Raw genomic sequence first — 224,969 nt, forward strand, 5'->3', positions numbered from 1 at the left:
GTCGCAGGCGCGGTGCGTGCGTTCCGCGGGCCACTCCTGCCGCGCTCGAACGCACCCGGGGTGGTCCGCCTCCGCGAGGCCCTCACCGCGCAGCTGCGCGCCGCCGTGCTGCACGCGGGCCAGCCCGACCTGATGTCGTCGTGGACCCGGTCGGCATGGGGCGCCGACGACTACGAGATGTGGACACGGCAACGCGACCTGCTGCCTCCCGGGTCTCCACTGTGGGCCCTCGCCAGCGGCCAGCTGGCCCGGCTCGACGACGAGTTCGCCGGCTGAACCACGACGTCGGCCGCGCCCCGGACGAGGCGCAGGGACGGCAACGTCGCTGCAACGTCCCCGCTCCTACCGTGCTGTGAACGACGTCACAGAGGGCGTCGAGTCCTCACCACCAGGAGCATCCAGATGACCATCTACGCAGCCCCGGGCCAGCCCGACTCGCTCGTCGCCGTCCAGAGCCGCTACGGCCACTACATCGGCGGCGAGTGGGTGGCCCCGGCCAAGGGCCAGTACTTCGAGAACATCTCACCGGTCAACGGCAAGCCGTTCACCGAGATCGCACGCGGCACCGAGGAGGACATCGAGGCCGCGCTCGACGCCGCGCACGCGGCGTTCCCCGCCTGGAAGAAGACCTCGACCACCGAGCGCGCGAACCTGCTCAACAAGATCGCCGACCGCCTCGAGGAGAACCTGGAGGCGATCGCGGTCGCCGAGTCCTACGACAACGGCAAGCCGGTGCGCGAGACCCTCGCCGCCGACATCCCCCTGACCATCGACCACTTCCGCTACTTCGCGAGCGCCATCCGCGCCCAGGAGGGCACGGCCGGCGAGCTGGACGAGAACACCGTCGCCTACCACTTCCACGAGCCGCTGGGAGTGGTCGGCCAGATCATCCCGTGGAACTTCCCGATCCTGATGGCCGCCTGGAAGCTGGCCCCCGCCCTGGCCGCCGGCAACTGCGTGGTGCTCAAGCCGGCCGAGCAGACCCCTTGGTCGATCCTCAAGGTCATGGAGCTCATCGGCGACCTGCTGCCGGCCGGCGTGCTCAACGTCGTCAACGGCTTCGGCGTCGAGGCCGGCAAGCCGCTCGCGACCTCGAGCCGGATCGCCAAGGTCGCGTTCACCGGCGAGACCACCACCGGCCGGCTGATCATGCAGTACGCCGCGGAGAACATCATCCCGGTCACGCTCGAGCTCGGCGGCAAGTCGCCCAACATCTTCTTCGACTCGGTCGCCACCGAGAAGGACGCCTTCTACGACAAGGCGCAGGAGGGCTTCACGCTCTTCGCCCTCAACCAGGGCGAGGTCTGCACCTGCCCGTCGCGCGCCCTGATCCAGGACTCGATCTACGACGAGTTCCTCGCCGACGCGGTCGTGCGCACCGAGAAGATCGTGCAGGGCAACCCGCTCGACACCACGACCATGATCGGCGCCCAGGCCTCCCTGGACCAGCTCGAGAAGATCCTGTCCTACATCGAGATCGGCAAGGCCGAGGGCGCGAAGGTGCTCACCGGCGGTGAGCGCAACGTCCTCGAGGGCGACCTCGCCGGCGGCTACTACGTGAAGCCGACGATCTTCGAGGGTCACAACAAGATGCGGATCTTCCAGGAGGAGATCTTCGGCCCGGTCGTCTCGGTGGCGCGCTTCGCCGACGAGGCCGAGGCTCTCGAGACCGCGAACGACACCCTCTACGGCCTCGGTGCGGGCGTGTGGTCGCGGGAGGGCTCGCAGGCCTACCGTGCCGGCCGCGAGATCGAGGCGGGTCGGGTCTGGACGAACTGCTACCACCTCTACCCGGCAGGTGCCGCGTTCGGCGGCTACAAGCAGTCCGGCATCGGGCGCGAGACCCACAAGATGATGCTCGACCACTACCAGCAGACGAAGAACCTCCTGGTGTCGTACTCCCCCGACGCCCTCGGCTTCTTCTGACAGGCGTTGGCCCGGTCATGCCCTCCCTTCCGCACCGGGTCGACCTCACCGGTGAGGCTGCGGACCTGCTCCGCAGCCTCACCACCGAGCACGGCCCCGTCATGTTCCACCAGTCCGGCGGCTGCTGCGACGGGTCGGCACCCATGTGCTACCCCGACGGCGAGTTCCGCATTGGCAACGCCGACATCCATCTCGGCGACCTCGACATCGGCCTGGACCGGGATGTCCCGGTCTGGATGTCGAAGGCCCAGTTCGAGTACTGGAAGCACACCCACCTCACGATCGACGTCGTGAAGGGCCGCGGCGCCGGCTTCTCCCTGGAGGCGCCGCACGGCGTGCGCTTCCTGATCCGCTCACGCCTGTTCACCGACGAGGAGCACGCGGCGCTGGAGGCCGCCGCGGCCCGCGGCTGACGCCGTCATGGATCGTCGGACCTCGACCACCCGACGGCCCCGGAGGTCGCGGTGCGTGCGTCCCCGCGCTCCCGATCGATCATCGAGCCAGGTGCCGTCCGATCTCCTCGACGACGGCCGGGTAGGCGGAGGAGACATCCGGGCCCACGACCGGCGCGACGACGTGGACGTCACCGGTCGCGTTGAGGTCGTACGCACCGATCCGCTGGGTGCGGGCGAGCTCGGCAGCACGGTCGGCGACGCCGTACCGGATGAGGCTCGCACCCTCGGGCGGCAGCGGGGAGAGCCAGGAGCAGCCGGTGGCGATCACGTGCCGGGCCGGGAACAGCGCGAGGGCGGCGCCGCCGGTTCCTTCTCCGAGCAGGACGCACACCGTCGGGTGGGGGTGGGTGGTGAGCTCCTCGAGGCAGCGCGCGATCTCGAAGGCGAGACCACCCTCCTCCGCCTCGCGCGACAGGTCGGCACCGGGGGTGTCCACGACGGTGAGGACGGGAAGCCGCAGCTCGCGCGCGAGGCGGAGCCCGCGGCGCGCCTGGCGCAGCCCGGCCGGGCCGAGCCGAACACCGGCCGCCTGCGCGGCCCGGTCCTGGCCGATCAGCACGCAGGAGGCACCTGCGACCCGAGCCAGCGCCACCACGACGCTGCTCTCCTGCTCCCCGGCACCCGTGCCGTTCAGCGGCAGGAACTCGGGTGCGGCCACGGCGAGGAACTCGGCCAGCGCGGGCCGCTGGGGCGCACGGGTCGCCGACACGGAGGCCCACACGTCGCCAGCACCACCGAGGCCCGCGACGGGCTCTTCGCCGACGGAGGTCGGAGGGAGCCCGGCACACCGCCGCACGGGCGACGCGACCAGGTCGATCAGCATCGACACCTCCCAGCGCACCTCGCCCACGGCGGCGACCCGGTCGACGAGGCCGACCCGGTGCAGGTTCTCGGCCCGCTGGACCTCGCGCGGGAAGTCGACGCCGTGGAGCCCGCGGTAGACCTTGGGGCCGAGGAACCCGGTCAGCGCGCCGGGCTCCGCCCAGGTGACCTGACCCAGTCCGCCCCAGGACGCCATCGTCCCACCGGTCGTGGGGTGCCGCAGGTGCGCGGCGTACAGCAGGCCGGCGTCCTTGTGTGCCCGGATCGCGGCGGCGATGGCTGCCATCCGGACGAAGGCGGGCGTGCCCTCCTGCATGCGGGTCCCCCCTGAGGCCGGCGCCGCGACGATCGGGCGGCCCAGTGCCGTCGCCCGGGTGATGGCGGTGACGAGACGCTCGGCAGCCGCGACGCCGATGGAGCCGCCGAGGAAGCCGAACTCGGACACCAGGACGACGACCGGTCGACCACCGATCCGGGCCGCCCCCGTGACGACCGCCTCGTCGGCGCCGCTGTGCAGGGCCGCGGCGGTCAGCTCGGCGAGGTAGTCCGCCGACGCCTCCGCGGGCTGCTTCGGCTCGGTGTCCCAGCTCTCGAAGGAACCCTCGTCGACCAGCGCGGCGATGTAGTCGCCGGCGGACAGGACGGTGCTCATCGCACCGCCTCCCTCGCGTCGAGCCAGTCGAGCAGCTGCTGGCGGTGCTGGTCGAGCACGGGCGGTGCGACGTGGTCCTTGCGGCCACCGGCGTAGGTGTTGTCGTCGAAGCGCAGGACCGGTCCGGGAAGCTCGAGCCTGCCGAACACGGGGTGGTCGACGCCGATGACCAGGCCCTGCGAACGGGTCTGCTCCCACGCGTAGACGTCGTCGAGGGTGCGGACCTTGCCGGCCGGGATGCCCGCACGTTCGAGGGCCGTGAGGACGTCCTCGCTCGACCTGGTGCCGAAGGCCTTCTCGATCAGCTCGCGGAGCTCCTCACGTCGCTCCACCCGGTCGCCGTTGCGTGCGAAGCGGGGGTCGTCGACGGCCACGCCCACGAGCGGCGCGAACGAGGCCCACAGTCCCTCGCTCCCCACGGCGACCTGGACCGGGGCGTCCGCCGTGCGGAACAGGCCGTACGGCGCGATCGAGGGGTGCTGGTTGCCGATGGCCCGCGGGACCTGCCCGGCGATCGTCGTCCGGGTGCCCTGGAAGCCGTGGATGCCGACCACCGAGGCGAGCAGGCTCGTGCGGACCACGCGACCTCGGCCCGTGCGCTCGCGGTCATGCAGTGCCGCGAGCAGACCGAAGGCTCCGTTCATGCCGGCCAGGAGGTCGGCGATCGGCACGCCCACCTTGGTCCTGTCGGGGATCGCCGTGCTCGCGCTGCACCGCAGCTACCGCGGCGCGAACACCCATGACGCGATGGAGGCCGAGACCGCGATCGGGGCGCAGGCGCTCCTGCGGAGGTAGTCCGCGTCGAGCGCCCCGCGACGGCCACACGGCGGAGAGGGTGAGGAGGCCCGATCGGACCCATCGTGACTCCCGGTACGCGACGGCTGCCTAGCTTCGTTCCGCAGCGGCGAGGGTGTCCCGCGAACGACCGAAGGGCACCCGCTTCATGACGCCTTCCACCGTTCCCACGGTCATGACGGTCCGGTCCGGTCGCACCAGCGCCGCCTGGTGGCGGCCGAGCCAGCGGTCCAGCTCGGGGGTCGCGCCGGCGTCGATGACGACCGCATCGTCGGCGCTCAGGTGCTCGGCGTACCGGCGGGTCGGGGCCGTGCGCGACACGAGCACCCAACGCTGGCCGGCCTCGACGTCGAGGCGTTCCCCGGACGCCAGGACCGGGTTCGGGCACAGTGCGCCGCCGAGGCCGCGACGCAGCGCTCCGCGGTCGACCAGCGACGAGCGGCGCAACGGCGGCGTGGTGCTGTCGAGGACGCGGCCACGTACGCCGGGCAGGTGCACGAGGAGGGGGACGACGACCCCGCGCAGGCGGTCGCCGACGGGACCGCCCGCTGTCATGGCTCGCCCGACCAGGCTGGCGAGGCGGATCATGGCGCGCGCGTGGGGCGCGCGCTCGGCCTCGTAGCTGTCGAGCGCCGACACCGGCAGGGTGCCCTCGAGGACAGCCGCGACCTTCCACGCGAGGTTGGTCGCGTCCCGGATGCCGGCACCCATCCCCTGCCCGATGAACGGCGGGGTCAGGTGCGCGGCGTCGCCGAGGATGAAGACCCCGTCGCGGTGCCACCGGTCGGCCAGCCGGGCCCGGAAGGTGTACTCCGTGAGGCGGACGACCTCGAAGTCGGCGATGTCGGTGTCCCACGGGGCGAGGAGCGGCGCCAGCGCGTCGAGGTCCTGGTAGTCGGCCGCGGCCTCGTCGTCCCGGAGGGCGAACTCCCACCGGTGGCGGGTCTCTCCGATGCGCATGTAGGTGGCGGCTCGGTTGCTGTCGCAGACCTGGTGGACGCCGCCCCAGTGCCCCAGGTCGCGCGGGGTCGCGATGTCGACCACGAGCCAGCGCTGCTCGCCGAAACCGAGGTCCCGCATCGTCGATCCGATGGCAGCACGGACGATGCTGTTCGCGCCGTCGCACCCGAGGACGAACCGGGGACGGACCGTGTGGACCTCGTGCGTGGTGAGGTCGACGTACTCGACCTCGGGGCGCTCGGGGCCGTTCGGACGGACGGTGGTGACCTCGACGCCGCCCCGGAAGGTCACGAGCGGCAGCTCATGCATCCGGGAGCGCACCACGGCCTCGAGGCCGGGCTGGTCGAACATGTTGGCCTGCGGATAGCCGTTGGACGTCCGCGGGTCGGTCCGGTCGAACTGGGCCATCGTGGCGTGGGTCGGCGAGAGCAGCCTCAGCCCCGCGCCGGGAACGGAGATGGCGGCGACCTGCGTGCCCACGCCCAGACGGGCCAGGATCCGGTGGACCTCGTCGTCGAAGTGCACCGCTCGTGGTTGCGGGAACACGTCGGGCCAGCGGTCGAGGACCAGGGTCCGGACGCCTGCCTGGGCGAGCTGGATGGCGGCCGTGACTCCGGTCGGACCGGCACCGACGACCACGACCTCGGGCTGCTCGACGCTCATCGCGCCGTGGCGCGTTCGTGGCGGACCGTCGTCCGCTGCCGCCCGAGGTCCAGCTTGCCGTCGGGGGTCGCGACGTGGATCTCGACCAGGTCCCCGTCGGCGAGGTACGACGTGTTCCTCGCCTGCGCCTTGAAGAACGCCTTCCACTTCACGGCGGGCGGGAGGAGGGCTCCGATGATCTCCACCGGCTTGGGCGGAGCCTTCAGCGCCGTACCACCGGGAGTTCCGGTGAGGACCAGGTCGCCGGTGGACAGAGGCTGGAACCGCGCGAGGCCCTGGAGCGCCTCGAGCGGCTTGTAGAGCATGTCGTCGGCCACGACCGCGTCCTGGCGTACCTCGCCGTTGACCCACAGCTGGAGCCGCAGATCCTCGAACCGTTCCCAGTCACCGGGCTCCAGGACGACGAGCCGGGGCCCGACCGGGGTGAAGGTCGGGTAGGACTTGGCCTCGAAGAACTGGGTCTTCGGCAGCTGGAGGTCACGGGCCGAGACGTCGTTGGTCACGACGAGCGCGGCGACGTGGTCGGCGATGTCCTCCTGGGTCAGGGTGGTCCCGACCGGGAGGTCCTTGCCGATCACCAGCCCGACCTCCACCTCGTAGTCGAGGAAGCGGACGTGGGACGGCTTGACGATGTCGTCGGTCGGACCGCTGATCGAGTGGGAGGTCTTGCGGAAGAAGGTGAGCGGCACGGTCTCCGGGTCCAGGCCGGAGTCCTTGATGTGGCTGACGAAGTTGGTCATCTGGGCGACGACGCGGCACGGCGCGGTCACGGGCGCCTGCAGGCCACCGGTGGGCAGGTCCGCCTCCTCGCCGGCGACAGCGAGGTCGATGGCCGCCCGGTCGGCGATCAGCTCGGCAGTGGTGCGCGCGGTGGTGTCGATGAGGGTGCCGGTGCGCGCCGACTTCTCGACGTACCAGCGCTCGGCGATGCGGATGATGTTGATGCTCATGAGTTGGCCACCTTCAGGAGCCCGCGCAGGCGGGTCAGGTCGAATTCGTTGTCGGACCTCCGCAGGGCGGAGAGGATGGAGCGGGCCTCGGCCAGGGACTCGCGGCCGGGCTTGATGCCCAGGAAGTCCGCAGAGGCGGGCGGCCCCCACTGGGCGAGACCGGAGGCCGTCATCGGCGCCCAGCCGGGCTCGAGGGTGTCGTCGAACATGTCCCCGTCGGTGAAGTGCTCGACGAGGAAGCCGTCGTCGTCGCGCCAGTAGTCGAAGACCTGGCTGCCCTGGATGTGCCGGCCGATGCCCCACGAGCGGTGGTAGCCGGCGTCGCGGAGGAACTCGCCGCCGGCGGCGAGCGCGTCGAGGTCGGCCACCTGGTACGCCGAGTGCACGTAGCGCGCGCGAGGACCGAGGGTCATCGCGAGGGTGTGGTGATCGGCCGGCTCGCTGCCGCGATCACAGCGGATGAAGCTCATCGTGGGCCCCTTGGACCGCTGGCCGTCGTAGTAGAGGAAGTCGCTGACGATCAGCCCGAGGTGCTCGAGGTACCAGTCGAGCGCCTCGCGGTAGCGCGGCGTCTGGAGGACGACGTGGCCGAGCCGCTCGACCCTCGCAGGCTCGCGCGGGGGACGCTGGGGGGTGTTCGCCCGCGCGACGCGGCCACCGACGTTGTGCACGAGCGGCACCTGCTCCGGCAGGGCCGCCAGGGTGTGGCAGCCGGTGACCACCCGGACCCGCGCGCCGCTGGGATCGCGGGCGTCGACGGTGAGACCGCCCAGGTTGTCCGGCAGCGCCGTCACGACGACGCCGAGGTGGCCGGCGAGACGGAGCAGGTCGGCGTCGTCGGCGGCCAGGAAGGCCGGCCCGGTGAACCGGGACCGCGTGCCGCGCCGGACGATGACGGCGGGACTGCCCGCGAGCGTGCCGCGCAGGTGCAGCTCGTCCCGGTCCTTGAAGCTCGTGGTGAAGCCGAAGGCGTGCGCGAAGACCTCGGCTCCGTCGAGGTCCGGCTTCTCGAACTCCAGCCAGGCCAGGTCGCGCACCTTGATGACAGGGTTCCTCGCCCGGCCGGGGTGCTCTCCGGCCAGTGCTCCCTGCTCGTTGTGCAGGTCGTTGTGGGTGTGGTGGGTGGACATGCCGCCTCCTCTTGAATGACGAAATCGTCAGCCAAAGGGGCGTCGTTCGTCAAGGCTTTCTGACGAAATCGTCAGAAGTGCTGATTCCCCTAGGATGGGCGGCACGGAACGCGGCCAGCGAGGAGGCAGTGGGTGTCGGACGCGATGGCCAGGGCGGCGAGCACCCGAGGTGCCCGGCGCCGGGCGCAGACCAGGTCCGCCCTGATCAGGGCAGCCCAGCGGCTCATCGCCGAGAAGCGCACCAACGCCGCGATCCTCGAGATCACCCAGCTCGCGGACGTCGGAATGGGCTCGTTCTACAACCACTTCGAGAGCCGGGAACAGCTGTTCGAGGCCGCCGTCGACGACGCTCTCGAGCTGCAGGGCGCGTACCTCGACCAGCTCACGACCGACCTCGAGGACCCTGCCGAGTCGTTCGCACGGAGCTTTCGCATCATCGGGCGCCTGCACCGCCACGTCCCGGAGCTGAGCAAGGTGATCCTGTCGCAGGGAGCCGCGCTGGTCACGTCCGACCACGGCCTCGCTCCGCGCGCGCTGCGCGACATCCGCGCCGCTGTCGAGGCCGGCCGCTTCTCGACAAGCGATCCGGCTGCCGCACTGCTGATCGCCGGCGGCGCGGCGCTGGCCCTCGCCCAGCACCTCCACGAGCACCCCGAGGTCGACGACGCCGCCCTCACGGACACCGTGACCGAGTCACTGCTGCTGATGCTGGGGCTGAGCGCCGACGACGCCCGCGAGCTCGTCGCCCACGAGCTCCCCGAGGTCAGCGGGCCGCTCGACGACTTCCCGCCGAAGGCATCCGCCGCAGACGATTCGACTCAGTAGTACCAGGGGGACGATTCGAGGGGTTCTTGGGCCTTGGTGACTGACACTGGACATGACTGGAAACTCTGTCTGACCTGCGCAAACACGCCCGCCCGTTCGTTGATCGTCGATGGCCAGAAGTGGTCGTTCCGGGACCTTCTGCGGACTATCTGCGGACCGCAGGCGGCTGGTCGTCGTCGCGCCCTCGTTAGTACCAATGCCGCGGAACGAAGCAGTGAGAACACCTTTGGGCGAGGTCACCAGACTTCCGGAACGTGGGACTACGCGGGTCCTTCTGATCCGCATGGCTCTGCTGGAGCGTCCGGCGCCGACGACCATCATATGCGTTTCACCTGACCACCGAAGGTCAGGGACGTCCCCAGAACTGGTCCTCGGCTACGCCGTTCTCGGAGAACAGGTGCACCTCGACGATCTTGCCGTCACGGACAGTAAGCAGGTCCACTCCGGTCATGTCCATCGACGCCCCATCGCGGCGGCCGGTGAAGCGCACAGGCACAGCAACCAGCTCGCCGTTGACCATGGCCGGGCCCCTCACCGCGAGCTGCAAGCTCCTCTGGCTGGACGACGGGCCGCTTCGGTTCGGCGCGCTCCGCGAGAGAGTCGACGGCATCAGCGGCAAGGTCCTCACCGAGACCCTGCGCGGCCTCGAGCGCGACGGGACCTCACCCGCACTATGTACAACGAGATGCCACCCCGCGTGGAGTACGAACTCACCGCCCTCGGCCAGACCCTGCGCAAGCCCCTCGCCGCGCTCGGGCAATGGGCCGAAGAGCACATCGAGACAGTCCTACGCGCCCGCGACGAATACGACAGCCGCTGAAGACTGCAATCTGTGCGCCGCGGTGAGCACGCCCTCGATCCAGCGATTCAGTGTCCTCACGAGATAGCCATAGGCGGAGACAATCAGGCCCGGCTCGAGCTAAGTCATCCTCCAGCGAGAAGCGAGACGGCCTTGTCGGGGGACAATTCGAGGGCCTTCTGGGGCTTGACGACTGCCGCCGACGGTGATTGGAAAACACGGCCGGACCTGCGCGAACACTGCATGCCGGCCGATGATGGTTGATGGTGAAAATTCGTGGTCCCGTGACGACTATCTGCCGACTGCCGGCTCGCCCCGGTCGCGTGTCGGCGCCGCCCGCCGGGAGCGATTTCCGCTCCCGGCGACCCGCCTCTCCGACTCCGGGTGGGCCGGCCAGGCCAGTGCGACGTCAGGAAGGAGCGCTCTACCTTCTGAGGCGAGCACGAGCTCGGTTGCCACTGCCTCTGTCGTGGGCGACGCCACAGGCGTCCGCCCACGACGACCACCATGTTGCTTGGCGGCACTCGTGGACCCGCAGGGTCCGCTCTTCAGCCGGCGAAGGAGGCGCGGCCCTGCATGGCGGAAGTGCCGAGGTCACTCTTGGGCAGCGCGGCTCCAGCGGCGACGGCCTCCGCCCAGGCTTTGGTGCTGGCGACCGCTGCGAAGTTGGAGTGCAGCAGCACGAGCAGGGCCTGGTGCAGCTCGTCGGCGGAGACCTTGCCCGCCTCGTTGGCCAGGTGGATCGCACCGCTCGCATCAGAGAGGATCTCCGCAGCCAGGCCGAGCTCCTCGGCGCCCACCGCTGTGGCGATGTCGCAGTTGTTGGTCATAAAGCCGACGATGGTGATGGTGTCGACCTCCTGCTCGAGCAGCCATGCGGCGACGTCGGTGCCAGCGAAGACGCTGCCCTTGTCCTTGGTCACCCGCTTCCAGGAGGGCTTCAGGCGCCGCTCGATCTCGGGGCGCAACGACCAGCTGTGGCTTCCGACGGCGAAGACCGGCGCGCCCTCGGGCAGCTCGTGCTGGACGACGACCACGGGCATGTCCTGGCGCTCCGCGGTATCGAGCGCGGCCAGGATGTTGGCAAGAGACTGCTCGCGTGACGGGGACTGGATCTGGAGGATGCCGTCGAAGTACTCCTGCTGGACGTCGACGACGATCAGCGCGCGGCGGGGCGTGGACACAGAGACTCTCCTGCTTTAGGTGGGTGGGGCCTTCCCCTCCACTCTGGTCGCTGCGAGGCGGTACCGTGAGTGGCACGAAAGACGACCTTCGATGAGATCGGGCCACAATGCGCATCGTCGTGCACGCCTTCGACGGCATAACCATGTTCCACCTTGCCGCTCCGCTGCTGGTTTTCGGCGAGGTCAGCCGCCTCGGTCTGGCCGAAGGATGGACTCCCGTCGTGTGGACCGAGGACGGGCACGGCATCCGGACCGCCGAGGGGCTCCGCGTCGAAGCCGTCGCAGGACCCGACGTCGTCGAGGACGCCGACCTCGTGGTGATGCCGTCGTGGCCGAGCGACCTCCCGCCAACCGACGCGGTCCTGGCCGACAGGATCCGCGCCGCGCAGGCGCGGGGCAGCCACATCGCAGGGCTGTGCCTCGGAGCCTTCCCCGTCGTGGACAGCGGGGTCCTCGACGGAAGGGATGTCGTCACCCACTGGGGCGCGGTCGAAGAGCTCGCCAAGCGACGCCCGGATGTGACCGTCACGCCGGCAGCGCTCTATCGGGACCACGGCGACGTCCTCACATCCGCCGGCACGGCGTCGGCAATCGACGCGTGTTTGTCGATCGTGCGCTCGCAGCTCGGATCGACCGCGGCAGCCACCGTCGCTCGCCATCTCGTCGTCGCGCCCCACCGCGAAGGCGACCAGGCTCAGTACGTCGACCGCCCCATACCGGCGGCGGGGGGCGTGGGCGACCTCGGAACCACAATCGACTGGGCCCTCGCCCACCTCGATGAGCGACTCTCGGTCGACGACCTGGCAGCCCACGCCCGGATGAGCCGGCGCAACTTCACGCGCCGATTCGCGGAGGTCACCGGCACAACACCAGCACGATGGGTCCTCACTCGTCGTCTCGACGAAGCTCGCCGCCTCCTCGAGACGACGACCTGGCCGATCTCCCGCATCGCAGAAGAGTGCGGCTTCAGCAGCGTCGTGACCTTCCGGCAGAACTTCACTACGGCGTTCGCGACGACGCCGACTTCCTATCGACGGCGATTCGCGCCAGCTGGACCATAGGCGTCACCGGTTGCGAGCCGCGCCAGTCCTCCGCGAGGCGGTACGTCGAAGTCTCCGATCAGCAGCCCGACCAGAGCAGGAGTCGCGCGACGATCTCGTCCAACGAGACCTGGCATGGCCGGTCTACGACGTCTCCATCAGAGGCGCCGCGCGGAGCCGAGGATGACTCATCCTCCGATTTGACGACGGGCGCACGGCGTCGCCTCCAGGTCATCGAGCCCGAGCCATCAAGCTCACCGACTCACGCTCTCGTTCGCGATGCAGCAACACGCCATGAACGATCCCCATCGTCGTCCACAGGGCGGCCGTCTGCACCAGCGATCCGACACGGAAGTCCCAGACGAGATCAGCAGGAATTGCCGAAGGCACTCGCTCCTCGACGTGCGGCACCGAAAAGACGACCAAGGCGCCGATCGCGACCGCCGCTGCAGTCAGGAGCCAGCGCCCCTCCGGCGCGATGCCCCTGTCGACCGCTGCCCGATGGAGCGCGAATACGACTCCGACGAAGAGCACGCCGACCAAGATGATCAACAGATATATCAGCGTCCGCCGGCCCACGGTGTCCGAGCTGCCGATCCCGGGCGGATTAGCCGGCACCATCACGCTCGGCACGGCAGCGACGACGGTGAACGCCAGCGCCGCGAGGCTCAGCGCCCTTCCCCGATCCGTCTCCTCAGAGAAGCGGTGCTGCACACGCGCGTAGATCACGGCGAATGCAAGTCCGAGGAGCACGCCAACGACGAGAACGGTGATCGTGCCCCCGATCTGCTGCTGCAGGCGCGTCACCGTGGCGCCGTGGTCGTGAGCACCCCCGGCCTCGTGCCGGCCGTGCATCTCCTCCTCGAGCAGGATGGCTCGGCCGATGACCGGTTCGACCATCAGCCAGAGCACCACGACAGACGCTAGGCCGCCCGCTGCTCCCGCGACCGCACCACACCTGAGGCGCAGCCCCCAGGACGTCGCAGCCACGGTGTCAGTCGCACGGCACGCCGAGTGCATGCCGTCCATCGTGCGTGACCTCGTGCAGCCACGAGTCCATCTCGGCAGAGAGGAGAGAGTCGTTCCCCTGGAGGATCAAGAACACGGCAAGCAGCGCCACGGCCGCGAGTGCCGAGGCCCAGAGCGGCACGGCCGACGGGGTGGGACGATGGGCGAGGGGGGTGGATTCGATGTTCACGGTGCCTCCGGGATCGACGTCGTCCTCGCGGGGTCGACGGCGATCGGCTCGTAATGCGGTTCGTGATGGTTGCGGTTCTTGGGGGTGGCGAGGACATCGCACGTCCGTCGATCCACAGCGTTCCGGTCGACGGCCCCTCGCCCGGCCAGCACTGACTCGAGCGCCCGGACCCAGTGCTGGTAGTACGACCACGACGCATCGGTGTCGTCGGCGGATTCCTCCCACTCCCGAATGGACGCGATGAGCTCCTGCTGGAACTCGGCCCAGGCATACCCACCCGCCTCATGCGCGGCGACCACGAGCGCGAAGGCACGCAGCTCCCACGGCTCGTCGAACGCAAGATCGTTGGACCGGCCGGGGAGATCGCCGATCAGCTCGTCCACGCTGCGCCGCTCTCCGGCCGTCGACTCCGACCCCACGGCTGACGTCGTCATGACACTGCCTCGATGGGAGCGACGCCGATCATCGAGTCGCGGGTGACCAACCCGGCGAGCTGTTCCTCCGACCACCCCTCGGTACCCGGCGGACGCTGGGGCAGCACCCAGTAGCGGATCTCGGAGCTGGAGTCCCAGACGCGGATCTCCCTGGTTTCTGGGATCTCGTATCCGAAGTCCTCGGCCAGCACCTGTCGCGGCGCTCGGACCATGCGCGAGCGATACTGCGGCTCCTTATACCAGTTGGGCGGCAGGCCAAGGACGGGCCACGGGTAGCAGGAGCACAGCGTGCAGACGATGGCGTGGTGCACCTCATCGGTGTCCTCGAGCACCACCATGTGCTCGCCCTGCCCCCCACCGATGCCCAGCTCGGCGCAGGCCGCAGTCCCGTCCTCAAGGAGCCGCTCCTTGAACTCCGGATCGGCCCAGGCCTTCGCCACCGCCTTCGCGCCGAGTTGCGGGCCGACCTCGTTCTCGTAGATGTCGACGTAGCGGTCGATCATCTCGGTGGTCAGCAGGCCCTGCTCGATCAGCATCGACTCCAGGGCCTTCACCCGCGCCGCGATCGCCTCCGACGTGCGGTCGGCTTCGCTCATGTTCCCGCTCCTTCGCTCTCTCGCACCAGCTCGATGTAGGGTTCCCAGACGTCGAACGTCGAGGAGGTCCGGGGATCGGCGTATTCCTCGCCCCATAGCTCGGTGCCCTCGAGCCGGATCGTGTAGAGGTGGTGCGGATCCTCACCACGGTCGTTGCCGGCCGAGTCTGGGAACACGAACGAGCCGCGGTACGCAACGACCGTCCCGACCTTGCCGCGGACGTAGCGGGCCAGGCGCGTGTGGCCCAGGGGTGCGATGCCACGGACCCGGACGACGTCGCCCACCGCAAAGCCGATCGGCGCCTCGGTCGGTCGCGACGCCGGGGCACCGTGCGTCGAGAGCGCATCGACGATCTCGATCAGCTGCGGCTTCGGCTCATGGACCGGGAGCGCCGCGTCCGGGTGGTCCAGGAAGTACTGCGTCCGACGGTCCAGCTCGTCGGGGTCGATGTGACCCTTGGCGATGCCGTGATGCTCAAACGAATGGAGCCAGTGCTCGTAGTACGACGAGTTGAGATAGGTCACGGGGTCCATCAGCTCGATGCCGTGCCGGAAGGAATCCAGGCCAAACCAGCCGCCGATCATGCAGGACAGCTGCATGGTGAAGACGACCCGCTCCCAGTCATGGAAGAACGGCGGTTCTGAAGGGGATGCCTCGGTCGGCCCGAGGCCATCGGTCCCGCCAAGGTCGAATACTCCGTTCATGCGTGGTCCTTCGTTCGTTCCCATCGCTGGAATCCGCCCACCTCGGCTTCGAAAGCATGGGCGACGCGGAGCACAGCGGCGTCGTCGAATTTCCGGCCGATGATCATCATCCCTACCGGCAGACCCCCGGCCATGCCAGCGGGCACTGAGCACGCGGGGTGGCCAGTCACGTTGAAGGCGGCGGTGTTGGCGAGCATCTCGGTACCGCGAGCGAGGATCTCGGGAATCTCTGCGCCAGGTCCCGGAAGTGGCGTCGCTCGAATCGGCGACGTCGGCATCACCAGCACGTCATAGTGACGCAGGGCGTCGTCGTAGGCGGCGGAAAGCGTGGGCTCGAGGTTACGCGCCATCGCGTAGTGCCTGCCGTGGGCAGTGTTGCGGGCGTGGCGGCCGGCAAGCATCGTCAGGTGGAGCGACTCGGAGAACGCGGCGGGGTCCCTCTGCCGCCGCGAGCCGTAGTAAGACATCAGCTCGGGGTCGTACCGGCCCTTCCACCCAGAGCCGAAGGTGTTGCCGTCGACGAGCTGCGCGAGGGCGCCTTCGAAGGCAATGACGCTGAACAGCGCAGCGGCGTGAAGGTGCCAGGGGATGGACACCTCTTCCGCGACCGTTCCCGCTGATCGGAGGAATCCGACAGCAGCACGAACCGTCTCGTCGACCTCAGGCTCGGAGTTGGCATGTCCGAAACCCTCAGTGACCACTCCGACCCGCAGGCCGGCCACTCCTTCGTCGAGCCGTCCGGCATAGTCGGTCGGCTCCAGGAAGGACGGCTGGCGTGGGTCGAGGCCATCGGTTCCGGCGATCACGGTGAGCATCTGGGCAGCATCCGTGACCGTCCGGGCCGTGGGCCCGAGGTGGTCCAGCGTGAGCTCGACCGGCACCGCGCCGGTATAGGGCACGAGTCCCCAGGTGGGCTTGTGCCCGACCACGCCGAGGCATGCGGCCGGGATGCGGATGGAGCCTCCCTGGTCGCCCGACACTGCCATGTCGGCCTCGCCCGTCGCGACGAGCACGCCACTGCCGCTCGACGAGCCCCCCGTCGAGCGGCTCGGATCCCAGGGATTGCGCACCGGACCGGTCTTGCTGGTGTGCGATCCCGCGGACATGCAGAGGTCTTCGCACACGGACTTCCCCACGATCACGGCGCCGGCCCTCAGCAGTCGGGAGACCACCGTCGCGTCCTCTCGAGGGGTGAAACCCTCGAGCATCCGCGAGCCGTTCATCATGGGTACGCCCGCGACGCTGGTGTTGTCCTTGATGACGATGCGCCGGCCAGCCAGCGGACCGTCATTGCACTCCTGGATCTCAGTCTGGACATACCACGCCCCCAACGGGTTGTCGTCGTCCGATGGATGGGTCCAGGTCCGGTCCGGCGCTGCTGGCACATGCTCGGCGTAGAGCAGCTCGACGAGGTCCCATGCGGCCATCGATTCGTCGGCCGCGACACGGTAGTGCTGCAGGTCATCCGGCGAGACGTCGAAACCGTAGGCTGCGGCGATCTGGGCGAGGGCCGACGCGGTGGGCCGCTCCATCGGCATGTTCAATCCTCTTCTCCTCCCGGGCGTATGTGGCGATCCTCACGCCGGAGGCGCGGTCAGGGGAACAGAGACACCCCAGAGCCGGAGGACAAGGCTTCTCGGAATACGCAAGCCCGTCGTCCGACCGCGGCGGAGGCGGTCACAGACCGAGGTCGCGCCCGATCAGCTCCTTCATGATCTCGTTCGAGCCGGCCCAGATCTTCGTGATCCGAGCGTCCCGCCAAGCGCGACCCACGCGATACTCGTTCATGAACCCGTAGCCGCCGTGCAGCTGTACGCAGCGGTCGAGCACCTCCGACTGCGCCTGGGCTGCCCACCACTTGGCCTTCGCGGCATCGATGGCGGTGAGCTCTCCCCGCACGTGGGCCATGACGCACTTGTCGACGTATGCCTCCGCGACCTCGATCTGGGTGAAGAGCTCGGCGAGCAGGAACTTGTTGTGCTGGAAGGTTCCGACAGGTTGCCCGAACGCCTCGCGCTCCTTGGTGTAGACCAGCGTCTCCTCAAGGATCTGCTTGGCATGAGCGACATTGCTGATGGCGGACCCGAGTCGCTCCTGCGGGAGCCACTGCATCATGTGGATGAAGCCGTGGTCGAGCTCGCCGATGAGCTCCGCATCCGTGACCCGCACGTTGTCGAAGAACAGCTCTGCCGTGTCCGACTCCTCCTGGCCGACCTTATCGAGCTTGCGGCCGCGGGAGAAGCCCTCCTTGGTGGTCTCGACCGCGAAGAGCGAGATCCCGCGCGCCTTCTTGTCGGGGCTGGTCTTGGCCGCGACCAGGACCAGGTCGGCGGAGTAGCCGTTGGTGATGAACGTCTTGGAGCCGTTGATCACCCACTCGTCCCCGTCACGGACCGCGGTGGTCTTCAACGCGGCCAGGTCCGATCCCCCGCTCGGCTCCGTCATCCCGATCGCACACAGGATCTCGCCCGACGCGATACCTGGCAGCCAGCGCTTCTTCTGCTCCTCGGTGCCCAGCTCGACGAAGTAGGGCACCACCGTGTCCGAGTGGATGCCCCAGCAGCTGTTGAGGGCCGCGACGACCTTCGAGGTCTCCTCCCCCAGCACCGCCGCGAACCGGAAGTCCTCGGCGCCGCTGCCGCCGTACTCCTCCGGGATGCCGAGGCCCAGCAACCCCTGCTCGCCCGCTGCAAGCCATAGCTCGCGCGGGAAGGCCTTGTTCTCCACGTAGGAGTCAAGATTCGGAATGACCGAGCGCTCCATGAATTCCCGGACGGACTTCCGGAACGCCTCGTGGTCACTGTCGTAGATCTCGCGTCTCACGTGCTGCTGCCTTGCCTTTCGTGATGTGGTGAGTCGGCGTTTCCGCACACTCAGCGGACGATCCGGATCATCTTCCGGTTCAGGAACTCCTCGATGCCGAGCCGGCCAAGCTCACGGCCGAAGCCCGATCGCTTGACACCACCGAAGGGCATCTCGGGTCCCATCGCGTTGACCCCGTTGACGAAGACCATGCCGGCGTCCAGCCGGGTCGCGACCCGACGCGCCTGCTCGGCGTCCGTGGTGAAGATGTAGGAGCCGAGTCCGTAGTCGGTGTCGTTCGCGACCCGGATCGCCTCCGCCTCGTCTCGAACCTTGAACACCATTGCGACCGGCCCGAACAGCTCTTCGCGAGCGACGGCGCTGCTCTCGACGCCCGTGAGCACACCGGGGGCGAACCAGGCACCTCCCTGCTCCTCGGCGCCGGCGAGGGTCGCGCCGTCAGCGACGGCCTGCGACACCTGCTCCTCCAACCGCTCCGCCGCAGCACCGGACGACAACGGCGCCGCGGGCATCGCCGTCAGCCGTGCACTGAACTTCGTCACAAAATCGTCGTACAGGTCCTCGTGGACGATCATGCGCTTGCCTGCGTTGCACGCCTGGCCGCCGTTGGCCACACGTGCCATCACGGCCGCGTCCACGGTTGCGTCCATGTCATCGGTGCTGAGCACGATGAACGGGTCGGAACCACCGAGCTCGAGGACGACCTTCTTCAGGTGCCGGCCGGCGATCTCGGCGACTGCCGCGCCGGCCCGCTCGGATCCGGTCAGCGACACACCCTGGACGCGGCGGTCGGCGATCACGGCCTCGATCTGGGCGTTCGTCGCGTAGATGTTGTTGTACGCGCCGGCCGGGAAGCCGGCGTCGGCGAAGAGCTGGGCCAGCGCGGCGGCGGACTCCGGGCACTGTGGGGCGTGCTTGAGGACGATCGTGTTGCCGGCCACCAGGTTCGGCGCGGCGAAGCGGGCGACCTGATAGACGGGAAAGTTCCACGGCATGATGCCGAGCAGCACTCCGAGCGGCTGCCGCTGGATGAGGGCGGAGCCGCCGCCCCACTGGACCGGGATCTCCTCGTCGGCGAGGAAGGCCTCTGCGTTCGCCGCGTAGTAGGCGAAGATGCTGGCGCTGAAGTCGACCTCCATGAGCGCCTGGTCGAGCGGCTTTCCCATCTCGCGGCTGATGATGGCCGCGAGCTCGTCCCGCCGCTCCGTGTGGAGCTCGGCGGCGCGCCGCGTGCACTTCGCCCGGTCGCTGACGGCGGCGTCGCGCGCCCAGGTCTCGTAGGCCTCGGACGCGTTCGCCACGGCTGCCATCACGTCGTCGTCGGTGGCCGTCGGATAGGCGCGGACCTCCTCGCCCGTTGCGGGGTCGACCACGGCATAGCGTTGCTCAGACATCCATCTCTCCGTTCATGAGGGCCGACGAGTCGCTGCCGTCAGCGGGTCGCGCTCGGCGCGGGCGTCGAGGGCGACTCGATCTGGTCGCACGCCCTCAAATGATAGTGCGCTATCACTGTAGCGGTCACTGTGAAGTGCCGGCAAGGGGATCGGGGAGATTTGTCCTTCGAGAGGACCAGGTGATCAGAGCTGCCAGGAGCGCAGCGCCCGCGTCACGCTCTCGGGCGGCGTCACCGACCGCTGCGCGCGGGCGTCGAAGAACACCAGGGTGGAGCTTCCCCTGGCCACGATCGTGGCGCCGCTTGCCACCACCGAGTCGATGGCCATCGAGCGGTTGCCGATCCGGGACACCCAGCTCCACATCTCCACGGACTCCCAGTGCTCGGGAGCGGGGCGGTGGAAATGGACGTCCTTCTGGGCGACCACGGTGGAGGTCGGCTCGAGGTCCATCTCCGCCATCAGCGCGATCCGCGCCTCCTGAAGGAACTCGAAGACCGCGGTATCCGCCACGTCCCCCCGCGGCGACAGGTCCGCCACACGGACGGCGACCCGCAGGTGATGACCGCGTTCGACCACGATCGGGGCCACCGAGGGCCGCTCCCCCTGGCTCCGTGATGGCGGGGAACCCAGGACGGCTCTCGACCTGGCATGCACACGCGGGCTCCCGGTCCCTTCCTCGCACAGCTCGGCCAGGACGACCGGTTCCTGAGGGCTCGGGTCGACCCAGGCGCGGGTCGCGATGGTCGCGCCGGTGCCGAACATGAGGGGCCTGAGATAGGTGACGGCCTGCCGCGTCACCGCCAGGCCATCCTCGAGGAAGGCGCGATGCGCGTCCTCGAAGTAGGCGGCGTACGCGACGTTGTTGACATGCCCCAGCGCGTCGACGTCGGCCCACCGGAGCTGCACCGCCCGCCGCACCGCGTCCGACCGTTCAGGACCATCCGGCACCGCCGGTGCGGCTCCTTGCAACGACATCCACATCACCTCTCGCCTCGCACCGCGGCGTCGTGCCGGATGTTCCTCCTGGCAGCCCCCGCGACATGGCACCTCCGCGTGTTCACGGCGCCGACCCGGGCGACACGCCCTAGACTGCGCCGCAGACCGAAGGAGAGGTGCGCGTGGCATCGGACAGTCCCCCGCAGTTGGGCCTGCGGGAGCGCAAGAAGCAGGAAGCCATGGGCCGGATGCTCGCCGCGGCCCGCGACCTGATGTGGGATCGCGGGTTCGACGCTGTCACGACCAAGGAGATTGCTGCGCGCGCTGACGTCGGGGAGGCCACTCTCTTCCGCTATTTCCCATCGAAGCTCGACTTGTTCCTGATGGTCTACGGCGAGGAGTTCGAGCGGGTCGTCGACGCGTGCGCCGAGCAGGAGGCCGACAACCACGCGACCGTGTCGCGCGATGCCGAGGCCTATGTCGATCGCATCCTGGCCAGCTACCGCATGTTCGCCGAGCTCTATGTGAGATATCCCGACCTGGCCTTCACCTACGTGAAGGAATCGTTCGGCGCCCACACGGACGTGGCACAGAGCGGGCTCGCCTACGCGAACCGGTGGTTCGAACTGCTCGAGGCGATCGTGGTGCAGGCCCAGACGGCACGCGCGTTCGCGAGCATCGACGCGGCGGTCGTCGTCCAGAACTGTCACGCGCTCTACGTCCACGAGGTGCTCCGCTCCCATGCACGGGGCCTGCCGTCGGCGAAGCTGCCGGATCGCCTGACGCATCGCCTCGAGGTTCTGCTGCGCCCGCTCCAGATCCTCCCTAAGGCGAAGTGGCTCGAGCAGCTGGCCTCGATCTGAGGACCGCACCCCGACCGCTTCGGGCTCAACTCAGACTGTCGTCGGCCCGGACCGCTCTCGCCCCGGGGTGGGTTGCCGATAGCCGCTTGTTCCCCGGTCCTGCGACGTACTCCCGCAGGGTCTCGCCCTCGTAGTCCTTCCAGACCCGTCCGCGCTTCTGCAGTTCGGGAACGACCGTGTCGACGAACGCTTCGATGTCGTACGGCGCGACGGCGTACGACAGGTTGATCCCGTCGAGATCGCCCTCGTCGATCCAGCGCTCGATCTCGTCCGCGACGGTCTCGGCGCTGCCGACGAGGACCGGCTCGACCCCTCCGATGCTCATGTGGTCACCGATGTCGGCCGGCGTCCACTCCCGCGTCGGGTCCAGCTTGGTGAACAAATCCAGGACCGTCTGGATGGCATTGGTGTCACCGGCGGCCAGCGGGCTGTCCCGGTCGAAGCGCGCGAGGTCGACCCCGGAGAAGCCGCCGAACAGCGCCATCGCTCCCTCGGGCGACGCGTACTGCTGGTACTGCTTGTACCGGCGCTCAGCCTCCGCATCGGAGTCGGCGACCACCGCCGTGAGAATGGTGTAGATCTTGACGTCGTCCCGCTTGCGGCCGGCGGCCTCGACCTGGTCGCGGATGTCCTTGGTGATCACCCGGCTCAGTCGGGAGTTGAGGACGTTCACGAAGAGGCCTTCGCCATGCTCCGCAGCGAAGGAGCGGCCGCGGGACGAGGCGCCCGCCTGAAAGATCACCGGGGTCTTCTGCGGCGAGGACTCGGCCATGTTGAAGCCGTCGACCTCGAAGTAGCGGCCCTTGTGGCGAATGGGGTGGACCTTCTCCGGGTTGACGTAGATGCCGCGCTCGCGGTCGAGCTCTACGGCGTCGTCGTCCCACGACCTCTCCCACAGCTTGTACATGACCGACATGAACTCCTCGGCCATCTCATAGCGCTCGTCGTGCGGCAGGGGCTTCGTGCCGAAGTTCCGCGATGCGCTGGGGAGGTACGACGTGACGACGTTCCAGCCCACCCTGCCCTTGGTCAGGTGGTCCAGGGTGCTGAAGCGCCGCGCCAGCGGGTAAGGGTGCTCGAACGTGGCCGACGCCGTGAGAGCGAAGCCCAGCCGCTCGGTCACCGACGCCATCGCCGAGACGTACTGGAAGGGGTCGTTCGCGGGGATCTGCATCCCGTTGCGCAGCGCTGGGTCGACCGAGCCCTCGTAGATGTCGTAGGGGCCCAGGACGTCGGCGAGGAAGATGGCGTCGAACCGTCCACGCTCGAGAGTGCGCGCCAGGTCCAGCCAATGGTCCAGGTCCTTATAGCGATGGGCCTGGCTCTGCGGGTGCCGCCACAGGCCCGAGCTCTGGTGCCCTGCGGCCGTCATGTTGAAGGCGTTGAGGGCGATGCGCTTGCTCACTCGTGCTCCTGAACTTGTCGAGATGAACTACACTTCGATCGAAGTATACTCTCACTTTCTCATGCCCAAGCCCGAAGCGGAAGTGTCCGCAGCAGGTGCGGCGCGGATGCTGCGGCAGGGGCGGCCTCAGCCGCCTTGGGCCCCAACCGTGGCGGTGACGTCCTCGACACCGTGGATGATGTGGGTGATCGCGCCGCTCTCGTCGAACACGGGCTGGTTGACCGGCCTCCAGTACCGGGCCTGGAAGACGCCGTCGGCGTCCGCGATGTCGTACCGCGTCACCGGCATCGCGTGGCCGGCCTTCTCGTCCAACACCCGCTGGAGAGCCGCGAGCATCGTCGCGGTGCCCGAGGCCTCGGGATCGTCGGGGTTGTCCGGGAACACCTCGAACTGGCTCCGCCCGACGACCTCGTCACGAGCCCGCCCGTCCAGACAGGTGTCCGTGACGGCCACGATTTGCCAGTCGAGGTCGAGCACTAGGTAGTTGGCGGGGATCGCGTTGAAGAGGCGCTCGAAGTCGAGTGTGTTCATGGGTGAGGCTCCTGGCTGGGGTCGACGGGTGCTGACAGCAGTCGAGCATGTGACCGAACCTGCTGACGAGTACGAACTTCGGACCCATCACCCGAGACACCTCGCGGCCGCACATGAGCCCTTGGCGATAATGCAAGGTCCGCCGCCAAAAGGCTGCGCACTCCCTATAGCGGGGTGTACACGGAGCCTCCAAGATCACGTCTGCCACAGGTTCCGCAGACATCTCAGGGACGTGGCTGTCGCGCGACGGAGGAGAGCTCACATGGTCAATGCGGTGCAGAACATCTGGCGTCATGCAGATGCGAATCCCGACCACGTCGCCCTGCGGGTCGACCGGCGCTCGTGGAGCTACGGCGAACTGCGGGCCCACGCCCGCAACGCCGCGCGTGAGCTGGCCGGGCGCGGCGTGACCCGTGGCGACCGCGTCCTCATCATGCTTCCGACGAGCGCGGAGTTCGTCTTCGTCTACCACGGCGTGCTGGCGCTCGGTGCCGTCGCCGTCACGGTCAACACTCTGTGCACGCCCCGCGAGATCGACTACTTCCACTCCGACGCCGAGTGCGTGCTGGCCGTCGGTTGCCCTGACACTCGAGACGCCCTTCTCGCGTCGTCCGACAGGCCGGCCTGGATCGTCGAGCCCGACTCGCTCGTGGCGGCTAGGACACCGGTCGACAACGCGATGACCTACGTGGAGGCGGATCCGGTCGATGCCGCCGTCCTGCTCTACACGTCTGGAACCACCGGGAGCCCCAAGGGCGCGGTCCTGACGCACGGCAACCTCCTGGCCTGCGGCCGGTCGTTGTCACAGATCCAGGGGCTCGAGCCGGAGGACCGGGTGGGCACGGCGCTTCCACTCTTCCACGTCTTCGGCCAGGCCTCGGTGATGGCCTCGGTGCAGCACGCCGGTGCCGCGCTGTCGCTGCTTCGGCCATTCGATGCCGTGCAGATGCTCGACATGGCTGTCTCCCACCGACTGACCATGATGGCCGGCGTACCGACCATGTGGAACGAGATGCTTCATGCCGACACCCCCATCACGGCCGACGACCTTCCCGACCTTCGCTACTTCCTCACAGGCGGCGCACCGCTTCCCCACGCGGTCAGGATCGAGTTTGAGACCCGGTTCGGCGCGCGCGTACTCGACGGCTACGGGCTGAGCGAGACGACTGGAGCCGCCACCGGCCAACCCCTCGCCGAGGAACCCAAGGAGGGCAGCGTCGGTCGCGCCGTCCCTGGCTGCCAGCTTGCCATCCTCGGGGCAGATCATCAGCCGGTGCCCGCCGGTGAGATCGGCGAAGTCGCCGTCCAGGGACCCAACGTCATGCGGGAGTACTGGAACCGGCCGGATGCCACCGCCGCCGTACAGAGCGGCCCCTGGTTCCTCACCGGCGATCTCGGCCGGATGGACGAAGACGGGGACCTGTGGATCGTCGGCCGGCTCAAGGAGCTGATCATCCGCGGGGGGTACAACGTCTACCCCGCTGAGGTCGAGGACGTCCTCTACCGCCACCCGGCAGTCGTGGAATGCGCGGTGATCGGCATCCCCGACGAACGCCTGGGCGAGGAGGTTGCCGCCGTCCTGGTCCTCCAACCGGGTCACGACCTCGACGTGGCCCAGGTGCGCACCTGGCTGGGTGAGCGACTCGCCTCGTACAAGGTCCCGCGCGTCTACCACCTCCGCGATGCCCTCCCGAAGGGCTCGACGGGCAAGATCCTCAAGCGCGCGATCGACGTCGACGACGTCGCACAGCACGGCATCAGGACCCGCCGCAGCGACAGCACGAAAGCGACCGCCTGAATCGACCAGGTTGCAAACGGTCGTCATCCCCCGTCGCAGCGCGTCGGGTCGTCACAGGTAGTACAGCCGCGAGAGCGCGACCTTGTCGACCGGTCGACTCGTGAGGGCGTGCCCGTCGAGGGTGACCGAGGTGGTGTCGGGATCGACCTCGACCACGCCCGTGCGTCCGTGGTGAACCATCGCGGACAGGTCGACGGTGCGGGTGTCCCGCACGGCGACGCGGAGTCGCCGGGTCGGTGCCGTGTCCTTGCCGGAGTCGAGGCTGGCCTGGCTCACGTAGAGGACGGAGAGCTCCATCGCGGCGGCTCCATGGCCGCCCAGGTGGGGCCCGAGGACGATGGGCTCGGCGAGCGGGACGGAGGCGTTGGGATCGCCCGTCGTGCCCCAGGCCGGGAACCCGGACTTCAGAACCATCTCGGGAGTCGTCCCGAAACGGGCGGGTGACCACAGGACGAGGTCGGCTCGGAGACCGGGTGCGACGCGGCCGATGTCATGGCTCAGGCCGTGTGCGATCGCAGGGTTCGTGGTGAGCTTGGCCAGGTAGCGCAGCACACGGGCGTTGTCGTGCCGCTCGTGATCGGCCCCTCGCTCAGCCTTCATCTTGCCCGCGAGGGCGAAAGTACGACGAACCGTCTCCCCGGCCCTGCCCATGCCGAGTGCGTCGGAGGAAGTGATGGGAATGACACCGAGGTCGTGGAGGACGTCCTCGGCCGCCATGGTGGAGGCGCGGATCCGGTCGCGTGCTCGTCGCGTCGCATCGGCCATGTCGCCCGAATGACCGTGCACCGCCAAGATCATGGGCACGTGCTCGGCGATCGCATCCCGACCGAAGGGGAGTGTCGGGTTGGTCGAGGACGCGATCACGTTGGGGACGCCAGCGAGCCGCAGCACGTCCGGGACGTGTCCTCCACCGCAGCCTTCGACGTGGAAGGCGTGCACGGTCCGTCCACCGATCACGGCCAACGTGTCGGCGACCGAACCTGACTCGTTGAGCCCGTCGGTGTGCAGCGCGACCTGGACGTCGTACTCGTCGGCGACGTTGAGAGCAGTGTCCAGGGCGCGGGGATGAGCCCCCAGGTCCTCGTGGACCTTGAAGCCGCACACGCCGCCATCGACGACTGCTTCGACCAGCGCGTGCGGAGTGGAGGACGACCCACGGCCGAGGATGCCGACATTGACCGGCCAGTCGTCGAATGCCGACTGTGCCGCGCGCAGAGCCCACGGCGAGTTGACGCCGACTCCCCACACGCGTCCGAACTCCTGACAGATGACGGTCGTCACGCCGCTGGACAGTGCTTCCTCGAGGACGCGCGGCGTCAGGAGGTGGACATGGGTGTCGATCACCCCGGCGGTGAGCAGCATGCCGTCGGCGTCGATGATGGTCGTGCCGGTTCCGACCACGACATCGACGCCGTCGAGTGTGTCGGGATTGCCGGCGCGACCGATGGCCGAGATCCGCCCTGACCGGACGCCGATCGAAGTGCGCACGACGCCGAGCTCGGGGTCCAGGACAAGCGCATTGACGATGGCGATGTCACACGTCTCCCCTGCCCTCGCTGCCTTGAGATGGAGGCCGTCCCTCGCGGTCTGAGCGAAGCCCACGGTGAACTCTTCGGTGGGCTTCTCCGCGTCGTGCTCGACCTCGACGACCAGTCCGCTGTCGCCCAGCACCACGCGATCGCCTTGATGGAAGCGCGTCATGACTGGGCTGCCCCGTCGCTGCTGGGCCAGCAGCTCGCGTACGGAACGCCAGACGTGCCGAGAAGACCAGCCTCTCGGGCACGACGGAAGGCCGCGTCACGCACGGCAGGGTCGTCGAGCTGACCGTCGACATAGCCGGAGAAGCCCACGACCACACGATCACCCCCGATGGGTACGAGCTCGACATCCTTCGCCACACCTGGGTCGAAGCGGATGTTGGAGCCGCCCGCCAAGGCCAGCCGCCGTCCGTAGGCGGACGCACGATCGAAGCGCAGCAGCGGATTGACCTCGAAGAAGTGGAAATGGGAGGTGACGGTGATCGGCACGGCTCCCGTGTTGGTCACCACGAGCCTGACGACACTCGCCGGATCGAACGCGGCGCCCCGGGACGCGGTGGCCGCCATCTCACCTCGGAGCACCGTGCCGGGAGGCAACCTGCCCGCCTCGGCTGCGCTCAGCGTCGGGTCCGGTGGGGGTGAGCTGGCGGGGCCGAACGGTTCCGTCACGACAACGAGGCGGGCCCCGTCGTCGAAGGTCGCCTCCACGGCCACCGCGCCGACGATCTCCGGCACACCGGGCAACAGCTGGGCGCGGGATAGCGCGTGTTGGCCGGCGACCAGCGCCTCCGTGTGCCTGAGGCCGTCCCTCGCGGCTTCGACCACCGCGTCGGCGACGATCGCCGTGGCCTCCGGGGCGTTGAGGAGAACGCCTCGCTGCAGCCTGCGGCGCGCGAGCTCGGCGACGAGGAAGATCTGGAGGTGGTCGTTCTCCGTCGGAGTCAGGTGCATCGGGGCTTCTTCGTGGGCGACATCGTGGCGCGTTCGGTCAACCGTGCTGGGGTACCCGGCTCAGGTTCTTCGCCGCGACCTCGATCGCGGCACCTTGGTGCGGCAGCAGACCGAGCCCCTCGGTCGTCGCGTACCCCTGGTAGGGGTCGACGACCTCCGTCGCGATGCCAGACAGTTCCTCGAGGACCGCGAGTCCGTAGTAGGGCACGGTCCAGCGGGAGTAGCCGCCCTCATGCAAGAACACCAGGCGACCGTCACACAACTGGTCTGCGGCCACCAGCAGCTTCTGCGTGAGCTCGCGATACCCGCTCGAATGCATGAGCATCCTCCCCATCGGGTCCATGTGACCGGCATCGAAGCCACAGGGGACGATGATGAGGTCGGGACGGAACCTCTCCAGCGCGGGAAGCACGATGGTGTCGAAGACTTCGTTGTACGCCGCCGCCGAGCAGCCGGGAGGCAGCGGAACGTTCAGGTTCGTTCCCGCCGCCGGCCCCTCGCCGACCTGGTCAACGAAGCCGTCGTCCGGTGGGAAGAGGCGGTCCTGGTGAATCGAGATCGTGAGCGCCCGAGGCTCGTCGTACAGCGCGGCCTGGGTCCCGTTGCCGTGATGCACGTCCCAGTCGACGAGAGCAACTCGGTCCAGCCCGCCCTGTTCCAGAGCATGCCGCGCAGCGATCGCCGCGTTGGAGAAGATGCAGAAGCCCATCGAACGATCCGGCTCAGCGTGGTGTCCCGCAGGCCGGAGGAGGGCATAGGCATTGTCCACCTCGCCCTTGACGACCGCGTCGACCGCAGCGATGGCTCCGCCCGCAGCGAGGGAGGCGATCTCGTACGCGCCGCGGGGAACGGGTGCGAACACCCCGATCTCACCACCCATGGGCAGGTCGGAGAGGTCCTTCACCGACTGGATGAAGGCGGCGGGGTGGACGAGGGCGAGCTCAGCCTCCGACGCCTTGCGAGGCGCGACCCGGGTCAACTGGTCGAGCAAGCCGCTCACCTCGACCAGGCTGCGGAAACGCCGTACGACCTCATGGTCATAGACATGTCGATCGGGTTGGATGCTCAAGCCGTCCGGGTGGACGAGGCCCGCGTCTTGGCCCAGGTCGAACCATGCGTACTTCTCGTGCCAGACGAATCCGGTGCGTCGTGTCATCGGTGTTCCTTTCCCCTACGCCTTGCCTGAGCGTCGTTGGGAGATTGCAGTGGACACGGCGACAGCCACGAGGAGTGCGACGCCGTTGAATGTGGGCTCGACCCAGTCCGCCGCGCCGGCGAGCACCAGGCCGTTGACGCTGAAGGCCACGAAAAGGACTCCGAGGAGCGTGCCGACAACATTGAAGGTTCCAGGCTTGATCGCGGTAGCGCCCAGGAACGCCGCGGACAAGGCGGGAAGGGTGAATCCCGGACCGACCAGCGGATTGGCCGTTCCGGCACGAGCCAGCAACAACACGCCCGCTATGCCGCACAGCACACCGGAGAGCACGAAGCTGGAGAGGACCATGCGGGAGACGTCGAGTCCCACCAGACGTGCTGACGTCGGGCTCGAACCCACCGACGCGAGGTAGCGCCCATAGGGCGTGTGTCGGAGCAGGTAGTAGACCAGCACCGAGATGAACACAAGCGCCCACAGGGTGCGCGGAACTCCCAGCCACTGCCCGGATCCGACGTTGGTCAGGGCTTCGGGAATCCCGGTACTGAGCACCTGGTTCTCCGTGTACAGGCTGATCAGTCCCGCAACAACGGTCGAGGTACCAAGAGTTGCGATGAGGGCGTTCACGTCGCGATAGGCGACCAACCAGCCATTCAGCAGTCCGACTACAGCTCCCGAGAGAACTCCCAGGGAGACAGCGACGGCAAGGGGCAGTTCGTGCGTTGCAGCCGCGCTACCCGTGACGATGGACGACAGGCCGATCATGGCACCCACCGACAGGTCGAACTTGCCACACGTGAGGGGAAGAATGGAGGCAAGGGCTGCCACGGCGATGACCGACTGACTGCCGAGCACGTTCCTGAAATTCGCAAGGGTCGGGAACGTCTCCGCCGTCTGCCCATAGACCGTGAAGAACAGGCACAGCGCCGCGAACAGGACGGCGAGCGCGTACTTCTCGAGCTGGGCAAGCAGTTCTGGACCTCTGCGCAAAGTCGCAGGCGCCGCGGAGCCAACAGTCGCTTCACGGTTGGTTGCCATGGTCACGCCACGTTCTCCTCGGACAGGTATGAAAGCTCAGTGAGACGATGGGCCTCGATGTCAGCGCCGGTCACCTCTGCGCAGACTCGTCCCTCCCGCAGGACCAGGACCCGGTCGGCCGCGAGGGCGAGTTCCTCGAAGTCGGAGGTGACGAGCAGAACGGCAGTCCCCGCTTCGACGGAGCGTCGGACATGGGCGTAGATGTCTGCGCGCGCCTGGACATCGACGCCCTGGGTCGGCTCGTCCAGCATCAGGACGAGCGGATCGCGCCGCAGCCACCTGGCGAGCACGACCTTCTGCTGGTTGCCGCCGGAGAGGGTTCCCGCCAGAGCAGTGTCGCTGGCGGGCTTCACGCCAAAGCTTGCGATCAGACCCCGCGCATCGGCGCGCTCCCTGCGATGCTGTAGTCGACCCGCTGACCAGTAGCGGGGAACGACAGCAGCCGACAGATTCTCCCGCACCGACTGAGAGGGGAACAACGCCTCGTCACCGCGGTCCTCCGGCACCAGTCCGAAGCCCGCCCGGATCGCCGCGGCCGGACGGGAGGGCATGTAGGGAGCCCCGTTCAGGCGAATCTCGCCCTCCGTGGCGGGCAGGTCGCCGAACAGTGCCCTCAACAGTGCACTGCGGCCCGACCCCAACAGGCCTGCGATGCCCAGGATCTCGCCCCGATGCAGGTCCAGGTCCACTCCCCGGAGCGGACCGGCGACAAGTCCCCGTACCGACAAGACGCGCTCCTTATCGATCTCGCCCACCCGAGCAGGAATCACCCGGTCGAGGCTGCGGCCTGCGATCAGCTCGACCAACTGCCCTTCGGTCATGCCGGCCACCTCGCGGGTCACCACCTGGGCGCCGTCTCGCAGCACCGTGACGCGGTCGGCGATCTCGAGGATCTCTGAGAGACGATGACTCACGTAGACGATCGTTTGGCCGGCCGCTGCGAACTTGCGCAGAGCGCCCAGGAGGATGCCGACCTCCCAGTCCGGCAGCGAGGCGGTCGGCTCGTCCAGGACGAGCACCCCGTCATGAGCACCATCTTGGTCCTGGAGTGCCCGTGCGATCGCCAGCATCGTGCGCTCTGCTGGGCGCAGGGTTGATACCTGTGAGTCGGGTGAGATGTCCAGGGAGAACCGCTTCAGCACGTCGGCCGCGTGTCGCCGGGTCGTGCCCCAGTCGATGCGACCACCCGTCGCTCGGGCGAAGCCGCGGCCGATCGCGAGGTTCTCGGCCACGGTCAGCGCACCGAAAACAGCCGGGTCCTGGTGCACGAAAAGCAGTCCAGCGGACCGAGCCAGCGTGGGAGACCACTCATCGGCATCCGCGGAGACGCCTTGGACCTCGATCGTCCCGCCCGGATCGGCGTCGTAGACCCCGGCCAGCAGCTTGATGAGTGTGGACTTGCCCGAGCCGTTGCCCCCCAGCAGCGCGTGCACCTCCCCGCGACGCACCACCAGGCGGGCGTCGCGAAGGACCGCGGTACCGGCGAAGGTCTTGCTGAGCCCCTTGGTCCGCAGCACGATGTCGTCGACGCCAGCAGGAACACCGGTCATGAAATGCCCCAGATCTTCCGGTAATTGGCCTCGTAGTCCTGTTTGGGGGTGCCGTCCGCGTCCACGTTCCCGTCGTAGTACGTCGTCTCGCTCGGGAAGGGCCCCTCGCCGTCGATCGTCTGGTAGCCGATCCCAGAGTCCACCTGGGGCTCCCCCTGCAACAGGCGGTTCATGCCGTCGATAGCAGCCCAACCCACCCAGCGCGCCGGCGTACCCGCAATGAAGTCCTGGCCCTTGTCGTCCCGCACGAAGCCGACGTTGGGAGTCAAACCCTCACCACCGACGACCAACACATCGTCGTTGCGTCCTGAGGCCACCACGGCCTGGGCAATGCCTGCAGTCAACGCTGCGTCGTAGGGCACGTAGACCACATCGGCCTGCGGGTTCTGCGTCAGTGCGGCCTCGGTCTTGCCCTGGAGCTTCCCCGTCACGAGGTCAGTCAGGGTGAAGGGCACCTTCTTCACGATCTCGCACCCGCCGCAGTTGGCGATGCGCTTCTCGAAGCCCAAGTTCAGGTGCTGAGCGATTAGGATGTCCGTCTCGGTGAACTCGATGATCTTCGCCCCACCGTCCGTGCTGGCGATCGCGTAGTCGGCCTGGCTGCGGGAGTAGCGCTCCTCGCTGAACTCCTGATACGTGATGCCGCCCGCTAGGAGAAGTTGGGCGTCGAACAGGGGGGCGCCACCCGAGGCGAGCATCGGGTCGTCGCAGTCGAAGGCGTAGAAGGCGAACGTCTTGACTCCCGCCTGCTTGGCATTCTCCAACGCGCTCTTGGCATTGACGCAGTCGACGTTCGCGAGGATGATCCCGTCCGCCCTGGCCGCAATGGCGGAGTTGATCCCGTTGGCATACTCCTCAGGGCTGCCTTTGCCGTCGACGATCGTGACGTCCCAACCGACGGCTTCACCAGCCTCCTTGGCTCCCTCGGCAGGCACCGAGCAGCCCTCGGCCGCCATGGTCGAGCAGATCACCCAGATGTTCTGGCCGGCCTGTGGCGCCGGCCCAGTGGTGGGCAGCGGGCCGTCCTGGCCCTCTCGATTCGCTCGCACTGCCGCTGTGGCCTCTGTGAGGACGTCCTCAGAGGTTTCGCCACCGCTGCCGGAATCGGCGCCAGAACCTCCGCACGCGGAAAGGAACAGCAGACCTGCGGTCAGCGATGCCATCAACAACTGATGCCGAAGCTTCCGAGGGGCGCATCCACGCGTACCGGTGATCTGTGTCATGCCACTCCAATCGATCGCGGGTACCGCCGAGCCGTGAGGTAAGTCACGCGGTGGCGATCAGTGTGGGAGGGCCGCGAGCCGGCCGGGTACAGAGGAAGTCCAGCCTTTCCCGCGTCTGTGTCGCAGAATGCGCAACGCCCTGCGAGTGAAGGCGTGCTCGATCAGGACAGAGCCCCGCCGCGGTGGTGGGCTTTGAGGTGATCCTCGGTGCCTACTCGCCGCTGTTGATCGCGGCGATGGGTCCGGTATCGCTGTCGGGGTAGAGCAGCGCCATGGATGCCTCGGACAGGTAGCGGCGGTCGCCGGCTTGCCACTCGTCGTGCATGTCGGCCAGGACGGCGCCGACGAGGCAGATCACGGCGGCGGGGTTGGGGAAGATCCCGACCACCCGGGCGCGGCGCTTGAACTCGTTGTTGACCCGCTCGGGTTGGTCGACCAGCTCTTCTGCGAGTGCGCGCGGGAGAACGCGGCGGAAGCGAGGACCTTCGCCTTGGCCTCGTCCATCAGTGGCCCGATCTTGGGGAACGACTTCGCGAGCGGTCACGAACCTCGTCCCCATGCCGTGACGACCGCGTCAGCGTCAGGTTGCGCGAAGGCGGTACGGAACGCCGCGGCGGCCGTGCTTCCACGACGGCGGGGTTCGAGGATGACGGGCAGGAACGAGCCCTTGCGGAGCTTGGGGATGCGCAGCTCGACGTCGCCGGCCTTGGTCGTGAGCATCCGCGGGCGGTGGCCGTTGCGGTCAGTGACGCGCTCAGGGGTGCGTTCGTAGGGTGCGGCGCCGATACGTTCGGTCGCCTCGATCTCGATCAGTTCCTGCAGTGTGTCCAGACTCGCGATAGCGATGGTTACCTGACCGTCGATTCAGGCGGAATAGAAGAGTCGCGAGAACTGGTCTGCCAGCCACGGACGAGGGCCAGGCCGCAACCCCGTCGGCGAGGACGCGCGTATCGGCGCTGAGACGACCGTAGCTGAGCAAGAGCCACGTCACGGGGTCTGCGTCGAACTGGACGTCGACCGGGCCGGGGCTGTCGGGGTCGACCGTCAGAGTTCCGTCGTGGAACTGGTAGATGTGGCTGATGCCCAGACCGCGGAGCTGGAGCCGGTACACAGCACTGAGTCCCGCCGCAGCGACCGGATTGACCCATCCAGGCATGACCTGGTGCGTTCCTTGCAGAATCAGCGGGACGTGCGCCGGATCGATCGGCCAGTCCTCGCCGACAGTGTCCGCGATGTCGTATCCGTGGACGACGAACTCTCCGAGGAGAGTTCCCAGTGAGCGGTCGGCGCGGATGCGCTGGTTCCCATCGAAGTTCATGAGGCGGGGTTCGCCGTCGAACGAATCGATGAGCTCCACGAACTGACGGGTGTCGGTCGTCAGCCTCACCGCCAGCTGCTGGGCGTCGCGCGTGGGGAGGGTGCGAACCTGCTCGGCGTTGTAGGCAGGCAGCTCCGACGAGCAGGCCGGCCACGTGCCGCCACCTAGCGCAAGGGCGTGGTAGCGCGATGGCTCCATCGCCACGTGGCCGAACGTGTCGAGGATCGACCAGCCAGGCGTCGCGGCCACCGCCCGATCCGGATCGGCGGCGTTCGAGGCGAGCTGCGCGAACCGCTGAGCCATGGTGAGCACCGCCGTCGCGCGCGTGGCCGACATCATTCGTACGCCGTCGATGTAGCTCATGTTCGCCTTTCGTAGCGGCCGATCCCCACCAGCCGAGTGCGACTCGGCCCCTCCGTGAGAGTACACTCCGAAATTTCTGTTCGCGAGGGTCCAAGCTCTACTCCCTGTGGGTGGTCATGCTCAGTCGGCGCCTGGGAGGCCAAAGCGGACCGGGCTTGCCTACGGCCATCGGCACACGAGGGGCGAGGGAGGAGAGGCGCCCCGCATGCCGCCCGACTGGGCAGCCACGGGGCGGCCTTCCCCACCACGGACCTCGATGCCTCCCTCGCGGAAGCCGCTCCGCATACCAGCGAGCTATCCGCTGCCCAGCAGATCAGGAAACGAGCAACGACAACGTTTCCACGACGCAGACCGGTTTGCCGCCCTCACGGCGCTCGACCGTGACCCGCGAGGAGACGAGGTCACCGTGGACTCCCGGCGTCACTGACACCAGCTCGACGCCAGCCCTCACTGCCGAGTCGACCGGCAACGGCGCCGGGAAGCGCAGCCGGTCGGCGCCGTAGTTGACACCCATGCGAAGACCCACGACCTCGTAGATCTGCCACACGAGCTTCGGAACGACAGCGAGAGTCAGATAGCCGTGCGCCACTGTCGTACCGAAGGGCCCCTGGGCTGCCGCTGCACGATCCACGTGGATCCACTGGTGATCGCCGGTGGCGTCGGCGAACTGGTCGATCTGACCTTGCGTCACGACATGCCAGTCGGAGTACCCGAGATGGGTCCCGACCGCCGATCGCAGATCCTCGACGCCATCGAAGGTCCTCATCCGCGTGGCCCTCCTGCCACATACAGGACCTGGCCGGAGACGAAACCTGCCTCAGGGCTGACGAAGAACGAGACGCAGTGTGCGATGTCGCCAGGATGGCCGACTCGTCCGACCGGGATCTCCTCAGCTGCACGAGCGGTGAACTCCGCGAACGGGACACCGACCCTCTCAGCGGTCTCGGCAGTCATCTCCGTCTCGATGAACCCCGGGGCCACGGCGTTCGCCGTCACTCCGAACCTCCCCAGCTCCAGGGCCAGGGTCTTGGTGAATCCCTGCAAGCCCGCCTTTGCGGCGGAGTAGTTCGCCTGTCCACGGTTGCCCAGTGCGGAGCCGCTCGACAGGTTCACGATCCGACCGAAGCTCGCCGCGACCATGTGGCTCTGCACCGCCCTGCTCATCAGGAAGGCCCCGCGCAGGTGCACCTCCATGACGCTGTCCCAGTCCGCAACACTCATCCGGAACAGCAGATGGTCCCGGATGATCCCGGCGTTGTTGACGAGCACCGTCGGCGGGCCGAGGTCGTCGGTGACCCGCGCCACGGCGCTCTCGACCGCCGCCTCGTCGGCGACATCGGCGCTCACCGCGACGGCTCGGCCGCCCGCCGCCCGGATGTCCTCCACCACGGGCTCACAGGCTGCGGCGTCCAGGTCGACGAGGCCGACTGCCAGACCGTCCGTAGCTAGCCGGCGCGCGACTGCTGCACCGATTCCTCGTGCGGCGCCCGTCACGATGGCGACACGGGCGTTCACCGTCGGCTGCGATGTCACGAGAGGCGCTCCAGAACCATGGCCATGCCCTGTCCGCCGCCGACGCACATCGTCTCGAGCCCGAACTGCTTGTCGTGCCATTGAAGAGAGTTGATAAGCGTGCTCGTGATCCGGGCTCCGGTCATGCCGAACGGGTGACCCACTGCGATCGCGCCGCCGTTGACGTTGAGGCGATCCTCCTCGATCCCCAGCTCGCGTGCGGAGGCGATGACCTGGGCGGCGAAGGCCTCGTTGATCTCGACCAGGTCGATGTCACCGATACTCAGGCCGGCCAGGTCCAGGGCACGACGAGACGCGTCGACGGGCCCCAAGCCCATGATCTCAGGCGAGAGACCGCTGATGCCGGTGCTGACGATCCGAGCCAGGGGCGTCAGACCGAGCTCCTTGGCCTTGATGTCCGACATGATCACCAACGCCGCCGCCCCGTCGTTGAGGGGACAGCAGTTGCCGGCCGTGACCGTCCCGTCGGGGCGAAAGACCGGCTTCAGGGAGGAGACGCTCTCGATCGTCACGCCGGCACGCGGGCCGTCGTCAGCGCTGACGACCGTGCCGTCGGGCAGGGTCACCGGAGTGATCTCACGAGCCCAGAATCCCTTCGCGATGGCCTCCTGAGCCAGGTTCTGACTGCGGACGGCGAACGCATCCTGGTCGGCGCGGCTGACACCCTTCGCCTGGGCCACGTTCTCCGCCGTGTGACCCATCGAGATGTAGACGTCCGGCAGGTCCCCGGCGATCCGGGGGTCCGCCCAGGTCTGCCCGCCACCTGCGAACTTCTCGGTCCGGGCCCGGGCCTCGGCGAACAGCGGGTTCTCGGTGCCGGGAGGCCCGTCGGCGCCACCGTTCGTGTAGCGGCTCACGGTCTCCACGCCACCGGAGATGAACACCTGGCCCTCGCCCGACCGGATCCCGTGCAGTGCCATCCGAGTCGTCTGCAGGCTCGCCGAGCAGTACCGGTTCACCGTGACGCCGGGCAGGTGGTCCATTCCTGCGAGGACCGCGACGGTCCGTCCGATGTTGAAGCCGGCCTCTCCTGCGGGCTGACCGACGCCGAGCATCAGGTCCTCGATGTCCCGGCGGTCCAGCTCGGGGACCTTCGAGAGAGCCGCCTCGACCATCTGGACGGCCAGGTCGTCGGGGCGCATCTCCCGGAGCGATCCCTTGGACGCTCGGCCGATCGGCGAACGGGCGGTGCTGACGATGACGGCTTCTGGCATGACATGCTCCTTGGATCTTGATCGACCGGGATGATGGGCGCCCGGCTCGTGTTGACTTCCGACCTCGCCGAACCTGCGTGACGAAACGGTGCGGACCACACAAGGCTGGAGGCACAGGTCAGGACCGGCGTACGGGAATGGCGAAGAGTTTCGGACGGGGTCCTCTCGATTACGTCAATCGCCGACCGGCAGTTGTGACGTGGACCGCATCAGGCCGGGCTACGCAACGACCGCGACGACCCGGGAGGCCGCCGCCGCCGCTCGAATCAGGGCCGCCGCGCGCTGCTCCACGTCCGCAGGCGACGTCAGGCCGGGCCGCCCCCACAGCGTCAGCATGTACGCAATCCGCCCGTCAGGGCCGAAGACCGGAGCGCTGAGCGAGCGCAGCTCGACGTCACCATCGGGGTCCTCGACGCGGTTGTACCCCGGAAGTGCGGAGAAGAGCGCTTCGCGCAGGTCCTCCGGCGACGTCGCAGGGTCACCGGCATTGACCCGCGTCGCCACGGACTCGAGGTGAGCGCCTTCGCGGTGACCCACGGCGATGGCATAGCCGCGCTGACGGACCAACGCTGGGACGCGCCGGAGGGCGGCCAGCTCGTCGGCATCCATCCCGTCGGCCACGCGCGCTATCCACCGCTCGCACAGCTCGTCGTCGCCCCAGGCAGCGAAGCAGCTGCCGATCGGAGCCATGAAGGGCAGGCGTTGACCGACGCGCGTGGGCGACACAGCGATGTCGGTGTGTCCCGCGGCTGCGGCAAGCACCATCTCGTTCCCGACGAGGGCGATCGCCGTCACCTCGGTGTCCAGGTCAGCGGCCAGCGACTCCATCTGCGGACGAGCCAGGTCGATCAGGCCGAGGTGCGCCAGCAGATCGGAGTCACCCGAGACCAGGGACGAAGGTCGGAACGAGCCGTATCCTCCGCGGAAGAAGAGCAGCGGCTCGCCGGGCGAGCCGAAGTCGAGATCGACCACGCGACCCACCACGATGTCGTGATCCCCACCGTCATGGATCTCGTCGGTGACGCAGTCGATCCACACCACCGCGTCTCCCAGGACCGGGTTTCCGCCCGGTGAGCGGCGCCATTCGAAGCCGGCGAACTTGTCGCTCTTGCGCATGGCCACGGCACGACACAGCTCCTCCTGGTCCGCGCGGAGCACGTTGATGCAGAACCGGTCACCCGTCGCCCGCAGAGCGGCCCACGACGACGACGTCTTGCTCGGCAGGAATGCCACGAGAGGCGGGTCGAGTGACACCGAGGTGAACGAGCCGACCGTCATCCCGACCGGCTCGCCGCTGGCGTCCGAAGCGGTGACGACGACCACGCCCGTGGGGTACTGGCCCAGAACCTCTCGGAAGTGCCGAGCCTCGATCCGGGTCCTGACGTGATCCCCGTCTGACATGAAGCCTCCGTCTCCTCTGCGCTCGCACATGCATTTAGTGCACTTTGTTTGATAGTGCACTCTCATTAGAGCATCGGCGCCGCGGGGATCGCAAGGGCGTACGTTCAGATCCCGGACTACCTGATGATCAGCTCCCGCGGCACCGCAGTGATGGGGGCGGGCCCGTTCGCGGTGACCTCCACGGTCTCCCCCAGCACCATCGAGAGGCCGGTCCGTCGGTCCAGCAGGATCATGTGGGTGAACACGGCCATCTGCTCCTGCAGCACCAGCGGAACACCTGCGGCGATCATCGGCGGCTCCATCCAGGTGGTCTCCCAGACGGCGCCCATCGAGTAGCCACAGGCCTTGAGCGCAGCATCCTCGAAGCCGTGCTCGGCGAAGGTGGCTCGGTGCACCTCGTACAGGTCGCCGAACGTGTTGCCCGGCCTGATCATCTCCTGCACGCGAGCGAGTGCGTCGACGCAAGCGGCATGCATCGCGAGATGGCGCGGATCGACCGAGGGACCGGTGAGGACGGAGAACATCGTCGTCGCGCAGTAGTGCCGATAGGCCACGCCTGGCTCGAAGAGGACCTGGTCGCTCTCGCCGACGTGACCACGGCCGGCCACGGGCCGCACCAGCAGCGCGCGAGGACCTGCCCCGAGCGGGAACCCGGCGAAGGCCTCCCCGTCGGAGGAGAAGACGGTCTGTTGGAAGGCAGCCATGATGTCGCCCTCGAACGCTCCCGGCTTGACGACGTCGATGGCGCTCGCCGAGGCCTGATGGAGGATCTCGCCGGCACGGCGAAGGTAGGCCAGCTCCTCCTGGCTCTTGACCCGGCGGATGTCGCGGACCAGGGCAGAGGTGTCGGTCGTCCGGCACCAGCCGGTCAAGGCGGCCTGCAGCTCGTGGTGGAGCGCGAGCGACATCCCGACGCTGTCGGTCTCGACCCCGACCACCCGTCCGGCCATCCCCAGACTGGCCAGCACGTCCTTAATGGCCTCGCCCTTCGAGCTGCCGTGGGCGTCGTCGAACACGAGGACGTTGCGGCACTGGGACGTGTAGGCGATGTTGCTGAGGTCGGCCGAACGCGACAGGTGCAGCAGCTGGCCATCGACGGTGAAGAAGAGGACGTGGAAGACCGATGCGGCTCCAGAGTCGAACCCGCACAGCCAGTATTGGTCCTCGAGGCGCGTGATCAGCAGACAGTCCACGCCGCGGGCGGCCATCGCGTCCTGGACAGCATGGCGCCGGCGAGCGAACTCTGCCGGTGAGAAATGGGCCTGCGCGGGCGAGCTGGTCGCGATGTCCTCGACGGGCCGGACGGAGGGTGATCTCACAGTGATTCCTTCGGGAGGGGGACGGATTGGGGGTGATGGGCTCAGGCGTGCCGGTTCATGCGCCTCTCGACGCCGATGCTGAGCCACGTGGTCGGGATCGAGATGGCGGCGTAGAGGAGGCCGGCCGCGACGAGCGCGTTGAGATAGCGGAAGTTGGAGGAGCCGATCGAGTACGCCTGGCTCATCAGCTCCGGCACCGCTACCGAGTAGGCCAGTGACGTCGCCTGGAAGAGCATCACCGCGAAGCCCATCAGCGACGGGAGCGCGATCCTCAGGCCCTGGGGTACGACGACGAAGCGGAGTGTGTCGCGGCGGTTCATCCCGAGCGCCTGACAGCCCTCGATCTCGCGGTTGGGTACGGCGGCAAGGCCGCTGCGGATGTACTCCGCGCCGTAGGCCGCGGTCGTCCAGCTGAGCGCCGTAATCGCCGACAGCACCGCCGGAAGGACGATCCCTGCATTCGGCAGGCCGAAGTAGGCCAGTTGCAGCAGGACCAGCGCGGGAGCGCCGCGTCCGACCTCGACGAAGACGACGGCACCGGCCTGCAGCCACCGCACTGACGACATCTGCGCCAGAGCGGCCGCCAGGGCGAGCGGCAGTCCGAGAGTCAGGCCACCGCCGGTCAACAGGGCGCTGACTTGTAGGCCGTCGAGCAGTCGCGGCAGGCTGGAGCCGAAATCCTCGATGAAGGAAGTCATCAACGGAGTGGTCACACCGCCACCGCCTCGTGCAGCCGGCGATGGAGTCTCCGGGACCCGGATGCGACCAGGATCGACAGCACGACGTACACGGCCCCGGCCAGCACGAACACGAAGATCCCCAGGTCCGAGGTCCGAGAGAGCTGTCCGGATCGGCTGACGATCTCAGCGACACCCACGATGGAGACGATCGAGGAGTCCTTGAGCAGCGCGATGGCGTAGTTGGTGTAGGCGGGCAGCGCGGTGCGCCAAGCCTGGGGGCCGATCACGTCGACCCAAGCCGCCCCCCGGCTCAGACCGAGTGCGGTTGCCGCCTCGGCCTGGCCGAAGTGGATCGACTTCAGCGATCCCCGGAAGATCTCGGCGAGATAGGCCGACGCCACGAGTCCGAGCGCGCCGATGCCCGCCGACAGCGGAGACAGTCGCACCGCGCCGACCGATACTCCGTAGAACAGGATGAAGAGCCACGCCACGGGCGGCACGCCGCGCACCAGGTCGACGATCACGCGGCACAGGAACCACACGGGGCCACGACGCAGCTCGAGGCCCAAGGTGAGGGGTAGGGCGAGCGCCGTGCCGATGAGGAGGGCACCGGCCGTGACGCCGAGCGTCATCGGCAGGCCGAGCAGGACGGTACGGAGAGCTTCCATGGCTAGCGGTCCAGGACTGCTTTGAGGAACCGCTGCGTGCGCGGGTGTTGGGGGTCGCTCATGATCTGGTGCGGGTCGCCGCACTCGATGATCTGCCCGTCCGCCATCACGACGAGCTGGTCCGAAACGTTCGCCGCGAATCGCATCTCGTGGGTGACGACCACCATCGTCATGCCTTCCGACGCCAGCTCGCGCATCACCTCGAGCACTTCGGCGCCCACCTCGGGATCCAGTGCCGAGGTCGGCTCGTCGAACAGCATCACCTCCGGCTCCAGCGCGAGCGCGCGGGCGATGGCGATCCGCTGCTGCTGCCCGCCCGAGCAGCGGTTCGGGTATTGCGATGACTTGTCCCGCAGACCCATCCGCTCGAGCAGGCGATGGGACACCTCGTCCGCCTCCGCCCTGCTGCGGCCGAGCACGCGCTGCTGAGGGAGCGACACGTTGCGCAGCACGCTCATGTGCGGGAAGAGGTTGAAGCTCTGGAAGACCATGCCAGCGCTGCGACGGAGCTCGGCCAGGTTGGCCGGCAGGATCCCCTTCTCCACGTCGATCGAGTGTCGACCGATCTGGATCAGACCCGAATCGGGCCGTTCCAGAAGGTTCAGACAGCGCAGCACCGTTGACTTGCCGGCGCCGCTGGGCCCGATCATCGCCGTGACCGAACCGGCCTCGACCCCCAGACTGACATCGCTGAGGACGACGTTCGTGCCGAAGGCCTTCGCGAGGCCGCGCACGCGCACCATGCTGGCGTCGGGTGCTCCTGTGGGGAGGATCACGGGGCCGGCTTGGGTCGACAGTGCGGGGTTGCTGGCGACGTTGACCATGGCTGAGACTCCTGTGCCGGTCGTAGGGATGGGAACACCGCGAGTCCGGATCGATCAGTTGAGGAGCCGCGGCTCGCCGACGTCGAGGATGTCGGTGGAGGCGCCGTACTTCTCGAGGATCTCGACCAACGTGCCGTCGGCCTGCCAGCCCTGGATCGCGTCGTTCAACGCGGTCTCCAGCGACGTGTTGCCGCGAGTGAATGGGAAGCCGATCTGTGCAGGCTCCTTGGTCGACGCGATGCGGTCGTCAGGCTCGAGAACCTCGATATTCAGATCCTTCTCGTCACCGAAGACGAACTTCGCCCCTCCGAAGGAGTCGAGCGCCACGTCGATGCGGCCAGCCTCGAGGTCGGCCTTCATCTCGACGTTCGACGGGTAGACCGAGAGGTCCGAGCCGAAGACCTTCTTCGCATCAGCGGTCCACAGGTAGCCGTCGACGGTGCCGACCTTGTGACCGTCGATCTGGTTCACGCTCGACAGGCCGTCCTCCGAGATGGCGCCGAGCCGATCAACGTAGACCGGGCCGGAGAGCCCGACGACCTCGGCGCGCTCGGCCGTGCGGTAGAAGCCGCCGATGGCGATATCTGCACGTCCGGAGTCGACGGCCGGGATCGCACCGGCGAAGTCGACCTTGACCACCTTGACCTCGAGGCAGTTCTGCTTGGCGAAGTCCTTGACCATGTCGGCCTCGGTGCCCTTGAAGGGACCGTCGCTGGTGACGGAGACAGGGAAGTAGTCGACCGCCGCGACCGCGAGGACGCCCTCCTTGACGGTGTCGACGTCGTGGGCCGGCGTGCAGTCGCTGGCCACCTTGTTGACGGTCTCGCTGCTGGTGCAGGCACTGAGCGTGAGGACAGTGGCCAGGACAGTGGTGCTGCCCGCCAGGGCTCGGCGGTGGTGTCGGTTCATGGGTAGCTCCTTGATGCGAAGGTGGGAGAGGAGTGCGGGGGCGGTCACGGACGATCCCCGCCGATGGGACCGTCGTTCGTTCGGAGCCAGTCGACGAGCTCGCACAGGCGCCCGACGATGTGGTCGTGGAACTGCTGGCCCTTCTCGGGCTGTACGCCGAGTGACGAGCTGAGGCTGCCGGTGGGGGCGAACCGACGCTGCTCGGCACTCGACCAGACGATGTCGACTCCGTCGGGGGCAGGGCCGAAGAGGTCGTCCCCGACGAATCCCCCAAAGATCTGGCCGAACGCCGCGCCCTCGGACGTGAGCCGGTCCATTCGGATCAGCCCCGGATGGCGGTAGGCGACCTGCGAGAGCTCCAGCTCCCCGCCGTGGTGCTCGTTGACCTCCTTGATGGTCGGTGCGACCGAGCGGGCGAGGTGGAGCGGATCGGCGACGGCGAAGACCACGTCGGGATGCGAGCTCTCGTGTAGTGCCCGCACCGCGGATCCGAGCGCGGGCAGGTTGGACCCCTTGTGTCCGTTGACGAGGACGATCTTGTCGAACCCGTGGGAGGCGAGGCTGCGGCACACGTCCGTGACGAGTGCCATCAGGGTCTCGGTCCGCAGGCTGATCGTGCCGGCGAAGGCCATGTGATGGGGCGAGTCACCGAACCACAGGGGCGGAGCGCAGAGCGCCCCCATCCGCTGGGCCACGTCCTCGACGATGCCGGTCGCAACGTAGGTGTCGACTCCCAGGACGCCGGCAGGTCCGTGCTGCTCGGTACTGCCACAGGGCACGAGTACGACGCGATCACTCTCGAGGTGCTGTTCGACCTCCTGCCAGGTGAGGTCCTGGAGCCACACGCTCGGTCCGTTGGGGTGGTTCATCGCTCGCTCCACTTCGTGCCGGTCTCAGACAGCAGTGCGGCGGAGGCGAGTGCTTCTGCGTGCGCGACGGCGCTGTCGATGATCGGGATGGGACTGTCATCCGGGCCGATCAGCAGGCCGATCTCGGTGCAGGCCAGCACCACTGCCTGCGCCCCACGGTCGGCGAGATCGCGGATCACCTCGACGTACTTCCTGCGCGACTCCTCGCGGACCACGCCCTGGGTCAACTCGTCCCAGATGATCCCGTCGACCACTTGGCGGGCATCGGGATCGGGCATCACGGTGTCGATCCCGCGCTCCTTGAGCCGGGACTCGTAGAACGACTCGTCCATGACCCACTGCGTGGCCAGGACGCCGAGGGTTCTCCATCCGTTCCGGCTCGCCTGCGCCGCCACGGCGTCACCGATGTGCAGGAGCGGGACGTCGATGGCGTCCTCCACCTGAGGGGCGACCTTGTGCATCAGGTTCGTGCAGATGGCCAGGATCTCGGCGCCACCCGCGACGCACCGCTGCGCGGCCTCGGCGAGCAGCTCGGCCGCGCGGTCCCAGTCCTCGCGCACCTGGCAGTCACGGATCTCGGCGAAGTTCACCGACTGCAGGGCGATGCTGGCCGATGCGTGCCCGCCGACCACCGTGGCCACGGCCTCGTTGATCATGCGGTAGTAGGTCACGGTCGAGTGCCAGCTCATCCCGCCGACCAGGCCGATCGTTCGGAGCCGCGGGGAGATCGTGTTCATGACCGCGACTATCGCGTGACCTGGACCACCCCCGGTAGACACCAATTTCTGACCGGGCCCATTAGTTGAAGTGATGGCTTGAAGGTCGATCATCGGGCGCGGGGCGCGCCCGGGCGCAAGGGCTCACGGAGCGCGAGAGAGGTCGCTGCCTTCAACTGTTCTAGGAGTGCTCGGGTGGCCGGGACCTGCTCTGCACCCGGACGGTAGACGGCAGAGACGGTTCGCTCGCCGAAGTCACCGGCCAGGCGGGCCTCGACGCTTGGATGGCGGAAGGTGGTCAGGGCGAGCCGAGGTAGCACGGCCACGCCCAGACCGTGAGCAACCAGCGACTGGAGCACCACGTAGTCATCGCTCTCGTGCATTACGCGGGGCACGAAGCCGGCGGACCGGCACCGTTCGACCAGGTGCTGGCGACAGTCCTGGCACCCTGCGATCCAGTCCTGTTCAGACAGCCACTCCTGGGCGATCGGCCTGTCGTCGGGGGCGCTTTCCTGCGAATGGACCAGGAACATCGACTCCACCCCGAGCGACTCCGACTCGAGAGCCAGCTCGTCGGCCGGTACGTCGTCGTAGTCGAAGACGATGGCGATCTCCGCCTCGCCCGCCTGGATCGCCGCCTTGGCAGCAGGGGGCTCTGCCTCGACGAAGCGGACCTCGATCCCCGGCGCGCGTCGACGCAGCCGTTGGATCGCCACCGGCACCACACTCGAGGCCGCGGACGGGAAGGCGATGAGCCGTACCTTGCCGGCATGGAGGTTGGCCAGGGAGGCGAGCTCCTCGGTCGCCATGCTCAGCTCACCCGAGATCGCGTCGGCACGCCGCAGAAGCAGGACTCCCGCCTCGGTGAGATCGATCCCACGGGTGCTTCGCACCAGGAGTGGACTGCCGGCCTCGCGCTCCAGCAGCCGGAGCTGCTGACTCACCGCGGACTGGGTCAGCCGCAGCTGGCGTGCGGCGGAACTCATGGAGCCACACCGTGCGACCGTTCGGAACAGGAGAATCCTCTTCGCGTCCACGGTGCGCCCCTTCCTCACACGGCGTCGGATCTCCCGGTGGCCGCCACAGGCAGCGTCAGACAGCCACGGCCGTCCGACGAGCTAGGTTCTCCAGCGCTGCGTCCTTCCACTTCTTCGACTCCTGCATCGCTGCCACGACCCGCGGGTCGTCCAACCTCTCGCCCAAACCCCGGACCGGGTTCAGCCGGGTCTGCTGGGACCAGGTGCGGACCTCGGGCACGCCGTTGCGCCGAGAGGCGCTCTCCAGGTAGGTGCTCGTGAACGACATCAGGTCGTCGATGTGGCCGGTGTAGACCACCGGAAGCGACAGGTGCTCCTTGACCGCATCGTCATCGAGAACCGCCTCGACCACCCCGAGCGTCGCTGCGCTCAAACAGGCGAACCCGGGCGTCACGTACTGCAGCGTGATGCGTCCGCTCTCAAAAACCGGCCGCGGCTCGATCGTGCGCAGCCCGGTGGCAGTGCAGTCCACGTAGACCTGGTCGAGGGGCTGGTCGACGTGCTGACCGTTCTCGAAGTCCATCCGGCCACGCGCCACGCGGCGGACTCGGCCGGCACGGACGACGTTGCGGATGCTCCGCAGCCCCTCGACCTCGGCGGGACTGATCGTGGCACCCCGGTAGGCGGTGGGTGGGACATCCTGGTCGAGACGGAGGAAGAGGCCAGCCTCCTCGAGCCGGAGGGCCATCTCAGCGCCACTACTGGACTCCGCCGCGGCCCGCATCCAGGTCCCGCCGTAGCGGACCTGGGTGTGCACGAGGTCGAGCGGCTGGGTCCACTCCCGGTTGACCGACCACACGTCGCGTGAGCGGACCCAGGTGATGGCGTTCGGATCGACCCCGTGCTCGAGCAGCCACGTGCACACGTCCATGGCGGTCTTCCCGGCCCCGAGGACCGTGAAGCCCGCAGCTGCGGAGCCGAGGTTGACCAGGTCGTTGGGAGGGACGACGAGGACACCGGCCTCGACCTCGTACGGCGGGCGCCGGGTCGCCGGAATCTCGGGCTCAATGTAGGTGGCATCCACCAAGCGCTTTCGGACCTTGACCTGCACCTCCTCCCCGGTGAGCAGCGACACGACCCGGTGATCGCCCGGCGCCACCTCCCGGTACTCCGACATGCCCATGAACCGCACCTGGCCGGAGGGCAGCAGCACCCGGTCCATGACCTCGGAGAAGTAGCTGCAGATCTCCGATGCGGACGACAGCTCATACATCCCGGCGTTCACTCCGGCCGTGTCGATCCGGTCGCCACCGAGCATGGTGGACGAGACCCCGTAGGCCGCCGCCGGTTGGTGGAGTCGAACGAATGGGTAGGCGTCATGCCAGTGCCCGCCGGGCTTGTGCCGACGATCGACCATGATCACGTCGGCGTCCGAGTGCTCGATGAGGGCGTCGACGAACGCCATGCCGGAGGCTCCGGCTCCCACGACGAGGTAGTCGGTCTCAAGCTGCATGTTGGATCTATCCGTTCTGAAGTGACAGGTGGTGACGCTGGCCCGGCGGGACCTACGCGACAGGACTCGAAGGCTGCTCCGGAGCCTGAGCAACGTCGAACCGCCGCGAGCGCCGCCGCACCAGTGCGCCGATCACGAAGCAAAGCGGCGCGGCTCCGATCATGAGCGCGTTGGGGAGCGTGTCGGTGTAGCCGCTGAGATAGCTGAAGTTGGAGATCATCAGGTACAGCGCTACGGCGAGGCCGACGAGACCCAGCGCGGGCGCCACCAGGACACGCAGGGCGCTGTGGCCGCGACGGTCCCGGAGGAAGTAGGCCACGACCGCGAGCGCGCAGACGGCCTGAGCCGCCACGACGCCAATCACCCCGGAGGCGTAGAGCCATGTCCCGAGCTCGAGATAGGGATCCAGGCCGGCGATCATCGCGGCGATCACGACCACGTAGGTAATCGCGGTCAGGACCAGGCTCGCGATGTGCGGCGACGACATCCGCGCATGGGTACGCCCGAGGGCACGCGGCAGCATGCCGTCGCGACCCAAGGAGAACATGTAACGGGTGCACGCGTTGTGGAACGCGATGACCGTCGCCAGGAAGCTCGTCACGATGAGGATGCGCAGTGCGGTCACGAGGCCACCGCCGACGTACTGATCGGCCTGAACGAAGACCATATTCAGGAAATCATCGCCCTGCGCCGCCGCCAGGGCGCTGTCGACCCCGTAGCCGTAGACCACCACCCAGAAGCTGAGCGTGTAGAACAGCGCCAGGAATCCGACCGCGAGATAGGTCGCGCGCGGCACCGAGCGCGCGGGGCTCTTCGCCTCCTCCGCGTAGATGGCGGTCCCCTCGAAGCCGATGAAGGCGCCGAAAGCGAGGAGGAAGAGGGTTCCGGATCCGTCGGCGAAGAAAACGTTGTCGACCGACAGCGGCGCGGCCGAGGGGCTCTCGGCGCCGCCCTGGAAGAGGACCGCCACGAGCAGGACCACGATGACGCCGATCTCGAGGGTCAGCAGCACGCCCAGCACCGTCGCGCCCACGTCGATCTGGCCATAGCCGACGATGCCGACGATCGCGGCGAACAGGAGCGACCAAACCTGCCAGGGCAGGTCGAGGTGCAGGACGTCGGTGGCCGACTGGTCGGCGAAGACGCCGAGGTAGCCGATGAAGCCGATGACGCACAAGCCGTAGGCCACCATCGTCATCAGCGCGGTGCCCGCACCGGGGCGCGGACCCAGCCCCTCGCCGACGTACGCGTAGAACGCGCCGGCGTCCCGGACGTACTTCGACATCGCGGTGAAGCCGCAGGCGAACAGGATCAGCACCCCTCCGGTCGCCAGCATGGCGCCGGGTGCGCCGATCCCGCCGAAGCGGAGCGAGAAGGGACCCGTGCTGAGCACGACGGTCAGCGGCGACGCGGCCGCGATGACGAAGAAGACGATCTGGAGTGTCCCGAGCCGCCCCCCGGCCAAGCGACCATCCGCGATGTCGGCGCTCTGCTGCGCCGCATCGTCGTTGACGGATCCGGTTGTCATGAGAACTCCTTGAGCGCCAGCAGGAACGTGATCCGTGACTCGTGCCACAGTTGACGATGATGGTGAGCCCCCCGGAATGGGGCGGGCCATGGGGAAGTCCCAGACTTTTCCGCGATTGCTCGCGATTCCCCCGAGGATTGCGGATCGTCGCAGACCTGCCTCCTGATCTTGTCGGGTTGACCGTCGCGCTTGAGTCCATCGCCCACGTAGGGTCGCCCGACAGTGAGCGCCGTGCGTCAGGACACGGGCAGCGGTGATGCGGCTCGGACGCCCGAGTGGAGGTGCTGAAGGATGTCTCCAGTGACGGAGGTCGCCGGGTACGACGAGGTCTCCACCGCGGTCCGCCTGCTCGGCGACCGGTGGTCGCTCCTCATCGTGCGCGAGATGTGGGCCGGCAACAATCGGTTCACAGAGATCGTCGAGGCCCTCCCCGGTCTGTCGAGAAGTCTCCTCTCGAGTCGCCTGCGCTATCTCGAGCGCCACGGCATCGTCGAACGACGCGACTCGGCCGACGAGGACCGCCGACGCAAGCAGCACTACGCGCTGACCGAGATCGGTGCGGGCCTGGCTCCGTCCCTGCGAGCCCTGGGAGAGTGGGCGACCACCTGGGACGCGCACTTCCGCGGTGACGACGCACAGCTCGCCTTGGACGTCGTGGATGCGATGAAGGAGAACATCGAGGTCACCGCCCTGCCCAGCGACCGGATGATCATCCAGCTCTTCCTCGCCGACACGGCCGAGGGCGCGGCCTACCTCCGCGCGAGCAGAGGTCTCATCCGCGGCCGACTGGGCCATGCCGAAGAGAACCCCGACCTGGTGGTCAGGACGACCCCGGCGACGCTGAGCGCCCTCCATTGGGGCCACATCAGCTGTGCCCAGGCCATCTCGCGACGCGACATCGTCTTCGAGGGTCCTACGGCGAACATCCGGGCCTTCCCGGACTGGTTCCCGAACCGGCCGGCACTCACGGCACACCGGCGGGATGCCTGAACCGAGGAATGCGCAGGTGCCCGCGGGTATGGCCCACGGACACCTGCTCACGGCGAACCCACGCCGCTGGTTCACACGGGCTGGGCCTGCACTTCCCTGATGGTGCTGAGGATCCGACCGCGCAGATCGGCGAAGACGCTCACCTCACGGGTGTGGATCTGGTCGCGCTCCGCGCCAAGTGGGACGTCGACGACCTCGACCAGCCGCGCCGGGTTCTTCGACAGGACGGCGATCCGGTCGGAGAGGTAGACCGCTTCGTCGATGTCGTGGGTAACCAGGACGATCGTCATCCGGTGGTCCTGCTGGAGACGGCGGGTGAGGTCCTCAAGATCCATCCGGGTCTGCGCGTCCACCGAGGCGAAGGGCTCGTCCATGACGAGGACCTCCGGCTCGGTCACCAGGGCCCGCGCGATCGCCACGCGCTGCTGCATGCCGCCCGAGAGCTGCCATGGGTACTTGGCCTCGACTCCTGACAGGCCGACCTCGGCCAGCACCTTCGCGACGCGGCTCGTGCGCTCGGCGCGGGGGACGCCGCGCGCACGCAGAGGGAGCGCGACGTTCTTCCCGATCGAGGCCCACGGCATCAGCGAGCGGGTGTACTCCTGGAACACCAGGGACATCTTCGGGCTCGGCTCCGAGAGCGGTATGCCGTCGAGGGTCACCTGGCCATCGGTGGGGCGCATCAGCCCGGTCAGGCAACGCAGCAGGGTGGTCTTGCCGGCGCCCGAGGGTCCGACGATCGAGAAGAACTCGCCTGCGCCGACGGTGAGGCTGATCCCGTCCAGGACGGGCGTCGACCCGTCGTACGTCTTCGAGAGGTCGGTCAGCGCGAGCCGAGGCTGGGAGGTGTCTGACATGGGGTTCCTTAGGAAGAGGCGCGCGAGACGCGCATGCCGGTGTGCCAGGAGAGAACACGGTTGCGAATGGCCACGAACACGGCGTTCGCTGTGAAGCCGAGAAGGGCGAGCAGCAGGGTGCCGGCCCACATCGTCACCGAGTCGAAGGTGACCTGCGCCTGCATCGTTAGATACCCGATGCCACGGTAGGCGGCGAGCATCTCACTGGCGACCATGAGGACGAAGGCGGCCTGCAGTCCGATCTGGATCCCGCCGAGGATCGCGGGAGAGCCCGCGCGCAGATAGATGTCGACCATGGTCTTGAGCGGTCCGAGCCTCATCGCTCGGACCGCGTCGACGAGGGTCGGGTCGGCCTGCCTCATGCCGTCGGCGGTCGCCACGCAGACCGGGAAGAAGCTGCCGACCGCGATGATCGTGACCTTGGCGGAGTCCTCGATCCCCAGGATCAGCACCAGCGGTGGGATCAGCATGATCGGAGGAACCGATCGCCAGAAGTCGAGGAGCGGGCCGAACATCTCCCCCATCCATCGGATCCTGCCGAGGATCGCTCCGCAGGGAATGCCAGCGATGACCGCCAGGAGGAGGCCCAGGCCGAGATTCTTCAGGCTCGGCAGGACGTCGCTGGCAACGAGGTCGAACAGCCACAGCTCACGGAAGCGCGTCAGGATGACGTCCAGAGGGGGGAAGTACGGGCTGGCCGCGTTCGCCGACCACAGGGCGTAGGACACGACGATCGCAACCGGAACCACCAGGCCCAGTGCGACGCGGGAGCGGAGGGACATCTCACCGACCCCCTCGGTGCTGGCGCAGGAGTGCCTCACCGGCGGTGAGGATCGAGTTGAAGGTCAGCCCGAGGAGGCCGGACCACAGCACGAGACCGAAGACACGGGCCGGATCGCCGGTCTGCTGGGCGACCAGGATCAGCTGGCCGAGGCCGGGTGCTCCGCCGAGGATGCCGGCACCGATGACGAGCATCAGGATGAAGGCGGCCGAGATGCGGATCCCGGTCGCGAAGTAGGGCACGGCGCTCGGCAGCACGATCGTCGACAGGGTCAGCCGCCGGGGCAGGCACATCGCCCGGCTGGTCTCCAGAATCACCGGGTCGATGTCACGCACACCGACCTGTGCCTGCACGAGCACCGCCCAGACGCCACCCAGGAAGCCCATCGCGATGCCGAGCTCCGGGGCCGGTCCCAGCACCATCAGCAGCAGGGGCAGCCAGACCACGGCCGGGATCGGACGAAGGACCTGCGAGATCGGGTCCAGCAGGGCGCTCACGACCGGCGAGAATCCCATGGCCACGCCCGCCGCGATGCCGGCAACCACGGCGAAGGCGAGCGCGATCGCGACCAGCCACAGCGTCGTACCGAGGCTGGACCACAGCTGCGAGCTGCCGGCGAGCTCGAGCGTCGAGGAGAGTGTCTGGGACGCCGTGGGCAGCCCGTCGGTGTCGGCCATCGGTCCGGTCGTCGTCATCCACTGCCAGAGCCCGAGCCAGACGACGAACCCGGCGGCTGCCAGCCCGACCTGGCGGAGCTTGACGCCACCGGTCGGGCGCCACAGCAGCGTGCTCGTCGCCTCGCTCATCCAGCCTGTCCTTCGAGGACGGGCGCGGCCATCAGGTCCTCGGCCGTGCGCTTCTTCTTGAGCTGGCCGAACTCGAGCATGACGTCCTGGACCCGGTCGAGGCTCTGGAAGTCCGGCTTCTCGAAGAACCACGACACCTTCTGCGCTGCGTACGTCGCCGGGTCCACGCCCTGCTCGCGGGCGATCGCCATACGGACCTCGTCCGGGTGCTCGTTGGCGTAGCGATCGGACTCGGCGATGGCGCAGGCGAAGCGGGCCACGACGTCGGGCTTCGCGTCGATGAACTTGTTGCTCGCCGCCATGTAGGACATCGCGCCGTCGTGGAAGACGTCGACCTCCAGCCAGGAGAGGTTGCGCAGGCCCTTCTTCTCGAAGCCGGACATCAGCGGCTCGAAGCTGTAGGCCGCGTCCACCTTGCCCGCCTGGAGCGCGGGGTAGGCGTCGACCGCTGGCATCAGCACGTAGTTGACCTTGTCGGGGTCGCCGCCGTCGTGCTTGATGACCCACTGGACCATGAGCTTGGTGAACGCCGGGTCCTGGACGGCGACGGTCTTGCCCTCGAGATCCTTCGGAGAATCGATGCCGCTGTCGTCGTGCACCAGCAGGCCGTTGATGCCGGTCGTGTAGCCCTCCTCGCCGGCCTGCATCTTCTCGTAGTAACCCGGCTCGATGCCCGCGAACTGAGCCACCCCACGGATCGCCTGGCCCTGGTCGATCGCGCTGAGCATGCTCGCCGTCGCGACGAAGGCGAAGTCGACATTGCCGCCCACGAGCGAGGCGATCGCACCCTGGGCGTTGGGGACCAGCTCGATCTCGGGATCGAGTCCGTGCTTCTCGAAGAAGCCCTGGTCCAGGCCGGCATAAAGGGCGCCGTTGGTCAGGATCGGCAGCCCGGCGACACTGACCTTGGTCGTCGAGTCGGCGTCCGGCTTGCTGCAGTCGTACGTCGACGACGCGGTGCCGCCGCTCGACCCACTCCCGCCGCTGCATCCGCTGAGGGCAGCGGCGGCGAGGCAGGACGCAAGGAGGGCGGATGTCAGCTTCAAGTTCATGCGAGGCTCCTCAAGCAGGGGGAGATCCGGGGAGGGAAGGGATGGATCCCGAGATGGTCGTGCCGGCTCGTCCTCTTGGAGCTCACGCGTCGGCCGAGGTGGCGGTCGGATCGAAGACCTCGACGACCTTGCCGTAGTTCGTCATCGGCACGCCCAGGCTGCGGCCGAGCCGGTAGGGCTCGAGGAACATCGTGCGCCACTCGGTCGGCTTGCCCGCGAGGAAGTCGTACATGAGCGAGGTCTTGTAGTTCGGGTCGATGCTTCGCGCGAGCTTCAGATTCTCCGCGAGGACGTCGAAGTCGGCCGGGAACGGGCAGCCGGCCGCCTCGGCCACGGCGATGATCTCGCGGGTGAGCGTCTGGCTGAACTCGAACTTGACCGGGTCGTCGAGGATCTCGGCGTTGCTGGCTCGGAAGTAGACCATGCCGGCCGACCCGACCGAGACCCGTGCGAACTTCAACAGGGCTGCCTGCAGCATGTCCTCGGCGATCTCCGCCGTGGCCCCCATGTCCTCCAGGTCCTGTCGGATCGCCGGCGCCAGCTCGATCGCAGGACCCCCGGGACGAGCACCGAGGACGATGCGGAAGAACGCCTCCTTGTGCTTGCACCTGCCCGGCGCGACGAGCTCGCACGCGACGTATGCGACGCCCTGGGCGACCGTGGCCGGCTGCGTCATCGCGTCAGCGATCTCGTTGCCGATCGTCAGTGCGTTCATCAAGGGCAGGATCACGGTCTCCGGGGTTGAGATCCGGTCCAGGAGCGGGTAGATCGACTCCAGGGAGTAGGCCTTGGTCGCGATGATCACGACGTCCGGCTTCTCGTCGTACTCCTCCTCGCTGGCCACGGCGACGGGGACCTGGTCGGTCTTGTCGTCGGGGGCGTAGTGGACCTCGAGCGCACCGTTGGCGCGGATCGTCTCCAGGTGCTTGCCGCGGGTGAGCAGAGTGACGTCCTTGCCGGCACGCGCCATGTAGGCCGCGATCACCGATCCCATGGCGCCACCGCCAACAACCAGGTACTTCACGTCTCATTTCCTTTCGGGATGACTGCGTCTCGCTGTGATCGCAGGTCAGTTGACGAGGAGGGTCTCCGACTTCGCGTAGGCCTCGGGGGTGAGGTCCTGACCGATCCCCGGGAGATCCGGCACGGCGTAGTAGCCGTCGACCGGCTGGTAGTCGTAGAGGCAGGACGCGACGTTGTCCGGCATCAGACTCGTGTTGTTGTGCTCATGGATGACGAAGTTCGCAAGCACGGCCTCCAGCTGGAGGGCGGCCGCGGTGGAGATCGGGCTGCCGATCAGGTGCAGTTGCACGCCGATGTCGTAGACGGCTGCCATGTCGGCGATCTTCTTCGTCTCGGTGAAGCCGCCGCTCGTGCCCAGATCGGGCTGAGCGATGTCGACGACCTGGTTCTCGATGAAGGGACGGAATCCGAACGCCGTGTAGAGCCGCTCGCCGGTCGCGATCGGGATCGACAGCTCGCGCTTGACCTTGGCCATCGCCTTCCAGTTGAGCGGCGCGGTCGGCTCCTCGTAGTAGAGGATGCGGAACCGCTCGAGCTCGCGGCCGAGCTGGACCGCCGTGCCGGCGTCGGTGTGGCAGTGCAGCTCGATGATGATGTCGAGGTCGTCGCCGCCCGCCTCGCGCACCGCCGCGATCCGGTCGACGGCCGTGCGGACCTGCTCGGCGGTCAGGACGCCCCGGGTGTTCCATCCCATCCACGTCCCGGCCAGGTCGAAGCCGATCGGGTTGACCTTCACGCAGTCGAAGCCGTCGGCGAGGGCCTTGCGGGTGGCCTCGGCGTACTCCTCGGGCTTGACCATCGCGCCCATGCGGGGCGACCAGTCGAACTGGATCTGCGAGGCATAGCTGCGCAGGCGGGTGTTGGTCTGCCCGCCGAGGAGGCGATGGACCGGTACGTCGAGTGCCTTGCCCTTGATGTCCCACAGCGCGATGTCGATCGCGCTCATCACGGCGAAGATGAGGGTGCCACCGCCCATTCCCCAGAAGGTGGACCGATAGAGCCTCTCCCACACGGCGGTCGTGTCGAACGGATCCATCCCGAGGACGAGGGCACAGAAGTCGCGGGCCAGGCCGACCTGGCCGTGCGCGGCGTTGCCCATCGGCAGGCCGATCTCGCCCACCCCATGGATGCCCTCGTCGGTCTCGACGCGCAACACGGTCGGACTCCAGGCGATCCCGAACTCGCCGGCGCCGGTGTCCAGTCGAACGATCTTCACAGCAGTGATGCGCATGGTCTCCCTTACCTGTCGGACAACTGACAACATATGACCTACATTCAGTCTGTGTCAACGGTCACAGCCGAGATCCGACGCTGGATCCGCCTCCGGACGGGCCTGCTTGAGCTGCTGCTCCAACGCAGACCCGTCCGGTCCCGGCTAGCGGCGCCCGGCCGTCGGGTCCGCGGCACCCAGAAGGTGGACGGTGTTGCCGAAGACCTCCTCGCCGCGGCCCATCTGCGCGTGCGAACGAGGGATGTCGGTGAACGGGAGGACGCGTCCGACGACCGGATCGACGCTCCCCGCCCGCACCAGCTCGTTATAGGCGTAGGCCTGCGCGTCGTTCGTGCCGTGCGAGCCCTGGAGTCGCTTCTGGCGCGTCCAGTGGTAGCGCAGGTCGACCATGGCGTCGAAGCCCGTGGTGCCGGCGCAGATGACCACCATGCCGCCGGGCTCACAGAGGAAGATCGACGTCGGGATCGTCGCAGCCCCGGGGTGCTCGAAGACGATGGCGGGGTCCACCCGTCCTCCGGCGACCGCCCACAGGTCCTTGCCGAACGCGCGGACGCCGGCCGTCCAGGCCTTCTGGCCGGCCGCGTCGTCGACGAGCGGAGGGATGCCCCAGTGGTCGTACTTGCGGCGGTCGAGGTAGCCGATGGCGCCGTGCTTCATGGCGTACTCGCCGCGATCGTCGCCGGAGACGACGGCGACCGCTCGGCCTCCCGCCGCCCGGACGAGCTGGCAGGCCTGGGTGCCGAGTCCGCCCGAACCACCCCAGACGAGCACGAGGTCGCCCTCCTGCACGGTGTTGCCCTGCCAGCCGTGGAGCATGCGGTAGGCCGTCGTACCGACGAGCGTGGGAGCCGCCGACTCGGCCCAGGAGAGGTGCTCGGCCTTGGGCATCAGCTGGTGCGACTGGACCCGGGCGAACTGGCCGAAGGACCCGTAGTTCGTGTCGTAGCCCCAGATGCGGGCGCTGGGCGCGATCATCTGGTCCTTGCCGGCGGCGATCCAAGGGTCGTCCCGGTCCCACACGCCCGGGTGCACGACGACCTCGTCACCGACCTGCCAGTCGGTGACGTCCGCCCCGACGGCGTAGACGATGCCCGACGCGTCGGAGCCGCCGACGTGGAAGTCCTCCGGCTCGCCGCGCTTCTGGCGGGTCGCGACCTGGTCCACGGGATAGCCGCGCGCCGCCCAGACGTTGTTGTAGTTCACGCCGGCAGCCATCACGGCGACCAGCACCTCGTCCGGGCCGATCCGGGGCGTGGGCACCATCTCCGGGACGAACGCCGTCGCGGGATCGCCGAAGCGGTCCTGCCGCACGACCTGCGCGTGCATGCGCTCCGGTACGACGCCCAGCGGCGGAAGGGAGCCGATCTCGACCGGCGCGGCACCCGGGGTGACCACGGAGACGCGCTCCTCGTCGCCAACCATCATTCGAACCTCTCCTCTCAGTTCCTGCACGCGTCGCGCAGGAGGCGGAGACCGCGGCCCGGCAGGGGACGCGGTCGTCCACCGAGAGTGCCGAGCCCGACGCGGTGACCTCTATGGGAAGAGAGAGGACTTATCGCGAGACTGGTTGGGGTGTTCCTGAACCTCCCGCGTCAGGCGGCCAGCGCACGGGAGCCGGCCCTTCGTCGGTCGGCGGCGATCATCGCGAGGATCCCCACGGCGGGACCGAGCGCCAGCGCGACGAGCGCGGCGCGCCACGAGACGTGCTCGACCAACTGCGGGACGAGCCACAGCGACACCATCGTGGTGACATAGCCGAAGGCCAGTTGGAGGGACAGCGCTCCGCCGACGTAGTCGGGGTCCGCCGTCTCGGTGACCAGTGCCGAGAACTGGGCCGAGTCGGCGATCACCCAGAACCCCCAGAACGCGCAGAGCAGGACGGTGACGGTCAGCGGGAACGCGTCGTACGTCGCGGCGAGCACCAGCGCCGTGCCTCCCGAGCAGATCAGCGCGGTCAGCGCCGCGCGAGGACGACCCCACCGGTCCCCCAGCACGCCGCCGACGAGACAGCCCGCGGCTCCGGTCCCGATGCACACGAACGCGAGCAGCGCGGCGAGATTGTCGCCGTTCGGACGCTGGGCGACGGACGGCAGCGCGGCGATGAAGACGCCCACTCCGGCCCACATCGCGTAGAGCTCCCACATGTGACCGACATAGCCGAGGTTGGCCAGCACCACGTCCCGGTTGCGCATCGACCTGAAGCCTGCCGCGAGGCTGACCGGACGTCGAGGGAACGGGTGCGCGCCCTCACCCCGGACGACGCAGACGACGAGGCCACCGGCTGCCGAGAGCACGCTCGTGGTCGCGATGACCACGCGCCAGTCCACGCCGCCGACGGCGCCGACGAGGTGCGGGAGTGCCGAGCCGATCGTGAGCGCCCCGATCATGACGCCGAGGGCCTTGCCGCGGCTGCGCAGATACCACGTCGAGACCTCCTTGAGCGCAGGGGGATAGACGCCGGCGAGGAAGATCCCGGTGAGGATCCGCAGCGGGAGGGCCCCTCCCACGCCGTCGCAGAGGAGCAGTCCCGCATTGCATGCCGCGGCCCCCAGTCCGCCGATGCACATGAGCATCCGCCCCGGCACGGCGTCGACGAGGCCGGTCGCTGCGGAGAGCAGAGCTCCGACCACGAAGCCGAGCTGGACGGCGATCGTCAGTGCGGAGGTTTCCGCGGCCCCGAGTCCCCACTCGACCCGGAGCTGAGGCACCACGAAGGTCGCCGAGAACCAGGCGCTCATCGAGAGCAGGGTGCTGGCCGCGATCAGGCCCACGGCCACGACCGGTCGCATGGAGATCCCGGGGGCTCGGGACATCCTCAGCTCTGCCCGGAGAGGTGAGCCGCGACGACGGCGTCCAGGCGGTCCTGGAGGTCTCGCGGATGGTCCGGGTAGGTCGCGGGGCGCTTCTCCAGGAAGGCCGCCACTCCCTCCTGGCCGTCGGCGAGCGGTCGGATCGCCGCGGCGAGCGCCGGCTCGAGAGCCATGCCGACGTCGAGACCTTGACTCCGGGTCACCCGCAGCCCGGTCTTCACGGCGCGCACGACCGCCGGGGACGCCGACGCGATCTGCTTGCCCAGCTCGACGGCGCGGTCGACCGTGTCGGCCGGATCGCAGACCGCGGCGACGAACTGGCAGGCGAGTGCCTCGTCGGCGTCCATCGGCACTCCCGTCGCGAGGAGCTTGAACGCCGTCGGATAGGTGAGGACGTCGAGGATCCGGCTCAGCTGGCCGCCGACCGGCACCAGTCCGATCTTGGCGCCGACCGCACAGAAGCGGGCATTGCGACCGGCGATCCGCAAATCGCAGTTCAAGGCGAGGATGAACCCGGCGGCGTACGCATTGCCGTTGATCGCGCCGATGACGGGCGTGCCGAGCTCGGGTGGAGTGGTGAACGCAGCGTTGGCGACCGGGTCGCCCGCGGTCTCGGGATCCTCGAGCACCTCGCGGAGATCGTGACCGGCGGAGAACGAGGTGGTCCCGGCACCGGTCACCACGATGCACCGCACCGCAGGATCGGCGTCCGCCTCGTGCATCAGCTCCTTGAGGCGGGCGGCCATATCTCCGCTGAAGGCGTTGCGCTTGGGCTCGTTGCAGAGGGTGAGCACGCGAACCGGCCCGTCGTCGTGAGCGTCGACCCTGGGGACGGTGACCGGTTCTACGGTTGTCATGTTCGTGTCTCTCCAGTTGCAGCGCGGCCGATGCCGCTCGGTACTGTCGGCACGTGATCGTGCCTACTTGCCGTTGGCGCCTGCTAGCGCAAGTCCGACAACTTCCGATGCCATCCCTTGCGTACTTCCTGAACTCCCGCCGAGCCGAAGGGGCGTCCGCTCATGGATGAGGGCCACGCCGCGATTCCGCTGCCCGCGACCGAGCTGTCCCCTGACGCGCGTCGACTGGTGGAGCGCCTGCTGCTGCGCCGCGAGGAGTTGGCGCGGGCGATCGTGGCCGACGTCCAGCACGAGGTGGTCGACTACAGCGGCCTCGGACGGCTGACGGTCTCCGACGACATCCTGGCGACGGCCCTGCTCACGATCAGCGATCTCCTCGAGGGACTCTTGGAGGAGGACACCGCGATGCGCGCGAACGTGGAGGCCATCCGGCGCAGCGCGTCCCGACGGGTCCACCAGGAGGTGAGCCTGCCGGCACTGCTCCACAGCTATCGGATCTGGGGTGCGAAGGTCTGGCAGGCGGTGCTCACGGAGGCCGAGGCGGACCCTGCCCTGCAGCAGGGCGCGCTCGAGCTGGTCACACCGATCTTCGCCTACGTCGACCTGCTCTCGATCACGTTGGCGCAGGTCTACGTGGAGGAGTCCGCCGGCGCCTTCCGCGGACGCGACGTGCTGCGCAGCGACGTCCTCGAGAGCCTGCTGCTGGGCAAGGCCCTCTCCGACCGGGCCCGGGTCGAGCTCGCCCGGCTGCACCTCTCGGGGGAGAGCGAGGTCGTCGTGATGCTCGTCCGGCTCACCGATGTCGCGCCGGAACGGCTGCGGGCGGAGTCCCTCGATGTGCTGCAGGCCTGCCGGGACCTCCTCGCCGCCGAGGTGAAGATGCTGCTCGGCGTACGCGACAGCGACGTGCTGTGCCTGGTCCGGCTGGCCAACCGGATGGAGGGCGATCCCCTGGTCGCCGCGGCTCACGAGCTGGCTGCGCGCAACCCGCTCTGGAGGGTCTGCGTCGGACGCCCCCACCAGGGCCTGGACGGCATCCCCCGCTCGTTCCGCGAGGCCCAGGACGCTGCCGCGGTCGCCGCCGCACAGCACCGGCGCGGCCGGGCCGTCCTCTTCTCCGAGGTGATCCTCGACCGGATCCTGGTCCACAGCGAGTACGCCGAGGAGCTGCTCGAGGAGGCGATGCGGCCGTTGGTGGCCTACGACGAGCGGCACTCCGCGGACCTGGTGCCGACGCTGCGCGCCTACGTGACCAACGACCTCAACATGACGCGCACGGCCAAGGACCTCCACGTCAACCCGAACACCGTCGCCTACCGGTTGCGGCGGATCGCGATGCTCACCGGGTACGACCCGACCCACTCGAGCGGAATGGTGACGCTGGCGTTGGCCCTGCGGCTGCTCGACGCCTGAGGGGGCGCGACCACCCGCTGATCAGACGGTCACGGAGATCGTCTCGCCCGGGCGTACCGGCAGGAAGCGATCGCCGAGACCGGCCGCCTCGAAGGCCGCCTGCATCGAGTCGGCACCCTCGGTGAAGTGCCGCCAGCCCTCGGTGTGGCACGGGACGATCCGCTTCGCCTCGACGAGTCGGGCGACCTCGACCATGCCGTCGTTCGGCATCGTGATCATCTCCCCGTCGTTCACCCCGTCGAAGCAGGCGCCACCGCCGTACATCACCACGACGTCGACCGGAGCGATGCGCGCCGCGACCTCCTTGGAGACGTCGAGTGAGTAGTTGTCACCGGTGAGATAGACGGTCGGAGCACCGGGCGCCTCGAGCAGGAAGCCGAGGACCTGTCCCATCACCTGGCACAGGGGCTCGGGACCATGCTGCGCGGGGAGGCCGGTGATCGTCATCGCGCCACCGCCGGGGAGCGGGACCTGCATCGACTCGAACTCGGCGAGCCCGTTGACCTCACCGCCGAGTCGTCCGGCACCGTCCGTGGTGGTGACGACGGTCGCGACGGCGAGCGCGACGGCGCGGCCCGCCGCGTCGAGGTGGTCGATGTGATGGTCGTGGGTGATCAGCACCAGGTCGACGGCGCCGATGTCGCTCGCCGCGATCGCCGGCGTCGTCGTCCTGACCAGTTCGACGCCGTCGTGGTGGTAGGTCTTCGGCGCGTCGAAGGTCGGGTCGACGAGGATGCGCAGTCCGGCGTAGTCGATGACATTGGTCGCTCCGCCGACCAGGGTGTAGGTCAGGTGCACGGTTGTTCCTCCGGTCCGGGGTTCCATCGATGAGGGGATCTGTCGGTTGTCGGACAGCCTACGACTCACCGAACCATGGCCGCACCGGTCTTGTCCAGCGCAGGCGCTACCGGTCGGCGCCCGGCTCCACGAGCGACGGGGGCAGATTGACGATCGAGTGGATCAGCGCGAGGGCGCCCGCCTCGTCACGACGTCGAAGCGCCTGCGCAAAGAGCTGATGGGTCTGGGCGCTCGCCTTGAGCGCGTCCGGGTAGGCCTCGGCCGTCTTGTCGAGATTCGAGCGGATGCGCAGCTTGAACAGGTCGCGGATGCTGCCGTACATCCACTCGTAGAGCGGGTTGTGACTGAGCTTGCACAGCGCCAGGTGGAACTCGTAGTCGTCGTCGAGATAGGTCCCGAGATCGTGCTCGCCCGCGCGAGCCAGCAGACTGTCGGCGAGCTCGACGAAGCGGTCGAGCTCCGCGTCACTCGCCCGCTCGACCGCCAACGACGTCGACGCCCTCTCGATCAGCTCCCGGAACTCGGTGACATGCGGAGTCATGGAGTCGCGCGCGACCAGGGGGCTGACCTCTCGGGAGAGCGACTCGAGCGAGCTGTCGCGCACGAAGGTGCCCTCGCCGACCCGGCTCTCGACCAGACCGAGCGTCGCGAGCTTCTGCAGTGCGGCCCGAACGGACGCGCGGCTGACGCCGTAGCTCTCCGACAGCGCATGCTCGGCCGGCAGCCTCACCCCGGGCTCGAACTCGCCGGCCAGGATGCGCGACATGAGATCGCTGAACACCTGCTGCGCGACGCTGTCGCGATTGATCTTCTCGATCGGGCGTACCACGTTGTGTCTGCTCCTCGGGCGACCGCGCATGTCCGTTGTCCGACAGGAGGGTACGACCTCCGCCGCCCCCAGGGATCGCTGGCTCCCCCGTCGGGCGCCGTGCGATGGTCCAAGTCTAGAACTTTCCGCGCGGACGACGGCGCCGTTGAATGCAGGCATCCATGCCGGACGGTGCGCCGGCCTGCCCTTCGAAGGAGTTCCCATGGACGACATCACCCTCCCCGACACCGCGGTCGACGACTGGGGGGTCCTGAGCGACGGCTACGCACCCTGGCCGCTCGGCGGCCTGGGCGAGACCGGCAGCGTCGCGGCGACGGTCTCCTTCGTCCGCAGCGGCGACCAGCGGATCATCCACGATCCCGGCCTGATCCGGAGCCGCTCGGCCGTCCTCGGCCCGCTCACCGAGCGGGGATTCTCCGCGGCAGAGGTGACCGACGTGGTCATCAGCCACCACCACCCCGACCACGCCCTGAACATCGCCTTGTTCGAGAACGCCCGCACGCATGACGTGTGGGGCATCTACAAGGACGATCAGTGGCACAGCCGGATGGCTGACGGCGCCGAGGTCGCACCCGGGGTGAAGCTCATCCAGACCCCGGGGCACACCGAGCAGGACATCACCACGCTCGTCCTCACCAAGGACGGCCCTGTCGTCTTCACCCACCTGTGGTGGACCGCCACGGTTCCCGAGGAGGACCCGTTCGCAGTCAACGCGGATCTGCTGCACTCCCACCGTGAGCGGATCCTGGGCCTGAACCCGATCCTCATCGTGCCCGGCCACGGCCCCGCCTTCGAGCCGACGAACACCACGCCGCGCTGAGCCTGGTCCTCGGCGTACGAATCCGGCCGGTCTCCCTCGGGGAGACCGGCCGGATCTGGTTGTACCAGTTGTCGAGTAGTCCTACGAGGAGAGTCCGCCGAGCACCTCTGCGGCGGCCCGCTGCCCCGAGCGGACGGCGCCCTCCATGTAGCCGTTCCAGACCTCCGCGGACTCCGCACCTGCCCAGTGGATCCGACCGACCGGCGCGGCGAGGGCCGGACCGAAGCTGGTCCACGCGCCGGCCCCGAGGCGTCCCCCGTAGCAGCCCCGGGTGAACTCCTCGGCCATCCAGTCCTGCTCGACGTAGTCGATGGGGTCTGCCGCCTCCGGGCCGAAGAATGTGACGAGCGACTCGATAGCCAAGTCCTTGCGCTGCTCCGGCGTCAGGTCGGCGACCGCGCGCGCCTCTGCCCCCTCGAAGAAGCCGACGATCACCCCACAGGAGCCGTCATGCGGCGAGTTGTCGAGAGTGACGCTGAGCCCGCCGTCGTCGAAGTTGCTGGCGAGGCCGTTCAGGCCCGCCTCACGCCAGAAGGGCTTCGGGTAGGCGATCTGCGTCTTGATGACCGAGCCCATCGGCATCTGCTGGGTCAGCGCGTCGCGCTGCGCCGGCAGGGCGGGCTCGTAGTCAATCCGCCCGGCCAGAGCCGGCGGAACCGTCACGATCACCCTTCGAGCAGTCACCTCTGCACCGTCTGCATGCACGTGGACGCCGGTGTCGGTCTGCACGATCCGGGTGACGCGCCTGCCGAGTCGAACCACGTCGCCCAGACCTTCGGCCAGGCGTTCGGAGATCTGGTGAGTGCCGCCGACGACACGCTGCTCCTGCGCGCCGCCCGTCGTACTGATGAGGACCTCCAGGCTGGTGTTCGACTTGACGTAGAACAGGAAGTGGAGGAGGGAGAGCTCCGCCGGCTCTGCGGCGAAGACACCACGCACCAGCGCCTGCCAGTACGCCACCGCCTCAGGCTCGGTGGTGTTCGAGCGGACCCACTCCGCGAAGGTGGTGGCGTCCAGGGTGGCCGCCTCCTCGGTGAGCCACGGGGCTGAGAGCGAGACGGTCTCCGCCAGCTCCGCGAGCAGTCCGGCCATCCGGTCGACCTCCGGGGCGGCCGTGGGCGTGAGGCCAAGCTGACTCAGGTCGGTGGCCCGGGTGACCTGACCGCGGAAGAGGGTGATCGGAACGCCGTCGTCGTACGAAGCGAAGGTCTCCAGGCCGAGCTCGCCGACCAGCCCGAGCACCTCGGTGTGGCCCTCAGCGATCCACTGCCCGCCCATCTCGACGGCGACGCCGTTCTTGAGATGGCCGCCCAGGTTACGTCCGGCGACGCGGTCTCTCGCCTCCAGCACGATCACCCTCTGGCCTGCTGCCAGGAGGTCCCGTGCGGCCGTCAGCCCTGCCAGCCCAGCACCTACCACTACGACGTCGCAATCCATCTTGTCCTCAATTTCGGTCGGTTGTCCGACTTACGTTAGGTGGATCACGTTGTCCGTGCAAGAGTTCTCCGGCATTCGAAAAGAGAAGGAGTCCCGTGGCCTACGTCAGAGCAGCCGAGCGCGAGGAGCAGATCGTCGCCGCGACCCTCCGGGTCCTGAGAGCGACCGGCGTCGCGGGTCTGACCCTTCGCGCCGTTGCGACCGAAGCGGGCGTCCCTCTGGGAACGTTGCACTACGTGTTTCCGACGAAGGAGCTGCTCCTGCGGTCCGTGATCGACACCGTGATCCGCGATCTTGCGGCCGTGCTGCGCACGGACGTGGATCTCGATCGCGGCCTCGAGCACGCACTGCGCCAATCGATGATGAACTACTGGCGCCACCTGGTGGAGTCGGATACGAGCGGTCAGATCGTGCAGTACGAGCTCACGACCTACTCCGTGCGTTCAGAGAGCGCCCTGGCTCGCCTGCAGTACGAGTCATACGTGTCGGTCGCGAGCGAGCTGTTTGAGCAAGCAGCGACCGCCGCAGGCGAGGTTTGCGCCATCGCCTTCGATGAGTTGGCCCGGCTCTCCGTGGCGGGCACCGACGGTCTCATTCTCCAGTACCTCGCCGACCCCGCCCACGACCGCGCGATGATCGACTTGGAACGACTTCTCAAGATGTTGCACTCCCTTGCAGCCCCGCAAGCAGGCGGCTGACAAACTGCGAACCGAGATCTGACCTGCCGCGGTCGTCGCGATGCCCGGCATCTCGGCTGCCCGACACATCCCAAGGCGCTGACGTGCACATGCCCCGCGCCTGAGCACGCACACTCGAAGAGACGTTCAGCTCGGTGCGTTCGTTTCGCTCCTGGCAGTCGCCGCTGTCCGGGAGGACGGCGGCCCGACTTACGTAAGCCATGGCTACTGGCGTTGGAAGTCGAGCAGGTTCTAGATCCCGAGTCTCGTCGTAAGACCTCGGAGCCGCCAGCACGATCGCACCAGCACGCTTCGGATCGTTGTCGTCTCGCCCCTCATGACGTCCATTGACGAGTTCACCCACCACTTCCGGCAACGCCCTTCACAACCTCCACACCGAGCGGCACGCATGCTACGAAGGTTCGTAGTTCGGTCCGTCCCCTTGGGACGGGCCGTGCGTCATTTCTGGGGTGATTGACGAGTTGTGACGGGCGGTGACTCGGGCCATGCACGGTGGGGTGAAGTTCTACCGCGGCTGCGCGAAGGCAGCCCGGACCTACGTGGAGGCAGACCGCTCGCGGGCCGATGACTACTACCTGACTGAGGGTTCCGGGGTGGCGCAGCGCTTCGTCGCGACGCGAATTCCTGACGGTGGCACGACCGTCGCCGCGGCCGGCGACCTCGACGGGGACGGGTACGAGGCATGGGTCGCGGGCTACGACACCAACCGGCATCCGAAGGGCCGGCTGCGCACGGACGAGAAGGGGCTGCGGTTCGTCGAAGTCGTTGTCAATGGTCCGAAGACGTGGTCGCTGGCCGCATCGCTGCACCCTGAGATCGGTGACGTGTACGACGCCGTGCAAGAGCGGGCGGCGGTCGAGATCATCGACTGGCTGGCGGAACACTCGACGACCCGGATCGGACCACGCGGACTGCAGGTCCAGGTCCCCGTCGAGAAGCTCGAGGCCGCGGTCGTGCGGCACTACACCTCCCGTGCTGGCGACCCGCACCGCCATCTGCACCTCCAGATCAACGCCCGAGTGTTCGCCCAAGGACGGTGGCGAGGTCTGCACTCGGTCGGGGTCATGGACTCGATCGAGGCCATCAACGGCATCGGTCACGCCGCTGTCATGTGCGACCTCGAGTTCCGTCAGGTTCTTGCTGCCTACGGGTACACGCTCGCCCCCGACTCCGGCGAGATCGCGGAACTGGCTCCGTTCGCCGGCGAGTTCAGCCACCGCGCGGCGCAGATCGGCCGGCACGTCGACCGGTACGAGGCCCAGTGGCGCGCCGAGCACCCCGGCCAAGAGCCCGGCACCGGGCTGCGGCGGGCCTGGGACCGGCGGGCGTGGGCCGAGGCGCGGCCGGACAAGGTGGTCCCGACCGACGGCTCCGAGCTGGTCGCCCGGTGGCGCGAGGAGCTCCACGACCTCGGGTTCCGACCGCCCATCGTTGCCGCAAGGTTGTCGGCTGCCTCGGTCGGAGGGATCGATCGCGACGGCGTCACCGATCTGGTGCTCACCCGGCTCGGGTCACGTCGCTCGTCGTGGAACAGCGCGGACGTCCGCGGCGAGGTCGAACGGATCGTCGCGACCGCCGGCGTCGTCGTAGAACCGGTCGTGCGACGCGAGCTGGTCGAAGACCTCACCGCCCGAACCGTCGGCGCCTGTCTTCGGCTGGTGGACCGTGAAGACGTTCCCGATCACATCCGCTCGCTGACCTCCGAGCGGGTGCTCGCGGTCGAGACGGACCTGATCGGCCTCATCGCGCGGCGCGCTGACCAAGGCGGTCAGGATCCGTCGGCGACGCGACCGGTCCGGATCGGTCCCGTCGTCGCCCGGCGGCGCCTCGACGCCGGTCAGCGGCAGGTGGTCGCGACGCTCGTTGGTCGCAGTCCGTTGGTAGTCGTCGAGGGCGCCGCCGGCGCGGGCAAGACCACCACACTTGCGGCGACCGCTGCAGTCCTCGGGATGGAGGAGCGCCGGATGATGGTGGTGACGCCGACCCTGCGCGCCGCGCGAGTCGCCGAGGCCGAGGTCGGCACCCCGGCGTCGTCCGCAGCTTGGCTGGCCCATCAGTACGGCTACCGGTGGGACGCCGATGGCCGCTGGACACGCGAACCATTCGACGCCCGTGCCGGCCGACATCTCCTCGACCCACGAGCACGACTGACGCCGGGCGACCTGCTGCTCGTCGACGAGGCCGGGATGCTCGACCAGGACACCGCCCACGCCCTGTTCACCATCGCCGACGAGACCGGCGCCCGGCTCGCTCTCATGGGTGACCGCCACCAGCTACCCGCCGTCGGCCGCGGCGGTGTTCTCGACCACGCCACCCGTTGGGCACCCGCCCATGCCCAGGTCGCGCTCGACGCGGTCCACCGGTTCACCGATCCGGCCTACGCCGAGCTGTCCCTGCTGATGCGCACAGGCAACCGTCCGGTGCACGTCTTCGACGAGCTCCTCGGCCGCGGCGCCATCGTCATCCACCGTAGCGACGTCGAACGCACCGCCGCCCTCATCGGGGCCGGGGCCGACGGTGACACCGTCATTACCGACACCCGGGACCAGGTCGCCGACCTCAACGCCGGCATCCGCGACCGCCGCCACGCCGACCACCGCTCCGGCCACGGTGCCGACTCCAGCGACGCTCCGGTCGGTCGCACCCGGTCCGGCGAACCACTCTGGATCGGCGATCAGGTCACCACCCGACGCAACGACCGCGACCTCGACGTCGCCAACCGCGACCGCTGGACCATTACCGGAACCGATCACCATGGCACCCTCCAGATCCGAGGCGACCGAGGCACCCGAGCCCTCCCCCGCGACTACGCACAGGCCCATGTCGAGCTCGCCTACGCCACCACGGTCCACGGCGCCCAGGGCGACACCGTCGACCACGCCCACTTCGCCCTCAACGAGACCACCGGCGCCGCCGCGACCTACGTCGCCATGACCCGCGGCCGGCACTCCAACACCGCCCATCTCGTCGCCGACAGCGTCGAGGACGCCCGTCAGCAGTGGCTCACGACGTTTGCCCGTGACCGGGCCGATCTCGGCCCCGCCCGTGCGCGCGAACGTGCCCTGGACGACATCGACCGCTACGGCCCCACCCCACGCCCAAGGCGACCCGAGTATCAGCTTCCCCTACCCGTCCGGCAGGTTCCCCCCAGCCCGACCATCGGCTTCTGAACCTCCCCGCACCCGTCACCGGCACCGTCACCGGCACCGCGTCAAGACCATCTGGAAAACGACTTAGGGGAACCTGCTGACCTGCGCAAACACCAGGTTCCCCCCAGGTATCCCCCTCCTCGAGGCGCAAAAGGGGGTACCTGCGTCGTCATCATCGGTCCGTCCGGGATCGCACCCGTCGAGATCACTCGTCAGGAACTGATCGCTCCCAGTGCCTCTCCGGACCTAGGTGACTATCCACGACACCGAAGGGACCACCTGATGAACCCGATCGACGTCCCCACCGAGTGGAACGACAGCGCGCTGCTCACCTTCGAGGAGTTCTGCGCCCTCATCCACATCCCCCAACGCACCGTCCGCGACTGGCGCCGACGCGGCGTCGGCCCACGCTTCTGGCGCTTCAACGGCACCGGCCGGCTGTACACGACCGTCGCCGAAGTCCGGCGCTTCACCAATCCCGTCAACGCCTCGCGCTAGGAGTGCCCGATGTCCACTGCCCGTCCCGACAACGACGACCACGCGAACGACGAGATGCTCACCATCGACGAGGCTGCGGCTTTCCTCCGGGTCCCCGTCGCGACCATGCGCTACTGGCGCTACTGCGGCACCGGCCCGTTCAGCTTCAAGATCCAGCGCCACGTCCGCTACTGGCGCGCCGACCTCGTGCTCTGGCGCGCAGAGCAGGGTCGTCAGCCCGAGGGTTCTCCACAGGCTGCGCGGAGCGCACGACGCTCCGCCGCCGACGACTGACACTGGAAGTCAGGAAGGGAGCAGCCATGGCCGGAAACATTGCCAAGCGGCCCGACGGTAGCTGGCGCGCCCGCTACCGCGACGAGCAAGGGCGCGAGCGGTCCCGCCACTTCGGCCGCAAGATCGACGCGCAGCGCTGGCTCAACGAGGTCGCATCCGCCGTCCTGACCGGGACCTACGTCGATCCCGACGCGGGGAAGGTGACGTTCCGAGAGTTCTATGAGCGATGGTCGGCCCGGCAACTGTGGGTGTCCTCGACCCGGACCAACGCCGACCTCGCCACCCGATCGGTGCCCTTCGCCGACCTGGCGATGCGAAGCATTCGTCGCTCGCACATCGAGGAGTGGGTGAAGGACCAGAGCAGTCGTCTCGCGGCCACGACCATCAAGACACGGTTCGTCGTCGTCCGCTCGGTCTTCCGGGCCGCGGTCACCGAGCGGGTGATCACCGCTGACCCGTGCACAGGCGTCGTCCTGCCCCGACGCCGCCGGGCAGACGCCGCGATGAGGATCCCCACGGTCGAGGAGGTGGGACGTCTGCTCGAGCACGCCGACAGCGAGCGGGTCTCGACACGCAAGGGCTTCCGCGCCTACGTCGCGCTCTGCGCCTTCGCCGGCCTGAGGAAGGCCGAGGCCGCCGCAGTACAGCTCGGCGATCTCGACCTGGCGCGCGGGCAGCTCGCGGTCACCCGGCAGCTCCAGCGGGAGGGGTCGACGTACGTCCTGCGTGCTCCCAAGTACGGCTCGGAGCGAACCGTCTACCTGCCCGACCAACTCGTGAGCATCCTCGCCCGTCACGTCCGCGACCACGTCAGGGAGCGCACCACGGAGCACTGGCTGTTCACCGTCGGCGACGAGCCGATGTACGACAACGCCATTCACTGGCGGTGGCGGGCCACCCGCTCAGCCGCCCACCTCGCCCGCATCCGGCTCCACGACCTGCGCCACTTCTACGCCTCCGGCCTGATCGCGGCCGGGTGTGACGTCGTCACGGTGCAGCGGGCACTCGGCCACTCCAGCGCGACCACCACGCTCAACACCTACAGCCACCTGTGGCCGACGGCCGAAGACCGCACCCGGGCGGCAGCCGCTGACCTGATGCGGCAAGCGCTGGCGACGCCCGCCGGAGGCGCGTCTGAGGGCCCAGCGGAGGGACCTCTCTCGAATTTTGCGGACTTTTTGCGGACTAGAGAGGGTCCGCAACGCTCTGACCTGCGCAAACAGGCCGATTCAGTAGTACCAGGGGTACGGCGACCAGTCCGGCTCGCGCTTCTCCAGGAACTGGTCGCGTCCTTCCTGCGCCTCGTCCGTCATGTAGGCGAGCCGCGTGGTCTCGCCGGCGAAGAGCTGCTGGCCGACCAGGCCGTCGTCGAGCAGGTTGAACGAGTACTTGAGCATCCGCTGGGCGGTGGGGCTCTTGCCGTTGATCAGGCGTCCCCACTCGAGCGCCGTGGCCTCGAGCTCGGCATGGGGCACGGAGCGGTTGGCGGCACCCATCCGGACGGCGTCGTCGGCGGAGTACTCCTGGCCGAGGAAGAAGATCTCGCGAGCGAACTTCTGGCCCACCTGCCGGGCGAGGTACGCCGACCCGTAGCCGCCGTCGAAGGAGCCCACGTCGGCGTCGGTCTGCTTGAAGCGGGCGTGCTCGGTGGAGGCGAGGGCGAGGTCACAGGTGACGAAGAGGCTGTGGCCGCCGCCGGCCGCCCAGCCGGGGACCACGCAGATGACGACCTTGGGCATGAAGCGGATCAGGCGCTGGCACTCCAGGATGTGCAGGCGGGCCAGGCGTGCCTTGTCGATCGGGCTCGGCTCCTCGGCACCCGTGTCGCCGGCACCGGCCGAGACGTCCTCGTACTGATAACCGGCGCGACCGCGGATCCGCTGGTCGCCGCCCGTGCAGAACGCCCACTTGCCGTTCTTGGCGCTCGGGCCGTTGCCGGTGAGCAGCACGCATCCGACGTCGGCGGACTGGCGGGCGTGCTCGAGGGTGCGGAGCAGCTCGTCGACGGTGTGCGGGCGGAACGCGTTGAGGACGTCGGGGCGGTCGAACGCGATCCGGACCGTGCCGTGCGCCTTCGCGCGGTGGTAGGTCAGGTCGGTCAGGTCCTCGAAGCCGGGGACGACGTCCCACTGGCTCGCGTCGAACGTCTCGCTCACGCCCTCGATCGCACTCATGGCACCGAACGCTAGCCCCTCCCGGATCCCGGGCTTGACCTTGACCCCAGGGGCAAGGTCTACCGTCACTCCCGTGCTCATCAAGGACCTCGCCGCACGCGCCGGCGTGAGCGTGAAGGCGGTGCGCTACTACGAGTCGCGCGGCCTGATCACGCCGGAGCGGGCGGCCAACGGCTACCGGGAGTACGACGACGCCGACGTGCTCGTCGTACGCGAGATCCGCGCCCTGCTCTCCCTCGGCCTCACCGCCGACGAGACGGTGCCGTTCGTCGAGTGCCTGCGTGCGGGCAACGAGCGGGCCGACGTGTGCCCGTCGTCGCTGGACGCGTACCGGCTGCGGATCGCCGAGATCGACCAGCGGATCGAGGAGCTGAGCAGGTTGCGCGGCGAGCTGTCCGGGCTGCTGCGCGACGCCGAGAACTACCCGACCAACCCCCAGGACCAGGAGAAGCGATGACCCTGCAGGAGATCACCGACGCCGACTTCGAGACCGAGGTGCTCGCCTCCGACCAGCCCGTGCTGGTGGAGTTCTGGGCGCAGTGGTGCGGCCCGTGCCACCAGGTCGCGCCGGCGCTGGCACGGATCGCCGACGAGCGGGCCGGGGCGCTGCGCGTGGTGAAGCTCAACAGCGACGAGAACCCGGTGACCTCGGCGAGGTACCGCGTGATGGGGCTGCCGACGATGATCGTGTTCCGCGGCGGCGTACCGGTCCACGAGCTGCGGGGCGCCCGCCCGAAGGCCGCCCTCGACCGGGAGATCGACCACGCCCTCGCCGGCTGACCGGAATAGCCGGGCGCCCGGCGCCCTTGGGGAAGTCATGACACTTCACGGTGAGTACGAGCCCAGCAGCCAGCAGTGGGTCCGCGACCAGGTCGCGGAGTACGAGGCCTCGGGCGGCACGAAGGCCAACACCCTGCGCGGCTCGAAGGACCCGATCGTGGTGATCACCTCGGTCGGCGCGAAGTCCGGCAAGCTGCGCAAGAACCCGGTGATGCGGGTGGAGAAGGACGGCGTGTACGCCGCCATCGCGTCGAAGGGCGGAGCCCCGGAGAACCCGAGCTGGTACGCCAACTTCGTCGCGAACCCGCTCGTGGACCTGCAGGACGGGCCCCAGCCGAAGCCGTACACGGTGCGCCTCGCCGAGGGCGAGGAGCGCGCCCGGTGGTGGGAGCACGCCGTCGCGACCTGGCCGACCTACGCGTCGTACCAGGAGAAGACGGACCGCGAGATCCCCGTGTTCCTGCTGGAGCCGGTCGCCGCCTGAGCCTGGACGACGAAACTGGCGCTTGGACGACGATGCTTCCTCGTCCAAGCACGAGTTTCACCGGCCGGCCGGTGAAACTGGCACCGTCAGCTGTTCGCGATCGTGACGGTCAGGCCGCACAGGTGGCCCAGCCGCATGATCTCCGAGTCGGCGAAGTCCGGGCCGCCGCGACGGCCGACGACGACGATCTCGTTGCCGTCGAGCCGCGCGGCCGCGAACAGGGTGACCTCGCCCTCGGGGGACTCGAGCCGGGTCGGCGACTCGATCTCGATGAACTCGAACTCGTCCGGCGCGGCGCTCGTGCCGTGGACGACACCCTTCGCCCGGTGCACGCGCGCGGCCCAGTCGACGCGGAAGGTCGCGGGCAGCAGGTCGATCAGCTTGTCGAAGGCCTGGTCGGGTGCAGCGGTCAGCTCCTCGACCGCCTCGAGGTCGAGCATCAGGTTGCCACCGGCCGGGTAGCGGCTGACGAAGAGCACCTCGACGCCGTCGAGCGCGTTGCACGCCGACACCACCGAGTCGGGCATCATGCCCTGCTCCAGCTCGAGCAGGACGTCGTCGACGGCCGTGCCGTCGTCGATGCGGTGCTCGACGATCTCGATCGCCTCGATGTCGCCACCCGCCATACCGATCGCCGTCGCGACGCGACCCAGCGAACCGGGGACGTCGGGCAGCAGCACGCGGAGCAGGAATGGCATGGTCTCGACACTAACCCGCCCAGGTTTCGGTCGGGTTGCAGGCCCACCGGTTGGGCCCGAGGTCAAGGTCAGGGAGCGAGCCGGTGCCGCAGGCCGGTCGCGCGCTGCGCGGTCGTCGTCACCGCAGCGCGTACGGCGGCCTCGGACCCCACCACGAGCAGGCTCTCCCGCGCCCGGGTGACCGCGGTGTAGAACAGCTCGCGGCTGAGCAGGCGCGAGCCCTCCTCCGGCAGCAGTACGGCGATCCGCGTGGCCTGGCTGCCCTGGCTCTTGTGGATCGTCATCGCGTGCATGGTCTCGATCGCGTCGAGGCGGGCCGGGGCGAACGGGCGGGGCGCGCCGGCGCCGGCGATCCACGCGCGGGGCCTGCCGGACGGGTCGGTCACGACGACACCGGTCTCGCCGTTGTAGACGTCGAGGGCGTAGTCGTTGCTGGTCACGAGGAGCGGGCGTCCGGCGTACCAGGCCGAGCCGAGGGGTGCTCCGAGCTCGGTGGCGAGCCACTGCTCGACGTGCCGGTTCCAGACCCGGACGCCGTAGGGGCCGTCGCGGTGGGCGCAGAGCAGGCGGAAGCCCTCGATCTCGGCGAGGGCGGGCTCGGGCCCCGCGTCGACCGCGGCGGTCCGCACGCGCAGCGCTGCAGCGGTGCACTCGGCCTGCAGTGCCTCGACGGGGTCGTCGGTGTTGCGCCACTCGACCTCGCCGGTGCCGGCGCGCAGGACCTCGATCACCCGGTCGGCGGCGTCGGGCGAGTCGTCGCGCAGGGCGGCGGCGAGGTCCTTGATCTCCTCGGTGGAGCGGTGGTTCTCGGTGAGGGCGACGACGGGCGAGTCGGGGTGCTCGGAGAAGCCGGCGACCAGGTCGGAGAGCACGGCCCCCGCGCCGACGGACGTGAGCTGGCGCGGGTCGCCGACGAGGACCAGCCGGCTGTCGGGGCGCACCGCCTCGAGCAGCCGGGCCATCATGGTCAGGTCGACCATCGACGCCTCGTCGACGACGACGAGGTCGTACTTGAGCCGGTTGCCGCGGTCGCTGCGGAACCGCGTCGTGTTGTCGGGGCGCCAGCCCAGCAGCCGGTGGAGGGTCATCGCCTCGGGCGGTGTGAGCTGGTGGTCGGCGTCGCCCAGCGCCCCCAGGGCACCGAGCTCGGCGGAGACCGCCTCCTGCAGCCGGGTCGCGGCCTTGCCGGTCGGCGCTGCCAGCGCGATCGACATCCGCCGCTCGTTGGCCACCGCGAACTGGTCGGCCAGCGCGAGCACCAGGCGCGCGACGGTGGTGGTCTTGCCGGTGCCGGGGCCGCCGGTGAGCACGGTGGTGCGGTGGCGGGCGGCGTGCTCGACCGCGGCCGCCTGCTCGGCGCTGAGGTGCTCGCCGCTCACCCGCTGCAGGGTGGCCGCGAGGACGGCCTCGTCGAGGGGCGGTGGACCGAGCTCGATGCGGGCGGTCAGGTCGTCGGCGACCTGGCGCTCGAGCCGGTGGTAGCGGTCGAGGTAGACCAGGTCGTGCTCGACGTGCAGCACCTCGGCGGACACGAGCACGGAGGACTCGACCGCCGCGACCCACTCGGCGCGGTCCGGCCAGAGCAGGCCGGTGCCGTCGAGGTCGGGCAGCGCGTCGAGGTCGAGGCCGACCGATCCCCCACGCACCGAGCGGACGGCGAGCGCGGCCGCGAGCAGCACCCGCTCGTCGTCCTCACCCGCGAGCGCAGCGACCCGCTCGGCCACCCGCACGTCGGCCGCGTCCACGACCCCGGCGGTGTTGAACGAGCCCAGCAACCCGTCGACCCGGCGGGCCAGGCGCGGGTCGTGGGGCGAGGTCGGCTCGAAGATCTCGGTCACGGCTTCGCCCCGTCCAGGAGGTCCGACAGCGCGACGACCAGCTCGACCGGCGGCTGCCAGGTGAAGATGCCGCACGGGTTGCCGTCGACCCGGGGCGTCTGCGGACCGCACATGCCGCGCAGGTAGAGGTACGCGACCCCGCCGAGGTGACGCACGGGGTCGTAGCCGGGCTGGCGCCAGCGCAGGAAGCGGTGCAGCACGACGGCGTACAGCAGGGCCTGGAGCGGGTAGTCGGAGTGCCCCATGGCGTCGTCGAGCGCGCTCGGCCGGTAGGCGCCCGCGGTGAGCGGCTCGTCGGTCGGCCCGAGCCAGTTGGTCTTGTAGTCGACGACGACGTAGCGGGGGTCGCCGTCGGCCGACGGCAGCCGGAGCACCACGTCGATCGAACCGGTCAGGTAGCCGCGGAGCACCTGGCCTCCGAGCAGCGGGTTGTCGAGCGCGTCGGCGTAGGCACGGACCGGGTCGCCCTCCGGCAGGTGCTTGCGCAGCAGGGACGCGATGTCGCCCAGCAGCACCTCGTCAGCCGACCGCGCCTGGTGGACCGGGTGGTCACCGCCGGAGAGCGGCAGCTCGAAGTCGAGCTCGCACAGGCGGTCGGTCGTGCCGACCCGGCGCAGCGTCGTGTCGTCCATCAGCGGCCCGAGCGGCGTGTCCAGCACCGCTACGAGGGCATCGGCGAGCTCCTCGGGATCGAGCGCCACCGGCCACCACGTCAGCTGCTCCGCGATGTGGCCGAGCAGCTCGGCACGCAGGTCGGGCACCGCGGGGTCGGCGTGCTCGAGGACCGCGTGGACCAGCGAGCCGAAGGTCGCACCGAGCGGCAGACCCGCCATCGGGGAGGGCAGGGCGAGCGCCGGGTCGGGTGCGGCGGTCTCGACCAGCGGCGGCAGGTCCTCGTCGTCCTTCGGCTCGATCTCGGGCTCGCTGCCGACGCCCGGGGCCGGGGCGCCGAGGTCGACGTGGCTCAGCGCGGAGTACGACGTACGCCGCCACCCGGTGTCGACGGACCGGGTGAACCCACGGGCGCCCAGTTCGGCCGGCGGCTCCTGCGGCAGCGGCGGGAGCTCGGTCGCGGGCTCGGCGACCTCGGGCACGAAGGCGCCCCGGTCGCGCCAGGTCGCGAAGAGCCGGGTCGCGGCGTCCTCGTCGGGCACCGGCGGGTCGACGGGGACCACGCTGCTCAGGCCCTTGCCGTCCGGCGCCGGACCGCGGAGCAGCAGGCGGTGCAGCGGGGACGCCTTGGCGTTGCTGGTCGGCGCCCACCAGGCGACGACCTGGCTCTGGGCGCGGGTGAGGGCGACGTAGAGCAGCCGCAGCCACTCGCCGTTCTCCTCGTCCTTCCAGCGCCGGACGTGGTCGGCCCAGTCGGGGCCGGCATTGACGACGTCGAGGCAGCGGCGGCCGTCGGCGTCGTGGAAGAGCGGCTTGTCGGCCGTCTGCGCGACCCAGCGGTCGGCGAGCGAGGGCAGGTAGACGACGGGGTACTGCAGGCCCTTGCTCGCGTGGATCGTCACGAGCTGCACGGCATCGGCGTCGGAGTCGAGGCGGCGGGTCCGCTCCGCGCCGCGACCGTCGCGAGCCTCGAGCACCTGCTGGCGCAGCCACGCCAGCAGCGCGACGGCGCCCATCTGCTCGCGCAGCGCGGCCTCGTGCAGCACCTCGCCGATGTGGCGCAGGTCGGTCAGGGTGCGCTCGCCACCGACCTGGCCGAGGAGCCGCTCGGGCATGCCACCGGACGTCGCGGCCTCGACGACTGCGGCGACGCCGCGCCGGCCGAGCGCCTCGGACCAGGACCGGAGCCGGTCGCCGAGGTCGTCGCTGAGGTCGTCACCGCCGGCATCGAGGGTCGCGGCGTCGTACCCGAGGAAGGAGGTGAGCGCCGCTGCCCGCACCCGGGGGGTGCGGTGGGGCTGCTCGAGGGCCTCGAGCAGGGAGAGCCACTCGACCGCGGCCGGCGTCGCGAACACGCTGCCGCCGCCGGCGATGACGGCGGCGACGCCGACCTCCTGCAGGGCGGCGCGGACCGCGGCCAGGTCGGCGTGGCGGTAGCAGATGACCGCGATGTCGTCGGGTCGCAGGTCGCGTCCTTCGAACTGCGCCCCGCTGGTGATCAGCGCCCGGATGTCGTGGGCGAGGTCGCGGGCGATGTGGGGGCGGACCTGGTGGACGGTGAGGTTGGTGCCGCCGCGCTTGCCGAACGTCTCGCGGCGCACCACCCGCACCCGGAACGGCGCGGGCCTCGGCGCCCCGACCAGCCGGGACTCCTGGTGGTGGGCCTGCACGTCGTGGACGACGATCCGCGGGTCGCCGAGCTCGGCACCGCCGAGCAGCCGCCCGAACCCGGCGACCAGGTCGGCGTCGCTGCGCCGGTTGACCGCGAGCGTCTGGCGGGTGGTGGCGGTCTCCGCCGCGGTGAGGTACGTCGTCACGTCGCCCCCGCGGAAGGCGTAGATCGCCTGCTTCGGGTCGCCGATCAGCACCATCGTGGCGTGGCCGCTGAACGCCCGGTCGAACACCTTCCACTGCACCGGGTCGGTGTCTTGGAACTCGTCGACCAGCACGATCCGCCACCGCGCCCGCATCCGCGCCCGGGCCGGCGAGTCGTCCTTCTCGAGCGCGTGGGCGAGCTGGGCGAGCAGGTCGTCGTAGGACAGCACGCCGAGGCGGCGCTTGCGCCGGTCGATCTCCTGGCGCACGGCCGCGGCGAACGCCACCCGCCGCCCGGCCGGGTCGTCCCGGGGCAGGTCGGCCGGCTCCAGGTCGGCCTGCGGGTCGCCCACGACCCGCCGCGCGATCGCGAGCGCCTCGGTGTGGGTGAACGCCGGTGCGGTGCCGGCGGGCAGCTGCGCGAACGCCCGCAGGTAGAGGTCGTCGACGACCTCGACCAGCATGTCGTCGAGGTTCTCGACGAGCCGGGCCCGGGCGTCGGTGTCGCCCGGGACACCGAGCGAGTCGAGCACCAGCGAGCAGAACTGGTGGATGGTGGCGATCGTGGCCGCGTCGAAGTCGGCCAGCGCCTGGCTGACCCGGCGGTGCCGCACCGCCCGCTCCTCGGGCGGGCAGTCGAGCAGCTGCTCGATCACCTCGGTGGGCGGCGTGGCCAGGGTCCCGGCCAGCGCGGACTCGGCCTCGACCAGCTGGCGGCGTACCTGCTCGCGCAGCTCCTGGCTCGCCGCCCGGCCGAAGGTCACGACGAGCAGCTGCTCGAGCGGCACGCCCTCCTCGGCGACGTAGCGGGTCACCAGCGCGCCGATGGTCCAGGTCTTGCCGGTCCCGGCGCTGGCCTCGAGCAGGGTGGTGCCGGTCGGCAGCGGGCCGCGGATGTCGAAGGGAGTCATGCTCTCCGAGGGGGAATCCGCTGGGAGACCGGGGCCCCCGCGGCGTTGTTCGGGGGAGCGAAGCGGAGGAGAAGAACGTCGTGGGGTGGTCATAGGGGGCCCACCTTCTCGGCGCCGGCGAGCAGCGGCTCCCACAGCGTCCACGCGTACGACGGCAGCCCGGCCTCGATCAGCACCGACACGGGCGCGTCGTGGCCCCAGATCCGGCGGTGCACGGCGTCGTCGTCCTCGCCGGTGATGCCGTAGGAGTTGAACGGGTCGGTGACCCACGAACGCGCGGCGACCTCGACGGGGTCGATGTCCATCCCGCGCAGCTCCTTGGCCCGCGCCTCGGCCCATGCGTGCGCGGTCTTGAGCGGGATCGGGAGCGGCCGCACGGCACCCTCGTCGTAGAGGTCGACGACCGCACGCAGCCACTCCGACGCGCGGTGGTCGAGCGGCCCGGCCAGCGCCCGCTGCGGACCGCCCCTGGCGCGGGCGATCGCGTGGCTGCTCCAGTTCTCGTCGGGGTGGCTGGCGCTCAGCGCGAGCACCCGCAGCCAGGACGCGATCCGCTGCTTGGGCCCGGGCCGGGAGTAGGTGACGTCGACCAGCTGGTTGCCGTGGACCCGCGGCACCGTGCCGGTGAGCCGGCGGCCGTCCCCGAGGTCGACGTCGACGTCGACGCTGCGGGCGGGGGTGGCACGCAGCGGCGCGCTCTGCTGGAGCAGGGCCTGGCAGTCGCGGACGACGTCGCTGAGGGCGCCGTACCCGAGTCCGAAGGGGGGCAGGGACCCGCGCAGCTGCTCGGCGAGCATCACCGCCTCACCGGTCGTGGCCGGGTCGTCGGAGGACAGGACCGCGCGCAGCAGCCGGTCGCCGATCGCCCACCTCTCCAGGTTGTCGAGGTCGACCGGGATCGCGTCGGCGACCTCACCGGGCTCGAACGGGGTGGCCACGTCGAGGCGCCCGCGCAGGAAGCTGCGCGCCGGGCGGTGCACGAAGTCGATGAGGTCGGCGAGCGACACGTCCTGCGCAGGCCGAGCCGGCACCGGTCCGGACAGGAAGGCCGGGACCGGCGTCCGCTCGCGCACCGACGCCCGCGCGCCGGCCAGCGACGCGCGGTCGAAGCTGAACGGACCCGTCCCGACCAGCTCGCCGGGCACGTGGTTGCGCGGGTCGAACCCCTGCAACGGATGGCGTACGACGACCCGGTCGCGCACGGGCGTTGCCGACGTGCGGTCGAGGGCGTCGAGCAGCTCACCGAGCGGCACCGCCGGGGGCCGCTCCTGACCGGTGTGCTCGGCGGCACCGGTGTAGGTGATCACCAGCCGCTCGCCGGCCGCGAGGATGGCGTCGAGCAGCAGCTGGCGGTCCTCGCCGCGCAGGTCGCGCTCGCCGACGCGCGGGCGCCGGCCGAGGACGTCGTCGCCGTTGACCCCGCTGCTGCGCGGGAAGACGCCGTCGTCGAGGCCGACCAGGCACACCACCCGGTGCGGCACCGAGCGCATCGGCACCATCGTGCAGACGGTCAGGGTGCCGGTGCGGAAGTTGGACCGCGTCGGGCGACCGGCGAGCCGCGCTTGCAGCAGGGCGCGGACGTCGGCCAGTCGCAGCGGGACGCCCGTGCTGTCCTCGTCGCTCTCGTCGGCGCTGCCCGCACCGACACAGGCCCGGGCGAGCTCGCGCTCGAACTGCGGGAGCTGCCACGCCTCGTCATCATCGACCTCGCACAGGTCGCGCACGCCCTCGGTGAGCGCGGCGAACCACTGGTCAGCAGCGCTCGCCCTGTCCAGCGCGCCGAGGCAGTCGCCGAGCCGGGTGACCGCCTCGCTGAGCCGGCCGACCAGCTCGATCTCGCCGCTGGCGATGTCGTCGACCGGCAGGCCGCGGCCGACGTGGCGGTAGTCGTCGTCGCTCATCGCGACACCCAGCAGCAGCCGGTCGAGCCCGGCTCGCCAGGTGTTGTGCTCGAACCCGTCCATCGCGTACGCCGCCCGCTGGGTCGCGTCGATGCCCCACCGCACGCCGGCCTCCGCGACCCACCGGGTCATCCGCGCGAGGTCGTCGTCGGTGAACCCGAACCGGCGCCGGCACACCGGTCGCGCCAGCAGGTCGAGCACCTGGGACGCGGTCGCCCGTCCGCCGGCGAGGTCGACGAGCACGACCGCGACGGCGAGCAGCGGGTTGGTGCTGCTGGTGGCGCGGTCGGCCAGCCGAACCCGCAGCTGGTGGGCCGGGTGCAGCTCGGAGCCGGCCGCGGCGGATCCCTCGCCGATCAGCTCGCCCATGCCGAAGCCGGCGGAGATCAGCGGCGCGTAGGTCTCTACGTCGGGGCACATCACGACGATGTCGCGCGGCTCCAGGGTCGGGTCGTCCTCGAGCAGGCCGACGAGCAGCTCGCGGAGCACCTCGACCTGGCGCGCCGGGCCGTGGCAGGCGTGCACCTGCAGGGACCGGTCGTCGGGGCGTAGCACCCGGGCTGCCCGCTCCTCCACGGACAGCACGCGGTTGGCCCGCAGGTCGGCCTGCAGCCACCCCAGCAGGTCGTCCGGAGCCCCGGGATCCGGTGCGGCACCGGCATCCGCGGCCTGCCCCGCACGCACCCGCGCCCCCAGCACGGTGGCCAGCTCGCGGGAGTCGCGACCGAGTGACGCCAGCAGCGGGTGGTGGGCCAGCTGTGCCGACGCGGACTCGTCGCGCGGCCCGACCTCGATCCCCGCCGCGGCGACGGCGGACCACAGCGCGGCGGACGGCTGGGCCAGCCAGAGGTGGACGTCGCGGTGCGCCGCCAGCGCGACGAGCAGGTCGATCTCGGTCTCGGGCAGGCGGGTGTGGCCGAACAGCGACAGCCGGTCGGGCAGGTCGAGCCCGGCGACCTCACCGGACCGCAACGCGGCGCAGACCCGGTCGTGCCGCACGTCCGGCGCCTCGGCGTGCCCCGCCGCAGCCATCCGCGCGAGCAGCCGCCGCCACAGCTCGGCCTCCCACGCCAGGTCCGGCGCGAGCGGCTCCCCCGCCCCGTCGGTGTCGCGGCCCTCGCGCCAGTCGCGGACCAGCGCCGGCCGCTGGACGGCGTACGACGCGAACAGCTCCGCGAGGCGTCGCGCGACCGACCACCGGCGGCTGCGGCGCAGCTCGCCCTCCTCACCGTCGAGGCCGTGCCCCAGGTGGGTCGCCAGGGTCGCGCACCACGCCTCGCCCAGCGACTCGTCGATGGTCCCGAGCAGCGGCCACACCAGGCGATCGGGGTGCCACGGGTCGTCGCGATCACGGCCGAGCAGCAGCCCGACCAGCGACGCGGGCTGCAGGAAGCGGACGCCCGCGCAGACCCCGTCGCCCCCGGACGGTCCGGCACCGAGCCGGTGCGAGAGCCGCTGGGTGAGCCAGCGCTCGACGCCTCGCGCCGGCACCACGACCACCTCGCTGGCGAACGGGTCGGCCAGCGGGGTCGCCAGCAGCTCGCCGAGCTCGTCGGCGAGCAGGTCGGTCCGCGCGGCGCGGTGCAGGTGGAGGGTCATCGCGGCCGAGGCTACTTGCGGGGTTCGGCAGAACCCGACGGAGTCCCCAGCACCGCCCGCCCGATCCGCAGCAACCCGTCGCGCTGGCCCTCCTCGTCGGGCGCCAGCCGCAGCCGCATCGCGTTGACGACCGTCTGCGCCGAGCGCACCAGTGCATGGGCGTCCGCGCGCGTCAGCTCGGGCCGGCAGGCGACGAGCAGCACCACCCACTCGTCGACGTAGTCCTGCTGCATCCGCCGGATAGGCGCCCGTTCCTCCTCGGGCACGTGGACCAGCTCGGTGAACAGCGCAGCCAGCGCGTCCCCCTGCGCGACGTTGATCCGGACCAGCGACGCCAGCGCCTTCTCCAGCGCATCCGCCGGGTCGCTCGTCGAGGAGAGGACCCCGGCCAGGTCGAACTGCATCGCATCGAGGCACCGGGTGATGGCGTGGGTCAGCACGGCGGACTTGCGCGGGAAGTGGTGGTAGAGCGTCGGACCGGAGATGCCCGCCGCGGCGCCGATGTCGTCCATGCCGACGGCGTGGAAGCCACGCTCCGCGAACAGGCGCACGGCAGCCGAGAGCGCCGCCTCCCTCCGCGACGCCGGCCGCAGCCCGGCCCCCGAGCCCGTCGGCCGGCGTACGACGGATCGACCGGCCCCGAGGTCGCCCAGCCCGGCGATGGCCATCGCCGCTGCGACCATCAGCTCCTGAGCACGGTCCCGGTCCACCTTGGCCCGCTCGAACGCCCGTCCGGTCGTGAGGACCGAGTGGACGGCCCACGTGGACACCTCGCCACCGACCGCACGCCGCAACGGCTCGAGCGCGGCCAGGTAGCGGGCCTCCAGCTCGGCGGCCCGGTCCGGCTCGAGGAACACCTGGCCGCGTTGCCACACGCTGCCCGCCCGGTCCGGTCGCAGCAGCTGCCTCGCGGCGTGGTCGAGCAACCCGGGCAGGCCGGCGGGTCCGCCGTAAGCCAGCTCGAGGAGCTCGATCTCCTGCTCGACCGCGGCCGCCAGGAGGCCGGTCTTTCCGCTGAAGTGACGGTAGAGAGCGGAGGCCGAGACGCCCACCTCGGCGGCGATGTCGGCGACCGAGACGTCGTGGAAGCCGGCCCGCTCGAACTGTCGCGCGGCGGCCGCGACGATCAGCTGCTTGCGGTTGCGCGGGCGGCGCTGAGGGACGGCCTCCGACATCAGGCCGGCAGCTTGTCGAGGTAGTCCGCCATCACCAACCGCCCACGCTCGATCGCGTCGTCGATGACGGACAGGTCGGCGCTGAGCCGCGACACCTCCGGCGAGCCGAGCGGCGGGCGCACCTCGACCAGGGTCGGTACGTCGGCCAGCGTGCCGGCGGCGAGGCGCAGGTCGTCGGCGGCGTACGACCGGAACCGGTCGATGTGGGCGGCGCCGGCGGCGCGCCCGTGCCGCAGGAAGTACGGCGCCAGCAGGAGCCGCTCCAGCCGCGACGGCGGCACCGCGCGCTGGTCGGAGCGGCGGGTGCGCAGCACCAGCACGTGGGTGGCGCCCTGCGCGAGCGCGGTGCGGTAGGGCACGCCCTCGGAGAGCCCGCCGTCGACGTACCTCCGATCGCCCAGCCGCACGGGACGCCCGGCCAGCAGTGGGATGCAGGAGCTGGCGCGCAGGGCGGTCTGGGCGCCGAGCCGGTCGACGACGTACGGCGCCAGGTCGGTCTCCCTGCCCGTCGCGGCGTCGGTCGCGATGGGGTGGAAGCCGATCGGGTTGGCCACGATCGCGTCGAAGTCCATCGGGGTGATCGACTCGTAGACGTGGTGCACGAGGCGCCGCAGGTCGACGACCGGGCCGCCGCGGAAGACCCGGCGTGGGTCGGTGACCCTCGCCGCCTGCACCTCGGGCCAGGCCCAGCTGCGCAGCCAGCGCTGCGCCTCTCCGGTCAGCAGCCAGGCGCCGTTGAGGGCGCCACCGGAGGTGCCGTAGACGTCGTCGAAGCAGTCGGTCAGGCCGGCCTCGTCGATGGCGAGCGCCATGCCCGCGGAGTACGCCGCCCGGCTTCCGCCGCCCTCGATGGCCAGGGCGATCCGGTGATCGTCGGTGCGCTGTCCCGGCCGGCTGCCGGACGCGCGCCGCTGGGCGAGGGCATCGAGCAGGGACGTCATTGCTGGAGCTCTCTCACCACCCGGGCCGGGTTGCCGACCGCCAGCACGCCGGCGGGCAGGTCGCGGGTGACGACCGAGCCGGCGCCGACGACCGTGTTCGCCCCGATGGTGACGCCGGGACAGACGATGACGCCGCCGCCGAGCCACACGTTGTCGCCGATCGTGATCGGCGCGGCGTTCTCCCACTTGTCGCGGCGCAGGCCGGCCTCGAGCGGGTGCAGCGGTGTGAGCAGCTGGACGTTGGGCCCGATCTGCACGTCGTCGCCGATGGTGATGTCGACGACGTCGAGGGCGACCAGGCCGAAGTTCACGAAGACCCCCGACCCGACGCGGATCTGTGACCCGTAGTCGACCCGCAGCGGCGGGCGGATCGCGCTGTCCTCGCCGAAGGAGCCCAGCAGCTCGCCCAGGATCTCGGTACGACGGGCGCGCTCGTGGATCCCCGTCGCGTTGTAGGCCTCGGTGAGCTCCTGGGCCCGGACGTGGTCGGCGATCAGCTCGGGGTCGTCGGCGATGTACAGCTCGCCGGCGAGCATCCGCTCCTTCGTCGACCGCTCCTCCGGCGCCCGGGCGTCGTCCACCGCGCTCATTTCTCGTGCTCGTCGGTGTGGTGCCGGCGACCGTCGGCCTCGCTGATCTCACCCTCGAGGGCCGCACGCGCCTCGGGCTTGCCGTGGAAGCGGCGGTAGGAGTAGACGAGCAGGCCGAGCGCGATCGCGCAGGACAGCAGCAGGGTGATGCCGGTCCACACGCCGCCGGGCAGCCACCACTTCTCGGCGATCGGCCACCACTCGGGCGTGTCGGGGTCGAGCAGCCAGACCATGCCGAAGGCACCGATCCCGAGGGCGCCGATGGTGGAGGCGATGATCCGCGGCCAGGTCTCGACGCCCTCCGCGGCGGCGCGCAGGGCACGGAGCAGGACGGGGTCGAGCAGCCGCTCGGCCCATGTGTACTGCTGCGACAGCACCGCCAGGCCGGCCGCCATCAGCAGCAGGCCGGGTCCGGGGAGCACCATCGCGGCGATGCCGGCGAGCAGCAGGAGCCAGCCGAGGACCTCGAGCAGGATCCGCTTCGCCGCGCCGGTCACCGGCCTCCTCCGAACCTGTCGAGCCACGCCAGCACGTCCTCGTCGGCGTTGCCGTGGGCCGCCGCGATCCGCGCCCACCTCTGCGCCATCGCGTGGAAGCGGAGCGGGTTGTAGACGTCCTCCTCGCGGGAGAAGAGCCCGTCGCCGGCGTACGTCATGATCGTGATGTTGGGCTCGGCCAGCATCGTCCCGTCGCCCGGGTCGGGCATCGGGTTGAGGACCTCGCAGACCAGCCGGTTCTGGGCGGCGTCGACGACCTGCCAGGTGATCGGGAACTCCGGCATCACCCGACCCGGGTACGACGTCATGGTGCGCACCGACCACGCGCGGATCTCGTCGCGGCCGCGGAAGGTGCCCATCGCGTGCTCGACGTACTCCGCGTCCGGGGTGAACAGGTCGGCGTACCCGTCCCAGTTCCCGGTCTTCGCGAAGTCGGCGACCTGCTCGTGGAAGGCGGCGTACGCCTCGGTGATCTCCGCAGGCGAGAACGAGGGGGCTGCGCTCATGGGTCGATCCAATCAGGTCCGGCCAATCTCGACACTAGGCTTCGGCCCATGCCGCGCGGGACTGCCTCTCGACGACGCAGCCCGTTCGGCTCGCGCGTCCTCGGCCCGCGCGACCAGGAGCCCCGCCAGCTGCGGGTCCGGATCCAGGTGCTGCTGACCGTGATGCTCGTGACGACGAACCTGGTCGGCGCGCTGGTCGTGTTCGTCATCAACACCTGGGCGATCCCGTCGCCCGGCCCCAACAGCGAGATGGTCCTGGCGCTGGCGATCGCCATCCCGACGTACGTCGTGCTCGCGGCGATCGTGGGGGCGATCTGGGGCACCACGTCGTCGCTGCGTGCCCTGCGCTGGGCCACCCAGCCGGAGGTCGACATCGACCCGGCGCAGCGGGCGCGGGCGCTGCGGGTGCCGCTCACCCTCACCTTCGCGCAGTTCTACATCTGGATGGTGGGCACGATCCTGTTCACCGTGCTGACCGTCGTGCTGCAGCCGTCGCGGGCGGTGGGAACCGCGCTCACGGTCGGCATCGGTGCTGTCGTGGTGTCCGGGATCGCCTACCTGCTGACCGAGTTCACGCTGCGCCCGATCGCGGCGCGGGCGCTGGCCGACGTGAAGGTCACCCACCGGGTGCGCGGGGTCGGGGTGGGTCCGCGGATGACGATCTTCTGGACCCTCGGCACCGGCGCGCCCGTCGTCGGGCTCCTCATCGCCGCGATCCTCGCGCTCACGCCCGCCGGGTCCGACGCGACCCTGACCCAGCTCGCCGTGGTGACGATCATCGTCTGCGGGGCGGTCCTGGTCTTCGGCTTCCTGCTCACCGACCTCAACGCCCGCTCCGTCGTCGCGCCGCTGCTGTCGGTGCGCGACGCGATGCAGGAGGTCGAGAAGGGCCGGCTGGACGCCGACGTCGTCGTGTACGACGGCACCGAGCTCGGCCAGCTGCAGAGCGGCTTCAACTCGATGGTCCACGGGCTGCGCGAGCGCGAGCAGATCCGCGACCTGTTCGGCCGGCACGTCGGCCAGGAGGTCGCGGCCGCCGCGGCCGCCCTGGGGGCGGGCGAGATCGAGCTCGGCGGCGAGACCCGCGTGTGCTCGGTGCTCTTCGTCGACCTGGTCGGCTCCACGACGTACGCCACCCAGCACGGGCCGACCGAGGTCGTCGCGGTCCTCAACCGGTTCTTCGGGGTCGTCGTCGACGAGGTCGACCGCCACCACGGGCTGGTCAACAAGTTCATCGGCGACGCCGTGCTGGCGATCTTCGGCGCCCCCGTCGAGCACGCCGACCACGCCACCGCGGCGCTCGAGGCGGCCAGGACGACGGCCGCACGGCTCGCCGTCGAGGTGCCCGAGGTGGGTGCCGGCATCGGCGTCGCCACCGGCCAGGTCGTCGCCGGCAACGTCGGTCACGAGCAGCGCTTCGAGTACACCGTCATCGGCGACGCCGTGAACTCCGCCGCCCGGCTCACCGACCTCGCCAAGGACGTCCCCGGCGGCGTGCTCGCCTCCTGGGACTCCGTGGATGCCGCCAGCGACGCCGAGGCGGCTCATTGGGTCGAGCACGGCCAGGTCGTCCTGCGCGGGCGCACCCAGCCGACCCGGCTGGCGATCCAGCGCTTGTAGGCGACCCGCGGCCGCTGTAACACGTGGTTCGCCGCTCTACCCGACCCAAGACCTCGCTCGACCGGCTCTGCAGGGGCCCCGAACAAGCGACATGGGTCCGCTAGAGCAGCGAACCACGTGTTACAGCCGCGGCGCCGGCAGATCAGGCCAGCGCCCCCAACGCCCGACCGATCACCACGAGCAGCTTCGCCGGGTCCAGGTCGGCCTCGGTGGGTACGGCGGTCAGCTGGGCGTCGCGCTGCAGGACGGCCAGCCCGTGCACGGTGGCCCAGCCGATCGTGACCAGCTCCTCGGTCGGCACCGAGGCCGCCCACCCGCTCGCCTGGGCAGCCCCGACGAGGTCGAGCAGCAGGCCGCGGTGGGCCAGCCGGACCTCGCAGAGCGCGGCGTCGTCGGCGTGCAGCAGCTCGGGGCGGAACATCACGTCGAACATGGTGGGCTGGCGGGCGGCGAACTCGACGTACGCGACACCGGCGGCGGTCACCTGCCGACCACCCCCGACCTCCACGCCGGCGACGGCGGCCCGGGTGCGCGAGAGCAGCAGCTCAAAGCCCTCGACCGCGAGCGCGGTGAACAGTCCCGCCCGGTCCTCGAAGTGGTGGGCGGTGGCCTGGTGGGAGACGCCGACCCGGCGGGCGATCGCGCGCAGGCTGGCCTTCGCGGGGCCGCACGCCGCGATCTCCTGCTCCGCCGCGCGGATCAGCCGCTGCCGCAGGTCGACCTGCCTCATGATCATCCCCCAGCCTGCGTCACCGAGCTCGCTGCGGCCACCACAGCCGCCTGCCCAGCAACGTAGCGAGTGCGGGCACGAGGAGCGAGCGGACGACGAAGGTGTCGAGCAGCAGACCGACCGCGATGGTGAACCCGACCTGCCCGATCGTGGTCACCCGGCCCGCGAGCAGCGCCATCATCGAGACCGCGAAGATCACGCCGGCCGAGGTGATCACGCCTCCCGTGGCGGCGGTGGCGCGGGCGATGCCGGCGGCCGAGCCGTCGGGTGCCTCCTCGTGCATCCGCTTGGTCAGCAGCAGGTTGTAGTCGGCGCCGACCGCCACGAGCACCACGAACGCGACCGCGGCGACGGTCCAGTCGAGCTGGATGCCCAACCCGTACTGCCAGACCAGCACGGACAGGCCGATCGCGGCGACGTACGACAGCACGACCGTGGCCATCAGCGCGAACGCCGCGACCAGGCTGCGCAGCAGCAGGAGCAGCACCACGAAGACCGCCACCAACGCGAAGCCCGCGATCACCTCGAGGTCGGACATCGAGTAGTCGCGCAGGTCGGCGTTCGTGCTCGCCATGCCGGTGGTGAGCACCTCGGCGTCGTCGAGACGGGTGCCGTTGAGCGAGGTCTCCACGGTGGCCCGGATGTCCTCGACCCGGTCGGAGGCCTCGGGCCCGAAGGCGTCGGTGGAGCCGAGTACGGCGAGCCGCGCGGTCCGACCGTCCGGCGAGAGGTAGAGCCGCATGGCAGCGGCGAAGTCCTGGTCCTCCAGCGCGGTCGGCGGCAGGTAGAAGCCGCCGCTGGCGGGGTCGTCGGCCGCCGTACGCGTCTCGCGGAGGTGGCGCGCCGCCGCTGCGAGGCCGTCCTCGAGCTCGGGCAGCGAGGCGGCGACCTGCTGGGTGCCGCCGCGCAGCCGGTCCGCACCGGCCGCGAGCTCGTCGGCGCCGGCGGAGAGGTCGCCGAGGCGCTCGGCGAAGACCCTCTGGCCGTCGGCGAGCTGGCGGCTGCCGTTGCGTGCCTTGGCGAGGCCGGCCCGCAGCTGCTGGAGACCCGACTGCAGGTCGCCGCTGCCCGTCGCCAGTGCACGGGCGCCCTTCGCGGCCTGCCGCAGGCCCGGCAGCAGCTGGTCGCGCTCGGCCTCCCAGATCCGCTTCAGTCCGGTCCGGGCCTGCCGGCAGGCCGGGTCGAGGCCGCAGGTGAGGCTCTTGGTGGCCAGCGCGTCGTGGACCAGCCCGAGTCCGTCCACCGCGAGCTGCACCTGGTCGGCCGCGGCGTCCAGGCCGTCGGCGAGCCCACCGGCGCCCGTGCGCAGGTCGCCGGTCCCGGTGATCGCCGCGTCGGCGCCGTCGAGCAGCTGGGTCATGCCGGACGTCAGCTTGCCCGTGGACGCGGCGATCCGGTCCGCGCCGGCCACCGCCTTCTCCGCGCCGGCGGCGAGCTGGCCGGCGCCGTCGTCGAGCTGCCCGGCCCCGTCGGCCAGCCGCTCGGCGCCGCTGGTCCCCTCGGCGACCTTGCCCTGCGCCTGGTCGAGCTGGTCGCCGACCAGGCCCGACTGGTAGGCGAGCGACGCCTCCGTGATCGGTACGCCGAGCGGCCGGGTCACCCCACGCACCAGCGCCACCCCGTCGTGCTGGGCGACCGCGGCCGACGCGCGCTCGAGGACCGCGAGGTCCTTGCTGGTGCGCAGGTCGTGGTCGGCCCGGATCAGCACGTAGTCCGGGAGCACCTCGTTGACCGGGAAGTGCCGGCCCAGCAGGGCGTAGCCCTGGTTGCTCTCGGCGTCGTCGGGGAGCGGGTCGCGGACGTCGTAGGACAGGTCGGCGAGGGGGAACACCGCCGCCAGCACGGCGAGCGGGACCAACGAGGCGGTGAGCATCCGTGCGGGGTGCGCGGCCACGACACCCGCGACCCGCGCCCACGCGCCCGAGGCCTTCGACTCGCGCGGCTCGGCCCAGCCGCGGCGGCCGGCGAGAGCGAGCAGGGCGGGCGTCAGGGTCAGGCTGACCAGCAGGTTGACCGCGATGCTGACCGCGACCGCCGGCCCGGTGGTGTTGAAGAAGCCGAGGTCGGCCAGCGCCATCGCGAGCGTGGCGAGCACGACGGTGACCGCGGAGCCGGCGATGACCGAGCCGACCCGGGTGGCCGCGACGGCGGCCGCGCGTCCCGGGTCCACGCCGAGGCGGCGCTGCTCGTGGTAGCGCGCGACAAGGAAGACGGCGTAGTCGGTGCCGGCGCCCAGCACGATCGCCGTGAGGAACGAGCCGCTGAAGGTGGAGACCGCGAAGAAGTCCTGGAGCCCGCACCACGCCACCACCGCGCGGCCGAGCCCGAGGCCGAGCCCCACGACGGTGAGGATGAGGACGGGGATCACGAACGAGCGATAGATCAGGAACAGGATCAGCGCGATCAGGCCGATCGTCACCACCGTGATCCGCAGGACGCTGTGCTCGGTCTCCGTCGCGAGGTCGACGACGGTCGCGGTCGGCCCGGTGACCTGGACGGTGAGCCCGTCCGGTGCGCTCGCCCGGGCGATGTCGCGCACGGCGGCGACCTGGCGCAGCGATGCCGGTGCCCCGGTGGCGCCGGTGATGCCGACCAGCAGGTAGCGCGCCTGCCTGTCCTCGCTGGTCAGCGCCTTGCGCAGCGCGGGGTCGCGGACATCCTGGACGAACGCGACGTCGCCCTTGTCCTCGGCGAGGCCGGTGACCAGCGACTCGGCGTACGTCCGGTCGGCCCGCGTCAGCCCGGAGGTCCGCTCCATCGCGACCACGATGAAGCTCTCGGCGTCGCCGTTGCTGAACTCCTGGTTCATCAGCTCGACCGCGCGCATCGACGGCGCGTCCCTCGGCACCATCGGCGACGAGTCGCGCCCGGCGATCTCCTCGAGCTGCGGTACCGCCACGTTCATCACGACCGTGAGCGCCAGCCAGGCGAGCACCACCCACCCGGCCCGTCGTACGGCGAAGCGCGCATAGCCGGCCGCCCTGTCCGCCCTGTCCGGCCTGTCCCCATGCGTCGTGCCCACGCGGCGAAACTAGAACCCGTTCCTTGCCAGTGGCAAGGAACGGTGGCGAGGGTCACTCGTCGAGCTGGAGCAGGGCGGCCATCAGCTCCTGCACGTCGCCCGGCCGCGACGTGTCCAGCCCGGTCAGCGCCTGGACCCGCTTGAGCCGGTAGTCGACGGTGTTGGGGTGCACGCCGAGCCGCCGGGCGGTACGCCGCCGGTGGAGCTCGTCGTCGAGCACGTAGTGCCGCAGGGTCCGCAGCACCTCGGGGTGCTCGCGCAGCGGCGCGAGCCGCTCGACCAGCCGGGCGGTGGCGGCGCTCGGGCGGCTCAGCTGGTAGCGCAGCAGCACGTCGTCGAGCGTCACCACACCGTCGGCGCGCCCGCTGCGGCGCGCGATGTCGAGCACCTCGCGGACCAGCGCGACGGCGGCGGCGACACCATCGGGAGCTGTGACGTCGCTCGCCGCCAGCACGGGTACGCCGGCCGCCCGGCTCAGCTCGGCGACCAGCCCCCGGACGTCCGGGTCACGGCCGGGCAGCAGCACCACGCCTCCGGCCGACGACAGCGAGGCCAGGGCCTGCGGTGCGGACAGGTCGAGCTGGTGCCGGAAGCGGCGCAGCTTGCGCCGGGCGGCGACCCCCGGGTCGACGCCGGGCTGCGCCTCGTCGGGGTGCGGCGCGACGGCCAGCGCGAGGACGACGTACGACGCCGGGAGCTCCAGCCCCGCCCGGGCGGCGACCCCGGCCGCGTCCTGCCCCTCCAGCAGGGCGTCGAGGAGCGCCTTGCGGGCGTCGTGCGACTCGCGCAGCGACTCCTGGCTGGCGGCGAGGTAGCCGGTCGCGGCGACCGACATCACCCGGGCCAGGAACGCCAGCAGCAGGCGCTGGATCCGCACCAGGTCGGCTGCGTCCTCGGGCCTCGCACCGTCCGTCAGCCGGTCCATGATCAACGAGACACTGAGGTGGTAGGTCGCGAGCAGGTCGCTGAGCGCGATCCCCTCCTCGGCCCGCCGCCCGGCCGCCTCCCCCAGCACCTGCAGCTCCCCGTCGGCGGGCACCTCACCGGTCCGCACGACCTGCGCGAAGAGGCGGACCGCGACGTCGACCACGCCGGCGAACTCGTCGACGAGCTGCTCGCGCGGGAGCACGCCGTACGCCGGCACCAGCTCGCCCACCGACGCCACGACGGCGGCGACCAGCTCGGCCCGGCGCCGGGTCAGCTCCTCGTGCAGCACGACTCCCTGCAGGCGGATGGGCTCGGACACGACTCTTGTGTCCCATCACAACGATCTGGCTGTCAACGTGGCGCGTTCCCACGGGATCACCGCGGCCGCGGAGCCCTCAGAATGGGACCTGGAACAGAACACCGCCTTCGAGCAGCGAGGAACCCGATGAGCCAGAGCGTCGACCCCACCTTCGAGCCCGACGCGATCGTCGTCGGCGCCGGCCTCGCCGGCCTGGTCGCGACCCACGAGGCCGTCAAGGCGGGCAGGAAGGTGCTGGTGCTCGACCAGGAGAACCGGGCCAACCTCGGCGGCCAGGCGTTCTGGTCGCTCGGCGGGCTGTTCTTCGTCGACTCCCCCGAGCAGCGCCGGATGGGGATCAAGGACTCCCCCGAGCTGGCGTGGCAGGACTGGCAGGGCTCGGCGGGCTTCGACCGGATCGGCACCGGCGACGGGCCGGAGCGCGGTGAGGACCACTGGGGCAGCCGCTGGGCACGGGCGTACGTCGACTTCGCGGCCGGCGAGAAGCGGGCCTACCTGCGCGAGCTCGGGCTGAGGTCCCTCACCTTCGTCGGCTGGGCCGAGCGCGGCGACGGCTCCGCCAGCGGGCACGGCAACTCCGTCCCGCGCTTCCACCTGACCTGGGGCACCGGCCCGGAGGTGGTCCGGGTGTTCCTGGAGCCGGTCGAGGCGGCCGAGGCCGCTGGGCAGGTGCGCTTCGCGTTGCGCCACCAGGTCGACGACCTGGTCGTCGAGGACGGCGCCTGCGTGGGCGTGCGCGGATCGGTGCTCGAGCCGTCCGACCTGCCGCGCGGCGAGAAGTCGTCCCGCGAGGTCGTCGACTCGTTCACCTTCCGGGCGCCGGCGGTGATCGTGACGTCGGGCGGCATCGGCCACAACTTCGAGCTGATGCGCGCGAACTGGCCCACCGACCGGGTCGGGCCCGCTCCCGAGCACATGATCGCCGGCGTACCCGCCCACGTCGACGGCCGGATGCTCGCCATCTCCGAGGCCGCCGGCGCCAGCCTGGTCAACAGGGACCGGATGTGGGCCTACGTCGAGGGCATCCACAACTGGGACCCGGTCTGGCCCGACCACGCCATTCGGATCCTCCCCGGCCCGTCGTCGATGTGGTTCGACGCCGACGGCAAGCGCCTGACCGGGATGTCCGGGGTCCCCGGGGCCGACTCCATCGGCTCGATGAAGCAGATCCTCGCCACCGGCGCCGACTACTCGTGGTTCGTGCTCACCCAGTCGATCATCGAGAAGGAGTTCGCCCTCTCCGGCTCCGAGCAGAACCCCGACTGGACCGAGAAGGACGTCCGGATGATGCTCAAGGAGCGGCTCGGCAAGGGCGCCACCCGCCCGGTCGAGGCGTTCAAGGAGCACGGCGAGGACTTCGTCGTGGCCACCTCCTTCGACGAGCTGGTTGCCGGGATGAACAAGATCGCCCGCGGCGGCCGGGTCCTCGACGCCGCCGTGCTGCGCAAGCAGATCGAGGACCGCGACCGGCAGATCGACAACGCCTACTGCAAGGACGCCCAGGTGATGGCGATCCACAACGGCCGCAAGGACCGCACCGGCAAGATCATGCGCGTCGCCAAGCCCCACAAGATCCTCGACCCGGCCCACGGCCCGCTGATCGCCGTACGGCTCAACATCTTGTCCCGCAAGACCCTCGGCGGCATCGAAACCAACCTCGACAGCCAGGTCGTCCGCCCCGACGGCTCGGTGTTCCCGGGCCTGTACGCCGCCGGCGAGGTCGCCGGCTTCGGCGGTGGCGGCGTCCACGGCTACAACGCGCTCGAGGGCACCTTCCTCGGCGGCTGCATCTTCTCCGGCCGCGCGGCCGGCCGGGCCGTCGGGCGCGGCTGAGTCAGTTTCACCGGCCGGCCGGTGAAACTGGCGCTTGGACGACGAAACTCACCGTCCAACCGCCAGTTTCGTCGTCCAACCCAGCGCCGGGAGGCCCTACGACGTCGGGTCGACCAGGATCTTCGCGTGCCGCTCGGGGTCGCCGAGGTCCTCGAACGCCCCGGCCACGCCGTCGAGGCCGACCACGCCCGTGACGAGCGGGCGGACGTCGACCTTGCCGGACGCGATCCACTGCAGGGTCTGGTGGAACTCGCTGGGGTCGTAGGCGAAGGCGAAGCGCAGGTCGATCTCCTTGTTGATCGCCATCGACGGGCGGAAGGAGTCCTCGCCCATGCAAACGCCGACGACGACCACGCGCGAGAGGAGCGGGGCGTTGGCGACGACGTGCTCGATCATGCCGGGGATGCCGACGCACTCGAAGACGACCGGTCCGCGCGGGGTGGCGCCGGCCTTCTCGGCGGCGCGCATGACGTGGGCCCACGGCAGCAGGGGTACGGCGCGCAGCTTGTCCATCGCGTCGATGCCGAGGTCGGCCAGGGCGATCGCCTCGGTGAGGTAGCGCTTCGACTCCGCGAAGGAGGCCCACGGCGACTCGTCGGCGGGGTTCACGACGACGTCGGCCCCCATCCTCTCGGCCAGCGCCCGGCGGCCGGCGGAGAAGTCGCTGGCGATCACGTGGCGCACGCCGGTGGCCTTGAGCATCGCGATCACGGCCAGGCCGATCGGGCCGCAGCCGATCACGACGGCGGTGTCCTTCGCGCCCACCTCGCCCCGGCGTACGGCGTGCAGCGCGACCGCCAACGGCTCGGTGAGAGCAGCGGCGTCGGCGTCGACCTCGTCGGGCACGCGCATCGTCATCGACGGGATGGCGAGCACCTGCTCGGCGTACCCCCCGGAGGCCAGCGGGCTCAGACCGGTCAGGTGGGTGGAGCCTCCGGCGCGCAGCACGGGCAGGGCGACGACCCGGGTGCCGACCGGGAACTGCTTGCGCGTGCGCGGCCCGTGGTCGGCGACGGTGCCGACGAACTCGTGGCCCATCACGACCCGGTCGGTCGAGCGCATGAAGTGGTCGTAGCCGAGCTCGGCGACGTCGGCGGCGGTCTCGTCGCAGTGCAGCCGGGCGTGCAGGTCGGAGCCGCAGATCCCGCACCGCTCCACGTCGATCAGCACCTGCCCCCGCTCGGGCGTCAGGTCGGGGAGGTCCTCGACGGTGAGCTCGGTCCGGTGGCACACGACGGCACGCATGGGGTCATCATGCCGCCCGCCGGGGGACGTACTCGTCGAGTGGTTGCTGGCCGGTCAACTCCCCGATGGCCCGCATCAGGGCATCGGTCGCCTCCCGCACCTCCCCCTGTCGTACGTCGACAGCCGGCCCGATCACGACGGTGACCCGCCCGCGTCGCCACCGCCTGCGCTCACGTCGGTCCCGCTCGGGTGGATCGACCGCCTCGGTGCCGAGCAGGCCGACCGGCAGCACGACGGCGTCCGGCACCGCCCGCGCGACCCGGACCACGCCGGTGTGCCCGCGGTGCAGCCGGCCGTCGGGCGAGCGGGTGCCCTCGGGGTAGATCGCCCACACCCCGCCGGAGCGCAGCAGCCCCTCGGCCGCACGCAACGAGGCGGACGCCGCCGAGCCACCGGCCCGGTCGACCGGGATCTGGCCGGTCACCGAGCACAGCCACCGCTCGACGTGGCCGCGGAGTCCGGCGCCGGCGTAGTACTCCGCCTTCGCCAGGAACCGCGGCTGGCGCGGCAGCACCAGGGACAGGACGAGCGAGTCGATCTCGGCGCGGTGGTTGGCGGCGACCACGACCGGGCCCGAGGCCGGGACGTGGGACAGGCCGAGCACGCGGGGCCGGGTGTACCAGCGCACGACCGGCCCGAGCAGGACCCACCGCAGCACCCAGAACCACATCTCGGACCTCCCGGAGTAGACAGTGTCTACTGGAAGTCTGCCCGATGCCCGTAGACAATGTCTACGTGAGCGTCCGCGACCGTCTCGTCTCCGTCGGCACCGAGCTGCTGGAGGAGCACGGCCTGGCCGGGATCTCGCTGCGCTCGATCGCCGGTGCTGCCGGTGTCTCCCACGGCGCTCCGCGCCGCCACTTCCCCACCTACGACGCCCTGCTGGCCGCCGTCGCACGCCGCGGCCTCGAAGACCTGGGCACCGAGATCGGCCCGGCCCTGGCGGCGGACGACCTCCGGGCCGCGGCGCGCGCCTACCTGGCGTTCGCGCGAGAGCGCCCGGAGATGTTCGCCCTGATCACCCGGCACGACCTGCTCGAGGGCGCCGGGGGCAACCTGCGCGAGATCACCGGCCGCTGGTTCGCCGACCTCGGCGCCACCCTGGCCCGCACCACCGGGCGGCGCCCCACCCCTGAGGAGGTCCTCGCCCTGTGGTCCGGTGTCCACGGTCTGGCCGCGCTCACCAGCCGGCGCGCGACCGAGCCCACCGGCATCGACCCGGCGGCAGCGCTCGACGTACTTCTCGAATGGGTGTCATAACGCGAACCGGGACGACGAAACTCGCGCTTGGACGACGATGCATCCTCGTCCAAGCACCAGTTTCACCGGCCGGCCGGTGAAACTCACCACGGCCGAAAAACGCAGCACCCCGGCTCCGAAGAACCGGGGTGCTGCCCAGAGCGGAGGCTCAGGCGTTGTCGAGCGCGGCGGCGACCCGACGGTGCGCCTCCCAGATCTCCTCGGGGAGACCGTCGAACTGGGCGAGGTGCTTCTCGCGGAAGCCCATCTCCTGCTGCCAGCGCGGGACGTCGATCGTGAGCAGCGTGTCCAGGTCGGCCAGGCACTGCTCGTCGAGGCCCTCGAGGTTGAGCTCCTCACGCTTCGGCAGGACGCCGACGGGCGTCTGCACACCCTCGACCTCACCGTTGAGGAACTCCATCAGCCAGTTCAGCGGCCGCAGGTTCTCGCGGTAGCCGGGCCACAGGAAGCGGCCGTCGTCGCCACGCTGGAACCAGTTGACGTGCGCGAAGATCGGCTTGGTCGTCGCGCGGCCGATGACCTCGAGCCAGTGCGCGGCGTAGTCCGCCTCCGAGTACGACATGAACGGACGCATCGACATCGGGTCGTAGCGCAGCACGCCCTCGAGGCCGTCGGCGGCCGCGGTGGCCTCGGCGCCCAGGGTGAGGCCGTCGTAGACGCCCTCGGCGATGTCGGTGATCGCGCGGATCAGCGGCTCACGGTCGCGGGTGCGGCCACCGAAGATGATGCCGTGGATCTCGACACCCTCGGGGGCCTCGAAGTCCTTGGCGACGTTCGGGACGTTCGCGAGGGTGGTCGTGAAGCGGCTGTTGGGGTGCGCCCACGGGTCGTCGGCGTGCTCCGGAGCCCGGTCGGCGATGACCTCGCCCTTCCAGTCCTCCCAGCCGTCGAGGTCGGTCGGCTTCTCGCCGCGACCCTCCCACCAGACCTCCTGGGTCTTCGGGTTGTAGGCGACGTTGGTGAAGATGGCGCCGGTGCCCGGGACGATCGAGTCGATCGCGGTCGGGTTGGTCTTCTCGTTGGTGTCCTTGGCGACACCGAAGACACCGTTCTCCGGGTTCATGCCGTAGAGCTTGCCGTCGTCGCCGACCCAGATCCACGCGATGTCGTCGCCGTAGAACTCGACGTAGTAGCGGTCACCGAGGGCGTCGGGGGCCAGCGTCATCGCGAGGTTCGTCTTGCCCGAGGCCGACGGGAAGCCACCGCAGATGTTGTACTTCTTGCCGGTCTGCTTGTCGGTGATGCCCAGCAGCATGAACTGCTCGACGAGGAAGCCGTTCTTCCAGCCGTCGTAGGAGCCCTGGCGCAGGCCGTGGGCGATCTTGCCGAGCAGCGCGTTGCCGCCGTACGACGAACCGAAGTGCAGGATCGTGCGCTCGTCGGCGACGGTCACGAAGTAGCGCTTGTCGTCGGGGGTGCCCTGACCGAGGTTCTCCAGGTCGCCGGTGACGTGCACGGCCTTGACGAACGAGTCGCCGAGGTCGTTGATGTACTCCACGCCGACCCGCGCCATGCGGATCATCTGGAGCACGACGTTGCGGTTGTCGGTCAGCTCCACACCGGCCGCGAACTTCTCGACCGGCGAGCCCTTCGGCGACATGAGGTAGGGGATGACGTACATCGTCTTGCCCGCCGAGGCGCCGGTCATCAGCTCGACGAGCTTCGGCTTCATCTCGGCGGCGGGCTTCCAGTTGTTGTAGACGCCCTTGTCGGCCTCGTTCGAGGTCGCGACGATGGTGCGCTCCTCCGCGCGAGCGGTGTCCTTGTAGTAGGAGCGCGAGTAGTAACGACCCTCGCCGGCGGGGAGCAGCTCGCCCGCGTCCAGTGCCTCCTGGATCAGGCGCGCGTCGTCGGCCGCGGAGACGACCTCGATGCGCTCTGCTCCGGTGATGTTGGCCCAGTGTGCGACGTACTCACGGACGTGGGGGTTGGTGAGACCCGCCTCGTCGAGCGTCCGCTCCACATCAACCATGTGCTATTCGCCAGCCTTTCGGTCCTTGACAAGGTGTGGGCACGCTACCCCACAGCCCACCCGGTTCTTCCCGGGGTTCGAATCGTGTGATCCGTGGACACCGTCGTCCGCGTGACAGTCACCATGACACCCGTTTTGCGTTCACGCACATCGGCGCGACCTCCGTCTCACGGCGGCTCCGACGGCGCTCCGGATTGGATCGTTCGAATGCGCGAGGTCCCGTCCCGGCCACCGGCACAGCGCCTCCGGGCCCCGCGGACGGCCTGATCTGCTGGCGTCGTGCTCCGTTCCCACGCCCCCGAGGTCGCCGCCGCGCTGGACCGTCTGACCGTCGTCCCGCTCGACGACCTGGTCGCCGGCGAGGCCCCCGAGGTCGTCGCGTTCGCCGAGCAGTTCGCGGTCGACGTGTCGATGGTCAGCGACGAGCAGCGCGATGCGCTCGTGGCCGCCCTCGGCCCGCGGACCCGTACCTTCGCCGGCCGGCTCTACGTCGCCGACTGGGTGCCGCGTGCCCGGCGGGCCCTCACCCAGCTCGGCCAGCTCGACCCGCTCACCGGGCTGGCCGCGCCCCGACCGACGGCCGACGGCGCGGACGACCCGTGGCCCGCCCTCGACGAGCTGTGGCGCGCGATCGCCCGGCTGCGCGTGCTCGACCCGGTGACCACCGAGGTGCTCCGGCTGCGTCAGGCCCGTCAGCACAACTGCCGGATCTGCCAGTCACTGCGCAGCCGCTCGGCCCTGGTCGCCGGGGGCGACGAGGAGACGTACGCCGCCATCGACGACCACGCCGGGAGCAGCAGTCTCTCCGAGCGGCACCGCACCGGCCTGGCCGTCGTCGACGCCCTGGTCTGGGACCCCGCCGGGCTCGGGCCCGACCTGGTCGCCGCCGTCCGCGCCCACTACTCGCCCGCCGAGCAGGTCGAGCTGGTCCTCGACCTGCTGCGCAACGCCGCCAACAAGGTCGCGGTCGCCCTCGGCACCGACGCGGCGCACGTCACCGAGGGCACCGAGGTCTACGACGTCCTCGACGACGGAAGCGTCGTCTTCGGACTCGGTTGAGCCACGACCAGGACGGGTAGGACGGCTCCCATGAGCTTCCCGCCCCCTCCCCCGACGGGACCGCCACCGCCGTACCCGCCGTACCCGCCCTTCGGGCCGCCGCCGCAGAAGAAGGGCAGCGGAGCGCGGGTCGCGCTGGTCATCGGCGGCGTCCTGCTCGCCATCGTGCTGCTCGGCGTGGTCGCGGTCGGCGCCTTCCTCGTCGCGGGCGGCGGCGAGGAGGACCGGGCCGCCGACGAGCCGACGCGCAGCCGGACAGGCTCCGTACCCACCGCCGAGGCGACCTCCGCGGCGACGACGCAGGGCACTCCCGCGACGCCGAGCACCGGCCCGTCGACGCCGTACACGCCCTCGGACGACACCGACGACGACATCCACAACGACGTGAAGGTCGCCGACTTCCCGGGCAACTGGGACTTCAAGCTCGGCGACGTCGAGCACCACGCCACCCTGGTCAGCTCGACCGACCACCCGACCTGCGCGCCGGTCGAGAAGGGCTCGGTGCTCACCGACCAGCGTTGCGAGTACGCCGCCCAGTGGGTGTTCACGGCCCTCGGCGGCAAGGTCCGGCTGACCCACCTGTTCCTCGTCTTCGACACCGAGCGTCATGCGAAGGCCGCGCAGGGCGCGCTGAAGGACACCGACCTCGACCTGCCCGCCGGCAGCCTCTACCCGTCCTTCGTGCAGGGGCAGTGGAACTCCAGCGTCTACGGCAACGTCGTCGCGGTCACGGTCGGCACGTCGCGGGTGGAGGTCGCGGAGAAGAAGCTGACCTCGCTGGTGAACTACATGAACACGGACTTCAAGACCGCGCTGCTGTTCAAGTCCTGAGCCTGCCAGGAAAAATGGAAGCCGCCGCAGGCGTCTCGGGTCACCTGCGGCGGCGAGAGAAGCATGCCAGAGCACGCGCTCTGTTGTCATCATGTTGCGAGGAAAAACTTTGCGGCCCCTCGGCCGCCGCACCGCCTAGGCTTCGAGCATGGGGGACCCGAGGGCCGATGACACGCGTCCGGGCGACGAGGTGAGCCTGGCCGAGCTCTACGAGCTGGTGCCGGCGACCGAGGACTTCGACGCCCCGCCGACGCCCGGTCAGGCGCAGGGCATGGTCGAGCACCTGCTCGAGGGCGAGGTGATCGCGGACGACGACGACGCCGGGAGCGAGCCGGACGAGGGCGAGTGAGTCAGCGGCCCAGCAGGCCCAGCACGTGGTCGACGGCCACGTCGAGCGCGGCCCGCGCTGCGTCGGCGTCGCCCTCGTTGAGGTAGAGCAGGGTGATCCCGTCGACGACGGCGGCGAGGTAGCGGGCGACGTCCTCGACGGGCCGGGCCACGGTGAGCTCGTCGTGCTCGATCAGGGCCTCGAGCAGGCTGCGGTGCGCGTCGACGTAGGCGCGGTACTGGTGGCGGGCCAGCACCTCCAGTCCGGCGGTGCGGCTGGCGTACTGGGTGATCTCGTAGGTCAGCCGGTGCTCGTCGGGGTGCTCGACGACGTGCCCCCAGTACGACGCGACGCCCGAGCGCACCCGCTCCTCGACGGTGCCCTCGCCGGTCACGATCTCCCGTGCGGGGCTGAGCGTGCGGGCCAGGATCTCCTCGGCGACGCGCTCGAGCAGCTCGGCCTTCGAGCGGAAGCAGTAGTGGAAGGCGGCGAGCGCCATCCCGGCCTCGCCCACGATCGAGCGGGTGGTGGCGCGGGGGACGCCGTCGCGGGCCATCACCCGGATCGCCGCGTCCACCAGCAGCTTGCGCCGCTCCTCGGCCGCGAGCCGGGTCATGCGTCGCGCTCCGCGGTCCGGTACGCCGGCGCTCGCCGGCTCGGCACCGGCTCCGCGCTCGCGAGCAGCGGGAGCACCCGGGGCGGCACGAGCACGGACAGCACCATCACGCTGGTGGAGCGCACGACCGCGGAGGCCTGGTCGATCCGCACCAGCGTGGCCTGGAGCTCGGGGTGGGAGCGGGTCGCGACCCGGCACAGGACGTCGAACGAGCCGGTGGTGACGTAGGCCTCCAGCACCTGCGGGATCTGCTCGAGGTCGCGGGCCACCTCGTCGAGCGCGCCCTGCGCGATCTCGAGCGTCACGTAGGCCTGCACCTCGAACCCGGCCGCGGCGACGTCGAGGGTCGGGTCCCAGTCGGCGATGACGCCGGCCTCGGTCAGCCGGCGCAGCCGGCTGTGCACCGTGGCCCGGGCGACCTTCGTCAGCCGCGACAGCTCGAGGTCGCCGGCGCGCGGGTGCTCGGTGAGCGCGGTCAGCAGAGCGAGGTCGATCTGGTCCAGGGTCAGCACCGGTCCAATCTAGTCATCTTGCCTACTTGCATGACCGAACCTCCAGCAGATGTACGCATCCTGGCCACCTCCGGATGGTCAGGTTGTGGGGTCCGGCGCCGACCTGATCTGCTCGCCCCATGCAGGCCACCCACATCTGGGGCGACGAGCGTCGCGTCACCGAAGCCGCCGTGAAGATCGCGTCCGCCCGGATCTCCAGCCCGTCCGACCCGAAGACGACCGCGCGTCCGATCTCCGCGCTCCGCGCCGACGCCGGTACGACGATCACCCCCGCCGGCATCGGCGTCGACCAGGCCTTCTCCGTCTTCCAGGACGTCATCGCCCCCGCCACCCGCGCCCAGGACGACCCGCTCAACCTGGCCTACATCGCGGCCGCGCCGACCCGGGCCGCCCTCGCCTTCGACGCCGTGGTGTCGAGCTTCAACATCTTCGGCGGCACCTGGGAGGCCGGCGCCGGAGCGATCTTCGCCGAGAACGAGGCGCTGGCCTGGTTGGTCTCGCTGCTCGGCTGGCCCGAGGACGCCGGCGGCTGCTTCGTCTCCGGCGGCACCTCCGGCAACCTCTCGGCGCTGGTGACCGCACGACACACCGCGCTCACCCGCCGCGGCTCTCGCCCCGAGGGTGGCTGGAAGATCGCCTGCACCTCCGGTGCGCACTCCTCGATCCTCGCCGACGCGCGGGTGATGGACGTCGAGGTCGTCGAGGTCCCCGAGGGCGACCGCGGCCAGCTCACCGGTGCCGCGCTGCGCGCCGCGATCGCCGACGAGCCCGGCGTCTTCGCGGTCGTCGCGTCCGCCGGCACGACGAACGCCGGCATCATCGACGACCTGTCCGACGTCGCCGACGTGTGCGAGGAGCACGGCATCTGGCTCCACGTCGACGGCGCGTACGGCGGCGCCGGGCTCGCCGCCCCCTCCGCCCGTGCGCGGTTCACCGGCATCGAGCGGGCTGACAGCTTCATCGTGGACCCGCACAAGTGGCTGTTCGCGCCGTACGACTGCTGCGCCCTGCTCTACCGCGACCCGGACCTGGCCCGTGCGGCGCACAGCCAGCACGCGTCGTACCTCGACCGCATCGACCGTGAGGCCTGGAACCCGACCGACCTCGCCGTGCACCTGTCCCGGCGCGTGCGCGGGCTGCCGTTCTGGTTCAGCCTCGCCGTGCACGGGACCGACCGGTACGCCGCTGCGGTCGAGCAGACGCTCACCACCACCCGCGCGGTCGCCGACGCGATCAGGGAGAGCACGACCCTGCGCCTGCTGATGGAGCCGGACCTCTCGGTGCTGCTGTTCGACCGCCCGGGCTGGACCCGCGACGACTACTACGCGTGGTCCGACGAGCTCTCCCGCGCGGGCCGGATCCTCTGCGTCCCGACGTCGTGGCGCGGCGAGACGGTGCTGCGGCTGGCGTTCGTGAACCCGGCGACCGACCCGGCAGCGGTCATCGACATCTTGACGACCACGACATCCTGACGACCCGACATCCTGACGACCAGGACGGCCTAGAGGTCCTTCGGGAGCCGTGCGGCGAGCAGCGCACCGACCGCCGCCGCGACCGCACCCCAGCCGTAGGCCAGCGCGTAGCCGGCGGCGGACCCGGCCTGCACCGCCAGCAGGGCGCCGATCACGGCGCTCGAGACGGACGCGCCGATCATCCGCATCAAGGTGTTGAGGCCGTTGGCCGCACCGACCGCCGCGGGGGCGGTGAGCCGGACGACGAGGAACGGCAGGGTCGCGAACGACAGGCCGATGCCCACCCCGATGACGACCGACGCGGCGACCACCGCGGCCGGCCAGGAGGCGGTGGCGGCGGAGGCGGCGTACCCGGTGCTGCTGCAGACGAGGCCTGCCGCGAGCGCCCACCGGGCGCCGCGGCGCTCGACCAGCCAGGACCCGAGCGGTGCGGCGAGCATCATCGCGACGCCCGCGGGGACCAGGCACAGCCCGGCCACGAGGACGCCGGCGGCGCTGCCGTCGACCGGGTGCTGCAGCAGCACGGGGAGCACCAGCACGTGGGTGAACATCGCGACGCCGGCGAGCACCGAGGCGGACTGGACCAGCGCCATCCGGGGCTCGGTGGCCGAGTCGAGGTCGACGAGCGGATCCGTCGTACGCCGCTCCCAGCGCCACCAGCCGGCCAGCACGAGCAGACCGCCGGCGGCGCAGCCCATCGTCGGCGCACCGGCCCAGCCCCAGCGGCCGCCGTTGGTGACGGCGAGCAGGGCGGCGGTGAGGCCGACCGAGAGGAGCACGCACCCGATGCCGTCGAACCTTGCCCTCCTGCTCGCCCGGTCGCTCGCCCGGTCGGCGGGCGCGTGGGACGGGAGCACGACGACGACGGCGGCGGTGACGAGGAGGCCGAGCCCGGCCGCGACCCAGAACACCACGGTCCAGTCCGCGACGGCGGCGACCAGCCCGGAGAAGGCGACGCCGCCCGCCGTGCCGATGCCCATGGTGGCGCTGATCAGCGCGGCACCGCGCTGCAGGCCGACGCCGACGGCGATCTCGGCGAGCGCGCTGATGCCGAGCGGGATGACCGCGCTCGACGCGCCCTGCAACGCGCGCCCGGCGAGCAGCAGCGGGTAGCTCCCACCGCTCGCGCACAGCACGCTGCCGAGCGTCGTCGCGACCAGGCAGCAGACGAGCACCCGCTTGCGACCGACGATGTCGGCGAGGCGGCCGCTGACCGGCGTCGCCACCGCCGCGGCGACCAGGCACACGGTCATCGCCCAGGACGCGGCCTCACCACCGACGTCGAGCCGCGCGGGCAGGTCGCCGAGCAGCGGGATGAGCAGTGCCTGCGACAGGATCCCGACCAGGCCGGCGGCGGCCAGCACCGCGACGACCGGCCGCAGCCGGACCGCCGGGGCCGCGGACGCCGCGGCGGTGGTCACGCGAAGAGGGCGCGCGCGCCGTCGATCGCCGTACCGCGTCCGGTGTCGACGCGGAACGAGCCGTCCGCCCACACCGGGACGGTGAGGTGCTCCCCCGGGAAGACGGGGCTGCTGAACCGTCCCTCGAGCAGGGTCAGGTCGGCCGGCGACGCCCCCTGTGCCTCGGCGACGGCGAGGACGGCGGCCGAGAGGGTCGCGAGGCCGTGCAGGATCGGCCGCGGCTGGCCGATCCGCTCCGCCGCGACAGGGTCGATGTGGATGTGGTGGCGGTCGCCGGTGAGCCGGTAGAGCGCGGCGGCGTTGGCCGCGACGTCGAGGCCGACGGTCGCGATCGGGTCACCCTCGGGACCGGACGTGCGACCGGGGCCGCGCTCGCCGCCGAAGCCACCCCGGCCGGGCGCGAAGATCGACCAGGTGGCCCGGACGTACTCGCACTCGACGACGACCTCGAAGACCGCGGCCGCGCCCTTGTCCCACACGTTGCCGACCCGCGCCTGCATCAGCGTGGCGCCGCTCGGCGGCATCGGCGCGAGCACCTCGAGCCTCTGGGAGCCGTGCAGCGCCGTGCCGACGTCGAAGGCGCCGGCCGACCCGAGCACGTCGGGCGCCCACTGGGCGAGGGTCAGCGCGAAGGTCGGCAGCACCTTCAGGTCGCGCTCGAAGACGAGGTCGAGTCGCTCGGCGGGAGCACCCACCGCGAGCGCGAACAGGATCGCGTCGCGCTCGTCCCAGCTGACCTCACGCTCCCCGAGGGGCCGTCCGGCCCAGTCAGCGGTGTCGGTCACATCGAGGTCGGCCTGCGTCGTCATCCTGCTACGATACCAAGCAAACGCTAGGTTTGTACGACGACCCCGGGGAGCTGCCATGAGCGACGAGACCACGACCACCGAGCCGGTGGTGACGTACGACGTCCGCGACGGCGTCGCGTACGTGACCCTCAACCGGCCCGAGTACGCCAACGCGCAGAACTCCAAGGTCACCTACGCCCTCGACCAGGCCTTCACCGACGCGGTCAACGACGACGCGGTGAAGGTGATCGTGCTCGGCGGCAACGGCAGGCACTTCTGCGGCGGGCACGACATCGGCACCCCGGGCCGCGACATCCACGAGTCGTTCGAGCGCAAGGCCGTCATCTGGTGGGACCACGTCGGCGCGCAGGGCGTCGACGCCCGCTTCGCCCGCGAGTCCGAGGTCTACCTCGGCATGTGCCGCCGCTGGCGCGAGATCCCCAAGCCGGTCATCGCGAAGGTGCAGGGCGCCTGTGTCGCCGGCGGCCTGATGCTCGCCTGGATCTGCGACTTCATCATCGCCTCCGACGATGCCTTCTTCCAGGACCCGGTGGTCAAGATGGGCATCCCCGGCGTCGAGTACTTCGCGCACCCGTGGGTGATGAACCCGCGCGCCGCCAAGGAGTTCCTCTACACCGGCGGCCGGTTCGACGCCCGCCGCGCCCACGAGCTCGGCATGGTCAACCACGTCGTCCCCCGCCCCGAGCTGGACGCCGCCGTCGACGAGATGGCCCGCCGCATCGCCGCCATGCCCCGCCTCGGCCTGGCCCTGACCAAGAAGGCGATCAACCAGGCCGAGGACCTGATGGGCCAGCGCGCCGGGATGGACTCCGTCTTCGGCCTCCACCACGCCGCCCACTCCCACAACGCCGAGGTCACCGTCGACTCGCTCGCAGGGCTCGACGCCGCCGCCATGGCGGAGTCGAACAAGAGGGACGCCGGCGAGCTGTAGCAGCCGTGCCGCCCGGTCGTCCGGGCCACCACGGGCCCAGGGCGTCAGCCGACCTGGACGAACAGCCCGCGCGCCTCGACGGTCGCGACCTCACCGCACCACAGCGCCCCGACGGTCTCGACCTTCCGTCCGCTGCGCCCGACGATGTCGCCGGTGATCCGCAGCGGCACGTCGAGCCGGGTGGCGGCGCGGTAGTCGACCGTCAGCGACGCGGTGACGGCGCGGACGCCGTGGTGCTGGACCAGGCTCGAGAGGAGCACGTCGAGGAGCAGGGCGCCGACGCCACCGTGCAGCTTGCCGGGTGGGCCGGCGTACGCCTTGCCGAGCCCGTCCGGGATCGTCGCGGTGGCCCGGCCGTCCTCGAAGACCATGGTCAGGCCCGGCAGGGCGGGATTGTCGAGGTGCCAGCCGTAGTGGGTGGCGCCGACCGCCTCGTCGTACGGCGTCCGGGGGACGTCCTCCAGCTGCCGCTCCCTCAGCAGCTTCGTCAGCTCCCGCGCCGATGCGGCCGCCTGCGCCAGGTCCGGGTCGTCGACGTCGGTGACGGCCACGGCCGAGGCGAGCTCGCGCACGGCCTCAGCGAGGTCACGACGCGCGTTCACCGCGACTCCCGCTCCGCCCGCAGCTCGTGCAGCGGCCGGCTCACCGAGGCGTCGGTGCTGACCCGCGGCCGGTCCGCCTCCTCGGCCTCCAGCGGCGCCACCTCCCGCATCCTCGCGAGCGAGCGCTCGGCCAGCTGTCGGTAGACGTCGGGGCCGTTGGACTTCCACGCGAGCTGCGCCTCGTCGAGCTCGCGGAGCACCTTCGCCGGGCTGCCGAGCACCAACGAGCGCGGCGGGGCGACGAAGCCCGCGCTCACCACGCTTCCCGCGCCGACGAGGGAGTCCTCGCCGATCCGGGCGCCGTCCATCACGACGGAGTTCATCCCGACCAGGACCCGGGGCTCGAGCACGCAGCCGTGCAGGATCGCGCCGTGGCCGACGTGGCTGCCCTCACCGAGGATGCAGTCGGCACCGGGATAGACGTGCACGGTGCAGGAGTCCTGGACGTTGGAGCCGGCCTCGATCCGGATCCGCCCGAAGTCACCACGCAGGCTGGCCGAGGGGCCGATGTAGCACCCGGCGCCGATGATCACGTCGCCGATCACGTCGGCAGACGGGTGCACGTAGGACGTCGGGTCGCAGACCGGGACGACACCGTCGATCTCGTAGAACGGCATGGTCAGGCCTTCATCCCACCATCGACCACGAAGTCCTGGCCGGTGCAGTAGCTCGCCGCGTCGCTGAGGAGGAAGGTCACCATCGCGCTGATCTCGTGCGGGCGCGCCGCGCGCGGGACCGGCAGCGTCGCGACGACCCCGCCGCCCTGGCGCGAGGCCTCCGACAGCATCGCGGTGTCGGCCGCGCCCGGCAGCACGCAGTTGACCCGGATGCCCCGCTCGCCGCCGAGGTCGATCGCGGCAGCCCGGCTGACACCGCGCAGGGCGAATTTCGAGGCGCCGTACGCACTGCTTCCCGGCCACGCCGCGAGTCCGGCGACGGAGGCGATGTTGACGATCGCGCTGCCCGGGCGCATGTGCGGCGCAACCGCCTGCATGCCGTGGACCGCGCCCATCACGTTGACCTGGAAGTGTCCCTCGAACATCTCCGGCGAGGTCTCGAGGAAGTGTGCGTACTCGCACCGGCCGGCGTTGTTGACCAGGCCGTCGACACGGCCGTACGTCTCGACGACGAACGCCACGAGCTCGGCCCAGGCATCGGGCGAGGTGACGTCGAGAGCAGCGGACGCGTGCTGCTCCCCCAGCGCGGCGGCCACCTCGGCCACGCCGTCGGCGGCGAGGTCGGTCGCCACGACGGTGGCGCCGGCCTGCGCAAGGGTGCGGGCGTGGGCGGCGCCGAGCCCGCGGCTGGCACCGGTGACCACGACGACCTTGTCGGTCAGGTCGACGAGAGGGTGGGGTGCGGTGTCCGGCATGTTCATCTCCTCAGGGTTTCACATGAACCAAGCGCTTGCTAGGTTTCGTTCATGACGACGATCCATCACGTGGGCATCACGGTCAGCGACATGGAGCGGTCCCTCGCGTTCTACGAGGACCTGCTGGGCGGCGGTCGGCTCGGGCCGTACGAGCGGAGCGGACCCCGCATCGACGCGGTCACCGGGTACCCGGGAGTCGTCGTGCGGCAGGCGTTCGTCCGCGCCCAGGAGGGCACGACCGTGGTCGAGCTGCTGCAGTACGACGGTGGGTCGGACGTCGTCCTCGATCCCGACAACGGCAGCGTGGGCGCTGCCCACGTCGCGATCGCGGTGACCGACCTCGACGGCACGCTCGCTCGCCTGCGCGCCGCGGGGACCACGGTCCTGTCGGACCCGATCGTGGCGAGCGAGCCGATGGCGGGGTACCGCGTGGTCTACGTGCTCGACCCCGACCGGGTCCGCGTGGAGCTGGTCGAACCGCCGGCTCATGCCTGATCCGCGCCCGACAGACGTGCGAGCTCGTCCTCGGTGAGGACGAGCGTCGCCGCCTGCACCGAGTCGAGGACCGACTCCGGCCGGCTGGCCCCGGGGATCGGCACGATCCACGGCGAGCGGGCGAGCTGCCAGGCGAGCGCGACCTGCTGCGGGCTGACCCCTCGCGCCTGAGCCACCTCGGCGAACGGCGCGAAGGACGAGCCGAGCGACTTCGCCTCGCGCATGCCCCCGAAGGGACCCCAGGACAGGAAGGTCAGGCCCAGCTCGGCGCACACGTCGATCTCCGGCTCGCTGCCGCGCGCCAGTGGCGAGTACTCGTTCTGCACCGACACCAGCGCGTCCCCGACGACCTCGGCCGCGAGGCGGATCTGGTCGGCGTCCGCGTTGGAGATGCCGACCCGGGCGACGATGCCGTCGTCCACCAGGCTGCGCAACGCCTCCATCGACTCGCGGTACGCACGCCGCGGGTCGGGACGGTGGTGCTGGTAGAGCGGGATGACGTCGAGACCGAGGCGCTCCCGGGAGGCGAGCGCAGCGGACCGCAGGTGTTCACGACTGCCGTCGATCCACCAGGTCAGGCCGTCGCGGGTGTGCCCGCCCTTGGTGGCGATCACGATGTCGTCGAGGGGGCCGCCCCACGACCGCAGCGCCCCCATCAGTGCGCGCTCGTTGACGCCGTAGGCGCCGACGGTGTCGTGGCCGGTCGGGCCGTAGACGTCGGCCGTGTCGAACAGGGTGACCCCCGCGTCGAGCGCGGCGTGCACCGCACGGGTCCCGCGCTCGACATCGCTCTCGGGCGTCTGGGTCAGCGTCATCGCACCGAACCCGATCGCCGAGACCTCGAGGTCGCCGAGCCGCCGCTTCGGCAGGGTGCTCACCTTCCCACCGCCGTCCAGCCGCCGTCGACGGGCAGGCAGACCCCTGTCGTGAAGGTGGCGTCGAGCAGCAGGTGCACGATCTCGCGCGCGATCTCCTCCGGAGCACACAGCCGCCCGAGCGGCGTGCGCGCCTCGACCGGACCGACGTCGTACCCGTCGTCGACCATGTCCTGCACCATCGGCGTCAGGGTGTGGCCGGGGGCGACGGCGTTGACCCGGATGTCCAGGCCCGCCCACTCGATCGCGAGGTTCTCCGTGAGCTGGCGGACCGCAGCCTTGGCGACGCCGTAGTCGGACTGGTTCACCCACCCCCGGTACGCCGTCGTCGACGCCAGGGTCACCACGGACCCGCCCCGTGTCGCATCGAGCTCCACCAGGCGCCGAGCGACGGCGGTCGCAGTCAGCAGGGTGCCGACGACGTGGACGTCGAGCATCCGCCGCACGCCGGCGGGGTCGAGCTCCAGGGCAGGGCGGTAGGCGCCGCGGATGCCGTGGCTGGCGACCAGGTGACGCACCACGCCGCGCTCCCCCTCGGCGGCACGCACTGCAGCCGCCACCGCGTCGGCGTCGGTCACGTCGAGCTCGCAGTGCCCGACGTCCCCACGCGCAGGCACGGCCAGGTCCCAGACGGTCACGGCGTGCCCGCGCTCGCGCAGCCGGTCGACGACCGCCGCTCCGATCCCGCTCGCCCCGCCCGTCACCACCACGTGTCCGGTCACCGGTCCACCTCTCTACCAAGCGTTTGCTTGCTGTGATGCAATCACCGCGGCGACCCGGCCGCAAGGGCAGTCCCCTCCAGTGGCACTGCCGAGCGTCCACAGGTACAGTCGCCACCAAGCAAGCGCTAGGTATGGAGGACTGATGGCGGACAAGACCATGCAGCTGACCGACGTGGCGAGCCACGTGCGGTCGGGCATGACCATCGGCATCGGCGGCTGGGGGTCACGGCGCAAGCCGATGGCACTGGTCCGCGAGCTGCTGCGCAGCGACGTGACCGATCTGACCGTCGTCACCTTCGGCGGCCCCGACGTGGGCATGCTCTGCGCCGCGGGCAAGGTCAGGCGACTGGTCTACGGCTTCGTCTCGCTCGACAGCATCCCGCTCGACCCGCACTTCCGGGCCGCGCGCGAGGCCGGGACCGTGCAGACGACGGAGTACGACGAGGGCATGTTCGTCGCCGCCCTGCGCGCCGGCGCCAGCCGGCTGAGCTTCCTGCCGACCCGCGCCGGACTCGCCTCCGACGTGCTCACGATGAACCCGCACCTCAAGACCGTGGCGTCGCCGTACGACGACGAGGTCTACGTCGCCGTCCCGGGTGTCCGGATGGACCTCGCGCTGATCCACCTCAACCGCGCGGACGCGGCCGGCAACGGGCAGTACCTCGGCCCCGACCCGTACTTCGACGACCTGTACGCCATGGCGGCCGACCGCACCATCATGAGCGTCGAGAGCATCGTCCCGACCGAGGAGCTGACCGCGACCGCCGCACCGCAGACGCTGCTGGTCAGCCGGATGTTCGTCTCGGGCGTCGTCGAGGCGCCGGGCGGCGCCGGGTTCACCAGCTGCGAGCCGGACTACGGCCGCGACGAGGCCTCCCAGCGCGCGTACGCGGAGGCCGCACGCGACCCGGAGGCCTGGGCCGCGTTCGAGAAGACCTACCTCGAGGAGAGCACCCGATGAGCGAGAACGCCGACGTCACCCGCGCCGAGGTCTGCGTCGTCGCCTGCGCCGACGCCTGGCGCGGCTCCGGCGAGATCCTGGCCCACGCAGTCGGCCTCGTGCCGACGATCAGCGCCCGGCTCGCCAAGCTGACCTTCGAGCCCGACCTGGTCCTCACCGACGGCGACTGCTTCTTGATGAGCGAACCGCCGCCACTTGGTCGCAACGCCTCCGCCGGCGGGACGGTCGAGTCATGGGCGCCGTTCCGCCGGGTCTTCGAGATCCTGGCGACCGGCCGGCGCCACAGCATGATGGGCGCCAGCCAGGTCGACCGCTACGGCAACCAGAACATCTCCTCGATCGGCGACTGGCGCAAGCCGACCCGGCAGCTCATCGGCGTACGCGGTGCACCCGGCAACACGGTCAACCACCGCACCGACTACTGGGTCAGCAACCACAGCGCCCGGGTCTTCGTCGAGGCCGTCGACGTCGTCTCCGGGGTCGGCAACGACCGGGCCCGCGCCCACCGGGGCAGCGCGCTGCGCTTCCACGACCTCGGCGTGGTCGTCACCGACCTGGCCGTCCTCGACTACGACGACGAGGGCCGGCTCAAGGTGCGCTCGCTCCACCCGGGCGTCACGGCCCAGGAGGTCGCGGAGAACACCGGCTTCGCGATCGACACCAGCAACGCCGCCACGACGCGGCTGCCCACGGCCGAGGAGCTCGAGCTGATCCGCACGGTCCTGGACCCGAAGGGTCTGCGCGACAAGGAGGTACGACGCTGAGCGCGTCGTCCTCGCGTCACCGAGGCCGCTCAGGCGAGCAGGCCGCCGTGGAGCATCTCGAGGTACTGGTCGGCGACGGTGCGGTGCTGCAGGCGGCCGCGCGGGTTGTACCAGCGCACGGTCGACCAGATGGCGTCGCGGATGAAGCGGTAGGTGATGCCCGGGTCGAGGTCGGCGCGGAAGTCCTCCTCGGCCTGCCCCTGCTTGAGCACGCCGAGCCAGACCTTCTCCACGTCGAGGCTCGCCTTGTGGACGAAGGCGAACTCGGGCGTCGTGGCCAGCAGGGCCGACTCGTTCTGGTAGAGCGCGACCGCGAACGGCACCCGGTGGATGGTCTCGAAGGAGTTGTAGATCAGCCCGTCCAGAGCCTCGCGCGGGGTCTGGCCCCGCTCGGCGATGTCGCGGATCTCGCTCAGCAGGTTGCCCATGAAGTCCCGGAGGATCTCCGTGAGCATGGCCTCCTTCGAGTCGAAGTGGTGGTAGAGGCTGCCCGACAGGATTCCCGCCTCGTCGGCGATGTCGCGCACCGTCGTCTGCGAGTAGCCGCGCGTCGCGAACATCTCCGCCGCGATCGCCAGGAGCTGGGCGCGCCGGGACGACCCCGCGCCATTGCTGCGGCGCCGACCGCCGCGGGCCGTAGCCTCGTTGTTGCTGCTCGCCATGACCTGATCCTTTCCCACGGTCCCTCTCGCCGGACACACGGGCCGGCCGGGACGGGCAGGACTACAGTACCTAACAAGCACTTGTTCACGAGGAGTCTCGCCTGATGGCAGCACGGACCATTCCCGCCCTCCTGGCCCAGGGGGCCGCGACCCACGGCAGCCACCCCGCCGTCGTCGACGGTGGCACCACCGTGACCTACGAGGGCCTGCGGGACCTCGCCGTGGCCGCCGCCCGCTCCTTCCGTGCCATCGGCGTGGAGCCGGGCGACCGGGTCGCGATCTGGGCGCCGAACCGGGTCGAGTTCATCGTGGCGCTCCTGGGAGCGCAGTACATCGGTGCTTCCGTCGTGCCGCTCAACACGCGCTACCGCGGGCACGAGGCGCAGGTCGTGCTGCAGCGCTCGCGTGCGGTCGCGCTCGTCCTGTGCGACGGGTTCCTGACGACCGACTACTCCGCGATGCTGATGGAGGCCGGGGGCGAGGAGCCGGGGCCCGTCGTACCCGGCCTGCCGCACCTGCGCACCCTCGTCGACGTCAACTCCGCCGGCCGGGCGGGCACGCTCCCGTGGGTCGACTTCCTCGCCCTCGGCGAGCGGGTGTCGGTCGAGGAGGTCGAGAAGCTCGCGGCCGAGGTCACCCCCGACACCGTATGCGACATCCTCTACACCTCCGGCACGACCGGCATCCCCAAGGGCGTGATGAGCACGCACGCCCAGACCATCGGCGTCGCCGAGGTGTGGGCCGACGGCGCCTCGTTGTCCCCGCAGGACCGCTACGCGATCGTCAACCCGTTCTTCCACGGCTTCGGCTACAAGGCCGGCGTGATCACCTCGCTCACCGCCGGCACGACGATCTACCCGGTCGTCACCTTCGACCCGGTCGCGCTCATGCAGCTCGTGCAGGACGAGAGGATCACGGTGCTCCCCGGAGCGCCGACCATCTTCATCACGCTGATCAACCACGAGCGTCGGACCGACTTCGACCTCTCGTCGCTGCGCTTCGCCATCGCCGGCGCGACCTCCGTGCCGGAGACCCTGTTCGAGCAGATGCTCGACATCCTCGGCTTCGACACCGTCGCCCAGGCCTACGGGCTCACCGAGTGCGTCGTCGCCACCGTGTCGCGCCGCAACGAGGACCCGCGCCACATCGCCGAGACCACCGGCCCGGGCGTCCCCGGCATCGAGGTCCGGGTGGTCGGCGGCGACGGCAATGACGTCGAGGTCGGCACCGACGGCGAGGTGTGGCTGCGCGGCGACAACGTCATGCTCGGCTACTTCGAGGACCCCGAGGCCACGGCGGCCGCGATCGACGAGGACGGCTGGTTCCACACCGGCGACATCGGCCGCCTCGACGAGCACGGCTGCCTGAAGATCACCGACCGGATCAAGGACATGTTCATCACGGGCGGCTTCAACGTCTACCCCGCCGAGGTCGAGAACGTCCTGGCCACCCACCCCGCCGTCATGGAGAGCGCCGTGATCGGTGTCCCCGACGACCGGATGGGCGCCGTCGGCGCGGCCCACGTCGTCCTCCGCCCCGGCAGCTCCGCGACGCCCGAGGAGCTGATCGCCTGGGTGCGTGAGCGGCTCGCCAACTTCAAGGTCCCGCGCGACGTGGTGCTCGAGGAGGCGCTGCCCCGCAACGCCAGCGGCAAGGTGTTGAAGACGGACCTGCGACAGGGCTGAGCTCCGAGCTCCACGGACTCCGTCACTATCTCTCAAACCAAGCAAGTGCTAGGTTGTCTCCATGGCGACCGACGCACGCGTCGCGGACGGCGGGCCGGGCCCGGCGCTCCACTCGACGACCTTCCGACTGAGCTACGCCGACACCGATCCGGCCGGGATCCTCTACTACGGGGCGTGGTTCCCGTGGATGGAGCGGATGCAGAGCGAGTGGTTCTGGCTCAACGACCTGCGCCAGGACGAGCTCAAGGAGCGCCACGGGTTCTGGACGGTCACCGCCCACACGGCGTGCGACTACCTCGAGGCGGTCGGGCTGTTCGACGAGATCCGGATCGAGCTGCGGCTCGGGGCGGTCGGCCGGCGCTCCTTCGAGATGCTGCACCGCATGGTGCGCACCGCTGACGACAAGGTCGTCGCGCGAGCGCGGATCCGGATCGTCGCCGTCTCCCCCGGCATCGACTCGGTCGAGATCCCTGCACTGCTCCGCCGCCACCTCGACGCCTGGGCGCAGGGCGCCCGCCTCACCCCCACGAACAGCGACCAGCCCACGGAGGCCACCGCATGAGCTACGGAACCACCCTCGTCACCGGCGCGACCGGCGGTCTCGGCGCGGAGATCTGCCGCCGCCTCGCCGAGGACGGAGCGGAGCTGCTCCTCCTGCACCGGCGTACGGCGCCCGACGCACTCGTCGCCGAGCTCGGCAGCAGTGTCCGGGGCACGCGGCAGTGCGAGCTCAGCGCCGCCGCGTCGGTCGCTCAGGCGATCGGCGAGCTGGAGGCCGAGCACGGCCGGGTCCACACAGTCGTGCACGCGGCCGGCCCGCACGTGCCGATGGTCCACCTCTCGAAGGTCACCCCGGAGCAGTTCGCCACCCAGGTGGACCAGGACGTCGTCGCGTTCTTCAACCTGGCCCACGCGGTGCTGCCGTCGCTGCGCGCGACGCAGGGCTCGCTGACGGCGGTCACCACGGCCGCGACCGTGCGCTACCCCGTGCGCGACGGCCTCTCCTCGACGCCGAAGGCAGCGGTCGAGGCGCTCGCGCGCGGCCTCGCCGCGGAGGAGGGTCGGTTCGGCGTGCGCGTCAACTGCGTCGGGCCCGGCATGCTCACCGACGGCATGGCCGAGCGCCTGATCGCCGACGGCGACCTCGACGAGCGCGCGCTCGACGTCGCGCGGACCAACATCCCCCTGCGCAGGTTCGGCACGGCGGCCGACATCGCCGAGGCCGTCGCGTTCCTGGCCAGCGAGCGGGCCGGGTTCATCACCGGCCAGAAGCTCGACATCGACGGCGGCTACGGCGTCTGAGGAGACCGCGATGACCAACGACACGATCAACCTGGGCTTCACCCCCGGCGATGCCGTCATCGTCACCGGTGCCGGCAGCGGCATCGGCCGCGCGGTCGCGCTCGGCGCCCTCGATGCCGGCCTGCGGGTCAGCGGTTGGGACCTGCGTCCCGACGGACTCGGCGAGCTCGCCGACAAGGGCATCCACACGGCCGTCTGCGACGTCGCCGACGCCACCGCCCGCACCACCGCGCTGGCCCGGACCACCGAGGCGCTCGGCGGCGTGCCGCGCTACCTCGTCAACAACGCCGGCCCGTCCTCGCAGGTCCCGCTCGACTTCGAGGAGGCCGTGCGGATCAGCGTCGGGAGCGTGCGGGGCCTGACCCAGGACTGGCTCGACGCGGGTACGCCGGCCGGTGCCGCCATGGTCGTGACGGCGTCGGTCGCCGGCAACAGGGTCGGCACGGAGAGCGACTGGTACTCCGCGTCGAAGGCAGCCGTCATGGGCTACGTGCGCCACCTCGCGGCCCACAAGGCCGACCGGATCCGCGCCAACGGCATCGGGCCCGGCATGACCGACACCCCGCGACTGGCTGGCTTCGCCCAGTCCGACATGGGCCACCACATCCTCGGCCGGGTGCCGCTGAAGCGGATGGGGCGGCCCGAGGAGATGGCCTGGCCGATCCTCTTCCTGCTCTCGCCGCTGGCGTCGTACGTCAACGGCGTCTTCCTGCCCGTCGACGGCGGCTGGACGATCACGCAGTAGAGCTGCCCAGCCAGCCCGAGCGCTCCGGAGGGCGCAGCTCGCGCAGGGTCCGGGCCCGCTCCTCGAAGAGCTGGGCTGCCCGCTCGGGGTCGGTGAAGCACCAGAACTCGCCACGGGCCACGGCCGCGAGGAGCAGCGACGCCGCCCGGGCAGGGTCCATGCCCTGCTCCTGGATCGACGCCGCCATCGCGGCGAACGTGGCCCGTGCGAGGTCGTCCACCGGCTCCGTCCCCCGGCGGACGTCGTCGAAGATCCGGGTCCGCACCCAGCCGGGCAGCAGCGCGGAGACCTGCACCGGAGCGTCGGCGGCGCGCAGCTCGAGGTCGAGGCACTGGACCAGGGCGAGCACCGCCTGCTTGCTGGCGATGTACGCCGACTGGTACGGCAGGGTGGTCACCGAACCCACCGAGGCGACGACGGCCAGCACGCCGGGACGCTCCTGGTCGGTCATCCGCCGCACGGACGAGCGCGCGCAGTGGAACGCGCCGTCGGTGTTGACGGCGAGCACGCGACGCCACTGCTCGGGCGTCGTGTCCCAGACCCGGTCGCCGGACTCGATGCCTGCGTTGGCGACGACGAGGTCGACGTTCCCGTGCTGCTCCCACGCCGAGGCGAACAGCGCGTCCACCGCGTGGCCGTCGGCGACGTCGAGCAGGTGCGCCTCGGCACTGCCGCCGCCGGCCACGCAGGCGGTCGCGACCGCGGTCGCCCGCTCCCTGTCCACGTCGGTGACGAGGACGTGCGCGCCGCTCGCGGCGAGCTCGACGGCCATCGCCTCGCCGAGTCCCGACCCCGCGCCGGTCACCAGCGCGACGCCTCCTGCGAACCGGTCCGCCACTGCTGCGCCCATCAGTCCTCCTGGTCGTGGTCCCCCAGGTGCTCGGCGAGCATCCTGCGCACCGTGGCGCGCGAGAGCTTTCCCGTGGTCGTGTGCGGCAGGGCGTCCATCCAGACCACGGTGTCGGGCACCTCGTACCCGGCCAGTACAGCCCGCGCCTGCGCCAGCACCGCCGCGTCGTTCCGCCCATCGGCATCCACGCCCTCTGCGGGTACGGCGACCGCGACCAGCCGGTGCCCGCGCCGCGGGTCGGGCACGCCCACGACCGCCACCTGGGCGACGTACGGCGACCGAGCAAGTGCCTGCTCGACTCGAACCGGATCGACGTTGAACCCCGAGACGACGAGCTGGTCGTCGACGCGCCCGGTGATGCAGAGGGTCCCGTCGGGGTGGAGGTGGCCCTCGTCGCCGGTGACCAGCCAACCGTCGGCGTCCGTGGGCACGGCCACCTGGTAGCCGCGGGTCAGCACCCGACCCCGCGCGCCGGGCGGGACCGGAGAACCCAGGGCATCGACCACGACGACCTCGACGCCGGGGACGACGGTCATCGGGGCGTGGCCGGCGTCGGCCAGGCGACCGATGTCCGGGCAGATCGCGACGGTGCCGCAGGTCTGCGTGAGCCCGTAGCCGGACGACACCCGCGGGATCCCGGCGCGGTCGGCCAGCGGCAGCAGGGCGTCCGGCCGCACCTCAGTCGCGCCGGTCATGAACAGCCGCACCTGGGGCCCCAGCCCGTCGCCGCCGAGCACGGCGCCCGCGAGGTCGTGCAGCAATGCGGGTGGTCCCGCGACGATCGTCGCCCCCGACTCCCGCACCAGCCCGGGCAGGGCCCTCGGGTCGCGCTCGGGCACGAGTCGCAGCGACGCGCCCGTCAGCAGCGCCAGCACCAGCAGGCCGTTGAAGCCGAACGAGTGGGCCAGCGGCACCACACCCAGCAGCCGGTCGCCGCGGCCGACGTCGAGCATGACCGCCACGTCGCCGTACAGCCGCACCAGGACGTCGTGGTCCATCGGGACCGTGCTCCGGTGCCCCGCCGTTCCGGAGGTCGCCAGCACCACGGCGGGCCCCGGCGACCGCACCCCACGCGGATCGGCCGACTCCAGGTCGATCTCGCGACCGGTCGGCACGGGGTGCGGAGGACAGGCCAGTCCGAGGTCGAGCTCGCCCGCGACGGGGACCTCGGCAACGACGACCCGGGCGCCGACGCGCGCGGCGTACTCCTGCCTGGACGCGACCGGCTCCTCGGCACCGAGGGGCGCGAGGGTCGCGCCGAGCAGGTGGACCCCGGCGGCGACGAGCACCCACTCGACGGTGTTCCGGGCCTGCAGCACGACGACGTCCCCGGGCCCGACGCCGGCTTCCGCGAGCGCGGCGCCGACCGCACGAGCACGCGGCAGCAGCTCCGCCCAGGTCAGCCAGCCCCGGCCGTCGTCCACGGCCGGGTCGTCGGGATGCGTGCGGGCACGGTCGAACCACAGTTCGGCGAGGGACGCAAGCACGTGTCCCACCCTGCCGGTGACTCGTTGGTAGGTCACGCCGGGTATCACCCCTTGGCCAACCAAGCGCTCGTCCGGGCGGGTCAGATATACCTATTAGGCATAGTTCGAACCGCTACCAGAACGCTAGGATGAGGCCGTGCCGACCAAGGGAACCGACGTGCCGTCGGACGACGCTGCGCCCCCGCTCCCCCCGACCGGGTGGGCGGTCCTCGGCCTGCTCTCGTTCGGGGAGGAGCTGTCCGGCTACGACCTCAAGCGCTGGGCGGACTGGAGCCTGAAGTTCTTCTACTGGTCGCCGTCGTTCTCCCAGATCTACGGCGAGCTGCGTCGGCTCGAGAAGCTCGGCCTGGCGAGCTCGCGGATCGAGAACCGCGACGACGTCCGCGGCAAGCGGATGTACCAGATCACCGACGCCGGCCAGAGCGCCCTGCGCGACTGGGCCGCCGACGACCACGTCGACCCCGTGGTCCTCAAGCACGGCGTGATGCTGCGCCTGTGGCTCGGCCACCTCTCCGACCCCGATCGGCTGCGCCGCGTGCTCGCCGAGCACCGCGACCAGTCCGAGCGGATGCGGGTGCGCGCCGAGGCCGACCGCGAGGGCGCGACCGCCGAGCCGGGCTGGGCGTTCCCGGAGCTGGTGTTGCGCTGGTCCGAGCGCTACTACGCCGACGAGCGCGACCGCGCCGAGCTGATGCTCGCCGAGCTCGACGAGGCGTCGCGCACCTGGAGCACGTCGTCCGCGGCCGAGGCCCGGCGTACGTCGGCAGAGCTGCGGCAGCACCGCGGCTAGGAGGGAGGCGGCGATGACGGAGACGACGACACGGCTGGGCGTCCTCGAGCGCGCGACCATGATCCTCGACGCGTTCGACGACGCGCCGGGGCCCCTCGGGCTCGACGACATCGCCGAGATCACCGAGCTCCCACGCACCACCGTCTTCCGCCTGCTGACGACGCTGCGGGACCTCGGCTGGGTCCATCACGACCGCCGCGGCTACACGCCGGGCCGGCGGTTGAGCGCGACCAGCAGCGAGGGCGAGCACCTCGACCTGCGCGCTGCTGCGTCGGTCGCGCTCAACGAGCTCCAGCTCGCCACCGACGCCGTCGTCCACCTCTCGGTCCTCGACGGCGCGATCGTGCACTACCTCGACAAGGTCGGCGGAGCGCGCGCCACGACCATCCCGTCCCGTGTCGGCGGCCGGATCATCGCCACCGACTCGGTGAGCGGCCTGGCCATGCTGGCTGCCCTCCCGCCCGAGCACGTCGACGCCCTCGTCGGGCACCTCGACCGCACCCCGGGCGGGCTCGAGTCGGTCCACCACGAGCTGGCCGCCGTACGACGCCGCAAGGGGATCGCGATCCTCGACGGCCTGCCCGGCACCGGCATCAGCTCGATGGCGACCGTGATCCCGGGCCCGCGCGGGCCCCGCCCGCTCGCCGCCATCTCCGTGGTCCGGCGCGGCCACCTGCCCCTTCCCGTGGTCGGCCCGCTGCTGCTCGCCGCCGCGCGCACGACCAGCCGCACGCTGTACCCGGACTGGGTCCCCGCCAAGCGCAGCGCCGTCCTCCGCCTGGCCTGAGAGCACGCCGACCCGGCAGGAAGTTGCGCCGGGTCGGCGCCGACCCGGCGCAACTTCGTGCCGGGTCGGCGTCGGGGGTCAGCCGGCGGTCTTGCCGAAGTAGGCGTCCTGCAGGAGCGTCATGTCGCTGACCTCGCTGGCGGGCGAGGAGAGCATCGTGCGGCCCATGTCGAGGACGGTGACGTGGTCGGCGATCGCGAACGACGCCTCGACCGCCTGCTCGACCAGGAGGATGCCGATGCCGGTCTCCTTGAGCTGGTGGACGCGCTCCATCACCTCGTTGACGATGACCGGGGCGAGGCCGCCGGACGGCTCGTCGAGCATGAGCAGCCGAGGCTGGGCCATCAGCGCCTGCCCGATGGCGAGCATCTGCTGCTGGCCACCGGACATGCTGGCGGCGGGAAGCGCCCGCTTCTCGGCGAGGATCGGGAACAGCTCGTAGATCCGCTCGACCTCGGAGCGCAGCTCGGCCCGCTTCATCCTGCGGGTGTAGCCGCCGAGGAGCAGGTTCTGCTCGATCGTCTGCGAGTGGAAGACGCGCTTGCCCTCCTGCACGTAGGCGATCCCCTGCCGCACCCGCTGGTGCGCGGGCACCTTGGCGAGCGACTCCCCGCGGTAGGTGACCTCGCCGGCGACGATCCTGTTCAGGCCGCTGATCGCGCGGATCGTGGTGGTCTTGCCCGCGCCGTTGCGGCCGAGGAGGACGGTGATCTCACCGGCCCGTACGTCGAACGACACGTCCCACACGACCCGCAGGTCGCCGTACCCGGTGCCGAGGCCGCGGACCTCGAGCAGCAGCTCGTTCGTCTTCGCGGAGCTGTCGGTGCTCATCGGTCCGCCCCTTCCGCCACTGCGTCGTCGAGCACGTCGGCCAGCACCACGTGCGGCGCCGACGGCGCGTCGGGGTCGATGCCGAGGTACTCGCTCATCACCCGCTCGTTGTTCTGGATCTCCTCCGGCGTGCCCTTGGCCATCAGCTCGCCGTGGGCGAGTGCGACGATCTCGTCGGCCAGCGAGAGCACGAGCTGGAAGTTGTGCTCGACCAGGACGACGGTGCCGCCCGCGTCGCGCACCCGGCGGATCACCTCGGCGAGCCGCTCGACCTCGTCCTCGTCCAGTCCGGACGCGGTCTCGTCGAGCAGCAGCACGCCCGGGTTGCTGATCAGGCAGCGCGCCACCTCCAGCAGCCGGCGCTGGCCCAGGGGCAGTGCGGTCGCCTCGGCGTTCTCGAGGTGCCGGATGCCGACCAGGTCGAGCACCCGGTCCGCCTCGAGGAGGTCGCCCCTGCGGACCTTGCGGTAGCGCGGCAGGCGGAGCACGGCCTCGAGGACGGTGGCCCGGTGGCCGGCGTACCGACCCGCCATCACTGCCTCGCGCACGGTGATGCCCTCCGGGATGTTGGGCGTCTGGAAGGTGCGCGCGACACCGGTGCGGGCCACCCGGTCCGGGCCCATCCGCTGCAGCTGGCGGTCGTCGAGGGCGATCACGCCCGCGTCGGTGCGGTAGAAGCCGCAGATCATGTTGAGCAGCGTGGTCTTGCCCGAGCCGTTGGGCCCGATCAGCGCGGTCACGCGGCCGGGCGTCGCGGTCAGGTCGACACCCTTGAGCGCCTGGTTGCCGCCGAACGCCTTGGCGACGCCCTCGACCTTGAGCACCTTGCCGGGTACGGCGGGCACCTCGTCGCCCGCGGTGGCGGCGCGGTCGGCCGGAGCCGCCGTGGGGTCCTCGGCGAGCACCCTGCGCCACAGCGCGCGGGCCAGGCCGGACAGGCCGCCGGTGAGCAGCACGCCGCCGACGATGAGGAACGCGCCGGTGACGACCAGCGAGTACTTCTGGAAGTCGGTCGACTGGTTGAGGCCGAACTGCAGGATGAACGCGCCGAAGACGGCGCCGTACACGCTGGCCGAACCGCCGAGCACCGAGGCCGCCAGGATCGTGGTGGCGACCGTGAAGCCGAAGGCCTCGGGCGAGATGTACAGGTCCAGGCTGGCGAACAGCGCACCGGCCAGCCCGGCCGGGACGGCACCGAGGGCGTAGGCCATCAGCTTCATCCGGAACACGTTGATGCCCATGGAGGCGGCCAGGACGGGGCTCTGCTTGAGCACCCGCAGCGCGGTGCCGTGCCGGGAGACGGCGATGTTGCGCATCACCGCGAACCAGGCGACGGTCACGATCGCGATGACCATGAAGTAGTCCTCGGGCGTGAGCATCCGGCCGAACAGCGTCGGCGAGAGGATGCCGCTGAGGCCGTTGCGGCCGCCGGTGTCCTCCTTGAAGATCGCGATCACGTCGGGCAGCAGCAGCACGAGGAAGAACGAGGTCATCGCGAGCGACCAGCTGCCCAGGCGCAGCCCGGGGATGCCGGTCAGGACGCCGACCAGCAGCGCCGCGAGGCCGGCCGCGACCAGCTGCAGCGCGATGTCGGTGTGGCCGTGCACGGAGAGCAGGCCGGCCGTGTAGGCGCCGGCGGCGTACATCGCCACCTGGCCGAGCGCGAGCTCACCGGCGAAGCCCAGGCTCAGGTTGAGGCCGCTGACCAGCAGCGACAGGATCATCGCCAGCTGGAGCTGACGGACGATGGAGTACTCGAGGTTGAAGTACGGCACCAGGATCAGCACGATCCCCAGCGCCAGGGGGACGGTCCAGAGCGGACCGCCCGCGACACGACGGGCGAGAGCCGGAGCAGCCATCGTCAGACCACCCTTTCCTTCGTGCGGACGAAGAGCCCGGCGGGACGCACCATCAAGATGGTGATGAGGATCAGGAACACCGTGAGGTTGGCGAACTCACCACCGAGGTAGCGCGAGGCGTAGGCCTCGGCGAGCCCGACCAGCGTGCCGCCGACGAGCGTGCCCGGCATCGAGCCGAAGCCGCCGATGGCCAGCACCACGAAGCCCTTGAGCGCGAGCGCCGCGCCGAGCGTGGAGACGGCGAAGGTCTTGGACCCGACGAACATGCCCGCGAAGCCGGCGAGCGCGCCCGCCGCCACGAAGGCCATGAAGGCCATCCGGCGCACGTTCACGCCCCGGAGCAGGGCGGCCTCGCGGTCCTCGGCCATGCCGAGCAGGGCGAGGCCGGTGAGCGAGCGGCGGCTGTAGACGCCGAGCGCGACGACGAGCAGCACGGCCAGCACGATCAAGAACAGCTCGACCGGGTAGGCCCGGCCGCCGAGCAGGGTGATGGCCTCGTCCCCACCGAAGAAGGGGACGGTCAGGGGCTGGGTGCCCCAGGTCAGCTGGGCGATGCCGTCGAGCAGGATCGAGGCACCGAGCGTGGTGACCAGGATGTTGTGCATGTCGCCGACCGGACGGATCGCGATCCGCTCCTCGATCGCGGCGACCACCGCGACGGCCGCTGCCGCCATCGCGACCACGACGACGGCCGGCAGGTCCCAGGTCACGAGACCGGTGTAGGCCACGAACGCGCCGACCATGGTCAGCTGCGCGTGGGCGAAGTTGAAGGTCTTCGAGGAGATGAAGACGATGTTGTAGCCGATGGCGACGATCGCGTAGATCGCCCCCAGGGACAGGCCACCCCAGATCAGAGTCACGGTGATTCCCTCAGGTCGTACGGCGAACGCCGGCGGGATGGGGGAGCCCCACCCCGCCGGCGTCAGCGCATCAGTGGAACTGGCCGTCCTTGATCGGGCCGGGGGCGATGAAGGTGAACTCCTCCGGACCCGGCTGGGCCGAGTGCTTGTCAGCGGTGAAGCGGTAGGTACCGATGACCGCGGTGTCGGCCGCCTCCTGGACCTTGGGGTCGAGCAGCGCCTCGGCGAGCTTCTTCGGGTCGGTCGAGCCGGCCTCCTCGGCAGCGGCCTGGACCAGGGCGAGGGCGTCGTTGTTGTAGGCCAGGATCAGGGTCGACTTGATCGCGTCGATCTCCTTCATCCGGGCGACCAGGTCGACGACGGCGGTGTCGGCCGCGTCGTACGCCGTGCTGGTGTAGACCTGCATCACCAGGTTCTCGGTGGCCGGGGTGCCGAGGACGCCCGACGGCGGCTCGGTCGAGATCAGGCTGGTCGCGGCGACCGAGGTGTTGCCGACGATCGGCACCTTCCAGCCGAGCTTCTCGATGCCCTTGAGGACGTAGCCGAGCGGGGCGCCGTACGCGTCGAGCACGAGGGCGTCGGGGTTCTTGGCGCGGATCGCCTCCAGCTGGGCGGTCATGTCGAGCGCGGCGACGTCGTACTCCTCGTTGGCGACGACGTCGAGGCCGGCGCCGTCGAGGGTCTTCTCGGCCGCGGCGCCGTAGACCTCGCCGTAGGAGCTGGAGCCGTGCAGGATGCCGACCTTGCTGTAGCCCTTCTCCTCGAAGTACGGCGGGAACGCGTCGAGCTGGTCCTGGGCGCCGGCCGAGATGTCGAAGTTCAACGGGTTGGCCTTCGGGTCCGCGGAGGTCGCCGTCGGGCCGATGTTGAAGGACAGGATGCTGTTCTGCTTGAGGATCGGCAGGGTCGCGTCGGCGACCGTCGACGGGCCCGAGTTGAGGACCAGGTCGGGCTTGCCCTTGGCGATCGCCTCGCGCAGCTTGGTGACGGCGACGGTCGGGTCGGCCTGGTCGTCGAGGACCTCGAGCTTGACCTTCCTGCCGTCGATGCCGCCGTTGGCGTTGACGAGCGCGACGCCCGCCTTCGCCGACAGGACCGAGGTGGAGGCGTTGTCGGCGAGGGGTCCTTCGGCGGAGATGCCGCCGAGCACGAGGACGCGGTACTCACCGTCCTTGCTGGCGCTGCCGGAGTCCTCGCCGGCGCAACCCGCCGCGACGAGGGCCAGGGCGGCGAGTCCGCCGACCACCTTGAACAGACGTGTCTTCATCCCAGATTCCTTCTGATGACCATGGGCAGACCGGGCAGGCCCACCAGTACGACACGAGAAGCCGAGTCTCTCGCTATGACCTTCCGGGGTATTACGAATCGTCATAGTAGGTGACAAACCAAGCAAACGCTAGGGCAAGATGTGACTGTGCTCATGCCACGCCTGCCCCCGGTCGACCGGCTCGACCTCGACGACCTCGTCCATCGCTACGCCGTGCTCGTCGACCAACGCGCGTTCACGGCGGTCGGCGAGCTGTTCACGCCCGACGCGGAGCTGGTCCTGCCCGACCCGCCCACCTCCCTGCGCCCGACCGTCGAGGTGCGCGGTCGCGACGCGGTCATCGGCGCACTCGGCCGGCTCACCGGCTTCGCGGCGACCTTCCACGCGGTGGTGGGCCGCGTCGCGGACGCCGATCCCGGAGATCCCGACCGAGCGACCGGTCGGGTCGCCTGCGAGGCGCACCACGTGAGCGTGGACGAGGACGGCCGGGCCCGTGACCTGACCTGGTACCTGCACTACGACGACGCGTACGCGCGCATCGACGACCGCTGGCTGATCGCGCGCCGCGCGCTGAGCGTCGACGTGATCGCGACCGGACCGGTGCGGAAGGTCCGCGCAGACGGCTGAGCCCACCGGGCGCCGTCTCCTGGCACCCGGTGGGCTCACCGACCGATCGACCGCCGAAGCGGCTCGCGCCCTAGCCTGCCGCGAGGACCCCCGCGGCGATCTCGGAGCCGACCCTCACGGCACCGTCGACGTGCTGGAAGCCGTGGCCGGCGACGTCGCTGCTGCCGAACTCGATCGGGCCGACCGGCTGGCGCAGCACGTGGCCCCAGCGGGTGAGGCCGCCGAGGTCGAAGCTGGTGCCGTAGGCGCCGCCGGTGAGCTCCTGGTGCTGCCAGTCGCTCTCGACGTACGCGATCGGGTGACGGGCCTGCTCGCCGTAGTAGGTCGCGAGGGAGTCGAGGACCCGCTCGCGGCGCGCGTCCTCGCCCAGCGCACCGGCGGCGTCGGCGTTGACGTCGGAGACGAAGCCGACGATGACGCCGCGGGGCTCGCCCTCGGGGGTGTTGTCGTAGGCCTCGTGCACCAGCTCGTAGGGGCCGAAGGCGGTGCCGTCGAGGCCGGCCTCGCGCCAGAACGGGGTCTCGTACATCGCCTGCACCTTGATCACGAGCCCGAAGGACTGGTGCTCACGCGCGATCCGGTGCTCGGCGGGGAGCTCGGGGGTGAACCGGACGCGGCGCACGACGGTCGGGGGTACGGCGACCACGAGCCGGCGAGCGGCGTGCTGCTCGTCACCGACGTGGACGACGACGCCGTCCTCGTCCCACTCGACGTGGGTGACGTCCTGACCGAGGCGGACCCGGTCGCCGAGCCGCTGGGCCAGCTCGAGCGGGACCGACTGGAGACCGCCGACGACGCGGCGGTCGAGGATGACGTCGGCGTCGAGCAGGTTGCTGAACGAGCCGGCGCTCGCGGCCATCTGCACCGCCTGCAGCGCGGAGAACGCGTGGGCGGGCTTGGTCAGCATCGCCGGGCCGAGGTACAGCGCGACGTTGTCGCGGGCCTCGGCGTCGTCGCACTGCTCCTCGAGCCAGGTGCGCAGCGAGATGCTGTCGAGGTGGCGGGCGTCGTCGAGCTCCCAGGGCCGGGCCGGGTCCATCGCGGCGGCGAGCTCGTCGAGCTTCTTGGTGAGCTCGACGATCGCGGCGTTGGTGGCCGCCGAGACCGGCAGCTCCTCGGCGAAGCGGCGCGCGACGCGGTCGCGGCCGACGTACAGCGAGTCGCCGTCGCGGTGGCGGGAGTACATGGCCAGGCCGAGCTCGTCGACCAGCGCGATGAGCGCGTCCTGGTCGGGCGAGACCCACTGGCCGCCGATCTCGAACAGGGCGGGCTCACCCGCCTGGTCGGTCAGGTCGGTGCGCAGGCGACCGCCGACCCGGTCGCGGGCCTCGAGCACCAGCACGTCCCGGCCGGCCTCGGCCAGGCGCCAGGCGGCGGTCAGGCCGGTCACGCCGGCGCCGATCACGATCACGTCGTGGTGGGTCATCTCAGATCTCCTGGAGGGCGGGCTCGTCGGTCGGGTCGATGACGACGAAGCGCTCGTCGGGCCGGCGGGCGAGGTAGGTGAGGTAGTAGACGAGGGCCGCGGCGAGGATGCCGCCGGTGATGGCGAGGTCCACGGGGTCGGCGCCCACGAGGGCGTAGCCGACCGCCAGCACGACGAGCAGCGGCGGCAGCGGCCACAGCGGCATCCGCCAGCCCGGGGCGGTGCTCATCCGGCGCACCTTGATCGCCGCGATCGCGAGCGCGACGTACATCGCCGAGATGACCACCGAGGTGATGCCCAGCAGGGCCTCGATGTCGACGGCCCACGCGAGGACGGCACCCGGGATGCCGATGACGAGGGTGGCGACCCACGGGGCGCCGTAGCGCGGGCCGAGGAGGCTGAGCGCACGGTTGACCGCCGGCGGCCAGGCGCGGTCGCGGCCGGAGGCGTAGACCACGCGGCTGTTCTGCAGCACCATCACGATGGCGGCGTTGAGGATGGCGATCGCGATGCCGAGGTTGACCGCGACGGCGGTGGCGTCGCCGCCCCAGGCCCGGACGAACTCGGAGAAGTCGCCGGTCGCGAGGGCACCGAGGTCGTCGACGGCCAGCACGGTGGTGACGGTCGGGACCAGGATCACCAGGCCGCCGAGGCCGAGCGACCAGAACACGACGCGGGCCACGTTGCGGCGGGGCTCGACGACCTCCTCGGCCAGGTAGGCCGCCGTACCGAAGCCGCTGACGACGAAGACGCCGACGGTCAGCCCGGAGACCAGCAGGGCCGCGGTGAACGGCTCGAGACCGCTGTCGCCGAGGACGTGCGCGCTCAGCAGCTCGCCCGGACCGCGCTGGACGTGCGCGGCACCGAGCAGCGCGACGACGGCCGCCGCCACGATCTCGAGCAGCAGGAAGATGCCGGTGACCAGCGCGTTGGCGCGGATGTCGAGCAGGGCGATGCCGGTGGCGACGAGCATGACGACGGCACCGGTGGCCGCGCGGTCGAGACTGACCAGGTCCGAGAGGTAGTCGGCGGTGCCGAGCGCGATGACGGGCGGGATCACCCAGAGCAGCACGCCGGACAGGGCGAAGGTCAGCCAGCCGGCGCACCGGCCGAGGGTGTGGGTGACCATCGCGTACTCACCGCCGGCGCTGGCGACGCGGGTGCCGAGCTCGGCGTAGCAGGCGCCGACCGCGACCGAGATCAGGATGCCGGCGAGGATCGTGAGGACCACGCCGCTGCCCTGGCTGGCCATCATCTCGGGAACGATGATGAACAGGCTCGAGGCCGGCGTGATGCACGAGAGCACCAGCAGCACGGCGCCGGCCGGGCCCAGCACACGGGCCAGCCCTCCCCCGTGTCCCTCGGTTCCCTCGTGCCCGTCGGCAGGCGCGGTCCCCGCCGCCCTCGCGGTGATGGTTTCGGTCATTCCCGGACTCCTCGGCAGTGCCTCTCGACGTACTTTGAACGCCGTACAAAAGTTTGAACGACATTCAAAGTGACGTACGACACGGCCCCGCGTCAAGACCCCGGCGCGATTTGTCCAGGGGACCACTGATCGATGGCGACGTCGCGAGCGTCGCGAGGCGCGTGCGGCGGCAAGGCGCAGGCGCGAAGCCATGCTGGGCGCACGTCGAGCGTCTGCAACGCCGCCGGCGCGCGTGCATCGCGGGGCGCAGCAGGCGCGATCGATCAGTGGTTCCCTAAGGTGTGGGCGTGGCACGCACCCGATCGAACCGGCGCCTGGACCGGCCCCGCGAGCAGGTGCTCGCCACGACCCTCGAGATGATCGCCGAGCAGGGACTGGGCAAGGTCACCATCGCCTCGCTGGCCGCCCGGCTGGAGACCAGCGGCGGCCACCTCCTCTACTACTTCGGCACCCGCAACGGCCTGCTCCTGGAGACGCTGCGCTGGAGCGAGAGCCAGTACGCCGAGCAGCGGGCCCCCCTCGTCGAGCGGGCCGCCGCCGGCACCGGCGACCTCGCCACCGTGCTCGAGTTCGCCGGGGTCTTCCTGCCGGTCGACGAGCGCGACCCGCGGTGGATGCTGTGGTTGGAGCTGTGGGCGCGGGCGCCGTACGACGCCGAGCTGGCGGCCGCCCAGCGCGAGCTCGACGACCACTGGCACCACGACCTGGTCGCGGTGCTGCGCGCCTGCCTGCCCGGGGTCGCCGACGCGGAGGGACTCTCGGCCCGGCTCCGCGCGATGTGGGACGGCTTCGCGATCGCGATCGTCAACGGCGGCGGCACCGCCCAGCGCGAGGTCGCGATCGGGCACACCCGCGCGAGCCTCGTCCCCGCCTGATCGCACCGATCCCGTCCAGCGGGACCGACCGGCCCTCCCCCGGCCGGCCTCACCACAGTGAGGCCACCAACGACCAGGGAGGTTCCCCATGAGCAGGGCCCACGACGTCTTCTCCGGCCGCACCGCGGTGATCACCGGTGCCGGCAGCGGCATCGGCAAGGGGCTCGCGCAGCACGCCGCGTCGCTCGGCATGAACCTCGTGCTCGCGGACATCGACGAGGCCCGGCTCGCGGCCGTCGCCGCCGATCTGCCGGGCGAGGTGCTGACCGTGGTCACGAACGTCGCCGACGCCGACGCCGTGGAACGCCTCGCGGAGGCCGCCTTCGAGCGCTTCGGCAGTGTCGAGCTGGTCGTCAACAACGCCGGGGTGATGCGGATCGGCTACTCGTGGGCGATCTCCGCCGACGACTGGGACACGGCCATCGACGTCAACCTGCGCGGCGTCGTCAACGGCATCCGCGCCTTCGTCCCGCGCCTGGTCGCCCAGGGCACCGCGGCCCACGTCGTCAACGTCTCCTCGGTCGGCGGCTTCCTGCCCAGCCCGATGATGGCGCCGTACACCGCCACCAAGTTCGCCGTCCTCGGCCTCACCGAGTCACTGGCCATGGAGCTGCAGATGGCGCAGTCGCCGGTCAGGGTCTCCGTGGTCACCCCCGGCCCGGTCCGCAGCGAGATCTTCGCCCAGGCGCCCGACACCGAGGACCCCGCCCTGCTCGGCTTCCACCAGTACCTCGCCCAGCAGAACCTCGACGAGGGCATCCCCGGCGAGCAGTACGCCGAGATCGTGCTCGAGGCCGTCGCCGCCGGCGAGTACTGGGTGATCACGCACCCCGCGTTCACCGACGCGGGCCTCGCCGCGCGGGCGGAGATGATCCAGAACCGGACGGCTCCCTCGATCGCACTGGGCTAGCAGGCGCCGGCCCTCACCCGAACCGGGTCCACTGCTCCAGCACGACCAGCGTCTTCGTGCTCGCGACCGCGCGTCCCGAGCGCAGGATGCCGACCACCCGGCGCAGGTCCTCCACCCCGTCGACCCGGATCCGCACGAGCGCGTCCGGGTCGCCGGCGAGGGTGAGGACCTCCTCGACCTCGGGGACCTGCGCGACGAACTCCATGATCTGGGCCAGGTCGAGGTCGTCGCCGAAGTGGAGCTCGGTCATCGCCTCGATGCCGGTCGCGATCCGGCCGTGGTTGATCTTGACCGTGTAGCGCTCGATCACGCCGAGCTTCTCCAGCCGCGCGATCCGGCGCTGGACCGGCGCGACGGTGAGGCCGACGGCGGTCGCGATCTCGCGCAGCGGGCGGCGCGCGTTCTCGCGCAGCAGGTCGAGGATCGCACGGTCGGTGGCATCGAGGACGGCAGCATCGCTCACGCAACGAAATCTACTCCTGGCGAGGCCTTTGTTGCGTGTGGCGCCGGTCCTTCGCCGCACGGATTGCGGATCGACGCCAAAGCGGGCGACAAGCCTTGTGACCCGGCCCACCAGGCCCCAGGCTCGTGCGCATGACCCTCACCGCGGCCCCCACCGAACCCGTCGACCTGGTCTTCGAGCGCACCGACGAGCTCGGCTCCGCCGGCCACGAGCAGGTCGTGTTCTGCCGCGACGAGGCCACCGGCCTGCGCGCGATCATCGCGATCCACGACACGCGGCTGGGCCCGGCGCTCGGCGGCACCCGGTTCTACCCCTACGCCAGCGAGGCCGAGGCGCTCACCGACGTGCTGCGCCTCTCGCAGGGCATGACCCACAAGGCGGCCGCCGCGGGCATCGCCCTCGGCGGCGGCAAGGCCGTCATCATCGGCGACCCCGACTCGATCAAGACGCCGGAGCTGATGGCGGCGTACGGTCGGTTCGTGGACACGCTCTCCGGGCGCTACTTCACCGCCGCCGACGTGGGTACGACGGCACAGGACCTCGACGCGGTCGCCACCGCCACGCGGTACGTCGTCGGCCACAACGGCGGCTCGGGCGACAGCGGCTTCTCCACCGCGTACGGCGTGTTCAGCGCGATGAGGGCGACCGCGGAGCACCGCTGGGGTCCCGACGGCCTCAAGGGCAGGTCGGTCGGCGTCGAGGGCATCGGCAAGGTCGGCACCCATTTGGTCGCGCTGCTCCTCGAGGAGGGCGCGGAGGTCGTCGTGTCCGACGCGTCCGAGGCCGCCCTGGACCGCATCGTCGAGGCGCACCCGGCGGTGAGCACGCGCGCCACCGTCCTCGACGCCCCGGTCGACGTCTACGCCCCGTGCGCGCTCGGCGCGACGCTGACCCCGGGCTCGGTCGACGCGATCCGCGCGAGCATCGTCTGCGGCGCCGCCAACAACCAGCTCCTCGACTCGTCGGTCGCGCCGCTGCTCCAGCAGCGCGGCATCACCTGGGTGCCCGACTACGTCGCCAACGCCGGTGGCCTGATCCAGGTCGGCGGCGAGATCTGGGAGCGCGCGCCCGAGGAGGTCCGCGGCGACGTCGCCGCGATCGCGACCACCGTGCGCGCCATCCTCACCCGCTCCGACGAGAGCGGCCGGCTGCCCAGCGAGGTCGCCGCCGAGATCGTCGCCGAACGCCTCGCCGCGGCGCCCGCCCGCGGCACCACCACCGAGGGGGTCCGCGCATGACCGAGCTGCTCGACCGACCGGCCGGCGAGCCGGCTGCGCCGTACGACCTCGACGACCGGTTCCGGGTCGACGCCCCGCCGACGCTGCTCACCGGCGTCCAGGCGATCGCCCGCCTCCTCGTCGAGCACCGCGCGCTCGACCGCCGCCGCGGCCTCAACACCGCGACCTTCGTGTCCGGCTACCAGGGCAGCCCGCTCGGCGGCCTGGACCGGATGCTCGCCGGCATGCAGGACGTGCTCGACGAGAACGCCATCCGTTTCGTGCCCGGCCTCAACGAGGAGCTCGCCGCCACCGCCGTGTGGGGCAGCCAGGTCGACCTGCCGCTCGGCACGAGCAAGTACGACGGCGTGACCGGCTTCTGGTACGGCAAGGGCCCCGGCGTCGACCGGGCGACCGACGCCCTGCGCCACGCCAACATGTACGGCGTCAACCGCCGTGGCGGCGCCGTCCTGCTCGTCGGCGACGACCCGGCGTCGAAGTCGTCGACCGTGCCCGCCGTCAGCGAGCGGTCCCTGGCCGCGCTCGGCATCCCCGTGCTGTTCCCCCGCAACTCCACCGAGATCGTCACCCTGGGCCTGCACGCGATCGAGATGTCGCGCTCGACCGGCTGCGTGGTCGCACTCAAGATCGTCGCCGACGTCGCCGACGGCGCATGGGTCGTCGACAGCTCCGACGTCCACCTGACCCCGGTCACCCCGACGATCGACTGGAACGGCCACCCCTACGCCTACACGCAGAGCCCGATCGTGCTCCGCCCGGCGATGATCGTCGGCGCGGAGGCCGAGCTCGTCGGGCCGCGTACGGCGCTCGTCCACGAGTACTCCGCCCGCAACGGCCTCAACGTGGTCGAGGTCGACGCCCCCGGCGCCCGGCTCGGCCTGGTGGCCTCGGGCAGCTGCTACGACTCGCTGCGCCAGGCGCTCACCGACCTCGGCGTCACCGACGAGGCCCTCGTCGCGGCCGGCGTCCGGGTGATGCGGATGGGCATGATGAGCCCGGTCGAGCCCGAGGCCGTGCGCCGGTTCGCCGACGGGCTCGAGGAGATCGTGGTCGTCGAGGACAAGACCTCGTTCATGGAGATGCAGGTCCGCGACCTGCTCTACGGCAGCGCGAACGCGCCGCGGATCCTCGGCAAGCTGGACGCCGCCGGCCAGCGGCTGATCCCCGCCGACGGCGAGCTCACGGCAGGTCGGCTGCTCGCGCCGCTGCGCCACGCGCTCGAGGGCTGGCTGACCGTCGCCCCGCCGCAGCGCCCGCGCACCTCCCTGCCGCTGCTGCCGGTCAACCGGTCGGCGTACTTCTGCTCGGGCTGTCCGCACAACCGCTCCACCGTGCTGCCCGAGGGCTCCATGGGCGGCGGCGGCATCGGCTGCCACGCGATGGTCACCATCTCCGACCGCCCGGAGAGCGCCGTCACCGGCGTGACCCAGATGGGTGGCGAGGGTGCGCAGTGGATCGGGCAGGCGTGGTTCACCGACGCCGGTCACATCTTCCAGAACGTCGGCGACGGCACCTTCTTCCACTCCGCCCAGCTCGCCGTGCAGGCCTGCATCGCGGCGGGGGTCAACATCACCTACAAGCTGCTGTTCAACGAGGTCGTCGCGATGACCGGCGCCCAGGACGCCGAGGGCGCGCTGTCCGTCGCGCAGCTGACCCACAAGCTGAGCACCGAGGGCGTCGCGAAGATCATCGTCTGCGCCGACGACCCGGGCCGCCACCGCCGCCGCGACCTCGCGGCCGGCACCCTGCTGTGGGAGCGCGACCGCCTCGACGAGGCCCAGCGCATCCTGCGCGACACCCCGGGCGTGACCGTGCTGATCTACGACCAGCACTGCGCCGCCGACGCCCGCCGCCAGCGCAAGCGGGGCGGCCTTCCGGCCCGCACCCAGCGGGTCGTCATCAACGAGGCCGTGTGCGAGGGCTGCGGCGACTGCGGCGCCAAGAGCAACTGCCTGTCGGTGCAGCCGGTCGAGACCGAGTACGGCCGCAAGACCCGCATCGAGCAGACGTCGTGCAACACCGACTACAGCTGCCTCGACGGCGACTGCCCGTCGTTCGTCGTGGTCGAGACGGAGCCGCGCCGCAAGCGCAGGGCCTCCAGGGCGGGGAAGGCCGCGAAGGCCAAGCGCTCGTACCCGACGCCGCCGAGCGTCGCGGCCAGCACGGCCGACGAGCCGGTCACCGCGACCCAGAACGTCTTCATGGCGGGCATCGGCGGCACCGGCATCGTCACCGTCAACCAGGTGCTGGCCACGGCCGCCCTGCGTGCGGGGTACGCCGTCGAGTCGCTCGACCAGACCGGCCTGAGCCAGAAGGCCGGCCCGGTCACCGGTCACCTGCGGTTCGCCGCCGGCGACCTCGAGCCGGCCAACCGGCTCACGCCGGGCTCGGCCGACTGCTTCCTCGGCTTCGACCTGCTGACCCTCGCCGAGGACCGCAACCTGACGTACGGCGACCCGGAGACCACCCGCACGGTCGTCTCCACCAGCCGCACGGCGACCGGTGCGATGGTCCACGACCCGAAGGTGCAGCACCCCGACGAGGCCGGCCTGCTCGACCGGGTCCGCACCGCCAGCGTCGAGCTGTTCGACTTCGACGCCCTCGAGGCGGCCGACCGGATCTTCGGCAACACCGTCGCCGCGAACTTCCTGCTCGTCGGTGCCGCCCACCAGACCGGCGCGCTGCGGCTGCCCGCGGCAGCGATCGAGGAGGCCATCGAGATCAACGGAACCGCGGTCGCCGCCAACATCGCGGCCTTCCGCTGGGGCCGCGTCGCGGTCACCGACCCGGCCGCCTTCATGGCTGCCGGCGCCGCCGCCTCCCCTGCCCCGGTCCGCGCGCTCCCGGTGCCTGCGTCCGTCGCGGCAGCCGGCCTCGAGGGCGAGCTGCTCCGCCTGGTCAGCCAGCGGGCCGCCGACCTGGTCGCCTACCAGGACGAGAGGCTCGCCGACTCCTACGTCGCCCTGGTCGCCCAGGTCGCCGCCGCCGAGCGGGCCGCGACGTCGGAGACCCGGTTCAGCGAGGCCGTGGCACGCAACCTGTTCAAGCTGACGGCGTACAAGGACGAGTACGAGGTCGCCCGGCTCCTCACCGACCCGGCCTTCCTCGCCTCGACCGGTGACGCGTTCCCCGGCGGCACGATCGCCTTCAAGCTGCACCCGCCGGTGCTGCGCGCGATGGGCCGCAAGTCGAAGATCTCGTTCGGCCCGAGGTCGCACGGCTCGCTGCGTGCCCTGGCCCGGATGAAGTCGCTGCGCGGCACTCGTGCCGACGTGTTCGGCTACGCCCACCTGCGCAAGGTCGAGCGCGAGCTGCGCGACCACTACCGGACCCTGGTCACCGACCTGGCGTCCGAGCTGGGCGACGCGGCGTCGTACGACCGGGCGGTGCGGATCGCCGAGCTGCCCGACTTGGTCCGCGGCTACGAGAGCGTCAAGCTGCGCAACGTCGAGGAGTACGCCGCCGCGATGCGCGAGCTCGGTGTCACGCCGCCTGCTGTGTGAGTCGGGGACCGGCGGGGACGTCACGACCGCCGGGGTGAATCAACGCGAGGACGTCGGGTAACTCCGCTGCGGAGGGAGTGCACGGTCCGGGTCACGCACCTTGGTGCGGACGCGGTCCGGGCGCTCCCTCTGCTGGCCTCGGGGCCAGCCCGCCACCGTTGTCGACGTGCTCCCGCGTCGTGTCCCTGGGGGTTCCCACATGTCCCGTGCATCCCGCTCCGGCGCCCGCCTGCGCCTCGGCCTCCCTCTCCTGCTGCCCGTCGTGACGCTGGCCCTGACCGGACTCGCCGGTCCCGCCGTGGCCGACAAGGGCGGCGTGCCCAACGGCGCCGCGGCGGACGCGTCCCCGCCGGCAGACCCTGGCCCACCCGCGGACCACCGCCCTCCGCTGCCGGCCACGGCGAAGGTCCCCGACTCCGCCCCCGGGCGAGGTCTTCCCGGATCCGACGGCGTCCGACCGGCACCCGGCCCGCAGGGCCACCGTGCGCCGGACAGCCCGGTCACCGGCGCTCCCTCCACCGACGAACCCGGCCCGGGCGACGTCCCTCCCGCGCCCGGCGGCGCGACCGGCGCGGATCGGCAGCACCGGGTCGTCGTGTGCAAGTACGTCCGCAGGCCGGGGCTCGCGGAGGTGTACTCCCACCCGATCATCGTGGACTTCCACGCGCTGCTCGGGCAGGGCTTCGCCGGCGTCTTCCCCTACGCCTTCTCCGACGGACAGCTCGGCTCGGTCGCGATCCGCTGGGCCGAGCGGGGCGAGCGGGCCCGCGACGTCGCCGACAGCGAGTGCCCGACGAGCGGCGTGCCGACGTCCGAGCTGCCGCCCGACGCAGGGGTGCTGCCGGCCGCGCACGGGCAGGTGGCCGGCGTCGAGGAGGTGCAGCTCACTCCCGTGCGTGAGGCGCAGACGAGCATGGCCCGTGAGACCGGGCTGCCGCAGACCGGAGCACCCGCCGGGCTCGTCCTGCTGACCGTCGCGGGTGGGCTGCTGGTCGGCGGGGGTGGCGCGCTGGCCGCGGGAGCGGTCAGGAGACGGGTCGCCTCCTGACCGCTCGGGCGGGTGCGGGCTCGGCTCAGCCGATCTTGACCTTCGCGGTCTTCAGCGTCACCGGTGCGTAGCCGGGCAGCGTCCAGACCACGACGGCGCGGACCTTGGTGCCGCGGTACAGCTTGGTGTTGAGCTTGAGCGCCTTCTTGGTCGCGCCGGGGATCGGCTGCTTCCCGAGGAGCCACTGGATCTTCACCGTGGCACCGGCCGGCGCCGTCGTCGGCAGGACGACCTTGAGCTTCTTGCCGACCTTGGCCGTGCCGCTCAGCGTCGGCTTGCCACTCACCTGCAGCTTCCCGAGGACGACCGGCGCGGTCAGCGCGGACAGCGCCGGGACGCCGGTGAAGCCGGCCTTGACCGGGGTCACCTCGACCACGAGCGACCAGCCGACGACACCCGGCGGGACCACGAACGTCCTGCCCGTGCCGATCGGGGTCTTCGAGCCGACCTGGAACCACCGGTAGGTGAAGCTGTCCGGCGTCGTGGACCAGGTGCCGTCCTGCGCGGTCAGCGTCTGCCCGACCTGCGCCGTGCCGATGATGCCCGGCTTGCTCGTGGCCGTCACGGCGGTCGGCGGTACGACGGCGCCGGTGCCCACGGACTCCACCGAGCTGGGCGCGTAGCCGTCCACCGTGGCGGTGACCTCGACGGTGAGCGTCCTGCCCTCGGCGCTGGCCGGGACGACGAGCTGTTTGCCGGTGGCGTCCGGGATCGGCGTGCCGTCCTGGAACCACTGGTAGGCGAAGCCGTCCGCTGCCGGAGCCGGCGTCCAGGTGCCCGGGTTCGCCGTCAGCGTCTTGCCGACCTGGGCCGTCCCGCTCACCGACGGGGCGGTGTTGTTCACCAGGTCTCCGAGGGCGACCGCGCCGGAGGGCGCGGAGGTGGCGACCCCGTCGTGGTACGCCGGCGCCTTCGCGGTGACCTCGACGGTGAGGGCCCTGCCGGCGGCACCGGCCGGGACGCTGAGGTCCTTCCCGGTGCCGATCGGGGTCGCCGTGCCGGCCTGGAACCAGCGGTAGGTGTAGCTGTCCGGCGTCGCCGACCAGGTGCCGTTGCCGGCCGAGACCTGCTTGCCGACCTTGACGGTGCCGGTGATCGTCGGGGCGTCGTTGCTCGCCAGGTCGCCGAGGGCGACAGCAGCCGTCGGGTCGGAGGTCGCGGTGCCCTGCTGGTTGTAGCCGAGCTTCTGCGGCGTGACCTTCACGGTCAGCGTCTTGTCGAGCGCCGACGCGGGGACCACGAGGTGCTTGCCGGTGCCGAGCGAGTCCGGCGAGCCGGCCTGGAACCACTCGTACCTGTAGGAGCCCGGCATCGCCGACCAGGTGCCGTCGCTCGCCGTGACCGTGCCGCCGACCTTCACGTCACCGGTGATCGCCGGCTTGGTGATGTTGGTGAACGTGCCAGCGGCGACCGGGGCCGTCGGGTCCGAGACCACCGTGCTGTCGCCGTAGCCCGGCTTGGCTGCGGTCACCTCGACCGTGAGCGCCTTGCCGAGCGCACCGGCCGGGACCTCCAGCGTCTTGGCGGTACCGATCGGGTCGGCCTTGCCGGCCTGGAACCAGCGGTAGGTGAGTGTGGGGGTCGTCGGCGCGCCGGTCGCAGTCCAGCTGCCGTCGCTCGCCGTCACCGTGCCGCCGACCTTCACGTCACCGGTGATCGCCGGCTTGGCGGTGTTGTCGAGCCCGCCCGCAGCGACCGCGGCGGTCGGGTCCGAGGTGGCATTGGCGCTCGCGTGGCCGGCCTTGGTCGCCGTGACCTTGACCGTCAGCGTCTTGTTGAGCGCACCCACGGGGACCACGAGCTCCTTCCCGGTGCCGATGGCGCTCGGCGTACCGGACTGGAACCACTCGTAGGTGTAGGCGTCCGGGGTCGCCGACCAGGTGCCCTCGAGGGCCGTGACGGTGCTGCCGACGGTGGCGGCGCCGGAGATGCTCGGCTTGGCGGTGCTGGTGAGCACACCCTGGGTGACGACGGCCGACGGGCTGGAGGTCGCGACGCCGGTGGCGTACCCGGCCTTCGTCGCGGTGACCTCGACGGTCAGCGTCTTGCCGAGCGCGCCGGCGGGGACCACGAGGTCCTTGCCGGTGGCGTTCGCGATGAGCGTGCCGTCCTGGAACCAGCGGTAGGCGAACGCGTCCGGCGTCGCCGACCAGGTGCCGGGGTCGGCCGTGACGGTCTCGCCCACCTTCGGGTCGGCGTCCGGGATCGACGGGGCCGTGTCGCTGAACAGGGACAGGCCGAGCGTCGCGTCGACGTGCGGCTCGTCCGCGCCCGCGACCACGACGGTGTCGGCGTCGGCCAGGGTGTGGCTGTCGTCGTAGAACTCGTCGGTGAACGAGCCGTCCCACGAGGTGAAGCCGATCCGGTAGCTGCCGTCCGGGACCAGGGCGGCGTAGTTGCCGTGCCGGTCGGACCAGGTCCAGGCGACCTCGGTCCACTCGCCGCCGTCCTGGGCGTACACCGTGACGAAGGCGTCCTCGACCGGGACGTGTGCGTTGTCGGTGAGCGTGCCGGAGATCTTCGACCCCTCGGCGAGGGCGGCATCGATGTCGGGCGTGACGGTGGCCGGGCCGGCGATCGTGACGCCGACGCCCTGCTCCGGGGTCGCCGCGTCGTCGTAGAACTCGCTCAGGTAGCGGCACCCCGCGCCCCAGCAGTCCTCGGAGAAGCCGACCCGGTGGGTGCCCGGAGGCGCGTACAGCGTGTAGTCGCCGTTGGCGTCGGTGGTCGCGAAGCCGACCGGGCTCCAGTCGGTGTAGGTCTCACCGTCGTACTCGTAGGTCTCCTCGTCGAGGGCGACGACCTGGATGTCGGCGAGCGGAGCGCCGCCGTCCTCGGCAGTCACGGTGCCGGTGATCTTGCCGTTCTTCGCGAGCGTTGCGTTGAACCCGGGGTACGACGCCGGCGCGGTCACCGCCACGTTGGCGGCCGCCTCGACCGTGGCCACGTTGTTCCAGTACTCCCGCTGGTACAGGTCCGTGCAGGGCTCGCCGCCGGGGCAGCCGTCGTCGAACGAGACCCGGTAGCTGCCGGTGGGCACGTAGAGGGTGTAGGCGCCGGCGTCGTCGGCGTCGGCCCAGGCGACGGGCTCCCAGTAGGTGTAGGTCTCGCCCTCGTAGAACTCGGTGACCTTCTTCCACGCCGCGACCTCGGCGTGTGCGATCGCCGCGCCGCCGTCCTCGGCGGTGACGGTGCCGGTGATCCTGGCGTTCTTCGACAGGGCGCCGCTGATGCCGGTCACCGTCCCGCTGTTGGGGACCGTGACGTCGGTGGCGGTCTCGACGGTGTCCTTGTTGTTCCAGAACTCGGGCTTGTAGACCGCGCTGCAGGGGCCGTCGTCGGTGCAGGCGTTGTCGAACTGGACCCGGTAGGTGCCGGGGGCCAGGTAGAGCTCGTAGGTGCCGGATGCGTCGGCAACGGCGCCGCGGGTCGGCTCCCACTCCGCGGTGCCGTCGTACTGGACCTGCTGGTAGGCCGTGACCTGCGCGCCGGGGATCGCGGCACCGCCGACCTCGGCGGTGACCTTGCCGGTCACCTTGGCGTTGGGGACCATCTTGACGTTGATGCCGGTGCGGCCCGCGGACGTCAGCACCACGTTGGTGCCGGTCTCGACGGTCGAGGCGTTGGCGTAGTAGACCTCGCGCAGGTGGTTGTCGGGGACCGAGAAGCCGACCCGGTAGGTGCCCGGCGCGGCATACACCGTGTAGGTGCCGTTGCTGCCCGTGGTCGCCCAGCCGGCGCAGTCCCACCAGGTGTCGCCGTCGTAGGTGACCTGCTGGTAGAGGCAGACCTCGGCGTCCGGCACCGCGGCGTTCAGCAGGCCGGTGCCGACGCGGCCCTTGACCGCGGCGTTCGGGGCCATCACGAGGTCGACGTCCCCGACCGGCGGGACCAGGTCAGCGGCGTTGACCTCGTCGGTGCCGCCGAAGAAGGTGGCGGCGTACCGGTTGTCGTCGCTGTAGGCGCCGACGTGGTAGGTGTCCGCCGGGAGGTCGAAGCTGTACGCGCCGCCCGGCCCGCTGATGGTGTCGTCACACCAGTACCAGTCGCCGTCCTCGTTGCAGAACGCCACGACGGTCATGCCGGCCAGTGGCGTGCCGGTGCCGGCCGCGGTGACGGTGCCGCTGATGCTGCCCGCCGCGGCGTTCGCGACCGGCGCCGTGGCGGTGGTCAGCGCGACCAGGCCGACGAGGGCCAGCGCGGTGGTCAGCACCGCGGTGAGCAGGCGGACCACCGGTCCGCGGGCGTGCGCCTCCATCAATCGACTCCCCATAGTCGTGTGCGCCGCACGTCCCGGAGACCTGCGGCTGCTCGGCGGAGGTTAACCAGCGCGAGCAGCCCGTGTCCGGCGATCCGCAGAAGTTGTGCAGACCGGTCTCAAATCCGGTCCTCACCAATTCCGGGTCGGCGGTACGACGCCCCGGCAGTCGACCTCGGCGCTGGTGATCCGCTCGACCTGCCAGCCGCCGGTCGCCTGGGTCACCCGGAAGGTCATCCCGACGACGTCGCGGGAGCGGGTCCGACGGACCGACCTCGACTCCTGCGACCACCCGGAGACCTGCACGCAGGCCTCGACCTCGCGCTCCGTGTCGCCGACCGGGCGCACGCCCAGGGGCGCGACCGGCAGCGGGCCGGGGAGGTAGCGGCCCCACTCGGGCGCGGCGTGGCGCTCCATCCACTCCCGGACCGCCGGCGCGTCGGCCACGCCCGTGAAGGAGTGGTCGCCCTGGTTGATCGCCCGCGCGTACGCCGCCGCCCACGTGTCGATCGCCCGGCCCTGGGGGCTGGTGGCCACGTCGGTGTCGATCGTGGGGGCCGGCGCGGTCTGCGGCGGCGTGCTCGGCGCCGTCGGGTTCGCGTCGGTGCCGGCGTCCGTGTCCCCACCGTCGGAGGAGCAGCCGGTGGTGAGCACGAGCAGGGTCGCGGCGACGAGGACGGCGGGACGGCGGATCGAGAGCATGGGGCGCATTATCGCCTCGCGTCAGCCGGCCGCGGCCATGGCCGCCTCGACCTTCGCGGTCGGCCCGGCGACGAAGACGTACTCCACGTTGCGCAGCCGCGACACGGTCCCGACCTTCTTGCCCGAGGGGCTGTGGATGCCGATCTGCGCGCCGACGTAGCGCTTGCTGTCGAACTCGAGCATCCGCACGTCCTCGTGCCCCGCGTGGCGCAACGAGTCCATCATCTGCTCGGCGGTGATCCACGACTCGTCGTTGTAGGACACGACGACGACCTCGGCCCGGGCGCGCCGGACCAGGTCCGCGAACGCCGCGGGCATCTCCCGCTGGGCGTTGAAGACGCTCCTGGTCCCCGGGTCCCGGCTGTCGATCCGCTTGCACGCCACCCCGTAGTGCTCGGGTGCGTCCCAGCGGACGAGGGTCTCCCAGATGTGGTAGTTCGTGAAGTAGCGGTGCTGGTTGTAGGGCGGGTCGAGGTACATCAGGTCGACCGCCGGCAGCACGTCGACGGTCTGCATCGCGTCCCCGCCGATCGTCGTACCGCTGCCGGGGAGGAGCTCGGGCCGGCGCAGCACCAGGTCGTTGTGGGACCGCGGCGCCCACTGCTTGAGGTAGGCCATCTGCACGCCCGTGGTCGAGTCGACCCGGTCGGCCGCCAGCATCAGGCTGGTCAACAGGATCGGGTAGAGCGGCGAGCCCCGGTGCTCGCTCTCCAGCGCGTTGCGGATCGCGTCCACCCGGGCGCCGTTCTTGGGCTGGAAGAACCGCGACTGCACGCAGAACGTCTCCGTGAAGTAGCCCGCCTCGCCCGGCAGCGCCGCCAGCCGCTTGAGCTCGTTGTCCAGCTCCTGCAGGTCGACGTCGCGTGCGTCGGTCGCGACGTAGCAGTCGCTGAGCACCTGGCTGTACGTCGCCAGGTCGGTCGCCGTCACGACCAGGCCCCGTCGCTTGAACTCCTGCGCGACCCGCGTCGTGCCGGTGAACAGGTCGACCGCCGTCCGTGCCCCCACCGCCTCGGCGATGTCGCCGAGCACGGGGACCAGGGTCCGCTTGGACCCCAGGTACTTGAGCACGGACCGAGGCTACTTCGCGCAGCGGCGGACGGCGGGACCCGGGCCGCGCGGCCCCACGCCGCGCGGCGGGCACGGGCACGGCGAGTCTCGGGGGGATGATCGTCGCCGTGCCCAGGCAGCCAGAACGCTAGGAACCGGCCTTGACACGCGCTCCGGCGAACTGTGAAAGGGCCGGGCAGGTCAGAGGTTCCACCGCTCGATCACGCGGGTGCCGCGGTCCTGCCCCAGGATCGAGACGGCTGCCGTCCCGAGCTGGAGGGAGGCCCCGAGGCGCAGCGGCTGACCGATCCAGCGGGCCGCCAGTGCGCGGGAGAGGTGGCCGTGGGAGAACACCAGCACATGACCCTCGGCACCGAGCACGCGGGCGATGACCCGGTCCAGCCGCTCCTCGACCTCGGCGGGGGACTCGCCCTCCGGGGTCGGACCGGTCCAGACCTCCCAGCCGGGGTCGAGGTCCGCGATCTGCGAGCGGGTCATGCCCTCGTAGGAGCCGTAGTCCCACTCGCGGAGGTCCTCGTCGACGACCGCGTCCGGGTAGCCGGCGAGGGCGGCGGTGCTCCTGGCCCGGGTGCGTGGCGAGGTCAGCACCAGCGCGAAGTCGGTGCCACCGAGCCGCTCCTTGAGCTCGAGCGCCTCGGCCTCGCCGTCGGGGAGCAGGGCGAGGTCGGTGCGGGACGTGTGTCGTCCGGAGCGGCTCCACTCGGTGGCGCCGTGGCGCACGACGTACAGGCGGCCAGGCCCCGATCCGGCGCGGCTCACGACCGGGTGACGTGCAGCGCGAGGTCGACCAGCCGGTTCGAGTAGCCCCACTCGTTGTCGTACCAGCCGACGACCTTGACCTGCCGGCCCAGCACCTTGGTGAGCGGCGCGTCGAAGATGCACGAGGAGGGATCGGTGACGATGTCGCTCGAGACGATCGGGGCCTCGGAGTAGGTCAGGTACGGCGCGAGCGGGCCCTCGTCGGCTGCGGCTCGGATGATCGCGTTGACCTCCTCCACGCTGGTGTCGCGGCCCGCCTCGAAGGTGAGGTCGGTCAGCGACCCGGTCGGCGTGGGCACCCGGACCGCGTAGCCGTCGAGCCTGCCCTGCAGCTCGGGCAGCACCAGCCCGATCGCCTTCGCCGCGCCGGTCGAGGTCGGCACCAGGTTGATCGCCGCAGCACGCGCGCGGCGCAGGTCCTTGTGGATGTTGTCCTGCAGGTTCTGGTCCGCGGTGTAGGCGTGGACGGTGGTCATCAGGCCGCGTTCGATGCCGAGGGCGTCGTGCAGGGCCTTCGCCATCGGCGCCAGGCAGTTGGTGGTGCACGAGGCGTTGGACACGACGTCGTGGCTCTCCGGGTCGTAGTCCTCGTGGTTGACCCCCATCACGACGGTGATGTCCTCGTGCGACGCGGGGGCGGAGATGATCACCTTCCTCGCGCCGCCGCTGGTGATGTGGTCACGGGCGAGCCTGGCGTCGGTGAAGAAGCCCGTGGACTCGACGACGACGTCGACGTCGAGGTCGCCCCACTTGAGGGCCTGCGGGTCGCGCTCGGCGAAGGACCGGATCTCGCTGTCGCCGACGAGGATCGACGCGGCGGTCGAGGAGACCGGTACATCGAGGCGGCCCAGGATCGAGTCGTACTGGAGGAGGTGCGCGAGCACCGCGTTGTCGGTGAGGTCGTTGACGGCGACGACCTCGATGTCCTCGCCGCGGGCGCGCACCGCCCGGAGGAAGTTGCGGCCGATCCGGCCGAATCCGTTGATGCCGACACGTACTGTCATCAGTTCTCCTTGCCGGCCGGGGTGTCGCCCCGAGCCGTGGTCGGCGAGCCCGTCACGGGGTGGGACGCGGGCTCGTCTGGGTGGGTCGTGCCGGGGAGCCGTTCACCCCAGCAGGTCGCGTACGGCCGCACGGGCGGCGGCCGGGTCGGCGGCGTCGAGGGCCGCCGCTGCCGCGGCGCGGCAGTCGTCGAGGCTCACCCGGCCGAGCGCGACACCGACCGGACGGACGGCCGCGGGTGCCATCGACAGCGAGGTGATGCCGAGACCGACGAGGACACAGGCCATCAGGGGGTCGGCGGCCGCCTCGCCGCACACGCCGACCGGCTTGTCGGCCGCGGCGCCGGCCCGGGCGGTGGTCGCCACGAGCTGGAGCACGGCGGGCTGCCAGGCGTCGGTGAGGTGGGCCAGGTTCGTGGCCATCCGGTCCGCGGCCATCGTGTACTGGGTCAGGTCGTTGGTGCCGATCGAGAGGAAGTCGACGGCCTCGAGCATCCGGTCGGCCAGCAGCGCGGCGCTCGGGACCTCCACCATCACGCCGGCCCGCAGGCCGCGGTCGCGGACCTTGCCGGCGAACTGCGCCGCCTCGGCCACGGTGGCCACCATCGGGGCCATCACCCAGGTCTCGACCCCCGACTGCTCGGCGGCCAGCTGGAGCGCGTCGAGCTGCCGGTCGAGCAGCCCCGGGTTGTCGAAGGACAGCCGCAGGCCGCGGACGCCGAGCGCCGGGTTCTCCTCGCCCTGGTGGGTCGCGAACGCGATCGGCTTGTCGGACCCGGCGTCGAGGGTCCGCGCGACGACGTACCTGCCCACGCCGAAGGCCTCCAGCACGCCCCGGTAGATCTCGGCCTGCTCCTCCACCGTGGGCTCGTCGGCCCGGTTGAGGAAGGACAGCTCGGTGCGGAACAGCCCGACGCCCTCCACCGGCGCGCCCGTGGCCGCCTCGGCCGTCGGGACGTCCGCGACGTTGGCCAGGAGCTTGACCGCGACGTCGTCCGCGGTGCGGGCCGGACCCCGCCACCTCGCCACGGCGGCGCGCTCCTCGGCGTCGGCCGCGGCCCGGGCTCGGGCGCCGTCGGGGTCGGCGCCGGTGCTCACCGTGCCTGCTGCCCCGTCGACGAGCACCCAGGCGCCGTCCTCGATCTCGCCCGCTCCGGCGACGCCCACGACGCAGGGGATGCCGAGCTGGCGGGCGATGATGGCCGTGTGGCTGGTCGGGCCGCCCTTGCCGGTCACCAGCGCCAGCACCATCGCCGGGTCGAGCAGCGCCGTGTCCGACGGCGCCAGGTCCTTGGCGAGGAGCACCGAGGGAACGAGCGGCGTCGGGACACCGGGCTCGGCGACACCCACGAGGTGCGCGGTGATCCGTCGCTCGATGTCGTGCAGGTCCGAGACCCGCTCCGCCATCAGCCCTCCCATCTGGGTGAACAGCCCGGCGAAGTGCTCGACCGCGGTGTGCAGCGCGCGCAGCAGCGGCTCGCCGGCCGCCAGCTGACGGCGCACGACGGAGCGCAGGCCCTTGTCGCGCGCCAGGCCCGCGCTGGCCGACAGCACCTCGGCTGCTGCACCTGACACGTGGAGGGCCTTCGCGGTGAACCCGTCGGCGACGACGGCCGCCGCCGCGTCGTACGCCGCGAGGGCCGCCGCGGCGTCGTCGTGGACGACCTCGGCGAAGGCCTCGATCGCGGCGGCCGGGATCTCGCTCCGGGCCAGCAGGGCCGGGCCGTAGACGACGCCGGGGACCACCGGCGTGCCGTGCAGCTCACGCTTCGTCTCTCGCAGGAACTCAGTGACCACGATCACAAATTAGCCACACAGACCCCTAGACAGTCAACAGATTCGGGGATAAAACAACAGAAACACAGATTCGAGGTGAAGGAGGTCCGCATGTACGCCGAGGAGCGCCAGCAGGCCATGACCCGGCTCCTGCAGGACCGTGGGCGAGCGTCCGTCGCCGACCTGGCGGGCGAGTTCGCGGTCACGACGGAGACCGTGCGCCGCGACCTCTCCCTGCTCGAGCGGGCCGGCCTCGTGCGCCGGGTCCACGGCGGCGCGGTCCCCGCGGACTCGCTGGCCGTGATGGAGGCGGCGCTCGCCGAGCGCGACACGGCCCGCGTCGACGAGAAGGAGACGATCGCCCGGGCCGCGCTCGACCTGCTGCCACCGGCGGGGGGCACGATCCTGCTGGACGCGGGCACCACCACCGCCCGGCTGGCCGGGCTGCTCCCCCGCGACCGCCAGCTGGTCGTCGTCACGCACGCCATCCCGGTCGCCGCCCGCCTCGCCGGGCTTCCCCACGTCGAGCTGCACCTGCTGCCCGGCCGGGTGCGCCCGACCACCCACGCGGCCGTCGGCGCCGGCACCGTCGGGGCACTCGGAGCGTTCCGCGCCGACGTCGCCTTCCTCGGCACGAACGCGGTCGCCGTCGAGCACGGCTGCTCGACCCCGGACCCCGACGAGGCGGCCGTCAAGCGGGCGATGGTCGACGCCGGACGGCGCGTCGTCGTGCTGGCCGACTCCTCCAAGCTCGACCACGAGGCGACGGTCCGGTTCGCCGCGCTCGACGAGGTCGACGTGCTCGTCACCGACGCCGGCGCGGACGCCGAGCAGCGGTCCCGCTTCGCCGCCGCCGGCCCCGAGGTGGTCGTCGCATGATCACCACGCTCACGGCCCACCCGAGCGTCGACCTCACGGTGACGCTCGCCGGCCGGCTCGACCGCGGCGCCGTGCTCCGCGCCGACCGGGCGGCGGCGCAGGCGGGCGGCAAGGGCGTCAACATCTCCCGCGCCGCGGCCGCGGCCGGCGTACCGACGCTCGCGGTCTTCCCCGCCGTCGCCGACGACCCCTTCGTGCACGAGCTGGTCGCTGCCGGCGTGCCGGCCGAGCCCGTCGGGCCCGCGGGTGCGATCCGCACCAACATCACGATCAGCGAGGCCGACGGGACCACCACCAAGGTCAACAGCACCGCCGGCCCGGCCGCCCCCGAGCTCCTGGGCGCCCTCGAGCAGGCCCTGCTCACCGCAGCGGCCCGTGCCCGGTGGGTCGTCCTCGCCGGCTCCCTCCCACCGGGCACGCCCGACGACTGGTACGCCGACCTGGCCGCCGGCCTCGGGCGGACCCCGGCGCGGATCGCGGTGGACACCAGCGACGAGCCGCTGCGCATCCTGGTCGACCGGCTCGCGCCCGGGACGGCACCCCACCTGCTGAAGCCGAACGCGGAGGAGCTCGCCTCGTTGACCGGGCACGCCGGGGCGGACCTGGAGGACGACCCCGCCGTCGCCGCTCGCGCGGCCCGGGAGCTCCTCGACCGCGGCGTCGACGCCGTCCTCGTCACGCTCGGAGGGGCGGGCGCCGTGCTGGCCACCGCGGCGGGCACGTGGCACGCGAGCACGCCGCCGACCACCGTCGTGAGCACGGTCGGCGCCGGCGACTCCAGCCTCTTCGGCTACCTCCTCGGGGACCTGCGACAGCTGGCCCCCGAACAACGACTTGCGCTCGCCGTGGCCTACGGCAGCGCGGCGGCCGGGCTCCCGGGCACGACCATCCCCACCCCGTCGCAGGTCCACCCGGAGCTGGTCTCCGTGCGGTCCCTCGACCCCACCGAAGGAGCACTCCGATGACCCAGCTCATCACTTCCGACCTCGTGCGGCTCGACGTCGCACCGGGTGGCGACAAGGAGGCCGTGATCCGGGCCCTCGCCGACCTGGTCGCCGCAGCCGGCCGGACGACGGACACCGACACGCTCGTCGCCGACGCGCTGGCGCGGGAGGCGACCGCGCCGACCGGCCTCAAGGGCGGCATCGCCATCCCCCACTGCCGCACCGCGGCGGTGGCGGAGCCGACCCTGGCCCTGCTCCGTCTCGCCCCGGGCGTCGACTTCGGCGCCAAGGACGGGCCCGCGGACCTCGCCTTCCTGATCGCCGTGCCCGAGGGCGGCGACGCGAACCACCTGTCCATCCTGACCAAGCTCGCGAAGGCGTTGGTCAAGCCCGAGTTCTCCACGGCGCTGCGGTCCGCCGCCACCGCGGCCGAGGCGGCCGCACTCGTCGAGGGTGCACTCACGCCGCCCGCGACCACTGCTCCCCCCGCCCCGGCAGCCGCTCCCGCAGCCGGCCCGGCCGACGTACGACGCAGCCTGGTCGCCGTCACCGCGTGCCCCACCGGCATCGCGCACACCTACCTCGCGGCCGAGGCCCTCAAGGTCGCGGCCGAGAAGGCCGGCGTGGACATCCACGTCGAGACCCAGGGGTCGGCGGGCTCCACCCCGCTCGCCGCCGCCACCATCGCCTCGGCGTCGGCGGTCATCCTCGCCGCCGACGTCGGGGTCAGGGACAAGGGACGCTTCGCCGGGCTGCCCGTCGTGACCTCGGGGGTCAAGAAGGCCGTCGACGCGGCGGACGACCTGATCCACGAAGCCCTGCGCAGTGCCGACGACCCCGCCGCCCCGCGGGTCTCCGGGCGGGCCGAGTCCTCGCACGCGGTCGACGCCGCGGAGGGCTGGGGAGCCCGGGTCCGCCGCGTGCTGATGACCGGCGTCTCCTACATGATCCCGTTCGTCGCGGCCGGTGGCCTGCTGATCGCGATCGGCTTCCTGCTGGGCGGCTACGACGTGGCGCTGCCGTTCGACGACTCCGGCACGTCCGCGGCCGACGCGGTCATCTCGAGCTCCAGCATCACGAACCTTCCGCACGTGTCGGACTACGGGGTGCACGCGCTCGGCGACAGCGGGCTCGCCCTGTACCTCGGCGCGCTGCTGTTCAAGCTCGGTGCGCTTGCCTTCGGCTTCCTGGTCCCGGCCCTGGCCGGCTACATTGCGTTCGCCATCGCGGACCGTCCCGGCATCGCCCCCGGGTTCGTGATGGGTGCGGTCGCCGGCGTGATCGGAGCCGGCTTCCTCGGCGGCATCGTCGGCGGGGTGCTCGCCGGGCTCGTCGCGCACTGGATCGCCGGCCGACCGGTCCCGTCCTGGGCCCGCGGCCTGATGCCCGTCCTGGTGATCCCGCTGGCCACCACCCTGGTCACCGGCCTGCTGATGTTCGTCTTCCTGGCCCGTCCGCTGGGCAGCCTGATGACCAACCTCAACGACGGCCTCAACTCGCTGCAGGGCGGCTCGGCGATCCTGCTCGGTGCCATCCTCGGCCTGATGATGGCCTTCGACATGGGCGGGCCGCTCAACAAGGTCGCCTACGGCTTCGCCACGACCGGACTCGCCGCCGCTGCCACCGCCACCGACGCTCCGCAGCTCAAGGTGATGGCAGCGGTGATGCTCGCCGGCATGGTGCCGCCGATCGCCCTGGCTCTCGCCACGGTCGTGCGTCCCGGCCTCTTCACCGTCGCCGAGCGCGAGAACGGCAAGGCCGCCTGGCTGATGGGCGCCTCCTTCATCACCGAGGGCGCGATCCCGTTCGCCGCGGCCGACCCGCTGCGCGTGATCCCCTCGGTCATGCTGGGCAGCGCCGTCACCGGCGGGCTGGCCGAGGCCTTCGACGTCTCGCTCCGGGCCCCGCACGGCGGCATCTTCGTGCTCTTCGCCGTCGACAACGTCCTCGGCTTCGTCATCGCACTCGCCGCCGGAGTGGCCGTCGCCGCCATCACCGTCCTCGCACTGAAGAGCACGGCTCGCACCAGCGACGCCGCCCTCGAGACCGTCTGACCGTCCCACCCACACCCAGGAGGAACCCATCATGCCCGTGCTCTCCGTCGTCGTCGGCTCCGCCGTCGGCCTGCACACCCGCCCCGCGTCGATCATCGCCGAGAAGGCCGACGAGCTGGCCGAGGCCGGCCACGACGTCTTCCTCGCCATCCCCGGCGACGAGCCCGTCGAGGCGAGCTCGGCCCTGATGATCATGACCCTGGGCGCGGCCAAGGGCGACACCGTCGAGGTCTCCGGCGACGACGACGCCGCGGTCGAGGCCATCGCCGCACTCGTCGCCCAGGACCTCGACGCCTGACCGGACGCACGCTCACGCGCCGGCCCGGTCACCAACCTCGCCGCAGAGCGACGCTGGCCCAGTACCCGAACCGCCGCCACGACGCACGCCCGTCGCGCGGACCCTCCCTGGACGCCAGGTAATCGCGCCAGGCGCCGTGACTGGTGATGTCGCGCTCGACCCGGGCCGCGTCGGCGGTGCAGACGAAGCCGAGGACCTCGCTGCCGTCGGCGAGCTCCACCGGGCCGAGCGCGAGCGGGGCTCCGACCGTCGTGGCGAACCCGCCGAGCTCGCTGACGGGAAGCTGCCACACCTCGACCTCGATGCCCCGGCCCGGAGCCGGCGCGGGCTTCGGCAGCCGGGTCAGTCCCGGGCGGGGCAGCGGGCCGTCGACGAGGAACATCCGGTAGTCGCGCGCCGTCCGGGTCGTGCTCACCAGCGTGGCTCCGTGGGAGACCAGTGCGGGGTTGAGCGGTTGCCCACTCAGGTGCGCGCCGGCCACCGCGAGGAGCACCGTGTCCCGTTCGCCGGCAGCGGGCGGGGTGACACCGAGGCCTGGTTCACCGCACCAGCGGGCGCCGAGCTCGGCGAGCAGGTCGTCGCCGCCGGCCGGCGCCAGCAGCTGCACACCGAACGGGAGACCGTCGGGCCGGGCCGGCCCCGGGACGGCGATGGCGCACAGGTCGAGCAGGTTCGTCATGTTGGTGAAGGTGCCCAGCCGGCCGTTGACCCCGACGGGGTCGGCGGCGACCTCGGCCAGGCTCGGGTGGCCGGGCGTCACCGGGAGGAGCAGGACGTCGACCTCGGCCCACGCGGCCTCGGTCCGCCGGGCCAGCTCGGCCAGCCGGGTGAGTCCGGCGAAGGCATCCGCAGCGGTGAGGGAGGCGCCGTCGCGGACGATAAAGCGGACCGTCGGGTCGACGGCGGCGTCGTCGTCGAGCGCATCGCCGAAGGCGAGCCAGCGCTCGGCCAGCCACGGCCCCGAGTAGAGCAGCTGGGCGGCCTCCAGGAACTGCCGGACGTCGATGCGCCGCACCTCACCGAGCGCCTCCGCCTCGGTGAGCGCCTCCGCCCACGCGGCTGCGTGCTCCGGGTCGAGGTCGAGCGGGAGGTCCGGGACGCCGATCGTGCAGGTTGCCGGGACCGGACGTTGCTCGAGGCGGCGCGCGTACGGGTCCTCCGCGTCGTACCCGACCATCTGCTCGTACGCCGCCCGCGCGGTCGTGACGTCGCGGGCGAAGACGGTCACGCAGTCGAGGGTCCGGCAGGCCGGGACCACCCCGCGGGTGGAGACCAGTCCCTTGCTGGGCTTGATGCCGACGATCCCGTTGAACGCCGCGGGGACGCGCCCGCTGCCGGCGGTGTCCGTGCCGAGGGCGAAGTCGACCTCGCCCCTGGCGACGGCGACCGCGCTGCCCGAGCTCGACCCGCCGCTGACGTGCTCGTCGGAGAGGACCGAGCGGCACGCGCCGTACGGCGAGCGGGTCCCGACCAGACCGGTGGCGTACTGGTCCAGGTTGGTCTTCCCGACGACGACCGCGCCGGCGCGGACCAGCCGGTCGACCACCGGTGCGTGCTCGGCGGCCACGACGGTGCGCCGCGGGTCGCCCGCCGTCGTGGGCACGCCGGCGACGTCGATGTTGTCCTTGACGGCGAACCGCAGCCCGTGGAGCGGTCCGGGGCGTGCCGGGGCCTCGTCGACCCGGGAGATCCAGGTCGTCATGCGCCCCACCTCGCGCGCTCGGCCACGAAGGCGTCGCGGCGCCGGGCCCGCAGCGGCGCGATCTCGTCGGCGTGCGCCAGCTCGAGCGCGCGCACCTCGCTGACCGAGAACGTGGCCGGCGCCGTGACGAGGTCGGCCCGGCCGGCCTTGATGTCGGCCCGGGCGTCGGCGAGCTCGTCCGCCGAGACCGGCACGAACCGGATCCTGTCGAACTGGCGCAGCAGCCACGGCCGGGGATCACGCTCGGACAGCCGCCACACCGGGACCGTGCGACCGACGAGCTGGTAGCCGCCGGGCCCCTCCATGCCGTACACGCACAGGTAGATGCCGCCGATCCCGACCGCGTTCTGCGGGGTCCAGGTCCGCGCCGGGTTGTACTTCGTGGTGACCAGCCGGTGCCGCGGGTCGATCGGCACGGCGACCGGCGCCCCCAGGTAGACGTCGCCGAGGCCGACGACCAGGTACGTCGCGGCGGCGACGACGTCGAACACCTCGTCGCGGGCGTCGAGGTCGTTGACACGGCGGATGAACTCCACGTTGTCCGGGCTCCACGGGGCATCGGGGTTCACCGTGGAGTACCGCCGCATCGCCTCGTGCGCCTTCGGGTGGTCGAACGCGATCGGCAGCGTCACCGAGCGCGCGTCGAGCACCGCCGTCGCCGGGTCGTCGAGCCCGGTCGCGAGCTCGCCGAGCAGCCCGGCGAGGCGGGCCGACGAGAGGGTGGTCTGGTCGACCGCGACCAGGAGGGAGCGGACGCCCTCGACGATCTCGACGACCCCGGACGGCCGATGGGCACGCAGCGCGTTCGCCAGCAGGTGGATCCACACCCGCACGGTCAGGTCGAACTCCATCGGTCCCGCCTCGACGAGCAGGTGCCGGTCGCCGGACGGGCGGATCGTGAAGGCCGGCTGGTGGCCGTCGGCCGGGCGGTCGACGAGCGCCGCGGGGCGGTCGGAGCGGACCGGCGCCGCCTCCGGCTCGATCCGCTCGGGCGCGACGGTGCTGCGCCGCAGCGTCTCGGGGTCGGCGGGGTAGCCGAGGTGGACGACGCGGGCGGCGAGCGCCGCGGCCGCCTCCTCGGGCGTCACCGCGACGAGCCGCACCCGGTCACCGGGCCGCAGCTGCCCGAGGATCCAGCGGTCGGCCTCGATGGTCACCGCCGGGACGACGAACCCGCCGAGCGAGGGGCCGTCGACGCCGACGATGACGGGCGTGTCCCCGGAGAGCATGATCCCGCCGACCGGGTACGCCGAGTCGTGCAGGTTCGAGGGGTGGAGGCCCGCCTCGCCGCCGTCGCTGCGCGACCAGGACGGCGTCGGGCCGATCAGCCGGATCCCGGTCCGGTCGGCGCGGTGGTCGACCGTCCAGGTCGTGGCGAAGAAGTCCGCGACGCCTTCGGGGGTCAGGTGGTCGGGCGCCCCGTGGGGACCGGGGATGACCCGCAGGGTCCACGAATCGCCCATCGTGGGCAGCGACACGACGCTGGGCGCGAGCTGGTTGTGGAGCGGGCCGAGCGGGATCACGTCCCCCTCGACCAGGGCGCGGCCGTCCAGCCCGCCGAACCCGCCGAGGACGAAGGTGGACCTGCTCCCCAGCACCCGCGGCACGTCCAGGCCGCCGGCCACGGCGACGTACCCGCGCATGCCGGGACCGTCGAGCGGACCGACGTCGAGGACCGATCCCGCTCGCAGCCAGCGGACCTCACCGGGCGGCAGCGGCCGTCCGTCGACGCTCGCCTGCCGGGCGGCGCCGCCGACGCAGACCAGCCGGTCCTCGTCGGTGGTCAGGACGGGGCCGGTGACGACGCACTCCAGCCCGCCCACGTACGCCGGGTTGCCGACCGCTGCTGCCACCAGGGCGAAGCTCAGGTCGTCGAAGGCTCCCGACGGCGGGACGCCGACGTCCCAGTAGCCGGTGCGCCCGCGGCCGTCCTGCACGGTCGTCTGCACCCCGGGGCGCAGGATGGTCACCTTCCCCATCACGCCCACCGTCCGATCAGCCGGACGGGGGTCGGGTCCCAGCCGTTGCACGGGTTGTTGAGCTGGGGGCAGTTGCTGATCAGGACGAGCAGGTCCCGCGACGCCCGGATCTCGACGTGCTTCCCCGGCGCCGACAGCCCGTCGTCGAACGTCAGGGTGCCGTCGGGCTGGACCGGCACGTTCATGAAGAAGTTGATGTTGTGGCCGAGCTGGCGCTGCCCGATGCCGGCCGGAGCGCCGTACCGGAGGAAGGTCTGCCGACACGCGTGCTGGTGCCGGGTCTGCTCGCCGTACCGGATCACGTTCGACTCCTGGGCGCAGGCGCCACCGATGGTGTCGTGGCGTCCGCAGGTGTCGTCGCTGATCACCGCGAGCTCGTCCAGCCGGGTCGAGAGCAGCCGGGCGCCGGTGGTCAGGTAGACCGCTCCCTGCTCGCGCACGGTGTCGAAGGCCGAGTACCGGTTGTCGACGTCGTGGGCGTCGTACAGGAGCGTGTCGACCGCCTGGTTCCCGTGCAGGTCGACGATCCGCAGCGTCGCCCCGGCCGGCAGCTCGACCAGGGCTCCGTCGCCGGCGCCGACGACGGTGTCGAGCAGGAGGGTGGTGTCGATCGTGTCGGTCATGCGAGGGTCCTCCGGCTCATCTCGAGCGAGCGTGACGTCTCGGCCCGGAACTGGGTGCTGGGGTCGTCGGCCGCCACCGGTCCGGCCGGTCCGACGGCGACCTCGACCCCGGCGACCGGGTGGTCGAAGGTGGCGAGCGGGTGCTGTGCGGTGCTGAGCACGAGGAGCAGGTCGACCTCGGAGCGCAGCGTGACCGTGTCGCCCGCGACCGCGTGCCCGGCCTGCCAGGTGAGCGAGGCAGCCCGGTCGTCCGCGATCGCGACCCGGGTGAACAGGTTGACGCAGCCGTGCAGGTCGGCCTCCCCGAGGCCGTGCTTGAGGAGCTCGAGCAGCAGCTCGGAGCGGGCCGCACGCCGCCAGGCGTTCCGGTCGGTCTGGTACGACGTCGGCGCGAAGCGCGCCAGGTGCGCGTCGTGGCCGAACCCGGTCAGGCAGTCGTGCCAGTCGAGGCTGGAGTGGGTGAGCGAGGCGAGCGCGAGCCCGCGATCCGACATCAGGGTCATCGGCGGGCGCAGGCACGCCGACATCTGCGCCTTGAGGGTGTCCGGCAGGTTCAGCCGGTCGAGACGGTCGGCCGCGAACAGCAGCAGCGAGGCGTTGGCGTCCGGCCCGAGCGCCGTCAGGGTGACCAGGCGTCCGGCGGGGACGGTCGCCGACCACGCGGCGTCGCCCGGCATCTCGTGGCGGTACGTGCTGCTCATGCGCCGTCCTCCACGGCACCGACCGGGAAGGCCCGCACGCGCACGGGCAGGGGCTGGCCGATCGCCTCGTGGTACGCACGGCGCTGGACGGCGTACGCGATCGCACCACCGGCCGCGGTGATCGCGAGCGTCACCAGCGGGAGGTAGTGCAGGTACCAGCCCTCGCCGGCCGGGTCGTAGACCTCGGCGCGGGGCCACGCGAGGTTGATCGTCATCAGGGTGCCGTAGCCCACCGCGACGGCGTTGACGACGATCCCCCAGCGCCCGAGGGAGAACAGCGGCCGGCCGTTCTCGTCGGTGCCCTCCGGAAGGGCATCCCCCCGGAGGCGCCGCAGCAGCAGCGGCGCCGTCACCATGAGGTAGGCGATGTAGAGCAGCATGATGCACACGCTGGCGAGGCCGAGGAAGAGACCGGCGTTGCCGACGTTCACGAGCAGGCACACCGCCGCACCCACGCCGGGGACGACGGTCGCGACGACCGGGGTGCCGGTCGTGGGCGACACCGCCCGCAGCCGCGAGGAGAAGGGCAGCACGTCGTCGCGCGCCATCGAGAAGATCATCCGGGCCGCCGCGGTCTGGATCGCGAGCGTGCAGACGCAGACGGCGAACGCGACGTCGAGCAGCAGCAGCTTGCCGACGGTCGTGTCGAGCTGGCTGGTGATGACGTACGGCAGGCCGCCCAGTCCGAGGTCGTCGGCACCGAGGCTCGGCGCGGCCATGAGCGCGGCGACGATGAGGAAGGCGCCGGCGAGACCGGAGGCGGTCATGCCGCGCAGGATCGTGCGCGGCGTCGTCGCCCGCGGCTTGTGGGTCTCCTCGGCCAGCTCACCGGCGCTGTCGAACCCGACGAGGACGTAGGCCGCCATCAGCGCGGAGATCAGCAGCGGGGCGACGTACCCGGTGCTCGCATCGAGGTTCGTGGTGTGCAGCACGACCGACGGGCCCCGCTCGGCGTGCCCGAGGAGGAGCACCACGAGGAGGCCGACACCGATCAGCTCGCACGTCACCCCGACCGAGTTCACGATGGCGGTCAGGCGCACGCTGAGCGCGTTGAGCGCCGTCGTCGCGGTCAGGAGCAGGCAGCCGAGCAGGACGGCGTTGGCCGCGCCGTCGCGCGAGCCGAGGGCCGTGTCGCTGCCGATGACCTGGAAGCCGCTCCACACCGAGGGCAGCACCACCTGCAGCGCGATCGCCGCCGCCGCGACCGTGATGGTCTGCGCCAGCACCATCGTCCAGCCGGCGGCCCAGCCCACGACGGAGCCGCCGAGACGCCGCGCCCACTGGTAGATGGCGCCCGAGAGCGGGTAGCGGGCGGCGAGCTCGGCGAAGCAGAGCGCCACCATCAGCTGGCCGGCGAAGACCGCCGGCCACGTCCAGAAGAACGCCGTGCCCCCGAAGCTGTAGCCGAGGCCGAAGAGCTGGAAGACGGTGGTCAGGATCGAGACGAAGGAGAACCCGGCCGCGAACGACGCGTAGGTGCCGACCCTTCTCGAGAGCTGCTGCCGGTATCCGAAGGTGCGCAGGTCGCTCGCTGCGGCCTGGTCTGTCGTGGTGCTCATCTGCTCCTCCGAGCTGTGAGCCCGGAATGCGCACGGCAACCCGGGGCCTTGAGGCCTCCCGGGCTTTTGTCCCGCCGTGGAACGGAGCCCGCCGGGCTCCGCCTCCCCTCTCGGACCAGACCTCCCGACAACCAGCCAGCCGGGAACGGAACCCTAGGGGCGCCCCACCTGTCGTTCGGTGGGTCGTCGCCCAGTCAAGGTCGCGTGTGTTTCCGGTGTCGTCACCGTCCATGAACTGTCCGTAACGGATGGTGGAGGCGCGACCTGACCCGGAAATGCAGAGAGCCCACGTCGTGGGACGTGGGCTCTCGCGAGTGACCTCGCTTGCGCGCCTGTAGGGATTCGAACCCCAAACCTTCTGATCCGTAGTCAGATGCTCTATCCGTTGAGCTACAGGCGCCCGTCGCTGTGCGACCGAATGAGAATAGCCGAGGCGACGCGCAGATGCCGAATCACCGACGCCACGAGCGGCGGTGCGGGTGTGGAAGCATGACGCCATGACCTCCTACGAGCCCGCGGACCGGGCCCTCTTCGAGGAGGAGGCGACCGGTCTCTACGAGCAGGTCCTGGCCGAGGGCGGGCTGGCGGCGGACGACCCGCGGCTGGTCGAGGGGTCCGCCGTACGACAGGCGTTCGACCTGCTGGTCGAGCTGGGCCTGCTGCAGCTGGACGCGTCGCGGCAGACCTGGCGGCCGCTGGAGCCGAGCAACGCGCAGTCACGGGTGGTGACGCCGCTCGGGAACGAGGGGGCGCGGCTGCTCGAGGAGTCGGCGCGGTGGGCGTCGGCGTTCGCGCACCTGACCCAGAGCTGGCGGCGCTCGCCGGCCGCGAGCGAGTCGGGCCCCTTCCTCTACCTGCACGGCGAGGCGATCAACCCATACCTGACGACGCTGGTCAGCGAGGCCCAGGAGGAGCTGCTGACCGCCCAGCCGCAGGCGACGCGCAGCGCGAAGACCGTCTCGGAGGCGACGGTGCGCGACGTCGAGGCGCTCAAGCGGGGCCTGGCGATGCGCACGCTCTACCAGCACAGCGCACGGCGGCACCCCGCGACGCACAAGTACGTCGCCACGGTCACCGAGCACGGCGCCGAGGTGCGCACCCTCGACGAGTTCTTCAACCGGATGATCGTCGTCGACCGCCGGGTCGCGCTGATCCCGGCCGCCGACAGCCTGGCGACCGCGGTCGTCGTCCGCGAGCCGGCGGTCGTGGCCTACCTGGTCGACGTCTTCGAGCGGGCGTTCGCGCGGGGGCGACCGTTCGCGAGCGCGGGCCACAGCGTGACCAGGGAGATCGCGTCCGAGCAGCGCTCGATGACCATCCGGATGCTCATCGAGGGCCACGCCGACGCGGTCAGCGCGAAGCGGCTCGGCGTCAGCCCGCGCACGTACGCCGGCTACGTCGCCGAGCTCAAGGAGGAGTACGACGCCGAGACGCGCTTCCAGCTCGGGTACACGATGGGGACGTTGGGCATCGCCGGTCAGGACGACGACGTCACGTCATCCTGAGCGGGACCCTGTTGGGGAGTCGTCAGCGCTTGGCGTGGGGGGCGACCCGCCAACCCCAGCCCGTGTCGGCCTCCGCAGCAGCGGGGAGCGAGATGATGCCGGCCGCGGTGATCAGCGCGGCCAGACCGAAGGCGGTCTTGCGAGCGAGCTTCTTCATGAGCTTTCCCCTCACTGGTGGGCGGCCGAGCCCCGTCCCTCCGGATCAACCCGAACCGCTGGCGCCTTCCCCCATGGCGGCACCGTCAAACATCTTTCCTCACGGCTCTCGAATAAGCGAGACCCCCGGCAGGGTCTGCCGGGGGTCTCGTCTGCGGCGGAGGCGGAGGGATTTGAACCCTCGATGGGCGATAAACCCAAACCGCATTAGCAGTGCGGCGCCATAGACCGGACTAGGCGACGCCTCCTCCACTGCGCCGATCCACGGATCGGCCAGCGTGCCAAGGCTACTAGGACCGCGCGCGCCTGTCCCAATCGGGCCCGACCCGGGATCCGGCCGCCGAGCGGTCAGCCGGCGGCGCGCTGCAGGTGGGCGCGCACGTCGCGCGCGAAGTCGTCCTTGTCGCCGGCCACGAGCTGCACCGGGATGGTCGTGCTGCGCCCGTCGCGCAGTCGCAGCACGAGGCAGTCGATGCCCGACGGAGCGGCCGCGACGGCGTCCTCGACCTCGCTCCAGCGGGCCTCGGTCGCGCCGGCCGCGCGGATCATCCGGACCCGATAGCCCGCATCGGTGAGCCGTACGACGACCAGCCGGGAGCGCAGCCACCACGCCAGGCCGATCAGCCCGAGCACGCCCAGGCCCAGCACGAGCACCAGGAGGTCGGCGTTGAGGTCGGCCGTCGCCACGACCGCGGTGACGACGCCCAGCACGAGCGCGAGCACGACCAGGTAGGCACCGACGAAGCGCGCCATCACCGGCGGGGCGAGGCGGTAGTCGGTGACCGGGGTCGGTTGCGCGCTGCTCATGGCCGCATTGTCCCGGGCCGGCCGCGGACCGGCCAAAGCGGCGGTGGCGCCTCATCTAGACTCGGCCCGGTGCCCGGCCGACGCGTGCGTCGTACCGGGCCCGGGAGAGGTGCCGGAGTGGCCGATCGGAACCGCCTTGAAAGCGGTCGTAGGGAGACCTACCGCGGGTTCGAATCCCGCCCTCTCTGCTGAGGAACGCGACGGTCGGGCGCGGAGCCTGCCGCACGGTCAGGACACGCAGGACCGCTCGACCTCCGCGACGCACCGGTCCCTGCCGGCGCCCCCGAGCGCCCGGTCCGAGCCGGCCCTGCCCTTGAGCACGTCCGCGCCCCGACCGCCGGTGAGCACGTTGGCCGCGGCGGAGCCGACGATCTTGTCGCGCTTGCGGCCGCCGATCACGTTCTCGACATCGGTGCGGACGTCGTCGCCCTCGCCCTTCGCGCCGTCGTTGGCGAGGTCGTCAAGACGGATCACGAGGCGGGTGGTGCGGGTTGCGTACGTCGCGAGGTCGACCCCGGCGCCACCCCCCAGGACATCGGCGCCGAGGCCGCCGTCGAGCACGTCGTCGCCGCCACCGCCGAGGAGCACGTTGGCACCCGCCGAGCCGATGAGCCGGTCGGCGGCCTCGCCCCCGGTGGCGTTCTCGACGTCCGGGCCGACCAGGTCGCCCTCGCCGGCCTCGCCGTCACCGGCCGCACCGTCGAGGGTGACCGCGACCGGGGCGGTCCGGCCGGCGTAGCTCACCGTGTCCGTGCCCGGCCCGCCGCGCAGCACGTCGGCACCCGCTCCGCCGTCGAGCACGTCGTCGCCCGCTCCGCCGTCGAGCTCCTCGCCTCGGGCCGACCCGGTCAGCCGGTCCGCGCCGGCACCGCCGACGAGCTTCTCGACGTTGGGCTGGACCTGGTCGCCCTCCTTGGCCTGCCCGTCGTCGCGGAGGCCGTCGAGGTCGGCCTCGACGGGCGCGGTGTGGTCGGCGTACGACACCGTGTCGGTGCCGGGCCCGCCGTCGAAGGTGTCCCCGCCCAGGCCGCCCAGCATCACGTCGTCACCGGCACCGCCGATGAGTCCGTTGACGTTGTCGTTGCCGACCATGAGGCTGCCGCCCGAACCCGCGAAGACGCAGTCGACCGAGGCGTCGAAGCTGTCGTCCTCACCCGGCTCGCCGTTGCCGCTGGTCGCACCGAGCACCGCCGTGATGGCCGCGGTCCGGGATCGGTAGTCGACGCAGTCGTTGCCGACCCCGCCACCGCCGAGCAGGGTGTCGGCCCCCGGCCCGCCGTCGAGGAGGTCGCCCTGCTCGTGGCCGTCGAGGACGTCGTCGCCGGCACCGCCCTCGAGCCGGTTGACGGTGACAGTGCCCTGGAGGTTGTCGTCGCCCGAGCCGCCGACCAGGTTCTCGGCGCCGCTGATGTTGTCGCTCTCGCCCGGCTGGCCGCCGCCCATGCCCACACCGGCACCGAGGAAGGCGGTGACCGGCTGGGTGCGGTTGGCGAAGGTCACGGTGTCGATGCCCGGACCACCTTGGAGGTCGTCGTTGCCCAGTCCTCCGTCGAGGAGGTCGTCTCCCCCGCGCCCGTCGAGGGCGTTGCCGCCCGCGGTGCCGGTCAGGTGGTCGTCGTGCTCGGAGCCCTGGACGTTCTCGATGTCGGCGCTGAGCGAGTCGTTCTCGCCCGGGACGCCGTTGCCCGTCGCCGTGGCCAAGGTGACCACGACGCCTGTCGCCGCACTCGTGTAGCCGACCGTGTCGGTGCCCGAGCCGCCGAACACCGCATCGCCGCCCGGACCGCTCTGGATCCCGTCGTTGCCGGGCCCGCCGTCGATGTTCGCGGGCAGCGCGAGGCCGACCACCGAGAAGCCGTCGTTCCCGCTCCCGAGAGCGACCAGCAGCGAGGCGAGTCCGGGCCGCGGGCAGGACACCGTGTTGGAGGTGCCGGCGTCGACCGCGCAGCCGGCGCCCGGAGCGGGGGCGACCGCGAGGTCGCGGACGTAGACCTTGGTGGCATCGGCGCTCACGACGATCTGGTTGTCACCGCCCACGCCGTCGTTGATCGACAAGGTCGTGCCGTCCGAGCTCACGCTCACGCCACCGACGGCATACGACGGCGGCGCGGCCACGAGCCCGAGGGCGGTGCCGGCGAGGAGGGCTGCAGCGGCGGGGATCAGGCGCGGGGAGAGGTTCATCGGGCGAGCGTCCTCGGGTCGGCGACAATTACAGAGCGAGTGCTCGGTAATTGTGCACAAGAGAGCCCGACCCGGCAACCGGATCGGGTGGAGGAGGCTCAGGCGGCCGGCGGACCGGCCTGGAGGATGCCGCGCACGGCGTGCTCCACGGCGTACGCCGCCAGCGGGTCCGAGGGGCGGCGGGAGGTGATCAGCAGGCGCACCGGGATGTCGTCGATGCAGTAGCGCACCAGCCGGGTCGCGGCGTCGTCGGCGCGGCCCCAGAGCCGCTCGGTCAGCTCGGTCACGAGCGCGGCGACCGCGGCGCGGTGCGCCATCAGCTCCTCGACGACGCTGTCGGGGACCGGCCCGGACGCCAGCTCGGAGGCGCGGGTGGCGAGCAGCACGAGCGCGGAGTCGGCGGTGGTCTCGGCGTACGCCGCGGGCGTGAGGGCCGCGGCGACGACGACGTCCTCGGCCGATCCGGTGCGGGCGGCGGCGACGACGCGCTGCCGCTGGACCGTGAGGTAGGCCGCGATCTCCCGGGCGAAGGCCCGTGCCAGCAGGTGGTTGCGGGACTCGAAGTGGTGGTAGATGGCACCGTTCGAGACCCCGGCCCGGGCGCTCACCGCGCGGATCGTGACCGCACCGATCCCGTCGGCGACCCAGATCGCGCGCACGTGGTCGAGGAGGACGTCGAGGTCCAGCTCCCGGGGTCGGGCCATGTCAGTGCCCGCTCACAGGAGCGGCGCGAACCGGCTCGGCTCCGGGCGGACGGCGGCCGCCTGCTCCGCCACCCGGCTGCGCCGACCGCGGTTGCCGGTCAGGGCGAGGTCGAGGCGGATCAGGAACCAGCCGAGCACCAGCCCGACGGCCAGGCCGTAGACGACCGACAGCGCTGCCTCGGTGACCGAGACCGCGGGGTTGGCGAGGGCGGTGGCGGTGGGCGAGGTGGCGGCGACGCCGAAGGCGCAGACCCACCAGCCCTGCCGGCGACGGGCGCGCATGTGGCAGCCGTAGGCGAGGGCGGGGACGCCGAGCACGGTCGCGACGGGGCGCGGGAACGCACCGAGGTGGTCGCGGCTCCAGGCCACCCACTCGAGGAGCTGGTCGACGAGGCCGGTGGAGCCGTAGCGGCGCAGCATCTCGGCGTACAGCAGGGTCACGGCGAGCACGACGACGCCGATCGCGACGATGACCAGCCCGCGCCGGCCCAGGCCGTGGAAGCCGGCGCCGAGGCGGTGGACCAGCACGATCGCGCCGAGGAAGGCGAGCCCGAGGCCGACGTACTCGAAGCGCTCCTTGTGGATCGCCGGCTCGAAACCGACCGTGGCCATCGCCCCGATCCCGGCGACGAGCAGGCCGACCACGCACTCGCGGGCGGCGGTGGCGATGCCGGCCGCCGGCACCGTGATCATCACGCCGAGCACGGCGGCCACGGCGGAGGTGCCGACCGCGGCGCCGGTCAGCAGCAGGTCCTGGTCGGTGAGCACCGCGACCAGCCCGCAGGCGAGCGCGAGCGGCGCGAAGACGAACGGGCGCCCGCCGGTGCGGGCGGCCAGGCCCCAGGTGAAGGCGGTCGCCACTGCGATCGAGCCGGCCGTGCCCAGCCAGTCAGGCCCGACCGGCACCATCGCGCAGACCAGCGCGGCGGTGCTGGCGGCGACCACGACGAACCAGATCGTCAGCGGCCAGCGCGACGCCCCGAACTCACCGATGCGCTGCTCGAGCGGGACACGGGAGGGGGCGCGGGACACGGAGAGGCAGCCTACATTCGCCTGTTCAGCAGGGACGGATTGACGCGACGGGCCTCCTCCAGCACCGTGCGCTCGATCACGGCACGGACCACCTCCGGCTGCTCCGGGGAGCCCGGTCCCGCCTCGGCCACCACCTCGCCGTACGGGTCGACGACGAGGGAGTGCCCGCAGTAGCGGTCGGCGGGCTGGCCGACGGCGGCGACGTAGGCCGTGTTCTCGATCGCACGCGCGGTCACCAGGGTGCGCCAGTGGTGGACCTTGCGCGGCCCGGCGACCCACGCCGCGGGCAGCACGATCAGCTCGGCACCGCGGTCGACCAGCGCCCGGGCGAGCTCGGGGAAGCGGAGGTCGTAGCAGGTCATCAGGCCGACCTTCCAGCCGTGCAGGTCCACGACGACCGGCTCGATCGGCCCGGCGGAGAGCCGGTCGGACTCGCGGTGGCCGAAGGAGTCGTAGAGGTGGATCTTGCGGTACGACGCCGTCGCCTCGCCGCGCACCAGCAGCGTGTTCCACGGCCGGTCGGGGTCGGGGCCCTGCTCGAACATCCCGGCCACCAGCGTGGTGCCGTGGGCGGCCGCCGTCTCGGCGAGGACGGTGCCGAAGGGGCCGTCCACGGGCTCCGCGTAGGGACTGACGTCGGAGCCTGCCTCGCCGAAGTCGCGGGCGAAGACCTCCGGGAAGACCACGAGGTCGGCGTCGCCGGCGTGCTCGGCGGCCAGCTTCGTGACGGCGTCGCGGTTGGTGGCGGGGTCGAGCGCCGACGCGGCCTGCACCAGCGCGAGGCGGAGCGAGGGGGCTGTGGGGCTGCTCACGGTGCCAGCCTAGAGCTGTGCTTGAGAGGATCGAGAGATGGTGATCGAGCTCGGACTGGCCGGATTCGCGGCGATCGTGCTGGCCGGCGGGCAGGGATCACGGCTCGGTGGCGTCGACAAGGCGTCGATCGAGGTGGACGGCCGTCCCCTGCTGGAGCACGCGCTGGACGCGGTGGTCGACGCGAGCGAGGTGGTCGTGGTCGGTCACCAGGTGCCGACCGACCGGCCGGTGACCTTCGTGCGCGAGGAGCCCCGGTTCGGGGGACCCGCTGCCGGGCTGCTGACCGGGCGCGACGTGCTGCTGCGCTCGTTCCCGACGATCGCGGTGCTGGCGGTCGACATGCCGCGGCTCGCGCCGGGCACCTTCCGCCGCCTGCAGGAGGCGGCGGTGGGCCACGAGGGGGCGGTGCTGGCCGACAGCGACGGTCACCGGCAGCTGGCGTTCGTCGTGGAGACGGCCCGGCTGGACGCCGTACGCCCGGACCACGAAGGGCAGCACGGCCTGTCGATCAGGGCGCTGCTCGAGCCGCTCGACCTGGTCGAGGTCGCGCCGCTGGGCGACGAGGCACGCGACATCGACACCTGGAGCGACCTGCGCGACATCGCGGGCGACTCCTGAGCCCGCCCTGATCTGGAGTGGTCCCGGAGTGTCCCGAAAACCTTGCACCGGCGGGGCCCTCGGGTGATTCTGGACAGGTGAACCTCCACGACTGGATCGATGAGTTGTGTGACGCCCTCGACATCGAGGCGGAGGCCGACGAGGGCCTGCTGGGCGACCTCGCCGGCATCGCGGTCGAGAACGTCCACCCGGCCGCGGGGCTCGTGACCGCCTTCCTGCTGGGGTTCGCCGCAGGTGAGCAGGGCGCCGACCCGGACGCCGTCGAGCGGCTCGCCGCGAGGGCGCAGGCGCTCGCCGAGTCGTGGGACCGGCCGGCCGGTGCGGCCGACGAGGAGGACGAGGACCTCGACTTCGAGGAGCTCGCCGACGCCGACTACTCGGACGAGGACTCGCTCGTATAGGCCAGACTGCACCCATGCGTGCCGTCACCCAGTCCGCCCCGGGCGGGCCCGAGACCCTCGTCGTCACCGAGCTGCCCGACCCGGTCCCCGGTCCCGGCGAGGTGCTCCTCGAGGTGGCCGCGACCGCCGTCAACCGGGCCGACCTGCTGCAGCGGCAGGGCTTCTACCCGCCGCCACCGGGCGCCTCGGACATCATCGGGCTCGAGTGCAGCGGCACGGTCGCGGCCCTCGGCGAGGGCGTGACGGGCTGGGCGGTGGGCGACCAGGTCTGCGCGCTGCTGGCCGGCGGCGGCTACGCCAGCCGGGTCGTCGTACCCGCGGGACAGCTGATGCCGGTCCCCGACGGGGTCGACCTGGTCAGTGCCGCAGCCCTGCCCGAGGTGGCGTGCACCGTGTGGTCGAACGTGTTCATGATCGCCGGGCTGCGCCCCGGGGACGCCTTCTTGGTGCACGGCGGAGGCGGTGGGATCGGCACCTTCGCGATCCAGCTCGCCGCCGCCTCGGGAGCGCGGGTGTTCACCACGGCAGGCAGCGCGGAGAAGCTCGAGCGGTGCCGCGAGCTCGGTGCCGAGGTGGCGATCAACTACCGCGACGAGGACTTCGTCGAGGTCGTCCGGGCCGCGACCGACGGCGCAGGGGCGGACGTCGTGCTCGACAACATGGGCGCGAAGTACCTCGCCCGCAACGTCGACGTGCTCGCCGACGAGGGCCGCCTGGTCGTCATCGGCATGCAGGGCGGCACGAAGGCCGAGCTGGACCTCGGCCGCCTGCTCTCGAAGCGCGGCGCGGTGATCGCGACCGCCCTGCGGTCCCGTCCGGTCGAGGGGAAGGCCCGGATCTGCGCGTCTGTCGTCGAGCACGTGTGGCCGCTCGTGGCCGACGGGACGATCCAGCCGATCGTCTCCGCCGTGCTCCCCCTCGACGACGTCGCCGAGGCGCACCGGATGATCGAGTCCGGCGACGCCGTCGGCAAGGTCCTGCTCACCCCCTGACCCGCCCGCTGGGTCCGGCCGTCAGTCGGTCCTGCGGTCGTCGAGGCACAAGATGTTGTCCTCGCTGTCCTTGAACCACGCGGCGTGGCCCATGTCGCCCATCGCCGCGACGTCACCGTCCCAGGTGATGCCCGGCAGGTCGTAGTGCTCGAACGTCAGGCCCCGGTTCCTGAGCTCCTCGACCACGGGACGGACGTCGGCGACGTGCAGCTGGGCGATGGTGTGGCCCGCCTGGCCGGCGTACTGCGTCTCGTAGAGGAAGAAGTCCGTCCCGCCCGTGCGGTAGACGAGCCCGCCCGGGTTCTCCTCGACCGGCTCGAGGCCGAGGGTGTCGGCGTAGAACTTCCGGGCGCGGGCGAGGTCGCCCGCCGGGATGTTCGCGGTGACCTGGCAGTCCTCCAGCAGCATCGGACGGGTCCCGTCAGGCGCTCTGGAAGTGCGGCTTGTGGAGGTCGTGGAAGGTCGCGCCCCGCATCGCGTACTCCAGCTCGCGGCGTACGTCCTCCGGCGGCTCCATCCGCTCGCCCTCGCGGGCCGCGGCCTCGCTCGTGAACGCGACGGTCTCGACGAAGGAGCCGTCGGCCTCGATCGCGAGGGTGCCGCCGAGGATCTCGGGCCGCATCTCGTGCAGGGTCTCGGTGTCGGCCATCATCGCCTTGAGCCGGCTGGGGTCGTCGACCTTGCCGCGGATGATCTGGACGAAGCCGGCGTCGTCGGAGCCGCCGTCCAGGAAGAGCGTGACGTCGTCGCAGTCGTGGAACTCGGCGGGGCCGTCCATGAGGGCCATGAACCGCTCGGCCCAGGCGCTCTGCTCGGGGCGCGCGGAGTTGGCCATGGCCTCCTCGCGGGACGCGAACCGGACCACGGCCATCAGCTGGTCGTCGTCGGTGAAGCCGTAGGTGCCGCCCAGCCAGCCCGTCGCACCCGGCGCCAGGTCCCTGCGCCACTCGTCGAGCATCGCGTCGGCCTCGTCCTGCCGGGTGCAGGGGGCCTGGATCATCTGGATGAACATGTGCTGCTCCTCGGTCGTCGGATCGGACGTGGATGTCCTCAGGACCGGTCGAGGTCGCTCATACCAGGCCCCGGCCGGGCCCATCGGCAACCTACGCCCGCGCGGCGTACCGGGCATCGCCCATCGGGGGGATGAGCGGGGATGGGTAAGTTGGGGGCATGAGCGAGAACGCCTCCGGGAGCGAAGAGCAGATCGTCGTCATCGGTCCGGACGGGCAGCCGATCGGCACCGTCCCGGCGTCCGCGGTCGAGCAGGCCGAGGCGGCCGGCGGCCGTGACGACGACGGTGAGGACGGCGACGGCGAGCGCGCCCTCACCGACCTGGTCGAGCAGCCCGCGAAGGTGATGCGGATCGGCAGCATGATCCGCCAGCTGCTCGAGGAGGTGAAGGCGGCCCCGCTCGACGAGGCGAGCCGCAGCCGCCTCGCGGCCATCCACCGCTCGTCGATCGCCGAGCTCGAGCAGGGCCTGGCCCCCGAGCTGGTCGAGGAGCTCGAGCGGCTCTCCCTGCCGTTCTCCGAGGACGCCACCCCGTCCGAGGCGGAGCTGCGGATCGCCCAGGCCCAGCTGGTCGGCTGGCTCGAGGGCCTCTTCCACGGCATCCAGACCGCGATCTACGCCCAGCAGATGGCCGCCCGCGCGCAGTTCGAGCAGATCCGGCGGGCGCTGCCGCCGGGCATGAGCCTGGGCGGTGCGGCCGCCCCCGGTGGTCACCCGGCCGAGCAGCCCGCTCCCGAGCAGGCCGACGGCGGACAGTCCTCGTCCGGCGGGATGTACCTGTAGGGATCAGGCGCGGGGTCGGCGGCCCAGGCGCGAGACGAGCAGCAGCCCGAGCAGGCCGATCAGGCTGATCGCGCCGCCCGAGGCGAGCACCCGGCTGATCTGGGGCGGGTCGCCGAGCGGGTCGGCGGGCGGGTGGAAGCTCACCGGCTCCGGCGTCGGCTCCGGGGCGGGCGGAGGCTCGACGGAGGCGAGGTACTGCTTGAGCATCGCCGCGACCTTCGGGGTCAGGCCCTTGGGCAGCAGCACCGCGCCGCCGCAGGGGTCGGCGACGATGCCGTCGACGGTGTCCTTGGTGAAGAAGAGGTACGACGTCCCCTGGGTCACCCCGGGCTGCGCGCCCACCGGCCAGTCGATGGTGACCGCGGCCTGCTGGCCCTTGGGCACGTCGCCCAGCCAGGAGCGCTCGACGGTGACGCCGTAGCCGACCCGGCCGGAGCCGGTCACCGGTGCGGCCGCGTCGACCCGGCCGACGAACACGTCGTCGGCCGCGGCGGCACGCTGGTCGACGGCCGCCTCGTTGGTGATGTCGATGGGAGCGCAGTCGGCGGGGAGCCCGCCGGACGCGCCCTCGGCACTCCCGACGGCAGCACCCGGGAGCGCGACGAGCGCCACCGGCACCGCGAGCAGGGCAGCGCGGAGCAGACGGGGGGACCTCACAGGCCCATCCCACCAGATCCGGCGACCGGGAACCAGCGGCCGATCTCGACGGCGGCCCCGTCGTCGTCGACGGAGTCGGTGACCGCGTCGGCGTTCTCCTTGACCTCGTCGACCGACTGGCCCATGGCCACGCCGCGGCCGGCCCACCGCAGCATCTCGATGTCGTTGCGTCCGTCGCCGATGGCGAGCACGTCGGTGCGGTCGATGCCGAGCTGCTGGGCGACGTACTCGAGGCCGGAGGCCTTGGAGATCCCGACCGGCGCCAGGTCGAGCCACGCGGTCCAGCCGACGACGTAGTCGGTGCCGTGGAGGCCGAGGTTGGCGGCCAGCGCGACGAAGTCCTCCGCGGTCGCCTTCGGGTCGCGGATGATCACGCGGCTGACGGGCTGGGCGACCATGTCGTCGACGTCGGCGATGATCGTCGTACCGCCGAGCTCGCCGTCGGGGAACGGGCCGGACACGCGGTAGCCGACCCCGCGCTCCTCGACCGCGACCAGCGCCTCGGGGTGCTGGGCGAGGACGGCGGCGACAGCGGGGCGGGCGTCGAAGGTCACCTCGTGGACGACCTCGGCGGGCGGGTAGCGCAGCACCACGGCGCCGTTGGCGGCGACGATCCAGAGCCGCTCGCCGTGGCCGTGCAGGTCGAGCTTGTCGGCGACGACGGTCATGTTGTGGGGGGCGCGGCCCGAGGACAGCACGACGTGCGCGCCGGAGTCGAGGACCCGCTGGACGGCGTCGTGCACCGCCGGGGTGACCTCCTCGTGGCTCATGCCGAGCCCCGCCACCCACTTGAGCAGGGTGCCGTCGATGTCGAGCGCGACGAGGCGGGGCTGCCAGTCGCTCACCGGGGTCCCCGCGAGGTCGTGCTCCGGGGGAGCGAAGCGGGGGAGGCGTGGAGCTTCGTGGGGTGGTTCATCGTGCGACGGGCTCCAGGACCTCGAGTCCGCCCATGAACGGCTGCAGCGCCTTCGGGACCCGGACCGATCCGTCGGCCTGCTGGTGGGTCTCGAGGACGGCGACGATCGCGCGCGTGATCGCGGTCAGGGTGCCGTTGAGGGTGGCGATCGGAGCGGTCCTCTCACCGAACCGGCCGCGGGTGTCGAGGCGGCGGGTCTGGAAGTCGGTGCAGTTGGAGGTCGAGGTGAGCTCGCGGTACTTGCCCTGGGTGGGGATCCACGCCTCGCAGTCGAACTTCCGGATCGCGCTGCCGCCGAGGTCGCCGGCCGCGATGTCGACGACCTGGTAGGCGAGCTCGAGCTTGTCGAGGAACTCCTTCTCCCACGCGAGCAGGCGCTGGTGCTCGGCCTCGGCGTCCTCGAGCGTGGTGTAGACGAACATCTCCACCTTGTCGAACCAGTGGACCCGGATGATGCCCTTGGTGTCCTTGCCGTGCGAGCCGGCCTCCTTGCGGAAGCACGGGCTGAAGCTGGCGTAACGACGGGGCAGGCTGTCGGCGTCCAGGATCTCCTTGGAGTGGTACGCCGCCATCGGCACCTCCGAGGTGCCGACGAGGTAGAGGTCCTCGCCCTCGATGCGGTAGATGTCCTCGCCGCCGCCCTGGTCGAGGTAGCCGGTGCCCTCCATCGCCTCGGTGCGCACCAGCGACGGCGCGATCACCTGCGTGAAGCCGGCGTTGCGGGCCTGCTCCATCGCGAGGTTGACCAGCGCCAGCTCCAGCTGGGCGCCCACCCCGGTGAGGAAGTAGAAGCGGCTGCCGCTGACCTTGGCCCCGCGCTCGAGGTCGATCGCGCCGAGCATCCGGCCGAGCTCGATGTGGTCGCGCGGCTCGAACCCCTCCGCCGCGAAGTCGCGAGGCGTGCCGACGGTCTCGAGGACCACGAAGTCGTCCTCGCCTCCGGTCGGGGTCTGCTCCGAGACGACGTTGGGGATCGCCTTGAGGGCGGTGGTCCACGCCTCGTCGGCCTCGGCCTGCGCGGCCTCGAGGTCCTTGACCTCGGCGGCCAGCTGCTTGACCTGCGCGAGCAGCGCCTGCTTCTCCTCGCCCTGCGCCTGCGCGACCTGCTTGCCGAAGGTCTTCTGCGCGGCGCGCTTCTCCTCGAACGCGGCGATCGCGGCCCGTCGTACGGCGTCGGCCTCGAGCGCCCGGTCGACCACGTCGGGAGACGCCCCGCGCTTGGCCTGCGAGGCGCGGATGCAGTCGGGCTCGTCGCGGAGGATGCGCGGGTCGATCATGAGGTGAGGTTATCCGCCGACCCCGGCTGCCCGCGCATCGGTTTCGCCCCGAGCTCGTCGAGTAGCCGCCGGAGCGAGGGACGAGCGGAGGCGGCGTATCGAGACGCCAACCGCGTCTCGATACGTCCACGCCCTCGTCCCTCGGGCGTGGACTACTCGACGATCTCTCGTCAGTACGGCGCGATGGGGTCGGGGGCGGGGAAGAGCGCGTCGAGCTCGGCGAGGTCCTCGGCGGTGGGCGACCACTGGTCCGCCCGCGCGTTGGCGGCGACCTGCTCGGGCGAGGTGGCACCGGCGATCACCGACGCGACCGGGTCCTGCGCGAGGAGCCAGCCGATGGCGACGGTGACCTCGGAGATCCCGCGCTCCCGGGCGAAGTCGGAGTAGGCCTTGAGCGTCGGGGACACGGCGTCCTCGAGCAGGTGCTGGCGGGTGTGCGAGAGGCGGGATCCCTCGGGGGCGTTGCCGGAGGCGTACTTGCCGGTGAGCAGGCCGTTGGCGAGCGGGAAGTACGGCAGCACGCCGATGCCGAACGCACGGGACGCGGGCAGCACCTCGAGCTCGGCCCGGCGGTCGGTGAGGTTGTAGTGGTTCTGGGCGGAGACGAACCGCTCGACGCCGAGCTCGCGGGCGACGTACTCGGCCTGCGCGATCTGCCAGCCGGCCCGGTTGGAGTGGCCGAGGTAGCGCACCTTGCCCTCGCGGACCAGGTCGTCGAGGGCGGACATCGTCTCCTCGATCGGGGTGCGCGGGTCGGGGGTGTGGAACTGGTAGAGGTCGATCCAGTCGGTGCCGAGGCGGCGCAGGGACGCCTCGACGGCGGTGCGGACGTAGCGGCGCGAGCCGCGGGCGCCGAAGTCGGGGCCGTTGGCGCCGCGCATGTCCATGCCGAACTTCGTGGCGACGACCACGTCGGCGCGGCGCGAGCCCAGCGCTGCCCCGAGCCGCTCCTCGGACAGGCCCGGCGTGGCGCCGTAGGTGTCGGCGACGTCGAAGAAGGTGATCCCCGCGTCGAGTGCGGCGCCGATCACGCGGTCGGTGCCCTCCTGGGACTCCGTGGCAGCGCCGGGGCGGCCGAGGTTGTTGCAGCCGAGGCCGACGCGGGACACGACGAGGCCCGAGCGGCCGAGGGTCACGGAAGAGGGGGCGGTCATGACTCGACGTTATCCTCCACGGGTGGTCACCTCCGGAAGGTGTTCGGAGGCGGCCCGTGCTCCGGGTGCGTGCATGGCAAGGCGGCGGAGCGAAGTCCTACCTTGTCGTCCAACGAGCGACGCCAACGCCGCCAGGTGCGTGCCCGGGGTGCGGGGCGCCCGAAGACCTTCCGGAGATGACCACCAGTGCTCGACCGCCCCCGCCGGACCCCTCTCCTGGCCTCGCTGATCCTGCTCGCCCTGTTCGCGGGGGTGGCCGGAGCCGTCGCCGCCGACTGGTCGTGGGTGGTGGAGCTCGACAGCCACGGGGAGTCCGCGCGCAACTGGGCCGGCGACCAGGGCTGGCTGGAGCACCCGCTGCGGATCGTCGAGATCGTCTTCGGGACGGCCTGCATGACCGCGATCACCACGGTGCTGGGCGTCGCCCTGTTCGTGAAGGGGCACCGGCGGGCCGGGATCCTGGTCGCGGCCGTGATGGCGGCCACCGCGCTGGCGACGTACGGCGCCAAGGTGCTCGTCGGGCGCGGCCGACCCGTGTGGCAGGACCCCGAGTACTTCCTGCACTCCAACGCCTTCCCGTCGGGCCACACCTCCTCGGCGGCCGCGTTCGCCGGCCTGGTCGTGCTCCTCGCCGTGATGCTCGTACGACGACCGGGCATCCGCCGCCTGCTCTCCACCCTCGCGGTCCTGGTGTGGGCGCTGGTCGCCGCGGACCGGATCCTGCTCGGGCGGCACTACCCGAGCGACGTGGTCGGCGGCACCCTGCTCGGCATCGGCGTGCTGCTGCTCGGGGTGGCGCTCTACAACCCGCTCCCCCGCAGCCACGCCCTCAAGGCCGAGCCGCTGCCCGAGCCGTTCCCCTCGGCCCGCAAGCTGGCGGTCGTGCTGAACCCGATCAAGGTCGAGTCGGTCGAGCAGTTCCAGACCCTGGTGACCCAGATGGCGCTCGAGTCGGGGTGGAACGAGCCGCGCTGGTACCTCACCACCGTCGAGGACTCCGGCACCGGCCAGGCCGAGCAGGCCGCGGTCGAGGGCGCCGACCTGGTCATCGTCTGCGGCGGCGACGGCACCGTGCGCGAGGTGTGCGCCGAGCTCGCCGGCACCGGCATCCCGGTGGGCGTCGTCCCCGCGGGCACCGGCAACCTGCTCGCCCGCAACCTGGAGATCCCGCTCTTCATCCGCGCCGCCATCGACATCGCGCTCACCGGCCAGGACCGGGCCATCGACATGGTCGAGGTCGACGGCGACGGCATCGAGCGCACCCACTTCATGGTGATGGCCGGCATGGGCTTCGACGCCGCGATCATGGAGGGCGTCAACGAGGACCTCAAGAAGAAGGTCGGCTGGCTCGCCTACGTCCTGTCCGGCCTGAAGGGCCTGATGTTCCCGGCGATGAAGCTGGAGATCTCGGTCGACGACATGCCGTTCACCAAGCACCGCGCCCGGACCTGCGTGATCGGCAACGTCGGCAGCCTGCAGGGCGGGATGAACCTGCTCCCTGACGCTGCGATCGACGACGGCCTGCTCGACGTCGTGCTGCTCTACCCGCGCCGCTTCCTCAGCTGGATCCCGCTGGTCCTGCGCGTGCTGACCCGCCGCGAGCACAACGCGGGCGAGTCGGTCGCGCGGATGACCGGGCGCAAGGTCGTCGTACGCGCGGCCGGCGAGGTCCCGCGCCAGCTCGACGGCGACACGATCGGACTGGGCTCGGAGCTGCGGATGGAGTGCATCCACGGCCGGGTGCTGGTGCGGGTGCCGCGCGGCTGACCGGAGTCAGCTGCGGGCCAGCCGCGCGTGCGCGACGGCCTCGGCCTCCTCGGGCGAGAGCTCCTGCTCGCTGCTCCAGCCGGCGACCGACTTGGCGTAGGTGCGGGCCTCGTTGCGCCCGCGGATCGAGGTGAGGACGACCCCGTCGCCCGCGTCGTCCAGCAGCGCGAGCGACCACGACAGCCGCCCGCCCATCTCGTCGAAGGCGTCGTAGCGGACCACGGCCAGGTGGCGCAGCGCCCCGACCGCCTCGGCCCGCAGCGCGGCGACCTCGCGACGCAGCCCGGCGGCGTCGGCGGGGAGGTCGTCGGCGTGCGTCGTACGGCCGGGTCGTCCGTTGCGGAGCGCCACGGCGAGGGCGGCGACGGCCACGAGGAGGGCGAGGAGAGCGAGGACGACGGCCATGGGGCGACCGTAGTCGGCGAGACTGCGCGGCTGGGGCACACGCGCCGCCACTACCCTTGCCGCATGGTCCGTATCGCGTACCAGGGGGAACCCGGCGCCAACTCGCACATCGTGTGCAAGCAGCACTACCCGGACGCCGAGGCCGTCGCGTGCGCCTCCTTCGAGGACGTCTTCGCGGCCGTGGCCAGCGGCGACTGCGACCTCGCCCTGATCCCGATCGACAACTCGATCGCCGGCCGGGTCGCGGACATCCACCACTTCCTGCCCGACTCGGGGCTGCACATCATCGCCGAGCACTTCCTGCGCATCCAGTTCCACCTGATGGTGGTGCCGGGCGCGTCCGCCGAGACGCTGCGGACCGTGCACAGCCACGTCCACGCGCTGGGCCAGTGCCGCAAGGTGATCCGCGAGCTCGGGCTGACCCCGCTCATCTCCGGCGACACCGCCGGCGCGGCCCGCGAGATCGCCGAGGCCGGCGACCCGACCCAGGCCGCCATCGCCCCGCCGCTCGCCGCGGAGATCTACGGGCTCGAGATCCTTCGCAGGGACGTCGAGGACGAGGACCACAACACGACCCGGTTCGTGCTGCTCTCCCCCGAGTACGTCATGGCCCCGCAGGGCAACGGCCCGGTCGTCACCAGCTTCGTGTTCAACGTCCGCAACCTGCCCTCGGCGCTCTACAAGGCGCTGGGCGGGTTCGCGACCAACGGCATCAACATGACCAAGCTCGAGAGCTACATGGTCGGCGGCGAGTTCGCGGCCACCCAGTTCCTCGCCGAGGTCGACGGGCACCCCGACGACCCCGGGCTCAAGCGGGCCCTGGAGGAGCTGACCTTCTTCACCACCGACATCAAGGTGCTCGGGGTCTACCCGGCCGACCCGTTCCGCGGCTGAACCTGCGCCCGACCGGGTAGCGGCCCGTCGTACGCCGGGATAACGCAAGTGTCCCGGACACGTTGTGACAGGTGTCTCCCCCACCGGCGTCGGGCGCACTAGGGTCGGCGGTGACAGTCGGGGAGAGAGAAGGTGAGCCCGGCGCGCTGCGTCGGGCACAGCGAAAGGGTCAGCATGGCAACGTTCTTCGAGCACTTCTCGCCCCAGGAGATCGCGCGGATCAGCGCGACCGGACGGCGGGTGAAGCTCCCCGAGGGCTGGTCGCCGATCTGGGAGGACACCCCGGCCGACAAGGCGTACGTCATCCTCGAGGGCACCGTCTCCGTGCGCCGCGACGGCACCGAGATCGCCCAGCTCGGCGCCGGTGACATCGTCGGCGAGGCCGCGATCGTCGGCCAGAAGCTGCGCAACGCCACCGTCGTGGCGCTCACGCCGCTCGACACGATCCACCTCACCGACGACACCCTGCGCGAGCTCGACGCCGAGTGGCCCGCGTTCCACCAGGCCCTCGTCGACGTCGCGCAGTCGCGCCTCGGCGACGCCTGAGCTCCTGACCGTCCGTCGATGAGCACGCCCGACGACCCCGCCGGCGACGGCGGGGTCGTTGCCGCGCTCGAGGAGCACCTCCTCGGCGAGACACCGTGGCTGACCCAGGAGGAGGTCGCCGAGCGGGCCGGCGTACCCCTGGCGACGGCCAACGAGCTGTGGCACCTGCTGGGCTTCGCCCACGTCCCCGACGACGAGGCGGCGTTCACGACCGCCGACGTCCGGGCGCTGCAGCTGACCAACGACCTGATCCGGCTCGGGATCCTCAGCCAGGAGCGTCAGGACGGCCTGGTCCGCACCTGGGGGCGCAGCTTCGCCCGTCTCGCCGACTGGCAGGTCGCCCTGCTGGCCTCGGTCGCGGGCGAGCTCGGCGCCGACCCGACCGAGGGACTGCTCGCGATCTCCGACGAGGCGCTGCCGCGGGTCGAGGAGCTGCAGAGCTACGTGTGGCGACGCCACCTGCTCAGCGCCAGCGCCCGGCTGCTGGCCGAGCAGACCTCCGGCCCGACCGCGTCGCTCGCCGTGTGCTTCGTCGACATCGTCGGCTACACCTCTCGCTCGCGCACGCTCAGCGACCGCGAGCTGGTGTCCTGGCTGGAGTCCTTCGAGTCCACCGTGCTGGGACTGACCGTCGACCGCGGCGGCCGGATCATCAAGAACATCGGCGACGAGCTCCTCATCGTCGCCGACTCCCCCGAGGCGATGGCCGACCTCGCGCTGGAGCTGACCCGTCGTGGCGCCGACCCCGAGGACCCGTTCCCCGCCGTCCGGGCCGGCATCGCGTACGGCGAGGTGGTCACCCGCCTCGGCGACGTGTTCGGTCCGGTGGTCAACATCGCGGCCCGGCTCACCTCCGTGGCCCGGCCGAGCTCGGTGCTCGTCGACCTCGGTGCCTACGAGGCGCTGACCGGACGTGAGGACGACGAGTCCGACGAGCACACCGGCACCTACCGCTTCCGTCGGTTGCGGCGGGTGTCGGTGAAGGGGTACTCGCGGCTCAAGGTCTGGGCGCTGCAGGAATCGCCTCTCCAGAGGTGAAACGTGCGCTTGCCGACCGTTGCAACGGTCGGCAAGCGCGGGAATCGCCGCTGAAGAGGCGATTCCCGCAACCAGGTCAGCGGATGGTGACCTGGCGGTTCGCGAGTCCGTTGCGGGCCGAGCGCTGCTCGGTGGTCAGCTCGCTCGTGTCGGCGAGGGCCGCGTCGAGCTTGGCCTTGAACGCGGCGGCGGCCTCCTCGAGCGGCTCGGGGCCGGTGCCGACGGGCAGGTCCCAGACCGGGGCGAGCAGTCCGTGGGCGCGGAACATGCCGACGAAGCGGGCGTCGGGGACGATCACGTCGTCGCCGGAGACGTGCAGCCGGGCGAGCGCGTCGAGGAGGGCGTCCTCGGGCTCGGGCATCACCCAGCGCAGGTGCTCCTTGGCACCCATCCGGGTCCAGTACGCCGCCGTGACGCCGGCCAGCCGCGCGGTCGGTGCGGCCGCACCCTGGGCCTGCTCGAGCGCCTGGGCGAGCTCGGAGCTGGCGTCCATGTCGGAGACCCAGTAGTCGAAGCCCTCGTGCACCTCGACGGCGAGGTCGTCGCCGGCGACGAGGTCCTGGAGGCGGGGGCCGGGTCCCGGGGGCGCGGTCAGCCCGACCATGCCGGCGCCGGGCTCGGCGGCCAGCGCCTCGAGCAGCACGGCGCCGAGGTCGCGGGCCGGGTCGCCGAAGTTGTGCTGGACCTGCAGGCCGAGCCAGACCTCGCCGCTGTCGCGGACCAGCGCGGGCGCCGCCATCGGGAGCAGGGTGCACAGCCGGACCACGCGGTCGGCGTACTCGCCCTCGAGGGTCAGCGGCGCGGTCGCGGCGGGCACCAGCTCACGCAGCGCGACGATGTCGCACTCGGAGGGCAGGCCCTCGAACGGTCGCTTGACGAAGACCTGGCCGCCGCCGGGCGCACCGTGGCACGCCTTGTAGCGCTTGCCGGAGCCGCAGGGGCAGGGCTGCCGGGGGCCGACCTCGCCCGCGGGTGTCTCGGCAGCGGTCTTCGTGCGGTTCTTCTTCGCCATGCGCGGAAACCTACTCGGCAGGGCCGAGACGCTGCTCCAGCAGGTCGAGCATCAACCGCGGCCGGTCGGTGATCACGGCCTTCACCCCGAGGTCGAGGCAGCGGTCGAGGTCCTTCTCCTTGTTGACCGTCCACACGTGGACGTCGCGCCCGGAGCGGGCGATCGACTCGCCGACCCGCGGGTGGTCGCGCAGCATCTTGATGCCGGGCCCAACGATCCAGTCGCGGCCGATCACCCGGCGCAGCATCGGCCAGTAGTTCGGCTTGTCGAGCAGCTGGACCAGCTGGATCTCCGGCGCCAGCCGCTCGACGCGCTGCAGCGCGGTGAACGAGAAGCTCATCACCCGCACCGGCGCACCGGCCTGGTCCCAGCCGAAGTCGCGGAGCATCTCGACCAGGCGCTTCTCGACCAGACCGCCGTACCGCGTCGGGTGCTTGGTCTCGATCGCCACCTCGACCCGGCGGTCGTAGTCGGCGACGGTCTCGAGCAGCTTGCGCAAGGTGAGCACGCCGCGCAGGTCCTGGTCCTCGTCGGGCGCCTCGTCATCGAGGTCGGCCCAAGGGTTCTTCCAGGCCGCGAAGTCGAGCTCGGAGAGGTCCGCGAGCTCCATCGTCGACACGATGCCCTTGTTGGCGGCGGTACGACGCAGGTCGCGGTCGTGGACGCAGACGAGGTGACCGTCGGCGGTGAGCCGGACGTCGCACTCCAGTCCGCCGGCGCCGGTGTCGAGCGCCTCGAGATAGGCGCCCAGGGTGTGCTCGGCGAGCTCGTGACTGGCGCCGCGATGGGCGACCACCTGGGGACGTACGGTGGGCACGGGAAGATTGTGGCAGGTGCGGGGGTCCGGGGGTCTCAGGGTCGGATCCGGGTCGGACCGGGGTCGTTCCCCGATGTGTGGCGGAGCCGGGCGAGGCACCGTTGAGGCATGAGCAACTACGACAGCTACTCCAGCCCCCAGAACCCCGTCGCGCCCCGCCGGCTGACCCGCCGCGAGCACGACAAGATGATCGCCGGCGTCTGCTCCGGCGTCGCCGCGCACCTCGATGTCGACGTCACGGTCGTACGGCTGCTGATGGTCGCCGCGACCGTGTTCAGCGGCGGCGCCGCGCTGCTGGTCTATCTCGCCGGCTGGTGGCTGATGCCGCGCGGCTGACACCCTGACCCCGTGACCTCCGCCGACCTCGTCTCCCGGCTCCGCGCCGCGGGCTGCGTGTTCGCCGAGGAGGAGGCGGAGGTGCTGACGTCCTCGGCGAGCACCCCCGCGCAGCTCGAGGAGATGGTCGCCCGCCGCGTCGCCGGCGACCCGCTCGAGCACGTCGTGGGCTGGGTCGCCTTCGACGGCGGCCGGGTGGCGGTGGAGCCGGGCGTGTTCGTCCCGCGCCAGCGCACGGCGTACCTCGTCGAGCTGGCGGCCCCCCTGCTGAGGACCGGCGACACCGTGCTCGACCTGTGCTGCGGCAGCGGGGCCCTCGGGCTCGCGCTGGCCCGCCGGGTCCCGGGGATCACGGTGCACGCGTCCGACATCGACCCGGTGGCCGTGGCCTGTGCCGCCCGCAACCTCGCCCCGGTCGGAGGATCCGCCGTCGTCGGCGACCTGGCCGCGTCGCTCTCCCCGTCGCTGCAGGGCACTGCAGCGGTGGTCGTCGCCAACGTCCCCTACGTGCCGAGCGCCGCCGTGGCGCTGATGCCGCCCGAGTCGCGCGACCACGAGCCGCGCGGCACCGTCGACGGCGGCGACGACGGGCTCGACCTGCTCCGCAGGGTGGCGTCCCTCGCCCCGACCTGGCTGCGGCCGGGCGGAGTGCTGTTCTGCGAGGTCTCGCTCGACCAGGCACCGGCCGCCACGGCCGCGTTCGCGGACGCCGGGCTGGTGGCCCGGGTGCACCGCGACGAGGCGCGCGAGACGACCGCCGTCAGCGGACGCCGGGCAGGCTGAGCTCCTCGCCCTCCCACCGGCGCCGCAGCCAGCGGTCGTGCGAGGCGACGACCACGGCTCCCGGGCTGGCGCCGATCGCCTCCTCGAGCTCGGTGACGAGCGCGAGCGAGAGGTGGTTGGTGGGCTCGTCGAGCAGCAGCAGGTCCGGCTCGGTCGCGACCGCGATCGCCAGGGAGAGCCGGCGCCGCTGGCCCACCGACAGCAGCACGACCGGCTTGGCGTGCTCGCGCGGGTGGAGCAGGCCCAGGCTCCGCAACGGCCGTCGTACGGCGAGCTCCGGGCCGACCGCCTGCTCGTAGGTCGCCTGCGCGCTGGCCGTGAGGTCCGGGAACAGCGGGTCCTGGGTGAGCTCGGCGACCCGCTGGGCGCCGACCTGCACCACACCGCTCGTCGGCGCGACCCGCCCCGACACGACGCCCAGCAGGGTCGACTTGCCGGTGCCGTTGGCGCCGGTCACCAGCAGGTGGGCGCCACTGTCGAGGTCCAGGACCGGAAGCCGCAGCCGCCCGTCGACGACGAGGTCGCGGACGGTCACCGCCCGGCCCGTGCTCGGGGCGGACACGGTCAGGCCGGTCGAGAGCCGCAACGGAGCAGGCGGCTTGCGAACCTGGTTGCGCTCGGCCTCCTCGAGGCGCCGCTCGGCGTCGCGCTTGCGGCGGGCGAGCGCACGGTCGACGTTGGCGCCCTTGAACGCGTGGATGAACTTGTCGTTGTCCCGCGGCCCACGGCCCGGCGCCACCGCGCTCTTGTCGATCCGCGCCGCCTCGCGCAGCCGCTCGAGCTCCTCCTGCTGGGCCGCGAAGGTCTCCTCCCACCGGCGTCGGGCGGCAGCGCGGGCCTCGGCGTACGCCGTCCAGCCGCCGCCGTACCGCCGCCCACCGCGGCCGTCGGTGCCCATTCCCACCGGGTCGAGGTCGACCAGGTCCGTGCAGACCTCGTCGAGCAGCACCCGGTCGTGGCTCGTGAGCACCACGACGCCGGGCAGGTCGCGCAGGAACGCCACCAGCAGCGCGACCGCCTCGTCGTCGAGGTGATTGGTCGGCTCGTCGAGCAGCAGGCACTGCGGACGGCGGGTCATCAGCGTCGCCAGCGCGAGCCGGGTCCGCTGCCCGCCGGACAGGCTGCCGACCCGCCGGTCCGGCGCGAGGTGGTCGAGACCGAGCTGCTCGGCGGCCAGCAGCGCCCGCCGGTCGGCGTCCCAGGCGTCGTGGGCGAGGGCGAGGTCGAGCGCGGCGGCGTACTCGTCCGCGACGGCGGGGTCGTCGAGCCGGTCGGCCAGGGTCTCGACCTTCGCGACGGCCTCGCGCAACGGCCGCAGCGCTGTTGCGAGCACGTCGGCCACCGTGTCCGCGTCCGCGAACGGCGGCTCCTGCGTGAGGAACGCCAGGTCGGCGGGGCGCTCGATGGTGCCGGTGACCTGCGCCGTGGCCGGCAGGTCGCCGGTGACCGCCCGCAACAGCGTCGACTTGCCCGCCCCGTTCTCCCCGATCAGGCCGATCCGGCGGCCCGGCTGGGCGAGCAGGTCGATCCCGTCGAGGACGGTACGACGGCCGAAGGCGACCGTGAGGTCACGGACGACGAGCGGGGCGAGGGAGGCGGTGGTGGGTGCTGACATGGCTGATCCGATCGGCGACGGGGTCGGACTCGCCGGGCACTGGTCGAGGGACTCAGGGACGGCCGCGGGCGCGAGTCGTGGTCAGGCGAGGATCAGCATGATGGGTCGAGCCTACGGGGCGGGTGGGTGCGGGCGCGACTCATTTAGGCGCGCGGTCGGCGCTCGGCCCGGAGCTCAGATCCCCCCGAGGATCCGGGCCCGGGTGGCGTCGTACTCCTCCCGGCTGACGAGGTCCCGCCTCAGCAGGTCGTCGAGCTCGGCCAGGCGCTCGGCGGGGGTCTTCTCGGCGGGCGTGGGCGGCAGCACCGCGGCGCTGGGGGCGCCCGGCAGGACAGGGCTGATCGGCCCCGCGGAGTCCCAGTCGATCTCCCACTCCCTCGACTCGGGGTCGACGAGGACGGGCAGGTCGCCGGTGTAGAGCAGCGGCATCCGGAAGTCGGAGATGACCGTGCGGCTCTCGACCTCGAAGGGCGCGACGTCGTCGCCGTGGATCCGCAGCCGCAGCTTGAGCAGCGGCTGGTCGTTGATCCGGACGTTCGTGGGGTCGAAGGAGAGCACCTGGGCGCGGGCGGGGCGGCCGTTGCTGCGCAAGCGGTACAGCTTCTTCGCGGAGCGGTAGCGACCGCGGCCGACGAGGACGCCGATGACCAGGTCGAGGACCGTGATGCCGATGCCCGTCGGCAGCAGCCAGCCGCTGCCGGGCTCCTCGCCCCCGATGGCGAGGCCCATGACCAGGAAGATCGGGCCGACGACCCCGCACAGGAGCAGGAACAGGACGGGCGGCAGGTAGCTGCCGATCACGGAGGGCGGCCGCGGCGCGTCCCGAGGTGCGGGAGTCATGGCCGACAGCGTAGGGCTCCGGCGCGGCGGCGTCCCTCGTACGTCACCGCGTCGCTCCAGGTCGCGCGGCGAGCTGGCGGGGCAGGGTGGGGGGTGGGGCGGGCGTGCCGCTGTAACACGTGGTTCGCTGCTCTACCCGCCCCGAGACCACCCCGAAGCCACCCTGTACGGGTCTGCCACAGGTGACACGCGGCTCGAAGAGCGGCGAACCACGTGTTACAGCGCCTGTGGGCGAGGAGCGCAGCGGCGTCGTACGTCCGGGCTCAGGCCTGGGTGCGGAGGTAGCGACCGAAATGGGGCACCGTGAACGCGATCCGGCCCCGTTCGCCGGAGTAGATCAGGCCCTTCTTGAGCAGCGCGTCCCGCGCCGGCGAGAGCGACTGCGGCTTCTTGCCGAGGACCGACGCGACGTCGGCGGTGGCGACCGAGCCGACCGGGTCATCCACACCGTCGTCGGAGGCGGCGACCGCGGCGTCGGCCATCGCGCGCAGGTAGTCGCGCTCGGCCGGGGTGGCTCGCTCGTAGCGGGATCCGAAGAAGCCGACGGCGAGCTCGGTCTCGGCCTCGGGGCCGGCGACGGCGACGTCGTCGGCGGTGATCGGGGTGCGCGGGGCCAGGTCCCACACGGAGCGGCCGTAGGCCTGGATGAAGTAGGGGTAGCCGCGCGTGGCGTCGTACATCGCGGCGAGCGCCTCGGGCGTGAACTCGGCGTCCTCCTCGGCGGCGGGCGCGACGAGGGCGCGGTCGGCGGCGTCGCGGGAGAGCCGGTCGATGCGCTGGTAGGAGAAGAGCCGCTCGGAGTACGACTTGCTCGCCGACAGCACCGCCGGGAGGTGGGGCAGGCCGGCGCCGACGACGATCACGGGCAGGCCGTTCTGGCTCAGCTCGTGGCAGGCGGCGCACAGCGCGGACACGTCGTCGGCGCCGAGGTCCTGCATCTCGTCGATGAACACCGCGACGCCCTTGCCGACGTCGGCGGCGAGGCCGCCCACGTCGGTGAGCAGCTCGACCAGGTCGATCTCGACGTCCCCGGAGTCGGCGCGACCACGGACCACGGGTGCGTCGATGCCGGGCGACCACTTGTCGCGCAGCTTGGCGTCGGTGCCGGCCTCGCGCTGGGCGAAGGAGCGGATGACGCCGAGGACATGGGTGATGCCGTCGGCCGAGGCGGGCTCCCCCGAGACCGGGCCGAGCTCGCGGACCGCCTGGTGCAGCGCCGAGGACAGCGGCCGGCGCAGCGACTGGTCGGGCCGTGCCTCCAGCTTGCCGGTCCCCCAGCCCTTGCGTACGGCGGCCGAGCGGAGCGCGTTGAGCAGCACCGTCTTGCCGACACCACGCAGGCCGGTCAGCACCAGGGAGCGCTCCGGGCGGCCGCGCGCGACCCGCTCGAGGACGACGTCGAAGGCCGTCAGCTGCTCGTCGCGACCGGCGAGCTCGGGCGGGCGCTGCCCGGCGCCGGGGGCGTACGGGTTGCGGATCGGGTCCATGATCCGACGCTATCGAGGTGTCTAGCGGGTTCCCTAGATTCGGCTAGCGTGTCGGATCGCCGGCTGGTCAGGCACCGGTGGCGGGCAGCGCCCCGGACGGCGCGCCGGCCGTGGCGGGCGCGACGGCGCCGTCGGGGACGGTGATCGACGTGATCACCGGCTGCACCTCGCTCTCGCCGAGCACACCCGCCGGCACCTCCGGCTGGACCGGTACGACGACCGCCGGGTCCACGCCCTCGTCGATCGGCAGCACGCAGTCGGGCGTGGCCGGCTGGCCGGGGACCACGATGTAGTCCTCCACCCAGGCGGGGTGGTCGACGACGTCGTGCGCGGCCTCGACGACCACCTCGACGGCGGATCCCGGCAGCTCGCTCCAGCCGCCCCCGGCAGGCGGAGCCACCGAGGTCTCGGCGGTGGTCTCCACGACCGGCGCACCGGGTCGGGTGGCGCCCGTGGCGGTGAAGCCGGCGCCGGGCGCGGTGCCGTCGGGCACCCAGACGCGCTCCTCCTCGGCTGCCGAGATCTCGGACGTGGCACCCTCGACCCAGCCGGTCCCGGCGGGCTGCTCGCCGACCGGGAGGTCCCGCTCCTCGGTGCTCGACGAGGCGACCCGCGTGCGGCCCGTCGGGGTCGAGCCGGCGGGCGGCGTGGTGCCGTCGGCGACCCAGGCGGTCTCGACGTGGGACTGCTCGGGCGCGGCAGGGACGGCCTCGTGGTCGACGACCCAGACGTCCTCGGTGACGGCGGGCTTCACGACGACCTCGCGGGTCTGGCCGGTCGGGGACCAGCCCTTGCCGTTGTCACCGGCGTTCCAGCCCTCGCGCTCCCAGCGGGTGTTGCCGTTCTGCTGCTGGACGTACTCCCACTCGACGGCCGTCTGCGCGGGGGTCACGACCCGGGTCTCGGTGTGGCCCTGCTCCGGCGACCCGGGCGAGGCCGCCTTGTCGACGACGGTCCAGGCGTGCTCGCGCTCGACGAGGTCGGTGGTGCGGGTCCAGTGCACGAGGACCACGGCCGCGGCGGTCTCCCGGGCGTACTCCCGCTCGAGCGTCACCGTGGTCCGCTGCCAGCGCCACGCGGTGCCGGTGACGGCCGGGACGGTGTGCCCGGTCGCCGGGTGCTCGATGGTCCCCCACTGGGCCGGGACCTCGGGCTGTCCGCAGCCCCGCTGGTCGCCCGGTCGGGCCGGGGTCCCGGGGGTCGCGGCTGCCGTGGGGAGCAGCCCGGAACCGGCGCCGACGACCGCCACGAGGGCGAGCGAACCAAGGGTGAGGTGCCTGCTGTGCATGGGAGGGCCCTTCTGGAACGGGGTTGGAGGGGGCTCCCGAGCACCGCCGATGACCGGACAACACCCCGGCCCCGAGGGGGTGACGGCACCGGGCCGGAAACAGGACGAAGTCCCAGATCGCCTGGTCAGGTCGGATCCACGTCCTAGGCTGGGCGCGTGCCCGAGCTGCCCGAGGTGGAAGCCCTGGCCCTCGACCTGCGGGGCCGGCTGGAGGGACGCGCCATCACCCGCGTCCACGTCGCGGCGTTCAGCGCCCTCAAGACCTACGACCCGCCGCTGTCGGCGATCGAGGGCACCCTCGTCGACGACGTACGACGCCACGGCAAGTTCCTCGACATCGAGGCCAGCGGCCTGCACCTCGTGCTCCACCTCGCCCGGGCGGGCTGGGTGCGCTGGAAGGACGAGGTGCCCGCACTGCCGCCGCGCCCCAGCACCAAGTCCACGCTGGCGGTGCGGGTCGTCCTCGACGAGCGCGACGGCCAGACGCCGGGTCTCGACATCACCGAGGCCGGCACGAAGAAGTCGCTGGCCCTCTACCTCGTGCGCGACCCGCTCGACGTCCCCGGCATCGCCAGTCTGGGCCCGGACCCGCTGACCGACGACTTCACCCCCGAGCGCCTCGCCGCCATCCTCGCCGAGGCCGGGCGCAAGCAGCTCAAGGGCGTGCTGCGCCACCAGGGCACCATCGCGGGGATCGGCAACGCCTACTCCGACGAGATCCTGCACGCCGCCCGGATGTCGCCGTTCAAGCCGGCCGACAGCCTGTCCGAGGACGAGCTGGCGATCCTGTACGCCGCCGTCCGCGACACCCTCGGCGACGCCGTCGAGCGCTCCCGCGGGCTCGCGGCCAGCGAGCTCAAGGCCGAGAAGAAGTCGCACCTCGCGGTGCACGGCCAGACGGGCAAGCCGTGCCCGGTGTGCGGGGACATCGTGCGCGAGGTGTCCTTCGCCGACTCGAGCCTGCAGTACTGCCCGACCTGCCAGACCGGCGGCAAGCCCCTCGCCGACCGCCGGATGAGCAAGCTGCTCAAGTAGCCCCGAGGAAGGCCGATCGGGGATCCATGGCCACGTCGCCGCCCCCTGCCCGCGCGGCTCGCCGCGCCGTGCTGACCGGCGCCGCCGCCGGCGTGGGTGCGGTGCTGGCCCGGCCCGGCGCCGCCCTCGCCGCCCCGGACGTGCGCGGCTACCCGGCCACTCCCGTCCCGGACGCGGCGACCTGGCACGGCATCCGTCGGTTCACGGCCGGGTACACGCCCGCGCTGCGCGCCCAGGTCGCCGAGGCCGGCGGCTTCGACGCCTGGTTCGCCCGCCAGCTCGACGGCTCGTACGACGACGCGTGGTACGAGACGACCTCCCGCTGGTGGTTCTCCGTCAACGCCGACGCCGCCACCGTGTGGCAGCGCGACCGCGCCGACGTCGAGTCGCTGTGGTGGGCCGACGCCAACTACCAGAGCTGGGCGATGGTCCGGCGCTTCGGCTCGCAGCGCCAGGTGCTGGAGGCGATGGCCGAGCTGTGGGAGCACCACCTGCACGTCACGGCGCAGGGCGCGGTCGGACCGTTCCGCACGCCCTACGGCAAGGAGATCCGCAAGCACGCCCTCGGCAGGTTCTCCGACCTGCTCGAGGCGGCGATCACGCACCCGGCGATGAGCGTCTACCTGGGCAACGCGAACTCGACGAAGTCCGCCCCCAACGAGAACCTCGGCAGGGAGCTGCTCGAGCTGCACACCGTCGGCGTCGGGCAGTACGACGAGACCGACGTCAAGAACTCCGCGCGGCTGCTGACCGGGTTCAAGGTGGGCATCTGGACGACCTGGGCCACGTCCTACGACCCGAACGCGCACTGGACCGGGCCGGTGCGGGTGATGGGGTTCAGCCACCCCAACAGCGACCCCGACGGGCGCGCCGCCCTGTCGGCGTACCTGCGCTACCTCGCTCGGCACCCCGCGACCGCCCGCCGTGTCGCGCGCAAGCTCGCCGTCCGGTTCGTCTCCGACACGCCCTCCGACGCACTGGTCGACGACCTGGCCGCGGTGTACGCCGACCACGACACCGACATCTCCGCCGTCCTGCTGGCGCTGGTCGCGTCCGCGGAGTTCAAGGCGGCCGCCGACGCCAAGGTGCGCACCCCACCCGAGGACGTGGTCGCGACCTACCGCGCGCTCGGGGTGGAGCTGACCGGCAGACCGACCGGCCTGGGCGACGAGACGGCGGCCAACACCATGCTGTGGCAGGCGCAGCGGATCGGGGCGAAGCCGTTCGACTGGCCGCGCCCCGACGGGCGCCCCGACACGGCTGCGGCCTGGTCGTCGACGTCGCGCTTCCTCGCCTCGCTGGACATCCACTCCACGATGAGCGGCGGCTGGTGGCCCGAGCAGGGAGCGCGCTACCGCGAGCCGGTCGACTGGCTGCCGAGCGCGCCGAGCGGCGCCGCGACGGCCTCCGCCGACCCGGCGGTCCCGGCCGCCGGCGAGGCGCCGCTCGTCGTCGCTCGCCCGAAGAAGGACAAGAAGAAGAAGAAAAAGAAGAAGAAGCGGAAGCCTCCCGCCCCACCGCCCGCCACCCCGCAGGCGCCGGACCCGGTCCTGCCGGAGCCGCCGGCCGAGCCGCAGCCGCCGACCACACCGGTCGCGAGCATCCGCTTCGACGAGCTCGTCGACCACCTGTGCCGCACCATGCTCGGCCAGCCGGTCGCGCCGACCATGCTGCAGGCGGCCTGCGAGGCGGCCGGGTGCGCGCCGACCGACGTGATCACCTCGCAGCACCGGATCGTCGCCTGGGAGATGCCGCGCCTGCTCACCGTCCTGCTCGACTCACCCCTGCACATGACCCGGTGAGGTGCCGATGACGTCCTCGTGCTGTGACGAGTTCGCCGCCCTGGCCGGCGGCCTGACCCGGCGTGGCCTGTTCCGCGGCCTGGCGGGCGCGACGGCAGCGGTGACGACCACCACCGCGATCGGCGGGGCGTTCATGTCGACGTCGTACGCCGCCACGCCGAGCGCCCCTGCGGTGCTCGTCGTGCTGTCGATGCGCGGTGCCGTCGACGGGATGAGCCTGGTGGTCCCCCACGCCGACCCGGTCTACTACGCGGCGCGACCGCGGATCGCCGTGCCGTCGAGCAAGCTGCTGGCCAAGGACGCCTTCTTCGGCCTCCACCCCGACCTCGCGCCGCTGCTGCCGTGGTGGAACGCCGGCTCGATGGCCGCCGTCCACGCGACCGGGCTCCCGGCGCCGAACCGCTCGCACTTCGCGGCCATCGAGGCCGTCGAGGACGCCGACCCGGGCTCTGCGGCGCGGATCGGGTGGCTGAACCGGCTGATCGGCCGGGACTCGGTCGACGACCCGCTGCAGGCCGTCCAGCTCGGCGACTCCGTGCTGCCCGCCTCGCTGCTGGGACCCGAGCCCGCGGTGGCCGTCGACCGGGTCGAGTCGATGGTGCTCGCCGGTGCGGACCGCTGGGACACCCACGGCCGGCGCCCGCAGTCGATGTCGACCATGTGGGCAGACGCCGCCGGCCCGCTCGGCGTGGGCGCCCGGTCGGCGATGAAGGCGATCGCCGACTTCGCTCCGGTCCGCGCCTCCTCCCCGACGCCCGCCAACGGCGCGGTCTATCCCGACGGCGACCTCGGCGCGAGCCTGGCCTCGGCGGCGCGCATCATCCGGGGCGACATCGGGGCCGAGGTGATCACCATCGACACCGGCAGCTGGGACCACCACGTCGACCTCGGCACGCTCGAGTGGGGCCAGATGCAGCGGATGACCAAGGAGCTGGCCGGCGCGCTCGCCGCCTTCCTGACCGACCTCGGGCCACTGACCTCGAAGGTGAGCGTCGTGACGCTCTCGGAGTTCGGGCGTCGTACCAGGGAGAACGCGAACTACGGCCTCGACCACGGCTACGGGAACGTGATGCTCCTGCTCGGCGCGGGCGTCGTGGGCGGCTACCACGGGCGGTGGCCGGGCCTGGTCAACGACGTCGACGGCGACCTGCTGGTCACCACCGACTACCGCAGCGTGCTCTCCGAGGTGGTCGTCGGCCGGCTGGGCGCGTCGTCGGCGCAGGTGTTCCCCGGCTTCCAGCCGGAGAGCGTCGGCGTCATCGCGCCAGCCAGTCCCTGACCTCGGCGTCGTGCTGGCCCAGGGTCGGCGGCGCGACGTGCCGCTCCCGGCCGATCCGCTCGCCGCCGAGCGTCTCGAGCCGCAGGCTCGGGCCGGGCAGCTCGATCTCCCCGAGGGTGGGGTGGTCGACGCTGATCACGAGACCCTGGCTGCGGGTCTGGTCCCACTCGTAGACCTCGTCGACCGTGCGGATCGAGCCGGCCGGGATCCCCGCCGCCGCGAACCGCTCCAGCCAGGCTGCCCGCGGCTGCGTGGTGAGCCGGTCCTCGATCACCTTGACCAGGTCGGCGTGGTTGCCGATCCGGTCGCTGTTGCGGGCGAAGCGCTCGTCCGCGGCATCGAGGTCGAGCACGCCGGCGAAGGTGGCCCACTGGGTCTGCGAGCCGACGGCGATCTGCACGAAGCCGTCCGAGCAGCGGAAGGCGCCGTACGGAGCGATCTGCGGGTGGTGGTTGCCGGTGGGCAGAGCGACCTCGCGGGCGACGGTCCACTTGGTGCCCTGGAAGGCGTGGGCGCCGATGACGCTGGCGAGCAGCGAGGTGCGGACGACGGTGCCGCGGCCGGTCCGCTCGCGGGCGGCCAGGGCGCTGGCCACGCCGATGGCGCCGTTGAGCCCGGCGAGGATGTCGCCGATCGGCACGCCGACCCGGGTCGGGTGCTCCGCGTCGGGGCCGGTCATGCTCATCAGCCCGGTCTCGCCCTGCGCGATCTGGTCGTAGCCGGGACGCGAGCCCTCCGGGCCGTCGTGCCCGAAGCCGGTGATCGAGAGCACGACCAGGCGCGAGTTGAGCTCCTCGAGCACCGACTGCGAGAGGCCGAGCCGGTCGAGGACGCCGGGCCGGTAGTTCTCGACGAGCACGTCGGCGCGGGTGAGGAGCTCCTTGAGCACGGCGAGGTCGCCTGCGTCCTTGAGGTCGAGCTGGACCGACTCCTTGTTGCGGTTGGCCGCCAGGAAGTACGTCGACTCGCGCTGGTCCTGCGGCCCGACGAACGGCGGCCCCCAGCCGCGGGTGTCGTCGCCGCCGCGGGGCGGCTCGACCTTGATCACCCGGGCACCGAGGTCGGCGAGCACCATCGTGGCGTGCGGGCCGGCGAGGGCGCGGGACAGGTCGATGACCAGGGTGCCGGTGAGGGGCCCGTCCAGCGGGGCGGTCGGGGCGGTCACGTTCTCAGGACCCCAGCTTGACGTTGATCTGCTTGGTCTGGGTGAAGCCCGCGATCATGCCCTCGAGCGAGACCTCGCGGCCGATGCCGCTCTGCTTGTAGCCGCCGTACGCCTGGCCGACCATCTGGCCGCCGCCCTGGTTGACCTGGACCCAGCCGGCCTCGAGCCGGTGGGCGGTGTCGATGGCCTGGTTGACGTCCTGGCTCCAGACATAGGCCGCGAGGCCGTACGCCGAGTCGTTGGCCATGCGGACCACCTCGTCGGTGTCGGTGAAGGGGATCGCCATCACGACGGGACCGAAGATCTCCTCGCGGGAGAGACGGAAGGTGTTGTCGGCGCCCGAGAAGATCGTCGGCACGTGGAAGAAGCCCTCGGCGAGCGCGCCGGTCTCGGGCGGCAGGCCGCCCAGCTCGACCGTGAGCCCGGGGTTCGCGAGCCCCTCCTCGAGGAAGCCCTTGACCGAGCGGAACTGGACCTCGTTGATGACCGCGCCGATGTCGGAGGCCTCGTCGAGCGGGTTGCCGACGACGAGCTGGCCCATCCGGGCGACCAGGCGCTCGAGCACCTCGTCGTGCACGTCACGGTGCAGGAACAGCCGGGACCCGGCGGTGCAGCTCTGGCCCTGGCGGTGCACGCGCGAGGAGAGCAGCAGGCCCTCGATCAGCTCGTCGGTGACCGCACCGGGGAACACGATCGACGGGTTCTTGCCGCCGAGCTCGAGCGAGACGTGGGCGAGCCGCTCGCCGGCCTCGCGGGCGATGTGGCGTCCGACCTCGGTCGAGCCGGTGAAGGAGACCTTGTCGACGCCGGGGTGCTCGACGAGCGCCGCGCCGGCGGTCGCACCGTCGCCGGTGACCACGTTGAGCACGCCGTCGGGCAGGAACTGCTGGCAGATCTCGGCGAACAGCAGGATCGCCAGCGGGGCGTCCTCGGCTGCCTTGAGCACGACCGTGTTGCCGGCGGCGAGCGCGGCGGGGACCTTGAATCCGGCGATCATCAGCGGCGAGTTCCACGGCAGGATGCCGCCGACGACGCCGAGCGGCTCCTGGCGGGTGTACTGCAGCTGGGTCGAGCCGGCCGGCAGCGTTGTGCCCTTGACCTCGCCCGCGACGCCACCGAAGTAGCGGAACAGGTCGGCCAGCACGTTGGCCTCCGGGCGGGCCTGGGTGCGCAGCGCGTTGCCCGTGTCGGCGGCGGTGACCCGGGCGAGCTCCTCGGCCCGCTCCGCGATCGCGTCGGCGATCTTGAGCAGCGCCTTCTGGCGACCGGTGAAGTGCTGGTCGCGCCAGGCCGGGAACGCCGCACGGGCGGCCTGCACGGCGCGGTCGACGTCCTCCTTGCCGCCGTCCGGCACCTGCGCGAGCACGTGGCCGTGGCGGGCAGGACTGAGGACCTCGCGCCAGGCGCCGGTGAGGCTCTCGACCCACTGGCCGCCGATCAGCATGAGCCGCTTCTCGGGCGGGGCGGAGGCGTCGGTGGTGTCGGTCGGGGTGAGCAGGTTCTGGGTCATCGTGAGGTCCTTGGTTCGCGAGGAGAGGTCAGCGGGTGGCGTCGTACGCCTCGGTGAGGGCGGCGTCGAGGATCGCCAGTCCCTCGGTGGCCTCGGCCGCCGAGATGGTCAGCGGCGGGACCACGTGGATGCGGTTGAAGTTCGAGAACGGCAGCAGCCCACGGCGGGTGCACCCGGAGATGATCGCGGCCATCGCCGGGCTGGAACCACCGTACGGCGCCAGCGGCTCGCGGGTCGCGCGGTCGCTGACCAGCTCGATCGCCCAGAAGGCGCCGGTGCCGCGCACCTCGCCGATCCAGGGGTGGCGCGCGGCGAGGTCGCGCAGGCCGGGCTCGAGGATCTCGCGGCCGAGCGCGTCGACCCGCTCGACGATGTTCTCCTCCTCCATCGTCTCGATGGTGGCCACGGCGGCCGCGCAGGCCAGCGGGTGGCCGGAGTAGGTGAGGCCGCCGGGGTAGGTCCGCTCGGCGAACGTGCGGTGGATCTTCTCGGAGATCGCGACGCCGCCCAGCGGGACGTAGCCGGAGTTGACGCCCTTGGCGAAGGTGAGCAGGTCGGGGACGACGTCGCCGTGCTCGACCGCGAACCAGCGCCCCGCGCGGCCGAAGCCGGCCATCACCTCGTCGGCGATGAACACGATGTCGTGGCGGTCGCACAGCTCGCGCACGCCCTTGAGGTAGCCCGCCGGCGGCATCATGATGCCGGCCGTGCCCGGGATCGACTCGAGGATGACGGCCGCGATCGTGGACGCGCCCTCGAGGGCGATGACCTGCTCGAGGTGGGCGAGCGCGCGCTGGCACTCCTCCTCCTCGGTCGTCGCCGAGAAGGAGCTGCGGTAGAGGAACGGGCCGAAGAAGTGCACGGTGCCCGTGGAGCCGTTGTCGCTCGGCCAGCGACGCGGGTCGCCGGTGACGTTGACCGCGAGCTGGGTGCCGCCGTGGTAGGAGCGGTACGTCGAGAGCACCTTGTGCTTGCCGGTGTGCAGCCGGGCCATCCGGATGGCGTGCTCGTTGGCGTCCGCGCCGCCGTTGGTGAAGAAGACCTTGTCGAGGTCGCCCGGCGTGTGCGAGGCGATGAGCCGCGCTGCCTCGGACCGGGTGCCGTTGGCGTAGCCCGGCGCGATGGTGCACAGGCTGGCGGCCTGCTCCTGGATGGCCGCGACGATGCGCGGGTGCTGGTGGCCGAGGTTGGTGTAGACCAGCTGGGAGGTGAAGTCCAGGAACCTCGCGCCGTCGCCGTTCCACAGGTAGGAGCCCTCGGCCCGGGTGACCACCATCGGGTCGAGCGTCGCCTGCGCCGACCAGGAGTGGAAGACGTGCTGCCGGTCCAGGTCGTAGGCGCGCTCGGCGTCGGCGGTGAGCGCGGCCGGGCCGGTGGGGCGGGCGGTGGCGATGGCGGTCATGGTGCGGATTCCTTCCACGTCGGGACACTCCATCCTCGGGCTGGCGGCGACTCCTCGCGCCCGGCAGAATGTTGGAGTTCGCGCACATCACCGACAATCCGTCGGGCTCGGTCCGTCGGTGTGCGCGAGCGGTGCCGACCCGAGGAGACGCCATGGCCGTGCTGACCGTCGCCGAGGTGCTGCGCATGCCCGTCGTGCGGCAGGCCGGGCCCGAGGTGCTCGCCGGTGCGGCCGGCCTCGACCGGCCGGTCCAGTGGGTCCACTCGGGCGAGCCCGCCGACATCGCCTCGCTGCTGCGCGGCGGCGACCTGCTGCTGACCACGGGCATCGCGCTGCCCGACTCCGACGACGAGCTGCGCGCCTTCGCGACCAGCCTCAGCGAGGGGGACGTCGCCGGCCTGGTGATCGAGCTCGGGCGCCGCTGGCGCACCGTCCCCCCGACCCTGGTGGCCTCCTGCGACGCGCTCGGCCTGCCCCTGATCGCGCTCGTCCGCGAGGCACGGTTCGCGGCGGTCGTGCAGGCGGTCGGCGAGCGGATCGTGGACGAGCAGCTCGACGAGCTGCGCGAGGCGCAGCGGGTGCACGACACCTTCACCGAGCTGAGCATCGCGGAGGCCGGGCCGAGCGAGATCCTCGACGCCGCCCAGCGGCTGGCCGGCGTCGCGGTGGTGCTCGAGGGCGAGGACCACCGGGTGACCGACTACCGCTCGGGGCCCGACGCCATCGGCGGCTTCCTCAGCGACTGGGCCGAGCGCTCCCGGGAGGTCCGGCTCGAGGGACGCACGACCTGGGACCGCGGACAGGGCTGGCTGGTCACCCGCCTCGGGCGGCGCGAGCGGCGCTGGGGGCGGCTGGTCATCGCCTCCCCCACCGAGCCGCCGCAACGTCTCATCGCCGTCGCCGAACGCGCCGCCGCGGCACTGGCCCTGCACCGGCTGCACGAGCGCGACCGCGACAGCCAGGTGCGTCGTACCCACCACGAGCTGTTGCTCGGCCTGGTCAACGACCCGGCCAACGCCGAGATCCACCTGCGCTGCGAGCTGGCCGGACTCACCGTGAAGCGCCGCCAGCTGGTCGGCCTGACCATGCGCCCGGCCGCCGACGGCCCGGACCCCTCGCGGCCGGCGGCGCCGGTGCTGGACGAGCTGATCGCAGCGACCGTGCACGCCGCCCACGAGCTGAAGCTGCCGGTCCTGGCGACCCAGAGCGACGGGCGGGTCCGCGCCCTGCTGTCCCTGCCGGCCTCCGCGGACCCGGTGAAGGAGGTCGACGACCTCGCGACCCGGGTCGGACGGCGCCACCGGGCGGTCGTCGGCGCCGGGCGACCGGTCACCGGGCTCGCCGAGGCCGACCAGACCATCAAGGAGAGCGCGCACGTCGTCTCGTCGGTGCGCGCCCCCGACCCCGCCCGCCTGGTGCACCGGCTCGAGGACGTCCACCTGCGCGGCCTGCTCACCCTGATGGGCGACGACGACCGGTTGCACCTGTTCCGCGAGCGCGAGCTGCGCCAGCTGCGTGCGTACGACGCGCAGCACGGCTCGGGCCTGGTCGAGGCGGTCCGCGCCCTCGTCGAGCACCCGGCGAGCAAGTCCCTCGCCGCCGCCAGCCTCCACGTCTCGCGTGCGGTGTTCTACGACCGGCTGGCGAAGGTGGAGAAGGTGCTCGGCGCCGACCTCAACGACCCGGACATCCGGGTCTCCCTGCACGTCGCGCTGCTCGCGGAGGAGCTGGCGGAGGAGCTGACCGGTCCGGCCTGAGCCGGGACAGCGAGACAGATCGTCGCGAACTTTGACTTCATCCGACATTCTGTCGGAGAGCAGTGTGACCTGGCCCTCCTAGCCTCAGCGGAAACCTCCGGACTGAAGGGAGCGCCGCATGAGCGCAGGTCACGAGCTGAAAGCAGGGCTGTCCCAACGACAGCTCAACATGATCGCCATCGGTGGCGTGATCGGTGCCGGCCTCTTCATGGGGTCCGGTGCCGTCATCAAGGCCACCGGACCGGCGTCCTTCCTGACCTACGCACTCGCCGGGGCCCTGGTCGTCCTCATCATGCGCATGCTCGGCGAGATGGCCACCGCCAACCCCTCGACCGGGTCGTTCTCCGACTACGCACGCAACGCGCTCGGCGGTTGGGCGGGGTTCTCCGCCGGCTGGCTGTACTGGTACTTCTGGGTGGTCGTCGTGGGCTTCGAGGCCGTGGCCGGCGCCAAGATCATCCAGTACTGGGTACCGGACGCCCCGCTGTGGCTCGTGTCCCTCGTCCTGATGGTGGCCATGACCGCCACCAACCTGTTCTCCGTGTCCTCGTTCGGCGAGTTCGAGTTCTGGTTCGCGAGCATCAAGGTGGCCGTGATCGTCGGCTTCATGGTGATCGGCACCCTGTTCGTCCTCGGCCTGCTGCCGGGCTCCGAGGTGAGCTTCCACAACCTGAACGACCCTGACACCGGCGGCTTCTTCGCCACCGGACCGAGCGCCGTCACCGCCGGGGTCGTGATCGTGATCTTCTCGATGGTCGGCGCCGAGATCGCCACCATCGCCGCCGCCGAGACGCCCGACCCGCGCAAGTCGGTGGCGAAGGCGACCAACTCGGTCATCATGCGCATCGCCGTCTTCTTCATCGGCTCGATCTTCCTGCTGACCTGCATCCTGCCGTGGAACGAGTACGACGAGGACACCTCGCCGTACGTCCAGGCGCTCAGCGAGATCGGCATCCCGGGCGCCGCCGACCTGATGAACGCCGTCGCGCTCACCGCCGTGCTCTCGTGCCTCAACTCCGGCCTCTACACGGCATCGCGGATGGTCTTCGTGCTCGCCGCCCGCCGGGAGGCGCCCTCCGGCCTGCTCGTCGTCAGCCGGTCCGGCGTACCGCGCAACGCGATCCTCGCGTCCTCCTTCATCGGCTTCCTGTGCGTCATCGCCGCCGCGATCTCGCCGGAGACCGTCTTCCTGTTCCTGCTCAACTCCTCGGGCGCGATCATCCTGTTCGTCTACGGCCTGGTCGCCGTCTCGCAGTTCGTGCTGCGCCCGAGGACCGACCCGAGCAAGCTGCTCGTCAAGATGTGGGGCTATCCCTACCTGTCGATCGTCGCGATCGTCGGCATCGTCGCGGTGCTCGTCCAGATGGGCCTCAACGAGGAGGTCCGGATCCAGCTGCTGCTCAGCCTGCTCGCCTGGGCGGTCATCCTCGTCGCGTACTTCGCGGTGCGGGCGATGGGCGGCAGCACGCCCGCCGGCCCCGAGGACGTGCCGACCGGCCGGGCACGGCGCGTCCTCGTGCTCGCCAACGAGACCCTGTCCCACGACGAGCTCCGCACCGCACTCCACCGGGTCGACGAGGACGGCAGCGCCGAGTACTACGTCTGCGTGCCGGCCAACCCCATCGACACCGGGCAGGCGCTGACCAAGGGGGCGGTCTACGTGTGGGACGCCACGACCGAGGCGGCCCAGAGCCGGCTGGACGGCCTGCTCGCCACCCTCCACGCCGACGGCCACCGGGCCGAGGGTGCCCTCGGCGACTACCGCCCGCTGCGCGCCCTGGACGCGGCCGTGGCTGCGTTCGGTCCCGACCAGATCGTGATCTCGACGCTGCCGCTCGCGGAGTCCAACTGGCTGCGCTACGACGTCGTGGACCGGGCTCGCGAGAAGTACACGATCCCCGTCGAGCACGTCGAGGCCGGCTCGGCGCTGGCAGGCAGCTGATGAGCGTCCTCGTCGGCCTGCTGCCGGACGACAGGTTCCGTGCGCCGCTGCGGCTGGGCATCTCGATGGCGCTCTCGAGCGGTCTGCCGCTGCGACTGTGCACGATCGTGAGCGGGACCTCGAGCGGCCTCAACGCCGTCGACACCGAGTACCTCGACACCGTCGAGAAGTCCGCCGCCGCCGGCCTGGCCGAGATGGCCGGGCTGGTGGCGAGCGAGGTCGCCGTGACGACGGAGGTGCGCCGCGCCCGGTCGGTGTCCGCGGGACTGCTCGAGGCGGCGGCCGACGCCAGCTACCTGGTCGTCGGCTCCTCGCCCTCGGGCGTGCTCGGCCGGGTCGCGCTCGGCGGCATCGGCGACCGGCTGCTGCACGGCTCCAGCATCCCGGTCGGGCTCGCGCCGCGTGAGTACGCCGTCGACTCGCGGACCCGGATCAACCGGCTGACCGTCGCCTTCGGCGGCACCGCCTCCGCGGACCTCATCGCGGCGACCGCCGTGCGCGCCGCGGCCCTGGGTGCGGAGCTGCGGATCGCCAGCTTCAACGTCCATCCCGTGTCGCTCTTCGGGTCGATGATCGAGACCGGCCCCCAGTCACTGGTGGTCGAGAGGTGGGCGGCGGCGAAGCGGGTCGAGATCGACGCGGCCCTGCAGGCCGCCCGGTCGAGCGCCGCGACCGACGCCGAGGTGGTGGTCGGTCAGGGGAACAGCTGGGCGGAGGCGCTCTCGGGCGTCCCGTGGCGTGCGGGCGACGTCCTCGTCGTCGGCTCGGGTGCGGGTGGCCTGGCCGAGCGGGTCTTCATCGGCTCGCAGGCGTCCAAGGTGATCCGGCACTCGCCGGTGCCGGTCGTGTGCGTCCCCCGGCAGCTGGTACCGGCCCCTTCCTAGGATGGAGCCATGATCCCCAGCATCGAGATCGACGGCGTGCCCGACCCGCTCCCCGAGGGCCTGGTGGTGCTCGACGTCCGTGAGGACGACGAGTGGGCCGCCGGCCACATCGACGGGGCGGTCCACATCCCGCTGATGGAGCTGCCCGCCCGGCTGGGCGAGTTCGTCGAGCTCGAGGCGCCGCAGACCCTCGTGGTCTGCAAGGGCGGCGGCCGCTCTGCCCGCGCGGTGGCGTACCTGGCGCAGCAGGGGTACGACGTCGTCAACCTGGTCGACGGCATGCTCGGCTGGGAGCGCGCGGGCCGGGCGATGACCGCCGACGGCGACCAGCCGCCGTACGTCGTCTGACGGCCCACCGACGAGACGGCCCCGCTGACCTTCCGGTCAGCGGGGCCGTCGCCGTACGACACTCAGCGCGTCACTGCGAGGGCAGGTCGGAGAGCAGGCTCTCGAGGTCCGACGGCAGGTTCGACGGGAGGTCCGACAACAGGCTCTCGAGGTCCTCCGGCGACGTCGGGAGGTCCGAGGGGACGTCCGTCGGCAGGTCGGACGGCAGGTCGGACGGGAGGTCCGTCGAGTCGTCCGAGTCACCCGAGTCGGAGCCGGTCGAGCCGGAGCACGTCTCGGCCTCGTACTTCGTGTAGGCCTCGACCTTCTTCTGGTCGTCCTTGGGGATCAGCTCGTCCTCGAAGGCCTGCTGGTCCTTGGCCTCGAAGCCCTTCTTGACGGTGTCGCCGTCGAGGTCCTTGAGCGCGTCGACCTGGATCTCGAAGCCCTCGCGGGCGTCGTCCGGGATGCCCTTCGGGGTGCCGACCTTCTCGGCCTTCTCGGCCTGCTCCTTGAAGATCTCGGCGACCTTGTCGTAGTCCTTCTTCTCGAGCGCCTTGAGGAAGCCGGTGTCCTCGAGGGTGCTGTTGGCGGTGGCGCAGAACTCCTTGACGGACGCGTCGGTCGGCGCGCCGCCACCGCAGGCGGTGAGCGAGAGGGCGAGCAGGACGACGGCACCGGCGGAGGCCAGCGGGCGCTTCGTGAGCGTCATGTGTTTCCTTTCGTGGTGGCGGCGTCAGCCGCCGAACTGGTCCGCACAGGTCTTCTGCGCGTACTCGGTGAACTTGGTGACGTCCTTCTCGTCGTCCTTGGACACGCCAGGGATCGAGTCGTCGCCGTCCTTCGAGCCGAAGGACTTCTTCGCCTCGTCGTAGTCGAGACCGGTCACGGTGTCGACCATGACCTCGAAGCCGTTGCGCTCGGCGTCGGAGATCTTCTCCGGCGTACCGATGTCGCCGAGGTCGCCGTACGCCTTCTGGACCTTCTTCCACTCACTCTCGGTGGGCTCCTCGCCCTTGATCGTGGTGATGACCTTGAAGATGTCCTCGAACCCGCCGCAGAACTCCTTCTCCGACGCGTCGGTCGGGTAGTCGCTGCCACCGCAGGCGGTGAGGCTGAGGCCCAGCAGCACGGCAGCGCCGGCGGCAGCCAGCGGGCGCTTGATCGGGGTCATGTCGGTTCCTTTCCTTCAGGGAGTGGAGCACTCGGCACGCCCCGGGCGGGAGCGCGGCCGCGCGGGCAACCACGCGGTCACCCTGCCCCCACCGGTCTCAGACTATTCACAGGTAGGGCGAACAACAGGTTGCGGCCCCGTGACCGGCGTGGTGCGACAACCCCCTCAGCGGCCCCAGAGCGCGGCCGGCGGGACCTCGAGCAGCCCCTCCAGCGCCGCGATGTACGACGCCCTCGGGACCTCGCGCACGCCCAGGGTCACCAGGTGCCGGGTGGCCCACTGCACGTCGACCAGCCGGTTGCCGGCCGCACCGTCGTCGTCGGCACGCAGGCCCTCGACCAGACCGACCAGCGCGGCCTTCGACGCGTCGGTGACGTGGTGGAACATCGACTCTCCGGCGAACAGCCCACCGATCGCGACGCCGTACAGACCGCCGACCAGGCACCCGTCCTGCCAGGTCTCGACCGAGTGCGCCCACCCGAGGCGGTGCAGGTCGCCGTAGGCGCGGGCGATCCGGGCATCGATCCAGCCGTGCGGCCGGCGCGGGTCGGCGCACGCGGCGACCACCTCGTCGAAGGCGGTGTCGACGCGGATCTCGAAGTCACGCGCCGAGCGGCGCAGCGAGCGCGACACCTTCAGCTCGTCGAGCTGAAGGATCCCGCGGTAGGCCGGACTCCACCACCCGACCGCCCGGCCCTCGGGCATCGGGAACAGCCCGCTGCGGTACGCCGCGAGCAGGGTCCCCGGCGCGAGGTCGGCCCCGACCGCGACCAGGTCGCTGCCGTCGTGGGTGCCGTCGCCGTCGTCCTCGTCGTACTCGTCCGGATCGTCGAGCACCGGCAGCGCCGCCAGCTCCGCACGGGTCGGGAAGACCCAGGGGCTGGACTCGGGCTCGACGGGCACGAGCCGAGCGTAAGGGCTGCGACGTGCCCGGCGCTCCATCCGAATTGGTCGAGATCCGCCGCACAGCACGGCCCATCCGCGTGGTGGGGCACTGGCTAGGCTCGGGGACATGGCTTCGCTGAGGAAGGGACTGGCGCTGCGGACCGCGCAGCAGCTCGCGCCGAAGGTCACCCGGCTCGCGCCGGGGCTGACGCAGTCCTTCGTCCGTGAGGCGCTGCACCGCGCACTGGTGGGCGTCGGGCCGCTTCCCCCGGCGGCGGAGGCGGCCCGGGTGCAGCTGGACGAGCAGCGGGGCAACGTCGACAAGGCCGTGCGGGAGCTGATCGAGAACCACGTCGCCTACGCCAGCGTGGAGGGCCTCGCGACCAACCTGGGCGGGCTGGTCACCACCGCGATCGTGGCCCCGGCGAGCATCACCGGGCTGGCGCTCATCCAGTGCCGGATGGTGGCGGGCATCGCCCACCTGCGCGGCTACGACCTCGACGACCCCCGGGTGCGCAACGCGATCCTGGTCTGCGTCCTCGGCGAGGACACGGTCCAGGCGATGGTCAAGCGCAAGCAGCTGCCCGCGCCGCCGATGGCGATCGCGACCGCGCCGCAGCACGATCCCGGCCTGGACCGGACGGTCTCGACGGTGCTGGCCGGCGAGCTGGTCGGCCGGGTGATCGGCAAGAGGCTCGCCACGACGGTCGGCAAGAAGGTGCCGCTGGTCGGCGGTGCGGTCGGCGCGGTGGCCGACGGATGGAGCACCTACCGGGTCGGGCGGTACGCCGGCCGGGAGTTCCTCCCGCTGCGGCGACCCTGAGCCCTCACTGCTCCTGCGGCTCCTGGGGAACCCGGTTGCGCGCCTTGCGGTAGACCCCCAGCGCCTGCCGGCCCTTGCCGCTGCGCTCCAGCCTCTGCACGGTCCACTCCATCGACCGCATCAGCCGGGGCGTCCGGGCGCGGACCAGCTCACGTCGGGCGGCCTCGAGCTTGCGGCGCAGTCGCTCGTTCTCGGCGTGCGCCTCGGCGTTGTCGAGCAGCAGCGCCTTGATCGCGTCGACCGCGGCCGCGGCGACCTGCCGCTCCGGCGGGTGGTCGGGGTCGACCCACTTGCCGGCCGGGGCGGGCGCGCCGCGCAGGTCCTCGAGGTCGCCGGTGACGTCGTACCCGCGGCGGGACAGCTCGGCGATCCAGCTCTCGGTGAGCTCGTGCACCCACGGGTACTGGTCGGGCGGCAGGCCGAGACGGGCGGACTTTGTCCGCTTCGAGAGCGTCTGGTGGGCGAGCAGCTCACGGACCAGCGGCCGGTAGTGCTGCGGCGGCAGGTCGCTGGCGGCGGTGCGGTTGATCCGGCGGATCAGCGCCGACTCGGGGACGCCGAGGCTCGGGTTCGCGCGCCGGGTGGTCAGCTTGAGGTCGAGGCCGTCGAGCCCGAAGGTCGTGCTGAACCGCTCCCAGAGCAGGTCGGGCGAACCGCCGGACGGTGGCACGGTGACCAGGTGGACCCGCTCCGGCGGGATGTCCGAGCCCCAGCGGTCGAGGATGTCGGGGATCTCCTGGACCCCCCAGAACCAGGCACCGACGCGGTGGGCACGGTCGGGGTCCTGGATCAGCTCGAGGAAGCGGCCGTAGCCGAACCGCGCACGGTGCTTGACGTTCTCCTGCCACTCGGCAGGGATCTGGCGGACCAGGTCGCGCACGGAGAGGATCAGGTGCACCTCGGTGCCACCGTCGCTCGTGTCGCCACCGGGCCGGTGGCCGAGCGAGGCGAGCGCACGGGCGACCTGGCTGCGCGAGGCGGAGGCGAGGATCTCGTGGCTGATGATCGCGGTGCCGTCGTGTGCCCGGACCTGCTCGGCGAGCCGGTCCCACGCGCCGACGGCCTGGGCCTCCAGACCGCCCCAGCGCAGCCGCATCAGGTCGAGCGCGGCGAGGAAGTGCTCGTCGAAGCGCTCGGCCGGGTAGAGCACGTCCTGCCTGAGGAGCCTGGACCGGTTCTTGTAGAGGACGTCCTGGAGGTACGACGTCCCGGTCTTGGGTGTCCCGACGTGGAGCAGGACTCGCCGACTCACCGGGGTCCCCGCTGAGCGGTGCGGTGGATGCGAAGCAGGCGGGGAGCGAAGCGATCGACGCCAAGGAGCGAAGCGGGGGAAGCGCCGAGCTCAGTGGGGTGGTTCACGCTTCCTCCTTGGGCACGGTCACGGGGTCGAGGAGCAGGCCGAGCGCGAGGGCCAGGACCTGGGCGTCGACCGGTGCCACCGGCTCGGACCCGAGGGGGCGCGGCAACAGGCGGTCGAGATCGCCGAGGACAGGGTAGCGAGCAGCAGCGAGCTCGTGACGGGTGCGTTCGGCCTGCGTGCTGAGCCATCCGTCCCACCGCGGCGGCAGCGTCGGCGACGGGCCGCCGAGCCCGTCGAGACGCTCACCGAGGGTGTTGCGGAGGAGCCGCGGGCGGTCCTCGGAGGCCACCAGCAGGCCGAGTGGCTCGCCGACCCGGCGGACCAGGTCGACGGCGTGCGCACCGAGGCGCGGCGGGCCACCGAGCCGGGTCACCCCGAGCTCCTCGGCCAGCAGCCGGTCGTCGAGGACGACGCGGACCCGCTCGGCGCCGTACTTGTAGGCAGCCGAGCGCGCCATCCGCGCCAGGTCGGCGCGCGGCGGCAGGTGGCCGGCGCCGGCGTTGGCGCGCACGAACCCGCGCCAGGAGGCGCCGCCCTGGTCGAAGCTGCGGGCGGTCCAGGCCTGGACGAGGACGGTCTCGAGGTCGTCGGCGAGGAGGTACGCCGTCGGCCGGCGCCCGCCCGGCCGGTGGCCCTGCGCGGTCAGCTCGGCCCGGACGGCGTCGGCGCGCCAGGGCATGCCGACGACGACGAACGAGCGCACCCAGGGGCGTCGTACGGCACGGACCTTCTCGACCAGCGTCGGCTCCGGCTCCGGGAGCGCGGCGGTGACCGCGATGTCGTCGGCGATCAGGGCGCTGGCGACCCGCAGCAGCTCGTCGTCGCCCAGCGCGTCGGGGTCGACCGGGCGCGGCCCGAACCGGTCGGGAGACTCCTCGACCCCCACGAGCGCGAGCTCGCTGCGGCCGCGCCCGGAGACGCCGGCGGCGAGAACTCGCTCCGCGGTGGCCGCCGGGACGGTGCGCCCGGCCGCGGCTGCGTGGAGGTTGAGGCGGCGCAGCAGCGCGAGCTGCTGGGCGCCGGGGAGCTCGGCGCCGAGCGCCTCGCCCTCACCCGATCCGTCCTCCGGCCAGTCGAGCCACGGCGTCGTCGCGCCGCTCCGCAACGCGGCCACCCAGCCCCAGGCGCGTCCTCGACCACTCATCCCCCAACGGTAGAGGGGCGTCAGGAATCGGCGGAACCGAGGGCCCGGACGACCGCCGACGGGCTGGGCCGGCCGAGCTGCTGCGCCATCCAGACGCTGGTGCCGACGACCGCGTCGAGGTCGACGCCGTGCTCGATGCCGAGCCCGGTGAGGAACCAGACCAGGTCCTCGGTGGCGAGGTTGCCGGTGGCGCTCTTGGCGTACGGGCAGCCGCCGAGGCCGCCCGCCGAGGCGTCGTACGTCGTGACCCCGGACTGGAGCCCCGCGTGGACGTTGGTGAGCGCCTGGCCGTAGGTGTCGTGGAAGTGCAGCGCGAGCCGCTCGCAGGCGACGCCGGCATCGGCGAAGGCCGCGACGAGCGCCTTCACGTGGCCGGCGGTCGCGACGCCGATGGTGTCGCCGAGGCTGAGCTGACCGACGCCGAGGTCGAGCAGCCGCGTGCCGACGGCGACGACCTGCTCGATCGGGACGGCGCCCTCCCACGGGTCGCCGAAGCACATCGAGACGTAGCCGCGGACGTCCATGCCGGCGGCCAGGGCAGCCTCGATGGTCGGCTCGAACATCTCGAACTGCGACGCGAGGGTGCGGTTCAGGTTCTTGTCGGCGAAGGTCTCGGTGGCCGAGGCGAAGACCGCGACGTGGCGCAGGCCGAGCCCGACCGCCCGGTCGAGCCCGCGCCGGTTGGGCACCAGGACCGGCAGCTGGCGAGCCGCGTCACCGAGGTCGGCGGTGAGTCCGGTCATCAGGTCGGCGGCGTCGGCGAGCTGCGGCACCCAGTCGGGGTGCACGAAGCTGGTGGCCTCGACGACCGGCAGCCCGGCGTCGAGCAGCCGCTTGACGAAGGCGGCCTTGACCTCGGTCGGCACGACGGACTTCTCGTTCTGCAGGCCGTCGCGCGGCCCGACCTCGTAGATGGTGACCTTCGAGGGCAGGCCCGGGTCGGGGACCACCATCGGCAACGTGCTCATGACTCGCTCCCCTCGACGACGAACAGCTCGGCACCCAGGGCGACCTGCTGGCCGGTGCTGGCGCCGACAGCGGTGACCGTGCCGGCGTACGGCGCCTTGAGCGCCAGCTCCATCTTCATCGCCTCGACGACACCGAGCACGTCGCCCTCGGCGACCGCGTCGCCGACCGCGACCAACACGTCGAGGACGGTGCCGGGCATCGGCGCGACGACGGTGCCGTCGCCGGCGGCCGCGCCGTGGTCGGCGCTGGCATCAGGACGGTCGAAGACGTAGCGCTGGCCCTGGTGAGCGAGCTCGACGCGGTGGGCGGTGGTGCGGGCGACCGTGCCGGCGGGGACGCGGGCGACCGGGACAGCGGGCTCGTCGAGCTCGACCACCGGAGCGGCCGCTGGGGCGCCCATCCGGAAGCCGTCGGCGGCGAACGGGCCACTGCCGGCGGTGTTGGCGTCGAGCCAGAGCCGCGCGGCGATCGCCCGAGCCGGCGCGGGATCGGGGGCCGGGACGTCGTGCCGGTCGAGCCAGGCGGTGTCGACGCCGCCGGGGACGGCGAACTCCTCACCGGCCGCCAGCACCCGCAGGAAGCCGGTGTTGGTGGTCAGGCCGAGGATCACGGTGTCGTCGAGCGCGGCGACCAGGGCCCGGCGGGCGGCCTCGCGGGTCGGCCCGGAGACGATGACCTTGCCGAGCATCGGGTCGTACGACGTGCTCACGACCTGGCCGGACTCGAGGGCGTGGTCGACGCGCGCGGCCTCGGGCCAGGAGACGACGCTCGCCGTACCGGCCTGCGGGAGGAAGCCGCCGAAGGCGTCCTCGGCGTAGATCCGGGCCTCGATCGCGTGGTCGTGGAACCGGAGCCCGGACTGGTCGAACGGCAGCGGATCGCCCGCGGCGACGGCGATCTGCAGCGCGACCAGGTCCGTACCGCTGTGGATCTCGGTGACGGGGTGCTCGACCTGGAGGCGGGTGTTCATCTCGAGGAAGTAGAAGTCGCCGGTGCTGGCGTCGAGGAGGTACTCGATGGTGCCGGCGTTCTCGTAGCCCACGGACACGGACAGGGCGACCGCGGACTCGTGGATCCGGGCACGCAGCTCGTCGTCGAGCGCGGGGGCGGGAGCCTCCTCGAGCACCTTCTGGTGGCGACGCTGCACCGAGCACTCGCGGGTGCCGAGGTGGACGACGGTGCCGTGGCTGTCGCCGAGGACCTGGACCTCGATGTGGCGACCACGCTCGACGTACTTCTCGACCAGGATCGTGTCGTCGCCGAAGGCACTGGCGGCCTCGCGCTTCGCGGCCGCCACCGCGGCATCGAAGTCGGCGGCGGCGCGGACCACGCGCATGCCCTTGCCGCCACCGCCGGCGGCGGCCTTGACCAGCACCGGGTAGGCGAAGGTCGCGGGATCCTCGTCGATGCCGTACGACGGCACCACCGGGACGCCGGCGGCCACGGCCAGGTCGCGGGCCGCGTCCTTGCGGCCCATCTGCTCGATCACCTTGGGGCCGGGCCCGACCCAGGCGATGCCCGCGTCGGTCACGGCGGCGGCGAAGCCGGCGTTCTCGGAGAGGAAGCCGTAGCCGGGGTGGATCGCGCCCCCGTCAGCCAGGCCCGCCTCCTTGGCTGCGGCCAGGACGGCGTCGCCGTCGAGGTAGGACGGCACGCGGAGTGCGACGTCGGCGTCGCGCACGTGCAGCGCGTCGGCGTCGAGGTCGGTGTGGACCGCGACCGTGCGGATGCCGAGGTCGCGGCAGGTGCGGAAGACCCGGCGGGCGATCTCGCCCCGGTTGGCGACGAGGAGGGTGGTGATCATCGCGGCCTCACATCCGGAAGATGCCGTAGTTGGGGGCAGGAGTCGGGACCGCGGAGACGACCTCGAGCGCCATGCCGAGCACCCGGCGGGTGTCGGCGGGGTCGATCACGCCGTCGTCCCACAGCCGCGCGGAGGCGTAGTAGGGCGAGCCCTGGGTCTCGTACTGGTCCTTGATCGGCTGCTTGAACTGCTCGTCGTCCTCGCGGCCGGCCACCGTCGCGAGCACGTTGGCCGCCTGGTCGCCGCCCATCACCGAGATCCGGGAGTTGGGCCACATCCACAAGAAGCGCGGGTCGTAGGCCCGGCCACACATGCCGTAGTTGCCGGCGCCGAAGGAGCCGCCGATCACGACGGTCAGCTTGGGCACGACCGAGCAGGCGACCGCGGTGACCAGCTTGGCGCCGTCGCGGGCGATGCCGCGGTTCTCGTACTCGCGGCCGACCATGAAGCCGGAGATGTTCTGCAAGAACAGCAGCGGGATGCCGCGCTGGTTGCACAGCTCGACGAAGTGCGCGCCCTTGAGCGCGGACTCGGAGAACAGGATGCCGTTGTTGGCGACGATGCCGACCGGGTGGCCGTGGATCCGGGCGAAGCCGCACACGAGCGTCTCGCCGTACAGCTGCTTGAACTCCTGGAGCCGGCTGCCGTCGACCAGGCGCCGGATCACCTCGCGGACGTCGTACGGCGTGCGGGTGCTGACCGGCACGACGTCGTAGATGCTCTCGGGCGGCTCGTGCGGGTCCTCGGAATCCATGCGGTTTGGGACCAAACCGCGCGAATTCGGCGCGGAATCCTGCGGTTTGTGCCCAATCGGCAGGGTGGCGACGATGCTGCGCAGGATCCGCAGGGCGTGGGGGTCGTCGTCGGCGAGGTGGTCGACGACGCCGGACTTGCGGGCGTGCACGTCGCCGCCGCCGAGGTCCTCGGCGCTGACGACCTCACCGGTCGCGGCCTTCACCAGCGGCGGGCCGCCGAGGAAGATCGTGCCCTGGTTCCTCACGATGACGGTCTCGTCGGACATCGCCGGGACGTAGGCGCCGCCGGCGGTGCACGAGCCCATCACGGCAGCGAGCTGCGGGATGCCGCGCGCGGACATGTTCGCCTGGTTGAAGAAGATCCGGCCGAAGTGCTCCTTGTCGGGGAACACCTCGTCCTGCATCGGCAAGAAGGCGCCGCCGGAGTCGACGAGGTAGACGCACGGCAGGTCGTTCTCGGCGGCGACGGTCTGCGCCCGGAGGTGCTTCTTGACCGTCATCGGGTAGTAGGTGCCGCCCTTCACGGTCGCGTCGTTGGCCACCACCATGACGTTGCGGCCCTCGACCCGGCCGATGCCGGCGACCACACCGGCCGCCGGCACGGCATAGTCGTCGTCGGTGCCCGGCTTGCCGTACATGCCGTACGCCGCCAGCGGCGCCAGCTCCAGGAACGGGCTGCCGGGGTCGAGCAGGCCGTCGACCCGGTCGCGGGCCAGCAGCTTGCCGCGGTCGGTGTGCTTGGTGCGGGCGGCCTCGCTGCCGCCCTGGCGCACGCGCGCGAGCCGCTCGCGCAGGTCGGCGGCCAGGTCCCGGAGGGTGGGCTCGGAAGTCTCGGACACGCGAACAGGTTAATGATCATTAACCTGTTCGCGCAATCCCCCGTCCTCAGCGCAGCCGGAGCAGCGCCCCGGGGCCGAACAACGGGCCGGCGACGTAGACGTGGTCACTGACGTCGACCCCGCCCGGGTTCTTCAGCTGGCCGGCGGCGAGCTCGCGCACGCGCGGCGTGGTCCCGCGCGGCCGGACGAGGAACAGGCCGCCCTCCTCGGCACCGGGCAGTCCCATCTCGAAGGCGAACCAGCTCTTCTTCGACAGCTCCAGGACGTAGATGCCCTTCGGGCCGGCAGCCAGGTCGGTGATCGAGGTGAACCCGTCGGCGTACCGCTTGCAGGCGCCCTTGCGCGGGTGCTCCGGGTCGCACGTCGCGTTCTTCGTGCCCGGCTTGATCCGCCACACCTGCGAGGTGCCCGGGGTCGCCGGGAAGCCGCGCAGCTCGCCGACGTACCAGTAGCCGTCGGCGCCGACGGTCACCGACGTGGCGACGGGCTCGGAGACGATCGGGGTCCCGGCCGGCGGGAGCGGTCCGCCCATCTCCGGGGGCACGTCGGGCAGCCCGGCCGGAACCGGCACGGTGCGGGGCATCAGCCGGGCGACCGTCCGGATCTTCCCCGTCCTCGGCCACACCCGGAGCAGGTCGTTGCCGGCAGCGTCGGAGACGAGCACCGTGCCGTCGTCGAGCGCGACCACGCCGAACGGGTTGCTGTCCGCCGGGAAGCCCTCCTGGTCCCACGGGTCCGGGTCGGTCTTCTGGTAGGCGCTGATGTCGGCGACCACCCTCGGCGCCGGCCAGCCGCGCTTCCACTTGAACAACGTGGTCGCGGGCGCAGGTGCCGCGGCGCCGCGCAGCACCGACGGGCGCTGCTCCGGCGGCGGGCCGGACGCACCGGTCAGCAGGTAGATCGTCCCGTGCGGACCCTTGGAGATGGCCGGCGGGAACTCCGTCGGGAGGTTGCCGAGCGGCACCACGCGCGCCGCGTTGTGCCTGCGCTCCACGACCAGGCTGAAGTTGCCGCCCGTCTCCGTGACGAGCGTGCGGCCGTGGCCGAGCGCGTCGACGCCGCGGGGGCCCATCAGCGGGGCGACCGTCCTCGGAGCGGCCCGGCCGCCGTCCTGCTGGCCCGCCACTGCTGGCGCTCCGGTCGCCGCGAGCGCGAGCGCCGCCACCGCCGTACCGATCCTGATCGCTGCCTTGCCCATGGTCTGCTCTCCCTCGGGTCGTGGCGCGCACCGCACCGTCACCCTGCCTAGCAGTGGCGTCGCGCCAGCGTCATGACCCAATCTGGGTAGCCTTCGGGGGTGACCGAGCCGACCCGCCGCGAGCAGATCCTGGCGACCGCCGCCGACCTGTTCGCCGCCCGCGGCTTCCACGGCGTCTCGGTCGCGGACCTCGGCGCCGCGTGCGGCATCTCCGGCCCCGCGCTCTACAAGCACTTCGCGTCCAAGCAGGCGGTGCTCGCCGAGATGCTGACCTCGATCAGCGAGCGGCTGCTCGAGGTCGGTCGCGAGCGGGTCGCGGCCGGCGCCGGCGACCCGTCGGCCGCCCTGCGGGGCCTGGTCGACTGGCACGTCGAGTTCGCCCTCGGCCACCGGCCGCTGATCATCGTCCAGGACCGCGACTGGGAGTCGCTGCCCGAGGACGCCCGCGAGCAGGTACGCCGGCTCCAGCGCCGCTACGTCGACCTGTGGGCCGACCAGCTGCGCGCGCTGCGCCCCGACCTCGACAAGGCGCGAGCCCACGCCGCCGCCCAGGCCGCGTTCGGGCTGCTGAACTCCACCCCCCGCGCCGGCCACGCGATCCCCGACGCCGCCCTGCGCGACCTGCTCGCGTCGATGGCGCTGGGTGCGCTCGGGGTGCCGGTGGCCGAGCCCCAGCAGGCCTAGGGAGACGCTGGGGCCTCGTCCCTAGAAGCCCGGCTCGGTCCGCTCCAGGATCGGCGCGAGGTCGAGGCCGGCAGGCAGGGTGCCGAAGGCGCTGCCCCAGTCGCGGGCCAGGCGGCTGGCGCAGAACGCGTCGGCGACCGCACTCGGAGCGTGGCGGATGAGCAGGCCGGCCTGGAAGACGACCGCGATCTGCTCGACGAGGCGGCGGGCGCGCAGCTCGATGTCGTCGAACTGGGTCAGCTCCTTCTTCAGGGCTCCCACCGCGTCGTCGTAGCGCTGGTCGGCGCCGAGAGCGAGCTCGGCCTCGTCGAAGAAGGCGTCGAGGGACTCGGGCTCGCGGCCGATCGCGCGCAGTGCGTCGAGGGCGGCCACGTTGCCGGAGCCCTCCCAGATCGAGAGCAGCGGCAGCTCGCGGTAGATCCGCGCCATGTCGAAGTCCTCGATGTAGCCGTTGCCGCCCAGGCACTCGAGCGCCTCGTTGGCGAGGACCGGGCCGCGCTTGCAGACGTAGTACTTCGTGGCGGCCAGCGCGAGGCGGCGCAGCGCCCCCTCGGCCGCGTCGCCGTGGATCGCGCGGTCGTTGGCCCCGGCGAGGCGCATCATCGCGGTCGTGGCGGCCTCGGACTCGACCGTGAGGTCGGCGAGCACGTTGCGCATCAGCGGCTGGTCGATCAGCAGCTTGCCGAACGCGGCACGGTGGCGGGCGTGGTGGGCGGCGTACAGCAGTGCGGTCCGCATCCCCGAGGCCGAGCCGATCACGCAGTCGAGGCGGGTCATGTTGACCATCTCGACGATGGTCTTGACGCCCTTGCCCTCCTCGCCGACCAGCCAGCCGACGGCGTCGTCGTACTCGATCTCCGAGGACGCATTGGACCTGTTGCCGAGCTTGTCCTTGAGCCGCACGAACCGGATCGGGTTCGCCTCGCCGCCCGGCAGCACCCGCGGGAGCAGGAAGCAGGACAGGCCGCCCGGAGCCTGGGCGAGGGTGAGGAACATGTCGGACATCGGCGCCGAGGTGAACCACTTGTGCCCGACGACCCGGTACGTGCCGTCGGGCTGCGGGGTGGCCGTCGTGGTGTTGGCGCGGACGTCGGAGCCGCCCTGCTTCTCGGTCATCGACATGCCGGCGATCAGGCCGCGCTTGGTCTCGGGGTCGCGCAGGCCGAAGTCGTACTCGCGGTTGGTGAGCAGCGGCTCGAAGCGCGCGGCGAGGTCCGGGTTGGCGCGCAGGGCCGGGACGACGGCGTACGTCATGGAGATGGGACAGCCGTGGCCGGCGTCGACGTTCCACGCGTAGAACTTGGCCGCGCGGGCGACGTGGGCGCCGGGCCGGTCGTCGGCCCAGGGAGCGGCGTGGATGCCGTGGGTGACGGCGGTCTCCATCAGCCGGTGGTACGCCGGCACGTACTCCACCTCGTCGACGCGCCGGCCGTAGCGGTCGTGGGTGTGCAGCCGGGGCGGAACCCGCTCGGCGAGGCGGCCCAGGTCCATCGCCTCGGGGGTCCCGGCCAGTCGGCCGACGGCCTGGATCTCGGGCAGCGCCCAGCCCGCGCCCTCCCGCTCGATGCCCTCGAGCAGCGCCGGGTCGGCAGAGGTGTCGTGACCGACGAGCGGCGGGACCTGGTTGAGGACCTCGTGGGTAGGCATGCCTCGATGTTACGTTTCCCCTGACAGTTGTGTCCATATCCGTAACGATGTGAGACTGGGTCCATGCCCGACGTCGCACCGCTCCCGGCGCGCTCGGTGATGCTGAGCCTGCTGCTCGGGTCGCACCCCGACCGGATGTCGGCCGCGGAGCTGGTGCGGGCCGGGGAGCACTTCGGCATCCCGGCGGCGACGGCGCGGGTCGCGCTGACCAGGGCGGTCGCGGCCGGCGACCTGCGGCGCGCCGACGGCGACCCCGGGCAGTACGCCCTCGGCGAGCGGCTCGCCGCCCGCCAGCGCCGGCAGGACGAGGCGGTCCTCGACGCCGAGACCGGGTGGGACGGCAGCTGGGAGATGGCGGTCGTCGTGGTCGCCGGCCGCACGAGCGCCGAGCGCGCAGCGCTGCGGGACCGGCTGTCGTCCTACCGGATGGCGGAGCTGCGCGAGGGCGTGTGGACCCGGCCGGCCAACCTGCGGCGGCCGCGGGGGTACGCCGACGAGGTGGTGCTGAGCACCTTCACCGCGACGCCCGACGAGGACCCGGCCGTCCTGGCCCGGCAGCTGTGGGACCTCGGCGGCTGGGCGGCCCGGGGACGCGCGCTGCTCGGGCAGCTCGGGAAGACGCGCGAGCCGGCCGCCCGGCTGGCGGTCGCGGCGCACGTCGTTCGACACCTGGCGGCGGACCCGCTGCTGCCCGCCGCCCTCCTCCCGGCCGACTGGCCGGCAGCGGCGATGCGGACGGCGTACGCCGCCTACCAGGACGAGCTGCGCGAGATCGCCCTCGCCCCGCGCTAGGAGACTGCTCCTCGCCTCCGGTCAGAGCAGCCCGTCGGGCAGCTCGGCGCCCGCCTCGAACAGCGCGACCAGCCGCTGGGCCCGGACGGCGGCGTCCACGACGAGCTCGACGTCGTCGGCCAGGTCGGCAGACACCAGCGGGTGCCCGTCGGTGTCAGCGGCCGGGATGGTCCGGGCATGCAGGTCGGCGAGCAGGGTGTCGCGCTCCACGCCGCGAAGGGCGAAGAGCACGAGCGGATCGGTGTCGACCAGCCAGCCGACCTGCATCAGCACCGCGATGGCGTGCGGGCAGGGGTCGAGGTAGTGGGTGCAGGTGCAGGTGGCGGTGAGCTCGCCGCCGTAGGGCAGCAGCTCGGCGCCGACCTCCTCGGCGTGCTCGACCAGGTCGTGGGGCAGGTTGCCGGCGAGCAGCTCGGCGATCCGGCCCGCCTCGGCCGCGACCGCCTCGACCAGGGCCGAGCGGGCGGCCGGCTCGAGGACCGGGAGGGCGACCTGGACGGTCCACGCGTCGTCGCCGTCGCGGCAGGCGGCGAGCAGGCCGCCGGGCTCGACGCTGATCGCCCCGACGTCGCCCCGGCGCGCGTGGGTCCGGCCCCGGCGCAGCTCGGCCTCGGAGTACGCCGCCTCCTCGACCGCGCGCTGCCACGCCTTGCCCCACCACGAGCGGACGCCGCGCGTGGGCTGGGTCTGGCGGGTGAAGGTGGTGCGCATCAGTGGAACCGCCCTCGTCGTCGCGTCGTCCGGGGGCTAGCGTGGCGTCGATGAACGGTAACTCGGACACCGTCGACCGAAGGCTGCGCGGGAACGACGCGCACCTGCACCACCTCGCGCGGCGACGCGCCCGGATGCTGTCGATCCACGACTTCACCTCGGGGCACGGCCTGGAGATCGGGCCGCTCGACTCGGCCCTCACCGACAAGGCCGTCGACGACGTGAGCTACGTCGACATCAAGGACACCGCCGGTCTGCGCGAGCACTACGCGGACGACCCGAACGTGCTGCTCGACCTGATCCCCGAGGTCGACTTCCCCCACTACGTCGGCGACACCTATCGCGACCTTGCGACGGCAGCCGCGCCCGGCGCGCCGTACGACTGGGTGATCGCGTCGCACGTCATCGAGCACGTGCCCGACGTGATCGGCTGGCTGGACCAGGTCGCGGGGCTGACCGCCGACGGAGGGGCGCTGCTGCTCGCGGTCCCCGACCGGCGCCAGTCCTTCGACAGGCATCGTCCGCCGACGACGGTCGGCCAGGCGCTGGAGGCCCACGAGCTCGGCCACACCCGGCCGGGGACCCGCGCCCTCCACGACTTCGCGGCCTCTGCGCTCGACGTGGACTCGTGGGAGATGGCGCGGCTCAAGTCCATCCCCGGCCGTGACCGCCGGGTCCACCCGACCCTGGACGAGGCGCGCCGGCTGGTGGCGCTCAACCGCGCCGGTCACTACGTCGACTGCCACGTCTGGCTGTGGTCGCCGACCGACTTCCTCCACCAGATCCAGGAGCTGCGCGCCCTCGGCGTGACGAGCTGGTTCGTCGAGTCCGTGACGCCCGACAAGCCCCGCGCCGGCGAGTTCTTCGTGCTGCTGCGCAAGGGGGTCGACGGTCAGGCGCCCGACGGTCTGGTCGAGCCCGATCCCGGCACCGACCTGCCGGGGTGGCTCTTCGACGACCTCGCCCCGTTGCAGGCCCGGATCGAGAGGCTGGAGCGACGGGTCCACAGGCTCAAGCACCGCTCGCAGGACCTGCAGGCCGAGGTCGACCGGCTCCGGAGCAGGAGCCTCCGAGCACGGGTGCGCCGGATCGCGGCGCGGCTGCTCCGTCATCGCTGATCCTCCGTCGCTGCCTCGCGGGCCTGGCGGCGCAGGGTCACCAGGTCGCGCAGCTCCTCGTTGCTCAGCTCGGTGAGCGCGGCGTCGCCGCGAGCCAGGACGGCGTCGGCGAGCTGGCGCTTGCGGTCGAGCAGGCCCGCCACCCGTTCCTCGATCGTGCCGCGGGTGACCATCCGGTGCACCTGCACGGGCCGGGTCTGGCCGATCCGGTACGCGCGGTCGGTGGCCTGCTCCTCGACAGCGGGGTTCCACCACCGGTCGAAGTGGACGACGTGGTCGGCACGGGTCAGGTTCAGGCCGGTGCCGCCGGCCTTGAGCGAGAGCAGGAAGACGGGCACCTGCGCCGCCTGGAACCGGCGGACCATCTCCTCGCGCTGACGGACCGGCGTGCCGCCGTGCAGGAACTGGTGGGGGATGCCGACGGCCGTCAGGTGCTGCTCGACGAGGCGGGCCAGCGCGACGTACTGCGTGAAGACGAGGACCGCGCCGTCCTCGGCGAGCACGGTCGCGACCAGCTCGTCGAGGAGCTCGAGCTTCTCCGAGCGGCCGGTGAGACGGATCGCGCCGGACTGCTTGAGGAACTGGGCGGGGTGGTTGCAGATCTGCTTGAGGCCGGTGAGCAGCGCGAGGACCAGACCGCGGCGGGTCTCCTCGTCGGCGCGCTCGATCCGCTCCATCGTGTCCTTGACGAACGCCTCGTAGAGGACGACCTGCTCGCGGGTCAGGCCGAGCAGGTGGTCGGTCTCGGTCTTCGGCGGCAGCTCGGGGGCGATGCCGGGGTCGGACTTGCGGCGGCGCAGCAGGAACGGGCCGATCAGGTCCGCGAACTGCCGCGCCTTCGTCGGCTCGGCGCCCGACTCGATCGGCGCGCCCCACACCCGGCGGAACGCCTGGCGAGTGCCGAGGAGCCCCGGGACGCACCAGTCGAGGATCGACCAGAGCTCGGTGAGGTCGTTCTCGACGGGCGTGCCGGTCAGCGCGACCCGCGCCCGGCTGGGCAGGCGGCGCAGGGCCCGGGCGGTCGACGTACGGGAGTTCTTGACGTGCTGGGCCTCGTCGGCGACGACCAGGTCCCAGGCCACCTCGGCGAGGCTGTCGGCGTCGCGGCGCAGGGTGCCGTAGGTGGTCAGCACGAACCCGCCGTCGAGGTCGTCGAGGGAGCGGGAGCCGCCGTGGAACCGGCGGACGGGTACGCCGGGCGCGAACCGCTCGACCTCGGCCTCCCAGTTGCCGAGGAGGCTGGCCGGGCAGACCACGAGCGTCGGGCCGCCCTTCGACACGCCTGCCTCGAGGCGGTGCAGGTGCAGCGAGATCAGGGTGATCGTCTTGCCGAGGCCCATGTCGTCGGCGAGGCAGGCACCGAGGCCGAGGCCGGTGAGGTCGGCGAGCCAGGTCAGGCCGTGGCGCTGGTAGTCGCGCAGCCGGGCCGCGAGGCCCGCGGGCTCGGGGATCGGGGTCCGGGTCGCGGCGTCGAGGACCTGCTCGCGGACCTTCAGCAGGCTGGCCCCGACGACGACCTCGGTGGTGGCGGGCTGCTCGTCGCCGGTGCCCGGCAGGTCGGTGACGCCGGTGAGCGCGGCAGCCAGGGCCTGGGCGCCGGTGGCCTTGCGGATCAGTCGCTTGCGGGCGCGCGCGGCGACCGTCGGGTCGACCACGGTCCAGGCGCCGCGCAGCTTGATGACGGGACTGGCCGCCTTCGCCAGCTCGGCCATCTCCTCGCTGGTCAGCGCCTCGCCGTGCAGCGAGACCTGCCACGAGAACGAGAACAGCCCCTCGGTGGAGAACGGGCTCTCCTGGAGCGGCAGCTCCTCGCCACGCGTGGTCCCCGTGCCGTCGCGACGCCGGTCGAGGACCGCGCGAGTGGTCAGCTCGGGCCCGAGGGAGCGCGGCCAGTGCACGTCGACCCGGGCGTCGCGGAGCGCGCCGACGTGGCCGAGCAGGCTGCCGATCTCCTCACCGTCGAGGGTGAGCTGGTCGGGGACGGCGAGGCCCAGCAGCCGGTCGAGAACCGGCCACGCGTCGGCCGCGGCCCGCAGGGCGATGCTGGCGTGCACCCGCGCTCGGCTGCCGAAGCCGTGCTCGGCCGGCCCCGCGGTCCACAGCAGCGCGGCGTCACACACGTGCAGCGGGTCGCGCTCGTCGTGGACCTGCAGCACCACCCGGACGGTGCCGGCGACCAGCTCCTCCTCGTCGGCCTCGACCCGCAGCGAGACCCGCACCAGCTCGGGCAGCACGGCGTCGTCGCGGCGCTCGGCCATCCGCCGGCGTACCCGGTCGGCGAAGTGGTCGGGGGTCCGCTGCGGCTCATCCGGCTGCTCGGGCCCCGGGGGGCGGCGGCCGATCGGTGCGGCGCGCGGCAGGGTGTCGGCGACCGCGTCCAGCATCGCGCGCACCACCACGTCATCGGCGTCGAAGGAGCGCGCGAGGCGGTCGACCGCGTCGAGGTCGCGCGGGTCGAGGCCCCCGACCCGCCACGCGCGGCCGACCTCGTCGGGCGCGACCTTGCCGGCGGCGACCAGGCGCAGGCCGAGCAGGGCCGCACCGCTGAGCAGCCGCACGCTGGCGTGGGCGTCGGACGCCGACCGCGCCCGGCTCAGCACGGGCAGCGCCGCGCTCACCGGCAGCGCGATCCGGCGCGCACCGTCGGCGTCGGTGAACTCGATCGTCGCGGGGTCCCCGGGCCGGAAGGTCGCAGGTCCGGAGACGGGAACGAAGCTCACATGGGGACGCTAACGGGTGGGACCGACGGATCGTTCCTGGCGGCGCCCGCGCAGCCGCGCCAGCAACGCACCTCCGAGCAGCAGCACCCCACCGGCGACCGCCGTGGTCGCCGCCCACCAGGTCGGGTGCTCGGCCGCCAGCGCGATCGAGGCGAGCGGCACGCCGAGGGCCGGCATCGCGATCGCGAGCACCGAGAACCCGGCGTGGTTGGCGGCGGTGGCGGCGAGGGCCCACAGCACCGCGAGGACGCCGCCGAGCGCGACCACCCACCACACGTCGGAGGCGTCGAACCCGCTCGACACGCTGGTGGTCGACGCGAAGCCGTCCCGACCGCCATCCACGCCGCCACCGAGCATCGCGCCCATCCCGCCGAAGATCCCGCCCAGGAAGCGCATCACCGCGAACGAGCCCAGGATGCCGAGGATGCCGACCAGACCGACGGCGCCGACCACGACACCGGACACCGCCCGGCTGGGCAGGGCCCACCCGACGACGGTCACGGCCACGACGAAGACGACCACGAGCGCCGCGCCGGTCACCTGCGGGTGGTCGCTGCCGATGCTGTCGGCCAGCAGGTCGTCGAACAGGAGCGCGTACACGATGGCCAGGCCCAGGACGGCCACGACCACGAAGGCGGCGCGCCGCGCGGCGAGGTAGCCGATCACCGCGAGCACGGTCATCACGCCACCGATGAGGTAGCCGACCCAGTGGTCGTCGCGGTCGATCCCGATGCCGATCATCAGGCCGGTCGCCACGATGCCGACCGTGCCGGGCCAGGTGACGACCTCCTCGCGCGCCCGCCCGCCGGTACGACGACCGGCGAGGGCGCCGAGGACCGCGATCACGAGCAGCACGGCGGTGGCACCGAGGCCGACGCCGTAGTTGGACCAGTCGAGCCCGTCGTCACCGCTGCGGCTGCGGAACCCGGCGATGAGGACGGCGGCGCCGAGCAGGCCTGCGCCCAGGGCGACCAGAGCGGCCGTCGTACCCGCTCGGGCAGCGCGGGTCGGGTCCCCCGGCCCGACCGGGCCCGGGAGGCCGGCACCGAACGGCGGCGGCGGAGGCTGCTGGCCGACCCCGCGGTCGTCGGTGACCGGGCCGTCCGCGTCGTCCGGGTCGGCCACGATGGCCGACGCCGGCGGGCGGATCACCGTGTCCGGCGCCATCGACGCGGGCGGGGGTGGCGGCCCGTCGCCGGGCTGCTCGGGGGTGCCGTTCGCGGGAGCGTCGTCGGTCATGCTTTCGACTCTAGGACCGCGAGGCGCCCGATCGCGGGAGGCGGGCGTCCTAGGAGCTCACCCCCAGCACCAGCGGCACGACGGCGGCAGCACCCGCCTCGTGGAGCGCCTCGGCCGCCAGGGTCAGCGACCACCCCGTGACCACCCGGTCGTCGACCAGCAGCACCCGACGGTCCCGCACCACCGTCGGGTCGTCGAGCCGCAGCGCGCACCGCCGGCTGACCGCGGCCACCCGCTGGGCGGAGTTGGTGGCACCCCGGTCCGGGCCGACCGAGAGGTCGACGACGTCCCATCGTCCGACGACCGGCACCTGCAGGAAACGGGACAGGCCGTTGGCGAGGTCGGCAGTCAGCTGGGACCTGCGCTCGGAGGCGGCCACCACGATCGCGTCGACCCGTGGCTGCCAGTCGTGCAGCAGGGTGACCATCGCCCGCGCCAGCGGGTCGGGCACCGGCCCGTCCGGTGCGTCGACCGCGAACAGCCCGCGCAGCGCGGCGCCGTGGCCGAGGTCGGTGAGCCGCGCGATGGCCCGGCCCTCCTCGGCCGGCTGCTTGATCCGTCCGGACCGGTCGACCCCGATCGCCCCGAGGCCGGTCGGCCACAGCTTGCGTGGCTCGATCGGGACGCCGGGGCGGGCGATCCGGTCGGCGGCCTCCTCGACCGCGGCGGCGGACACCTCGGTCGACAGGCCGAGGCCGCCGCAGTTGTCGCACCTGCCGCAGCGCCACTCCGGGTCGGCTAGCACCGCGGGGTCGTCGAGCTGGCGGCGCAGGTAGCGCATCCGGCACTCGTCGCTGCGCAGGTAGTCGAGCATCGCCTGCTGCTCGGCCTGGCGCGCCGCCGCGACCCGCTCGTAGCGCTCGGCGTCGTAGGACCACGGCTGCCCGGTGGACTCCCAGCCGCCCTTGACCCGGCGTACGGCACCGTCGACGTCGAGCACCTTGAGCATGGTCTCGAGCCGGTTGCGGGACAGGTCGACGCGGGGCTCGAGCGCGGCCGTGCTGAGCGCCCGCCCCTCCTCGGCCAGCACCGCGAGCGTCTCGCGGACGAGCTCCTCGCGCGGGAACGCGAGCGAGGCGAAGTAGGCCCAGATGTCGCGGTCCTCGACGGCCGGCAGCAGGACCACCGTGGCGTCGTCGACCGTGCCGCGGCCCGCGCGACCGACCTGCTGGTAGTAGGCCACCGGGCTGTTGGGCGCCCCCAGGTTGACCACGAACCCGAGCGCCGCGTCGAAGCCCATCCCGAGCGCGCTGGTCGCCACCAGCGCCTTGACCTCCCCGTCGACCAGGGCCTGCTCCAGCGCGAGCCGCTCGGTCTGCTCGGTCTGGCCGGAGTACGCCGCCACCCGGTGCCCCCGGGAGCGCAGGTAGTCGGCGACCTCCTGGGTGGCCGCGACGGTCAGGCAGTAGACGATGCCGCTGCCGGGCTGCTCGGCGAGGTGGTCGGCCAGCCAGGCCAGCCGCTGCTCGGCGGTGCTCAGCCGGACCACGCCGAGGCGCAGGGACGCCCGGTCCAGGGAGCCGCGCAGGACGAGGGCGTCGCCGCCACGGCCGGCAGCGCGGCGGGAGGCGACCTCCGGGAACGTGGTGGCCTTCGCGTCGCCGGAGACGCGCGCGGCCCCGTCCAACTGCTCCGCGACGTCGTCGGTGACGCGCTGGTTGGCGGTGGCGGTGGTGGCGAGCACCGGGATGCCGTCGGGGAGCTCGCGCAGCAGGGTCCGGATGCGTCGGTAGTCGGGCCGGAAGTCGTGGCCCCAGTCGGAGATGCAGTGCGCCTCGTCGACGACCAGCAGGCCGCAGGTGGCCGCGAGCCGGGGCAGCACCTCGTCGCGGAAGCCCGGGTTGTTGAGACGCTCGGGGCTGACCAGGAGGACGTCGACCTCGCCGGCGGCGATCGCGCGGTGGACCTCGTCCCACTGCTCCATGTTGGTCGAGTTGACGGTCACCGCCCGGATGCCGGCGCGCTCGGCCGCAGCGATCTGGTTGCGCATCAGGGCCAGCAGCGGCGAGATGATCACCGTCGGCCCGCTCCCCTGCTCACGCAGCAGCAGGGTCGCCACGAAGTAGACCGCGGACTTGCCCCAGCCCGTGCGCTGGACGACCAGGGCGCGCCGCCGGTCGACGACCAGCGCGGCGATCGCGGCCCACTGGTCGTCGTACAACGTCGCGTCGGGGCGGCCGACCAGCGCCCGGAGGTGCTCCTCGGCGCGGGTGCGGACGGCGGCGTCGGTGGGGGCCCGGGTGTCCATGCCCCGTGTCTACCAGCGGCACCCGACACGTCGGCGCCGGCGTCCACAGGCAGCAGCCGAGAAATCTTTACCCGCCGGTCCTGACGATTTCCGAGACGGCCCGACCACCGGGCCCGTAGAGTTCTTCCTGCAGCCGCTGGTGACCCGAGACGCCAGCGGCTGCACCTATTTCTCCGCGCCCCTCCCGGTCGAGCGACCCCGGCCGGGCCGCCGACCCCCTCGCCCGCCCGGGGGCACCTGCGTGCTCAGCGGGGCCGGCCTGAGTAATCGCCCCGTCGCCGAATGAGCAACGGCTGCTCAGGACTCAGGGGTGCCGCGGATCCCAGACTCGACGCGTCCTCACAGAACGCACAGATCGGGAATCCCATGGCTCTCCTCAGCAAGTCCGGCATCGCCACCGTCGCCGTCGCGACCGGCCTCGTCCTCACCGCCGGCACCAGCGGCGCCGTCGCCGGCGCGATGATCACCGGCAAGCAGATCAAGAACAACACGGTCACCACCAAGGACATCAAGAACAACAACCTCACCGGTGCCGACGTCGCCGACGGAAGCCTCGACTCCGCGGACCTGTCCGCGGCCGTGCGCTCGGGCCTCGGCGACCTGACGATCTCCGGCTCCGTGAGCAAGACCGGTGTCGTGACCCTCCGTCACGCCCCGGCGGGCGTCGGCGTCACCGCACAGGTCAATGTCGGCAACAACCTGGGCAACGCCTGTGTGACCGTGACCGGCGCGAACGTCGGCCCGGCCAACGCGGTGATCATCGCGACGCCCGACTACGGCAACGACGACACCACGACCCTGGGCACCTCCGCCATCGTCGAGGCGACCTCGAAGGTGGCTGACGGCGGCTGCACCAACGGCTTCCGGGTGCAGACCCTCCTCCGCAAGGCCGACAACACGATCGAGCAGAAGGCCGAGGGCTTCCTCTTCCAGATCAACTGAGCCCGACGAGCGGCCCGCCGTGGGGGGCGGGCCGCTCAGTCGTCGCGCCAGCTCTTGTTGACGAGGTCGGACTCGACGTTCCCCTCGAGGTCGGCCCACAGGGTCACGCCCCCGTGGTCGACCTCGTAGACCTTCACGTAGATCCAGTGGTCGTACTCGGGGTCGACCGGCTTCTCGACGTCGTACCGGCTGTCGCTGAGCCGCCCGTCGCTGCGGCCGCGCGCCTCCTCGTCCACGGCGACCAGCACGGCGGGGTCGACCTCCGCGAGCGCGAAGGGCAGCTTGTCGCCGGCCTGCTCGCCCATCCACTTCTCCAGGGTGCGACCGTCCCAGCGCCACACCTCGGCGAGGTCCCCCGGCTGCGCCGGCGGCACGGTCACCTGCATCTCGTCGGGCCCGTAGCCGCGCAGCTCGAGGATGTCGGTGCCGCCGGTCTGCGCCGTCAACGCCGCGTCGAGCGCAACGAAGCCCTCCGCCGTCGCGATCGGCTGGTACCGGTCCTCGACCGGCAGCGGGTCGGGCGCCTGCTCGCCGCCACCGGCCCGGTTCACCGCGCCCCAGGCCGAGACCGCGGCGAGGAACACGCCCAGCCGGAGCCACTTGTTGCGCGAACGCCGCGCCTTGGTACGCCGCGCCTCCCATGCCGAGATCGCGTCGCCGCTGCCGTTCGCGGACGGCAGCGGCAGGCCATCGGTGTCGAGGTGCTCGCCGATGCGCTGGTCGGGCTCGAGGTAGCGAGGCCACCGCCCCGGATCGCCCGAGCGTTCGCGGGGTGCCTCGTCGTTCACCAGATGCGGACCCGGTCCTCGGGGTCCAGCCACAGCCCGTCACCGGGCGCGGTGCCGAACACCTCGTGGAACTCGTCGAGGTTGCGCACGATGTTGGCGCGGAACTCCGGCGGGCTGTGCGGGTCGATGGTGAGGTACTGCTGCTCCTGCTCGAGGCGACGCTTGGTGCGCCACACGTAGGCCCAGTTGAGGAACAGCTTCGTGCGGTCCTCGAGCGAGGCGGAGCCGCCCTGCGCGATCTGGAACGCCGTGTGGGCGATCGTGAGGCCGCCCAGGTCGCCGATGTTCTCGCCGACCGTGAGCGCGCCGTTGACGTGCTCACCGGGCAGGTTGCGCGGCGAGAAGGCGTCGTACTGGGCGATCAGCGCCTTGGACTTCACCTCGAAGGCGGCCTTGTCGTCGGCGGTCCACCAGTCGTTGAGGTTGCCGTCGCCGTCGTACTGCGCGCCCTGGTCGTCGAAGCCGTGGCCGACCTCGTGACCGATGACCGCGCCGATGCCCCCGTAGTTCTCGGCGAGCTCGGCATCGGGGGAGAAGAACGGCTTCTGCAGGATCCCGGCCGGGAAGCAGATCTCGTTGGTCCCCGGGTTGTAGTAGGCGTTGACGGTCTGCGGGAGCATGAACCACTCGTCGCGGTCGACCGGCGAGCCGATCTTGGCGAGCTGGCGGTCGGTCTCGAAGCCGGCGGCGGCCTGGGCGTTGGCCACCAGGTCGTCGGGGACGACGACCAACGCGCTGTAGTCGCGGAACCTCTCCGGGTAGCCGATCTTGGGACGGAAGGTCGCGAGCTTCTCGTAGGCCCGCTCCTTGGTCTCCTCGCCCATCCAGTCGAGCTTGCTGATCGACTGGCGGTACGCCGCGAGCAGGTTGGCGACCAGCTCGTCCATCATCGCCTTGCTGGCGGGCGGGAAGTGGCGGGCGACGTACTCCTTGCCGACCGCCTCCCCCATCGCGCCCTCGACGAAGGACACCGCGCGCTTCCAGCGAGCCCGCAGCTCGGGCGTGCCGGACAGCGTGCGGCCGTAGAAGTCGAAGTTGGTCTCGACGAACGCGTCGGACAGGTACGGCGCCGCGGAGCGCAGCACGCGCGAGAGGAACCAGTCGCGCCAGGCCTCGATCGGCTCGGACTCGAGGACACCGGAGAGGTGCTCGAGGTACGACGGCTGCTTGACCACGACCTCAGCGATCGTCGCGTGCGCGCCGTCGAGGTGGCCGCCGAGGTTGGTGATGTAGGCGTCCCAGTCGAACGCCGGGCACAGCGCCTTCAGCTCCTCGGCCGTCATCAGGTTGTAGGTCTTCTGGACGTCGCGCGTCTCGGCGCGCTCCCAGTGGCCCTTGGCGAGCTCGGTGTCGAGGGCGAGGATCCGCTGGGCGGCAGCCTCCGGCTCGGCGTGGCCGCCGAGCGTGAGCAGCCGGGCGAGGTAGGCGACGTACGCCGTGCGGATGTCGGCGAACTTGTCGTCGCGGTAGTAGGACTCGTCCGGGAGGCCGAGCCCGCCCTGCACCACGTGGAACAGGTAGCGGTCGGACTTGCGGCTGTCGGTGTCGATGTAGGACCCGAACAGGCCGTAGCCGCCGATCCGCTCGAACTCGCCGAGGAAGGCGGCGACGTCACGGACGTCGCGCAGCCCGGCGACGGCGTCGACCAGCGGCTGGGCCGGCGCGATGCCGGCCGCCTCGACCCGCTCGGTGTCCATGAAGGAGTTGAACAGGTCGGCGATCTTGCGCGCGTCCTCGTCGCCGCTGGCGCCGGCAGTCTCGGCCAGCTCGGTGATGATCGCCCGCACGTCCTCCTCCGCCTGGTCGGCGAGCTGGACGAAGGGGCCCCAGCTCGACCGGTCGGAGGGGATCTCGGACTCGGTCAGCCAGGTGCCGTTGACGTGGCCGAAGAGGTCGTCCTGGGGGCGGATGTCGAGGTCCATGCCCGGACGGGCGTCGTCGAGGATGCTCACGCCGCGAGAGTAGTCCCGGATGAGTAATCGTTGCTCAGGACATCGCGCCGGCGCGTCGACAGGCTGGAGCCATGGTCCTGCGCCGCCTCCTCCCACTGATCCCACCGATCGTGGTGCCGCTCGTCGCCCTGGTCCTCGTCGCGGGCCCCGCCCCGTCGTCGACCGCCGCCACGCGACCCACGGTCCGGGTCGCCCTGTCGGCGACCGACGTGGCCGCAGGTACGACGGTCACGGCGACCGCGCGGGTCCGGGGTGGTGCCGCCCGGCAGCGGGTGAGCCTGCAGCGTCGTACCGGCTCGACGTGGACGAAGGTCGTCACCCGGCGCCTGCCACGGAAGGGCGCGGGCACGGTCCGGTTCCCCGTCACCGCCGTCCCGGGTACGACGACCTACCGGGTCGTCCTCGCTCGCCAGGGCAGCACACCGGGCCGGCGGGGCACGGCGTTCTCCGTCACCGGGCGGACGTCCGGCGGCCCGGTCGCGCCCGAGCCGCCGAGCACCCGACTGGTCTCGCACCGCTCGACCGGTGCAACCACCGGGGACGACAAGTCGACCGACCCGTCGATCTCCGCGGACGGGCGGTACGTGGTCTTCGAGTCCTTCGCCGCCGACCTGCTGCCGGGTGGCGACAACGGCTACGGGCAGGTCTACCTGTGGGACCGTGCGACCGACGGCCTCACCCTGGTCTCGCACCGCACCGACGGCACGCCGGGGGCCGGCCAGTCCCTGCACCCGGCGATCTCGGCCGACGGACGTTACGTCGCCTTCCAGAGCTCGGCCGGGCTCGGCGGGCTGCCACCGTCGGGCTCGCCGGAGCTGTGGCGCTGGGACCGCCAGCAGGACAGCCTCGCCCGGCTGACGTCCGGGTCACTCGACGGGCAGGGTGTGCTGCTCCCCGCCATCTCCGCAGACGGCTCCGCGGTCGCCTTCGTGTCCGGCTCCACGAACGTGGGCCCGGGGGCCGGGGCGCCCGGAGCCGACGACATCTTCCTGTGGCGCGCCCCCTCGACCTTCGTGCTCGTCTCGCACGGGGTCGGCAACGCGAACGGCGCCTCCGCCTACCCCGCGATCTCCGCCGACGGCCACCACGTCGCCTTCGAGTCGAAGGCCTCCAACCTCGTCGCCGCGCCGGGCGGCCAGGAGGACACGAACGCGAGGAGCGACGTCTTCCTCTGGGACGACGCGATGATCTCGACCAGCGAGCCGATCCTGGTCTCGACGGACAAGACGGGCCTCAATGCCGCGACCGGCGGCGGCCAGGGCGCGTTCTGGCCGAGTGTCTCCGCCGACGGGGACCTGGTCGCCTACGAGACCGACGCCACGAACGTCCTCCCGCAGACCGACTGGGAGACGACGAAGGACGTCTTCGTGTGGAACCGGGACACCCCGGCGACCCAGGTGCTCGTGTCCCGGGCGACGAACCCGGGCACGAACGGCAACACCAGCGCCTTCAACCCGACGATGTCGGCGGACGGCAGCCGGATCGTGTTCATGGCCCGGCCGGACGACCTCACCGGGACGGGCACCTTCATCGTCTCCCCGATGCTGTGGACCCGTGCCACGGGCCAGTTCACGAACCTCTCG

205 protein-coding genes, 3 tRNA genes, 4 pseudogenes and 1 riboswitch (2 of these 213 running past the window's edge) are annotated in these 224,969 nt (G+C 71.5%); of the genes and pseudogenes, 73 read left to right on the plus strand and 139 right to left on the minus strand.

Features of this window, described 5'->3' with window-relative positions; all coding sequences use genetic code 11:
* The 3 genes from BJ958_RS17530 to BJ958_RS17540 all read left to right on the plus strand — a co-directional run.
* Positions 1 to 276: the end of a GAF domain-containing protein gene (locus tag BJ958_RS17530; protein WP_179728195.1), read on the plus strand. Its footprint begins 921 nt before the window's first position; 276 of the gene's 1,197 nt are visible here — the last part of the coding sequence; its start codon lies beyond the left edge, outside the window; it ends in the stop codon at positions 274 to 276.
* 126 nt (positions 277 to 402) lie between these two features.
* Positions 403 to 1,926, plus strand: coding sequence for an acetaldehyde dehydrogenase ExaC (gene exaC / locus BJ958_RS17535; RefSeq protein WP_179728196.1), 1,524 nt, complete (start codon positions 403 to 405; stop codon positions 1,924 to 1,926).
* Positions 1,927 to 1,943: 17 nt separating this feature from the next.
* Positions 1,944 to 2,339 (plus strand): DUF779 domain-containing protein, encoded by a 396-nt coding sequence (locus BJ958_RS17540; RefSeq protein ID WP_179728197.1) that lies wholly within the window; start codon positions 1,944 to 1,946, stop codon positions 2,337 to 2,339.
* A 79-nt stretch (positions 2,340 to 2,418) separates the two neighbouring features.
* Here BJ958_RS17540 and BJ958_RS17545 read toward each other — a convergent pair whose 3' ends face one another.
* Complete coding sequence (locus BJ958_RS17545) at positions 2,419 to 3,855, minus strand: carboxyl transferase domain-containing protein (protein ID WP_179728198.1); 1,437 nt, start codon at positions 3,853 to 3,855, stop codon at positions 2,419 to 2,421.
* Complete coding sequence (locus tag BJ958_RS17550) at positions 3,852 to 4,499, minus strand: CoA transferase (RefSeq protein ID WP_179728199.1); 648 nt, start codon at positions 4,497 to 4,499, stop codon at positions 3,852 to 3,854. Before BJ958_RS17550 ends, BJ958_RS17545 begins: the two co-directional genes overlap by 4 nt.
* Between BJ958_RS17550 and BJ958_RS17555 the strand changes: the two genes are divergently transcribed.
* Positions 4,498 to 4,650, plus strand: a complete 153-nt coding sequence (locus BJ958_RS17555; RefSeq protein ID WP_179728200.1) for a hypothetical protein — start codon at positions 4,498 to 4,500, stop codon at positions 4,648 to 4,650. The genes BJ958_RS17550 and BJ958_RS17555 overlap by 2 nt on opposite strands.
* Before the next feature lie 90 nt (positions 4,651 to 4,740).
* Here the strand turns inward: BJ958_RS17555 and mhpA are convergent, their stop codons facing one another.
* Genes mhpA through BJ958_RS17570 form a run of 3 tightly spaced genes read right to left on the minus strand, consistent with a single transcriptional unit; the run spans position 4,741 to position 8,353 of the window.
* On the minus strand, positions 4,741 to 6,273 hold the full coding sequence (mhpA, locus tag BJ958_RS17560; protein ID WP_179728201.1) for a bifunctional 3-(3-hydroxy-phenyl)propionate/3-hydroxycinnamic acid hydroxylase MhpA: 1,533 nt from the start codon (positions 6,271 to 6,273) through the stop codon (positions 4,741 to 4,743).
* Positions 6,270 to 7,223 carry a fumarylacetoacetate hydrolase family protein gene (locus BJ958_RS17565; RefSeq protein WP_179728202.1) on the minus strand — a complete coding sequence of 318 codons (954 nt, stop codon included), beginning with the start codon at positions 7,221 to 7,223 and terminating at the stop codon, positions 6,270 to 6,272. The genes mhpA and BJ958_RS17565 overlap by 4 nt, the downstream gene beginning before the upstream one ends.
* Positions 7,220 to 8,353: a VOC family protein gene (locus BJ958_RS17570; RefSeq protein WP_179728203.1), complete on the minus strand. Its 1,134-nt coding sequence runs from the start codon at positions 8,351 to 8,353 to the stop codon at positions 7,220 to 7,222. The genes BJ958_RS17565 and BJ958_RS17570 overlap by 4 nt, the downstream gene beginning before the upstream one ends.
* Positions 8,354 to 8,485: 132 nt before the next feature.
* Here BJ958_RS17570 and BJ958_RS17575 point away from each other — a divergent pair, with 132 nt between their 5' ends.
* On the plus strand, positions 8,486 to 9,178 hold the full coding sequence (locus BJ958_RS17575) for a TetR/AcrR family transcriptional regulator (RefSeq protein WP_343052721.1): 693 nt from the start codon (positions 8,486 to 8,488) through the stop codon (positions 9,176 to 9,178).
* Between the two features lie 346 nt (positions 9,179 to 9,524).
* On the opposite strand, the gene BJ958_RS17580 is transcribed toward BJ958_RS17575, so the two are convergent.
* A complete protein-coding gene (locus BJ958_RS17580) occupies positions 9,525 to 9,698 on the minus strand; it encodes a nuclear transport factor 2 family protein (RefSeq protein ID WP_179728204.1) in 174 nt (57 codons plus the stop codon).
* Between BJ958_RS17580 and BJ958_RS28680 the strand changes: the two are divergent.
* Positions 9,697 to 9,825 (plus strand): annotated as a pseudogene (locus tag BJ958_RS28680) (winged helix-turn-helix transcriptional regulator); the annotation flags it as partial. The gene BJ958_RS17580 and the pseudogene BJ958_RS28680 sit on opposite strands and share 2 nt — an antisense overlap.
* Before the next feature lie 26 nt (positions 9,826 to 9,851).
* Positions 9,852 to 9,998 carry a winged helix-turn-helix transcriptional regulator gene (locus tag BJ958_RS28685; protein ID WP_379145950.1) on the plus strand — a complete coding sequence of 49 codons (147 nt, stop codon included), beginning with the start codon at positions 9,852 to 9,854 and terminating at the stop codon, positions 9,996 to 9,998.
* A 527-nt stretch (positions 9,999 to 10,525) separates the two neighbouring features.
* Here BJ958_RS28685 and BJ958_RS17590 read toward each other — a convergent pair.
* Positions 10,526 to 11,161 carry an isochorismatase family protein gene (locus BJ958_RS17590; RefSeq protein WP_139622343.1) on the minus strand — a complete coding sequence of 212 codons (636 nt, stop codon included), beginning with the start codon at positions 11,159 to 11,161 and terminating at the stop codon, positions 10,526 to 10,528.
* 107 nt (positions 11,162 to 11,268) lie between these two features.
* Here BJ958_RS17590 and BJ958_RS17595 point away from each other — a divergent pair, with 107 nt between their 5' ends.
* A complete protein-coding gene (locus tag BJ958_RS17595) occupies positions 11,269 to 12,222 on the plus strand; it encodes a GlxA family transcriptional regulator (protein WP_179728205.1) in 954 nt (317 codons plus the stop codon).
* A 210-nt stretch (positions 12,223 to 12,432) separates the two neighbouring features.
* On the opposite strand, the gene BJ958_RS17600 is transcribed toward BJ958_RS17595, so the two are convergent.
* From BJ958_RS17600 to BJ958_RS17640, 9 genes are all read right to left on the minus strand, one after another.
* The gene (locus BJ958_RS17600) at positions 12,433 to 13,230 is read right to left on the minus strand and encodes a CbtA family protein (protein WP_343052722.1); all 798 of its coding nucleotides are present in this window, start codon (positions 13,228 to 13,230) and stop codon (positions 12,433 to 12,435) included.
* Positions 13,196 to 13,399 carry a CbtB domain-containing protein gene (locus tag BJ958_RS29130; RefSeq protein WP_218865835.1) on the minus strand — a complete coding sequence of 68 codons (204 nt, stop codon included), beginning with the start codon at positions 13,397 to 13,399 and terminating at the stop codon, positions 13,196 to 13,198. The genes BJ958_RS17600 and BJ958_RS29130 overlap by 35 nt, the downstream gene beginning before the upstream one ends.
* The gene (locus tag BJ958_RS17610) at positions 13,396 to 13,782 is read right to left on the minus strand and encodes a nitrile hydratase accessory protein (protein ID WP_218865836.1); all 387 of its coding nucleotides are present in this window, start codon (positions 13,780 to 13,782) and stop codon (positions 13,396 to 13,398) included. The genes BJ958_RS29130 and BJ958_RS17610 overlap by 4 nt, the downstream gene beginning before the upstream one ends.
* A 47-nt stretch (positions 13,783 to 13,829) precedes the next feature.
* Positions 13,830 to 14,429 carry a nitrile hydratase subunit alpha gene (gene nthA, locus BJ958_RS17615; protein WP_179728208.1) on the minus strand — a complete coding sequence of 200 codons (600 nt, stop codon included), beginning with the start codon at positions 14,427 to 14,429 and terminating at the stop codon, positions 13,830 to 13,832.
* Positions 14,426 to 15,133, minus strand: coding sequence for a nitrile hydratase subunit beta (gene nthB / locus BJ958_RS17620; protein WP_179728209.1), 708 nt, complete (start codon positions 15,131 to 15,133; stop codon positions 14,426 to 14,428). Before nthB ends, nthA begins: the two co-directional genes overlap by 4 nt.
* Complete coding sequence (locus BJ958_RS17625) at positions 15,130 to 16,671, minus strand: amidase (protein WP_179728210.1); 1,542 nt, start codon at positions 16,669 to 16,671, stop codon at positions 15,130 to 15,132. Before BJ958_RS17625 ends, nthB begins: the two co-directional genes overlap by 4 nt.
* A gap of 139 nt (positions 16,672 to 16,810) precedes the next feature.
* Positions 16,811 to 17,956 (minus strand): acyl-CoA dehydrogenase family protein, encoded by a 1,146-nt coding sequence (locus tag BJ958_RS17630; RefSeq protein WP_179728211.1) that lies wholly within the window; start codon positions 17,954 to 17,956, stop codon positions 16,811 to 16,813.
* Between the two features lie 50 nt (positions 17,957 to 18,006).
* Positions 18,007 to 19,350 carry an NAD-dependent succinate-semialdehyde dehydrogenase gene (locus BJ958_RS17635; RefSeq protein ID WP_179728212.1) on the minus strand — a complete coding sequence of 448 codons (1,344 nt, stop codon included), beginning with the start codon at positions 19,348 to 19,350 and terminating at the stop codon, positions 18,007 to 18,009.
* A 183-nt stretch (positions 19,351 to 19,533) separates the two neighbouring features.
* Positions 19,534 to 20,331 (minus strand): acyl-CoA thioesterase, encoded by a 798-nt coding sequence (locus tag BJ958_RS17640; RefSeq protein ID WP_179728213.1) that lies wholly within the window; start codon positions 20,329 to 20,331, stop codon positions 19,534 to 19,536.
* Positions 20,332 to 20,468: 137 nt separating this feature from the next.
* Between BJ958_RS17640 and BJ958_RS17645 the strand changes: the two genes are divergently transcribed.
* Positions 20,469 to 21,149, plus strand: a complete 681-nt coding sequence (locus BJ958_RS17645; protein ID WP_218865838.1) for a TetR family transcriptional regulator — start codon at positions 20,469 to 20,471, stop codon at positions 21,147 to 21,149.
* 25 nt (positions 21,150 to 21,174) lie between these two features.
* On the opposite strand, the gene BJ958_RS17650 is transcribed toward BJ958_RS17645, so the two are convergent.
* Positions 21,175 to 22,554: an NtaA/DmoA family FMN-dependent monooxygenase gene (locus tag BJ958_RS17650; RefSeq protein WP_179728214.1), complete on the minus strand. Its 1,380-nt coding sequence runs from the start codon at positions 22,552 to 22,554 to the stop codon at positions 21,175 to 21,177.
* 126 nt (positions 22,555 to 22,680) lie between these two features.
* Positions 22,681 to 23,085 (minus strand): PAS domain-containing protein, encoded by a 405-nt coding sequence (locus BJ958_RS17655; protein ID WP_179728215.1) that lies wholly within the window; start codon positions 23,083 to 23,085, stop codon positions 22,681 to 22,683.
* 262 nt (positions 23,086 to 23,347) lie between these two features.
* Between BJ958_RS17655 and BJ958_RS17660 the strand changes: the two genes are divergently transcribed.
* A complete protein-coding gene (locus tag BJ958_RS17660; RefSeq protein ID WP_179728216.1) occupies positions 23,348 to 24,883 on the plus strand; it encodes a class I adenylate-forming enzyme family protein in 1,536 nt (511 codons plus the stop codon).
* A gap of 51 nt (positions 24,884 to 24,934) precedes the next feature.
* Here the strand turns inward: BJ958_RS17660 and BJ958_RS17665 are convergent, their stop codons facing one another.
* The 23 genes and pseudogenes from BJ958_RS17665 to BJ958_RS17770 all read right to left on the minus strand — a co-directional run bounded on the left by BJ958_RS17665 (position 24,935) and on the right by BJ958_RS17770 (position 48,168).
* Entirely contained in the window at positions 24,935 to 26,557 is a 1,623-nt protein-coding gene (locus tag BJ958_RS17665) for an urease subunit alpha (protein ID WP_343052723.1), read from the minus strand.
* Between the two features lie 23 nt (positions 26,558 to 26,580).
* Positions 26,581 to 27,372, minus strand: a complete 792-nt coding sequence (gene ureB, locus BJ958_RS17670) for an urease subunit beta (RefSeq protein ID WP_179728218.1) — start codon at positions 27,370 to 27,372, stop codon at positions 26,581 to 26,583.
* A 37-nt stretch (positions 27,373 to 27,409) separates the two neighbouring features.
* Positions 27,410 to 28,528, minus strand: coding sequence for a class II histone deacetylase (locus BJ958_RS17675; RefSeq protein WP_179728219.1), 1,119 nt, complete (start codon positions 28,526 to 28,528; stop codon positions 27,410 to 27,412).
* Positions 28,529 to 28,543: 15 nt separating this feature from the next.
* A complete protein-coding gene (locus BJ958_RS17680) occupies positions 28,544 to 29,563 on the minus strand; it encodes an ABC transporter permease (RefSeq protein ID WP_246319681.1) in 1,020 nt (339 codons plus the stop codon).
* Positions 29,564 to 29,565: 2 nt separating this feature from the next.
* Complete coding sequence (locus tag BJ958_RS17685) at positions 29,566 to 31,113, minus strand: sugar ABC transporter ATP-binding protein (RefSeq protein ID WP_179728221.1); 1,548 nt, start codon at positions 31,111 to 31,113, stop codon at positions 29,566 to 29,568.
* Entirely contained in the window at positions 31,110 to 32,276 is a 1,167-nt protein-coding gene (locus BJ958_RS17690) for a sugar ABC transporter substrate-binding protein (RefSeq protein ID WP_179728222.1), read from the minus strand. The genes BJ958_RS17685 and BJ958_RS17690 overlap by 4 nt, the downstream gene beginning before the upstream one ends.
* Before the next feature lie 271 nt (positions 32,277 to 32,547).
* Positions 32,548 to 32,951: pseudogene (locus tag BJ958_RS17695) on the minus strand (transposase); the annotation flags it as partial.
* Positions 32,952 to 33,011: 60 nt separating this feature from the next.
* A pseudogene (locus BJ958_RS29320) lies at positions 33,012 to 33,167 on the minus strand (transposase); the annotation flags it as partial.
* Positions 33,091 to 34,017: a maleylpyruvate isomerase family mycothiol-dependent enzyme gene (locus BJ958_RS17700; RefSeq protein WP_179728223.1), complete on the minus strand. Its 927-nt coding sequence runs from the start codon at positions 34,015 to 34,017 to the stop codon at positions 33,091 to 33,093. The gene BJ958_RS17700 and the pseudogene BJ958_RS29320, both read right to left, overlap by 77 nt.
* A 313-nt stretch (positions 34,018 to 34,330) precedes the next feature.
* Positions 34,331 to 34,783 (minus strand): MaoC family dehydratase, encoded by a 453-nt coding sequence (locus tag BJ958_RS17705; protein WP_179728224.1) that lies wholly within the window; start codon positions 34,781 to 34,783, stop codon positions 34,331 to 34,333.
* Positions 34,780 to 35,532, minus strand: coding sequence for a 3-oxoacyl-ACP reductase FabG (gene fabG / locus BJ958_RS17710; RefSeq protein WP_343052724.1), 753 nt, complete (start codon positions 35,530 to 35,532; stop codon positions 34,780 to 34,782). The genes BJ958_RS17705 and fabG overlap by 4 nt, the downstream gene beginning before the upstream one ends.
* Positions 35,533 to 35,546: 14 nt before the next feature.
* The gene (locus BJ958_RS17715) at positions 35,547 to 36,764 is read right to left on the minus strand and encodes an acetyl-CoA C-acetyltransferase (RefSeq protein ID WP_179728226.1); all 1,218 of its coding nucleotides are present in this window, start codon (positions 36,762 to 36,764) and stop codon (positions 35,547 to 35,549) included.
* A 219-nt stretch (positions 36,765 to 36,983) separates the two neighbouring features.
* The gene (locus BJ958_RS17720) at positions 36,984 to 38,165 is read right to left on the minus strand and encodes a flavin reductase (RefSeq protein ID WP_179730244.1); all 1,182 of its coding nucleotides are present in this window, start codon (positions 38,163 to 38,165) and stop codon (positions 36,984 to 36,986) included.
* Positions 38,166 to 38,281: 116 nt separating this feature from the next.
* Entirely contained in the window at positions 38,282 to 39,571 is a 1,290-nt protein-coding gene (locus BJ958_RS17725; protein ID WP_218865839.1) for a M24 family metallopeptidase, read from the minus strand.
* The gene (locus BJ958_RS17730) at positions 39,526 to 40,182 is read right to left on the minus strand and encodes an amino acid ABC transporter permease (protein WP_179728227.1); all 657 of its coding nucleotides are present in this window, start codon (positions 40,180 to 40,182) and stop codon (positions 39,526 to 39,528) included. Before BJ958_RS17730 ends, BJ958_RS17725 begins: the two co-directional genes overlap by 46 nt.
* Before the next feature lie 11 nt (positions 40,183 to 40,193).
* Positions 40,194 to 40,832: an amino acid ABC transporter permease gene (locus tag BJ958_RS17735; protein ID WP_281367190.1), complete on the minus strand. Its 639-nt coding sequence runs from the start codon at positions 40,830 to 40,832 to the stop codon at positions 40,194 to 40,196.
* 2 nt (positions 40,833 to 40,834) lie between these two features.
* On the minus strand, positions 40,835 to 41,656 hold the full coding sequence (locus BJ958_RS17740) for an amino acid ABC transporter ATP-binding protein (RefSeq protein WP_281367191.1): 822 nt from the start codon (positions 41,654 to 41,656) through the stop codon (positions 40,835 to 40,837).
* A gap of 54 nt (positions 41,657 to 41,710) precedes the next feature.
* Positions 41,711 to 42,565, minus strand: a complete 855-nt coding sequence (locus BJ958_RS17745; protein ID WP_179728229.1) for a substrate-binding periplasmic protein — start codon at positions 42,563 to 42,565, stop codon at positions 41,711 to 41,713.
* A 44-nt stretch (positions 42,566 to 42,609) separates the two neighbouring features.
* Positions 42,610 to 43,434 carry a creatininase family protein gene (locus BJ958_RS17750; protein ID WP_179728230.1) on the minus strand — a complete coding sequence of 275 codons (825 nt, stop codon included), beginning with the start codon at positions 43,432 to 43,434 and terminating at the stop codon, positions 42,610 to 42,612.
* Positions 43,431 to 44,171 (minus strand): aspartate/glutamate racemase family protein, encoded by a 741-nt coding sequence (locus BJ958_RS17755; protein WP_179728231.1) that lies wholly within the window; start codon positions 44,169 to 44,171, stop codon positions 43,431 to 43,433. The genes BJ958_RS17750 and BJ958_RS17755 overlap by 4 nt, the downstream gene beginning before the upstream one ends.
* Before the next feature lie 89 nt (positions 44,172 to 44,260).
* Positions 44,261 to 45,205, minus strand: a complete 945-nt coding sequence (locus tag BJ958_RS17760) for a LysR family transcriptional regulator (RefSeq protein WP_343052725.1) — start codon at positions 45,203 to 45,205, stop codon at positions 44,261 to 44,263.
* Between the two features lie 37 nt (positions 45,206 to 45,242).
* Positions 45,243 to 46,640 (minus strand): NAD(P)-binding protein, encoded by a 1,398-nt coding sequence (locus BJ958_RS17765; protein WP_179728233.1) that lies wholly within the window; start codon positions 46,638 to 46,640, stop codon positions 45,243 to 45,245.
* Between the two features lie 52 nt (positions 46,641 to 46,692).
* Entirely contained in the window at positions 46,693 to 48,168 is a 1,476-nt protein-coding gene (locus BJ958_RS17770) for an APC family permease (protein ID WP_179728234.1), read from the minus strand.
* Positions 48,169 to 48,468: 300 nt separating this feature from the next.
* On the opposite strand from BJ958_RS17770, the gene BJ958_RS17775 reads away from it, so the two are divergent.
* On the plus strand, positions 48,469 to 49,158 hold the full coding sequence (locus BJ958_RS17775) for a winged helix-turn-helix transcriptional regulator (protein ID WP_179728235.1): 690 nt from the start codon (positions 48,469 to 48,471) through the stop codon (positions 49,156 to 49,158).
* A 71-nt stretch (positions 49,159 to 49,229) separates the two neighbouring features.
* Here BJ958_RS17775 and BJ958_RS17780 read toward each other — a convergent pair whose 3' ends face one another.
* The 9 genes from BJ958_RS17780 to BJ958_RS17820 form a co-directional block, all read right to left on the minus strand.
* Entirely contained in the window at positions 49,230 to 50,015 is a 786-nt protein-coding gene (locus tag BJ958_RS17780; RefSeq protein WP_179728236.1) for an ABC transporter ATP-binding protein, read from the minus strand.
* Between the two features lie 8 nt (positions 50,016 to 50,023).
* A complete protein-coding gene (locus tag BJ958_RS17785) occupies positions 50,024 to 50,797 on the minus strand; it encodes an ABC transporter permease (RefSeq protein ID WP_179728237.1) in 774 nt (257 codons plus the stop codon).
* 1 nt (position 50,798) lies between these two features.
* On the minus strand, positions 50,799 to 51,602 hold the full coding sequence (locus BJ958_RS17790) for an ABC transporter permease (RefSeq protein WP_179728238.1): 804 nt from the start codon (positions 51,600 to 51,602) through the stop codon (positions 50,799 to 50,801).
* Positions 51,599 to 52,654, minus strand: a complete 1,056-nt coding sequence (locus BJ958_RS17795) for an ABC transporter substrate-binding protein (RefSeq protein WP_179728239.1) — start codon at positions 52,652 to 52,654, stop codon at positions 51,599 to 51,601. Before BJ958_RS17795 ends, BJ958_RS17790 begins: the two co-directional genes overlap by 4 nt.
* A gap of 82 nt (positions 52,655 to 52,736) precedes the next feature.
* A complete protein-coding gene (locus tag BJ958_RS17800) occupies positions 52,737 to 53,678 on the minus strand; it encodes a 2-dehydropantoate 2-reductase (RefSeq protein WP_179728240.1) in 942 nt (313 codons plus the stop codon).
* Positions 53,679 to 53,723: 45 nt separating this feature from the next.
* Entirely contained in the window at positions 53,724 to 54,908 is a 1,185-nt protein-coding gene (locus BJ958_RS17805) for a mandelate racemase/muconate lactonizing enzyme family protein (RefSeq protein WP_139622374.1), read from the minus strand.
* A gap of 144 nt (positions 54,909 to 55,052) precedes the next feature.
* Complete coding sequence (ccrA, locus tag BJ958_RS17810; protein ID WP_218865842.1) at positions 55,053 to 56,333, minus strand: crotonyl-CoA carboxylase/reductase; 1,281 nt, start codon at positions 56,331 to 56,333, stop codon at positions 55,053 to 55,055.
* Between the two features lie 167 nt (positions 56,334 to 56,500).
* A complete protein-coding gene (locus tag BJ958_RS17815) occupies positions 56,501 to 57,697 on the minus strand; it encodes an MFS transporter (protein WP_218865844.1) in 1,197 nt (398 codons plus the stop codon).
* A 26-nt stretch (positions 57,698 to 57,723) separates the two neighbouring features.
* Positions 57,724 to 58,575, minus strand: a complete 852-nt coding sequence (locus BJ958_RS17820; RefSeq protein WP_179728242.1) for an enoyl-CoA hydratase/isomerase family protein — start codon at positions 58,573 to 58,575, stop codon at positions 57,724 to 57,726.
* A 162-nt stretch (positions 58,576 to 58,737) separates the two neighbouring features.
* On the opposite strand from BJ958_RS17820, the gene BJ958_RS17825 reads away from it, so the two are divergent.
* Positions 58,738 to 59,988 (plus strand): PucR family transcriptional regulator, encoded by a 1,251-nt coding sequence (locus BJ958_RS17825; RefSeq protein WP_179728243.1) that lies wholly within the window; start codon positions 58,738 to 58,740, stop codon positions 59,986 to 59,988.
* Positions 59,989 to 60,009: 21 nt separating this feature from the next.
* Here the strand turns inward: BJ958_RS17825 and BJ958_RS17830 are convergent, their stop codons facing one another.
* Positions 60,010 to 60,786, minus strand: a complete 777-nt coding sequence (locus BJ958_RS17830) for an MBL fold metallo-hydrolase (RefSeq protein WP_158296519.1) — start codon at positions 60,784 to 60,786, stop codon at positions 60,010 to 60,012.
* A 106-nt stretch (positions 60,787 to 60,892) separates the two neighbouring features.
* Positions 60,893 to 61,615, minus strand: a complete 723-nt coding sequence (locus BJ958_RS17835; protein WP_158296520.1) for a FadR/GntR family transcriptional regulator — start codon at positions 61,613 to 61,615, stop codon at positions 60,893 to 60,895.
* A 202-nt stretch (positions 61,616 to 61,817) separates the two neighbouring features.
* Here BJ958_RS17835 and BJ958_RS17840 point away from each other — a divergent pair, with 202 nt between their 5' ends.
* On the plus strand, positions 61,818 to 62,435 hold the full coding sequence (locus tag BJ958_RS17840) for an MBL fold metallo-hydrolase (RefSeq protein ID WP_179728244.1): 618 nt from the start codon (positions 61,818 to 61,820) through the stop codon (positions 62,433 to 62,435).
* A gap of 81 nt (positions 62,436 to 62,516) precedes the next feature.
* On the opposite strand, the gene BJ958_RS17845 is transcribed toward BJ958_RS17840, so the two are convergent.
* The gene (locus BJ958_RS17845; RefSeq protein ID WP_343052824.1) at positions 62,517 to 63,884 is read right to left on the minus strand and encodes a flavin monoamine oxidase family protein; all 1,368 of its coding nucleotides are present in this window, start codon (positions 63,882 to 63,884) and stop codon (positions 62,517 to 62,519) included.
* 83 nt (positions 63,885 to 63,967) lie between these two features.
* On the opposite strand from BJ958_RS17845, the gene BJ958_RS17850 reads away from it, so the two are divergent.
* The 5 genes and pseudogenes from BJ958_RS17850 to BJ958_RS29380 form a co-directional block, all read left to right on the plus strand.
* Positions 63,968 to 64,570, plus strand: coding sequence for a TetR/AcrR family transcriptional regulator (locus BJ958_RS17850; RefSeq protein WP_139622382.1), 603 nt, complete (start codon positions 63,968 to 63,970; stop codon positions 64,568 to 64,570).
* Between the two features lie 485 nt (positions 64,571 to 65,055).
* Positions 65,056 to 67,740, plus strand: a complete 2,685-nt coding sequence (gene mobF / locus BJ958_RS17855) for a MobF family relaxase (RefSeq protein ID WP_179728246.1) — start codon at positions 65,056 to 65,058, stop codon at positions 67,738 to 67,740.
* Between the two features lie 261 nt (positions 67,741 to 68,001).
* A complete protein-coding gene (locus BJ958_RS17860) occupies positions 68,002 to 68,217 on the plus strand; it encodes a helix-turn-helix domain-containing protein (RefSeq protein WP_179728247.1) in 216 nt (71 codons plus the stop codon).
* 9 nt (positions 68,218 to 68,226) lie between these two features.
* Positions 68,227 to 68,490 carry a helix-turn-helix domain-containing protein gene (locus tag BJ958_RS17865; RefSeq protein WP_179728248.1) on the plus strand — a complete coding sequence of 88 codons (264 nt, stop codon included), beginning with the start codon at positions 68,227 to 68,229 and terminating at the stop codon, positions 68,488 to 68,490.
* 26 nt (positions 68,491 to 68,516) lie between these two features.
* Positions 68,517 to 69,530 (plus strand): annotated as a pseudogene (locus BJ958_RS29380) (tyrosine-type recombinase/integrase); the annotation flags it as partial.
* A 189-nt stretch (positions 69,531 to 69,719) separates the two neighbouring features.
* On the opposite strand, the gene BJ958_RS17875 reads toward BJ958_RS29380, so the two are convergent.
* Positions 69,720 to 70,664: a 1,4-dihydroxy-2-naphthoyl-CoA synthase gene (locus tag BJ958_RS17875; protein WP_179728249.1), complete on the minus strand. Its 945-nt coding sequence runs from the start codon at positions 70,662 to 70,664 to the stop codon at positions 69,720 to 69,722.
* Positions 70,665 to 70,737: 73 nt separating this feature from the next.
* On the opposite strand from BJ958_RS17875, the gene BJ958_RS17880 reads away from it, so the two are divergent.
* From BJ958_RS17880 to BJ958_RS17890, 3 genes are read left to right on the plus strand one after another with little or no spacing between them, the layout of a single operon-like run.
* Complete coding sequence (locus BJ958_RS17880; protein ID WP_179728250.1) at positions 70,738 to 71,121, plus strand: MerR family transcriptional regulator; 384 nt, start codon at positions 70,738 to 70,740, stop codon at positions 71,119 to 71,121.
* Positions 71,118 to 71,444 (plus strand): thioredoxin, encoded by a 327-nt coding sequence (trxA, locus tag BJ958_RS17885; RefSeq protein ID WP_273518875.1) that lies wholly within the window; start codon positions 71,118 to 71,120, stop codon positions 71,442 to 71,444. The genes BJ958_RS17880 and trxA overlap by 4 nt, the downstream gene beginning before the upstream one ends.
* A 37-nt stretch (positions 71,445 to 71,481) precedes the next feature.
* Positions 71,482 to 71,928 (plus strand): nitroreductase family deazaflavin-dependent oxidoreductase, encoded by a 447-nt coding sequence (locus BJ958_RS17890; RefSeq protein ID WP_179728251.1) that lies wholly within the window; start codon positions 71,482 to 71,484, stop codon positions 71,926 to 71,928.
* An 86-nt stretch (positions 71,929 to 72,014) separates the two neighbouring features.
* On the opposite strand, the gene BJ958_RS17895 is transcribed toward BJ958_RS17890, so the two are convergent.
* From BJ958_RS17895 to BJ958_RS17935, 9 genes are all read right to left on the minus strand, one after another.
* Complete coding sequence (locus tag BJ958_RS17895) at positions 72,015 to 72,626, minus strand: ACT domain-containing protein (protein WP_179728252.1); 612 nt, start codon at positions 72,624 to 72,626, stop codon at positions 72,015 to 72,017.
* Positions 72,627 to 72,694: 68 nt separating this feature from the next.
* Complete coding sequence (recD, locus tag BJ958_RS17900) at positions 72,695 to 74,464, minus strand: exodeoxyribonuclease V subunit alpha (RefSeq protein WP_179728253.1); 1,770 nt, start codon at positions 74,462 to 74,464, stop codon at positions 72,695 to 72,697.
* Positions 74,461 to 77,802: a UvrD-helicase domain-containing protein gene (locus BJ958_RS17905; RefSeq protein WP_179728254.1), complete on the minus strand. Its 3,342-nt coding sequence runs from the start codon at positions 77,800 to 77,802 to the stop codon at positions 74,461 to 74,463. The genes recD and BJ958_RS17905 overlap by 4 nt, the downstream gene beginning before the upstream one ends.
* A gap of 89 nt (positions 77,803 to 77,891) precedes the next feature.
* A complete protein-coding gene (gene recC, locus BJ958_RS17910; RefSeq protein WP_179728255.1) occupies positions 77,892 to 81,302 on the minus strand; it encodes an exodeoxyribonuclease V subunit gamma in 3,411 nt (1,136 codons plus the stop codon).
* An 11-nt stretch (positions 81,303 to 81,313) separates the two neighbouring features.
* Positions 81,314 to 82,477 carry a TetR/AcrR family transcriptional regulator gene (locus BJ958_RS17915; protein WP_179728256.1) on the minus strand — a complete coding sequence of 388 codons (1,164 nt, stop codon included), beginning with the start codon at positions 82,475 to 82,477 and terminating at the stop codon, positions 81,314 to 81,316.
* Positions 82,477 to 83,418 carry a patatin-like phospholipase family protein gene (locus BJ958_RS17920; RefSeq protein ID WP_179728257.1) on the minus strand — a complete coding sequence of 314 codons (942 nt, stop codon included), beginning with the start codon at positions 83,416 to 83,418 and terminating at the stop codon, positions 82,477 to 82,479. The genes BJ958_RS17915 and BJ958_RS17920 overlap by 1 nt, the downstream gene beginning before the upstream one ends.
* Positions 83,415 to 84,008: a sugar O-acetyltransferase gene (locus tag BJ958_RS17925; RefSeq protein ID WP_179728258.1), complete on the minus strand. Its 594-nt coding sequence runs from the start codon at positions 84,006 to 84,008 to the stop codon at positions 83,415 to 83,417. Before BJ958_RS17925 ends, BJ958_RS17920 begins: the two co-directional genes overlap by 4 nt.
* A complete protein-coding gene (locus BJ958_RS17930) occupies positions 84,005 to 84,505 on the minus strand; it encodes a PGPGW domain-containing protein (protein WP_179728259.1) in 501 nt (166 codons plus the stop codon). The genes BJ958_RS17925 and BJ958_RS17930 overlap by 4 nt, the downstream gene beginning before the upstream one ends.
* On the minus strand, positions 84,502 to 85,011 hold the full coding sequence (locus BJ958_RS17935) for a nuclear transport factor 2 family protein (protein ID WP_179728260.1): 510 nt from the start codon (positions 85,009 to 85,011) through the stop codon (positions 84,502 to 84,504). Before BJ958_RS17935 ends, BJ958_RS17930 begins: the two co-directional genes overlap by 4 nt.
* 48 nt (positions 85,012 to 85,059) lie before the next feature.
* Here BJ958_RS17935 and BJ958_RS17940 point away from each other — a divergent pair, with 48 nt between their 5' ends.
* Positions 85,060 to 86,631, plus strand: a complete 1,572-nt coding sequence (locus BJ958_RS17940; protein ID WP_179728261.1) for an adenylate/guanylate cyclase domain-containing protein — start codon at positions 85,060 to 85,062, stop codon at positions 86,629 to 86,631.
* 142 nt (positions 86,632 to 86,773) lie between these two features.
* Here BJ958_RS17940 and BJ958_RS17945 read toward each other — a convergent pair whose 3' ends face one another.
* From BJ958_RS17945 to BJ958_RS17955, 3 genes are read right to left on the minus strand one after another with little or no spacing between them, the layout of a single operon-like run.
* A complete protein-coding gene (locus BJ958_RS17945; protein ID WP_179728262.1) occupies positions 86,774 to 87,361 on the minus strand; it encodes a TetR/AcrR family transcriptional regulator in 588 nt (195 codons plus the stop codon).
* Positions 87,362 to 87,380: 19 nt separating this feature from the next.
* The gene (locus BJ958_RS17950; protein WP_218865847.1) at positions 87,381 to 90,383 is read right to left on the minus strand and encodes an MMPL family transporter; all 3,003 of its coding nucleotides are present in this window, start codon (positions 90,381 to 90,383) and stop codon (positions 87,381 to 87,383) included.
* 52 nt (positions 90,384 to 90,435) lie between these two features.
* On the minus strand, positions 90,436 to 91,629 hold the full coding sequence (locus tag BJ958_RS17955; RefSeq protein WP_179728263.1) for an RsbRD N-terminal domain-containing protein: 1,194 nt from the start codon (positions 91,627 to 91,629) through the stop codon (positions 90,436 to 90,438).
* Between the two features lie 126 nt (positions 91,630 to 91,755).
* Here BJ958_RS17955 and BJ958_RS17960 point away from each other — a divergent pair, with 126 nt between their 5' ends.
* Entirely contained in the window at positions 91,756 to 93,462 is a 1,707-nt protein-coding gene (locus BJ958_RS17960; protein ID WP_179728264.1) for an FAD-binding dehydrogenase, read from the plus strand.
* Between the two features lie 96 nt (positions 93,463 to 93,558).
* Here the strand turns inward: BJ958_RS17960 and BJ958_RS17965 are convergent, their stop codons facing one another.
* A complete protein-coding gene (locus BJ958_RS17965) occupies positions 93,559 to 94,707 on the minus strand; it encodes a zinc-binding dehydrogenase (RefSeq protein ID WP_179728265.1) in 1,149 nt (382 codons plus the stop codon).
* A gap of 7 nt (positions 94,708 to 94,714) precedes the next feature.
* On the minus strand, positions 94,715 to 95,377 hold the full coding sequence (locus BJ958_RS17970) for a lysophospholipid acyltransferase family protein (RefSeq protein ID WP_179728266.1): 663 nt from the start codon (positions 95,375 to 95,377) through the stop codon (positions 94,715 to 94,717).
* A 65-nt stretch (positions 95,378 to 95,442) separates the two neighbouring features.
* Here BJ958_RS17970 and BJ958_RS17975 point away from each other — a divergent pair, with 65 nt between their 5' ends.
* Complete coding sequence (locus BJ958_RS17975) at positions 95,443 to 95,967, plus strand: WHG domain-containing protein (protein WP_179728267.1); 525 nt, start codon at positions 95,443 to 95,445, stop codon at positions 95,965 to 95,967.
* 148 nt (positions 95,968 to 96,115) lie between these two features.
* Here BJ958_RS17975 and BJ958_RS17980 read toward each other — a convergent pair whose 3' ends face one another.
* Positions 96,116 to 97,939: a phosphoenolpyruvate carboxykinase (GTP) gene (locus tag BJ958_RS17980; protein WP_179728268.1), complete on the minus strand. Its 1,824-nt coding sequence runs from the start codon at positions 97,937 to 97,939 to the stop codon at positions 96,116 to 96,118.
* Between the two features lie 279 nt (positions 97,940 to 98,218).
* Between BJ958_RS17980 and BJ958_RS17985 the strand changes: the two genes are divergently transcribed.
* The 3 genes from BJ958_RS17985 (at position 98,219) to BJ958_RS17995 (ending at position 100,178) form a co-directional block, all read left to right on the plus strand.
* A complete protein-coding gene (locus tag BJ958_RS17985) occupies positions 98,219 to 98,998 on the plus strand; it encodes a carboxymuconolactone decarboxylase family protein (RefSeq protein ID WP_179728269.1) in 780 nt (259 codons plus the stop codon).
* Between the two features lie 30 nt (positions 98,999 to 99,028).
* Positions 99,029 to 99,829 carry a flagellar basal body-associated FliL family protein gene (locus tag BJ958_RS17990; RefSeq protein ID WP_179728270.1) on the plus strand — a complete coding sequence of 267 codons (801 nt, stop codon included), beginning with the start codon at positions 99,029 to 99,031 and terminating at the stop codon, positions 99,827 to 99,829.
* 148 nt (positions 99,830 to 99,977) lie between these two features.
* Complete coding sequence (locus BJ958_RS17995) at positions 99,978 to 100,178, plus strand: hypothetical protein (protein WP_179728271.1); 201 nt, start codon at positions 99,978 to 99,980, stop codon at positions 100,176 to 100,178.
* A 1-nt stretch (position 100,179) separates the two neighbouring features.
* On the opposite strand, the gene BJ958_RS18000 is transcribed toward BJ958_RS17995, so the two are convergent.
* Positions 100,180 to 100,773, minus strand: a complete 594-nt coding sequence (locus BJ958_RS18000; protein WP_179728272.1) for a TetR/AcrR family transcriptional regulator — start codon at positions 100,771 to 100,773, stop codon at positions 100,180 to 100,182.
* Positions 100,770 to 101,285: an Lrp/AsnC ligand binding domain-containing protein gene (locus tag BJ958_RS18005; protein ID WP_273518908.1), complete on the minus strand. Its 516-nt coding sequence runs from the start codon at positions 101,283 to 101,285 to the stop codon at positions 100,770 to 100,772. The genes BJ958_RS18000 and BJ958_RS18005 overlap by 4 nt, the downstream gene beginning before the upstream one ends.
* 119 nt (positions 101,286 to 101,404) lie before the next feature.
* On the opposite strand from BJ958_RS18005, the gene BJ958_RS18010 reads away from it, so the two are divergent.
* Positions 101,405 to 102,757, plus strand: a complete 1,353-nt coding sequence (locus BJ958_RS18010) for a pyridoxal phosphate-dependent decarboxylase family protein (protein ID WP_179728273.1) — start codon at positions 101,405 to 101,407, stop codon at positions 102,755 to 102,757.
* Between the two features lie 29 nt (positions 102,758 to 102,786).
* Here BJ958_RS18010 and BJ958_RS18015 read toward each other — a convergent pair whose 3' ends face one another.
* The gene (locus BJ958_RS18015; protein ID WP_179728274.1) at positions 102,787 to 104,178 is read right to left on the minus strand and encodes an MFS transporter; all 1,392 of its coding nucleotides are present in this window, start codon (positions 104,176 to 104,178) and stop codon (positions 102,787 to 102,789) included.
* Positions 104,175 to 104,987 carry a MaoC/PaaZ C-terminal domain-containing protein gene (locus tag BJ958_RS18020; protein WP_179728275.1) on the minus strand — a complete coding sequence of 271 codons (813 nt, stop codon included), beginning with the start codon at positions 104,985 to 104,987 and terminating at the stop codon, positions 104,175 to 104,177. Before BJ958_RS18020 ends, BJ958_RS18015 begins: the two co-directional genes overlap by 4 nt.
* A gap of 55 nt (positions 104,988 to 105,042) precedes the next feature.
* Between BJ958_RS18020 and BJ958_RS18025 the strand changes: the two genes are divergently transcribed.
* Positions 105,043 to 105,918 (plus strand): enoyl-CoA hydratase, encoded by an 876-nt coding sequence (locus tag BJ958_RS18025; RefSeq protein ID WP_179728276.1) that lies wholly within the window; start codon positions 105,043 to 105,045, stop codon positions 105,916 to 105,918.
* Between the two features lie 44 nt (positions 105,919 to 105,962).
* Here the strand turns inward: BJ958_RS18025 and BJ958_RS29135 are convergent, their stop codons facing one another.
* From BJ958_RS29135 to BJ958_RS18040, 3 genes are read right to left on the minus strand one after another with little or no spacing between them, the layout of a single operon-like run.
* Complete coding sequence (locus BJ958_RS29135; protein ID WP_179728277.1) at positions 105,963 to 106,520, minus strand: hotdog domain-containing protein; 558 nt, start codon at positions 106,518 to 106,520, stop codon at positions 105,963 to 105,965.
* Entirely contained in the window at positions 106,517 to 107,137 is a 621-nt protein-coding gene (locus BJ958_RS18035; RefSeq protein WP_179728278.1) for a gamma carbonic anhydrase family protein, read from the minus strand. The genes BJ958_RS29135 and BJ958_RS18035 overlap by 4 nt, the downstream gene beginning before the upstream one ends.
* Before the next feature lie 2 nt (positions 107,138 to 107,139).
* Positions 107,140 to 107,892, minus strand: coding sequence for an SDR family NAD(P)-dependent oxidoreductase (locus BJ958_RS18040; RefSeq protein WP_179728279.1), 753 nt, complete (start codon positions 107,890 to 107,892; stop codon positions 107,140 to 107,142).
* A gap of 51 nt (positions 107,893 to 107,943) precedes the next feature.
* On the opposite strand from BJ958_RS18040, the gene BJ958_RS18045 reads away from it, so the two are divergent.
* Entirely contained in the window at positions 107,944 to 108,387 is a 444-nt protein-coding gene (locus BJ958_RS18045; RefSeq protein WP_179728280.1) for a VOC family protein, read from the plus strand.
* Here the strand turns inward: BJ958_RS18045 and BJ958_RS18050 are convergent.
* The gene (locus BJ958_RS18050) at positions 108,378 to 109,265 is read right to left on the minus strand and encodes an aldo/keto reductase (RefSeq protein ID WP_343052726.1); all 888 of its coding nucleotides are present in this window, start codon (positions 109,263 to 109,265) and stop codon (positions 108,378 to 108,380) included. The genes BJ958_RS18045 and BJ958_RS18050 overlap by 10 nt on opposite strands.
* Complete coding sequence (locus BJ958_RS18055) at positions 109,262 to 109,984, minus strand: SDR family oxidoreductase (protein ID WP_218865849.1); 723 nt, start codon at positions 109,982 to 109,984, stop codon at positions 109,262 to 109,264. The genes BJ958_RS18050 and BJ958_RS18055 overlap by 4 nt, the downstream gene beginning before the upstream one ends.
* Before the next feature lie 142 nt (positions 109,985 to 110,126).
* Here BJ958_RS18055 and BJ958_RS18060 point away from each other — a divergent pair, with 142 nt between their 5' ends.
* On the plus strand, positions 110,127 to 110,945 hold the full coding sequence (locus BJ958_RS18060; protein WP_179728281.1) for a CoA transferase subunit A: 819 nt from the start codon (positions 110,127 to 110,129) through the stop codon (positions 110,943 to 110,945).
* Positions 110,942 to 111,709 carry a CoA-transferase subunit beta gene (locus tag BJ958_RS18065; RefSeq protein ID WP_179728282.1) on the plus strand — a complete coding sequence of 256 codons (768 nt, stop codon included), beginning with the start codon at positions 110,942 to 110,944 and terminating at the stop codon, positions 111,707 to 111,709. The genes BJ958_RS18060 and BJ958_RS18065 overlap by 4 nt, the downstream gene beginning before the upstream one ends.
* 29 nt (positions 111,710 to 111,738) lie before the next feature.
* Here BJ958_RS18065 and BJ958_RS18070 read toward each other — a convergent pair whose 3' ends face one another.
* On the minus strand, positions 111,739 to 112,371 hold the full coding sequence (locus tag BJ958_RS18070) for a TetR/AcrR family transcriptional regulator (RefSeq protein ID WP_179728283.1): 633 nt from the start codon (positions 112,369 to 112,371) through the stop codon (positions 111,739 to 111,741).
* 104 nt (positions 112,372 to 112,475) lie between these two features.
* Between BJ958_RS18070 and BJ958_RS18075 the strand changes: the two genes are divergently transcribed.
* The 4 genes from BJ958_RS18075 to BJ958_RS18090 all read left to right on the plus strand — a co-directional run bounded on the left by BJ958_RS18075 (position 112,476) and on the right by BJ958_RS18090 (position 116,103).
* Positions 112,476 to 114,056, plus strand: coding sequence for an AMP-binding protein (locus BJ958_RS18075; RefSeq protein ID WP_179728284.1), 1,581 nt, complete (start codon positions 112,476 to 112,478; stop codon positions 114,054 to 114,056).
* Positions 114,057 to 114,117: 61 nt separating this feature from the next.
* Entirely contained in the window at positions 114,118 to 114,618 is a 501-nt protein-coding gene (locus BJ958_RS18080) for an acyl-CoA thioesterase (RefSeq protein ID WP_179728285.1), read from the plus strand.
* On the plus strand, positions 114,615 to 115,358 hold the full coding sequence (locus BJ958_RS18085; protein WP_179728286.1) for an SDR family NAD(P)-dependent oxidoreductase: 744 nt from the start codon (positions 114,615 to 114,617) through the stop codon (positions 115,356 to 115,358). The genes BJ958_RS18080 and BJ958_RS18085 overlap by 4 nt, the downstream gene beginning before the upstream one ends.
* A 10-nt stretch (positions 115,359 to 115,368) precedes the next feature.
* On the plus strand, positions 115,369 to 116,103 hold the full coding sequence (locus tag BJ958_RS18090; RefSeq protein ID WP_179728287.1) for an SDR family NAD(P)-dependent oxidoreductase: 735 nt from the start codon (positions 115,369 to 115,371) through the stop codon (positions 116,101 to 116,103).
* Here BJ958_RS18090 and BJ958_RS18095 read toward each other — a convergent pair.
* Together BJ958_RS18095 and BJ958_RS18100 are read right to left on the minus strand one after the other, a co-directional pair.
* Positions 116,093 to 116,953, minus strand: coding sequence for an SDR family NAD(P)-dependent oxidoreductase (locus tag BJ958_RS18095; RefSeq protein ID WP_179728288.1), 861 nt, complete (start codon positions 116,951 to 116,953; stop codon positions 116,093 to 116,095). The genes BJ958_RS18090 and BJ958_RS18095 overlap by 11 nt on opposite strands.
* Positions 116,953 to 118,440, minus strand: coding sequence for an AMP-binding protein (locus BJ958_RS18100; RefSeq protein WP_179728289.1), 1,488 nt, complete (start codon positions 118,438 to 118,440; stop codon positions 116,953 to 116,955). The genes BJ958_RS18095 and BJ958_RS18100 overlap by 1 nt, the downstream gene beginning before the upstream one ends.
* 136 nt (positions 118,441 to 118,576) lie before the next feature.
* Here BJ958_RS18100 and BJ958_RS18105 point away from each other — a divergent pair, with 136 nt between their 5' ends.
* Positions 118,577 to 119,230 (plus strand): helix-turn-helix transcriptional regulator, encoded by a 654-nt coding sequence (locus BJ958_RS18105; RefSeq protein ID WP_218865851.1) that lies wholly within the window; start codon positions 118,577 to 118,579, stop codon positions 119,228 to 119,230.
* Positions 119,231 to 119,243: 13 nt separating this feature from the next.
* Positions 119,244 to 120,017 carry an IclR family transcriptional regulator gene (locus BJ958_RS18110; protein ID WP_179728290.1) on the plus strand — a complete coding sequence of 258 codons (774 nt, stop codon included), beginning with the start codon at positions 119,244 to 119,246 and terminating at the stop codon, positions 120,015 to 120,017.
* 78 nt (positions 120,018 to 120,095) lie between these two features.
* Here the strand turns inward: BJ958_RS18110 and BJ958_RS18115 are convergent, their stop codons facing one another.
* The 4 genes from BJ958_RS18115 to BJ958_RS18130 form a co-directional block, all read right to left on the minus strand.
* Positions 120,096 to 120,848 carry an ABC transporter ATP-binding protein gene (locus BJ958_RS18115; protein WP_179728291.1) on the minus strand — a complete coding sequence of 251 codons (753 nt, stop codon included), beginning with the start codon at positions 120,846 to 120,848 and terminating at the stop codon, positions 120,096 to 120,098.
* Positions 120,845 to 122,707: a branched-chain amino acid ABC transporter ATP-binding protein/permease gene (locus BJ958_RS18120; protein WP_179728292.1), complete on the minus strand. Its 1,863-nt coding sequence runs from the start codon at positions 122,705 to 122,707 to the stop codon at positions 120,845 to 120,847. The genes BJ958_RS18115 and BJ958_RS18120 overlap by 4 nt, the downstream gene beginning before the upstream one ends.
* Before the next feature lie 2 nt (positions 122,708 to 122,709).
* A complete protein-coding gene (locus BJ958_RS18125; RefSeq protein ID WP_179728293.1) occupies positions 122,710 to 123,567 on the minus strand; it encodes an ABC transporter permease subunit in 858 nt (285 codons plus the stop codon).
* 70 nt (positions 123,568 to 123,637) lie between these two features.
* Entirely contained in the window at positions 123,638 to 124,834 is a 1,197-nt protein-coding gene (locus BJ958_RS18130; RefSeq protein ID WP_179728294.1) for an ABC transporter substrate-binding protein, read from the minus strand.
* Positions 124,835 to 124,987: 153 nt separating this feature from the next.
* Here BJ958_RS18130 and BJ958_RS18135 point away from each other — a divergent pair, with 153 nt between their 5' ends.
* Complete coding sequence (locus BJ958_RS18135) at positions 124,988 to 125,461, plus strand: nuclear transport factor 2 family protein (protein ID WP_179728295.1); 474 nt, start codon at positions 124,988 to 124,990, stop codon at positions 125,459 to 125,461.
* Between the two features lie 70 nt (positions 125,462 to 125,531).
* Here BJ958_RS18135 and BJ958_RS18140 read toward each other — a convergent pair whose 3' ends face one another.
* Complete coding sequence (locus tag BJ958_RS18140) at positions 125,532 to 126,887, minus strand: flavin monoamine oxidase family protein (protein ID WP_179728296.1); 1,356 nt, start codon at positions 126,885 to 126,887, stop codon at positions 125,532 to 125,534.
* 1 nt (position 126,888) lies between these two features.
* A complete protein-coding gene (locus tag BJ958_RS18145) occupies positions 126,889 to 128,313 on the minus strand; it encodes an APC family permease (RefSeq protein WP_179728297.1) in 1,425 nt (474 codons plus the stop codon).
* A gap of 287 nt (positions 128,314 to 128,600) precedes the next feature.
* Here BJ958_RS18145 and BJ958_RS18150 point away from each other — a divergent pair, with 287 nt between their 5' ends.
* Both BJ958_RS18150 and BJ958_RS18155 read left to right on the plus strand, forming a co-directional pair.
* Positions 128,601 to 129,188, plus strand: coding sequence for a TetR family transcriptional regulator C-terminal domain-containing protein (locus BJ958_RS18150; RefSeq protein ID WP_179728298.1), 588 nt, complete (start codon positions 128,601 to 128,603; stop codon positions 129,186 to 129,188).
* An 88-nt stretch (positions 129,189 to 129,276) separates the two neighbouring features.
* Positions 129,277 to 130,098 (plus strand): SDR family oxidoreductase, encoded by an 822-nt coding sequence (locus tag BJ958_RS18155; protein ID WP_179728299.1) that lies wholly within the window; start codon positions 129,277 to 129,279, stop codon positions 130,096 to 130,098.
* A 13-nt stretch (positions 130,099 to 130,111) separates the two neighbouring features.
* Here BJ958_RS18155 and BJ958_RS18160 read toward each other — a convergent pair whose 3' ends face one another.
* Positions 130,112 to 130,561 (minus strand): AsnC family transcriptional regulator, encoded by a 450-nt coding sequence (locus BJ958_RS18160; RefSeq protein WP_179728300.1) that lies wholly within the window; start codon positions 130,559 to 130,561, stop codon positions 130,112 to 130,114.
* Positions 130,562 to 130,692: 131 nt separating this feature from the next.
* Between BJ958_RS18160 and BJ958_RS18165 the strand changes: the two genes are divergently transcribed.
* The 3 genes from BJ958_RS18165 (at position 130,693) to BJ958_RS18175 (ending at position 136,350) form a co-directional block, all read left to right on the plus strand.
* Positions 130,693 to 131,799, plus strand: a complete 1,107-nt coding sequence (locus tag BJ958_RS18165) for a Leu/Phe/Val dehydrogenase (RefSeq protein ID WP_179728301.1) — start codon at positions 130,693 to 130,695, stop codon at positions 131,797 to 131,799.
* Complete coding sequence (locus BJ958_RS18170; protein ID WP_179728302.1) at positions 131,796 to 135,302, plus strand: indolepyruvate ferredoxin oxidoreductase family protein; 3,507 nt, start codon at positions 131,796 to 131,798, stop codon at positions 135,300 to 135,302. The genes BJ958_RS18165 and BJ958_RS18170 overlap by 4 nt, the downstream gene beginning before the upstream one ends.
* A gap of 199 nt (positions 135,303 to 135,501) precedes the next feature.
* The gene (locus tag BJ958_RS18175; protein WP_179728303.1) at positions 135,502 to 136,350 is read left to right on the plus strand and encodes a hypothetical protein; all 849 of its coding nucleotides are present in this window, start codon (positions 135,502 to 135,504) and stop codon (positions 136,348 to 136,350) included.
* A gap of 25 nt (positions 136,351 to 136,375) precedes the next feature.
* On the opposite strand, the gene BJ958_RS18180 is transcribed toward BJ958_RS18175, so the two are convergent.
* The 6 genes from BJ958_RS18180 to BJ958_RS18205 form a co-directional block, all read right to left on the minus strand.
* The gene (locus BJ958_RS18180; protein WP_179728304.1) at positions 136,376 to 140,608 is read right to left on the minus strand and encodes a peptidase associated/transthyretin-like domain-containing protein; all 4,233 of its coding nucleotides are present in this window, start codon (positions 140,606 to 140,608) and stop codon (positions 136,376 to 136,378) included.
* A 132-nt stretch (positions 140,609 to 140,740) separates the two neighbouring features.
* Positions 140,741 to 141,310 carry a hypothetical protein gene (locus BJ958_RS18185; RefSeq protein WP_179728305.1) on the minus strand — a complete coding sequence of 190 codons (570 nt, stop codon included), beginning with the start codon at positions 141,308 to 141,310 and terminating at the stop codon, positions 140,741 to 140,743.
* Between the two features lie 21 nt (positions 141,311 to 141,331).
* On the minus strand, positions 141,332 to 142,381 hold the full coding sequence (locus BJ958_RS18190) for a DNA adenine methylase (protein WP_179728306.1): 1,050 nt from the start codon (positions 142,379 to 142,381) through the stop codon (positions 141,332 to 141,334).
* A 180-nt stretch (positions 142,382 to 142,561) separates the two neighbouring features.
* Positions 142,562 to 143,140, minus strand: coding sequence for a histidine phosphatase family protein (locus tag BJ958_RS18195; protein ID WP_179728307.1), 579 nt, complete (start codon positions 143,138 to 143,140; stop codon positions 142,562 to 142,564).
* A complete protein-coding gene (gene gap, locus BJ958_RS18200; protein WP_179728308.1) occupies positions 143,137 to 144,144 on the minus strand; it encodes a type I glyceraldehyde-3-phosphate dehydrogenase in 1,008 nt (335 codons plus the stop codon). Before gap ends, BJ958_RS18195 begins: the two co-directional genes overlap by 4 nt.
* A 102-nt stretch (positions 144,145 to 144,246) precedes the next feature.
* The gene (locus BJ958_RS18205) at positions 144,247 to 145,938 is read right to left on the minus strand and encodes a putative PEP-binding protein (RefSeq protein WP_273518962.1); all 1,692 of its coding nucleotides are present in this window, start codon (positions 145,936 to 145,938) and stop codon (positions 144,247 to 144,249) included.
* Between the two features lie 75 nt (positions 145,939 to 146,013).
* Here BJ958_RS18205 and BJ958_RS18210 point away from each other — a divergent pair, with 75 nt between their 5' ends.
* The 4 genes from BJ958_RS18210 to BJ958_RS18225 are packed head-to-tail and all read left to right on the plus strand — an operon-like array spanning position 146,014 to position 150,092.
* Positions 146,014 to 146,796 carry a DeoR/GlpR family DNA-binding transcription regulator gene (locus tag BJ958_RS18210; RefSeq protein WP_343052727.1) on the plus strand — a complete coding sequence of 261 codons (783 nt, stop codon included), beginning with the start codon at positions 146,014 to 146,016 and terminating at the stop codon, positions 146,794 to 146,796.
* Entirely contained in the window at positions 146,793 to 147,761 is a 969-nt protein-coding gene (locus BJ958_RS18215) for a 1-phosphofructokinase family hexose kinase (RefSeq protein ID WP_179728310.1), read from the plus strand. The genes BJ958_RS18210 and BJ958_RS18215 overlap by 4 nt, the downstream gene beginning before the upstream one ends.
* Positions 147,758 to 149,794, plus strand: a complete 2,037-nt coding sequence (locus BJ958_RS18220) for a PTS fructose transporter subunit IIABC (RefSeq protein ID WP_179728311.1) — start codon at positions 147,758 to 147,760, stop codon at positions 149,792 to 149,794. The genes BJ958_RS18215 and BJ958_RS18220 overlap by 4 nt, the downstream gene beginning before the upstream one ends.
* A 31-nt stretch (positions 149,795 to 149,825) precedes the next feature.
* Positions 149,826 to 150,092 (plus strand): HPr family phosphocarrier protein, encoded by a 267-nt coding sequence (locus BJ958_RS18225; protein WP_179728312.1) that lies wholly within the window; start codon positions 149,826 to 149,828, stop codon positions 150,090 to 150,092.
* 28 nt (positions 150,093 to 150,120) lie between these two features.
* Here BJ958_RS18225 and atzF read toward each other — a convergent pair whose 3' ends face one another.
* The 6 genes from atzF to BJ958_RS18255 form a co-directional block, all read right to left on the minus strand.
* Positions 150,121 to 151,794, minus strand: a complete 1,674-nt coding sequence (gene atzF / locus BJ958_RS18230; protein ID WP_179728313.1) for an allophanate hydrolase — start codon at positions 151,792 to 151,794, stop codon at positions 150,121 to 150,123.
* A complete protein-coding gene (locus tag BJ958_RS18235; protein ID WP_218865852.1) occupies positions 151,791 to 153,773 on the minus strand; it encodes a 5-oxoprolinase/urea amidolyase family protein in 1,983 nt (660 codons plus the stop codon). The genes atzF and BJ958_RS18235 overlap by 4 nt, the downstream gene beginning before the upstream one ends.
* Positions 153,773 to 154,396 carry an urea amidolyase associated protein UAAP2 gene (locus tag BJ958_RS18240; protein ID WP_179728314.1) on the minus strand — a complete coding sequence of 208 codons (624 nt, stop codon included), beginning with the start codon at positions 154,394 to 154,396 and terminating at the stop codon, positions 153,773 to 153,775. The genes BJ958_RS18235 and BJ958_RS18240 overlap by 1 nt, the downstream gene beginning before the upstream one ends.
* Positions 154,393 to 155,097, minus strand: coding sequence for a DUF1989 domain-containing protein (locus BJ958_RS18245; RefSeq protein ID WP_179728315.1), 705 nt, complete (start codon positions 155,095 to 155,097; stop codon positions 154,393 to 154,395). The genes BJ958_RS18240 and BJ958_RS18245 overlap by 4 nt, the downstream gene beginning before the upstream one ends.
* Entirely contained in the window at positions 155,094 to 156,656 is a 1,563-nt protein-coding gene (locus BJ958_RS18250; RefSeq protein ID WP_179728316.1) for an amino acid permease, read from the minus strand. Before BJ958_RS18250 ends, BJ958_RS18245 begins: the two co-directional genes overlap by 4 nt.
* Positions 156,657 to 156,709: 53 nt before the next feature.
* A riboswitch (guanidine-I (ykkC/yxkD leader) is annotated at positions 156,710 to 156,824 on the minus strand.
* A 159-nt stretch (positions 156,825 to 156,983) separates the two neighbouring features.
* Positions 156,984 to 157,056, minus strand: a tRNA-Arg gene (locus tag BJ958_RS18255).
* A gap of 97 nt (positions 157,057 to 157,153) precedes the next feature.
* Between BJ958_RS18255 and BJ958_RS18260 the strand changes: the two genes are divergently transcribed.
* Entirely contained in the window at positions 157,154 to 158,161 is a 1,008-nt protein-coding gene (locus BJ958_RS18260) for a phospholipase D-like domain-containing protein (protein WP_179728317.1), read from the plus strand.
* A gap of 22 nt (positions 158,162 to 158,183) precedes the next feature.
* Here the strand turns inward: BJ958_RS18260 and BJ958_RS28690 are convergent, their stop codons facing one another.
* From BJ958_RS28690 to BJ958_RS18270, 3 genes are all read right to left on the minus strand, one after another.
* Positions 158,184 to 158,318 (minus strand): hypothetical protein, encoded by a 135-nt coding sequence (locus tag BJ958_RS28690; protein ID WP_273518977.1) that lies wholly within the window; start codon positions 158,316 to 158,318, stop codon positions 158,184 to 158,186.
* Between the two features lie 157 nt (positions 158,319 to 158,475).
* A tRNA-Ser gene (locus BJ958_RS18265) sits at positions 158,476 to 158,565 on the minus strand.
* A gap of 100 nt (positions 158,566 to 158,665) precedes the next feature.
* On the minus strand, positions 158,666 to 159,124 hold the full coding sequence (locus BJ958_RS18270) for a hypothetical protein (protein ID WP_179728318.1): 459 nt from the start codon (positions 159,122 to 159,124) through the stop codon (positions 158,666 to 158,668).
* 103 nt (positions 159,125 to 159,227) lie between these two features.
* On the opposite strand from BJ958_RS18270, the gene BJ958_RS18275 reads away from it, so the two are divergent.
* A tRNA-Ser gene (locus tag BJ958_RS18275) sits at positions 159,228 to 159,312 on the plus strand.
* Positions 159,313 to 159,352: 40 nt separating this feature from the next.
* On the opposite strand, the gene BJ958_RS28695 is transcribed toward BJ958_RS18275, so the two are convergent.
* The 4 genes from BJ958_RS28695 to BJ958_RS18295 all read right to left on the minus strand — a co-directional run bounded on the left by BJ958_RS28695 (position 159,353) and on the right by BJ958_RS18295 (position 163,853).
* Positions 159,353 to 161,305: a calcium-binding protein gene (locus BJ958_RS28695; protein ID WP_179728319.1), complete on the minus strand. Its 1,953-nt coding sequence runs from the start codon at positions 161,303 to 161,305 to the stop codon at positions 159,353 to 159,355.
* Between the two features lie 98 nt (positions 161,306 to 161,403).
* Positions 161,404 to 162,009 (minus strand): TetR family transcriptional regulator, encoded by a 606-nt coding sequence (locus tag BJ958_RS18285; protein WP_179728320.1) that lies wholly within the window; start codon positions 162,007 to 162,009, stop codon positions 161,404 to 161,406.
* Positions 162,010 to 162,021: 12 nt separating this feature from the next.
* Positions 162,022 to 163,041 carry a hypothetical protein gene (locus BJ958_RS18290; RefSeq protein WP_179728321.1) on the minus strand — a complete coding sequence of 340 codons (1,020 nt, stop codon included), beginning with the start codon at positions 163,039 to 163,041 and terminating at the stop codon, positions 162,022 to 162,024.
* An 11-nt stretch (positions 163,042 to 163,052) separates the two neighbouring features.
* Positions 163,053 to 163,853, minus strand: coding sequence for a nitrilase-related carbon-nitrogen hydrolase (locus BJ958_RS18295; RefSeq protein WP_179728322.1), 801 nt, complete (start codon positions 163,851 to 163,853; stop codon positions 163,053 to 163,055).
* 37 nt (positions 163,854 to 163,890) lie between these two features.
* Between BJ958_RS18295 and mobA the strand changes: the two genes are divergently transcribed.
* The 3 genes from mobA to BJ958_RS18310 all read left to right on the plus strand — a co-directional run bounded on the left by mobA (position 163,891) and on the right by BJ958_RS18310 (position 165,865).
* Positions 163,891 to 164,472, plus strand: a complete 582-nt coding sequence (mobA, locus tag BJ958_RS18300) for a molybdenum cofactor guanylyltransferase (RefSeq protein ID WP_179728323.1) — start codon at positions 163,891 to 163,893, stop codon at positions 164,470 to 164,472.
* Between the two features lie 77 nt (positions 164,473 to 164,549).
* On the plus strand, positions 164,550 to 164,873 hold the full coding sequence (locus BJ958_RS18305) for a DUF6457 domain-containing protein (protein WP_179728324.1): 324 nt from the start codon (positions 164,550 to 164,552) through the stop codon (positions 164,871 to 164,873).
* 14 nt (positions 164,874 to 164,887) lie between these two features.
* Positions 164,888 to 165,865 carry an NAD(P)H-quinone oxidoreductase gene (locus BJ958_RS18310; RefSeq protein ID WP_179728325.1) on the plus strand — a complete coding sequence of 326 codons (978 nt, stop codon included), beginning with the start codon at positions 164,888 to 164,890 and terminating at the stop codon, positions 165,863 to 165,865.
* Positions 165,866 to 165,886: 21 nt separating this feature from the next.
* On the opposite strand, the gene BJ958_RS18315 is transcribed toward BJ958_RS18310, so the two are convergent.
* Together BJ958_RS18315 and BJ958_RS18320 are read right to left on the minus strand one after the other, a co-directional pair.
* Positions 165,887 to 166,273, minus strand: coding sequence for a VOC family protein (locus tag BJ958_RS18315; RefSeq protein ID WP_218865854.1), 387 nt, complete (start codon positions 166,271 to 166,273; stop codon positions 165,887 to 165,889).
* Between the two features lie 13 nt (positions 166,274 to 166,286).
* Positions 166,287 to 166,877 (minus strand): hypothetical protein, encoded by a 591-nt coding sequence (locus BJ958_RS18320; protein WP_179728326.1) that lies wholly within the window; start codon positions 166,875 to 166,877, stop codon positions 166,287 to 166,289.
* Between the two features lie 158 nt (positions 166,878 to 167,035).
* Between BJ958_RS18320 and BJ958_RS18325 the strand changes: the two genes are divergently transcribed.
* On the plus strand, positions 167,036 to 167,659 hold the full coding sequence (locus tag BJ958_RS18325; protein ID WP_179728327.1) for a bacterial proteasome activator family protein: 624 nt from the start codon (positions 167,036 to 167,038) through the stop codon (positions 167,657 to 167,659).
* Between the two features lie 3 nt (positions 167,660 to 167,662).
* On the opposite strand, the gene BJ958_RS18330 is transcribed toward BJ958_RS18325, so the two are convergent.
* The 4 genes from BJ958_RS18330 to BJ958_RS18345 all read right to left on the minus strand — a co-directional run bounded on the left by BJ958_RS18330 (position 167,663) and on the right by BJ958_RS18345 (position 171,663).
* On the minus strand, positions 167,663 to 168,316 hold the full coding sequence (locus tag BJ958_RS18330; protein ID WP_179728328.1) for a hypothetical protein: 654 nt from the start codon (positions 168,314 to 168,316) through the stop codon (positions 167,663 to 167,665).
* On the minus strand, positions 168,313 to 169,161 hold the full coding sequence (locus tag BJ958_RS18335; protein WP_179728329.1) for an HAD-IIB family hydrolase: 849 nt from the start codon (positions 169,159 to 169,161) through the stop codon (positions 168,313 to 168,315). The genes BJ958_RS18330 and BJ958_RS18335 overlap by 4 nt, the downstream gene beginning before the upstream one ends.
* A 67-nt stretch (positions 169,162 to 169,228) precedes the next feature.
* The gene (gene serS / locus BJ958_RS18340) at positions 169,229 to 170,509 is read right to left on the minus strand and encodes a serine--tRNA ligase (RefSeq protein WP_179728330.1); all 1,281 of its coding nucleotides are present in this window, start codon (positions 170,507 to 170,509) and stop codon (positions 169,229 to 169,231) included.
* A gap of 170 nt (positions 170,510 to 170,679) precedes the next feature.
* Complete coding sequence (locus BJ958_RS18345; RefSeq protein WP_179728331.1) at positions 170,680 to 171,663, minus strand: aldo/keto reductase; 984 nt, start codon at positions 171,661 to 171,663, stop codon at positions 170,680 to 170,682.
* Between the two features lie 186 nt (positions 171,664 to 171,849).
* On the opposite strand from BJ958_RS18345, the gene BJ958_RS18350 reads away from it, so the two are divergent.
* The gene (locus BJ958_RS18350; protein WP_179728332.1) at positions 171,850 to 173,430 is read left to right on the plus strand and encodes a YegS/Rv2252/BmrU family lipid kinase; all 1,581 of its coding nucleotides are present in this window, start codon (positions 171,850 to 171,852) and stop codon (positions 173,428 to 173,430) included.
* 6 nt (positions 173,431 to 173,436) lie between these two features.
* Here the strand turns inward: BJ958_RS18350 and BJ958_RS18355 are convergent, their stop codons facing one another.
* Positions 173,437 to 173,835: a DUF4446 family protein gene (locus tag BJ958_RS18355; RefSeq protein ID WP_179728333.1), complete on the minus strand. Its 399-nt coding sequence runs from the start codon at positions 173,833 to 173,835 to the stop codon at positions 173,437 to 173,439.
* Between the two features lie 63 nt (positions 173,836 to 173,898).
* Here BJ958_RS18355 and BJ958_RS18360 point away from each other — a divergent pair, with 63 nt between their 5' ends.
* The 3 genes from BJ958_RS18360 (at position 173,899) to BJ958_RS18370 (ending at position 176,313) form a co-directional block, all read left to right on the plus strand.
* Complete coding sequence (locus tag BJ958_RS18360) at positions 173,899 to 174,729, plus strand: prephenate dehydratase (protein WP_179728334.1); 831 nt, start codon at positions 173,899 to 173,901, stop codon at positions 174,727 to 174,729.
* A gap of 174 nt (positions 174,730 to 174,903) precedes the next feature.
* Positions 174,904 to 175,275 carry a Crp/Fnr family transcriptional regulator gene (locus tag BJ958_RS18365; RefSeq protein WP_179728335.1) on the plus strand — a complete coding sequence of 124 codons (372 nt, stop codon included), beginning with the start codon at positions 174,904 to 174,906 and terminating at the stop codon, positions 175,273 to 175,275.
* An 18-nt stretch (positions 175,276 to 175,293) separates the two neighbouring features.
* Positions 175,294 to 176,313 (plus strand): adenylate/guanylate cyclase domain-containing protein, encoded by a 1,020-nt coding sequence (locus BJ958_RS18370; protein WP_179728336.1) that lies wholly within the window; start codon positions 175,294 to 175,296, stop codon positions 176,311 to 176,313.
* A 76-nt stretch (positions 176,314 to 176,389) separates the two neighbouring features.
* Here the strand turns inward: BJ958_RS18370 and BJ958_RS18375 are convergent, their stop codons facing one another.
* Positions 176,390 to 177,325: a DUF5926 family protein gene (locus BJ958_RS18375; protein ID WP_179728337.1), complete on the minus strand. Its 936-nt coding sequence runs from the start codon at positions 177,323 to 177,325 to the stop codon at positions 176,390 to 176,392.
* Positions 177,326 to 177,335: 10 nt separating this feature from the next.
* Positions 177,336 to 178,142, minus strand: coding sequence for a glycerophosphodiester phosphodiesterase family protein (locus BJ958_RS18380; RefSeq protein ID WP_179728338.1), 807 nt, complete (start codon positions 178,140 to 178,142; stop codon positions 177,336 to 177,338).
* 108 nt (positions 178,143 to 178,250) lie between these two features.
* Between BJ958_RS18380 and BJ958_RS18385 the strand changes: the two genes are divergently transcribed.
* Both BJ958_RS18385 and BJ958_RS18390 read left to right on the plus strand, forming a co-directional pair.
* Positions 178,251 to 178,478: a PspC domain-containing protein gene (locus BJ958_RS18385; RefSeq protein WP_179728339.1), complete on the plus strand. Its 228-nt coding sequence runs from the start codon at positions 178,251 to 178,253 to the stop codon at positions 178,476 to 178,478.
* Positions 178,479 to 178,490: 12 nt separating this feature from the next.
* Entirely contained in the window at positions 178,491 to 179,261 is a 771-nt protein-coding gene (locus tag BJ958_RS18390) for a putative protein N(5)-glutamine methyltransferase (RefSeq protein ID WP_179728340.1), read from the plus strand.
* Here BJ958_RS18390 and BJ958_RS18395 read toward each other — a convergent pair.
* From BJ958_RS18395 to BJ958_RS18410, 4 genes are all read right to left on the minus strand, one after another.
* Positions 179,239 to 180,876 (minus strand): ABC-F family ATP-binding cassette domain-containing protein, encoded by a 1,638-nt coding sequence (locus BJ958_RS18395; RefSeq protein WP_179728341.1) that lies wholly within the window; start codon positions 180,874 to 180,876, stop codon positions 179,239 to 179,241. The genes BJ958_RS18390 and BJ958_RS18395 overlap by 23 nt on opposite strands.
* A gap of 174 nt (positions 180,877 to 181,050) precedes the next feature.
* Complete coding sequence (locus BJ958_RS18400) at positions 181,051 to 181,716, minus strand: SHOCT domain-containing protein (RefSeq protein ID WP_179728342.1); 666 nt, start codon at positions 181,714 to 181,716, stop codon at positions 181,051 to 181,053.
* Between the two features lie 263 nt (positions 181,717 to 181,979).
* A complete protein-coding gene (locus BJ958_RS18405) occupies positions 181,980 to 183,203 on the minus strand; it encodes an ATP-binding protein (protein WP_179728343.1) in 1,224 nt (407 codons plus the stop codon).
* 67 nt (positions 183,204 to 183,270) lie between these two features.
* A complete protein-coding gene (locus BJ958_RS18410) occupies positions 183,271 to 184,491 on the minus strand; it encodes a hypothetical protein (protein ID WP_179728344.1) in 1,221 nt (406 codons plus the stop codon).
* A gap of 156 nt (positions 184,492 to 184,647) precedes the next feature.
* On the opposite strand from BJ958_RS18410, the gene BJ958_RS18415 reads away from it, so the two are divergent.
* The 3 genes from BJ958_RS18415 to BJ958_RS18425 are packed head-to-tail and all read left to right on the plus strand — an operon-like array spanning position 184,648 to position 188,607.
* Positions 184,648 to 185,526: an Fpg/Nei family DNA glycosylase gene (locus BJ958_RS18415; protein WP_179728345.1), complete on the plus strand. Its 879-nt coding sequence runs from the start codon at positions 184,648 to 184,650 to the stop codon at positions 185,524 to 185,526.
* Between the two features lie 26 nt (positions 185,527 to 185,552).
* Positions 185,553 to 187,328 carry a DUF1800 domain-containing protein gene (locus tag BJ958_RS18420; protein ID WP_179728346.1) on the plus strand — a complete coding sequence of 592 codons (1,776 nt, stop codon included), beginning with the start codon at positions 185,553 to 185,555 and terminating at the stop codon, positions 187,326 to 187,328.
* A gap of 7 nt (positions 187,329 to 187,335) precedes the next feature.
* Positions 187,336 to 188,607, plus strand: coding sequence for a DUF1501 domain-containing protein (locus BJ958_RS18425; RefSeq protein WP_179728347.1), 1,272 nt, complete (start codon positions 187,336 to 187,338; stop codon positions 188,605 to 188,607).
* Here BJ958_RS18425 and BJ958_RS18430 read toward each other — a convergent pair.
* Genes BJ958_RS18430 through BJ958_RS18440 form a run of 3 tightly spaced genes read right to left on the minus strand, consistent with a single transcriptional unit; the run spans position 188,585 to position 192,684 of the window.
* Positions 188,585 to 189,772 (minus strand): CaiB/BaiF CoA transferase family protein, encoded by a 1,188-nt coding sequence (locus BJ958_RS18430; RefSeq protein WP_343052728.1) that lies wholly within the window; start codon positions 189,770 to 189,772, stop codon positions 188,585 to 188,587. The two genes, BJ958_RS18425 and BJ958_RS18430, sit on opposite strands and share 23 nt — an antisense overlap.
* A gap of 4 nt (positions 189,773 to 189,776) precedes the next feature.
* Entirely contained in the window at positions 189,777 to 191,282 is a 1,506-nt protein-coding gene (locus tag BJ958_RS18435; protein WP_179728348.1) for an aldehyde dehydrogenase family protein, read from the minus strand.
* Between the two features lie 28 nt (positions 191,283 to 191,310).
* Positions 191,311 to 192,684, minus strand: coding sequence for an aspartate aminotransferase family protein (locus tag BJ958_RS18440; RefSeq protein ID WP_179728349.1), 1,374 nt, complete (start codon positions 192,682 to 192,684; stop codon positions 191,311 to 191,313).
* A gap of 152 nt (positions 192,685 to 192,836) precedes the next feature.
* On the opposite strand from BJ958_RS18440, the gene BJ958_RS18445 reads away from it, so the two are divergent.
* The 4 genes from BJ958_RS18445 to BJ958_RS18460 all read left to right on the plus strand — a co-directional run bounded on the left by BJ958_RS18445 (position 192,837) and on the right by BJ958_RS18460 (position 197,615).
* Positions 192,837 to 194,441 (plus strand): PucR family transcriptional regulator, encoded by a 1,605-nt coding sequence (locus BJ958_RS18445; protein ID WP_246319066.1) that lies wholly within the window; start codon positions 192,837 to 192,839, stop codon positions 194,439 to 194,441.
* A 118-nt stretch (positions 194,442 to 194,559) separates the two neighbouring features.
* Positions 194,560 to 196,383, plus strand: a complete 1,824-nt coding sequence (locus BJ958_RS18450) for an amino acid permease (RefSeq protein WP_179728350.1) — start codon at positions 194,560 to 194,562, stop codon at positions 196,381 to 196,383.
* Entirely contained in the window at positions 196,383 to 197,267 is an 885-nt protein-coding gene (locus BJ958_RS18455; RefSeq protein ID WP_179728351.1) for a universal stress protein, read from the plus strand. Before BJ958_RS18450 ends, BJ958_RS18455 begins: the two co-directional genes overlap by 1 nt.
* A 9-nt stretch (positions 197,268 to 197,276) precedes the next feature.
* Positions 197,277 to 197,615, plus strand: a complete 339-nt coding sequence (locus BJ958_RS18460; RefSeq protein ID WP_179728352.1) for a rhodanese-like domain-containing protein — start codon at positions 197,277 to 197,279, stop codon at positions 197,613 to 197,615.
* A gap of 70 nt (positions 197,616 to 197,685) precedes the next feature.
* Here BJ958_RS18460 and BJ958_RS18465 read toward each other — a convergent pair whose 3' ends face one another.
* From BJ958_RS18465 to aat, 3 genes are all read right to left on the minus strand, one after another.
* Positions 197,686 to 198,306 carry a hypothetical protein gene (locus tag BJ958_RS18465; protein WP_179724393.1) on the minus strand — a complete coding sequence of 207 codons (621 nt, stop codon included), beginning with the start codon at positions 198,304 to 198,306 and terminating at the stop codon, positions 197,686 to 197,688.
* Positions 198,307 to 198,330: 24 nt separating this feature from the next.
* A complete protein-coding gene (locus BJ958_RS18470; protein ID WP_179728353.1) occupies positions 198,331 to 198,768 on the minus strand; it encodes a hypothetical protein in 438 nt (145 codons plus the stop codon).
* Between the two features lie 165 nt (positions 198,769 to 198,933).
* Positions 198,934 to 199,671: a leucyl/phenylalanyl-tRNA--protein transferase gene (gene aat / locus BJ958_RS18475; RefSeq protein WP_343052729.1), complete on the minus strand. Its 738-nt coding sequence runs from the start codon at positions 199,669 to 199,671 to the stop codon at positions 198,934 to 198,936.
* 109 nt (positions 199,672 to 199,780) lie between these two features.
* On the opposite strand from aat, the gene BJ958_RS18480 reads away from it, so the two are divergent.
* The gene (locus tag BJ958_RS18480; protein WP_179728355.1) at positions 199,781 to 200,476 is read left to right on the plus strand and encodes an EcsC family protein; all 696 of its coding nucleotides are present in this window, start codon (positions 199,781 to 199,783) and stop codon (positions 200,474 to 200,476) included.
* A gap of 4 nt (positions 200,477 to 200,480) precedes the next feature.
* Here the strand turns inward: BJ958_RS18480 and BJ958_RS18485 are convergent, their stop codons facing one another.
* The 6 genes from BJ958_RS18485 to BJ958_RS18510 form a co-directional block, all read right to left on the minus strand.
* The gene (locus BJ958_RS18485; RefSeq protein ID WP_179728356.1) at positions 200,481 to 201,728 is read right to left on the minus strand and encodes a hypothetical protein; all 1,248 of its coding nucleotides are present in this window, start codon (positions 201,726 to 201,728) and stop codon (positions 200,481 to 200,483) included.
* 103 nt (positions 201,729 to 201,831) lie between these two features.
* The gene (locus BJ958_RS18490) at positions 201,832 to 202,980 is read right to left on the minus strand and encodes a hypothetical protein (RefSeq protein ID WP_179728357.1); all 1,149 of its coding nucleotides are present in this window, start codon (positions 202,978 to 202,980) and stop codon (positions 201,832 to 201,834) included.
* A gap of 20 nt (positions 202,981 to 203,000) precedes the next feature.
* Entirely contained in the window at positions 203,001 to 203,948 is a 948-nt protein-coding gene (locus tag BJ958_RS18495; protein WP_179728358.1) for a hydroxymethylglutaryl-CoA lyase, read from the minus strand.
* Positions 203,945 to 205,753: an ATP-binding protein gene (locus BJ958_RS18500; RefSeq protein ID WP_179728359.1), complete on the minus strand. Its 1,809-nt coding sequence runs from the start codon at positions 205,751 to 205,753 to the stop codon at positions 203,945 to 203,947. The genes BJ958_RS18495 and BJ958_RS18500 overlap by 4 nt, the downstream gene beginning before the upstream one ends.
* A 7-nt stretch (positions 205,754 to 205,760) precedes the next feature.
* The gene (locus tag BJ958_RS18505) at positions 205,761 to 207,347 is read right to left on the minus strand and encodes a carboxyl transferase domain-containing protein (RefSeq protein WP_179728360.1); all 1,587 of its coding nucleotides are present in this window, start codon (positions 207,345 to 207,347) and stop codon (positions 205,761 to 205,763) included.
* Positions 207,348 to 207,393: 46 nt separating this feature from the next.
* Positions 207,394 to 208,545, minus strand: a complete 1,152-nt coding sequence (locus tag BJ958_RS18510) for a ScyD/ScyE family protein (RefSeq protein WP_179728361.1) — start codon at positions 208,543 to 208,545, stop codon at positions 207,394 to 207,396.
* Between the two features lie 99 nt (positions 208,546 to 208,644).
* Between BJ958_RS18510 and BJ958_RS18515 the strand changes: the two genes are divergently transcribed.
* A complete protein-coding gene (locus BJ958_RS18515; protein ID WP_179728362.1) occupies positions 208,645 to 209,229 on the plus strand; it encodes an SACE_7040 family transcriptional regulator in 585 nt (194 codons plus the stop codon).
* Between the two features lie 21 nt (positions 209,230 to 209,250).
* On the opposite strand, the gene BJ958_RS18520 is transcribed toward BJ958_RS18515, so the two are convergent.
* On the minus strand, positions 209,251 to 210,876 hold the full coding sequence (locus BJ958_RS18520) for an acyl-CoA dehydrogenase family protein (protein ID WP_179728363.1): 1,626 nt from the start codon (positions 210,874 to 210,876) through the stop codon (positions 209,251 to 209,253).
* Positions 210,877 to 210,939: 63 nt separating this feature from the next.
* Between BJ958_RS18520 and BJ958_RS18525 the strand changes: the two genes are divergently transcribed.
* Positions 210,940 to 211,668, plus strand: coding sequence for a PaaX family transcriptional regulator C-terminal domain-containing protein (locus tag BJ958_RS18525; RefSeq protein ID WP_179728364.1), 729 nt, complete (start codon positions 210,940 to 210,942; stop codon positions 211,666 to 211,668).
* Between the two features lie 21 nt (positions 211,669 to 211,689).
* On the opposite strand, the gene BJ958_RS18530 is transcribed toward BJ958_RS18525, so the two are convergent.
* Entirely contained in the window at positions 211,690 to 212,379 is a 690-nt protein-coding gene (locus BJ958_RS18530; protein WP_179728365.1) for an SWIM zinc finger family protein, read from the minus strand.
* A gap of 50 nt (positions 212,380 to 212,429) precedes the next feature.
* Between BJ958_RS18530 and BJ958_RS18535 the strand changes: the two genes are divergently transcribed.
* On the plus strand, positions 212,430 to 213,497 hold the full coding sequence (locus BJ958_RS18535; RefSeq protein ID WP_179728366.1) for a methyltransferase domain-containing protein: 1,068 nt from the start codon (positions 212,430 to 212,432) through the stop codon (positions 213,495 to 213,497).
* Here the strand turns inward: BJ958_RS18535 and BJ958_RS18540 are convergent.
* Genes BJ958_RS18540 through BJ958_RS18550 form a run of 3 tightly spaced genes read right to left on the minus strand, consistent with a single transcriptional unit; the run spans position 213,488 to position 219,704 of the window.
* Positions 213,488 to 216,217 (minus strand): SNF2-related protein, encoded by a 2,730-nt coding sequence (locus tag BJ958_RS18540; protein WP_179728367.1) that lies wholly within the window; start codon positions 216,215 to 216,217, stop codon positions 213,488 to 213,490. The genes BJ958_RS18535 and BJ958_RS18540 overlap by 10 nt on opposite strands.
* A 9-nt stretch (positions 216,218 to 216,226) precedes the next feature.
* Entirely contained in the window at positions 216,227 to 217,456 is a 1,230-nt protein-coding gene (locus tag BJ958_RS18545) for a hypothetical protein (protein WP_179728368.1), read from the minus strand.
* 49 nt (positions 217,457 to 217,505) lie between these two features.
* On the minus strand, positions 217,506 to 219,704 hold the full coding sequence (locus BJ958_RS18550) for a RecQ family ATP-dependent DNA helicase (protein ID WP_179728369.1): 2,199 nt from the start codon (positions 219,702 to 219,704) through the stop codon (positions 217,506 to 217,508).
* Between the two features lie 366 nt (positions 219,705 to 220,070).
* On the opposite strand from BJ958_RS18550, the gene BJ958_RS18555 reads away from it, so the two are divergent.
* Positions 220,071 to 220,646, plus strand: a complete 576-nt coding sequence (locus BJ958_RS18555) for a hypothetical protein (protein ID WP_179728370.1) — start codon at positions 220,071 to 220,073, stop codon at positions 220,644 to 220,646.
* Between the two features lie 35 nt (positions 220,647 to 220,681).
* On the opposite strand, the gene BJ958_RS18560 is transcribed toward BJ958_RS18555, so the two are convergent.
* Positions 220,682 to 221,434, minus strand: a complete 753-nt coding sequence (locus tag BJ958_RS18560; RefSeq protein WP_179728371.1) for a hypothetical protein — start codon at positions 221,432 to 221,434, stop codon at positions 220,682 to 220,684.
* Positions 221,431 to 223,386 (minus strand): M13-type metalloendopeptidase, encoded by a 1,956-nt coding sequence (locus tag BJ958_RS18565; RefSeq protein WP_273519031.1) that lies wholly within the window; start codon positions 223,384 to 223,386, stop codon positions 221,431 to 221,433. Before BJ958_RS18565 ends, BJ958_RS18560 begins: the two co-directional genes overlap by 4 nt.
* 71 nt (positions 223,387 to 223,457) lie before the next feature.
* Here BJ958_RS18565 and BJ958_RS18570 point away from each other — a divergent pair, with 71 nt between their 5' ends.
* On the plus strand, positions 223,458 to 224,969 hold the 5' portion of the coding sequence (locus BJ958_RS18570) for a TolB family protein (RefSeq protein ID WP_179728372.1). It continues 162 nt past the right edge of the window; only the first 1,512 of its 1,674 coding nucleotides appear in the window; the start codon lies at positions 223,458 to 223,460; its stop codon lies off the right edge, out of view.

Origin of the sequence: Nocardioides kongjuensis (genome assembly GCF_013409625.1) — a bacterium.
GTDB classification, from domain to species: domain Bacteria; phylum Actinomycetota; class Actinomycetes; order Propionibacteriales; family Nocardioidaceae; genus Nocardioides; species Nocardioides kongjuensis.

Coding starts and splice junctions, on each gene's coding strand:
- BJ958_RS17715 (WP_179728226.1), bottom strand. CDS start 36,764: ATGCCAGAAGCCGTCATCGTCAGCACCGCCCGTTCGCCGATCGGCCGA.
- BJ958_RS17550 (WP_179728199.1), bottom strand. CDS start 4,499: ATGAACGGAGCCTTCGGTCTGCTCGCGGCACTGCATGACCGCGAGCGC.
- serS (WP_179728330.1), bottom strand. CDS start 170,509: ATGATCGACCCGCGCATCCTCCGCGACGAGCCCGACTGCATCCGCGCC.
- BJ958_RS17995 (WP_179728271.1), top strand. CDS start 99,978: ATGGGGGACCCGAGGGCCGATGACACGCGTCCGGGCGACGAGGTGAGC.
- BJ958_RS18115 (WP_179728291.1), bottom strand. CDS start 120,848: ATGAGCACCGACAGCTCCGCGAAGACGAACGAGCTGCTGCTCGAGGTC.
- BJ958_RS18385 (WP_179728339.1), top strand. CDS start 178,251: ATGAGCAACTACGACAGCTACTCCAGCCCCCAGAACCCCGTCGCGCCC.
- BJ958_RS17720 (WP_179730244.1), bottom strand. CDS start 38,165: ATGTCAGACGGGGATCACGTCAGGACCCGGATCGAGGCTCGGCACTTC.
- BJ958_RS18510 (WP_179728361.1), bottom strand. CDS start 208,545: ATGGGCAAGGCAGCGATCAGGATCGGTACGGCGGTGGCGGCGCTCGCG.
- BJ958_RS18250 (WP_179728316.1), bottom strand. CDS start 156,656: ATGAGCACCACGACAGACCAGGCCGCAGCGAGCGACCTGCGCACCTTC.
- BJ958_RS17600 (WP_343052722.1), bottom strand. CDS start 13,230: ATGGACGGCATGCACTCGGCGTGCCGTGCGACTGACACCGTGGCTGCG.
- recC (WP_179728255.1), bottom strand. CDS start 81,302: ATGACCCTCCACCTGCACCGCGCCGCGCGGACCGACCTGCTCGCCGAC.
- BJ958_RS17705 (WP_179728224.1), bottom strand. CDS start 34,783: ATGAGGACCTTCGATGGCGTCGAGGATCTGCGATCGGCGGTCGGGACC.
- BJ958_RS18120 (WP_179728292.1), bottom strand. CDS start 122,707: ATGGCTGCTCCGGCTCTCGCCCGTCGTGTCGCGGGCGGTCCGCTCTGG.
- BJ958_RS18080 (WP_179728285.1), top strand. CDS start 114,118: ATGGCGACCGACGCACGCGTCGCGGACGGCGGGCCGGGCCCGGCGCTC.
- BJ958_RS18535 (WP_179728366.1), top strand. CDS start 212,430: ATGAACGGTAACTCGGACACCGTCGACCGAAGGCTGCGCGGGAACGAC.
- BJ958_RS18465 (WP_179724393.1), bottom strand. CDS start 198,306: ATGACGCTCACGAAGCGCCCGCTGGCCTCCGCCGGTGCCGTCGTCCTG.
- BJ958_RS17905 (WP_179728254.1), bottom strand. CDS start 77,802: ATGACTCCCTTCGACATCCGCGGCCCGCTGCCGACCGGCACCACCCTG.
- BJ958_RS18555 (WP_179728370.1), top strand. CDS start 220,071: ATGGCTCTCCTCAGCAAGTCCGGCATCGCCACCGTCGCCGTCGCGACC.
- nthA (WP_179728208.1), bottom strand. CDS start 14,429: ATGAGCGAAGCCGACCGCACGTCGGAGGCGATCGCGGCGCGGGTGAAG.
- BJ958_RS17940 (WP_179728261.1), top strand. CDS start 85,060: ATGCCGCGCGGGACTGCCTCTCGACGACGCAGCCCGTTCGGCTCGCGC.
- BJ958_RS18240 (WP_179728314.1), bottom strand. CDS start 154,396: ATGACCGACACGATCGACACCACCCTCCTGCTCGACACCGTCGTCGGC.
- BJ958_RS18315 (WP_218865854.1), bottom strand. CDS start 166,273: ATGCTGCTGGAGGACTGCCAGGTCACCGCGAACATCCCGGCGGGCGAC.
- BJ958_RS18020 (WP_179728275.1), bottom strand. CDS start 104,987: ATGACGACGCAGGCCGACCTCGATGTGACCGACACCGCTGACTGGGCC.
- BJ958_RS17565 (WP_179728202.1), bottom strand. CDS start 7,223: ATGAGCATCAACATCATCCGCATCGCCGAGCGCTGGTACGTCGAGAAG.
- BJ958_RS17680 (WP_246319681.1), bottom strand. CDS start 29,563: ATGGCAACCAACCGTGAAGCGACTGTTGGCTCCGCGGCGCCTGCGACT.
- BJ958_RS18500 (WP_179728359.1), bottom strand. CDS start 205,753: ATGATCACCACCCTCCTCGTCGCCAACCGGGGCGAGATCGCCCGCCGG.
- BJ958_RS17915 (WP_179728256.1), bottom strand. CDS start 82,477: ATGTCGGAGGCCGTCCCTCAGCGCCGCCCGCGCAACCGCAAGCAGCTG.
- BJ958_RS18345 (WP_179728331.1), bottom strand. CDS start 171,663: ATGACCGCCCCCTCTTCCGTGACCCTCGGCCGCTCGGGCCTCGTCGTG.
- BJ958_RS18180 (WP_179728304.1), bottom strand. CDS start 140,608: ATGGAGGCGCACGCCCGCGGACCGGTGGTCCGCCTGCTCACCGCGGTG.
- mhpA (WP_179728201.1), bottom strand. CDS start 6,273: ATGAGCGTCGAGCAGCCCGAGGTCGTGGTCGTCGGTGCCGGTCCGACC.
- BJ958_RS17555 (WP_179728200.1), top strand. CDS start 4,498: ATGCCGGCCAGGAGGTCGGCGATCGGCACGCCCACCTTGGTCCTGTCG.
- BJ958_RS18045 (WP_179728280.1), top strand. CDS start 107,944: ATGACGACGATCCATCACGTGGGCATCACGGTCAGCGACATGGAGCGG.
- BJ958_RS17660 (WP_179728216.1), top strand. CDS start 23,348: ATGGTCAATGCGGTGCAGAACATCTGGCGTCATGCAGATGCGAATCCC.
- BJ958_RS18035 (WP_179728278.1), bottom strand. CDS start 107,137: ATGCCGTTCTACGAGATCGACGGTGTCGTCCCGGTCTGCGACCCGACG.
- BJ958_RS18310 (WP_179728325.1), top strand. CDS start 164,888: ATGCGTGCCGTCACCCAGTCCGCCCCGGGCGGGCCCGAGACCCTCGTC.
- BJ958_RS17805 (WP_139622374.1), bottom strand. CDS start 54,908: ATGCGCATCACTGCTGTGAAGATCGTTCGACTGGACACCGGCGCCGGC.
- BJ958_RS17540 (WP_179728197.1), top strand. CDS start 1,944: ATGCCCTCCCTTCCGCACCGGGTCGACCTCACCGGTGAGGCTGCGGAC.
- BJ958_RS17970 (WP_179728266.1), bottom strand. CDS start 95,377: ATGTGGTTCTGGGTGCTGCGGTGGGTCCTGCTCGGGCCGGTCGTGCGC.
- BJ958_RS17895 (WP_179728252.1), bottom strand. CDS start 72,626: ATGCCATTCCTGCTCCGCGTGCTGCTGCCCGACGTCCCCGGTTCGCTG.
- BJ958_RS28685 (WP_379145950.1), top strand. CDS start 9,852: ATGTACAACGAGATGCCACCCCGCGTGGAGTACGAACTCACCGCCCTC.
- gap (WP_179728308.1), bottom strand. CDS start 144,144: ATGACAGTACGTGTCGGCATCAACGGATTCGGCCGGATCGGCCGCAAC.
- BJ958_RS18060 (WP_179728281.1), top strand. CDS start 110,127: ATGGCGGACAAGACCATGCAGCTGACCGACGTGGCGAGCCACGTGCGG.
- BJ958_RS17735 (WP_281367190.1), bottom strand. CDS start 40,832: ATGGAAGCTCTCCGTACCGTCCTGCTCGGCCTGCCGATGACGCTCGGC.
- BJ958_RS18235 (WP_218865852.1), bottom strand. CDS start 153,773: ATGGGGAAGGTGACCATCCTGCGCCCCGGGGTGCAGACGACCGTGCAG.
- BJ958_RS18480 (WP_179728355.1), top strand. CDS start 199,781: ATGGCTTCGCTGAGGAAGGGACTGGCGCTGCGGACCGCGCAGCAGCTC.
- BJ958_RS18355 (WP_179728333.1), bottom strand. CDS start 173,835: ATGGCCGTCGTCCTCGCTCTCCTCGCCCTCCTCGTGGCCGTCGCCGCC.
- BJ958_RS17865 (WP_179728248.1), top strand. CDS start 68,227: ATGTCCACTGCCCGTCCCGACAACGACGACCACGCGAACGACGAGATG.
- BJ958_RS17875 (WP_179728249.1), bottom strand. CDS start 70,664: ATGAGTGCGATCGAGGGCGTGAGCGAGACGTTCGACGCGAGCCAGTGG.
- BJ958_RS17755 (WP_179728231.1), bottom strand. CDS start 44,171: ATGAACACGATCTCCCCGCGGCTCCGAACGATCGGCCTGGTCGGCGGG.
- mobF (WP_179728246.1), top strand. CDS start 65,056: ATGCACGGTGGGGTGAAGTTCTACCGCGGCTGCGCGAAGGCAGCCCGG.
- BJ958_RS18525 (WP_179728364.1), top strand. CDS start 210,940: ATGCCCGACGTCGCACCGCTCCCGGCGCGCTCGGTGATGCTGAGCCTG.
- BJ958_RS18435 (WP_179728348.1), bottom strand. CDS start 191,282: ATGACCCAGAACCTGCTCACCCCGACCGACACCACCGACGCCTCCGCC.
- BJ958_RS18215 (WP_179728310.1), top strand. CDS start 146,793: ATGATCACCACGCTCACGGCCCACCCGAGCGTCGACCTCACGGTGACG.
- BJ958_RS17990 (WP_179728270.1), top strand. CDS start 99,029: ATGAGCTTCCCGCCCCCTCCCCCGACGGGACCGCCACCGCCGTACCCG.
- BJ958_RS17640 (WP_179728213.1), bottom strand. CDS start 20,331: ATGTGGATGTCGTTGCAAGGAGCCGCACCGGCGGTGCCGGATGGTCCT.
- BJ958_RS17980 (WP_179728268.1), bottom strand. CDS start 97,939: ATGGTTGATGTGGAGCGGACGCTCGACGAGGCGGGTCTCACCAACCCC.
- BJ958_RS18140 (WP_179728296.1), bottom strand. CDS start 126,887: ATGACCCACCACGACGTGATCGTGATCGGCGCCGGCGTGACCGGCCTG.
- BJ958_RS18225 (WP_179728312.1), top strand. CDS start 149,826: ATGCCCGTGCTCTCCGTCGTCGTCGGCTCCGCCGTCGGCCTGCACACC.
- BJ958_RS28695 (WP_179728319.1), bottom strand. CDS start 161,305: ATGAACCTCTCCCCGCGCCTGATCCCCGCCGCTGCAGCCCTCCTCGCC.
- BJ958_RS17935 (WP_179728260.1), bottom strand. CDS start 85,011: ATGAGCGCAGCCCCCTCGTTCTCGCCTGCGGAGATCACCGAGGCGTAC.
- BJ958_RS17780 (WP_179728236.1), bottom strand. CDS start 50,015: ATGTCAGACACCTCCCAGCCTCGGCTCGCGCTGACCGACCTCTCGAAG.
- BJ958_RS17595 (WP_179728205.1), top strand. CDS start 11,269: ATGCGCATCGTCGTGCACGCCTTCGACGGCATAACCATGTTCCACCTT.
- BJ958_RS18425 (WP_179728347.1), top strand. CDS start 187,336: ATGACGTCCTCGTGCTGTGACGAGTTCGCCGCCCTGGCCGGCGGCCTG.
- BJ958_RS18495 (WP_179728358.1), bottom strand. CDS start 203,948: ATGAGCACGTTGCCGATGGTGGTCCCCGACCCGGGCCTGCCCTCGAAG.
- BJ958_RS17730 (WP_179728227.1), bottom strand. CDS start 40,182: ATGACTTCCTTCATCGAGGATTTCGGCTCCAGCCTGCCGCGACTGCTC.
- BJ958_RS17635 (WP_179728212.1), bottom strand. CDS start 19,350: ATGTCTGAGCAACGCTATGCCGTGGTCGACCCCGCAACGGGCGAGGAG.
- BJ958_RS17545 (WP_179728198.1), bottom strand. CDS start 3,855: ATGAGCACCGTCCTGTCCGCCGGCGACTACATCGCCGCGCTGGTCGAC.
- BJ958_RS17765 (WP_179728233.1), bottom strand. CDS start 46,640: ATGCAGCTTGAGACCGACTACCTCGTCGTGGGAGCCGGAGCCTCCGGC.
- BJ958_RS17570 (WP_179728203.1), bottom strand. CDS start 8,353: ATGTCCACCCACCACACCCACAACGACCTGCACAACGAGCAGGGAGCA.
- BJ958_RS17960 (WP_179728264.1), top strand. CDS start 91,756: ATGAGCCAGAGCGTCGACCCCACCTTCGAGCCCGACGCGATCGTCGTC.
- BJ958_RS17785 (WP_179728237.1), bottom strand. CDS start 50,797: ATGTCCCTCCGCTCCCGCGTCGCACTGGGCCTGGTGGTTCCGGTTGCG.
- BJ958_RS17740 (WP_281367191.1), bottom strand. CDS start 41,656: ATGGTCAACGTCGCCAGCAACCCCGCACTGTCGACCCAAGCCGGCCCC.
- BJ958_RS18130 (WP_179728294.1), bottom strand. CDS start 124,834: ATGAAGACACGTCTGTTCAAGGTGGTCGGCGGACTCGCCGCCCTGGCC.
- BJ958_RS18145 (WP_179728297.1), bottom strand. CDS start 128,313: ATGACCGAAACCATCACCGCGAGGGCGGCGGGGACCGCGCCTGCCGAC.
- BJ958_RS18410 (WP_179728344.1), bottom strand. CDS start 184,491: ATGCACAGCAGGCACCTCACCCTTGGTTCGCTCGCCCTCGTGGCGGTC.
- BJ958_RS17840 (WP_179728244.1), top strand. CDS start 61,818: ATGGACGACATCACCCTCCCCGACACCGCGGTCGACGACTGGGGGGTC.
- BJ958_RS17700 (WP_179728223.1), bottom strand. CDS start 34,017: ATGAGCTACATCGACGGCGTACGAATGATGTCGGCCACGCGCGCGACG.
- BJ958_RS18420 (WP_179728346.1), top strand. CDS start 185,553: ATGGCCACGTCGCCGCCCCCTGCCCGCGCGGCTCGCCGCGCCGTGCTG.
- BJ958_RS18460 (WP_179728352.1), top strand. CDS start 197,277: ATGATCCCCAGCATCGAGATCGACGGCGTGCCCGACCCGCTCCCCGAG.
- BJ958_RS18175 (WP_179728303.1), top strand. CDS start 135,502: ATGTCCCGTGCATCCCGCTCCGGCGCCCGCCTGCGCCTCGGCCTCCCT.
- BJ958_RS17820 (WP_179728242.1), bottom strand. CDS start 58,575: ATGACAACCGTAGAACCGGTCACCGTCCCCAGGGTCGACGCTCACGAC.
- BJ958_RS18260 (WP_179728317.1), top strand. CDS start 157,154: ATGACCTCCTACGAGCCCGCGGACCGGGCCCTCTTCGAGGAGGAGGCG.
- BJ958_RS17965 (WP_179728265.1), bottom strand. CDS start 94,707: ATGCGTGCCGTCGTGTGCCACCGGACCGAGCTCACCGTCGAGGACCTC.
- BJ958_RS18395 (WP_179728341.1), bottom strand. CDS start 180,876: ATGTCAGCACCCACCACCGCCTCCCTCGCCCCGCTCGTCGTCCGTGAC.
- BJ958_RS18135 (WP_179728295.1), top strand. CDS start 124,988: ATGCCACGCCTGCCCCCGGTCGACCGGCTCGACCTCGACGACCTCGTC.
- trxA (WP_273518875.1), top strand. CDS start 71,118: ATGACCCTGCAGGAGATCACCGACGCCGACTTCGAGACCGAGGTGCTC.
- BJ958_RS18440 (WP_179728349.1), bottom strand. CDS start 192,684: ATGACCGCCATCGCCACCGCCCGCCCCACCGGCCCGGCCGCGCTCACC.
- BJ958_RS17860 (WP_179728247.1), top strand. CDS start 68,002: ATGAACCCGATCGACGTCCCCACCGAGTGGAACGACAGCGCGCTGCTC.
- BJ958_RS17890 (WP_179728251.1), top strand. CDS start 71,482: ATGACACTTCACGGTGAGTACGAGCCCAGCAGCCAGCAGTGGGTCCGC.
- BJ958_RS17825 (WP_179728243.1), top strand. CDS start 58,738: ATGGATGAGGGCCACGCCGCGATTCCGCTGCCCGCGACCGAGCTGTCC.
- BJ958_RS18400 (WP_179728342.1), bottom strand. CDS start 181,716: ATGACTCCCGCACCTCGGGACGCGCCGCGGCCGCCCTCCGTGATCGGC.
- BJ958_RS18545 (WP_179728368.1), bottom strand. CDS start 217,456: ATGACCGACGACGCTCCCGCGAACGGCACCCCCGAGCAGCCCGGCGAC.
- BJ958_RS18185 (WP_179728305.1), bottom strand. CDS start 141,310: ATGCTCTCGATCCGCCGTCCCGCCGTCCTCGTCGCCGCGACCCTGCTC.
- BJ958_RS18010 (WP_179728273.1), top strand. CDS start 101,405: ATGCAGGCCACCCACATCTGGGGCGACGAGCGTCGCGTCACCGAAGCC.
- BJ958_RS18040 (WP_179728279.1), bottom strand. CDS start 107,892: ATGCCGGACACCGCACCCCACCCTCTCGTCGACCTGACCGACAAGGTC.
- BJ958_RS28690 (WP_273518977.1), bottom strand. CDS start 158,318: ATGAAGAAGCTCGCTCGCAAGACCGCCTTCGGTCTGGCCGCGCTGATC.
- ccrA (WP_218865842.1), bottom strand. CDS start 56,333: ATGATGGTTGGCGACGAGGAGCGCGTCTCCGTGGTCACCCCGGGTGCC.
- BJ958_RS17750 (WP_179728230.1), bottom strand. CDS start 43,434: ATGAACCACCCCAACGGACCGAGCGTGTGGCTCCAGGACCTCACCTGG.
- BJ958_RS18490 (WP_179728357.1), bottom strand. CDS start 202,980: ATGAGTGGTCGAGGACGCGCCTGGGGCTGGGTGGCCGCGTTGCGGAGC.
- BJ958_RS18065 (WP_179728282.1), top strand. CDS start 110,942: ATGAGCGAGAACGCCGACGTCACCCGCGCCGAGGTCTGCGTCGTCGCC.
- BJ958_RS18320 (WP_179728326.1), bottom strand. CDS start 166,877: ATGTTCATCCAGATGATCCAGGCCCCCTGCACCCGGCAGGACGAGGCC.
- BJ958_RS17795 (WP_179728239.1), bottom strand. CDS start 52,654: ATGAACTTGAAGCTGACATCCGCCCTCCTTGCGTCCTGCCTCGCCGCC.
- BJ958_RS18470 (WP_179728353.1), bottom strand. CDS start 198,768: ATGACCCCGATCAAGCGCCCGCTGGCTGCCGCCGGCGCTGCCGTGCTG.
- BJ958_RS18000 (WP_179728272.1), bottom strand. CDS start 100,773: ATGACCCGGCTCGCGGCCGAGGAGCGGCGCAAGCTGCTGGTGGACGCG.
- BJ958_RS18110 (WP_179728290.1), top strand. CDS start 119,244: ATGACGGAGACGACGACACGGCTGGGCGTCCTCGAGCGCGCGACCATG.
- ureB (WP_179728218.1), bottom strand. CDS start 27,372: ATGCACCTGACTCCGACGGAGAACGACCACCTCCAGATCTTCCTCGTC.
- atzF (WP_179728313.1), bottom strand. CDS start 151,794: ATGACGACCTGGATCTCCCGGGTCGACGAGGCCCCGGCACGCCCCGGA.
- BJ958_RS17690 (WP_179728222.1), bottom strand. CDS start 32,276: ATGGCATCGCTGACCGCAGGTCTGCTGTTCCTTTCCGCGTGCGGAGGT.
- BJ958_RS17925 (WP_179728258.1), bottom strand. CDS start 84,008: ATGAGCGCGGTGGACGACGCCCGGGCGCCGGAGGAGCGGTCGACGAAG.
- BJ958_RS18220 (WP_179728311.1), top strand. CDS start 147,758: ATGACCCAGCTCATCACTTCCGACCTCGTGCGGCTCGACGTCGCACCG.
- BJ958_RS17770 (WP_179728234.1), bottom strand. CDS start 48,168: ATGACAACCGGATCCGTCAACGACGATGCGGCGCAGCAGAGCGCCGAC.
- BJ958_RS17920 (WP_179728257.1), bottom strand. CDS start 83,418: ATGACGTCCCTGCTCGATGCCCTCGCCCAGCGGCGCGCGTCCGGCAGC.
- BJ958_RS18370 (WP_179728336.1), top strand. CDS start 175,294: ATGAGCACGCCCGACGACCCCGCCGGCGACGGCGGGGTCGTTGCCGCG.
- BJ958_RS17580 (WP_179728204.1), bottom strand. CDS start 9,698: ATGGTCAACGGCGAGCTGGTTGCTGTGCCTGTGCGCTTCACCGGCCGC.
- BJ958_RS18075 (WP_179728284.1), top strand. CDS start 112,476: ATGGCAGCACGGACCATTCCCGCCCTCCTGGCCCAGGGGGCCGCGACC.
- BJ958_RS17625 (WP_179728210.1), bottom strand. CDS start 16,671: ATGCCGATGGAGCGGCCCACCGCGTCGGCCCTCGCCCAGATCGCCGCA.
- BJ958_RS18070 (WP_179728283.1), bottom strand. CDS start 112,371: ATGGCGAGCAGCAACAACGAGGCTACGGCCCGCGGCGGTCGGCGCCGC.
- BJ958_RS18450 (WP_179728350.1), top strand. CDS start 194,560: ATGAGCGCAGGTCACGAGCTGAAAGCAGGGCTGTCCCAACGACAGCTC.
- BJ958_RS18530 (WP_179728365.1), bottom strand. CDS start 212,379: ATGCGCACCACCTTCACCCGCCAGACCCAGCCCACGCGCGGCGTCCGC.
- exaC (WP_179728196.1), top strand. CDS start 403: ATGACCATCTACGCAGCCCCGGGCCAGCCCGACTCGCTCGTCGCCGTC.
- BJ958_RS18360 (WP_179728334.1), top strand. CDS start 173,899: ATGGTCCGTATCGCGTACCAGGGGGAACCCGGCGCCAACTCGCACATC.
- BJ958_RS17815 (WP_218865844.1), bottom strand. CDS start 57,697: ATGCGACCGGTCGTGGCCGTGGGCCTGATCGCGGCCAGCACCCTGCTC.
- BJ958_RS17790 (WP_179728238.1), bottom strand. CDS start 51,602: ATGAGCGAGGCGACGAGCACGCTGCTGTGGCGCCCGACCGGTGGCGTC.
- BJ958_RS17685 (WP_179728221.1), bottom strand. CDS start 31,113: ATGACCGGTGTTCCTGCTGGCGTCGACGACATCGTGCTGCGGACCAAG.
- BJ958_RS17745 (WP_179728229.1), bottom strand. CDS start 42,565: ATGAACCGACACCACCGCCGAGCCCTGGCGGGCAGCACCACTGTCCTG.
- BJ958_RS18170 (WP_179728302.1), top strand. CDS start 131,796: ATGACCGAGCTGCTCGACCGACCGGCCGGCGAGCCGGCTGCGCCGTAC.
- BJ958_RS18285 (WP_179728320.1), bottom strand. CDS start 162,009: ATGGCCCGACCCCGGGAGCTGGACCTCGACGTCCTCCTCGACCACGTG.
- BJ958_RS18270 (WP_179728318.1), bottom strand. CDS start 159,124: ATGAGCAGCGCGCAACCGACCCCGGTCACCGACTACCGCCTCGCCCCG.
- BJ958_RS18520 (WP_179728363.1), bottom strand. CDS start 210,876: ATGCCTACCCACGAGGTCCTCAACCAGGTCCCGCCGCTCGTCGGTCAC.
- BJ958_RS18025 (WP_179728276.1), top strand. CDS start 105,043: ATGAGCGACGAGACCACGACCACCGAGCCGGTGGTGACGTACGACGTC.
- BJ958_RS18550 (WP_179728369.1), bottom strand. CDS start 219,704: ATGGACACCCGGGCCCCCACCGACGCCGCCGTCCGCACCCGCGCCGAG.
- BJ958_RS17655 (WP_179728215.1), bottom strand. CDS start 23,085: ATGAACACACTCGACTTCGAGCGCCTCTTCAACGCGATCCCCGCCAAC.
- BJ958_RS18155 (WP_179728299.1), top strand. CDS start 129,277: ATGAGCAGGGCCCACGACGTCTTCTCCGGCCGCACCGCGGTGATCACC.
- BJ958_RS17945 (WP_179728262.1), bottom strand. CDS start 87,361: ATGAGGCAGGTCGACCTGCGGCAGCGGCTGATCCGCGCGGCGGAGCAG.
- BJ958_RS18090 (WP_179728287.1), top strand. CDS start 115,369: ATGACCAACGACACGATCAACCTGGGCTTCACCCCCGGCGATGCCGTC.
- BJ958_RS18165 (WP_179728301.1), top strand. CDS start 130,693: ATGACCCTCACCGCGGCCCCCACCGAACCCGTCGACCTGGTCTTCGAG.
- BJ958_RS18085 (WP_179728286.1), top strand. CDS start 114,615: ATGAGCTACGGAACCACCCTCGTCACCGGCGCGACCGGCGGTCTCGGC.
- BJ958_RS18245 (WP_179728315.1), bottom strand. CDS start 155,097: ATGAGCAGCACGTACCGCCACGAGATGCCGGGCGACGCCGCGTGGTCG.
- BJ958_RS17675 (WP_179728219.1), bottom strand. CDS start 28,528: ATGACACGACGCACCGGATTCGTCTGGCACGAGAAGTACGCATGGTTC.
- BJ958_RS18375 (WP_179728337.1), bottom strand. CDS start 177,325: ATGGCGAAGAAGAACCGCACGAAGACCGCTGCCGAGACACCCGCGGGC.
- BJ958_RS18095 (WP_179728288.1), bottom strand. CDS start 116,953: ATGGGCGCAGCAGTGGCGGACCGGTTCGCAGGAGGCGTCGCGCTGGTG.
- BJ958_RS18325 (WP_179728327.1), top strand. CDS start 167,036: ATGAGCGAGAACGCCTCCGGGAGCGAAGAGCAGATCGTCGTCATCGGT.
- nthB (WP_179728209.1), bottom strand. CDS start 15,133: ATGAACGGAGTATTCGACCTTGGCGGGACCGATGGCCTCGGGCCGACC.
- mobA (WP_179728323.1), top strand. CDS start 163,891: ATGGTGATCGAGCTCGGACTGGCCGGATTCGCGGCGATCGTGCTGGCC.
- BJ958_RS18445 (WP_246319066.1), top strand. CDS start 192,837: ATGGCCGTGCTGACCGTCGCCGAGGTGCTGCGCATGCCCGTCGTGCGG.
- BJ958_RS18405 (WP_179728343.1), bottom strand. CDS start 183,203: ATGGACCCGATCCGCAACCCGTACGCCCCCGGCGCCGGGCAGCGCCCG.
- BJ958_RS18455 (WP_179728351.1), top strand. CDS start 196,383: ATGAGCGTCCTCGTCGGCCTGCTGCCGGACGACAGGTTCCGTGCGCCG.
- BJ958_RS18365 (WP_179728335.1), top strand. CDS start 174,904: ATGGCAACGTTCTTCGAGCACTTCTCGCCCCAGGAGATCGCGCGGATC.